222 protein-coding genes, 5 tRNA genes, 1 other RNA gene and 4 pseudogenes (1 of these 232 cut by a window edge) are annotated in these 230686 nt (G+C 64.7%); 80 read left to right on the top strand and 152 right to left on the bottom strand.

Annotation, left to right across the window (positions count from 1 at the left end; genetic code table 11):
• A protein-coding gene (gene rarD / locus H7347_RS01430) for an EamA family transporter RarD (protein WP_152820613.1) crosses the window boundary here: on the top strand, positions 1-584 show its 3' portion. Its footprint begins 292 nt before the window's first position; the window shows 584 of its 876 coding nt (coding positions 293-876); the start codon falls outside the window, past its left edge; the stop codon is at positions 582-584.
• Here rarD and H7347_RS01425 read toward each other — a convergent pair.
• The 3 genes from H7347_RS01425 to lspA are packed head-to-tail and all read right to left on the bottom strand — an operon-like array spanning position 581 to position 2594.
• Positions 581-1159 (bottom strand): hypothetical protein, encoded by a 579-nt coding sequence (locus H7347_RS01425; RefSeq protein WP_152820611.1) that lies wholly within the window; start codon positions 1157-1159, stop codon positions 581-583. The two genes, rarD and H7347_RS01425, sit on opposite strands and share 4 nt — an antisense overlap.
• A complete protein-coding gene (locus tag H7347_RS01420) occupies positions 1156-2082 on the bottom strand; it encodes an RluA family pseudouridine synthase (protein ID WP_186337092.1) in 927 nt (308 codons plus the stop codon). The genes H7347_RS01425 and H7347_RS01420 overlap by 4 nt, the downstream gene beginning before the upstream one ends.
• On the bottom strand, positions 2082-2594 hold the full coding sequence (gene lspA / locus H7347_RS01415; RefSeq protein WP_152820609.1) for a signal peptidase II: 513 nt from the start codon (positions 2592-2594) through the stop codon (positions 2082-2084). The genes H7347_RS01420 and lspA overlap by 1 nt, the downstream gene beginning before the upstream one ends.
• A 66-nt stretch (positions 2595-2660) precedes the next feature.
• On the opposite strand from lspA, the gene H7347_RS01410 reads away from it, so the two are divergent.
• Positions 2661-3701, top strand: coding sequence for a hypothetical protein (locus H7347_RS01410; RefSeq protein WP_152820607.1), 1041 nt, complete (start codon positions 2661-2663; stop codon positions 3699-3701).
• A gap of 151 nt (positions 3702-3852) precedes the next feature.
• Here H7347_RS01410 and H7347_RS01405 read toward each other — a convergent pair whose 3' ends face one another.
• The 5 genes from H7347_RS01405 to H7347_RS01385 form a co-directional block, all read right to left on the bottom strand.
• Complete coding sequence (locus H7347_RS01405) at positions 3853-4614, bottom strand: hypothetical protein (protein ID WP_152820605.1); 762 nt, start codon at positions 4612-4614, stop codon at positions 3853-3855.
• A 15-nt stretch (positions 4615-4629) separates the two neighbouring features.
• Positions 4630-4935 carry a TNT domain-containing protein gene (locus tag H7347_RS01400; protein ID WP_152820603.1) on the bottom strand — a complete coding sequence of 102 codons (306 nt, stop codon included), beginning with the start codon at positions 4933-4935 and terminating at the stop codon, positions 4630-4632.
• 107 nt (positions 4936-5042) lie between these two features.
• Positions 5043-5756, bottom strand: coding sequence for a hypothetical protein (locus H7347_RS01395; RefSeq protein ID WP_152820601.1), 714 nt, complete (start codon positions 5754-5756; stop codon positions 5043-5045).
• Positions 5757-5758: 2 nt separating this feature from the next.
• Positions 5759-6088, bottom strand: a complete 330-nt coding sequence (locus H7347_RS01390; protein ID WP_227658968.1) for a TNT domain-containing protein — start codon at positions 6086-6088, stop codon at positions 5759-5761.
• Positions 6089-6268: 180 nt separating this feature from the next.
• The gene (locus tag H7347_RS01385; RefSeq protein ID WP_152820597.1) at positions 6269-8056 is read right to left on the bottom strand and encodes a hypothetical protein; all 1788 of its coding nucleotides are present in this window, start codon (positions 8054-8056) and stop codon (positions 6269-6271) included.
• Between the two features lie 75 nt (positions 8057-8131).
• On the opposite strand from H7347_RS01385, the gene H7347_RS01380 reads away from it, so the two are divergent.
• Positions 8132-8659 carry a hypothetical protein gene (locus tag H7347_RS01380; protein WP_152820595.1) on the top strand — a complete coding sequence of 176 codons (528 nt, stop codon included), beginning with the start codon at positions 8132-8134 and terminating at the stop codon, positions 8657-8659.
• Between the two features lie 265 nt (positions 8660-8924).
• Here the strand turns inward: H7347_RS01380 and H7347_RS01375 are convergent, their stop codons facing one another.
• From H7347_RS01375 to H7347_RS01365, 3 genes are all read right to left on the bottom strand, one after another.
• Entirely contained in the window at positions 8925-9287 is a 363-nt protein-coding gene (locus H7347_RS01375; protein ID WP_152820593.1) for a hypothetical protein, read from the bottom strand.
• A gap of 32 nt (positions 9288-9319) precedes the next feature.
• On the bottom strand, positions 9320-10138 hold the full coding sequence (locus tag H7347_RS01370) for an MspA family porin (RefSeq protein WP_152821256.1): 819 nt from the start codon (positions 10136-10138) through the stop codon (positions 9320-9322).
• 407 nt (positions 10139-10545) lie between these two features.
• Positions 10546-11181, bottom strand: a complete 636-nt coding sequence (locus tag H7347_RS01365; RefSeq protein WP_186337091.1) for a hypothetical protein — start codon at positions 11179-11181, stop codon at positions 10546-10548.
• 143 nt (positions 11182-11324) lie between these two features.
• On the opposite strand from H7347_RS01365, the gene H7347_RS01360 reads away from it, so the two are divergent.
• A complete protein-coding gene (locus tag H7347_RS01360) occupies positions 11325-12257 on the top strand; it encodes an asparaginase (RefSeq protein WP_152820591.1) in 933 nt (310 codons plus the stop codon).
• Positions 12258-12274: 17 nt separating this feature from the next.
• Here the strand turns inward: H7347_RS01360 and H7347_RS01355 are convergent, their stop codons facing one another.
• From H7347_RS01355 to H7347_RS01245, 23 genes are all read right to left on the bottom strand, one after another.
• Complete coding sequence (locus H7347_RS01355; protein WP_152820589.1) at positions 12275-13672, bottom strand: DNA polymerase IV; 1398 nt, start codon at positions 13670-13672, stop codon at positions 12275-12277.
• 58 nt (positions 13673-13730) lie between these two features.
• On the bottom strand, positions 13731-16949 hold the full coding sequence (gene ileS / locus H7347_RS01350) for an isoleucine--tRNA ligase (protein ID WP_152820587.1): 3219 nt from the start codon (positions 16947-16949) through the stop codon (positions 13731-13733).
• 199 nt (positions 16950-17148) lie between these two features.
• On the bottom strand, positions 17149-17361 hold the full coding sequence (locus H7347_RS01345; RefSeq protein ID WP_152820584.1) for a hypothetical protein: 213 nt from the start codon (positions 17359-17361) through the stop codon (positions 17149-17151).
• Positions 17362-17457: 96 nt separating this feature from the next.
• A complete protein-coding gene (locus H7347_RS01340) occupies positions 17458-18360 on the bottom strand; it encodes a DivIVA domain-containing protein (protein WP_152820582.1) in 903 nt (300 codons plus the stop codon).
• A gap of 224 nt (positions 18361-18584) precedes the next feature.
• A complete protein-coding gene (locus H7347_RS01335) occupies positions 18585-18875 on the bottom strand; it encodes a YggT family protein (protein WP_186337090.1) in 291 nt (96 codons plus the stop codon).
• Positions 18876-18904: 29 nt separating this feature from the next.
• Complete coding sequence (locus tag H7347_RS01330) at positions 18905-19411, bottom strand: cell division protein SepF (protein ID WP_152820578.1); 507 nt, start codon at positions 19409-19411, stop codon at positions 18905-18907.
• Between the two features lie 62 nt (positions 19412-19473).
• On the bottom strand, positions 19474-20169 hold the full coding sequence (locus H7347_RS01325; protein ID WP_152820577.1) for a YggS family pyridoxal phosphate-dependent enzyme: 696 nt from the start codon (positions 20167-20169) through the stop codon (positions 19474-19476).
• Positions 20169-20903 carry a peptidoglycan editing factor PgeF gene (gene pgeF, locus H7347_RS01320; protein WP_152820575.1) on the bottom strand — a complete coding sequence of 245 codons (735 nt, stop codon included), beginning with the start codon at positions 20901-20903 and terminating at the stop codon, positions 20169-20171. Before pgeF ends, H7347_RS01325 begins: the two co-directional genes overlap by 1 nt.
• 11 nt (positions 20904-20914) lie before the next feature.
• Positions 20915-22132: a cell division protein FtsZ gene (gene ftsZ / locus H7347_RS01315; RefSeq protein ID WP_152820572.1), complete on the bottom strand. Its 1218-nt coding sequence runs from the start codon at positions 22130-22132 to the stop codon at positions 20915-20917.
• A gap of 145 nt (positions 22133-22277) precedes the next feature.
• On the bottom strand, positions 22278-22967 hold the full coding sequence (locus tag H7347_RS01310; protein WP_152820570.1) for a cell division protein FtsQ/DivIB: 690 nt from the start codon (positions 22965-22967) through the stop codon (positions 22278-22280).
• Between the two features lie 9 nt (positions 22968-22976).
• Entirely contained in the window at positions 22977-24419 is a 1443-nt protein-coding gene (gene murC / locus H7347_RS01305) for a UDP-N-acetylmuramate--L-alanine ligase (protein WP_152821252.1), read from the bottom strand.
• A 44-nt stretch (positions 24420-24463) separates the two neighbouring features.
• The gene (gene murG, locus H7347_RS01300; RefSeq protein WP_152820568.1) at positions 24464-25543 is read right to left on the bottom strand and encodes an undecaprenyldiphospho-muramoylpentapeptide beta-N-acetylglucosaminyltransferase; all 1080 of its coding nucleotides are present in this window, start codon (positions 25541-25543) and stop codon (positions 24464-24466) included.
• A gap of 3 nt (positions 25544-25546) precedes the next feature.
• Positions 25547-27091 carry an FtsW/RodA/SpoVE family cell cycle protein gene (locus H7347_RS01295; protein WP_152820566.1) on the bottom strand — a complete coding sequence of 515 codons (1545 nt, stop codon included), beginning with the start codon at positions 27089-27091 and terminating at the stop codon, positions 25547-25549.
• Between the two features lie 19 nt (positions 27092-27110).
• Complete coding sequence (gene murD, locus H7347_RS01290; RefSeq protein WP_186337089.1) at positions 27111-28583, bottom strand: UDP-N-acetylmuramoyl-L-alanine--D-glutamate ligase; 1473 nt, start codon at positions 28581-28583, stop codon at positions 27111-27113.
• Entirely contained in the window at positions 28580-29719 is a 1140-nt protein-coding gene (gene mraY, locus H7347_RS01285) for a phospho-N-acetylmuramoyl-pentapeptide-transferase (protein ID WP_186337088.1), read from the bottom strand. The genes murD and mraY overlap by 4 nt, the downstream gene beginning before the upstream one ends.
• Positions 29720-29740: 21 nt before the next feature.
• A complete protein-coding gene (murF, locus tag H7347_RS01280) occupies positions 29741-31234 on the bottom strand; it encodes a UDP-N-acetylmuramoyl-tripeptide--D-alanyl-D-alanine ligase (protein WP_152820564.1) in 1494 nt (497 codons plus the stop codon).
• Between the two features lie 13 nt (positions 31235-31247).
• Positions 31248-32765, bottom strand: a complete 1518-nt coding sequence (locus tag H7347_RS01275) for a UDP-N-acetylmuramoyl-L-alanyl-D-glutamate--2,6-diaminopimelate ligase (protein WP_152820561.1) — start codon at positions 32763-32765, stop codon at positions 31248-31250.
• A gap of 45 nt (positions 32766-32810) precedes the next feature.
• On the bottom strand, positions 32811-34673 hold the full coding sequence (locus tag H7347_RS01270; protein WP_152821248.1) for a penicillin-binding protein 2: 1863 nt from the start codon (positions 34671-34673) through the stop codon (positions 32811-32813).
• Positions 34674-34826: 153 nt separating this feature from the next.
• On the bottom strand, positions 34827-35555 hold the full coding sequence (locus tag H7347_RS01265; RefSeq protein WP_152820559.1) for a hypothetical protein: 729 nt from the start codon (positions 35553-35555) through the stop codon (positions 34827-34829).
• The gene (gene rsmH, locus H7347_RS01260; protein WP_152820557.1) at positions 35552-36607 is read right to left on the bottom strand and encodes a 16S rRNA (cytosine(1402)-N(4))-methyltransferase RsmH; all 1056 of its coding nucleotides are present in this window, start codon (positions 36605-36607) and stop codon (positions 35552-35554) included. Before rsmH ends, H7347_RS01265 begins: the two co-directional genes overlap by 4 nt.
• 199 nt (positions 36608-36806) lie before the next feature.
• Complete coding sequence (mraZ, locus tag H7347_RS01255) at positions 36807-37241, bottom strand: division/cell wall cluster transcriptional repressor MraZ (protein WP_152820555.1); 435 nt, start codon at positions 37239-37241, stop codon at positions 36807-36809.
• A gap of 489 nt (positions 37242-37730) precedes the next feature.
• Positions 37731-38126 (bottom strand): DUF3040 domain-containing protein, encoded by a 396-nt coding sequence (locus H7347_RS01250; protein ID WP_186337087.1) that lies wholly within the window; start codon positions 38124-38126, stop codon positions 37731-37733.
• Between the two features lie 93 nt (positions 38127-38219).
• Entirely contained in the window at positions 38220-38669 is a 450-nt protein-coding gene (locus H7347_RS01245) for an SAV_6107 family HEPN domain-containing protein (RefSeq protein WP_152820551.1), read from the bottom strand.
• Between the two features lie 211 nt (positions 38670-38880).
• Between H7347_RS01245 and H7347_RS01240 the strand changes: the two genes are divergently transcribed.
• The 3 genes from H7347_RS01240 to H7347_RS01230 are packed head-to-tail and all read left to right on the top strand — an operon-like array spanning position 38881 to position 42126.
• Complete coding sequence (locus H7347_RS01240; RefSeq protein ID WP_152820549.1) at positions 38881-39483, top strand: N-acetyltransferase; 603 nt, start codon at positions 38881-38883, stop codon at positions 39481-39483.
• 47 nt (positions 39484-39530) lie between these two features.
• On the top strand, positions 39531-40625 hold the full coding sequence (locus H7347_RS01235) for a polyprenyl synthetase family protein (protein ID WP_370513879.1): 1095 nt from the start codon (positions 39531-39533) through the stop codon (positions 40623-40625).
• Between the two features lie 10 nt (positions 40626-40635).
• Positions 40636-42126, top strand: a complete 1491-nt coding sequence (locus H7347_RS01230) for an alpha-(1->6)-mannopyranosyltransferase A (protein ID WP_152820547.1) — start codon at positions 40636-40638, stop codon at positions 42124-42126.
• On the opposite strand, the gene H7347_RS01225 is transcribed toward H7347_RS01230, so the two are convergent.
• A complete protein-coding gene (locus H7347_RS01225) occupies positions 42059-42427 on the bottom strand; it encodes an Rv2175c family DNA-binding protein (protein ID WP_186337086.1) in 369 nt (122 codons plus the stop codon). The genes H7347_RS01230 and H7347_RS01225 overlap by 68 nt on opposite strands.
• 61 nt (positions 42428-42488) lie before the next feature.
• Here H7347_RS01225 and pknB point away from each other — a divergent pair, with 61 nt between their 5' ends.
• On the top strand, positions 42489-44675 hold the full coding sequence (gene pknB / locus H7347_RS01220; RefSeq protein ID WP_152820545.1) for a Stk1 family PASTA domain-containing Ser/Thr kinase: 2187 nt from the start codon (positions 42489-42491) through the stop codon (positions 44673-44675).
• 14 nt (positions 44676-44689) lie between these two features.
• Here pknB and H7347_RS01215 read toward each other — a convergent pair whose 3' ends face one another.
• Positions 44690-46078 carry a class II 3-deoxy-7-phosphoheptulonate synthase gene (locus tag H7347_RS01215; protein WP_186337085.1) on the bottom strand — a complete coding sequence of 463 codons (1389 nt, stop codon included), beginning with the start codon at positions 46076-46078 and terminating at the stop codon, positions 44690-44692.
• A gap of 44 nt (positions 46079-46122) precedes the next feature.
• The gene (locus H7347_RS01210) at positions 46123-46647 is read right to left on the bottom strand and encodes a polyadenylate-specific 3'-exoribonuclease AS (RefSeq protein ID WP_186337084.1); all 525 of its coding nucleotides are present in this window, start codon (positions 46645-46647) and stop codon (positions 46123-46125) included.
• A gap of 189 nt (positions 46648-46836) precedes the next feature.
• On the opposite strand from H7347_RS01210, the gene H7347_RS01205 reads away from it, so the two are divergent.
• On the top strand, positions 46837-48069 hold the full coding sequence (locus H7347_RS01205) for a glycosyltransferase 87 family protein (RefSeq protein WP_152820543.1): 1233 nt from the start codon (positions 46837-46839) through the stop codon (positions 48067-48069).
• Here H7347_RS01205 and H7347_RS01200 read toward each other — a convergent pair.
• The 13 genes from H7347_RS01200 to H7347_RS01140 all read right to left on the bottom strand — a co-directional run bounded on the left by H7347_RS01200 (position 48066) and on the right by H7347_RS01140 (position 61784).
• Entirely contained in the window at positions 48066-48272 is a 207-nt protein-coding gene (locus H7347_RS01200) for a hypothetical protein (protein ID WP_152820541.1), read from the bottom strand. The genes H7347_RS01205 and H7347_RS01200 overlap by 4 nt on opposite strands.
• 43 nt (positions 48273-48315) lie before the next feature.
• Positions 48316-49476: an acyltransferase family protein gene (locus tag H7347_RS01195; protein WP_152820539.1), complete on the bottom strand. Its 1161-nt coding sequence runs from the start codon at positions 49474-49476 to the stop codon at positions 48316-48318.
• Positions 49477-49580: 104 nt separating this feature from the next.
• Entirely contained in the window at positions 49581-50321 is a 741-nt protein-coding gene (locus H7347_RS01190) for a 1-acyl-sn-glycerol-3-phosphate acyltransferase (protein ID WP_152820537.1), read from the bottom strand.
• 51 nt (positions 50322-50372) lie between these two features.
• Entirely contained in the window at positions 50373-51338 is a 966-nt protein-coding gene (locus H7347_RS01185) for an ROK family protein (RefSeq protein WP_152820535.1), read from the bottom strand.
• A 57-nt stretch (positions 51339-51395) separates the two neighbouring features.
• A complete protein-coding gene (locus tag H7347_RS01180) occupies positions 51396-52526 on the bottom strand; it encodes a glycosyltransferase family 4 protein (RefSeq protein WP_152820533.1) in 1131 nt (376 codons plus the stop codon).
• Between the two features lie 20 nt (positions 52527-52546).
• Positions 52547-53755: an NlpC/P60 family protein gene (locus H7347_RS01175; RefSeq protein WP_227658937.1), complete on the bottom strand. Its 1209-nt coding sequence runs from the start codon at positions 53753-53755 to the stop codon at positions 52547-52549.
• 278 nt (positions 53756-54033) lie between these two features.
• A complete protein-coding gene (locus tag H7347_RS01170; protein WP_186337083.1) occupies positions 54034-54684 on the bottom strand; it encodes a C40 family peptidase in 651 nt (216 codons plus the stop codon).
• 697 nt (positions 54685-55381) lie between these two features.
• Positions 55382-57001: a cytochrome bc complex cytochrome b subunit gene (locus H7347_RS01165; protein WP_152820529.1), complete on the bottom strand. Its 1620-nt coding sequence runs from the start codon at positions 56999-57001 to the stop codon at positions 55382-55384.
• Positions 57001-58221 carry a ubiquinol-cytochrome c reductase iron-sulfur subunit gene (locus H7347_RS01160; protein WP_152820528.1) on the bottom strand — a complete coding sequence of 407 codons (1221 nt, stop codon included), beginning with the start codon at positions 58219-58221 and terminating at the stop codon, positions 57001-57003. The genes H7347_RS01165 and H7347_RS01160 overlap by 1 nt, the downstream gene beginning before the upstream one ends.
• Positions 58218-59105, bottom strand: a complete 888-nt coding sequence (locus H7347_RS01155) for a cytochrome c (RefSeq protein ID WP_186337082.1) — start codon at positions 59103-59105, stop codon at positions 58218-58220. The genes H7347_RS01160 and H7347_RS01155 overlap by 4 nt, the downstream gene beginning before the upstream one ends.
• A gap of 70 nt (positions 59106-59175) precedes the next feature.
• A complete protein-coding gene (locus H7347_RS01150; protein WP_186337081.1) occupies positions 59176-59790 on the bottom strand; it encodes a heme-copper oxidase subunit III in 615 nt (204 codons plus the stop codon).
• Positions 59791-60258: 468 nt separating this feature from the next.
• On the bottom strand, positions 60259-60690 hold the full coding sequence (locus H7347_RS01145; RefSeq protein WP_152820526.1) for a cytochrome c oxidase subunit 4: 432 nt from the start codon (positions 60688-60690) through the stop codon (positions 60259-60261).
• A 17-nt stretch (positions 60691-60707) separates the two neighbouring features.
• Positions 60708-61784: a cytochrome c oxidase subunit II gene (locus tag H7347_RS01140; protein ID WP_186337080.1), complete on the bottom strand. Its 1077-nt coding sequence runs from the start codon at positions 61782-61784 to the stop codon at positions 60708-60710.
• A gap of 391 nt (positions 61785-62175) precedes the next feature.
• Between H7347_RS01140 and asnB the strand changes: the two genes are divergently transcribed.
• Positions 62176-64098 (top strand): asparagine synthase (glutamine-hydrolyzing), encoded by a 1923-nt coding sequence (gene asnB, locus H7347_RS01135; RefSeq protein ID WP_152820521.1) that lies wholly within the window; start codon positions 62176-62178, stop codon positions 64096-64098.
• 52 nt (positions 64099-64150) lie between these two features.
• Here asnB and H7347_RS01130 read toward each other — a convergent pair whose 3' ends face one another.
• Positions 64151-64492 carry an iron-sulfur cluster assembly accessory protein gene (locus H7347_RS01130; RefSeq protein ID WP_152820519.1) on the bottom strand — a complete coding sequence of 114 codons (342 nt, stop codon included), beginning with the start codon at positions 64490-64492 and terminating at the stop codon, positions 64151-64153.
• A 183-nt stretch (positions 64493-64675) separates the two neighbouring features.
• Between H7347_RS01130 and H7347_RS01125 the strand changes: the two genes are divergently transcribed.
• Both H7347_RS01125 and H7347_RS01120 read left to right on the top strand, forming a co-directional pair.
• Positions 64676-65392 (top strand): DUF3043 domain-containing protein, encoded by a 717-nt coding sequence (locus tag H7347_RS01125; RefSeq protein ID WP_370513878.1) that lies wholly within the window; start codon positions 64676-64678, stop codon positions 65390-65392.
• A 56-nt stretch (positions 65393-65448) separates the two neighbouring features.
• Positions 65449-66342, top strand: coding sequence for a nicotinate-nucleotide--dimethylbenzimidazole phosphoribosyltransferase (locus H7347_RS01120; protein ID WP_152820514.1), 894 nt, complete (start codon positions 65449-65451; stop codon positions 66340-66342).
• Between the two features lie 62 nt (positions 66343-66404).
• Here the strand turns inward: H7347_RS01120 and H7347_RS01115 are convergent, their stop codons facing one another.
• Positions 66405-67526 (bottom strand): branched-chain amino acid aminotransferase, encoded by a 1122-nt coding sequence (locus H7347_RS01115; protein WP_152820511.1) that lies wholly within the window; start codon positions 67524-67526, stop codon positions 66405-66407.
• A gap of 82 nt (positions 67527-67608) precedes the next feature.
• Between H7347_RS01115 and H7347_RS01110 the strand changes: the two genes are divergently transcribed.
• The gene (locus tag H7347_RS01110) at positions 67609-69108 is read left to right on the top strand and encodes a leucyl aminopeptidase (RefSeq protein WP_186337079.1); all 1500 of its coding nucleotides are present in this window, start codon (positions 67609-67611) and stop codon (positions 69106-69108) included.
• Here H7347_RS01110 and H7347_RS01105 read toward each other — a convergent pair.
• Positions 69105-69494 (bottom strand): oxidoreductase, encoded by a 390-nt coding sequence (locus H7347_RS01105; protein WP_186337078.1) that lies wholly within the window; start codon positions 69492-69494, stop codon positions 69105-69107. The two genes, H7347_RS01110 and H7347_RS01105, sit on opposite strands and share 4 nt — an antisense overlap.
• 149 nt (positions 69495-69643) lie before the next feature.
• On the opposite strand from H7347_RS01105, the gene sucB reads away from it, so the two are divergent.
• The 7 genes from sucB to H7347_RS01070 all read left to right on the top strand — a co-directional run bounded on the left by sucB (position 69644) and on the right by H7347_RS01070 (position 78652).
• Complete coding sequence (gene sucB / locus H7347_RS01100) at positions 69644-71323, top strand: 2-oxoglutarate dehydrogenase, E2 component, dihydrolipoamide succinyltransferase (protein WP_152820509.1); 1680 nt, start codon at positions 69644-69646, stop codon at positions 71321-71323.
• 141 nt (positions 71324-71464) lie between these two features.
• On the top strand, positions 71465-74386 hold the full coding sequence (gene gcvP, locus H7347_RS01095; RefSeq protein WP_227658935.1) for an aminomethyl-transferring glycine dehydrogenase: 2922 nt from the start codon (positions 71465-71467) through the stop codon (positions 74384-74386).
• The gene (gcvT, locus tag H7347_RS01090; protein WP_152820506.1) at positions 74379-75500 is read left to right on the top strand and encodes a glycine cleavage system aminomethyltransferase GcvT; all 1122 of its coding nucleotides are present in this window, start codon (positions 74379-74381) and stop codon (positions 75498-75500) included. The genes gcvP and gcvT overlap by 8 nt, the downstream gene beginning before the upstream one ends.
• Before the next feature lie 39 nt (positions 75501-75539).
• Entirely contained in the window at positions 75540-75932 is a 393-nt protein-coding gene (gcvH, locus tag H7347_RS01085) for a glycine cleavage system protein GcvH (RefSeq protein ID WP_152820504.1), read from the top strand.
• Positions 75933-75959: 27 nt separating this feature from the next.
• Positions 75960-76715, top strand: a complete 756-nt coding sequence (lipB, locus tag H7347_RS01080) for a lipoyl(octanoyl) transferase LipB (protein WP_152820503.1) — start codon at positions 75960-75962, stop codon at positions 76713-76715.
• A 52-nt stretch (positions 76716-76767) separates the two neighbouring features.
• The gene (gene lipA / locus H7347_RS01075; protein ID WP_186337077.1) at positions 76768-77820 is read left to right on the top strand and encodes a lipoyl synthase; all 1053 of its coding nucleotides are present in this window, start codon (positions 76768-76770) and stop codon (positions 77818-77820) included.
• Between the two features lie 46 nt (positions 77821-77866).
• Positions 77867-78652 (top strand): DUF4191 domain-containing protein, encoded by a 786-nt coding sequence (locus tag H7347_RS01070; protein ID WP_152820501.1) that lies wholly within the window; start codon positions 77867-77869, stop codon positions 78650-78652.
• A gap of 4 nt (positions 78653-78656) precedes the next feature.
• On the opposite strand, the gene H7347_RS01065 is transcribed toward H7347_RS01070, so the two are convergent.
• Positions 78657-79130, bottom strand: coding sequence for an RDD family protein (locus tag H7347_RS01065; protein ID WP_152820500.1), 474 nt, complete (start codon positions 79128-79130; stop codon positions 78657-78659).
• A 129-nt stretch (positions 79131-79259) separates the two neighbouring features.
• Between H7347_RS01065 and glnA (H7347_RS01060) the strand changes: the two genes are divergently transcribed.
• A complete protein-coding gene (gene glnA / locus H7347_RS01060; protein ID WP_152820498.1) occupies positions 79260-80696 on the top strand; it encodes a type I glutamate--ammonia ligase in 1437 nt (478 codons plus the stop codon).
• 3 nt (positions 80697-80699) lie between these two features.
• Here the strand turns inward: glnA (H7347_RS01060) and H7347_RS01055 are convergent, their stop codons facing one another.
• On the bottom strand, positions 80700-81992 hold the full coding sequence (locus tag H7347_RS01055; protein WP_152820497.1) for an MFS transporter: 1293 nt from the start codon (positions 81990-81992) through the stop codon (positions 80700-80702).
• A gap of 92 nt (positions 81993-82084) precedes the next feature.
• On the opposite strand from H7347_RS01055, the gene H7347_RS01050 reads away from it, so the two are divergent.
• The gene (locus H7347_RS01050; RefSeq protein WP_152820495.1) at positions 82085-82618 is read left to right on the top strand and encodes a GNAT family N-acetyltransferase; all 534 of its coding nucleotides are present in this window, start codon (positions 82085-82087) and stop codon (positions 82616-82618) included.
• A 42-nt stretch (positions 82619-82660) separates the two neighbouring features.
• Here H7347_RS01050 and H7347_RS01045 read toward each other — a convergent pair whose 3' ends face one another.
• Both H7347_RS01045 and H7347_RS01040 read right to left on the bottom strand, forming a co-directional pair.
• A complete protein-coding gene (locus tag H7347_RS01045; RefSeq protein ID WP_152820494.1) occupies positions 82661-83728 on the bottom strand; it encodes a trypsin-like peptidase domain-containing protein in 1068 nt (355 codons plus the stop codon).
• Positions 83729-83821: 93 nt separating this feature from the next.
• Complete coding sequence (locus H7347_RS01040; RefSeq protein ID WP_152820492.1) at positions 83822-84493, bottom strand: SDR family oxidoreductase; 672 nt, start codon at positions 84491-84493, stop codon at positions 83822-83824.
• 243 nt (positions 84494-84736) lie between these two features.
• Here H7347_RS01040 and H7347_RS01035 point away from each other — a divergent pair, with 243 nt between their 5' ends.
• Positions 84737-84982, top strand: coding sequence for a hypothetical protein (locus H7347_RS01035; protein WP_152820491.1), 246 nt, complete (start codon positions 84737-84739; stop codon positions 84980-84982).
• Between the two features lie 56 nt (positions 84983-85038).
• Here H7347_RS01035 and H7347_RS01030 read toward each other — a convergent pair whose 3' ends face one another.
• The 3 genes from H7347_RS01030 to H7347_RS01020 form a co-directional block, all read right to left on the bottom strand.
• Positions 85039-85593, bottom strand: a complete 555-nt coding sequence (locus H7347_RS01030; RefSeq protein WP_152820489.1) for an NUDIX domain-containing protein — start codon at positions 85591-85593, stop codon at positions 85039-85041.
• A gap of 114 nt (positions 85594-85707) precedes the next feature.
• A complete protein-coding gene (locus tag H7347_RS01025; protein ID WP_152820487.1) occupies positions 85708-85932 on the bottom strand; it encodes a hypothetical protein in 225 nt (74 codons plus the stop codon).
• Between the two features lie 291 nt (positions 85933-86223).
• Positions 86224-86595, bottom strand: a complete 372-nt coding sequence (locus tag H7347_RS01020) for a hypothetical protein (RefSeq protein ID WP_152820486.1) — start codon at positions 86593-86595, stop codon at positions 86224-86226.
• Positions 86596-86873: 278 nt separating this feature from the next.
• On the opposite strand from H7347_RS01020, the gene H7347_RS01015 reads away from it, so the two are divergent.
• Both H7347_RS01015 and H7347_RS01010 read left to right on the top strand, forming a co-directional pair.
• The gene (locus H7347_RS01015; protein ID WP_152820484.1) at positions 86874-87500 is read left to right on the top strand and encodes a hypothetical protein; all 627 of its coding nucleotides are present in this window, start codon (positions 86874-86876) and stop codon (positions 87498-87500) included.
• A complete protein-coding gene (locus H7347_RS01010) occupies positions 87497-87937 on the top strand; it encodes a hypothetical protein (protein ID WP_152820482.1) in 441 nt (146 codons plus the stop codon). The genes H7347_RS01015 and H7347_RS01010 overlap by 4 nt, the downstream gene beginning before the upstream one ends.
• Positions 87938-88009: 72 nt before the next feature.
• Here the strand turns inward: H7347_RS01010 and thrC are convergent, their stop codons facing one another.
• From thrC to glnA (H7347_RS00990), 4 genes are all read right to left on the bottom strand, one after another.
• Positions 88010-89458 (bottom strand): threonine synthase, encoded by a 1449-nt coding sequence (thrC, locus tag H7347_RS01005; protein ID WP_152820480.1) that lies wholly within the window; start codon positions 89456-89458, stop codon positions 88010-88012.
• An 85-nt stretch (positions 89459-89543) separates the two neighbouring features.
• Complete coding sequence (locus H7347_RS01000; protein ID WP_152820478.1) at positions 89544-89792, bottom strand: hypothetical protein; 249 nt, start codon at positions 89790-89792, stop codon at positions 89544-89546.
• Between the two features lie 330 nt (positions 89793-90122).
• On the bottom strand, positions 90123-93224 hold the full coding sequence (locus H7347_RS00995) for a bifunctional [glutamine synthetase] adenylyltransferase/[glutamine synthetase]-adenylyl-L-tyrosine phosphorylase (protein WP_152820476.1): 3102 nt from the start codon (positions 93222-93224) through the stop codon (positions 90123-90125).
• A 51-nt stretch (positions 93225-93275) separates the two neighbouring features.
• The gene (gene glnA, locus H7347_RS00990; RefSeq protein ID WP_152820474.1) at positions 93276-94619 is read right to left on the bottom strand and encodes a type I glutamate--ammonia ligase; all 1344 of its coding nucleotides are present in this window, start codon (positions 94617-94619) and stop codon (positions 93276-93278) included.
• 219 nt (positions 94620-94838) lie between these two features.
• Between glnA (H7347_RS00990) and H7347_RS00985 the strand changes: the two genes are divergently transcribed.
• Together H7347_RS00985 and H7347_RS00980 are read left to right on the top strand one after the other, a co-directional pair.
• Entirely contained in the window at positions 94839-95588 is a 750-nt protein-coding gene (locus H7347_RS00985) for a hypothetical protein (RefSeq protein WP_152820472.1), read from the top strand.
• Positions 95589-95628: 40 nt separating this feature from the next.
• Entirely contained in the window at positions 95629-97281 is a 1653-nt protein-coding gene (locus H7347_RS00980; RefSeq protein ID WP_152820470.1) for a CYTH and CHAD domain-containing protein, read from the top strand.
• 22 nt (positions 97282-97303) lie between these two features.
• Here H7347_RS00980 and H7347_RS00975 read toward each other — a convergent pair whose 3' ends face one another.
• Positions 97304-97486: a hypothetical protein gene (locus H7347_RS00975; protein ID WP_152820468.1), complete on the bottom strand. Its 183-nt coding sequence runs from the start codon at positions 97484-97486 to the stop codon at positions 97304-97306.
• Between the two features lie 171 nt (positions 97487-97657).
• On the opposite strand from H7347_RS00975, the gene H7347_RS00970 reads away from it, so the two are divergent.
• Complete coding sequence (locus H7347_RS00970; RefSeq protein WP_152820466.1) at positions 97658-98899, top strand: galactokinase family protein; 1242 nt, start codon at positions 97658-97660, stop codon at positions 98897-98899.
• A gap of 11 nt (positions 98900-98910) precedes the next feature.
• Here H7347_RS00970 and rnpB read toward each other — a convergent pair.
• The 4 genes from rnpB to H7347_RS00950 all read right to left on the bottom strand — a co-directional run bounded on the left by rnpB (position 98911) and on the right by H7347_RS00950 (position 102095).
• Positions 98911-99321, bottom strand: an RNA gene (gene rnpB / locus H7347_RS00965) — RNase P RNA component class A.
• Between the two features lie 46 nt (positions 99322-99367).
• Entirely contained in the window at positions 99368-100516 is a 1149-nt protein-coding gene (locus tag H7347_RS00960) for a bifunctional RNase H/acid phosphatase (RefSeq protein WP_152820464.1), read from the bottom strand.
• Positions 100513-101235 carry a zinc ribbon domain-containing protein gene (locus H7347_RS00955; RefSeq protein ID WP_152820462.1) on the bottom strand — a complete coding sequence of 241 codons (723 nt, stop codon included), beginning with the start codon at positions 101233-101235 and terminating at the stop codon, positions 100513-100515. Before H7347_RS00955 ends, H7347_RS00960 begins: the two co-directional genes overlap by 4 nt.
• A gap of 11 nt (positions 101236-101246) precedes the next feature.
• Positions 101247-102095, bottom strand: a complete 849-nt coding sequence (locus H7347_RS00950; protein WP_152820460.1) for a Nif3-like dinuclear metal center hexameric protein — start codon at positions 102093-102095, stop codon at positions 101247-101249.
• Between the two features lie 125 nt (positions 102096-102220).
• On the opposite strand from H7347_RS00950, the gene H7347_RS00945 reads away from it, so the two are divergent.
• Together H7347_RS00945 and H7347_RS00940 are read left to right on the top strand one after the other, a co-directional pair.
• Entirely contained in the window at positions 102221-102751 is a 531-nt protein-coding gene (locus tag H7347_RS00945; RefSeq protein WP_152820458.1) for a low molecular weight protein-tyrosine-phosphatase, read from the top strand.
• A gap of 10 nt (positions 102752-102761) precedes the next feature.
• Positions 102762-103730, top strand: coding sequence for an SURF1 family protein (locus H7347_RS00940; protein WP_186337076.1), 969 nt, complete (start codon positions 102762-102764; stop codon positions 103728-103730).
• Positions 103731-104001: 271 nt separating this feature from the next.
• Here H7347_RS00940 and H7347_RS00935 read toward each other — a convergent pair whose 3' ends face one another.
• From H7347_RS00935 to H7347_RS00925, 3 genes are all read right to left on the bottom strand, one after another.
• Entirely contained in the window at positions 104002-104265 is a 264-nt protein-coding gene (locus tag H7347_RS00935; protein WP_152820457.1) for a hypothetical protein, read from the bottom strand.
• A gap of 499 nt (positions 104266-104764) precedes the next feature.
• A tRNA-Val gene (locus H7347_RS00930) sits at positions 104765-104837 on the bottom strand.
• A gap of 48 nt (positions 104838-104885) precedes the next feature.
• Positions 104886-105296 (bottom strand): DUF3052 domain-containing protein, encoded by a 411-nt coding sequence (locus H7347_RS00925; protein WP_152821228.1) that lies wholly within the window; start codon positions 105294-105296, stop codon positions 104886-104888.
• Between the two features lie 284 nt (positions 105297-105580).
• On the opposite strand from H7347_RS00925, the gene aceE reads away from it, so the two are divergent.
• From aceE to H7347_RS00910, 3 genes are all read left to right on the top strand, one after another.
• Positions 105581-108319: a pyruvate dehydrogenase (acetyl-transferring), homodimeric type gene (aceE, locus tag H7347_RS00920; protein ID WP_152820456.1), complete on the top strand. Its 2739-nt coding sequence runs from the start codon at positions 105581-105583 to the stop codon at positions 108317-108319.
• Between the two features lie 89 nt (positions 108320-108408).
• Entirely contained in the window at positions 108409-108708 is a 300-nt protein-coding gene (locus H7347_RS00915; RefSeq protein WP_186337075.1) for an acyl carrier protein, read from the top strand.
• 20 nt (positions 108709-108728) lie between these two features.
• On the top strand, positions 108729-109574 hold the full coding sequence (locus H7347_RS00910) for an HAD-IIA family hydrolase (protein WP_152820454.1): 846 nt from the start codon (positions 108729-108731) through the stop codon (positions 109572-109574).
• Here H7347_RS00910 and H7347_RS00905 read toward each other — a convergent pair.
• The 4 genes from H7347_RS00905 to H7347_RS00890 form a co-directional block, all read right to left on the bottom strand.
• A complete protein-coding gene (locus tag H7347_RS00905) occupies positions 109523-109873 on the bottom strand; it encodes a hypothetical protein (protein ID WP_152820453.1) in 351 nt (116 codons plus the stop codon). The two genes, H7347_RS00910 and H7347_RS00905, sit on opposite strands and share 52 nt — an antisense overlap.
• Before the next feature lie 192 nt (positions 109874-110065).
• Positions 110066-110893 (bottom strand): serine hydrolase, encoded by an 828-nt coding sequence (locus H7347_RS00900; RefSeq protein ID WP_152820452.1) that lies wholly within the window; start codon positions 110891-110893, stop codon positions 110066-110068.
• A 26-nt stretch (positions 110894-110919) separates the two neighbouring features.
• Positions 110920-112188 (bottom strand): phosphatase PAP2 family protein, encoded by a 1269-nt coding sequence (locus H7347_RS00895; RefSeq protein WP_152820451.1) that lies wholly within the window; start codon positions 112186-112188, stop codon positions 110920-110922.
• Between the two features lie 192 nt (positions 112189-112380).
• Positions 112381-112453: transfer RNA gene (locus tag H7347_RS00890), tRNA-Asn, on the bottom strand.
• Positions 112454-112631: 178 nt separating this feature from the next.
• Between H7347_RS00890 and H7347_RS00885 the strand changes: the two genes are divergently transcribed.
• A tRNA-Ile gene (locus H7347_RS00885) sits at positions 112632-112705 on the top strand.
• A gap of 126 nt (positions 112706-112831) precedes the next feature.
• Here H7347_RS00885 and H7347_RS00880 read toward each other — a convergent pair.
• From H7347_RS00880 to H7347_RS00855, 8 genes and pseudogenes are all read right to left on the bottom strand, one after another.
• Positions 112832-113077: a tyrosine-type recombinase/integrase gene (locus H7347_RS00880; protein ID WP_227658961.1), complete on the bottom strand. Its 246-nt coding sequence runs from the start codon at positions 113075-113077 to the stop codon at positions 112832-112834.
• Between the two features lie 488 nt (positions 113078-113565).
• Positions 113566-113950, bottom strand: a pseudogene (locus H7347_RS10915) (SNF2-related protein); the annotation flags it as partial.
• 11 nt (positions 113951-113961) lie between these two features.
• A complete protein-coding gene (locus H7347_RS00870) occupies positions 113962-116934 on the bottom strand; it encodes a DEAD/DEAH box helicase family protein (RefSeq protein ID WP_152820450.1) in 2973 nt (990 codons plus the stop codon).
• 15 nt (positions 116935-116949) lie between these two features.
• Entirely contained in the window at positions 116950-118257 is a 1308-nt protein-coding gene (locus H7347_RS00865) for a DNA methyltransferase (protein ID WP_370513897.1), read from the bottom strand.
• Between the two features lie 21 nt (positions 118258-118278).
• Complete coding sequence (locus H7347_RS10910) at positions 118279-118839, bottom strand: hypothetical protein (protein ID WP_370513877.1); 561 nt, start codon at positions 118837-118839, stop codon at positions 118279-118281.
• A gap of 40 nt (positions 118840-118879) precedes the next feature.
• A pseudogene (locus H7347_RS10645) lies at positions 118880-119117 on the bottom strand (helix-turn-helix domain-containing protein).
• Positions 119114-120001, bottom strand: a complete 888-nt coding sequence (locus tag H7347_RS10640) for a hypothetical protein (RefSeq protein WP_227658931.1) — start codon at positions 119999-120001, stop codon at positions 119114-119116. The pseudogene H7347_RS10645 and the gene H7347_RS10640 overlap by 4 nt, the downstream one beginning before the upstream one ends.
• A gap of 621 nt (positions 120002-120622) precedes the next feature.
• Positions 120623-120985, bottom strand: coding sequence for a hypothetical protein (locus H7347_RS00855; RefSeq protein WP_152820448.1), 363 nt, complete (start codon positions 120983-120985; stop codon positions 120623-120625).
• Positions 120986-121002: 17 nt separating this feature from the next.
• Between H7347_RS00855 and H7347_RS00850 the strand changes: the two genes are divergently transcribed.
• From H7347_RS00850 to H7347_RS00835, 5 genes are all read left to right on the top strand, one after another.
• Positions 121003-121191: a sigma-70 family RNA polymerase sigma factor gene (locus H7347_RS00850; protein WP_152820446.1), complete on the top strand. Its 189-nt coding sequence runs from the start codon at positions 121003-121005 to the stop codon at positions 121189-121191.
• A 90-nt stretch (positions 121192-121281) separates the two neighbouring features.
• Positions 121282-121674, top strand: coding sequence for a recombinase family protein (locus H7347_RS10635; protein ID WP_227658929.1), 393 nt, complete (start codon positions 121282-121284; stop codon positions 121672-121674).
• Between the two features lie 353 nt (positions 121675-122027).
• Entirely contained in the window at positions 122028-122465 is a 438-nt protein-coding gene (locus H7347_RS10905) for a type IIL restriction-modification enzyme MmeI (RefSeq protein WP_370513876.1), read from the top strand.
• Positions 122384-122590 (top strand): type IIL restriction-modification enzyme MmeI, encoded by a 207-nt coding sequence (locus H7347_RS00840; protein WP_370513875.1) that lies wholly within the window; start codon positions 122384-122386, stop codon positions 122588-122590. The genes H7347_RS10905 and H7347_RS00840 overlap by 82 nt, the downstream gene beginning before the upstream one ends.
• Positions 122591-122945: 355 nt before the next feature.
• A complete protein-coding gene (locus tag H7347_RS00835; RefSeq protein ID WP_152820444.1) occupies positions 122946-123188 on the top strand; it encodes a hypothetical protein in 243 nt (80 codons plus the stop codon).
• Here H7347_RS00835 and dnaG read toward each other — a convergent pair.
• Positions 123185-125080, bottom strand: a complete 1896-nt coding sequence (gene dnaG / locus H7347_RS00830) for a DNA primase (protein WP_152820442.1) — start codon at positions 125078-125080, stop codon at positions 123185-123187. The two genes, H7347_RS00835 and dnaG, sit on opposite strands and share 4 nt — an antisense overlap.
• 75 nt (positions 125081-125155) lie before the next feature.
• Here dnaG and H7347_RS00825 point away from each other — a divergent pair, with 75 nt between their 5' ends.
• Both H7347_RS00825 and H7347_RS00820 read left to right on the top strand, forming a co-directional pair.
• Complete coding sequence (locus H7347_RS00825) at positions 125156-125611, top strand: ribonuclease domain-containing protein (protein WP_227658928.1); 456 nt, start codon at positions 125156-125158, stop codon at positions 125609-125611.
• The gene (locus H7347_RS00820; protein WP_227658927.1) at positions 125601-125867 is read left to right on the top strand and encodes a hypothetical protein; all 267 of its coding nucleotides are present in this window, start codon (positions 125601-125603) and stop codon (positions 125865-125867) included. Before H7347_RS00825 ends, H7347_RS00820 begins: the two co-directional genes overlap by 11 nt.
• A gap of 17 nt (positions 125868-125884) precedes the next feature.
• Here H7347_RS00820 and H7347_RS00815 read toward each other — a convergent pair whose 3' ends face one another.
• Positions 125885-127180, bottom strand: coding sequence for a deoxyguanosinetriphosphate triphosphohydrolase (locus tag H7347_RS00815; protein WP_152820438.1), 1296 nt, complete (start codon positions 127178-127180; stop codon positions 125885-125887).
• Between the two features lie 36 nt (positions 127181-127216).
• Here H7347_RS00815 and H7347_RS00810 point away from each other — a divergent pair, with 36 nt between their 5' ends.
• Positions 127217-129187: a TPM domain-containing protein gene (locus H7347_RS00810; RefSeq protein WP_152820437.1), complete on the top strand. Its 1971-nt coding sequence runs from the start codon at positions 127217-127219 to the stop codon at positions 129185-129187.
• On the opposite strand, the gene H7347_RS00805 is transcribed toward H7347_RS00810, so the two are convergent.
• The 3 genes from H7347_RS00805 to H7347_RS00795 are packed head-to-tail and all read right to left on the bottom strand — an operon-like array spanning position 129184 to position 131557.
• On the bottom strand, positions 129184-129645 hold the full coding sequence (locus H7347_RS00805; protein WP_370513874.1) for a hypothetical protein: 462 nt from the start codon (positions 129643-129645) through the stop codon (positions 129184-129186). The two genes, H7347_RS00810 and H7347_RS00805, sit on opposite strands and share 4 nt — an antisense overlap.
• 12 nt (positions 129646-129657) lie before the next feature.
• Positions 129658-130170, bottom strand: coding sequence for a hypothetical protein (locus H7347_RS00800; protein WP_152820433.1), 513 nt, complete (start codon positions 130168-130170; stop codon positions 129658-129660).
• 1 nt (position 130171) lies between these two features.
• Positions 130172-131557, bottom strand: coding sequence for a glycine--tRNA ligase (locus tag H7347_RS00795; protein WP_152820431.1), 1386 nt, complete (start codon positions 131555-131557; stop codon positions 130172-130174).
• A gap of 340 nt (positions 131558-131897) precedes the next feature.
• Between H7347_RS00795 and H7347_RS00790 the strand changes: the two genes are divergently transcribed.
• From H7347_RS00790 to phoA, 3 genes are all read left to right on the top strand, one after another.
• Complete coding sequence (locus H7347_RS00790) at positions 131898-132308, top strand: helix-turn-helix transcriptional regulator (RefSeq protein WP_152820429.1); 411 nt, start codon at positions 131898-131900, stop codon at positions 132306-132308.
• A 49-nt stretch (positions 132309-132357) separates the two neighbouring features.
• Positions 132358-132804 carry a Fur family transcriptional regulator gene (locus H7347_RS00785; protein WP_152820427.1) on the top strand — a complete coding sequence of 149 codons (447 nt, stop codon included), beginning with the start codon at positions 132358-132360 and terminating at the stop codon, positions 132802-132804.
• 124 nt (positions 132805-132928) lie between these two features.
• Positions 132929-134389 carry an alkaline phosphatase gene (gene phoA / locus H7347_RS00780; RefSeq protein WP_152820425.1) on the top strand — a complete coding sequence of 487 codons (1461 nt, stop codon included), beginning with the start codon at positions 132929-132931 and terminating at the stop codon, positions 134387-134389.
• Here phoA and H7347_RS00775 read toward each other — a convergent pair.
• The 16 genes from H7347_RS00775 to H7347_RS00700 form a co-directional block, all read right to left on the bottom strand.
• The gene (locus H7347_RS00775; RefSeq protein WP_152820423.1) at positions 134367-134942 is read right to left on the bottom strand and encodes a hypothetical protein; all 576 of its coding nucleotides are present in this window, start codon (positions 134940-134942) and stop codon (positions 134367-134369) included. The two genes, phoA and H7347_RS00775, sit on opposite strands and share 23 nt — an antisense overlap.
• A 35-nt stretch (positions 134943-134977) precedes the next feature.
• A complete protein-coding gene (locus H7347_RS00770; RefSeq protein ID WP_186337074.1) occupies positions 134978-136051 on the bottom strand; it encodes a VIT1/CCC1 transporter family protein in 1074 nt (357 codons plus the stop codon).
• Between the two features lie 81 nt (positions 136052-136132).
• A complete protein-coding gene (locus H7347_RS00765) occupies positions 136133-136876 on the bottom strand; it encodes an isoprenyl transferase (RefSeq protein WP_186337182.1) in 744 nt (247 codons plus the stop codon).
• A gap of 46 nt (positions 136877-136922) precedes the next feature.
• Positions 136923-137657: a DNA repair protein RecO gene (gene recO, locus H7347_RS00760; protein ID WP_186337073.1), complete on the bottom strand. Its 735-nt coding sequence runs from the start codon at positions 137655-137657 to the stop codon at positions 136923-136925.
• Positions 137658-138575 carry a GTPase Era gene (era, locus tag H7347_RS00755; RefSeq protein WP_186337072.1) on the bottom strand — a complete coding sequence of 306 codons (918 nt, stop codon included), beginning with the start codon at positions 138573-138575 and terminating at the stop codon, positions 137658-137660.
• A gap of 7 nt (positions 138576-138582) precedes the next feature.
• A complete protein-coding gene (gene pdxY / locus H7347_RS00750) occupies positions 138583-139464 on the bottom strand; it encodes a pyridoxal kinase PdxY (RefSeq protein ID WP_152820419.1) in 882 nt (293 codons plus the stop codon).
• A gap of 5 nt (positions 139465-139469) precedes the next feature.
• Positions 139470-140819 (bottom strand): hemolysin family protein, encoded by a 1350-nt coding sequence (locus tag H7347_RS00745; protein ID WP_152820417.1) that lies wholly within the window; start codon positions 140817-140819, stop codon positions 139470-139472.
• Positions 140816-141418, bottom strand: coding sequence for an rRNA maturation RNase YbeY (gene ybeY / locus H7347_RS00740; RefSeq protein ID WP_152820415.1), 603 nt, complete (start codon positions 141416-141418; stop codon positions 140816-140818). Before ybeY ends, H7347_RS00745 begins: the two co-directional genes overlap by 4 nt.
• Complete coding sequence (locus H7347_RS00735; protein WP_186337071.1) at positions 141415-142407, bottom strand: PhoH family protein; 993 nt, start codon at positions 142405-142407, stop codon at positions 141415-141417. The genes ybeY and H7347_RS00735 overlap by 4 nt, the downstream gene beginning before the upstream one ends.
• Before the next feature lie 11 nt (positions 142408-142418).
• Positions 142419-143165: a 16S rRNA (uracil(1498)-N(3))-methyltransferase gene (locus H7347_RS00730; protein ID WP_152820413.1), complete on the bottom strand. Its 747-nt coding sequence runs from the start codon at positions 143163-143165 to the stop codon at positions 142419-142421.
• Positions 143166-143184: 19 nt separating this feature from the next.
• A complete protein-coding gene (gene dnaJ / locus H7347_RS00725) occupies positions 143185-144321 on the bottom strand; it encodes a molecular chaperone DnaJ (RefSeq protein WP_186337070.1) in 1137 nt (378 codons plus the stop codon).
• A gap of 59 nt (positions 144322-144380) precedes the next feature.
• Positions 144381-145409: a heat-inducible transcriptional repressor HrcA gene (hrcA, locus tag H7347_RS00720; protein WP_152820408.1), complete on the bottom strand. Its 1029-nt coding sequence runs from the start codon at positions 145407-145409 to the stop codon at positions 144381-144383.
• Positions 145410-145516: 107 nt separating this feature from the next.
• Positions 145517-146743 (bottom strand): radical SAM family heme chaperone HemW, encoded by a 1227-nt coding sequence (hemW, locus tag H7347_RS00715; RefSeq protein WP_152820406.1) that lies wholly within the window; start codon positions 146741-146743, stop codon positions 145517-145519.
• Between the two features lie 23 nt (positions 146744-146766).
• Positions 146767-147450: a hypothetical protein gene (locus H7347_RS00710; RefSeq protein ID WP_152820405.1), complete on the bottom strand. Its 684-nt coding sequence runs from the start codon at positions 147448-147450 to the stop codon at positions 146767-146769.
• Between the two features lie 218 nt (positions 147451-147668).
• Positions 147669-149516 (bottom strand): long-chain fatty acid--CoA ligase, encoded by a 1848-nt coding sequence (locus H7347_RS00705; RefSeq protein ID WP_152820402.1) that lies wholly within the window; start codon positions 149514-149516, stop codon positions 147669-147671.
• Positions 149517-149905: 389 nt separating this feature from the next.
• Entirely contained in the window at positions 149906-150130 is a 225-nt protein-coding gene (locus H7347_RS00700) for a hypothetical protein (RefSeq protein ID WP_152820399.1), read from the bottom strand.
• Positions 150131-150170: 40 nt separating this feature from the next.
• On the opposite strand from H7347_RS00700, the gene H7347_RS00695 reads away from it, so the two are divergent.
• The gene (locus H7347_RS00695; protein ID WP_152820397.1) at positions 150171-151499 is read left to right on the top strand and encodes a carboxylesterase family protein; all 1329 of its coding nucleotides are present in this window, start codon (positions 150171-150173) and stop codon (positions 151497-151499) included.
• Positions 151500-151527: 28 nt separating this feature from the next.
• On the opposite strand, the gene idi is transcribed toward H7347_RS00695, so the two are convergent.
• The 4 genes from idi to H7347_RS00675 all read right to left on the bottom strand — a co-directional run bounded on the left by idi (position 151528) and on the right by H7347_RS00675 (position 155281).
• Positions 151528-152103, bottom strand: a complete 576-nt coding sequence (idi, locus tag H7347_RS00690; protein WP_152820395.1) for an isopentenyl-diphosphate Delta-isomerase — start codon at positions 152101-152103, stop codon at positions 151528-151530.
• A gap of 33 nt (positions 152104-152136) precedes the next feature.
• The gene (locus H7347_RS00685; protein ID WP_152820393.1) at positions 152137-153954 is read right to left on the bottom strand and encodes a hypothetical protein; all 1818 of its coding nucleotides are present in this window, start codon (positions 153952-153954) and stop codon (positions 152137-152139) included.
• Between the two features lie 2 nt (positions 153955-153956).
• Positions 153957-154595 (bottom strand): DUF3558 family protein, encoded by a 639-nt coding sequence (locus H7347_RS00680; RefSeq protein WP_227658956.1) that lies wholly within the window; start codon positions 154593-154595, stop codon positions 153957-153959.
• A 161-nt stretch (positions 154596-154756) separates the two neighbouring features.
• Complete coding sequence (locus H7347_RS00675) at positions 154757-155281, bottom strand: hypothetical protein (RefSeq protein WP_186337069.1); 525 nt, start codon at positions 155279-155281, stop codon at positions 154757-154759.
• A 150-nt stretch (positions 155282-155431) separates the two neighbouring features.
• Between H7347_RS00675 and H7347_RS00670 the strand changes: the two genes are divergently transcribed.
• The 4 genes from H7347_RS00670 to H7347_RS00655 all read left to right on the top strand — a co-directional run bounded on the left by H7347_RS00670 (position 155432) and on the right by H7347_RS00655 (position 160971).
• A complete protein-coding gene (locus tag H7347_RS00670; protein WP_186337068.1) occupies positions 155432-157309 on the top strand; it encodes an ABC transporter ATP-binding protein in 1878 nt (625 codons plus the stop codon).
• A gap of 52 nt (positions 157310-157361) precedes the next feature.
• A complete protein-coding gene (locus H7347_RS00665; RefSeq protein WP_152820390.1) occupies positions 157362-158498 on the top strand; it encodes a MalY/PatB family protein in 1137 nt (378 codons plus the stop codon).
• A 44-nt stretch (positions 158499-158542) separates the two neighbouring features.
• Positions 158543-159892, top strand: coding sequence for a branched-chain amino acid transport system II carrier protein (gene brnQ / locus H7347_RS00660; protein WP_227658926.1), 1350 nt, complete (start codon positions 158543-158545; stop codon positions 159890-159892).
• A 65-nt stretch (positions 159893-159957) separates the two neighbouring features.
• Positions 159958-160971, top strand: a complete 1014-nt coding sequence (locus tag H7347_RS00655; protein WP_186337067.1) for an LLM class flavin-dependent oxidoreductase — start codon at positions 159958-159960, stop codon at positions 160969-160971.
• On the opposite strand, the gene H7347_RS00650 is transcribed toward H7347_RS00655, so the two are convergent.
• The gene (locus H7347_RS00650) at positions 160968-162806 is read right to left on the bottom strand and encodes a BCCT family transporter (RefSeq protein WP_186337066.1); all 1839 of its coding nucleotides are present in this window, start codon (positions 162804-162806) and stop codon (positions 160968-160970) included. The two genes, H7347_RS00655 and H7347_RS00650, sit on opposite strands and share 4 nt — an antisense overlap.
• A gap of 157 nt (positions 162807-162963) precedes the next feature.
• Complete coding sequence (locus H7347_RS00645) at positions 162964-163272, bottom strand: hypothetical protein (protein ID WP_152820388.1); 309 nt, start codon at positions 163270-163272, stop codon at positions 162964-162966.
• A 127-nt stretch (positions 163273-163399) separates the two neighbouring features.
• On the opposite strand from H7347_RS00645, the gene H7347_RS00640 reads away from it, so the two are divergent.
• The 6 genes from H7347_RS00640 to H7347_RS00615 all read left to right on the top strand — a co-directional run bounded on the left by H7347_RS00640 (position 163400) and on the right by H7347_RS00615 (position 170740).
• Positions 163400-164956 carry an ABC transporter substrate-binding protein gene (locus H7347_RS00640; RefSeq protein ID WP_152820387.1) on the top strand — a complete coding sequence of 519 codons (1557 nt, stop codon included), beginning with the start codon at positions 163400-163402 and terminating at the stop codon, positions 164954-164956.
• A complete protein-coding gene (locus H7347_RS00635) occupies positions 164956-165915 on the top strand; it encodes an ABC transporter permease (RefSeq protein ID WP_152820385.1) in 960 nt (319 codons plus the stop codon). Before H7347_RS00640 ends, H7347_RS00635 begins: the two co-directional genes overlap by 1 nt.
• Positions 165912-166730: an ABC transporter permease gene (locus tag H7347_RS00630; RefSeq protein WP_152820384.1), complete on the top strand. Its 819-nt coding sequence runs from the start codon at positions 165912-165914 to the stop codon at positions 166728-166730. The genes H7347_RS00635 and H7347_RS00630 overlap by 4 nt, the downstream gene beginning before the upstream one ends.
• Positions 166727-168229 (top strand): ABC transporter ATP-binding protein, encoded by a 1503-nt coding sequence (locus tag H7347_RS00625; protein WP_152820383.1) that lies wholly within the window; start codon positions 166727-166729, stop codon positions 168227-168229. Before H7347_RS00630 ends, H7347_RS00625 begins: the two co-directional genes overlap by 4 nt.
• Before the next feature lie 91 nt (positions 168230-168320).
• Positions 168321-169598: an alpha-hydroxy acid oxidase gene (locus tag H7347_RS00620; RefSeq protein WP_152820382.1), complete on the top strand. Its 1278-nt coding sequence runs from the start codon at positions 168321-168323 to the stop codon at positions 169596-169598.
• 233 nt (positions 169599-169831) lie between these two features.
• A complete protein-coding gene (locus H7347_RS00615) occupies positions 169832-170740 on the top strand; it encodes a ribokinase (protein ID WP_186337065.1) in 909 nt (302 codons plus the stop codon).
• A 1-nt stretch (position 170741) separates the two neighbouring features.
• Here H7347_RS00615 and H7347_RS00610 read toward each other — a convergent pair whose 3' ends face one another.
• The 4 genes and pseudogenes from H7347_RS00610 to H7347_RS00595 form a co-directional block, all read right to left on the bottom strand.
• Positions 170742-172004, bottom strand: coding sequence for a DUF4143 domain-containing protein (locus H7347_RS00610; RefSeq protein WP_186337064.1), 1263 nt, complete (start codon positions 172002-172004; stop codon positions 170742-170744).
• 364 nt (positions 172005-172368) lie between these two features.
• Positions 172369-172572 (bottom strand): annotated as a pseudogene (locus H7347_RS00605) (nucleoside hydrolase); the annotation flags it as partial.
• Positions 172573-172713 (bottom strand): hypothetical protein, encoded by a 141-nt coding sequence (locus tag H7347_RS00600; protein ID WP_186337063.1) that lies wholly within the window; start codon positions 172711-172713, stop codon positions 172573-172575.
• Positions 172714-172788: 75 nt separating this feature from the next.
• The gene (locus H7347_RS00595) at positions 172789-174126 is read right to left on the bottom strand and encodes a YeeE/YedE thiosulfate transporter family protein (RefSeq protein ID WP_152820380.1); all 1338 of its coding nucleotides are present in this window, start codon (positions 174124-174126) and stop codon (positions 172789-172791) included.
• 160 nt (positions 174127-174286) lie between these two features.
• On the opposite strand from H7347_RS00595, the gene H7347_RS00590 reads away from it, so the two are divergent.
• The 10 genes from H7347_RS00590 to H7347_RS00545 all read left to right on the top strand — a co-directional run bounded on the left by H7347_RS00590 (position 174287) and on the right by H7347_RS00545 (position 180546).
• A complete protein-coding gene (locus H7347_RS00590) occupies positions 174287-175381 on the top strand; it encodes a DUF418 domain-containing protein (RefSeq protein ID WP_152820379.1) in 1095 nt (364 codons plus the stop codon).
• Between the two features lie 195 nt (positions 175382-175576).
• A complete protein-coding gene (locus tag H7347_RS00585) occupies positions 175577-176098 on the top strand; it encodes a hypothetical protein (RefSeq protein ID WP_152820378.1) in 522 nt (173 codons plus the stop codon).
• 3 nt (positions 176099-176101) lie between these two features.
• Complete coding sequence (locus tag H7347_RS00580) at positions 176102-176419, top strand: hypothetical protein (protein ID WP_152820377.1); 318 nt, start codon at positions 176102-176104, stop codon at positions 176417-176419.
• Positions 176420-176553: 134 nt separating this feature from the next.
• Positions 176554-176739, top strand: a complete 186-nt coding sequence (locus H7347_RS00575; RefSeq protein ID WP_152820375.1) for a hypothetical protein — start codon at positions 176554-176556, stop codon at positions 176737-176739.
• Positions 176740-176751: 12 nt separating this feature from the next.
• Positions 176752-176889 carry a hypothetical protein gene (locus H7347_RS00570; protein WP_186337062.1) on the top strand — a complete coding sequence of 46 codons (138 nt, stop codon included), beginning with the start codon at positions 176752-176754 and terminating at the stop codon, positions 176887-176889.
• Between the two features lie 137 nt (positions 176890-177026).
• Positions 177027-178106: a PTS sugar transporter subunit IIC gene (locus H7347_RS00565; protein ID WP_186337061.1), complete on the top strand. Its 1080-nt coding sequence runs from the start codon at positions 177027-177029 to the stop codon at positions 178104-178106.
• Positions 178107-178315: 209 nt separating this feature from the next.
• Entirely contained in the window at positions 178316-179248 is a 933-nt protein-coding gene (locus H7347_RS00560; protein ID WP_152820374.1) for an ATP-binding protein, read from the top strand.
• Positions 179245-179487, top strand: coding sequence for a hypothetical protein (locus H7347_RS00555; protein WP_152820372.1), 243 nt, complete (start codon positions 179245-179247; stop codon positions 179485-179487). Before H7347_RS00560 ends, H7347_RS00555 begins: the two co-directional genes overlap by 4 nt.
• Before the next feature lie 143 nt (positions 179488-179630).
• A complete protein-coding gene (locus tag H7347_RS00550; protein ID WP_222129901.1) occupies positions 179631-180029 on the top strand; it encodes a Panacea domain-containing protein in 399 nt (132 codons plus the stop codon).
• Positions 180030-180261: 232 nt separating this feature from the next.
• Positions 180262-180546 carry a hypothetical protein gene (locus tag H7347_RS00545; protein WP_152820369.1) on the top strand — a complete coding sequence of 95 codons (285 nt, stop codon included), beginning with the start codon at positions 180262-180264 and terminating at the stop codon, positions 180544-180546.
• 6 nt (positions 180547-180552) lie between these two features.
• Here the strand turns inward: H7347_RS00545 and H7347_RS00540 are convergent, their stop codons facing one another.
• Positions 180553-181878: an FAD-binding oxidoreductase gene (locus tag H7347_RS00540; RefSeq protein WP_152820367.1), complete on the bottom strand. Its 1326-nt coding sequence runs from the start codon at positions 181876-181878 to the stop codon at positions 180553-180555.
• 57 nt (positions 181879-181935) lie between these two features.
• The gene (gene lepA, locus H7347_RS00535; RefSeq protein ID WP_152820365.1) at positions 181936-183792 is read right to left on the bottom strand and encodes a translation elongation factor 4; all 1857 of its coding nucleotides are present in this window, start codon (positions 183790-183792) and stop codon (positions 181936-181938) included.
• A 156-nt stretch (positions 183793-183948) separates the two neighbouring features.
• On the opposite strand from lepA, the gene H7347_RS00530 reads away from it, so the two are divergent.
• Entirely contained in the window at positions 183949-184500 is a 552-nt protein-coding gene (locus H7347_RS00530; RefSeq protein ID WP_152820363.1) for a type II toxin-antitoxin system PemK/MazF family toxin, read from the top strand.
• Positions 184501-184529: 29 nt separating this feature from the next.
• Here the strand turns inward: H7347_RS00530 and H7347_RS10630 are convergent, their stop codons facing one another.
• The gene (locus tag H7347_RS10630) at positions 184530-184655 is read right to left on the bottom strand and encodes a hypothetical protein (RefSeq protein WP_255476807.1); all 126 of its coding nucleotides are present in this window, start codon (positions 184653-184655) and stop codon (positions 184530-184532) included.
• Positions 184656-184691: 36 nt separating this feature from the next.
• Between H7347_RS10630 and rpsT the strand changes: the two genes are divergently transcribed.
• On the top strand, positions 184692-184955 hold the full coding sequence (gene rpsT, locus H7347_RS00525; protein WP_152820360.1) for a 30S ribosomal protein S20: 264 nt from the start codon (positions 184692-184694) through the stop codon (positions 184953-184955).
• An 89-nt stretch (positions 184956-185044) separates the two neighbouring features.
• Here the strand turns inward: rpsT and H7347_RS00520 are convergent, their stop codons facing one another.
• The 11 genes from H7347_RS00520 to H7347_RS00470 form a co-directional block, all read right to left on the bottom strand.
• Entirely contained in the window at positions 185045-185686 is a 642-nt protein-coding gene (locus H7347_RS00520; protein WP_152820358.1) for a LysE family transporter, read from the bottom strand.
• Positions 185683-186069, bottom strand: a complete 387-nt coding sequence (locus H7347_RS00515; protein WP_152820357.1) for an ankyrin repeat domain-containing protein — start codon at positions 186067-186069, stop codon at positions 185683-185685. The genes H7347_RS00520 and H7347_RS00515 overlap by 4 nt, the downstream gene beginning before the upstream one ends.
• 10 nt (positions 186070-186079) lie before the next feature.
• A complete protein-coding gene (holA, locus tag H7347_RS00510) occupies positions 186080-187024 on the bottom strand; it encodes a DNA polymerase III subunit delta (RefSeq protein WP_152820355.1) in 945 nt (314 codons plus the stop codon).
• 19 nt (positions 187025-187043) lie between these two features.
• Positions 187044-188693, bottom strand: a complete 1650-nt coding sequence (locus tag H7347_RS00505; protein ID WP_186337059.1) for a ComEC/Rec2 family competence protein — start codon at positions 188691-188693, stop codon at positions 187044-187046.
• Positions 188690-189370, bottom strand: coding sequence for a ComEA family DNA-binding protein (locus H7347_RS00500; protein ID WP_152820353.1), 681 nt, complete (start codon positions 189368-189370; stop codon positions 188690-188692). Before H7347_RS00500 ends, H7347_RS00505 begins: the two co-directional genes overlap by 4 nt.
• A gap of 64 nt (positions 189371-189434) precedes the next feature.
• Positions 189435-190202, bottom strand: a complete 768-nt coding sequence (locus tag H7347_RS00495; protein WP_186337058.1) for a DegV family protein — start codon at positions 190200-190202, stop codon at positions 189435-189437.
• A 7-nt stretch (positions 190203-190209) separates the two neighbouring features.
• Entirely contained in the window at positions 190210-190893 is a 684-nt protein-coding gene (locus tag H7347_RS00490; protein WP_152820349.1) for a histidine phosphatase family protein, read from the bottom strand.
• A gap of 7 nt (positions 190894-190900) precedes the next feature.
• Positions 190901-191368 carry a ribosome silencing factor gene (gene rsfS / locus H7347_RS00485; RefSeq protein WP_186337057.1) on the bottom strand — a complete coding sequence of 156 codons (468 nt, stop codon included), beginning with the start codon at positions 191366-191368 and terminating at the stop codon, positions 190901-190903.
• Between the two features lie 120 nt (positions 191369-191488).
• Positions 191489-192100 carry a nicotinate-nucleotide adenylyltransferase gene (gene nadD, locus H7347_RS00480; protein WP_152820347.1) on the bottom strand — a complete coding sequence of 204 codons (612 nt, stop codon included), beginning with the start codon at positions 192098-192100 and terminating at the stop codon, positions 191489-191491.
• Between the two features lie 25 nt (positions 192101-192125).
• Positions 192126-193757, bottom strand: a complete 1632-nt coding sequence (locus H7347_RS00475; RefSeq protein WP_227658925.1) for a hypothetical protein — start codon at positions 193755-193757, stop codon at positions 192126-192128.
• A gap of 147 nt (positions 193758-193904) precedes the next feature.
• Positions 193905-194873, bottom strand: coding sequence for a cutinase family protein (locus tag H7347_RS00470; protein ID WP_152820345.1), 969 nt, complete (start codon positions 194871-194873; stop codon positions 193905-193907).
• A 49-nt stretch (positions 194874-194922) separates the two neighbouring features.
• On the opposite strand from H7347_RS00470, the gene H7347_RS00465 reads away from it, so the two are divergent.
• The gene (locus tag H7347_RS00465) at positions 194923-195972 is read left to right on the top strand and encodes an asparaginase (RefSeq protein ID WP_152820343.1); all 1050 of its coding nucleotides are present in this window, start codon (positions 194923-194925) and stop codon (positions 195970-195972) included.
• Here the strand turns inward: H7347_RS00465 and H7347_RS00460 are convergent.
• The 7 genes from H7347_RS00460 to H7347_RS00430 form a co-directional block, all read right to left on the bottom strand.
• Positions 195969-197234, bottom strand: a complete 1266-nt coding sequence (locus tag H7347_RS00460; RefSeq protein ID WP_152820341.1) for a glutamate-5-semialdehyde dehydrogenase — start codon at positions 197232-197234, stop codon at positions 195969-195971. The two genes, H7347_RS00465 and H7347_RS00460, sit on opposite strands and share 4 nt — an antisense overlap.
• Positions 197235-197283: 49 nt before the next feature.
• Positions 197284-198204: a D-isomer specific 2-hydroxyacid dehydrogenase family protein gene (locus H7347_RS00455; protein WP_370513873.1), complete on the bottom strand. Its 921-nt coding sequence runs from the start codon at positions 198202-198204 to the stop codon at positions 197284-197286.
• Between the two features lie 26 nt (positions 198205-198230).
• Positions 198231-199334, bottom strand: coding sequence for a glutamate 5-kinase (proB, locus tag H7347_RS00450; protein ID WP_152820339.1), 1104 nt, complete (start codon positions 199332-199334; stop codon positions 198231-198233).
• Between the two features lie 31 nt (positions 199335-199365).
• The gene (gene obgE, locus H7347_RS00445; RefSeq protein WP_152820337.1) at positions 199366-200889 is read right to left on the bottom strand and encodes a GTPase ObgE; all 1524 of its coding nucleotides are present in this window, start codon (positions 200887-200889) and stop codon (positions 199366-199368) included.
• Between the two features lie 169 nt (positions 200890-201058).
• Positions 201059-201331 (bottom strand): 50S ribosomal protein L27, encoded by a 273-nt coding sequence (rpmA, locus tag H7347_RS00440; protein ID WP_152820335.1) that lies wholly within the window; start codon positions 201329-201331, stop codon positions 201059-201061.
• Between the two features lie 29 nt (positions 201332-201360).
• Complete coding sequence (rplU, locus tag H7347_RS00435) at positions 201361-201666, bottom strand: 50S ribosomal protein L21 (RefSeq protein ID WP_152820333.1); 306 nt, start codon at positions 201664-201666, stop codon at positions 201361-201363.
• Between the two features lie 167 nt (positions 201667-201833).
• Complete coding sequence (locus H7347_RS00430) at positions 201834-204809, bottom strand: translation initiation factor IF-2 N-terminal domain-containing protein (protein ID WP_186337056.1); 2976 nt, start codon at positions 204807-204809, stop codon at positions 201834-201836.
• 142 nt (positions 204810-204951) lie between these two features.
• On the opposite strand from H7347_RS00430, the gene H7347_RS00425 reads away from it, so the two are divergent.
• Positions 204952-205662 carry a hypothetical protein gene (locus H7347_RS00425; RefSeq protein ID WP_152820331.1) on the top strand — a complete coding sequence of 237 codons (711 nt, stop codon included), beginning with the start codon at positions 204952-204954 and terminating at the stop codon, positions 205660-205662.
• Positions 205663-205745: 83 nt separating this feature from the next.
• Here the strand turns inward: H7347_RS00425 and ndk are convergent, their stop codons facing one another.
• Genes ndk through H7347_RS00400 form a run of 5 tightly spaced genes read right to left on the bottom strand, consistent with a single transcriptional unit; the run spans position 205746 to position 211730 of the window.
• A complete protein-coding gene (gene ndk, locus H7347_RS00420) occupies positions 205746-206156 on the bottom strand; it encodes a nucleoside-diphosphate kinase (RefSeq protein ID WP_152820329.1) in 411 nt (136 codons plus the stop codon).
• Positions 206157-206201: 45 nt separating this feature from the next.
• Positions 206202-206624 carry a DUF4233 domain-containing protein gene (locus tag H7347_RS00415; RefSeq protein ID WP_152820327.1) on the bottom strand — a complete coding sequence of 141 codons (423 nt, stop codon included), beginning with the start codon at positions 206622-206624 and terminating at the stop codon, positions 206202-206204.
• Positions 206621-208096, bottom strand: a complete 1476-nt coding sequence (locus H7347_RS00410) for a folylpolyglutamate synthase/dihydrofolate synthase family protein (RefSeq protein ID WP_186337055.1) — start codon at positions 208094-208096, stop codon at positions 206621-206623. Before H7347_RS00410 ends, H7347_RS00415 begins: the two co-directional genes overlap by 4 nt.
• Positions 208093-210711, bottom strand: coding sequence for a valine--tRNA ligase (locus tag H7347_RS00405; protein WP_186337181.1), 2619 nt, complete (start codon positions 210709-210711; stop codon positions 208093-208095). Before H7347_RS00405 ends, H7347_RS00410 begins: the two co-directional genes overlap by 4 nt.
• Before the next feature lie 8 nt (positions 210712-210719).
• Entirely contained in the window at positions 210720-211730 is a 1011-nt protein-coding gene (locus tag H7347_RS00400) for a malate dehydrogenase (protein ID WP_152820325.1), read from the bottom strand.
• Between the two features lie 255 nt (positions 211731-211985).
• Between H7347_RS00400 and H7347_RS00395 the strand changes: the two genes are divergently transcribed.
• A complete protein-coding gene (locus H7347_RS00395) occupies positions 211986-212717 on the top strand; it encodes a TetR/AcrR family transcriptional regulator (RefSeq protein WP_152820323.1) in 732 nt (243 codons plus the stop codon).
• A gap of 11 nt (positions 212718-212728) precedes the next feature.
• Here the strand turns inward: H7347_RS00395 and clpX are convergent, their stop codons facing one another.
• Genes clpX through H7347_RS00380 form a run of 3 tightly spaced genes read right to left on the bottom strand, consistent with a single transcriptional unit; the run spans position 212729 to position 215974 of the window.
• A complete protein-coding gene (gene clpX / locus H7347_RS00390) occupies positions 212729-214003 on the bottom strand; it encodes an ATP-dependent Clp protease ATP-binding subunit ClpX (RefSeq protein ID WP_152820321.1) in 1275 nt (424 codons plus the stop codon).
• 37 nt (positions 214004-214040) lie between these two features.
• Positions 214041-215405, bottom strand: a complete 1365-nt coding sequence (locus H7347_RS00385) for a PLP-dependent aminotransferase family protein (RefSeq protein WP_152820319.1) — start codon at positions 215403-215405, stop codon at positions 214041-214043.
• Positions 215402-215974, bottom strand: coding sequence for a TetR/AcrR family transcriptional regulator (locus H7347_RS00380; protein ID WP_152820318.1), 573 nt, complete (start codon positions 215972-215974; stop codon positions 215402-215404). The genes H7347_RS00385 and H7347_RS00380 overlap by 4 nt, the downstream gene beginning before the upstream one ends.
• Before the next feature lie 122 nt (positions 215975-216096).
• On the opposite strand from H7347_RS00380, the gene H7347_RS00375 reads away from it, so the two are divergent.
• Both H7347_RS00375 and hchA read left to right on the top strand, forming a co-directional pair.
• On the top strand, positions 216097-217272 hold the full coding sequence (locus H7347_RS00375) for an acyl-CoA dehydrogenase family protein (protein WP_152820316.1): 1176 nt from the start codon (positions 216097-216099) through the stop codon (positions 217270-217272).
• Between the two features lie 145 nt (positions 217273-217417).
• Positions 217418-218247: pseudogene (gene hchA, locus H7347_RS00370) on the top strand (glyoxalase III HchA); the annotation flags it as partial.
• Positions 218248-218431: 184 nt separating this feature from the next.
• Here the strand turns inward: hchA and H7347_RS00365 are convergent.
• Positions 218432-220621 (bottom strand): 3-hydroxyacyl-CoA dehydrogenase/enoyl-CoA hydratase family protein, encoded by a 2190-nt coding sequence (locus H7347_RS00365; RefSeq protein ID WP_152820314.1) that lies wholly within the window; start codon positions 220619-220621, stop codon positions 218432-218434.
• 4 nt (positions 220622-220625) lie between these two features.
• Positions 220626-221789 carry an acetyl-CoA C-acyltransferase gene (locus H7347_RS00360; protein WP_152820313.1) on the bottom strand — a complete coding sequence of 388 codons (1164 nt, stop codon included), beginning with the start codon at positions 221787-221789 and terminating at the stop codon, positions 220626-220628.
• Positions 221790-222013: 224 nt separating this feature from the next.
• Between H7347_RS00360 and pdxS the strand changes: the two genes are divergently transcribed.
• Genes pdxS through H7347_RS00345 form a run of 3 tightly spaced genes read left to right on the top strand, consistent with a single transcriptional unit; the run spans position 222014 to position 224819 of the window.
• Complete coding sequence (gene pdxS, locus H7347_RS00355; protein ID WP_152820311.1) at positions 222014-222904, top strand: pyridoxal 5'-phosphate synthase lyase subunit PdxS; 891 nt, start codon at positions 222014-222016, stop codon at positions 222902-222904.
• A 3-nt stretch (positions 222905-222907) separates the two neighbouring features.
• Positions 222908-223444 carry a pyridoxal 5'-phosphate synthase glutaminase subunit PdxT gene (gene pdxT, locus H7347_RS00350; protein ID WP_152820309.1) on the top strand — a complete coding sequence of 179 codons (537 nt, stop codon included), beginning with the start codon at positions 222908-222910 and terminating at the stop codon, positions 223442-223444.
• A gap of 4 nt (positions 223445-223448) precedes the next feature.
• Positions 223449-224819, top strand: coding sequence for an AMP-binding protein (locus tag H7347_RS00345; protein ID WP_152820307.1), 1371 nt, complete (start codon positions 223449-223451; stop codon positions 224817-224819).
• A 3-nt stretch (positions 224820-224822) separates the two neighbouring features.
• Here H7347_RS00345 and H7347_RS00340 read toward each other — a convergent pair whose 3' ends face one another.
• The 6 genes from H7347_RS00340 to H7347_RS00315 all read right to left on the bottom strand — a co-directional run bounded on the left by H7347_RS00340 (position 224823) and on the right by H7347_RS00315 (position 228430).
• Positions 224823-225449 carry an ATP-dependent Clp protease proteolytic subunit gene (locus H7347_RS00340; RefSeq protein WP_018117702.1) on the bottom strand — a complete coding sequence of 209 codons (627 nt, stop codon included), beginning with the start codon at positions 225447-225449 and terminating at the stop codon, positions 224823-224825.
• Positions 225450-225493: 44 nt separating this feature from the next.
• Positions 225494-226120 carry an ATP-dependent Clp protease proteolytic subunit gene (locus H7347_RS00335; protein WP_152820305.1) on the bottom strand — a complete coding sequence of 209 codons (627 nt, stop codon included), beginning with the start codon at positions 226118-226120 and terminating at the stop codon, positions 225494-225496.
• 149 nt (positions 226121-226269) lie between these two features.
• Positions 226270-227613 carry a trigger factor gene (gene tig, locus H7347_RS00330; RefSeq protein ID WP_186337054.1) on the bottom strand — a complete coding sequence of 448 codons (1344 nt, stop codon included), beginning with the start codon at positions 227611-227613 and terminating at the stop codon, positions 226270-226272.
• A 36-nt stretch (positions 227614-227649) separates the two neighbouring features.
• Positions 227650-227723: transfer RNA gene (locus tag H7347_RS00325), tRNA-Pro, on the bottom strand.
• A gap of 93 nt (positions 227724-227816) precedes the next feature.
• A tRNA-Gly gene (locus tag H7347_RS00320) sits at positions 227817-227888 on the bottom strand.
• A gap of 77 nt (positions 227889-227965) precedes the next feature.
• Entirely contained in the window at positions 227966-228430 is a 465-nt protein-coding gene (locus H7347_RS00315; protein WP_152820303.1) for a ribose-5-phosphate isomerase, read from the bottom strand.
• Between the two features lie 623 nt (positions 228431-229053).
• Between H7347_RS00315 and H7347_RS00310 the strand changes: the two genes are divergently transcribed.
• From H7347_RS00310 to H7347_RS00295, 4 genes are all read left to right on the top strand, one after another.
• Entirely contained in the window at positions 229054-229389 is a 336-nt protein-coding gene (locus H7347_RS00310; RefSeq protein ID WP_152820300.1) for a hypothetical protein, read from the top strand.
• Positions 229390-229755: 366 nt separating this feature from the next.
• The gene (locus H7347_RS00305) at positions 229756-230040 is read left to right on the top strand and encodes a hypothetical protein (protein WP_152820298.1); all 285 of its coding nucleotides are present in this window, start codon (positions 229756-229758) and stop codon (positions 230038-230040) included.
• A 17-nt stretch (positions 230041-230057) separates the two neighbouring features.
• Positions 230058-230324: a hypothetical protein gene (locus H7347_RS00300; RefSeq protein WP_152820296.1), complete on the top strand. Its 267-nt coding sequence runs from the start codon at positions 230058-230060 to the stop codon at positions 230322-230324.
• Between the two features lie 34 nt (positions 230325-230358).
• Positions 230359-230547: a hypothetical protein gene (locus tag H7347_RS00295; RefSeq protein ID WP_152820293.1), complete on the top strand. Its 189-nt coding sequence runs from the start codon at positions 230359-230361 to the stop codon at positions 230545-230547.
• Positions 230548-230686 lie beyond the last annotated feature (139 nt).

Genomic DNA, 230686 nt, shown 5'->3' with positions numbered 1-230686 from the left:
ACCCCCTGGTCAGCGTGCTATTAGGGGTGCTGGTTCTGGGCGAGCGGCTGCGCTCCCCGCAGCTGGTGGCGGTGCTCCTGGCCGCCGCGGCGGTGGCGTGGCTAGCCGTCGTCGGCGGGCAGCCCCCGGTGCTCGCCCTGGGCTTGGCCTTGAGCTTCGGCGTGTACGGGCTGCTCAAAAAGCAGATCACCGTCTCCGGCCCGGCGGGCCTGGCCGCCGAGACCCTGGTGCTCGCCCCGCTTGCGCTGGGTTACCTGATCCTCCTGGAGGCCACCGGCCGCGGCACGGCGCTCGACCATGGCCCCGCCCACGCTGGGCTGCTCGCGCTCTCCGGGGTCATCACGGTCATTCCCCTGCTGTTGTTCGCCCGGGCTACCAAGGTCATCACCCTCTCGACCATCGGCATGTTGCAATATCTCACCCCCACGATGCAGATGTTCTGGGCGCTCTTTGTGGTCCGGGAGGACGTCTCCGCGCAGCGCTGGGTGGGCTTCGTGCTGATCTGGGTAGCGGTGGCGATCTTTCTGTGGGACGCCATGCGTCACCGCGCCCGGCACCCACGCGGGACGGCCTCCGACGTTTAGGCCCCGCCGTGATCCATCGGCAGGGTAAAGCGGATGCCGAATAGCCCCCACACCGCGTCTGCGGGGAGCACCTCCACGGCCGTGAGCTCGTCTCGGTGCTCGTCCGCCCAGGCGCGCAGTCCGGCCCCGGTATCGCGCACCACGACCGCGCTCAGGCGCGGCTCGGCGGTGTCGTAGACCGCCCGGGTGCGCTCCATCCCGAGCGCGAGCGTCTCGGCGCGGGGGGCACCTGCCACCGGCTCCGGCAGCGCGGTGACGTGCACCGCGTCCACCACCTCCGCGCTGACCCTTGCCAACGGTTCCACCAGCGCACCGGCCCGCTCCGGGTCGAGCCAATCGCGAAACACCACCAGCGCGTAAGCCTGCTGATCCCCCGGGGCGTCGCGCAGACTCGCCGCCGCCCGCGCCTGGTATTCCGGATACGATTCCTCCTTCTCTATGCCCACGGAGTCGCCGTTGAACAACGGCGCATCCGCCCCGCGGGAGCGCACCCAGGATCCCACCACCAGCACGCCGCCCAAAAAGATCACCAAGATCACCGATGGAGCCAGCGCGCGGGTGATCCGAACGCTCATGCGCGCACCTTCTCCAGCGCGGCCTCCAGATCCGCCGGGTATGGGGCCTCCACCTCCATCCATCGCCCGTCGGCGGGGTGATAAAAACCCAGGCGCACCGCGTGCAGCCACTGGCGGGTCAGCCCCAGGCGGCGGGCCAGCTGCGGGTCGGAGCCATACATTAGGTCGCCGCAGCAGGGGTGATGCAGGGCGGACATGTGCACGCGGATTTGATGGGTGCGCCCCGTTTCCAGGCGCACTTCCAGCAGCGTGGCCTCGGGGAAGGCCTCGATGGTGTCGTAGTGCGTCACCGCGGGCTTGCCGTCGGTGGTCACCGCGAAGCGCCAGCCGGAGGAGGGGTGGCGGCCGATGGGGGCGTCGATGGTCCCGGTGAAGGGATCGGGGTGGCCCTGCACCAGCGCGTGATACGTCTTGGTCACCGTGCGCTCCTTGAAGGCGCGCTTGAGCACGGAATACCCCCGCTCGGAGGCGGCCACCACCATGACCCCGGAGGTGCCCACGTCCAGGCGCTGCACGATGCCCTGGCGCTCGGGCGGGCCGGAGGTAGAGATGCGGAAGCCCGCCCCGGCCAACCCCCCCACCACCGTGGGGCCCTCCCAGCCCACGGTGGGGTGCGCGGCCACCCCCACCGGCTTGTGCACGGCGATCACGTCGGAGTCGTAATAAAGAATGTCCATGCCCTCAACGCGCTCCGGGGTGGGCTCCACCGAGGTGACCGGCTCCGGCAGCGTCACCGTCAGCAGGCTCCCCGCGTGCAGGCGCGCGGACTTACCCGCCGCCACACCATCGACGAGCGCGTCACCCGCCTCCGCCAGGTCGGCCGCCGCGCTGCGGGAAAGCCCCAGGAGCTTGGACAGGGCGGCGTCGATGCGCATACCCACCAGACCCTCCGGCACGGGGAGGCTGCGGACTTCCCGCGCCATCAGCCCACCTCCTTGGTGCCGCGCTCCGCGAGGAGCATACCGATGAGAAAAATCACCACTCCGACGGTAATACACGCATCCGCGATATTAAATACCGCAAAGCCGCCCACGGAGATGAAATCCACCACGTGCCCCAGGAAGAACTGCGGGGCGCGCAGCAGCCGATCGAGGAGGTTGCCCAGCGCGCCGCCGCCCACCAACGCCAGACCCACGGCCGTCCAGGGATCGCGCACCCGGGGGGCCGCCACCGCCACGGCGACCACGAAGGCGATCTGGAAGCAGGTGAACAACCAGGTGGAGTTCTGGCCCATCGAAAAAGCCGCGCCGGGATTAAAGAGCAGCAGGAACCGGAACCAGTCCCCCACGACCGGCTGCGGCACCCCCGGCTCCAGCCAGGCCAACATGATCGCCTTGACCGCCTGATCCACCGCCGCCACGATCAGCACCGTGGCGGCCATCATCACCACATAGGGCCGCTTCTTCTCCATTGCGCGCTGCGTCACGGCTCCCATTGTTCCCCATCGCCACCGCCTGGCACCACCGCACCCCGCCGGTTCCCTGACGGTAAGTTGGACACCGTGCGTGTACCTGGTTTCCCCTCCGCTCCCTCCCGCCCGCGCTTCAGCGCCTCCCAGCGCGGGCGCACCCTGCTGTGTGCGCTCAGCGCCTGCGTCCTGATGCTGGGGGCCTGCTCCGCCGAGGAGAATACCCCCACCGTGGAGGCACCCGTGGCCCTCCAGGTCGATCCGGCCCGCGTGCTGCTGCACAATCCCGGTACCGCTCCCCACCGCACCCTGGAATACGCCGCCGAGTGGCCCGAACAGCAGGTCACCGTGGCCGTGACCACCGGCTTCCGGCAGCAGGTGATGCGTGCCGACGCCGTGGAGGTCCAGGCCCCCGAGGCCTCACAGGATGCCCCCGACCTCCCGGGGGCCGAGACCATCACCCTGCCGCTGCGGGCAACAGGCAGCGCCGAAGACGGCACACACCGCGTGGAAACAGCCCTAGGCCAACCCGCCTCCTCACTCTCGGAAAACAACGCCGAACTGGGAACCGCCCGGGGCTTCACCCTGGGCTGGCAGGGCGACGCCAGCGGGCGGATCAGCACCGTGGATCTGGCCGCCCCCGCAGAGGCGAGTGATACGGGGCGCGCACTCACGGAGAAGGCCTTGATGAAGCTGCTCTCCCTCCCCGTGATCTTCCCCGCAGAACCCGTAGGAGTGGGAGCCGTGTGGAGCGTGGACTCGCGGGTCACCGGGGAGGCCACGCTGCTGCAAACCACCACCTACACGCTCACCGCGCTGGATGGGGATTCCGTGGAACTAAGCGTAAGCGTGCAGCAGCGGCCCGCGCAGGGGGCGCTGGTGATGTCTGATGCGGGGGCTGTTGGGGGCTCGGATTCTTTGGAGACTCCGGCAACGGAGAGCGCGGCTGGAGGCGATGACACCCTGGACGTGATGAACGCCAATACCAGCAGCACCGGAACCCTGCGGCTTAGCCTCAACGGTGCCCTCCCCCGCGAGGGCACCGTTGCCCTGACCACCCGCGTGGTGTACGGACAACAGGAGTCCGACGTCCGGGTGGTGCAGGATACCGCCACGCGGCTGCGGTTTCATTAGGGAGATTTATTCGCAGGATCTCACCTACCAGCGATGCGGTATTCACATGGCGGCTTAACCGGACAAAATGAACATAGGGCAGCCTAGATCTTACTACAGCAACTCCATTAATAAACCTCACACCCTTCAAAATTACCACAAAAAGTACTTATTATATCAACCCATCAATTTTATCGAGAGATTTCACATTACCCACAGTAAAGAGCAGGGAAATGTAATCCTCTATATCTAAATCAAATCCCCAAGAAAGATCGGAACTATCCAACCAAACATTCTTATACCAATCGCGGGGATTATCCGTAGAGAAAAACACAAAACCCGGGCCTGGAGAAAGTTTTTCCAGGTCACCCTTCATCAATATTTCCCGATAAGCCTCCCACCATTCGTTACCTTGAGAAAAATTATCAACGTGAGGATTAAGACTGCCATCAGCACACACCTGCACATAGCTGGAATTCTGCACTATTTTATTCCCAAAGAAAGAACGCCTCCCCAGACCAACCCACAATTCAGAATCGATAAAATGATCCAGCACACAATTTCGCATGACGTACTTCCAGGCGAGATCGAATGAACTCGTCTGGTCTATCCCGCCCGACCCCTCTTCATTTCTATCGCACAAAGAAGTAACACACCATCCCGAGGGAAGTTGGTTTCGGCGACGCACACCCAAATAACGTCCCCCCAATTCCAACGGGGAATCTGTGCCGTACATGAGGTATTTATCCCCTAGCCACAAACCGCGGTCAACTTTTTCACCAAAGTATTCGCTGACCTTTTTCTCATAGCATTGCACCCCGCGCACCGCCAAGGACCAATCGCTATCGTCCAAAGGCGCTATGGGGAGATACCAGGGTCGATTATCGCTATTCACGTTAGCGATCTTATGCGAGGCATAGTCCATCACCTGCATGGTCAAGTCCTTCCCTTACTCAACTTCTCGCAAGATTCCATGAGCAACAAGTTCCTCTACAGAGAAGAACTCTACATCCACCGGCTCCCCATTGCGATAAAGCACCTTTTCAAACAGGTACTGAGTTCCACCACCGGGCTGCTCAAACGCAGGAGCAATTTTTCCATATCTCATTTGAACCCCCTCCGGCAGAGGGGTATCCGTTCGCTCAAATTTTGCATAGTACCTCATCTCAATCCACGGAGGAAGTGAACGCATGGGAAACGAATCTGTAGCATTCCATAGATAGTTTCCCTTTTTACTACCAAGCCTATCAATCATCAAAACTCCTAGAAATTATACACAAGGGACAACTCCAATAACCCTACCACATAGCCGCAATATACTATCGAAAAATAAAACCTCCTTATTGCATAAAGTAGAGGAACCTAAGACAGTGCAGTCTCAAACAAAAGTTCCACATAATCCTCAATGTCAAGCCCCAGGCCCCAGGAAAGATCTGTATCCAATTCATTTCCTGCATGATACCATTCCGAGGGGTCATCGCGATGATAAAAAATACACCCAGGGCCGGGAAAAAAGAAATCCTCTCCCCATAATTCTCTCGATTCGCAAAGGAGATCGTTCCAGAAAAAACCATCCTCTTCGGGGTTCCCCTCCTCAATGTCACCATGCATTGATATACGAAAAGTCCGTACATGATCGGGGATCAACCTTCTAAAGACCGTATGCCTTAACTCTGACCGCCAGATGTGCCAAAAATCATTATAAGCACAAGAATGCATAGCATCTTTCCACACCACATCAAAGGAACTCCGCTGCCATCCAATCGTCTCGTCACCACGATCCGAAAGCGTAGCTTTCATCCATCCAGAAGGTATCTGCCTCCTATGACGCACCCCCGAGTACCCATCACCATTCTCCAATAACCCTTCAGTACCGTAGACAAGATACTCATCCCCTAACCATAGCCCCTTATTTTCCTCCTTTCCAAGATAACGGCGAGCACACTCCTCGTATTTATTCACGCCACGAACGGCCGTATCCCAATCCTTATCCGACAGCGGAGCAATCGGCAAAGAATATCTACCACCGCTGTTTTTTTCTGCAAATTTTAGACTTCCATATTCCATAACGATCATAGCTAAACCACCTTTCTGAAAATTTTAAGTTTTATCAATTCTTGCAGGCTGACTAGTTCAACTTCTGGACCATTCTTCCCTATACCTGTGATTCTTTCAAATATATACTGCGTTCCACCACCAGGCTGTTCAAACGCGGGAGCGATCTCACCGAAACGCACCCTAATATCATCCGGCAACGGCTTATCCGTCCTGACAACCTTCGTGTACTTCTCAAAAGGCCTGTCCGGATGCATAGACCTCATCGGGAAGGAGTCTCCGGCGTCGCCCAAAAACTTTCCGTTTAAGTTACCTATTCTATCAAGCACCTTTCCTTCAGGTAGATCTTTCATCAAGGTCGTGATTGGATTTCCCTCCGAATCGAGAACAAAACCATTCTTTGGTGGCCACTTCGGATTATCTACCGGTCCCCATTTTTCAACAAACTCTGGATGCGTGAGATCCCCATAAGGACGATAGTCATCGGGGAAGAACTCTTCGTTCCGAATAGCAGGCGGAACAGTGTCGGCATTCTACCCCTCCGCACGATACCACGCAGGGGATGGATCAACTTTAGCCGTTCCGTTCGATGTCGGGGCCTGCTGCAAAGAAGAAACTCGAGAAGGTACAGTTTCCGGCTTGGCAGCCTGTGGTTTTTTCGGTGTGCCCTCTACGGGTTTCCTCGGATTTTTCCCTTGAACACGTGGGGAAATTTGCGCAGGCTTCGGCGTTACCTTAGGTGGCGGCACCGGCTGCGTCGGCTTCTTAGGCTTTATAGCCTTACCAACCTTATCTACACCCTTCAGGCCAATAAGGTTTGTTGCAGTAAGCGCCACCGCCTCTGGGTACTCTTTATTCCTCCATTCATCATAAGCGATCGCTTCTTTCCCAACAGCCTTCCATGCCTCTTTAGGAGATACATTATCACTAGCACCAACCAGTGATCCTGGCCCATCACGCCATGATTCTTTTACTCCAGGGCCGCCATCTTTTCCCAAGCCAACCAGAGGAGCGCTTGCAGCGATTCCATCACCCACTGACTCATAGACCGCCTTTGTGCCACGGTGAACTAACCGTTCCCCCTTAGCTAGACCTCTTTCTACCTTGCCATCAGAGTTCTCCCGTTTCTTAATACTCTTATCACTCTCTTCAAATTTATCATGTCCCCATTCATTGACCTTCTTGACCCCGCTTCGGATCTTATCTTTTACACCCTTGCGAAATCCCTTATTTTCCTCCTTACTTTTACCAACGGATGCCTTATCCAGATTCCGGTTCGGGGAAGAATTATTTCTGACCCCACTACGTTCCTGCACATACGGGTCCGGCTGCGGCCCACCCACAGCCTTGATCTTCCTCCTCGGCGCATTAGGTGGCAACGGCTTACCCACCTGGCTATAATCCGGCGGCAACGGATCTTTCCCGGGGCGTACATGTTTTTCGAAATCGCTATTTCCACCCCGGGAATTAACTTCCTTAGAAAAATCGCGTTGATAGTTAAGATTGAAAGTCCCGTCCTTATTGAGTAGTTGCCCCTCCGGGACTACACATTTTTTATTCGGATCCGCCGGTGGACTCTTCAACAAGTCTTTACCAAGCAAGTTCTCACTTTGCACGGGAGAGTTCCCGCTCGTTGGTTGCTGTGGCCCACCAATCGACTTAATCTTCCTCCTAGGCGTTCCAGGAGGCAGCATTTTCGTCTCCGGCTGCTTAGCAGGCGGCTTAGGCTGCGTACCTGTTTTAACCGCACTTGTCTTAGGCGCAGCGGGCATAGGATTTCCGCTCCCCTTTTGGGAAGAAGGCGGCTGTCCAAAGCCTTTGATCTTTTGCCGCTGGGGGGTTTGGCTTCCCTTTGTCCCCTTGGCCTTGTAAGGACTCGCGCCGGTACTCTTTTTCTTGTCCGGGTCCGCCACCACCGGCAAAGCAGTGGTGCGCTGGGGATCTATCACCTGAACCAGTCGGTTGTCCTCACCCACCTCATACCAGGTGGGCACCTTGCGGCCGGAAACATCGTAGGCCCAGGGGGCTTGGACATGTTCCACCACGTTTCCCTGGGCGTCCACGATGTCCACGGAGCCATCGGCGTTTTTGTTCATTCGCCCACTGGGCGGCACGTCCATCTCAAAGACGTGCTCGCGGGGCGAATCCGGGCCTTCCAGGAGCACCAGCGATTGCTTGCGTCCGCCGCCCCAGTCGATGTCGGCGCGATGGGAACCATCGCGGCGTCGTGCTCGTCTCGCCATGACCGCCGCCGCACCGGCCACGGCCCCGCCGGTGCCCAGCAGCCCTTCCCCGGGTGTGTCGGCAGCGGGCTTATTCATCTGCGCAGGTGCTTGTTGCCGATTATCCGTGTCCTCCTCTAGCGGTGGCGCCGGGGCTTCGCTCTCCTCAGGGGCTTGCCCACCCTCACTGCGCAGGGGCGCACCGGCCTGGTCAAGGGCTTCAAAGAGCCGTCCGACCACGGACTCATCGCTTACCACGGACGTCCCTTGCCCGGTAGCGGGATCGGTGACGATCACCTCGCCGGTCGCTCGTCCAGCATCGTCCACCACCAGCGCACGCCCCTGGCCGTCATCGACCACCCGCACTCGCCGCGAATCTGCCCCGTTCCCGTTATCAGCTCCCGCGGCCTCCGGCACGGTGATCTCCCAGGAGCGCACCCGGGGCACGTTCGAGCGGGCACCGCCGGGGCCGAGGTCACCGTTCTCTCCCCCGGCGGGTGGCTGCGCGGGGGTACCCCCCTCCTGGTGGCCTCGGCGTGTATCGCCCAAGCCGCCCAGGCGCATGTCTCGGGAGTATTCGGAATCATGCGCTCCGAATCCCTCGTAGTGATGCATCCGTCCGGGTGGGGTGTCTCCATCGCTCCAGCGGTGAGTTCGCTGATGCCCGCCGGTCGCATCATCCGGCACCGGGACCGGAGCTAAACCTATGTCGCTTGCGCCATCGGTCATCGGCTGCTCACCGGCAGGCACGCCGGGATTATTCGGCCCACCCACGCACACATACCCGGGCCATGCCCCAGGCCCGGGTTCTTGCCCGGGGTGGGTCGCTCGCCATAATGCCTCCTGCGTGGAGTTCCAGGCGGCGGTCTCACGCTGGCACCGTTCCTCCGGCGTTTCCGCCTGCACCATCGGGGCACACAACACATGCATCGCACCCGCCACGAATAACACCCGAAACAATGCCTTGTTATTCAAGATGCCGCCCCGCATACTTCTGACGCACCGATCCCCACAGGCCCATCGCGCCTGCGGTTAGCAGGGCACCGGCGCACATCATGGCCACAATGTATACCAGCATTACAGGCACGTAGCCCCATCGCTCAATCGCCGCGCCCATTGATTGCCCCAGGGCCAGCACGGCAATCATCGCGGCGAAGCCCACTGCGGCTTTGCCGATCCCCGCCCACGCCGCCGAGGCCGTTGGCTCTCGGGGATCACTCGGCGGAGGTCCCTCTATCGGATACACATCCTTATCGGCAACCTGTTCCCGGTATTCCGCTCCCGCCAGGGTATCGGTGCTGTCCTCGCCGTACCACTCGTGCTGTCCCATAACGTTCCCCTTTTTTTATCCCTGCGTGGCACCTACCGAATACGCTGCGCGTCCCCGTAGACACTCACCGCATCCACCGAGGTAGCGGACTTAGCCGAGATGGTCACGTAGGAGCGCACCGTCACCGGGCCAACGCACCCATTGACCTGGAGGTGCGCCCCGGTGAAGCCGCCACCCGCGCGCTGAAAACGCGGATCGACGGGCATAGACACCAGCGCCACATTGGTGACCTTGCCCGGGTGCAGGTGCCCGCGAATCGTAGGGGTGACCTCGGCCTTGGCGTCCGCCCCAAGCTCCCCCTTGGCGGTGGCGTCGCCGCCCGCCTCTAGCTTTCCGGTGGCGTCGCCGCCGATCTCCGGCTTGACCTTGGCGTCCGCGCCTGCGGTCAGCGAGCCGTCGGGAAGCGTCACCTTGACCTCGGGGCCAGCCTCCCCACCAAGGCTCACGCTCGGGCCACCCTCCACGCCACCATTTGCATGCGGACCGCCCTCAATACCCACGGTGCCGTGCGGGGCCACGCCCACCGTCCCGGTCACGTCATAGTCCACCCCTCCGGATACGTCCACCCCGCACCCGATCTGGTAACCGGATTCAAAAACCGCGCCCGAGATCTCCGGATTTCCCTGGCCGTCGATCCATACCCGGCCGGTCACGGTGCCAAAGCTCTCCCCCGTGGTCGCTGAGGAATCGAGCGGCGGGGCCACGTTAATCTTCTCCTCCTCTTTCAGAGCATGAAGCACCCAGCCATCGGCGGTGACCCGCTGCGCGTACCGATCGGGGAGGCTCCTTTCTCCGCCGAAGGGGGCCGCCGGATAGGGCAGAAAATCGATGATCGGTGCCGCCGAGGCCATCGCCCCGAACGGCAGAACACACCCGCACGCAACCATGAGGCTCGCGCTCGCACGTCGCAACATAAAACCATTCTTGAGATCAGAGAATGAAAACTTAAGAAGATCCTGCAATAAGGCTGAACTTACTCTCATCGCAAGCAAAGGGGTAGAGGTTCTTCTCCGCTCAATGTATGGCATCTTTCACATGCGAAACTCCACCACGACGGTCTAAAATGCCACCCCGTCACCGCTCCCATGAAGCAACAGCTCAAGCGCGTCCCGCCAAACCAAGGACCCCGCGATTCAGGCGGGGAGGGACCTTTTACCCTTCACGCTCCTGTACAAAAAGAAGGGCCGCACTCCCCGGTGCGACCCCGCCCCCTCACCCCGATCACACTGTGTTCCCCGCCCGAAACCCCGAGAGAACCTTACCGCGCCGGGTTAACCGGGGTCTCGGGGGCAGGAGCCCCCGGGGCTGCGGGAGGCACCGCCGCGGGAGCCCCCGGAGCCGGAGGAGCAGGGGCATCGGCAGGGGCGGGAGCGTGGGAGGGCATCTGATCCGCGCACATCGCCGGAACCTGGTCCGGCACCACGCGGGTAATCAGGGTACAAGCCCAGTCCCGGGAGAGCTTCCAGGCACCGTTCTCGTACACAAAGGTCACGTTATCGGCCATCTGCTCGGGCTGATCGGGGCGGAGGAACTGCACGCTGGTGAGCACCTCGTTGGCGGCGTATCCGGCCAAAACCGGGTCTACCACCTGGAAGTCCGCGCCAGATTCCTCCTTGGAGCGCGCCATGACCTCAAAGAGCTCCGGGGCGGTTTCCCCGCCCTGCACGGTAGCGATCTTGTCCGCGATCGGCAGGTTGGGATCGGTGGCGGCGGCGAGCACGCGGTTAAGATCGGCGGCGGTGGGCAGCGCGGGGGCAACCTCGGCGGCGGTGGTGGTCGCCGGCACGCTGGAGGCGGCTTCCACCTGACCGTCCTTGTCTTCCCCGGAACAGGCGGCCAGGGTCAGCCCCAAGCTGAGTGCGGCGGTGGCGGCGGCGATCTTTGGCAACTTCACGGTTTCTCCTCGAATAACATCGACGTCTCGCGCAGCACGGCGGAAGACGCGCGAGCGCTAAAAGTTACGACTGAGGAAGATGTTACACCTGTTATTTCTCAGGCCCTACGCGCCCAGCGCACGACGCCTACAATGACGGAATCATGAGCACCCCGCAGACCCTCTCCCTCCTCACCACCGGCGGCACTATCGCCTGCACCACCGACGCCACCGGCGCGCTCATCCCCACCCTCTCCGGTGAAGACGTGGCGGCCCCGCTGCGCACCCGCTTCGATCCCGAACACCTACGCCTGCGGGTGCGCGCACTCGGCCGCCTCGACTCCTCCTCCCTGCGCCTCGACGAGGTCGATTCCCTCGTTTCCGTCGTACACCAGGAACTCCGCGACCCCTCCGTCACCGGGGTGATCGTCACCCACGGCACCGACTCCCTGGAGGAAACCGCCCTGGCCCTCGACTGCTTTCACCGCGACGATCGCCCCGTGATCCTCACCGGGGCCATGCGCCCCAGCGACGCCCCCGCCCCGGACGATCCCGGCAATCTCTTCGCCGCCTGCACCATCGCCCTCGATCCCACCGCGCGCGGCATGGGTACCCTCATCGTCATGGGAAACAAGGTGCTGCCCGCGCGCGGCACGATCAAGGTGGATACCTCCGCCCCGGATGCCTTCGCCTACCTCGGCCCCGCCGAACCCCAGCGCCCCGCTCCCCTCCCGGTGGCACCGCTAACCGGGCATCGGGTGGACATCGTCGCCGCCTATCCCGGCGCGCCCCGCACGCTGATCGATGCCCCCGTGGCCGCCGGGGCGCACGGGCTGGTGATCGAGGCGATGGGGGCCGGGAACGTCGGCACCGATCTGGCGCGCGGGATAGAGGACGCCCTGGATAAAGGGGTGCCGGTGGTGGTGACCACCCGCGCCCATCGCGGGGAGGTGCGCTTTGATTACGGAGGGCCCGGCGGCGGCGCTTCCCTGGGCGCGCGGGGCGCGGTGGGGGCCGGATACCTGCGGGCGGGCCAGGCTCGCATGGCGCTGCTGGTGGCCCTGGCGGCGGGCGTCGATCCCCGGGACGTGCTCTAGCCCAAGGCAATACGGGCTTATTCTTCTTGCTCCGCCTGTTGCGCCAACCAATCCCCCCAGTCCAGGCTGTCCACCGGATCGGCGGGGCGCAGATCCGGGTCGTCCTGGGCGAAGGTGCGGGTACACCCCGCCTCGGTGGTGCGCGTTTCAAAGCGCACTGTGACGATCCCGTGCCCGCTGCCCTGTACCCAACCGTGCCCATACTGGGGGTGATAGACGTCCTCGGTGGCATACCATCCGGCGGGCGGGGCCTCGATGCTCACCGCCTCGGGGCTCGGCTCGGTGCCCGGGATCGCGGCCACCCCCACCTCGTAGTCACTATCGCCCCGTTCCGGGGTGGTCATGGTCTGCTCCAATTCGGGGAAGAGCACGTCCTGGCGCGCGGCCTCCAATCCGGAGTAGCCCACCCCCACCAGGCGGATCGACCCCACCTCCTCGGGGTATCGCGCGAGTCGGCCAGCCGTGGCGCGCAGGGTCTCGGGGTTATCGGTGGCGTAGGGCAGGGTGGTCGAACGCGATTCGATATGAAAGTCTGCCATGCGGAGCTTCACGGTAACGGTGCGCGCCCCACGACCGTCGCGCAGCAGCCGCCGGTGCGCGCCCCGGGCCGCGCGCTCAATAGCCGCATCGACCTCCGCGCGGGTGAGCAGGTCCCTCGGATAGGTGTGCTCGGCGGATATCTGCTTGGCCTCGGCGCGCGGCTGCACCGGGCGATCGTCGTGGCCGCGGGCGAGCTGCCACAGCTGGAGGCCGAGCGTGGAGCCCAGGGTGATCTCCACCTCGCGGCGCGTCATAGCGGCCAAGTCGCCGATGGTCTCCACGCCCACGGCGCGCAACTTGCCCTGCGTCACCGGGCCCGCTCCCCAGAGCTTGCCCACGTCTAGGGGGTGGAGCATGGCGATCTGGCGATCCGCCGGGATGACGCACACGCCATCCGGCTTGGCTTCACCCGAGCCGATCTTGGCGTACTGCTTGCCGGAGCCCGCCCCGATGGAGGAGGGCAGGCCGGTCTCCGCCCGGATGGCCTCACGCAGGCCTTGGCTCCACCGTTCCACCTCCGCCGGGCTCGCGCCCACCAATTCCTCGGGTTCCAGGAATGCCTCGTCCACGGAGAGCTGCTCAATCACCGCCGCGTGGCGGCGCACAATCTGAAACACCCGGCGCGAGGCGGTGGCATAGACCGCGCGACGCGGTTTCACCAGCACGGCGCGATAGCCCACCAGCGCCGCGGCGCGGTGGGTAGGCATGGCGGAGTGCGCCCCAAAGCGGCGGGCCTCGTAGGAGGCCCCGGCCACCACGCCGCGCCCGTCCACTCCCGCCACGAGCACGGGACGACCCCGCAGCGTGGGGCGGGTGAGCTGTTCGCAGGAAGCGTAGAAGGCATCCATATCAATATGAAGAACCCAACGCTGCATACCCGTGAGGATACGGCACCCGCCACCGTTTGTCGATCAGATGTACGAAGGTCGCATGCTAGGCCCCGGGAACCACCACCGTGGCCGTGACCCCCTTGACCACCTCGTGCACCCGACCGGACAGTTCCCCAGCCACAATCTCCAGGGAGGTGGCCAGCACCTCGCCGGCGATGTGGTCGCGATGCCGGGTGACCCACTCTCGCTTGTCCTCCGGCACGGAGAGCACCACCGCGATGCGATCGGAGACCGCCAGGTCCTCCGCCTTGCGGGCGTCCTGGAGGCCGCGGATCACATCCGCCGCCCAGCCCTCGGCCTCGAGCTCCTCGGTGACCTCCATGTCCAGGGATACCAATCCACCCAGGCCGTCGATCCGCGCCGTGGACTCCGGGTGGGCGGCCACCAGGCGCTCGGTGAACTCCTCGGGGGCCAGTTCCACCCCCTCGGCCACCACGCGATCCCCCACGCGCTCGTACTGCCCGGCCTTGACCGCCTTGATCACGCGCTGTACGTCGCGGCCCAGTCGCGGGCCCGCCACCTTGGCATTGACCACCACCTCGAAGCGGCCCACCGCGTCCACGTCGTCACTTAAGATGACCTCCTTGACATTCACCTCGTCGCGGATGATCCCGGCGAAGTCCGCCAGGGAGGCCGAGCCGGGCATGGCCACCGTCAGCGCCGGCAGCGGCAGCCGGTTGCGCAGCTTGTGGGCCTTGCGCACCGAGGAGGCCGCCGAGCACACCCCGCGCACCGCATCCATCGCGGATACCAGGTCCGGGTCCGAGGGGAAGTCCTCGGTGCGCGGATAGTCCGTGAGGTGCACCGAGCGCTGCCCGGTCAGTCCCCGCCAGATCACCTCGCTGGCGTAGGGCAGCAGGGGCGCGGTGACGCGGGTGATGGTCTCGAGCACCGTGAATAGGGTGTTGAAGGCCTCCGGGTGCTCCTCGTCGCCCGCCCAGAAACGCTCGCGGGAGCGACGCACGTACCAGTTGGTCAGCGCGTCGCAGAACCAGCGCACCTGATCGCAGGCGGCGGCGATGTCCGTGGCATCCAGGGCACGCTCCACCCTAGCCACCACGTCGTGCAACTTGGCCAGGATGTACCGATCGAGCACGTCGGGGGAATCCACCGACCACGTCGCGGGGCGGGAAGAATACAGCTGGAGGAAGGAATAGGCGTTCCACAGCGGCAGGAGGGCCTGACGCACCCCCTCCCGGATGCCGCGCTCGGTGACGATGAGGTTACCACCACGCAGGATGGGCGAGCTCATGAGGAACCAGCGCATGGCGTCCGAACCGTCGCGGTCAAAGACCTCGTTCACGTCCGGGTAATTGCCCTTGGACTTGGACATCTTCAGGCCGTCATCGCCCAGCACGATGCCGTGGGCCACCACCTTCTTAAAGGCAGGGCGGTCGAACAGCCCCGTGGAGAGCACGTGCAGGAGGTAGAACCAACCACGGGTCTGCCCGATGTACTCCACGATGAAGTCGGCCGGGGCGTGGGACTCGAACCACTCCTTGTTCTCGAAGGGATAGTGGAACTGGGCAAAGGGCATGGAGCCGGAATCGAACCACACGTCGAGCACGTCCGGTACGCGGCGCATGGTGGACCTACCCGTGGGATCGTCCGGGTTGGGGCGCGTCAGTTCGTCGATGTCGGGGCGGTGCAGCGAGGCCGGGCGCACCCCGAAGTCGCGTTCTAGCTCGTCGAGGGAGCCGTAGACGTCCACGCGCGGGTACTCGTCATCATCGGAGACCCACACCGGGATGGGCGAGCCCCAGTAGCGCGAGCGCGAGATGTTCCAGTCGCGCGCGCCCTCGAGCCACTTGCCGAACTGCCCGTCGCGCACGTGCTCGGGCATCCACTCGATGTCCTCGTGGTTGAGCTCCACCATGCGATCCCGGATCTTCGTCACGGAGACGAACCAGCTGGGCAAAGCCATGTAGATGAGCGGCTCCCCGGAGCGCCAGGAATGGGGGTAGGAGTGCACGATGGTCTGGTGGCGCAACACCCGGCCGGTGGCCTTCAGGTCTCTGATGATGTTCTTGTTGGCGTCAAAGACCAGCTGGCCCTCGTACTCCGGGACCAGGGAGGTGAATGTGCCGTCCATGTCCACCGGAAGCACCATCGGAATATTCTCCGCCTGGCAGGTGTTCATGTCGTCCTCACCGAAGGCCGGGGCCTGGTGAACAATGCCCGTGCCGTCCTCGGTGGTCACGTAGTCCGCGCCCAGGATGCGGAAGGCGCCCTCCTTAGCCTTGTCCGCGAAGTGCGGGAAGATGGGCCGATAGGTCAGCCCCACCAGATCCGCACCGCGGTGGGTACCCAGCACCTCGGCGTCCTCGCCGAGTTCCTTGGCGTAGGCTCCGCGCAGGCTGTCGGCCAGCAGCAGCGTGGCACCCGCGAAGCCCTCAGCGCCCTCCTGGCCCACCCGCACCAGCGCGTAGTCCACCTCCGGATTAACCGCCAGCGCCATGTTGGAGGGCAGCGTCCAGGGGGTGGTGGTCCAGGCGATCGCGGCTGCCTCGCCCAGCTCCGGGTGCTCCGCCAGGGTGGCCTCGCCCGGGCTGCCCGGCTGGGCCCCGGTGATCGGCATGATCACGGTGAGGGTGGGATCCTGGCGCTCCTTGTAGGAATCGTCCAGGCGTGTCTCCTGATTCGACAGCGGGGTGTGCTCCGCCCAGGAATAGGGCAGGACGCGGAAGCCCTGGTAGATCAGGCCCTTATCGTAGAGCTGCTTGAAGGCCCAGATCACGGACTCCATGTAGGAAAGATCCATCGTCTTGTAGCCGTGATCAAAGTCCACCCAGCGCGCCTGCCGGGTGACGTACTGCTTCCATTCCTCCGTGTAGCGCAGTACCGAGGAGGCGCAGTACTCGTTGAACTTGGCCAGGCCCATCGCCTCGATCTCGCCCTTGTCCTTGATGCCGAGCTGTTTTTCCGCCTCCAGCTCGGCGGGCAGGCCGTGGGTGTCCCAACCAAAGACCCGGGGCACGTGGTAACCGCGCATGGTCTTAAAGCGCGGGACGATGTCCTTGACGTACCCCGTGAGCAGGTGCCCATAGTGCGGCAGGCCGTTGGCAAAGGGCGGTCCGTCGTAAAAAACGTACTCCGGGCAACCCTCGCGGCGACGCAACGATTCTTGGAATGTGCCGTCCTGCTGCCAGTAGGCCAACACTTCGCGCTCCATATCGGGGAACCGGGTGGATCCCCCGGTAAGATCGACCCGGGGATACACCGATCCCACCGCGTTCTCCTCGTGTCCGGCGCTTTCTGCCATGCGACCTTGCTCCTTCACTCATCCGTTCCTAGGGTGCAGGGACGCAGACGAGCCGCGCGGTACCACCCTGCTTGCCGAGCGCGTGGGTCGCCACCGCGCGGCCGCTTCATTGATGTAGTGAAGGCGTAACGGGCCTTGGCCGTTCGGTTCTACTAAGCGACGCCGCCGTTCTTCCGAATACTCCCCGGTGATGGCCGGATCAACGCATATGATTCACAGTATAGCGCTCCTGCTTGTCCGTCGAATGCCGCCCCGCAGGATGGCGCTTTGAGCCGACGTCGATCACTAACAGGGCGGCGGCCGCCGCCACGAGGAGGAACATCGCCACCAATCCGAGGGTATAGCCCGTGACAATCACGAGGACGAAGCTCACCAGGGCGAGGGCGGTACAGATCAGGGCGGCGACGAGCATGGGGCCAGTCTATCCCCTTGCACGGGAGTAGCCCGCGCGCGGCGCTGCCCCACCGCGAGGGGTCTTCGCGATGGGGCAGCGCACGAGAAAGCCGATTTAGTTCTCCGCGGAGTTCGTCACCGTGGAACCGCGAGACTCCAGCTCCTCCAGCTGGCTCTGAAGCATGGTCTTGAGGCGAGTGCGGTACTCGCGCTCGAAGGTACGCAGCTCCGCGATGCGCGACTCCAGGGCAGTCTGCTGCTGCTTGACCGTGGACATGATCTCGGAGTGCTTGCGCTCGGCGTCCTGCTTGAGGGCGGCGGCCTTCTCCTCGGCCTGGCGCACCTGGGTCTCGGCGCGGGTGCGCGCAGCGGACAGGGTCTCCTCGGACTTCTTCTCCGCCTCGGCCACCAAGGTACGGGCCTTGCGGTCGGCCTCGCCAAGCTGCTTCTCGGCGGCCTGGCGGGCCTCGTCCAGCATGGACTTGGACTCCATCTGGGCCTCGGTGGTGAGCCGGTCGGCCATCTCCTGGGCCATGCCCAGCACCTTGGCGGCCTGCACGTTCGCGTCGGTGGAGGCCGCGGCCGCAGCGGCCGGAGCCTGCTGCGTGGGGGCGGAGGAGGCGCGGTTCTTGGCCTCGGCGGCCTCCTTCTTCGCGCGCTCGGTCTCCTCGCGGGCGGCCTTGATGTCCGCCTCCGCCTTCTGCGTGGCCTTCTTCGCCTGGGTGAGCTGAGCCTCGTACTCGGACCGCAGCTCGGACTCGATCTCGCGGCGCAGCGCGGACTCGTCCGTGGCCGAGGAAGAAGCGGAGCGGGAGGAGGACGTCCCCGAGGAGGCGGAAGAGGAGCCCTTGAGCTCGTCCACGCGCTGACGCAGATCCTCGTTTTCCTCCTGCAACTGAGCGAGGGTGTCCTCCACCAGGTCGAGGAACTGATCCACCTCGTCCTCGTTGTAACCCCGCTTGCCGATCGGCGGCTTGCTAAAAGCTACGTTGTGCACGTCTGCTGGTGTCAGCGGCATTGGAGATCCCTTCGAGTTCATCCGCCCCGATGGGGCTGGCGTAAGGCCGCTCAAGCCCTACGGTTACGTTCGTTCACTTGCATTGCGGTTCTTCGCAGCCAGTGTAGCTGGTTCCACACTGACACCGAGTATAGTACCTCACGTAATTCTTTAGTTGATCTTGAGCATTTCCGCCAATCAGAATCACATTCCCGCCCTCGGGCGCGAGCGCGAAAAACATGGGGCTACAGGAAGGCCACCTTCACTAGCTCGCCCAGCAGGGAACAGATCAAGAACAACACGATCACCGAGATATCCAGCGCCAGCCCGCCCATGTTCAGCGGCGGGATCACCCGACGCAGGGCCTTCAACGGTGGATCCGTGACCCGGAAGATCGGCTCCGCTACCAGATAGAAGGCGCGCGGCGGACGGAAACTCCGGGAAAAAGACTGGATCATTTCGATCACGATGCGCACCACGAGCAGCAGAATAAAGATCCGCAGCAGGATCAAGAGAACAAGGCCAAGGTCAGTCACGGTCATCTAGCCTAACCGAGGCAGCCCGCTTAGCGCAGGCGAGCGGCAGCTTCAAGCTCCCGAGTGGAAATAGAGGCGCCATCGGGGATAATGGCAAAGACGCGAGGAACCAGCTTCTTCATCTGACCGCGCAAGGCAAAACACAGACCCGAGGCGAAGTCGAGCACTCGCTTGGCCTCATCCAGATCCATGCCGCTGAGGTCAAAGACCACAGCATCGCCGTCACGGAACGGCTCACCGACCTCGGCCGACTGGGTAAAGGAGGTCAGCCGCACCGGAATCACCGACGGCGAGTACGGTGCCGAGGCCACCGCGCGATTCACGCTCCCCCGGCTGACCGGCTCGTGCCGACTGGGGGTGGCACCGCGCTCGCGACCATAATCCGCGCCGTACTCGTAGCCCGGCTCGCGGCGCGGCTGATATGCGGCGCTGCCCTGCGACTCGTAGCGGACATCCTCGCCGTAGTAGGCGTCATCGTGGTAGGCATCCGCCGGCGCCAGGCCAAAGAACTCCTTGGCGTTTTTAATAATCGACATCTCTCACGTCCCCTCTGCTCGCGGCACGCCCGTGGCACCGCGGTGGCTTTTTTGATCGTTCTTCAGGCTAACGGCCGCGCGCCCATGATTCCCGTTCCGACACGCACAATATCCGTCCCCGCCGCAATCGCCTCGCGCATATCCGCGGACATTCCGGCAGACAGCGCAAGGCGCCTTCCCATGCGCTCCTGCTGGCGGATACGCAGGTTCTGCGCGCGGGCAAAAACCTCGGCGGGGTCGGCACCCACGGGCGGCACGCACATGATCCCGGCGGCCCGCAGATGCGCCGCGGCGGCAAGGGCATCGAGGAGCGGGGCTACCTCGACGGCGCCCCCGCGCCGTTCGTCGCCATCGGCGCTCCACTGCACGAAGCAGTCCAGCGGCTGCTCGCGCTCGCCCCGGTCGAGGGCCCTGCCCACCGCGCGATCCAGGGCCGCGACGAGTTTGAGGGAATCCACCGAATGAACGCTGGCCGCCCAGCGCGCCACGGCGTTAGCCTTCTTGGTCTGCACCTGACCGATCATGTGGAATCGCACGCCCGGCACTTCCTCGGCCTTGGCCCGTGCCTCCTGTTCCCGGTTTTCCCCCACCTCGCGCACACCCAACTGCGCAAGCGCCGCGACATCGCTGGCCGGATGGAACTTGGTCACCGGCAGCAGGGCGATCTCCCGCGGATCGCGCCCCGCCGCCTGAGCGGCCCCCGCTATCTGTTCCCGCACCCGTCGAAGGTTGCGGCTCAGCTCCTCGGAGCGATACATCAATCCTCTTTTCTCTCGATCCACACCAACCCGGCCTGGCGACCCGTGCGTCCCTCGCGGCGATGGGAAAAGAACTGTTCATCGGCGATAGTATCGCGGGGATCCACGTCGATCGCCCGCACGCCCACCGCCCGCAGCTGCCCGGCGATCCCCGCACGCAGATCCAAACCCGGTGTTCCAGCCCGCGTGCGGACGTAGGAGCCCGGCACGCGGCCGTCTACGTCCCGCGCCATCGCCTCGGGCACCTCGTAGGATTCCCCCGCGGCCGCCGGCCCCAGCAGCGCATGGATATCGCGGGGATGGGCACCGCAGCCCACCATCGCCTCCACCGCGCGCGGCACGATGCCGTTGCGGGTGCCGAGCCGGCCCGCATGAACCGCAGCAACCACCCCGGCCCTCGCGTCAGAGAGCAGCACCGGAACGCAATCCGCCACCAGCACCGCCAGCACCAGGTTCGGCGCGGTGGTCACCAGCGCGTCCGTGGCCGCCACCGGCTCGTCGGAGGGCCCCTCCACCACCGTCACCGTGTTGGTGTGCAGCTGCTCCATCCACACGAAGCGCCCGGTGGGAACTCCCACCACCCGGGCCAATCGACGCCGGTTGGCCAGCACCACCTGCGGATCGTCCTCCACGTGTAGCGCGAGGTTCAACGAGTCGTAGGGGGCAGGCGAAACCCCGCCCGCGCGGCTGGTCACAACCTTGCGGACGGGGCGGGGTTCATCAATCAGCGGCATACCACCGGAATCTAGCGCAGGAAGTCCGGCACGTCGAGCTCGTCCCCATCGTCCTCGCGGCGACGCCAATCGCGTTCCTCCTCGCGGTGGGTGAATAAACCGCTGCCGCCCTCGCGGCGAGGCGAAGAATCCAGCCGATGCCGCGCGGGAGCTTCCTCATCCCTGTGGCGCTCGCGCTCGGTAAACAAGGAACCGCGCTCGCTCGGCGCAGGAGTGGGCTCCTCCGACGGGGCCTCTGGGGCAGCCGAGGCCTGTTCGCGGGGGGGCTCCGATACCGCATTGGTGGCGGCATCAAAGCCGGTGGCCACGATGGTCACGCGCACCTCATCGCCGAGATTATCGTCGATGATCGTACCCCAGATGAGATTGACGTCCTCGTCTGCCTTGTCCTCCACCATCGAGTTCGCCTCATAGACCTCGTGCAGTCCCAGATCGGAGCCACCGGCCACGGAGAGGAGCACGCCGGTGGCGCCCTCCATCGTGGACTCCAACAAAGGAGAGTTAATAGCCTGCTCGGCGGCGTTCATCACGCGATTATCGCCGCGCGCGGAGCCCACGCCCATGAGCGCGGAGCCGGCATCGGCCATCACGGAGCGCACGTCCGCGAAGTCCACGTTGATCACGCCGGGGGTGGTAATCAGGTTGGTAATACCCTGCACGCCGTTGTGGAGCACCTCATCGGCGGCGCGGAAAGCCTCCATCATGGACAAGGTCGCGTCCCCGAGCTCCATCAGGCGATCGTTGGGGATCACGATGACGGTATCGCAGACCTCCTTGAGCGCGTCAATACCCTCAAGCGCCTGGCGGGTGCGCCGCTTGCCCTCAAATTTGAAAGGACGGGTGACCACGCCGATGGTCAAGGCTCCCATCTTCTTGGCGATGCCCGCCACCACGGGGGCCGCGCCAGTACCGGTGCCACCGCCCTCGCCCGCGGTCACAAACACCATGTCCGCGCCCTTGAGGGATTCCTCGATCTCCGACTTATGATCCTCCGCCGAGGCGCGTCCCACCTCGGGATTAGCTCCGGCACCCAGGCCTCGGGTGGCCTCGCGGCCGATGTCCAGCTTCACATCCGCATCGGAGAACATCAGGGCCTGGGAATCGGTATTGACCGCAATGAACTCAACACCCTTGAGTCCCTCCTCGATCATGCGGTTCACGGCATTAACGCCACCGCCGCCGACGCCGACGACCTTGATGACGGCGAGGTAATTATTCGGAGAGGTCATGAGATGCGGCTCGCCTTTCAGAAGAGTTGAGGGTTCCATACAAATCTACGCTGTCCATCATGAGGGAAAAACCTGCCGGGGTGGCGGACATTTGCCGCGGCGTGTCGGAACCCTCAAGTATGGATTGAAGGTTATGGGGGTGACGTTATCGCACCGTCACCAGGCGCGGATTGGACACGTCCCACCGCTGCCCCTCCCGGGTCAGCACCGTGCGCATGGCCAGCGCCTTATCCCGATAGCCCTCCAAGGAACCCCAGTACACCACGCGGCCGTCGGCAAGGCGAAACTCTATCTCCCACTTACTCGGCACAAAGACCGAGGCCACCTGGGCACGCACCCCGGGGTCCATGGCGCTGACGGCCTCTACCAGGGACTTCATGGTGTCGCGGTCCCCCACGGCCTCGCCTGTGGCTTCCACCGTGCCCTCGGGGGGATCACCGTAGGCGAATGCCTGGCCGTGGCTGTCGATCAGCAACGGCTGATCGCCCTCGCGCCGAAAGAGCACGGGGGTGTGCTCCGTGACCGCGATGCTCACCGTGGCCGGCAGTGAGCGCGAGACCGTCACGCTCTCCACCCACTCCAGCTGCGCCACGGCGGTGGCAGCCGCCTCTTCATCGACGCGCACCAGGTTTTGCCCCTCCGTCACGCCGCTGCTCTCCCGCACCTGTTCCACCGAGAGATGACGATTCCCCGTGACTTCCACCTCGGAGACCATGAACACGGGCTGAGTCCACAGCACCACGGCCACTCCGACGAGCAAGGCGACCACGACCGCCACCGTGATCAGCAGCGCGCGCGGGCGCAGACGTCGCGGAAACCAGCTCACAGAAGCCATGCCGCGACCTCAGCGCCCCAGCTCGTCGAGGATTCGCGCCCCCAAGTGGGTGACGGTTCCCGCCCCCATCGTCAACACCACGTCGCCCGGACGGGCCCAGCCCGCTACCCGGGCGGGTGCGGCCTCAAAGTCAGGCTCCTGCACCGCCACGCCGGGGGCGATATCCCGGGCGATCAACCCGGAATCCACCCCCTCGCGAGGTTGCTCGCGCGCGCCAAAGACGTCGAGCAGCACCACGTGATCCGCGAGGCTCAGGGCCCGGGCAAAGTCACCGGCGAACTCCGCGGTACGCGAATACAGGTGCGGCTGGAATACCACCCCCACGCGTCCCCCCTCACCGGCGGCCTCCTGTGCCTCTCGCGCCGCGCGCAGCACGGCCTCGACCTCAGTGGGGTGATGCGCATAGTCGTCGTACACTTCTACTCCGGCGACCTGTCCTTTGCGTTCGAAGCGACGCCGTACGCCGTCGAAGCTCGATACCCCCTCGGCCAGCGCCTCCGGATCGCCCCCGGCTAGGTATCCGGCGCTGATCGCCGCCGTAGCGTTGAGCGCCATGTGCCGCCCGGGGATTCCCAGCTCTATGCCCACCGGCGTGCCATCCAGGTTCACCCGCACGTGGGTTCCGGAGGCGCTAGCCTCCATCGAGGTCACGGTGGCCAGCATAGTGATCCCGGGGTGTCTGCGCGCGGCCTCGGCGCTGCCGTAACCGCGCACGCTCACCCCGCGCTCCTGCGCCCGCAGGGCCACCTCCACCGCGCGATCGTCCTCCACGCACACCACCAGGTACCCATCCGGGGCGATCCTGGCGGCAAAATCCTCGAATACCCGGAAGTACGCCTCGGCGCTACCGAAGTAATCCAAGTGATCCGGCTCCACGTTGGTCACCACCGCCACTCGGGGGCGGTAGCGCAGGAGGGAGGCATCGGATTCGTCGGCCTCCGCGACGAAGGCCGCGCCGGACCCGTGATGCGCCCCCAAGCCGTCGCGATTGAGCTGCCCACCGATCGCGTAACTGGGATCGAGCCCGGCCTCGCGCATGGCCACCACCGTCATGGAGGTGGTGGAGGTCTTGCCGTGCGTTCCTGCGATGAGCACCTGGTCGCGCCCCTCCATCAGCAGGGCCAGCAGGTCGGAACGCCGGATGACATCGATGCCTCGCTCCCGCGCGGCCATCAGCTCCGGGTTATCCCTGGGAATCGCGGCAAAAGAGGTCACCACCACCGTGGGCGGCTGACCGCTGAGCTCAAGGTTGTCCGCCGCGTGCCCCACCGCGATGGTAGCCCCGGCCTCACGCAGGGACTCCACCACGGCGGAAGCGGAAACGTCCGACCCCGTGACCGTCTTCCCCCGGTCCAGCAGGATCCGGGCCAGCCCGGACATACCCGCGCCTCCGATTCCCACGAGGTGCACCCGATCCATGAGGGCAGTCGAGGCTGTTTCCAGGAAAGTCATAGAAAGAATGTCCTTTCTTCTGCTCATCTAGGGCACGATAACGGTCAATCGAGGGCCGCGGCCACGCGATCGGCAATGACCTCTGCGGCGTTATTCCTCGCCCGCCCGGCGGCGGCGCGACGCATCTTCTGGTGCTCGTGCGGGGTCGAGAGGATGGCGAGTACGTCGCGCGCTAGCTGCTTCCCCTCGAGATCGGCATCCGCGATGGTGCGCGCCGCGCCCGCCTCGATCACGTCCCTGGCGTTGAGCCCCTGCTCCCCATTGCCGTGCGGCAGCGGCACGTAGATGGCGGGAAGATGCGCAGCGGTGACCTCAGCCACCGTCATCGCCCCGGAACGGCACACGATAAGGTCAGCCACCGCGTAGGCGGCGGCCATGTCCGTGATAAACGGCAGCGGCACGTAATGCTTGGAGGCCTGCGGGGCCTCGTTTTTCTTTCCGTAGGCATGCAGCACTTGAATGCCCGCCCCGGTGATCTCGCCCAGGGCACCGGCCAGGGCTTTGTTGAGGCTGGCCGCCCCTTGAGAACCACCCGTCACCAACACGGTGGAGCGATCCGCATCCAGGCCCCACGCCGCGCGAGCCCGCTCGGCGGCCTCGCCCTCGCGATCGCCGGAGAGCGAAGAACGGATGGGAATGCCCACCACGTCTCCCTTCATGCCGGAACCGGCCACGGCATTAAACCCCGTGCCCCCCAGCCGCACCCCCAGCTTATTGGCCAGGCCGGCCTTGGCGTTGGCCTCGTGAACGTAAAAAGGAAGCCCCAGGCTGGCGGCGGCGAGATAGGCCGGGGCCGCCACGTACCCGCCGAACCCCACGAGCGCATCCGCGGAGACTTCGCGCAGGATCTTCTTGGTCTCCTGCACCGCACCGCGTACCCGGAGTGGGAGGCGCATCAGATCGGTATTGAGCTTGCGCGGCACGGGCACCGGCGGGATCATCCTCAGATCGAAACCGCGGGCAGGCACCAGCTCCTTTTCCAAGCCACGCTCGGTTCCCAGCGCCGTGACCCGGATGCCGTGGCGATCCCGCAACGCCTCGGCCACCGCCAAGGCCGGTTCAATGTGGCCCGCCGTGCCGCCACCGGCGACGACCACGGACGGGCTCTGAGATTGCTGCGCCATGTTTTACTTTTTTCTCCTTGTTCGTGGCTGCCGGGGCGAGAGGAATTGCTCCCCGGAAGCGGATCCCCGGGGTCGAGGATTGCGCGTCGAACCCCCATCGTAATCCCGCCGCGGCCGAGCGGAATCGGCAGGGGCACCCGGCCGCTCTGTCGCGCGCATCCCCGGCGCGGTGCGGCGGGGACGACTCGTCACCGGCTGACCGAAGCGCTCCTGGGGATCCTCCCCCGCTCGCCCGCGGCGCGCACCGTGGGGCCGCCGGGATTGCTCCGCGTGCTCCTCTGCCTCCGGCTCGGCGATGAACAACAGCCGATCAAACATCGGGCGACCATAAGATTTCACCGCCGAGACCGCCTCGGGTTCGTGGCGAGCCACGTTGGCCAGCAACCCCATGGAGGTCAGCGTGATGATCGCGGACGTGCCGCCGGCGGAGATCATGGGCAGCTGGATGCCGGTCACCGGCAGCAATCCCACCACATATCCGATGTTAATGAAGGCCTGGGAGACGATGCCCGCCGTGAGCGTGGCCGCCAGGAGGGACTGGTAGTTATCCCGCGCCCGCAGCGCCGTGCGGAAACCAAAAAACCCCAGAATGCCAAAGAGGATGATCACGAGGACGCCGCCCCACAAGCCCAATTCCTCACCGATGATCGCAAAGATGAAGTCGTTGCGCGCCTCCGGCAAGTAGAACCACTTGGCCCTCGATTGGCCCAGGCCCACTCCCCCCACGGCGCCGTCTGCCAGGGAAAGGAAGCCTTGATAGGACTGGAACGCGGTGCCGCGGGTGTCGTCGAAGTGGCCAAAGAACGCATCGAAGTACACGTGCAAGCGGTGCGAACGAAACCCGCCCAGGGTCAGCACGAAAATCATGCCCAGGGCGCCAACGACCAGCGCCGCCACGATCCAGCGATACTCCACCCCCGCAAAGAGGAGTACAAACAGCACCACAATGGCGAAGGAAACCGCCATGCCCAGGTCGCCCTCCGCCATGATGAGGATCGTCAGGATCGCGGCGATACCCGCAAAGAGCGTATAAGGGCTGCGCAGCCCGGAGCTTTCCACCCGGCGATTGGCAAGGAAGTGCGAGCCAAAGATGGCGATGGCGACCTTGGCGAACTCGGAGGGCTGGAGCCGCAGCGGACCCAGCACGATCCAGGACTGGGAGCCCACCTCCTCGCGCCCCGTGCCGATCCCGGGAACCAGCACCGCGATCAGCAGGACCACGGCAAAGAGCAAAATCCCGGTGGACCACCTGCGCACCGTCTGCGGGGGGATCTTGAGGCAGAGCCACAACATCACCAGGCCCGCCGCCACCATGCTGCCCTGGCGCAAGGCGGTACTCCACACCGTGGCACCCTCGATGATCGACCAGGTCATGGAGGAGGACATCACCATCACCAGACCGATGCCGGTGAGCAGGAAGACCGTGATGCGCAGCATCAGATAATCCAAGCCTGGCTGCGCATCCATCGAGCGCTGAAGGCGACGAAGCGCCTGGGCAACTCTGGAGGGCGGCTCGGTGGGGGCCGTCGGCGCGGTGATGGTACTCATGTGGGTTCTCTCCCTCGTCCTAGCTCGACGGTGGTTGATCGGCCCCGTCGAGCGGGGCAGTTCGGTGGGTTTCCTGCTCCCGGGCCGCGGCTCGCAGCGCCGCGGCGGCGAACATGTCTCCGCGCTGCCCCATCCCGGTGTACATGTCGAGCGAGGCCGCCGCCGGCGCGAGAAGCACCGTGTCCCCCGGGCGGGCCACACGCTGCGCGATCTCGCCCACCTGATTCATGGCCTCCCGCGCATCGCGCTCGGCCACGCCGTGTATCTCAACGCCGGGGGCATAGGCGCGTAACGCCTCCTCGATGAGGAGGCGGTCTTGGCCAAGGACGATCGCCGCGCGCATACGGGAACCATACCTACGCACCAGGTCGGTCACGTCCGCTCCCTTGAGCTGGCCACCGGCGACCCACACCACGGATTCCTCGGCGGCCAGGGCCGCCTCGGCAGCGTGGGGATTCGTGGCCTTGGAGTTGTCCACCCAGCGCACCCCGCCGTGCTCGCTCACCACGTGCCCGCGGTGTCCCGCCACGTGGAAATCGCGCAGGGCCTCCGCGATCGCCTCGGGGCCCACGCCCTGGCTGCGGGCGATGGCCGCGGCCGCCAGGGCATCGAGCACCCCAGCGGGTCCTGCGGGCTCGATGCCCTCGACGGGGGCCAGCGCGAGGCCCGCGGTAGCGTCCTGCCTGTCAGAACCGTAGGCGGCGTCGACGAGGTAGCCTTCCACCACCCCCAGCCCCCCGGGAGCAGGTTCGCCTAGCCCGAAGGCAACCACGGCATCGCTCAGCCCCGCGGCCTCCACCAGAGCACGAACCTCGGGGCTCTCCATGCCCGCCACGGCCACGGGGCCGCGCAGCGCCTTGGCCTTGGCCTTGGCGTAGGCCGCATAGGAGCCGTGCCAGTCCAGGTGATCCTCCGCGAGGTTGAGCAGCACCCCGGCATCGGGAATCAGCCGCTGCGACCAGTGCAGTTGGAAGCTCGACAGCTCGGCGACCAGGACGTCCACGCGCTCCGCGCCGTGCGCGACGCCGGGGAGGCACAGCACATCGGCCACGGCGGTGCCGATATTCCCCACGGCCTGCGCGCGGAATCCGCCGCTGCGCATCATGGCGGCCAGCATCGCGGTCGTGGTGGTCTTCCCGTTCGTTCCCGTGACCACCAGCCAGGTGCGCCGGGGGCCAAAGACCTCCGCCTCGTCCAGGCACCAGGCCAGCTCCACGTCACCCAGGACGGGGATCGCGCGGCGCTGCGCCTGCACAAAGAGTTCGGTGTCGGGCCTCCACCCCGGGGAGGTGACCACGAAGCCGTAGTGATCCAAACGAGCGAGGACCTCCTGGGTGCCCAGCGCCCCCTGCGCCTTATCGTCCACCAGGGTGTATTCCACGCCCGCGGCATCCAGCATGCGCGCGGTAGCCTGACCGGAAACCCCGGCGCCGGCGATCAGGGCGGGGCCGCGCAGATACACGGGAATCTTCTTTCGAGCTACCGCGCTCACGCTCCCGCCCCCTCGAGGAGGGCCACCACGGTGTATTCATCGGTGGCACCGATCCACTCACCGTAGAACAACGCCATGCCGACGGCCACGGCCAGGGCTGCGAGGATCCAGAAGCGAATCACCACCGTGGTCTCGGCCCAACCACCGTTTTCAAAGTGGTGATGGATGGGGGCCATGCGGAAGAAGCGCTTGCCCGTGGACTTAAACACGGCCACCTGGATGACCACGGAGGAGACCTCTATCACGAAGAGGATGCCCAAGAGGATCATCAGCAGCTCCGTGTGCGACACCACCGAGAGACCAGCCACCAACCCACCCAGGGCCAAGGAACCGGTATCGCCCATGAAGATCTTGGCCGGGGCGGCGTTCCACCACAAGAATCCCAGGCAGGCGCCCAAACCCGCCGCGGCAATCACCGCCAGATCCAGCGGATCGCGCACCGAATAGCAGCCGGGACCCACGTGCTCGGCGCAGGAATTACGGTATTGCCAGAAGGTAAGCAGCATATACCCTCCCATTACCAGGGAGGTGGTACCCGCCGCCAGGCCGTCCAGGCCATCGGTGAGGTTCACCGCATTGGACCAGGCACTAATCAGGATCACCATGAAAATCACGAAAAACAGCACACCGAGTCCGCCGCCAAGGGCCAGATCCACGGTGGGAATGTCACGGATAAAGGAGAGATTGGTCGAACCCGGGGTCACGCCCTTGTCATCCGGAAATTGCAGGATCAGGATGGCAAACGCGATGCCCAATACGAGCTGCCCCACGAGCTTACCGGTCTTGTTGAGACCGAGATTGCGGGACTTAAAGAGCTTAATGGCGTCGTCGGCAAAGCCAAGAAAACCCAGGCCCAGGGTCAGGGCCACAACCAAGAGTCCGGAGGCGGTAAATCCCCGCGAACCGGTGTCCGTCGCCAAGGCGTAGAACCCGGTCACGGCGTAGCCCGCCACGATGCCGGCGATAATGGCGATGCCGCCCATCGTGGGGGTACCGCGCTTGCGCAGGTGGGATTTGGGGCCGTCCTCCCGGATCTCCTGGCCCAACCCCTCGCTGCTGAAGCGCTTTATAAGGACGGGGGTGGTCACGATGGAGACGAGGAAGCTAACGATTCCTGCGATGATGATGTGGGTCACGGGGATTCCTTCGCCTGCTTGTTACCTAGAAACGTCTCGGGTGGTGTCGTCATGCGCGGTTACCAGGCGCTCGGCTATCCGCCACAGCCCCTGGGAATGGGAGGCCTTGACCAGCACCGCATCCCCGGGTTCGAGGGTGCCTTCCAGCGCCGTCACGGCCTCATCGAGGGTATCCACCTCGGTCGTGTGCACGCCGCCGTGCGCCGCCGCCCGGGCCACAGCCCGGCACGGCTCGCTCGCGCCCACCATGACCAGGGCGGTGATGCGTTGCAGCGCGACCTGCCTGCCGAGCTCTCGATGGGCGGCCAGGGCCTCCTCGCCAAGTTCGCTCATCTCGCCCAGCACCGCGACGGAACGCGCCTTCGGGCGCGCCGCCGCCGTGGAAGCCAGCGCCGCGAGCCCGGCGCGCATGGAGTCCGGGTTGGCATTATAGGTATCGTTGATCACCGTCACCCCATCGGCTCGGGTCTGCACATCCATGCGGTGAGCGGAGGCCGTGACGTGTGCAGAAAGCGCCTCGGCCACCTGCGCTAGCCCCAGTCCGTTTTCCAGCCCCACGGCTGCGGCCGCCAGGGCGTTGGGTACCTGGTGGGCGCCAAAGACCCGGAGGGCCACCCTCGCGTTCTCACCCCGATAATGCAGGTTAAACGAGGCTCGGGCGACATCGTCGAGCTCAACGTCCGTGGCATACAGATCCGATTGTGGGTTGCCCGCGGCGGAAAAAGTACATACCCGCGCGCGGGTTTGCTGGGTCATGGAGAGAACATAGTCGTCATCGGCGTTGAGGACGGCCACCCCCGCGGGTGGCAGCGCCGTCACCAGCTCGCTCTTAGCCTGGGCGATGGTGTCCCGGGAGCCAAACTCGCCCAGGTGCGCGCTGCCCACGTTGAGTTCCACCCCCATGAAGGGCGGGGCGATCCGCACTAGGTGGGCGATGTGCCCGAGTCCGCGCGCGCTCATCTCCGCCACCAGGAACCTCGTCTCCGGCTCGCAGCGCAGCGCCGTGTAGGGGTGTCCAATCTCGTTATTAAAGGAACCGGGGGGCGCCACCGTGGGGCCCAGCCTGCGCAGCACCGAGGCGATCAGATCCTTCGTGGAAGTTTTGCCCGCCGAGCCCGTCACGCCGATGACCCGCAGGCCATGCTCCCGGCCAAGACGATCGACCACGGCGCGGGCCAGCGCGGACATCGCCTCGACCACGGCGGCCGCGGAACCGTCGGTATCGTGGCGAAACAGCTCCGCGTTGCTGTCCGTCTTGCCCCGGGGTGTAACAACGATGGCGGGGACCCCCACCGGCCGCGCGGCCAGGATCGCCACCGCGCCGCGCGCCATTGCGGTACGGGCAAAGTCATGCCCGTCCACCCGGGCGCCGGGCAGCGCCGCAAAGAGCCCACCCGGTGCCACCGTGCGGGAATCAAACTCCACCGAACCCGTCACGAGGGCGTGAGGGTCGGGAGCATCGTGTAGTGTGCCACCGACGATCTCGGCTATCTGTGCTAGTGAAAGCGGTATCATGCCCCTGCCGCCTCTACCTTTCTTTCTCCGCGCCACCGCTTTCTATGGCGCGGCGCAGTTCTTCCCGGTCGTCGAAAGGGTGATTCACGCCGCGAATAAGTTGTCCGTTTTCGTGTCCCTTTCCGGCCACCACGATGGCGTCGCCGGGACGGGCCCATGCCACCAGCGCGGCGATCGCCTCGCGGCGCTGCCCCACCTCCACAATCTCGGGGCGGGGGTCGCGCTCATCGACCGCGCCGCGGGCGCCATCGAGCATGGCGGCGCGAATCGACGCCGGATCCTCGTCGCGGGGGTTGTCGTCCGTGACCACCACGAGGTCCGCGCGCAGCGCCGCCTGTGCCCCCATGATCGGCCGCTTGGAATGATCTCGGTTTCCGCCCGCGCCGATCACGATGCCGACACGCCCCGGCACCTGCGCCCGCAAGGTATCGAGCACCTCCGCCACGGCGGCCGGTTTGTGCGCGTAATCCACCACCGCGAGATAGTCCTGACTCGCGTTCACTCGCTCCATACGTCCCGGCACCGTGACCGTGGCCAAGGCCCGGGTAAACGCTTCGGCGTCCACCCCAGCGGAATGCGCGATCGCCACCGCCAGCGCGGCGTTAGCCACGTTGAAACGCCCCGGTAACGGAAGCCGAACCGTCAGGTCGGTTCCCGCCACGTCCAGCTGAAAGGTCTGGGTTCCTTGTTCCTCGGCACACACATCGTGCGCCCGGACAAGGGCACGCTCGCCGCGGGTGGACACCGTGATGGACCGCGGCCCCGCCACCTGGGCCATGCGCCGGCCCCAGGAATCGTCCACGCACACGACCGCCGCATCCACACGCAGCGGGGAGTCCTCGCGGAATAACAGCGCCTTGGTATCAAAGTAATCCTGCATGGTGGGATGAAAGTCCAGGTGATCCTGGGAAAGGTTGCTAAACGCTCCCACGGCGAAGTGAATGCCCTGTACCCGGCGCAACGCCAGGGCATGGCTGGAGACCTCCATCACCACGTGGGTCACCCCTTCAGCCACCATGCGGGCAAAGAGCGCCTGGAGAACGGGGGCCTCCGGGGTGGTCAGGGAGGTCGGCACCGCACGCCCGTTGATCCTGGTCCCGGTGGTACCAATCAGCCCCACGGAGTAACCCGCGGCCAAGAGCCCGGCCTCCACCAGGTAACTCGTGGTGGTTTTCCCCGAGGTGCCGGTGATCCCCAGGACCGTTAAGCTGCGGCTCGGGTGACCGTAGACCTCCGCGGCGGCATAGCCCAGCACGTCGCGCACGTCTGCCACCGCGATCACCGGCCGGGTTTCCCCGGCCTCCTTGAGAATCTCCACGCCATGCTCGTCGGTGAGGATGGCCCCGGCCTCGGTCTCCTGAGCGAAAGAAGCCCCATGCACCCGCGTTCCGGGCAGAGCGGCAAACAATCCACCCGGCTCCACCGCGGTGGAATCTAGGCTCATGGTGGTAAAGGCGCGCGCCTCATCCGCCGAGCCCATCGCGATCCGCCCCGCGGTCACGCGCACGATCTTCTCAAGCGTCGCTGTCATTGGCTTCCCTCTTTTCGTCTCTTGCTCTTCTTCATCGTCACAGTTCTATCCCGCTTGAAGGGTCAGTAGGCCCTCCATCGGCGCCGAGGTGGGCACGTTGTCTCGGTCCATGAGCCAGGAGGCCACGTCGCGGAACACGGGGGCGGCCGATTGCCCGCCTTGCCCGCCCGGCTCGACCCCGCGATCGGGATCATCCAGCATCACGGCGATGACGTAGCGTGGGTTATCCGCCGGGGCCACACCAGCGAAAGTAATCCAGAAATCGCTCATGGAATACGCCCCGGTATTGGGATCCACCTGCTGCGCGGTGCCGGTCTTGCCGGAGGTTTGGTACCCCTCGATCGCGGCACCCGGTCCGGTACCCGACTGCACCCCGGTGGGGTCAGACTGGGTCACGGCCCGGAACATATCCACCACCGTGCGCGCGGTCTCCGGTCGTACCACCCGGGTTCGCTTGGGTTCCGGCAGCTCCTCCTGACTTCCATCGGGGTTAGTCACGGACTTAATGATGCGCGGCTCCACTCGCTCACCACCGTTGGCCAGGGCCTGATACACGCTGGCCATTTGCAGCGTGGTCCAGGACATGCCCTGTCCGATGGGCAGGTTGGCAAAGGTGCCCCCCGACCACTGCTCGGGCGAGGGTAGCAGGCCGGCGGATTCGTTGGGCAGCTCCACCCCTGTGCTTTGCCCGATGCCGAACTTCTCCAGGTATTGCGCGAATTTTTCTTCGCCCAGGCGCTGGGCGAGCATAAGCGTGCCCACGTTGGAGGACTTACCAAAAATGCCCGTGGTGGTGTATGGCACCGTTCCGTGCGACCAAGCGTCGTTGACGGTCACCCCGGCCATGCTGATGGCTCCGGGCACCTGCAGCACCTCGTCCGGGGTGGTGAGCCCCTCCTCGATCACCCCGGCCGCGGTGATGATCTTGGCCACCGAGCCCGGCTCGTAGGGAGCACTAATAGAGGGGTTATCGAAGTCCTTGCCGCGCTCTAATTGCTTCTCGATGTCCCCGTTGGGGTCAATGGTGCCGGTATTGGCCATGGCCACGACCTCACCCGTGTGCGCGTCCAGAACCACCGCCTCGGCGTCCTTGGCCCCGGAATGGGCGCGGGCTTGGTCCACCTTTTGCTGGAGGTAATTCTGGACATCCACGTCCACGGTCAGGCGCACATCCTTACCGTCGATGGCCGGAACCTGGTCGCGCAGGGTTCCCGGTATCACCTGCCCGTCCGTAGAGACGTCTTCTGTCATGCGCCCGTTGATCCCGGACAGCAGGGCATCCCCGGAGGCCTCAAAGCCAAACTGCCCCTGGCCATCCATCGAGACCTTGCCGAGGATGTTCTCCCCCACCGCACCGTTGGGGTATTGGCGGATGTCTTGGTGATCGGCGGCGACTCCGTGGAACGTCTCGGCGATCTGCGCCGCCACGTCGGGGTCCACGTTGCGCACCAAAACTTCGTAATGGCTATCGGCCCGCAGCTTCTTCTCAATGTCGGTGGCGGACACATCGTCGGTGGAGGCACCGGAATCCTTCATCATCTGCGGAATGCGCTGCGCCATCTCCGTCAAGGTGGCATCTACCTGTTCGTTCAGGTAGGTCTCGCTTTCCTGCGGTGGCACGGTTGCCTCCGTGCGCAATTCCAGTTCCTTTTGCTCCCGTAATTCTTTGCGCAGCAGATCGGGGGACACCGTCAGCGAGCGCGCCTGCATGGTGTAGGACATTTCTCGGCCGTCGCGGTCCGTGATAGCGCCCCGGCGCGCGGGCTCCACATAGATGCGGGCTCGCTGTTCCTCGGCCTTGGCTGACAGCTCCGGGCCCCACACCACCTGTACCCAGGCCAAACGAACGGCCAGCACAAGCACCGAGACCAAGAGAAACACCAGCACCACGCCGAGGCGTTGGCGCATCACCTGCTGCTGAGTGCGCGGCACGGGGCGAGGGTGCGCATCGCCGGATCCCGGGCGATACGAGGCCCCGGCAGGATACCGGGACGCCGCCGGGGTACGGCGATCACGAGGGCGATTCACTTCCCGATGCCACCTTCCCTAAAACTCATACGGTTAATTCAGGTAGGGTGGCTGAGCCTGACCACCCGCGGGAGGCTGCGCCGCCGACGGAGGTTGCTGTCCCTGCGGCACCGCCTCAAGATTGTCCCCCAGACCCTGCGTCTTATCCGGGTTGCTCGAGGCCGCGTGCGCTCGGGCCGGCGTACCGTTGACATCGACGAAGGGCCGCGATTCGCCCTGCGCCGGGCGTCGCTCCCTGATCTCTCCGTTGCCTTCCACCGCCAGGATACCGGGCTGCTGGGGCACCACCATACGGTTGTCATTCGCGTGCCGGACGGATTCGGAGGAACTCCGCGCCGTCTCCACATCCCGGTTGAGCGTCTCAATCTGATTATCCAGCTGCTTTTCCTGGGCGGTGAGCTGCTGCAGGCGAAAGGTCTGCTGAGTGGAGACTCCCGACAGCGCCATGGCCAGCGCCACGCCGCCCACCAAGAGCACGATGGCCACCAGGCTGATGCGGGTCAGCCGGGAAGACTGCCGCGCCGTGGCCACCCTGCGCCCCCGCACCGATACCACCTGACGGGACCCTAGCCTCCCGACGGTGGGCCTGGGCACCACGCGGCGCACCGGATTGCGCACGGCGCGGCGCGGCGCGGCGGGGGCGGACGGCGCAAAACCCCGACGCTCGCCGGCATCCAGCAAGGCGGTGGCTGAACCACCCGTCGCGGCCTCCAGGCTCATGTCTCGGCTACGGCGAGCGCTGGTTTCACTGTGGGAGTTCATCGGTATCCTCCAGGGATCGTGCTCTCGGCGTCGGGACGTATTCTTTCGATGGCGCGCACGCGCACCGGCGCAGCGCGCGGATTATCGTCGATTTCCTGCCGCGTGGCCTTCTCCGCACCCCGGGTGAGCAGGCGGAAACTCGGTTGCGTGCCAGGCAAATCCATGGGCAATCCCCGTGGGGTGGTCGAGGCCGTTAAATCCGCGAAACACCTCTTGACTAGGCGATCCTCGTGCGATTGATAGCTCATAAACACCGCGCGACCACCGCCTCCGAGGGCAGCAGTGATCGCGGGTATCGCCGCTGCCAGGGAAGCCAGCTCCGCGTTGACCTCCACGCGCAGGGCCTGGAAGGTTCGCTTAGCCGGATGCCCACCGGTGCGACGGGCCGCGGCGGGAATCGTTGCGTAGAGGAGTTCCACGAGCCGACCCGACGTACGAAAGGGCTCTTTCTCCCGCTCGCGCAGAACAGCCGCGGCGATCTTGCCCGCAAAGCGCTCGTCGCCGTACGTCTTGAGCACCCTGGCCAATTCACCATGGCTATACGTGTTGAGCACGTCAGCCGCAGTACGCCCGGAGGTGGGATCCATCCTCATATCCAGTGGGGCATCCACGCGATAGGCAAAGCCCCGCTCCACCTGATCCAGTTGCATGGAAGAAACACCGAGGTCGTACAGGGCTCCGGCGATGCCGTAGGCTCGCGCCCGTTCAATGACGGGCCCTTCGCCCTGCTCAATCGCCGCGGCCACCTCATCGTACCGGGCGTGAACGGGGTAAAACCTGTCCCCCAGCCCCGCGTCCTGGATGCGTCGAGTGGCGTTTCCCAGGGAAACGGGGTCTCGATCAACGCCCATCAGCACGGCGTGAGGAAAGGAACGCAGAAAATGCTCGGCGTGACCGCCCGCGCCCAGGGTGCCATCAACGATCACGGCTCTGATCCCGGCCGCCTCGACTGCGGGGGCAAGGAGATCCGTCACGCGGTCGCGTAGCACGGGCACATGACCGTGGTTGCGCGCAAGGCGCTCGCCGTATCCCGTACCCGTCGTCGATTCCATGGTGGCCCTCCACCCCCTTTCTGCCGGTGCGCTCGTGCGTGCTGCATGCGCATCATCCATTCGTGTTACCGCGGAGCGCGTGCAGGGCCCCACCCGGATGAGAACAATGGCTCTGATGTCGGGGAAGTACACCAGAACGATCGTCCCGTCCGGGCGGAGTCCTCCGCGCACTCCGCCGCGATGCTTTCGCGCACAGCCCCTAGAGCAATCCGCCGAGGACATCGTCGGCGTCCGCCGAGGAAAATGCCTCTTCCGTCTGCTGCTGGTAGTGAGCCCAGGCCTCCGCATCCCAAATCTCCAGGAAGTCCACCGAACCGATCACCACGCACTCCTTGACGAGTCCCGCGTAGCTTCGATGCGCCGCCGAGAGCGTGATCCGGCCGTGACCGTCTGGACGCTGCTCATCGGCACTCGCCGCCAAGTTGCGGATAAACGCGCGAGCCTCCGGGTTCGTGCGAGACACCGCCGCAGCCTTGCGCGCCCGCAGCGCGAATTCTTCGCGCGGGTAGACCGCCAGGCTGTGATCCTGTCCCTTGGTGACCATCAATCCACCCGCTAGCTCATCGCGAAACTTCGCGGGGAGAGTGAGTCGCCCCTTGTCATCGAGCTTCGGGGTATAGGTGCCGAGAAACATCCCGGAACCACCTTCCTTTTGCTCGCTGCCACGGGATCGGCTTGCCTTCCTCTAGCCGGTGCTCGGGAGCTTCCGCTCCCCCACATCAACCAGTGCGCCCCACTCTACCCCACTTTCCCCCACCAGAACTAGCCATAAGGCCACTGCAGTCACACAAGACACAAAATACACAGGTCAAGGCTCTATTTTCCCGTGGGGCAGACCCCCGCACACAGCCCCGGCCCAAAATATCAACAAAAACATTAATCACATTAGCCCCATCACTAACGGACCCCTGTGTCAACCCCTCGGCATGACACCAATCGCGACCCCCAACATCGATACGACGATCCGCATCGAAGAAAACGGTGGGAGAAAGTGGGGGGAAACACCGAATACCTGAGCCGCCCGACGACACCCCACCCACCCCATACGCAAAGCAGGCCCCGCGGCTCCCCTCGCATCACTGCGATAAAGAAACCGCGGGGCCCACCCATGCCTCCCCAAGCATCACTCGAAGCGGCGGCGGAAGTCCTCCTCCATTCGCTTGGCTAGCACAGAATCGCCCATCGATTTCCCCCTCGGCGCGCCGCCACCACTCCCGCGCCCCGGCGCGACATCAGGCTGCCCGGACCCGCGCAAAACCCACACACCCGCGCCGAACATCAGAAGAAAACCCGCCACGCCCAGAATCACAAACCACAAGGAGGCCTGGGAAAGCGCCACCCCACCGATGAGCAGAACCAGCCCAAGAACCCCCAGGGCCACGCCACGGAACATGCGACCAGGCGCGGCCCCCCGCACACCTCGACCCCCAGCAACAGAGGCGCCAAAGCTCGGGTCCTCGGCCAAGAGAGACTGCTCAATCTCCCATAGCGCCCGCTGCTCCTGCTCCGATAGCGACACAATTCCTCCCATGTATCCCGGCTCTTGACCCATCACTATGTTTTTCAACGACGCGCACCGCGGATCTGTTCCCACCACCACACGGTGGCGCCGTCAGGCGGCGGCTGCGACCGAGAACTCCGCCTCTACCTCCGCAAAGAACGCGGATGCTAAGTCAATCAGCTGTTGCGCCACGCGCTCTTCTATCCGCGATTCTAGCCCGGAATTCCACCGCGAGCGCAGCCGAGAAAACGCCTCAAACTGCTCGGCCCAGTACCGGCCGCGATCGTTCACCGCACGGAGTCGGGCCCACGCCCCCACGGGGGCACGCCGCCGCCTCACCACCGGGGTGTCGGCCAACACCGCCCCGGCCACGCGCAACGCGCACCGATAGGCAGACTCGAAGGCCTCTCCATCACGCCCCGCTGCGCTCTCCGCCAGGGCCTGAGAGAGCAAAACGTCCGCCTTGTCCATGAAGTCCCCTCGACCCAGGCCGGAAGAACGTTCGGCGCGCCCCCTACCTCGATACGCCGCCACGGCCGTGGCGGAAATGATCTGCGCCATCTCCCCTCCTACCTCACTGCCTACCGCGTTGCCAGGAAGGCGCCTGTGAACCTCCCCGCCATCGCGAACACCTCCCGACTCTAAACACAGGTCGAGACGCTCCACCCACATAATAGAACATATTTTCTATCATCGCCGACTGTCGATCCCCAGGACCACCGCACCAAAGCCGTCTCAGCCGCTCCACAGGGCGCCGTGATTGCATGGGGTCATGGGCCTGTCTATCCGAAAACTTTCCTCCTCCGATTTTCTCGCCATCACCCCCGCACTCGTGGATGTCTATCTCGCTGCCATGCGCTATCCCTCTCGAATCCGGGACAACCGCATCGCGGCATGGCACAGGGACAGCGCCATGCCGGGTTTTCATGCCTTCTGCGCCCTACGCACCCCGGAGAACACTCCCCGCCACGCCCCGATCGACCCCGCAGACCTGGCAGCCATCGCCTATGGCTTTCACGGCTGCCCGGACACCTGGTGGCATCAACAGGTGCACCGAGGCCTACTGCGCAGCGACCGCCCCGTCTCTGTCCTCGATAATTACTTCGAGGTCACGGAAGTACACGTCTCCCCCCGCCATCAGGGGCACGGACTAGGCCGCACCCTCCTTTCTCGCCTGCTCGACCAAGCCACAGAACCTACCGCCCTGCTTTCCACCCCCGAGGTCCCCGCGGAGGCCAATCGGGCGTTTCGCCTCTACCGCTCCCTGGGCTTCCGCGACGTGCTGCGATCTTTTTCTTTCCCCGGGGATTCCCGTCCCTTTGCCATACTCGGCGCCACGCTCCCCCTCTCCGCGCAAAGAGATCGCACCGGCTAGGTATCGTGGATATATTCCTCCCGCTCCCCGAAAGGACCCTCCCTATCGTGTCCTACGACACCCGCTCGCTGACCCCCCGCGATATTCCCGCGGTGGCCCACGAGATCCTGACCGGGTATCTCGACTCCCGGCTTACCGAGGTCAAGGCCATCGGCGCACCGGTGGCCGAGGCCGCAGCAAGCCTGCGGGACTTCGTCCTCGGCGGCGGCAAGCGCATCCGTCCCCTCTACGGCTGGGCGGGTTTCCTCGGCGCGCACGGCCTCGACAGTGGGGAGGATCCCTCGGCGGTGCTCCGGGCGGTCAGTTCCTTGGAACTCATCCAGGCCTGCGCCCTCATCCATGACGACATCATCGATGCCTCCGATACCCGGCGCGGTGCCCCCACCGTGCACCGACACATCGAACACCGCCATCGCGAGTCCCGATGGCAAGGCCTCAGCGCACACTTCGGTCGATCCGCCGCCATCCTGATCGGCGATCTTGCCCTCACATGGGCCGATGATATGCTCCATGATTCCGGGCTTTCCGACGCCGCCCTGCGTCGCGTGCGCGAACCATGGCGCGCCATGCGCACGGAGGTCATCGGCGGCCAGCTACTCGATATCACGCTGGAAGCCACCGCCAGCGAGGATATCGCCCTGGCGGAATCGGTCAATCGCTTCAAGACGGCCGCCTACACCATCGAGCGCCCGCTGCACCTGGGCGCCGCCATCGGCGGGGCCTCCCCCGAACTCATCGAGGCCTTCCGCTGCTATGGGCGCGACGTGGGCATCGCCTTCCAGCTCCGCGACGATGTGCTGGGGGTGTTCGGCGATCCCGCCGTCACCGGCAAACCGGCCGGGGACGACCTGCGCGAGGGCAAGCGCACGGTCTTGTTGGGCCTGGCCCTCCGCACGATGGACAAGAGCGATCCCACCGCTGCCGAGGAACTGCGGCGCAGCGTGGGTTCGCCCCTCGACACCGCGCGGTTGAATCGGCTCACCGAAATCATCGTCGCTTCCGGGGCCCTGGCCGAGGTGGAACGGCGCATCGATGCCCTCGTGGACTCCGGCATGGCCCACCTGCGGACGGAGTCAATCTCCCCCGAGGTGCGCGAGATCCTCAGCGCACTCGCCATTCGTTCCACCGCCCGCCGAAAGTAAAGGCCCCACCATGTCCCTGCCGCCGCTGCGCCCGCTCCCGCTAGGAACGCTCGGCACCTCGTTGATCGCCGTGGGTTCTTTCGGCGCCGGGGCCACCCGCAACCGCGGCGGGGTGCTCCACACGCTGGGGCTGGATTTTCTCGGCTACGGCCACGGAGCCGGTCTGTCCAACGCGATTGTGTGGGCGGGCATCCTCCTGCTCATCGCGGCATGGGTGCTCCTGGGCAGGCAGGCACTCTGCTCCCCGCATCGCCTCCACGAGGTGCGTCTCAGCCTGTTCGCCTGGGTGTTCCCCCTATTCTTTGCCGCACCGATCCTGTCCCGGGACGTGTATTCCTACCTGATGCAGGGCGCGATGTTCCGGGACGGTTTTGACCCCTACTCCCAGGGCGCTGCCGTTAATCCGGGTCCCATGCTCCTGGAGGTTTCCCACGACTGGCGCAACACCACCACGCCGTATGGCCCCCTCCACCTGTGGATCGGCGAGGGCGTCACCCGCTTGGTAGGCGATAACATCACCGCGGGCATTCTTCTGTATAAATTGCTGTCGCTCCTCGGTTTTAGCGCTATCGCCTGGGCCGTTCCCCGCCTGGCCCAAGCATGCTGCGCACCGCCCGCCATAGCCCTATGGATGGGCGTGGCCAATCCGGTGATGGTCCTGCACCTGGTGGGCGGCATGCACAACGAATCCATCATGGTGGGTCTGGTCAGCCTGGGGCTCGTCTGCGCCGCGCGCCACCGCTACGTCAGTGCGATAGCACTGATCGCGGTGGCGGTCTCGCTCAAGGCCACGGCGGCGCTCGCTCTGCCCTTCGTGGTATGGATGGCGCTACGCCGCTACACCTCCGCGACCGCCAGCCTGTCCAGGCGCGTGGTCGCCTTCCTCGGCATTGGTGGCGCGGGCACGGCACTCACCCTCGGCGTGGTGGCCGCAATCACGTGGGCCTCGCATTCCTCCTGGGGCTGGCTGGCGGAGATCTCGGGTAATTCCAAGGTCATCAATCCCCTAGCCGCGCCTTCCTTGCTCGCCGGGGTGGCCACGGATTTTCTCCTGCTGTTCGATCCCTCCCTCACTTTTAACGTCCCCTTAGCCTTCCTCCGCAAGGCCTCCATGGTCATCTTGGGGCTGGGACTGGTGGCGGCCTGGTGGTTTTTCCGCTCCACCGCCGAACAGGCCGTGCGCGGCATCGCAGTGGCGTATTGCGTAGCGTTCGTCTTTAACTCCGTGACGCTGCCCTGGTACTACGCCAGCCTGATTTCTCTCATCGCAGTCACGCCAATTCCGCGCCGGATCTTGGCGTGGGCGACGGGGGCCTCCATCGTGGTAACCCTCGCGTTCACGGGATCGGGCAATCACCAGTTGTATAACCCGCTGTGGATGCTTGCCGCGGCATTGATCGCCTGGGGGCTGAGCGCCTGGCTCTTTCGGACGACTACAGCGCCATCGCCTGCGCCCGACGCATCACCTCGCGTGCCAGGTGGCCATGCAGCGCGTCGATAGGCCGCCCCGGCAGCAAGGGATCCTCGGTAAACAGGTACCGAATGATCTCTTCATCGCTATAGCCACCGTCGGAGAGCAACGCGATCACGCCGGGAACAAAGCGCTGCACCCCCGCCTTTTCTCCCAGGAAAATCTCGGGAATCATGCGTACTCCCTCACGGGAGATCGCGATGATCTTGTGGTCGCGGATCAGGTCGATCACCCGGGTCACCAGGATCCCTAGCCGCTCGGAGGTCTCCTCCAGCGTCAGCAGGGGCTCCTGCGCGGGCAAAACGGTGACGGGAACGGCTTGAACACTCACGAGAACCGAGTTTAGACCATGCGGCTACCGCCAGACCTGTGCCTTCGGCCATACTGGGGCCATGGCTCAACTTCAGGTGGGAGACGTCCTTGAGGGCAGGTACCAGATCGATCACCCGATCGCGCGCGGCGGCATGTCCACCGTCTACCGCTGCGTCGATCTCCGCCTGGGGCGCGCCGTAGCGGTCAAGGTCATGGACGACCGCTACGTGGACGACCCGGTTTTCCGCCAGCGTTTTCGGCGCGAGGCGCGCGCGATGGCCCGCATCAATCACCCGCACATCGTGGGGGTCTACGACTTCGGTTCCGACGGCCACCACGTATTCCTCGTCATGGAGCTCATCACCGGCGGCACGCTGCGAGAACTCCTCGCCGAGCGCGGGCCTATGCCGCCCCACGCCGCACTCTCCGTCATGCGCGCCGTGCTCACGGGCCTCGCCGAGGCTCACCGCGACGGGTTGATCCACCGCGACATCAAACCCGATAACGTGCTCATCAGCGCCGATCACGCCGTCAAGCTGGCGGACTTCGGCCTCGTGCGAGCCACGGACTCGCAGCAGCACACCACCACCCACATCGTGGGCACGGCCGCCTATCTTTCCCCGGAGCAGGTGCGCGGCGCGGAACTTACCCCCGCCAGCGACGTCTACTCCGCCGGCATCGTTTTGTTCGAGCTCCTCACCGGGGAAACGCCTTTCCGCGGAACCACCGACCTCGACCGCGCCTACCGGCGCCTCGATCAGGACGTTCCCCCTCCCTCCGAGGTGATCGAGGGGATCCCTCCCGAGATCGACGCCCTTGTGGCCCGAGCCACCCACCGCGATCCCGCCCACCGCTACCCGGACGCCGCCGCGTTCCTCGACGCCGCCGCACAGCTCATCGCGGGGCTCCGCCTGCCCGATTTCACGGTGCCCCTGCCTCAGAATTCCGCTGCTCACCGCGCCGCAGAGATTCCCACGGACACCGGCTCCCTGCCCACGGCGATGATGGCCACCGGCATCATCACCCCGCCCGCCACCGAAATTGAACACAGCGCTCCCGATCAGACCGCCCTGCTGCCCGCCGAGGCCCCAGCTTCTCTCCACACAAATCCGCCGCACCCAGCCCCTCCCGACTCCGAGGCGGCCGAACCACCGTCCTCCCCGCCCACGCCCACCGGGCCGCGGCCCTACAGCAATCGCTCCCCGCTAGGCCTGGCCGCCTGGCTGACCATCGTCGGCGTGTTTCTCACCGCAGTGGCTCTGGGCGGATGGTGGCTCGGCTCGGGACGCTACGGGGATATTCCCGAGATCATCGGAATGGACAAGAACCAGGGCCTCGCGGCCCTCGAGGACGCTGGCTTCGAGGCCACCGCCCGCGAGGTCTACGACGACGAGACCGCCCAAGGACACGCCGTCGGCACCGACCCTTCCGGAGATCGCGCCATACGCGGATCGCAGGTCGCGATCTTGGTGTCCCAGGGCAGGCCCACGGTGCCCACCATTGCTCCTCAAACAGGTGCCCAGCGCTACGAGCAGCTCCTCGCCGAGCGCACTCTCTCGGGGCGGGTAAGCCGACGAGAGCATTCCGAAGATGTCCCCGCCGGAGACGTGATCTCGGTCTCTCCTGCGCCCGGCACGGCCGTACCCACGCAGAGCATCGTCGAGCTCACCATCAGCAAGGGGCCGGCCCCCGTGCCCGTGCCCGACCTCGGCGGCATGAACGAGGACGAGGCGGCCACAGCATTGACCAAGGCTGGGCTCAAGGTCGGAATGGTGGACTGGGCCTACGACGCCCACCGCGACTACGGCGCGGTCAGCGCCACCGTGCCCGACCGGGGTACCGAGGCCACCCGCGGGGATAGCGTGCGCCTCATCCTCTCCTCTGCGCGCACGGTACCCGAGGTTTCCGGCCTGAGCGTCGAGGAGGCCACCGCCCGGCTAGCCAGGGAAGGGCTGCGACTCGGCGAGGTGACCGAGGACCCCACCCTGACCGGCACGCGGGGCGAGGCCCAAGCATCGAAGCCGCAGGCGGGAAGCCGCCTCGATCCCAAGGATTCCACCGTGGATCTCGTTCTTCCCGGGCGGGTTCGCTCCCCCTTCCTGCTCGGCAAGACGGTCGCGCAGGCCGAACAAACCGCCCGCGAGGAGGGGTTAGACCTCGACACGGGGCACGCTTCCTCCCCGCAGGCACGGATCCTCACCCAATCCCCGCTACCGGGGGCATCCCTCCCCCTCGGTTCCCCCGTGGTGGTTACCGCCCTCGGCTAGGCGGCAACCGTCCCCTATCTGCGCAGCATCTCCGCCACCAGGAAGGCCAGTTCCAGCGACTGCTGGGTGTTCAGCCGTGGATCCACGGCGGACTCGTAACGACCGGGAAGATCCACATCCGTGATGTCCTGGGCACCACCCAGGCATTCCGTGACGTCCTCGCCGGTGAGTTCGATGTGCAGGCCACCGGGGTGCGTGCCCAAGGCGCGGTGCACCTCGAAGAATCCCTGCACCTCGTCGATAATCTTATCGAAGTGGCGGGTCTTGTACCCGTTGGAGGCGGTAATGGTATTGCCGTGCATAGGATCGCACTGCCAGACCACCTTGTGTCCGGCATTCTCCACCGCGCGCACCACGCCGGGAAGCACCTCGCGCACTTTCCCGTAGCCCATGCGTGAGACGAAGGTCAGGCGACCCGGCTCGCGCTCCGGATCAAGCTTCTCCGCGTAGGCCACGGCCTCCTCCGGCGTCACTGAGGGACCGATCTTGAGGCCCACCGGGTTGGCGATCATCGCGGCAAAGTTGATGTGGAAATCATCGATGCCCCGGGTACGCTCCCCGATCCACAGCTGATGAGCGGAAAGGTCGTAGATCTTTGTGGTATCACTCTCGTCCTTGGCCAGGCGCAGCATGCCGCGCTCGTAATCCGCCAGGAGAGCCTCGTGGGAGCAATATACCGTGGCGCTGCTTAACGAGTCATCCCGCACCTGGCAGGCCTCCATGAATTTCAGACCGCGCTCTATCTCCTTGGCCAGGGCCTCGTAGCGCGCACCTGCCGCCGAGGTGGCCACGAAGTCGCGGTTCCACTGCGTCACGCGGTGCAGATCCGCCGTGCCCGAGGAGGTTAGAGCTCGCACCAGATTCATCGCCGCCGAAGAATTTGCGTAGGCACGAATCATGCGCGCCGGATCGTGCTGCCGGGCTTCCTCCGTAGGCTCAACACCATTGACGATGTCACCCCGGTAATTGAGCAACCCGTTACCGTCGCGATCCGCCGAACGCGGCTTGGCATATTGCCCGGCGATGCGGGCAAGCTTGACCACGGGGGTGGAAGCACCGTAGGTCAGTACCACCGCCATCTGGAGTAGGGTCTTAATGTTGGCGCGAATGTGCGGCTCGTTATTGGACTCGAAGGTCTCCGCGCAGTCGCCTCCCTGGAGCAAAAACGCCTTGCCCAGGGCGACGTCAGCAAGCTGCTTTCTAAGGTCGCGCACCTCGGGAGCCACCACGACGGGGGGCACGGACTCGAGTAGTTTGCGCACGTTATCGGCGCGGGCCCGATCCCAGGTGGGTTGCTGATAGGCCGAGCGCGCAATGACGTCCTCAAATACCTCTTGGATGCCATCGGGCAACGGGGGAAGATCGGGCAAGGCTTCTTTAGGAATATCTACGGTCCAACTCACACTTCTAGTGTAGTCGCACCCCCTGAGTCCGTGTGACTATTTGGTCAGCTCATCCGGCGAGGGCCGCATATCCGGTTCCCCTCATCGAGGTCAAGGCACTCCCGACAAACGCGGAACTTCGCCACGTTGTGCCGGGCGTCCGCCAGGGCATCGTGCGCGTTCGCCGGCGCGGCGGGCAACTCCGGTCGGCCCGCCATCTCCCAGAGCTGCTTGAGCTCCCTGGTGTAGCGGGGAATCTCCCGAGGCAGTCCCGCCATATCTCCCCACAGCTGGGCCAGCACCACGTGGTCATAGGCTCCCACCCAGGCCCACAACTCCGGCTGCCCGACACCGGCGGTGAGGAAATTGTAGACCTCCGCCCTGATCTGCTTCTGAGGTTTCCACTCCCTCGCATGGGGACTAGGCAACTTACTGAGTACATTCTCGCGCACCCAGGGGTTCGCCCGGCGCGCATCGAAGTCCGTAGACACCGCGTAATATTCCCGCCCATCTTCGGCCACGATGCCAATGGAGATCAGTTCTATCGTGCGGCCGTCCTCGACAAACTCGGTGTCATAGAAATACCGCACGGATGATCCTCATTCCCTTCACCTGTTTCCGGGGGCGTGGAGTCGGCCGACGGCCGCATTCCTCCCCACCGAGGGTAGCGCGTACCCGTTTCTCGGCTCAGCTCGCCCTCGACATCACGGGGCAAGCCGCGAGAAAGCAGGTGCTCTTCCCCACCCAATGATCCGCTCCCTCGTGCGTATAATACGCTGGTGACCGCCGTTAAAGTACCAGGATCGCTCGAACCGATCTCGCCACCACGGTGGGCCCGATACGCCGCCACCGCGCTTTTTCTTTTCCTTGCCGTTTTTGTCCTCGCCCAGGGTTTCTTCCGGCTGCACTACTTCCTCGACTTCGAGGTATACCGCGCCGGGGCGCAGGCCTTCTTGCGCGGCGAGTCCATCTACGAGCGGGACTACGACATGGGCATCGCCACCCTCCCGTTTACCTATCCTCCGTTTGCCGCCCTGATCTTCGCCCCCTTAGTCTGGTTCCCCTCGTCCCTGGGCTCGCTGCTCTTTTGCGCCATCAACGCAGCCTGCCTGTGGTGGGTCACCACTCTCGTCCTGCGCTGGTGCGCACCACAGCTGGCGGCTCCCGCCTGGGCCACCTGTATTCTGCCCCTGTTGCTTCTTACCGAGCCGGTGCGCGAGACCCTCCTGTTCGGTCAGATCAATCTCATCCTCATGGCACTCGTGTGCACCGACGTCATGGCAACACGGCTCCCCCTACCCCGCGGCGTCCTGACCGGCCTGACCGCCGCTATCAAGCTCACTCCCGCAGTCTTTGGCCTGTATTTCCTGATTAAGCGCGATTGGCGCGCCGCGGCCTGGTCCGTGGCCTCCGGCTTGGGGTGGACTGCCCTCGCGGCCCTCATCAGCCCGCATAATTCCGTGGTCTATTGGTTGCACACGCTCTCCAACACGAGCCGCATCGGCACTCCCTGGTACGCCTCCAACCAGTCCCTCCAGGGCGTCCTGTATCGCCTGGAGGTACCTCCCGCCGCCTTCTCCGCGATCTGGATCGTAGGCAGCGCCGCCTGCGTGGCGGCCGTGGCCTGGACCATGCACCGCCTGGTGCACGTCGATGCCCTCCCCGCGGCCCTCGTCCTTAATTCCCTCGTCGCCTTGATCTGTTCCCCGATCTCCTGGAGCCACCACTGGGTGTGGCTGATCCCCGCCCTCCTCGTCTGCGGATGCGCCGCCCGGGGCAATCGGGCGATGAGCGCGCTCAGCCTCGCCCTCGGTGCCGCGATCTTCCTCTCCCCGCATTGGCTCCTGCCCACCCATGATGGCCGCGAACTAAACTGGCCGCTATGGGCGCTGCCCCTCGGCAATGCCTATGTGGTGTTGGCGCTCGTCCTCCTGGGCTATGCTGCGCTATCCCCCCAGTCCTTCCGCGTCCCGGCGCGCAACGCCAGGCTTGGCGAAAAGAAACATCCTTAGCCCCGCGTCCCCTCCTCGGAACGCGGTAGGGTCGAGTCCCCCGCCCGGGCGGCCCCGGGTAGCGGGATAAACATCACCAGCCCGATGAGCACGAAGAAGATCGGCCCGGCCTCGAGGTGATGGAACTCGAAGGCGGCCATCACCACATACGCCACGATGAGCAGCAAGGCGACCACCATACGACCCACCAAAATCTTTTTCATCTTTAGGCTTCCTTTGTCCTTCACGCTCAATTACCACCGCATTTTACTCTCGTGTCTCTACTTGCCCGATCCCGGGCCGACGGCTGGCCACAGGCGGGGGCTTTAGTGTCCAGCCGATAACCGGGATGCGTTCAAGGATCCACATCATCACGCCCCCGGCAAGGCCTAGGAGCATGCACAGTGCCACCCACCACTGGGTAGTGTGCATCAGATCTGCGGAATCAGGCGAGATCTCCACCCCACCCAGGCGCGCCATCGGCACGTGGAAAAAAATGGTCAGTGCGAGGGGGTGACCCAGGTAGATGGGCAGCGTGTGTCGTCCCAGGAATTGCAACGCCGGGGAAAGATAGGGCACCTTCGCCAACCCCACCGCGGCAAGAACCGCAATAGGCAACATGAGGAACTGCCCCACCGTGCGCACGAGCGTCCACACGTCGTTGGCCTCGACCATCGTGCCCGGCCACAGCGGCCAATCCACCACCGCGGGGCCGTCCGCGGAGACCAGGTACCACAGGGCATACACCGCAAAGCCCGCAACGTACGCGGTGGTAGCGCTCACGATTTTCGTCGGGGTCATGGTGCCGCTGGCAAAGCCTCGCACCGTGGTAGAAAGATGCGCACCCACCATGAAGATCGGCAAATACATGATGAACTTTCCCACCGTGTCGCAATGGCTATTGAGCGGAAGCGCCAACACGGTGGTAAACGAGGCCGCCACGGCCGCCCACGGCGGTAGCTTTCGCGTGGCCCACAGCAGGAGGTTGAAGGCCACCAAAACATACAGAAACCAGTACATGTTTTGGGCCATGAGCAAGGCACTCAGGTAAAAGTCCGCACCAGCGAGGTCAGAGCCCTCATAGGAGGCGCGATGCCAGTCCATCAGCCCCACCTCGACCGGGGTCCATAGCACGTAGGGGACCAGGAAGAACCAGAGCCTGCGGCAGAAGAGCTCCCCCAGGGTCATCCTCAGCACCTTGGTGGAGAAAACACCACTCACCAGGAAAAAAAGCGGCATGCGCAGCGGGTCGAGGAGGTGGTTGACCTGCGCGGCGAGAGTATCCATGCCAAACGGCACCGCCAGGCACACGTGGAGCAAAACCACTCCGAGGATGGACACTCCCTTGGCCACATCCGGCCACGCCACGCGCGATCGCTTTCCGGGCTGCACCAAGGCAGGGGCGGCGGGGTTCGAGGCCACAGGCATAGAGAAAGGCGGGATCCTATCGCGGGGTGAAAGCTGAACGAAAACTAATAAATGTCACCCTACAATGACCGCCTGTCGGGAACGAAGTCGAAGGGATCGCTCAACTAGGAGAAGCTCGGTTCCGCCCCGCGCGGGTAGCCGTGCCCTGCCTCCAGGGACTTCTTCACCTCGGAGGCATACACATCCACGTAGTCATAGCCGGTGAGTTCCACGAGGGTGCGCATGACGTGATCCGTCAATTCACGCACCGCCGCCTGGGATTGCGGATCCAGCCCCTTGCTCTCGACGTAAGCAATGGGGTCAATCGGCGCGCCCACCTTCATGCGTACTTTTCGGGGACGAAGCAACCACGATCCAATGGGGTTGGCCTTCCGGGAGCCGATCATGCCCACCGGAATGATCTTTTGCCTGCTTGTCAGGGCGATGCGCGCCACCCCGGTACGGCCTCGGTAGATGCGACCGTCGGGCGAACGCGTCCCTTCCGGGTAGATGCCGAAGAGATCACCGCGGTCAAAGACGTCCTGGGCGGCCTTTTGCACGGCCTCGGCGGCCCCAGCCTCGTTGCGGTTCACCGGCACTTGCCCCACGGTGCTAAAGAACCAGCTCTGGATGCGACCCACCACGCCGGGGGTGGTGAAGTATTCGGACTTGGCCGGGAACGTGATCTGGCGGGGGCACATCAGCGGGAAAAAAAAGGAATCCATCACCGACTGGTGAGAAGAGGCCAGCAACGCCGACCCCTGGGCGGGGATGTGTTCTACCCCCTCGATCTCGGGGCGATTCCACACGCGCAAAAAAGGACCCATCAGAATATATTTGAAAGTCCAGTACCACTTGTTGTGCATTGCTCGTCCTCCGTGACGGATTGAGTCTCTTTTCGACGGGTTACCCGGCCGTCAGCGGGCGGCGAGCGCCCGCGCCAGATCGGCTACGCCAATCATACCCGCATCGGCCCCTAATTCTGCCGTCGCTACGCGGGCCAACGGGCGGTAGCCTGTGCCCACGATCTGCGAGGAAAACTGTTCCGTGGCCTGATCCAGGTAGAGGTCGGCGTCTCTGGATACGCCGCCGCCCAGCAGGATCAGCTCGGGATCTAGAATATCCGCCACAATGGACAGCCCCGTGCCCAGCCAGGAGGCAAACTCCTCCACCACCGCCATGCCCGCGTCGTCACCCTGCCGTGCGGCCCGCATGATACACGGCCCATCCACCGAGCTCGGATCGCGGCGCACCCGGGCGGCCAGGGCCGAACCCGAGAACCTGCGCCGATGCACCACCTCAATAGCGGAATCCATCAGGGCCGTGCCCGAGCAATAGCGTTCCAGGCAGCCCAGCTTGCCGCACGGACACGGCCGTCCCCCCGGCACCACCGTGAGGTGGCCAAACTCCGGCGCCGTACCGTGGGCGCCACGAAAGATCTCGCCGTGGGTCATCAGCGTCGCCCCGATGCCGGTGCCCACGGCGAACAAAACCCAGGTCTCTACGCCCCGGGCCGCACCAAAGCGATACTCCCCCCAGGCCGCGGAGTTGGCATCGTGTTCCAACCGCACGGGTAGGCCCAATCGTTCCTCCAACAGGGAGCGCACCGGGGCATCACGCCAGGGCAGATGCGGTGCGAAGCGCACCACCTCGCAGTCGGGGTCGAGGAAGCCCGCCACGGCCACGCCCACGGCAGCGATCTCGTGCTCCCGACGCAGCAGGTCCACCAGGTGTGCGATACCGCCGCTGAGTCCCTCGGCGTCGCGCGGCGAGGGGAGCGAACGAGCGTCGATAATGCGTCCATCGACATCCACCACCCCGGCGCGCATGTTGGTACCGCCGATGTCGAAGCCCACGGTGAGGTTGCTCGACGTATCGGTCATGGCTTCTCTCGCCTCCGTCAGACCGGGTTCTAGGTAACCCTCTCAGTATAGGGGACGCTAGGAATCACACAGAAGCCGCCGGAGGCGGGCGGACATGAGCTCCCAGGACCAGTTCTCCTCCACGTAGCGGCGCCCCGCAGCCCCCATCCGCGTGCGGTGAGAGGCACTACCCACCACGTCCACGAGGGCTTTCGCCAGATCCACGACGTCATTTCCGCGCACCACGCGCCCGGTATCCGGGCGCACCGTCTCCGGCGCACCACCGGAATCCCCAGCGATCACCGGCACGCCGCACGCCTGGGCCTCTAAAAAGACGATACCGAGCCCCTCCACGTCGAGGCCCTTACCGCGGGTGCGGGCCGGCACCGCCGCCACATCCGCCGCAGCCAACAGATCCCGCATCTCCGAAAAAGGCAGGCCGCCGGTAAAAATCGCGGTCGGATCGTAACGGTGCGCCAGGATTCGCAGCGTGCTTTCATATCTGCCCTGGCCCACGATCACCAGTTGCGCCTGACCCAACGCGGCGCGCACCCGCGGCATGGCACGCAGGAGCTGATCCTGCCCCTTGCGCGGCACCAATCGGGAGACACAGACAATCAAGGGGGTCTCATGCCCGATCCCCCATTGGTCCCGCACTCGGGTCCTCCGGGCGGCATCGATAGGGCAAAACACCCCCACGTCCACGCCCGAGGGCATGTGAACAAAGCTCGGCCCCGACCCGAAGGCCCCACGCAACCTCCGCAGGGTGTAATCCGAGATATAGGTCACCACATCGGCGTGATTGCCGATCGCGCGCAGCACCCGCCGTCCCCCGGGGATCATCGACCACCCCACCTCGTGCCCATGGGTAGTGGCGATCACCCGACGCGCACCCGCGCGCTTCGCCGCGCCGCCCATCACCGCCAAGGGTGCCGCCGCCCCGAACCACACGGTGGTGATCCCGTATTCCTCGATCAGCTCCCCCATCCGGCGCACGGTCGCCCGAGTGGGCAGCATAACCCGGTGCGGCCACCGGATCACCTCGTAGGGCACTGCGGCGTCGTGCTCCCGCGCCTCCCCTTCATTCTGCGTGGAGGCGAAAACTACGACCTCGCTCGGATCGAGGCGGGAGACAAAGTCCCGCAGATACGACTGAATCCCACCCACGCGGGGCGGGAAGTCATTGGTAACCAGGAGCGTAGTGGCCATGCTCCTACCTTAGCCCGGGCTTAAAAGCGCACCGCCCCCGCCCACGGCATGGAGTCCACGTCCACCACCTGCACAGGAATACCGTAGTCCGAGGCATGCACGAGCTTACCGTCACCGATGTACAGGCCCACGTGCGTCACGCCGGGATAGTATCCCACCACATCACCGGGCTGGAGCTGATCACGGCTCACCGGGGTTCCGCCGGCCAACTGGGACTGCGAGGTGCGCGGGATCGTCATGCCCTGCTGCTGATAAGCCCAGTAGATCAGGCCCGAGCAGTCGAAAGCATCCGGGCCCGTGGCGCCCCAGCTATAAGGAGCACCGATCTTCGACAGGGCAGCCTGCACCGCTCCCGCGGCCTTACTCGAGGAAGCACCGACCGACTGCGGGGCATCGGAGCTGTTCGGGGCTGGTATCGACGGCCCCTGCACCGACGTCGGCTCGGCCTCCGGCGCCGCCTCCGGGGTGCTCAACTCCTCCACGATTTCCGTGACCGTGGTCGCCAATGAAGAGGACAGATCGGCCGCCTCGGCGTTCTCCGGGGCCTCCTCGACGGTCTCGGCGATCGTTTGGCGCAGTCGCGCGGTAAACGCATCCAGATCCACGATCTGGGGATTATTCTTCGCCTCCCAACGCTCGCGCTCATCCTTCGTGAGGGCATCAATGCGCTCCTTGACCTTGGCGACCTTGGCCTCCAGTTCCTCCTTTTCCGCGCGCAGCCCCTCCAGGGCCTCCTCCAGCTTGGCCCGCTCGTATACGGCCCCCGCGGCCTCGTCTTCCGCATCCTTCTGCGCGGTCAGCGCCTCCCTACTCGCCGCCTGAAGGTTTTTCATTACCACATCGGCATTGCGCGACAGGGTGCCCAGGTAGGAAGCTCGATCGATGGCGTGCTGCGGGTCATCCGCACCAAGGGCGCTCACCTCTCGATTCAGGTTCGACAGGCGATACCGAGAACCCGCCAGCCTATCGAGCTCCTCCTTCGCCTGCTCCCACTTCGACTTCGCCTCCTGTGCGGCCTCCTGAGCCTTATCGGCGGCCTCTTGAAGGGCGTCGACCTGTTCGGTTTCCTTGTCCAACTCCTCCTCGTGCTGCTTCACTTCCTCGTTCTTGGCCGCGGCGTCGCGGGAAAGCTGCTCCATCGAGGCGATCAGATCATCGGTTTCATCGGCATACGCCACCGAAGCTCCCCCCACGGTGAGGGCGAGAACCGTGCCAGTACTAATAAGCAAGCGCTGAGTGTAGCTCGCAGTGTGGTGTGGTTTGAACACTCTATGTACTCCAGGCGAAGAGAGGAGGATGGATATAACGAAAAGAACTATAGTCGCACAGGGGGCTTCTTGCCTAGTGGGAAGATCGAAAAATTTTATTGGTCTTGCCGGTCCATACCTCTGATCCCATCCCGACCATCCGCACGAAACAGCCCATAGACAAAGGCCCCGACCACCCCCAAGCGGGATAGTCAGGGCCTGCATACGATGCGGAGGGCTGACCGCCTCCTCGCGATGCGCTAGAAACGCACCGCCGAGTGGAAGGGCATCATATCGAGCGGCCGCTCCCCCACCGGGATCCCGGAATTCAGGGCGTCGATGATCATGCCGTTACCGGCATAGATACCCACGTGCGAGGCACCACCGTAGAAGGCCACGATGTCACCGGGCTGCAGATCCTCGTAGGCCACCGGGGTGCCCGCGGAGGCCTGGGCCTGGGAGGTACGCGGGATAGCCTTGCCAACCTGGGAGTACACCCAGGAGGTGAAGCCGGAGCAGTCAAAGGCATTCGGACCGGACGCCCCGTAGACGTAGGGGGAACCGATCTTGCTGCGAGCTACGTCCACGATGCTCTGCCCCACGGAGGAAGCCGGAGCGGGAATAGCGGCACTGCGATCCTCCCCCAGCGCAGAGGTGGAAAGCTCCGAGACGGCAGCCGGAGTGAACTCAGCACTCTGAGCCCCCTGATCGAAAGAGGCAATGTTCTGCACGAAGTCATAGCCCGGGATGATCCCCAGGTCCGGCAGATCGACGGAAAAATCGGTGCTGGGAACCGTGAAGCTGGCGGCGTTGGCCGCTGCCGGGGCCACCACGGTGGCACCCACGGCGAGGGCGGAGGCGGCGGCAAAACGGCGAGCGGTGGCATTTTCCTGCCGACGGTGCTTAGTCACGAATGAATCTCCACATCTTTCTGTCAATGCCTACCGGTCACACTGAGGGTGAGAAGGATACTCCCCACCCGAGGGGCAAGCCCCACGAGCGAGCAGTCCCCCCCGGCCCCTGAAGGGAAGTCTGCTTCCCTTCAGGGTTCGGCTTTTAGTTTTCAGTTCATACGCTTGCCCCAGGGCCCTGCCCCGCTGCAATGTCTCGATTAGATTACGAAACGGCCACAAACCTTGTCCAACCGCATCGCCGCCACGACGCCGTTACCGAACCGTTACCAAAAAGATGCTGAAAGTTTGCCGAGCGTTCCCCGGCCAGGCCGTTCGGTGGGAAAAATACGAAAGTATCCATTCCTTAGCAGGTCAGAGCGGCCAAAGTGCATGGGGGAGCTGATCCGTCACGACGCTCCCCGCGGCAGAATCCAGCGAGGGAACGAAAGGGAAAATCTAAAATATGACCTTCATCACATGACGGGTAACGCCGTCTCACCTTCCCCTCGCATCACACCCCTTACATCCCCGTATGCGTCTCTCGCTCGGCGCATCACCGTACCGCCTCCCCCATACGCCATCTCCCTACCGGAGCACCCGCACTACACCACGAACCAGTTTCCCTCCGACCCCGTATATATCAGGGGAGGGTTCCCACCGCGGTGGGAACCCTCCCCTGATAAGGCACGGCCGTTATCCAACGGCTACCGGAGGCTTAATGATCAGAATCCCGATCGTGCTTCTCGTTGGCCTTGTTGAGGTTGTCCAGCATCTGAGCTTCCTCGTGATGGTTCTCTCGGGCAATCTGACGCTTGCGCTCCTGAATGCCCTCGGGATCAGCGGAGAAGACGCCGTACGATTCGGAATCCGCAAAGCCCAGTTGATTGAGCTGCTTGGGCACCTTTGCACCCGAGTACTCCAGCGGAACCGCATGTCCGTGCTCGTCCACGCCGCCCAAGGGCTGGTGCACCTCGATAAAGGCGCCGTTAGGAAGCTGCTTGATGACACCCGTCTCAATACCGTGCTCCAGCACCTCGCGGTCGGAGCGCTGCAACCCAATACAGATGCGATACGTAATGAAGTATGCGATCGGCGGCAGAACCAACAGGCCAATGCGGCCCACCCAGGTCATTGCATTCAGCGAAATTTGGAAGTGATAAGCGATCAGATCGTTACCACCAGAGAGGGTCAGCAGGATGAAGAAGGTCAATCCCATCGCCCCCAGACCGGAGCGCACCGGAACATCGCGCGGACGCTGGAGCAGGTTATGGTGCGCATCGTCACCGGTAATCGCCTTCTCGATGAAGGGGTAGGCAAAGAGCAACACGACCATGAGCCCCGCCAACAGAGCCACCCAGAACACGCCGGGAATCGTGTAGTGACCCAGGTACAGCTCCCACGCGGGCATAACACGAGCGGCACCGTCCGTCCACAGCATGTAAATATCCGGCTGCGAACCAGCGGAGACCTGCGAAGGATTGTAGGGGCCAAGCAGCCAAATCGCATTGATCGTGGTCAAACCGGCCATGAGCGCGAGGACACCGGCGGTCAGCAGACCAAAGGCCATGCCCTTGAGGGCAAAGACCGGCATGATGCGCACGCCCACCACGTTTTGCTCGGTGCGCCCGGCGCCCGGGAACTGGGTGTGCTTCTGGTACCACACCAGGGCCAGGTGCGCAGCGATCAGGCCGAGCAGGATTCCCGGGATGATGAGCACGTGTGCGATGTAGAAGCGATCGAGCATGATCTCGGAGGGGAAATCACCGCCGAAGATAAGCCAATGCAACCAGGTGCCGATGATGGGCAGGCCGACGATGATCGCGGACATGATGCGCAGGCCCACGCCGGAAAGCAGGTCGTCCGGCAGAGAATAGCCGAGGAAGCCCTCCGCCATACCCAGCACTAGCAGGGTGCAGCCAATGATCCAGTTCGCCTCGCGGGGGCGGCGGAAGGCACCCGTGAAGAAGATGCGCAGCATGTGCGCAACCATCGAGAACATGAACATCAGCGCGGCCCAGTGGTGCATCTGCCGCACGAACAGACCGCCGCGCACCTCAAAGGAAAGGTTAAGCGCGGTCTCGTAGGCGCGGGACATCTCCACACCCTTCAGGGGGAGATAGGCGCCGTCGTAGATCACCTTCGTGATGGAGGGATCGAAGAAGAGGGTGAGGTACACACCGGTCAGCAGCAGGATGATGAAGCTATAGAGCGCGATCTCACCGAGCATGAAGGACCAGTGCGTCGGAAACACCTTGTTGATCTGCGGGCGAAGCAGACCCGAGATGGTGTACCGCTCATCAACATTTTTGCCAATGTGGGCAAGTTTATTACTCATTATGACTTACGCTCCCAGAATGCCGGGCCAACGGGCTCAACAAAGTTGTCCTTGGCGATGAGGTAGCCTTCCTCGTCCACCGTGATCGGCAGCTGCGGCAGTGCACGGGCGGCAGGACCGAAGACGGGCTTGCCGTAGTGGAGAGCGTCAAACTGCGACTGGTGGCAGGGGCACAGAATGCGGTTGGTCTGCGCCTCGTACAGCGAGGTGGGGCAACCGATATGCGTGCAGATCTTCGAGTAGGCGTAGTAGTCGCCGTAGTGGAACTCCTCCTGCCCCTTGCGCTCGACCACCTTGGTAGCATCCGCAGAGCGCAGTCGGATCAACATCACAGCGTTACGCGGACCGTGAATAGAGTGCATGTGGTTGGTGTAGACGTCGCGCTTGGGGTCGTAACGATCCCCGTCGTTGACGTCGGACTCGGCCAGGGGGAAGACCGTCTCCATCGCCGCAGCGTCCAGGTCCTCGGGACGCATGCGCACCAGGCGAGACACTCCCTCGGTGGTCATGTGCGTGCCAGTCTCACCCTTGTGTTCCTGCGCCACCGCACCGGTGTCACGACCGAGGTACAACTTGACTCCGCTCTCCCTCAGGGTCCATCCGGAGGTCCACAGAGTTCCGTCACCGTTATAGTTCAGCTCGTGACGCTTCCACGGGTTCTTCACCATCCCGCCAAGCGGAGCCACCACTACCAGGCCCGCAAAAACCGCGCCAGCGCCCAGCAGTCCCTGGATCGCCTTACGACGCCCCAGGGTGGACGTCGTCCAGGCATCATTCAGCAGGGCCGTCACCGTGCGACGATCCAGTTCGTCGGACGGCCCATCGTGGCGCTTCTGCACGGAGATTTCTTCGGGAATAAAGGTCTTAACGTACTGAACCGCAAAGATACCCAGGCTCAGGATGGTCAGGCCAGCCGTCACGCCAAGCAACGGGGTGTAGAAAGTGTACGTCCACAATCCCTCATCCCCGAGGCCCTTGTATTGCCAGGGCCAAAACAGGTACGTGGCGAGGAAGCCGACACCCGAAACGACGGCAAGGATAAGCCAGAAGGCCAGGATGCGCTGAGCGCGCTTTTCCGCCGGATCGTTCGGCACCGGGAAACGTTCCTTGCGGTACGCAACGGTGACACCGTCCAGCTCCGTGCCGAGGCGAGCAAGCTCCTCATTGCTCATCGACTTGAGCTGCTGTTCCGTATATTCGTGATGCTTTGCGTTACTCATGAGCGCGTTCCAATCCAGATAGCGGCGGCGATGAGCGCCACGATGCCGACGAACCACACAAAGAAGCCCTCCGACACCGGGCCGAGGCCGCCGAGCGACCAACCACCGGGGCTGGGCGTTTCCTTAGCGGACTTGATGAAGGCGATGATGTCCTTCTTCTCATCCGCGGAAAGCTGACGATCGGAGAACTTGGGCATGTTCTGCGGGCCAGTCAGCATGGCCTGATAAATCTCCTGCTCATTGGCCGGATCCAGCACCGGGGCATACTTACCGGAGGAAAGCGCACCGCCGCGGCCAGTGAAGTTGTGGCAAGAGGCGCAATTCAGCCGGAAAAGCTCCGAACCCCGGGCCACGTCCGCCGGGTCGATCTTGCCGCTGTAATTGGCGCCACGCAGTTCCTCCATCGCAATGGAGCCGTCCGAGTTGTAGACGATCTCCGGGCCACCACCGTTGGCCGCCACGTACGCAGCCATAGCGAGCGCTTGCTGCTCCGTGTAGCGAGGACGCTTACGCTCGGCCTGAGCGTCATTCGACATCATCGGCATGCGGCCGGAGTGAACCTGGAAGTACACCGAGCCCTCACCCACGCCAATAAGGGAGGGGCCACGATCCTCGATGCCCTGCAGGTTCGCCCCGTGACAGGTGACGCAGGCAAAGTCATAAATGTCCTTGCCCTCTTGGATCAGGGCCTGATCGTCGCGGCTAGCGGAAGCCGTCTGGGCGTCGGGAGTGAGTGCGCTGGCCAACACACCAGCGCCCGTCAGTCCGAGGGTAAGCGCCAGCGCACCGCCAGCGGTCCGGCGCATCTTGCGGCGGCTTCGGACCTTCTTACCCGAAGCGGCGGATTCCTGCCGCTCGGTGTTCTTTGGGTTGGTATCCATCATTTCCCTTTTCCTTGTGCGGGTCGTGAACACACGGGATGATCCTGGCGCAGTGAAACCGGATCAGGCTCCCTTAGTGAATCACGTACACGACCACGAACAGACCGATCCAGACGACATCGACGAAGTGCCAGTAGTACGACACCACCATGGCTGCCGTCGCCTGTGCTGGCGTGAACTTGGACTTAGCCACGCGCAGGAGAATCACCACGAAAGCAAGCACGCCAGCCAGCACGTGGGCGGCATGGAAGCCCGTGGTGATGTAAAAGACGGAAGCGAACACGCTGTTCGGGATGGTGACCCCGTGCATGATGAGGTGGGTGTACTCATACCCCTGGAGGCAGAGGAAGATTACGCCCAGCAGGATCGTCAGCGAGTACCACTTGCGCAGCCCATAAACGTCACCCCTTTCCGCTGCAAACACGCCGAACTGCGAGGTCACGGAGGAGGTCACCAGAACCACCGTGATCATCAACGCGTACCACACGTTGAGATGCTCGGCCTGGTGGGCCCAGTCTCCGGACTGACCATTGGCCCGCGACGTAAAGTACATCGCGAAGAGTCCGGCGAAGAACATCAATTCCTGCGACAGAAACACGATGGTACCGACACTGACCATATTGGGGCGGTTCAGCGTCGGAACACGCTGCGGTGCTGCCGTACCTGAGTTTGAAATTGCGCTCGTCACGCCTATTAGTATGACTGGTCAAAGCCAGGAAGTCACCTCGACTCCCCCGCACCTTTTCAGCGCGGGTTGAGCCAAGACTCAGCCATCACACGCAGACGCCACCACCCCCGTCACGGCGAACATCACACCTTCCCCATTCATGCAGGTCACGAGAGCGCATCGACACCTTCACAAAATAGCAGGTCAATCCGGAAAGCACCGCCCCGATGGAGGCGGGTCGCGCGTAAGTTCCCCACAGTTCCCGAAGGTGATATAACTCACCTTTACCCGCCGCGACGCCACGCCGGTATCAAACTTTTGGATAACCCCCGAGCCTCATCCTTTTTATCCATCGTTCCGCGCCCGTCGATCACCCGTCCATCGAACGTGATCATGCGAATTTATGAGAAAACCATTTCTCACATAGAAATAAAATAGGGAAATGCCCCACCGCAATAAGCGGCAGGGCATATAAAACAAATTACCTTCTTAATGCTTTTCCCTCGGCTGACCGTACTGAAGGCTCAGCTTCGCCGTGGTGTAGATGAGCAGCACGGCGCCCAGCGCGATCATCCACCAGTGCAAGTAGATAATCCCCAGACCAAGGACAAGGATCGCGCCAGACATAGCCGCGGGCCAGATCGAACTGGGACTAAAGAAACCCAGGGTGCCCGCCTTGTCTGCAACCTCAGCCTCCTCCCAATCCTCCGGAAGGATGTCCATGCGACGCTCGGTGAAGTGAAGATATCCGCCGAGCATGAGCGTCAAGGCCGAGGCCAAAACCAGACCAACCACACCCGCCCATTCAGTACCGTGACGGTAACCGTCGTCCTGAATATAGGTGGTAGCCAGAATGTAGATGACCGCCATGATGACCATAAAGACGGTCATCGAGTACATGATCTTGGTACTTGATTTCATGATGCAGCTCCTACCCCTTAGGCGTTGTGATCCACGTAGTTATCGCCGTCGCTGGTGTTGCGATCGGAGTTGAACGGATGCGTACTGGTGGCATAGGGAGCCTCACCGATAGCCTTCAGCGCATCCGAGTTCGGAGCACCCGGATTAGCGGTACGGAAGGCCATGTAGTCACGGAACTGATCGGGGGTAACCACCCGCAGTTCAAAGTTCATCATGGCGTGATAAGTACCACACATCTCCGCGCAGCGGCCAACAAAGGCGCCTTCCTTCTCAATCTTTTCCACCTGGAAAGCACGCTGCTGCTGGTTGGACTCCGGGTGAGCGTAGACATCGCGCTTGAACAGGAACTCGGGAATCCAGAAGGCGTGGGAAACATCGCCGGAGGCCAAGCGGAACTCGATCGGGGTCTGGCTCGGCAGCACCAAAACGGGAATCTCTTCCGTAGTACCCAGCGTCTCCACCGTGTTGTAGTTGAGGTAGGACATATCGCGCTTGGACTTGCCGTGGATGGGGTTATTCCCATCGGAGCTCACGCGGGTCTCATCCGCCAGGCGCTGGCGCTCCTCGTTGGTGCCCACATAGTCCTGACCATTGGGCATCAGGGAACCGGCCACCTCGGCGTACCCAAACTTCCAGTTCCACTGGAAGGCGGTGACATCCACGGTCACCTCGGGATTCTTATCCAGCGCGGTGACCTTCTGTTGAGTTTGAACCGTGAAGAAAAAGATGACCATGACGATCACGATGGGCACGGTGGTCAGCACAAGTTCCAGAGGAATGTTGTACTGCGTCTGCCGGGGAAACTCACCCGCACCGTTCTTCTCGGCCCGCTTGGCACCCCATCGGAAGATAGCGGTGAGGAAGAGGCCCCACATGATAAGACCGATGATCCACGCCGCGACCCAGACCCAGACCCAGAAGTTACCCATGGCGGTAGCCTCGGGGGTGATTCCCTGGGGCCACCCCATGCGCAGCAACCGATCCACGGCCTCCGGCGGAGCGACGTCACAGCCAGACAAGGCAAGACCCGCAGCGGTAACGATGCCCCCCAGGGCTACCTTCCGGCCGCGGCCTGCTCGATTTCGCTGTTCCACGTGTGTCTGCCTTTCCTTCCACACAGCTTCCAAGAACCAAGATCGACCAAAGAGGACTGTGGTTCATTCCTAAACAGCAGGATAGCCGATCAGGCTCCTGAAACCACGCTGAACCCCTCCCCCCAGATTCCCAGGGATGGCACAGTTTATCCCCACTCAGGGCGAATATCACTGGCCTAGCCCCTTTTCCCCCTCCCCGCCCAAGGCCCCGATGTGGCGCACCCCTCATCAAAGATCCATCGAAAGTTGTCACCCATTCGGGGAGGGCATCGAGCGCCAAACGCGCCCCGGCCGCCACCTGCGGCATGTGCGGCAAGCAGCCGCTCGTGCCATCATTATTTATAATATATTTTTACTCTCACCCCATCTGTTAAGGAGTAGGCAAAGAATTATGTGCGGGCTTCTTGGTTTCCTGTCCTCCGACGGGAAGGCCGCCGACTTCCTCGATGCCGTGACCGACGCTCTCGTCTGCCAGCGTCATCGCGGTCCCGACGATTCCGAGTCGTGGTCGGATGACGATATCGTCTTGGGATTCAATCGGCTCTCCATCGTCGATCTCGAGCACTCCCATCAGCCTCTACGCTGGGGACCCGAGGACAATCCCGGGCGCTACATGCTCACCTTCAACGGCGAGATCTATAATTACGTAGAGCTACGGGAGGAGCTTCAAGAGGCCGGCTACACCTTCCACACCACAGGCGATTCCGAAACCATCGTGGTGGGCTATCACCACTGGGGAGCGGCCGTCGTGGAACACCTACGCGGCATGTTTGGTTTTGCAGTGTGGGATTCTCAGGAGCGTCGTCTCTTCCTCGCCCGCGATCAATTCGGAATCAAACCTCTCTTCCTCGCCACGACAGATCGAGGCACCGTCTTTTCTTCGGAGAAGAAGTCCATCATGGACATGGCCACGGCCTTGAATCTAGACCTCAGTCTTGACCGCCGCGCCATCGAGCACTACGTGGATCTCCAGTACGTGCCGGAACCAGAAACCCTCAACGTCGGCATCCAGCGCCTGGAGTCTGGGTGCTACGCCACCGTCACCCCGGGAGATGTGCCGCGGATCGAGCGCTACTTCCGCCCTGCCTTCCGTACCTCACCGGTGCCCAGCGGTCAGGAGCAGCAACTCTTCGACCGCATCGCGCGCGTGCTGGAAGACAGCGTGGAAAAGCATATGCGCGCCGACGTCACCGTCGGCTCCTTCCTCTCCGGGGGCATTGACTCTACCGCCATCGCGGCCCTGGCAAAGCGTCATAATCCCAACCTGCTCACCTTCACCACCGGATTCGAGCGCGAGGGGTATTCCGAAGTCGATGTCGCCGCGGAATCTGCGGCCGCCATCGGTGCCGAGCACATCGTCAAGATCGTCTCCCCCGAGGAGTACGTCGATGCGCTGCCAAAGATCATGTGGTACCTCGACGATCCGGTGGCCGACCCCTCCCTGGTCCCGCTGTACTTTGTCGCCGCGGAAGCCCGCAAGCACGTCAAGGTGGTGCTCTCCGGCGAGGGCGCCGACGAACTCTTCGGTGGGTACACCATCTACAAAGAACCGCTCTCCCTGGCCGCCTTCGAAAAAATCCCCTCCCCCTTGCGCAAGGGGCTGCGACACCTCAGCTCGGTACTCCCCGAGGGGATGAAGGGCAAGTCCCTCCTGGAGCGTGGCTCCATGACCATGGAAGAGCGCTATTACGGCAATGCGCGCTCGTTCAATTTCGCACAGATGCAGCGTGTTATTCCCTGGGCTCTCCCCGAGTGGGATCACCGCGAGGTCACGGCCCCCATCTACGCCCAGTCTGGCCGCATGGATCCGGTGGCCAGGATGCAACACCTCGACCTCTTTACCTGGATGCGCGGCGATATCCTGGTCAAGGCAGACAAGATCAACATGGCCAATTCCCTGGAACTGCGCGTTCCCTTCCTGGATAAAGAGGTGTTCCGAGTTGCCGAATCCATCCCCCACGAGCTAAAGATCTCCCACAGCACCACCAAGTATGCCCTGCGCAAGGCCATGGAGCAGATCGTTCCACCGCACGTCTTGCACCGCAAGAAGCTGGGCTTCCCCGTTCCCATGCGACATTGGCTGGCCGGTGAGGAACTCCACGGCTGGGCGCAGGACACGATCCGCGAGTCCCATACCGAAGACATCTTCGATAAGAAAGCCGTGCTCGAGATGCTCAAGGAGCACCGCGATGGCGTCTCCGATCACTCGCGTCGGCTGTGGACGGTTCTCGCCTTCATGATCTGGTACGGGATCTTCGTGGAACGCCGCATCGATCCCCACATCGAGCACAAGGACTATCCCGTGGACATCTAGAAAAGCCCGTGTGTCAAGGCTGCCCCTGACCCACGGGCCACGCGATGGCGGATTAGTGGAAGGAATCCCCGCACGCGCACGACCCCCCAGCATTGGGGTTGTCGATGGTAAAGCCCTGCTGCTCGATGGTGTCGGCGAAATCAATCGTCGCCCCCATCAGATAGGGCACGGACATCTTATCGATCACCAGGCGTACTCCACCAAACTCATCGCTTTTATCCCCGTCCAGGGCGCGATCGTCGAAGTAAAGCTGGTAGCGCAGGCCCGCACAGCCGCCGGGCTGCACGGCAATGCGCAGGGAAAGATCGTCGCGGCCTTCCTGGTCTAAGAGTGCCTTTGCCTTGGCCGCCGCGGCCTCGGACAACGTCACTCCCGTGCTCGTCGGTGCAGTCATCTCGATAAACTCCTTGCTGCGTGAACTATCATGCTGCGTGTTTCCATCACCCTACCCTCGGTGCCGCCGCAGCGTCACACGATTCGGCCGCCCACCAACGGCTCGGATGGCATCGCCAAGTGTAACGCGGATACACGCGGCGCTATTCCCGCCGGATGCTCCTGGGCTTGTACAGTTGGAGCCGTGAAATTACCGTGGCGAAACACCAGCGCTCCCGCCCACCGGGACGATTCCCGGGAAAATGCACCCCTGCCGCAGGAACCGGCGGAAGTTCCGCTGCCCAAGGGGTACACCCCGCCGAAGGGGCGACCCACCCCTCGGCGCAAGGAGGTGGAATTGGAGCGCGGGGTGATCCGCGGTGCCTCGATGGCCCCCACCACTGCGCAACAGCAGCGCCACAAGCGCAAGGAACTCAAGACCTCCATGACTAAGCAGGAGTGGAAAGACTACCGGCGCAAGGAGCGCGAGGAATCTCGGCGCCGCCAGCGCGAGACCCAGGCCGCGATGGATCGCGGCGAAGAGCGATATCTTTTGCCCAGGGACAAGGGTCCGGAGCGCGCCTTTGCCCGCGATTGGGTGGACGCACACCGCTTCCTCAATAACTGGGTCATGCCCTTCGCCTTGGTTCTCTTAGTCTCCATGGTCGTGACCAACGGGCTCCCCCAGGTCGCCGGGGTGGTTTCTCTTGTCTCCATGGCCATCATCCTTCTCTTCGCGGTGGAGGGCGTCATCATCGGTCGGCGCGCTCATCGAGCCCTGCGCGCCGAGTTTCCCAACACCGCCCAGTCCGGTATGGGCTTTGGTTTTTATGCTTACTCCCGCGCCACCCAGCCACGCCGCTGGCGTAGCCCGAAACCACGCGTGGAGGTAGGCACTCCGGTGGGACGACAAGGCCGCTAGGGCCTCCCTCACCTCGATGATTCACCACCAGAAAAACCAATCAGCGGAGGCCTACCGTGGAGTTTTTTAGCACCGTTGCTCCTCCCGCCGGCGAGGCGGAGCTCCTCCCCTGCCCCGTCCCAGTCGAGGCGGCGGGCAGGCTACACGACATCGCCGCTTTCTTCGCCTCCGCCCAGGGGGTCAACGCCGCAGCCCCCTTGCGCCCCCTGAACGCACCTCGGCTCGTCGCCGTAGGCGGCCCCCGTCTTTCCTCAGCTGCCGAGGCCACCGACACCGCCACCCTGCTTCGGCAGTTCCGCGAGGCCACTGCCCCTACCCAGGTCTTCGCAGAGGCCACTGACATTCCCACGGAACTCATAGAATGCCCCCCGCAGGAATCTTTCGACGAGGCCCTATCCCGGGGCGCTCGGGGTGCCGACGCCCAGGCCGATCGCGGCACCGACCTCGTCCTGCCGGCCTCCATCGGTGCGGGGGACGAGGAGGAGGCCCTGGCACTGCTGGGGCTCCTCTGCCAGGAGGATCCCGTGACGATCGTAGGGTTTCACGGCACCGCAGATAGGCAGTGGAGTCAACGCGTCAGCCTAGTGCGCGACCTCATGTTCCAGGGTCGGATCCACCGGGGATCCGCGCACGATCTTCTGTACCACCTCGCCAGCCCTGCAATGATCGCGCTAGTGGGGTTCCTCGCGCAGTGCGCGGTGCGCCGCACCCCAATCCTGCTCGACACCACCGTGACCTGTGTGGCCGCATGCTACGCCGAGGCCCTAGCCCCCGGTGCGAAGCAATGGATGCTCGCGGGTCAGCTCACTCCCCAGGCGGGCCACCTCCTCGCCCTGCGGCGCATCGGTGTGACTCCCCTCTTTGCCCTGAATATGCCTCTAGGCATGGGCACCGGGGCCGCCACGGCCCTCCCCCTCATCCGGGCCGCCACCGCGCTGTACGCGGGTTAAAACGCCTCCCACCAGATCTCAAAGGCGGTGTATCGACGGCGCGCTGTCGCGCCCGGATGCCGTTACTCCCCGGCGGACACCAAGCCGTAGCGCCACCCGTGGGTATCCTGCGCTACCCCGCGCTGAATATCTGTGAGCCGCTGGCGCAGCCTCATCGTTACCGGGCCCGGCTGGTTATCGCCCACAGTGAACTCTCCCTGTGCGGACTTCACCACGCCCACCGGTGTCACCACGGCGGCCGTGCCGCAGGCGAGGGTTTCCGTCATCACCCCCGATTCCGCATCCCGGCGCCATTCTTCCTTGGAGATGCGCCGCTGCTCGGTGGCATAGCCCAGGTCTCGGGCCACATGAAGCAGGCTATCGCGGGTCACGCCCGGCAGCAGGGAGCCGCTGAGCTCCGGGGTCACCAGCGTCACCCCCTCGGGGGATTCCTCGGAGCCGTAGACGAACATCAGATTCATACCCCCCATCTCTTCAATGTACTTCCGCTCCACGGCGTCGAGCCACACCACCTGATCGCAGCCCTTCTCGCTCGCCTGGGCCTGGGCCAGCAGAGAGGCGGCGTAATTACCGGCGAACTTCGCAGCACCCGTCCCGCCCGGGGCGGCGCGCACGTAATCCTCGGAGAGCCACACGCTCACCGGGTTCACGCCGCCTTGGAAGTATGCCCCCGAGGGCGAGGCCATGAGCAGGAAAGTATAGGAAGCGGAAGGATGCACACCCAACGTGGCCTCCGTGGCGAACATCAGGGGGCGCAGGTACAGGGCGGCCTCCCCGCCGGCCGCGGGCACCCAGTCCCGATCGACCTCCACAAGCACCCGCAGCGCCTCTAAGAAGTCCGACACCGGCAGCTCCGGCATGGCCATGCGGCGTGCGGAATCCTGCATGCGCTGGGCATTGCGCTCGGGGCGGAAGGTGGCAATGGAACCATCCGGCATCCGGTAGGCCTTGATCCCCTCGAAGATGGCCTGACCGTAGTGCAGCACCGAGGACGCCGGCGAGAGCTCAATGCTGCCGAAGGGCAGCACCCTGGCATCGTACCACCCCCGTTCCCGATCCCAATCGATGCGCACCATGTGGTCGGTAAATTGCTGGCCAAAAGCGGGATTAGCCAGGATATTCGAGCGATCAGCCGCAGGCAGTGGACGAGGGTTGCGGTGAACCTCAAAGGCAAGAGAAGTCATGCTCCTCACCATACATGCCCCACCCCGAGCGATAGGCTTAATCGGGTTCGCACGATCGCACTACCCCGACACAGGAGGTTCTATGCTCAACGGACTGCCTATTCGCGGCTCCTTCGCGTCCCCCACCCTGAGTAAAACCACCCCCAAGCACGCCCACGTGGCTCTCATTCCGGCCTTCACCACAGAGGAAGGCCCAGAGTTTGCGCTCACCGATCTACTCGGCACCAAGGCCGCCCGCGGCATGCTCACCGCAGCGACGGCCGTGGGATTTCATGGCAAGCCCGGCGAGATCGCCGTGGTCCCCGCCCCGGCCACGATCGCGGCTCCGGCCGTCGCCCTGCTGGGTCTCGGCGCGGCCGACGAATGCGATACCGAAGTGGTTCGCCGGGCCATGGGCAACGCCGCACGCCACCTGCGGGAGCACGGCAAGGTAGTGACCTGTCTGGGATCGCTTGGCGAGGATCTCCTCGGCGCGGCGGTCGAGGGCTACGTACTGGGTTCCTATTCCTATCCCGGCAGGCGCACCGACCCGAGAGCCAAACCCGGCACGATCACCTTCATGGGCGGCGGAAAGCAGGCCAAAGCAGCATTCCACCGTGCTACCATCGCCGCCGAGGCCGTGATCTTAGCGCGCGACCTCACCAATACCTCGGCCCGGGATCTCTACCCCGCCTCCTATGCCGACACCCTCGTCGATCTCGCCGCCAAGTATGGGATCACGGCCGAGGTTTATGCCGAGGATCGCCTCCGTTCAGAGGGATTCGGTGGAATCCTGGCGGTAGGTGCCGGCTCCCAGCGTTCTCCCCGCCTGGTGCGGCTGCATTGGGCTCCGGCCCAGGCCCGGGTGCACGCGGCCCTGGTAGGCAAGGGCATCACCTTCGATACCGGCGGTATCTCTCTCAAGCCACCCGCCACCATGGAGACCATGATCTCCGATATGGGAGGCTCCGCCGCCGTCGCCGCTAGCGTATTCGCCGCGGCGCGCCTCGAGCTGCCCGTGGAAATCACCGCGTGGCTACCACTCGCAGAGAACATGCCCTCGGGCTCGGCCACCCGTCCCGGTGACGTCATCACCCACTACGGTGGCCTGAGCTCGGAGATCATCAACACCGATGCGGAGGGGCGCCTCGTGCTTGCCGACGCTCTCGCTCGCGCCAGCGAGGATAAGCCCGACGTCCTCATGGAGGCCGCTACCCTCACCGGAGGACAGCTCGTGGCCCTAGGGACTCGCACCGCTGGCGTGATGGGTTCGGCAAAGCTCCGGGATCTGGTAGCGCGGACGGGCCGCGAGGTAGGCGAACCCTCCTGGGCCATGCCTCTGCTCGAAGAACACGACGAGGAGTTGTCCTCACCCGTCGCGGACGTGCGTAACAGCCACAATTCCCGCCACGGCCAGATGCTCTTCGCTGGAACATATCTTTCCCGATTCATCAGCGAGGGCATCGAATGGGCGCACCTCGACGTCGCCGGTCCCGCGTGGAACGAGGGCGCGGCCTACGGCTATACCCCGCCGCGCGCCACCGGGGCGCCGGTGCGCACCCTCCTGCGCACCCTGGAGCACCTCGCCCAGCACCAGCGCTAGTCGTATCCGCCGCGCTCCCAGTGGGCGCGGCGTCGCTGCTGCTCCGCGCGCTTGCGCAGGATCCTGTCTCGTTCTATCCGGTCCCGCATGCGCTGCGGATAGCCGGTTTCTTCCACGTCATAGACGGGGCAATCGAGGAGCTTGGCCAGGGCATCGATCCCCTTGGGGCCGCCGATGCGCCGGCGGATAAAATCTCCCGTCTCATCCACGATCACGGCGGACATCTCGTTGACAAAGGTTTCCGGCTCCACGAAGGCCTCAATGAACGCTCGCCCCTGCGCCCACTCGCACAGCTCGGCAGCGTCATCGGGGCGGATCGTCGCGCCCGGGGCCCGGGGCGGGCGCGGGCCCCGTCGATCCTTGCGGCGACCAAAAAGTTTAAACACGGCCTATCATTGTAGGGATACGCACCGCTATCCCGCGATACCGTGCCCACCGCACCAGTAGGGGCACCTCCGGTGCACGCCTCCGGCTGCGGACAGGTACGGTTAATGTATTAGATCCACCTACACGACTATCGAGGAGTCTGACACACATGGCGTTCTCAGTAGAGATGCCCGAACTGGGCGAGTCCGTCACCGAGGGAACCATCACCCAGTGGCTCAAGTCCGTCGGCGACACCGTCGAAGCCGACGAGCCTTTGCTGGAGGTCTCCACCGACAAGGTGGACACCGAGGTCCCCTCCCCGGCCTCCGGCGTTCTCCTCGAGATCAAGGCCGAGGAGGATGACACCGTCGATGTCGGTTCCGTCATCGCCGTGATTGGTGATGCCGACGAGGCCTCAGCCGACGCCCCGGCCGAGTCAGCCCCGCCCCAGGATGCTCCCCAGGAATCCCGCGAGGAACCCACCGCAACGCAGCAGACCGCCAGCGAAGCTACCGACGTGGCGATGCCCGAACTGGGAGAGTCCGTCACCGAGGGAACCATCACCCAGTGGCTCAAGTCCGTCGGCGACACCGTCGAAGCCGACGAGCCTTTGCTGGAGGTCTCCACCGACAAGGTGGACACCGAGGTTCCCTCCCCCGTGGCCGGAACGCTGTTGGAGATCCTCGCCGAGGAGGATGACACCGTGGACGTGGGTGCCACCATCGCTCGCATCGGCGATAAGGACGCCGCCCCGGCCGAACCCAAGAAGGACGATCCTCAACCCACCGAGCAGGTCTCCTCCGCGAAGCCCACGCCGGAGGAGACCTCGGCTCCCGAGGCGCAGCCGGAAGAAAAGAAGGAAAAGGACGAGGACACCACGTCCTCCACTACCTCCGGCGCATTCCCCTACGTCACCCCGCTGGTGCGCAAGCTGGCGGAGAAGCACTCCGTGGATCTCAGTACCGTTACCGGCACCGGCGTGGGCGGGCGCGTCCGTAAGCAGGATGTGCTCGCGGCCGCCGAGGGCGGATCTACCCCCGAATCTGACGCCCAAAGCCCAGAGAAGTCTCCCGCCCCCAAGGCTCCGGGGACCGCTTCCATGAAGTCCGTGGACCCGCAAAAGGCCAAGTTGCGCGGCACCGTGCAGAAGGCCAACCGCATCCGCCAGATCACCGCCACTAAGACGGTGGAGGCACTGCAGACCTCCGCGCAGCTCACCCAGGTGCAGGAGGTGGACATGACCAAGGTCGCGCAGCTACGCAAGACCCATAAGCCCGCCTTCGCGGAAAAGCACGGCGCCAACCTCACCTATCTGCCGTTCTTCGCCAAGGCCGTGGTGGAAGCCTTGGTCTCCCACCCGAACGTCAACGCCTCCTATAACGCCGAGACCAAGGAGATCACGTATCACGAGAGCGTGAACCTTTCCATCGCTGTGGATACCCCAGCTGGCCTGCTCACGCCGGTAATCCATAACGCGCAGGATAAGACGCTGCCGGAGCTGGCCCAGGCCATCGCCGAACTGGCGGATCGCGCCCGCAACAACAAGCTCAAGCCGAACGACCTGGTGGGTGGTACGTTCACCATCACCAACATCGGTTCCGAGGGTGCACTGACCGATACCCCGATCCTCGTGCCGCCGCAGGCCGGTATCCTGGGCACCGGCGTGATCACTAAGCGCCCCGTGGTAGTCACCCGCGATGGTCTGGACGCGATCGCCATCCGTCAGATGGTATTCCTGCCACTGACCTACGATCACCAGTTGGTCGACGGTGCCGACGCCGGGCGTTTCCTGACCACCATCAAGGATCGACTGGAGACCGCCGACTTCGAGAGCGACCTGCTGCTCTAGCCCCTCTCCTGCGTTCTTTCTCGCGCATCGATTCGAGGCCCTAGCCCCATTCGGGGCTAGGGCCTCGTTGTTATGCACCTCGCAGCGTTTATAATGCGGCTAGATATCTCACTCAAACCGCGGTTAAAGGAGACACCTCACTTGACTCATCTCGCCCCCGTGACCGATCCCTCGTCCTACCCAGCGCGACACCTCGGACCGGATCACGCCGAGTCCAGCGCGATGCTCGCCACCCTTGGTTTTTCCTCCATGGAGGAGCTGCTCGATTCCGCCCTGCCACACACCATCTGCGTCTCCTCGACGCCCCGCCTTCCCCAGCCCTTGACCGAGCATCAAGCTCAGGCCAGGCTTCGGGAACTCGCCGCCAAGAACGTGGTGCTTACCTCCCTGTACGGCCAGGGGTACTACGACACCCTCACCCCGCCCGTCATCCGCCGCGGGGTACTTGAGGATCCGGGCTGGTACACCGCCTACACCCCCTACCAGCCGGAAATCTCCCAAGGTCGCCTTGAAGCCCTCCTGAATTTCCAAACGCTCATCTCCGAACTCACCGGCCTCCCCATCGCCGGCGCGTCCTTACTTGACGAAGCCAGCGCCGTGGCAGAAGCCGTGGGACTGATGTCGCGCGCCAAGAAAAAGGGGCGGCGGGTGCTTTTAGATTCCCGCCTGCATCCCCAGGTCCTCGCCGTGGCCGCCGAGCGCGCCCGTACCATCGAGTTAGAGGTAGAGGTAGAAAATCTACGTGGGCCGATCGTGGGCGAAGATTACGTGGGAGCGGTCATCGCCTACCCAGGAACCGAAGGGGACATCGTCGATCCACGCCCCCTCATCGAGGACATGCACACCCGCGGAGGCCTCGTGGCCGTTGCCTGCGATCTCATGGCCCTCCAGGTGCTGGAGTCCCCGGGAGTCCTCGGGGCAGACATCGCGGTGGGATCCTCTCAGCGCTTCGGCGTGCCGCTCTTCTTCGGCGGGCCCCACGCCGCCTTCATCTCAGTCACGGACAAGCTCAAGCGCCAGCTTCCCGGCCGCGTGGTGGGGGTCTCCAAGGATGCCTCGGGAGCGCCAGCCTATCGCCTGGCCCTGCAGACCCGCGAGCAGCACATCCGCAGAGAAAAGGCCACCTCGAATATCTGCACAGCCCAGGCCCTGCTGGCAGTCGTGGCCTCCATGTACGCCATCTATCACGGCCCAGCGGGCCTACGGCGCATCGCTGAGGGAATTCATCGTCGCGCCGCCCTCCTAGCACGGGCGGTGGCACACGCACCGGAACTCGATCTGGTCCACGACACATTCTTTGATACCCTCACCATCCGAACTTCTCGGCCCGCCACGAGCATCACCGACGAGCTCGCCGAGGCTGGTTACCTGGTACGCCCCCTGGGGCAAGACGCGATCTCGATCGCCTTCGGCGAATCCACCACGGACGAGGACGTCCTGGTCATCGCCCGGGTACTGGGAACGAGCGTAGATCTCTCCCCCAAGGCTGACGATACCCACCTCAACGGGCTTCCGGAATCCCTGATACGCCGCTCCGAGACGCTGACCCACCCGATCTTTTCTCGCGTGCACTCCGAGACGCACATGATGCGCTACCTGCGCGAACTCTCAGATAAAGATCTGGCCCTCGATCGCACCATGATCCCCCTGGGCTCGTGCACCATGAAGCTCAACCCCACCGCGGGCATGGAACCAATCAGCTGGCCCGAGTTTGCCAATATTCACCCCTATGCCCCGGAGGAACACACGCGGGGCTGGCGCGAGCTCATCGAGGAAATCGAGAACTGGCTCGCCGCGATCACGGGCTACGCACAGGTCTCCGTGCAGCCCAACGCGGGCTCCCAGGGAGAGCTCGCCGGGCTACTGGCCATTCGCCGCTACCACGTGTCCCGCGGCGATCACGGCCGGGACATCTGCCTCATTCCGCAATCCGCACACGGTACCAATGCCGCCTCCGCGGCTCTTGCTCACCTGCGCGTGGTCGTGGTGGCCACCGCCGAGGACGGATCCATCGACGTAGCCGACCTAGACGCAAAGCTGACGCAACACGCGGAGCACGTGGCCGCCATAATGATTACCTACCCCTCCACCCACGGAGTTTTCGAGCCACAGGTACGCGAGGTGTGCGAGAAGGTACACGCGGTGGGCGGCCAGGTCTACATCGACGGCGCGAATATGAACGCCCTGGCGGGGCTAGCCCAACCCGGGGAATTCGGCGGGGACGTCAGCCACCTTAACCTGCACAAGACCTTCACCATTCCCCACGGCGGCGGCGGACCCGGCGTGGGCCCGGTGGCGGTGCGCGAACACCTGATTCCGTTCCTTCCCACCGATCCCACCACCGCAGATCCACGACACCCCGCACCCGAGAACGGCGGCGTGCCCGTCGCGGCCACACGATATGGTTCGGCCGGCGTTCTACCGATCTCCTGGGCCTACCTCGCCATGATGGGCAGCGTGGGTCTACAGCAGACCACGGCACACGCCATCCTGGGGGCAAACTACGTGGCCGCCCGCCTGCGCGAGGACTTCCCCATCCTCTACACCGGGGCCACCGGACTCGTCGCCCACGAGTGCATCGTGGATTTGCGTGCGCTCACCGATGCCTCGGGGGTCACCGCGGCGGACGTCTGCAAGCGCCTCGTCGATTACGGATTCCACGCACCCACCCTGGCCTTCCCTGTAGCAGGAACGCTAATGGTGGAACCCACGGAATCGGAAAGCAAGGAGGAGCTGGATCGCTTCGTCGACGCCCTGCGCTCCATCCGCCGCGAGATCCAGGCGATCATCGATGGCTCAGTGACCTACCGAGATTCGGTGCTTTATCACGCCCCCTTCACGGCCGCCAGCGTCGCCAGCTCCGAGTGGCCGTATGCCTTTAGCCGAGAAGAGGCCGCTTGGCCGGTGGACTCTCTCTACCGGAACAAGTATTTCCCGCCGGTGCGCCGCATCGACGAGGCCTACGGGGATCGCAACCTCGTGTGTTCTTGCCCCGCCCCGGAAGCCTTCGATATCTCCCCCGATAATCCCACCACAGCCGACAACGGAGGAACCGATGTCTAATTCCGAATCCCTGCGCCGCTCCCCACTGCACGCCGAGCACGAGGTCCTAGGAGCTTCTTTTACCCCCTTTGGGCAGTGGTCGATGCCCCTGAAGTACGGCAAGGAGCTCGATGAACACCGCGCCGTGCGCACGAGTGCCGGCCTTTTCGATCTCTCCCACATGGGCGAGGTACGTGTTACCGGCCCGCAGGCCGCGGAGTTCCTTGACTACGCCCTAGTCTCCCAGCTCTCCGCGCTCGCCGTGGGACGTGCCAAGTATTCCATGATCGTACGCCCCGACGGGGGCATCCTCGATGACCTCATCACCTATCGGCTAGGCGACGACGAGTTCCTGGTGGTGCCCAACGCCTCTAATACTGACACGGTGGTGGCCGCGCTGCACGAGCGCGCCGAGGACTTTGACGTCACACTGGCCGACGAATCCACGCAGACCGCGCTGATCGCCGTCCAGGGCCCCCAGGCCGAGGAGATCGTCCGCACTCTCCTTGCGCAGCAGGATCACGAGACCCTGCACGCGCTGAAGTACTACGCGGCCTTCTCCACCGAGGTCGCCGGGATCCCCAACGTACTTGTGGCCCGCACCGGTTACACCGGCGAGGACGGTTTCGAGCTCTTTACCCCCAACGCCACCGCCTCCACGCTTTGGGCCGCCGCGGTGGAGGCCGGACGACCCCATGATCTTCGCCCCGCAGGCCTGGCCGCGCGCGATTCCCTCCGACTCGAGGCCGCCATGCCGCTCTACGGCAACGAACTCTCCGTGAACATCACCCCGATCGACGCCGGGCTGGGGGTGCTCATCTCTAAGAAAAAATCGGGAGATTTCGTAGGCCGGGAGGCGTTGAGCACCGTGGAACAACCAGTCCGAATCCTCGTGGGCCTGGCTTCCGAGGGTAAGCGGGCCGCCAGGGCGGGGGCCGCCGTACTCTCCCCGGAGGGCTCCGAGATCGGCGTGGTGACCTCCGGGCAGCCCTCCCCGACTCTCGGGCATCCCATCGCGCTGGCCTACGTGGATCGCACACTGGCCACCCCCGGCGCGGAGCTCACCGTGGATATTCGAGGCAAGCACTACCCCTTCCACGTCGTGGAGACGCCGTTTTACCGGCGTTCCCGATAAACTCACTCCCAATCTCTCACTGCACGAAAGGAGCCCCTCATGACTACCCTTCCCGATTCCTTCTCCTACTCCGACGAGCACGAGTGGATCAACTCCACCGCCGATAAGGCGGTGGGCGCGACCGTACGGGTAGGGATCACCTCCGTGGCCACAGAACGCCTCGGCGAGGTGGTCTTTGCCGAGCTACCCGAGGTCGGCGACACCGTGACCGCTGGCGAGCCCTGCGGCGAGGTGGAATCCACCAAGTCCGTCTCCGATCTCTACGCCCCTGTCAGCGGCACCGTCACCGCCATCAACGAGGAGATCGAAGATAACTACGAGATCCTCAACGAGGATCCCTTCGGCGCCGGCTGGCTCTATGAGGTAGAGGTCACCGAGGTGGGAGAGCTTCTCACCGCGGCGGACTACGCTGCCGCCAACGGCGTGGAGTAGCCAACAGGGGGCTATGATGGAGCCACTATGACTGCCCCCCGAGTCCCCTTTTTCCCCGCCCACCGTTCCATTCGCGCTGCCGATACTCCCCTAGACATCCGCTGCCTCGGCGTGGTGGATTACCAAGAAGCCTGGGATCTCCAAGCCGACCTCGCCGCGCGGCGCTATCGAGGGGAGGTGGGCGATACCGTCCTCGTGCTGGAACACCCCAACGTATACACGGCCGGCAAGCGCACCCAGCCGGAGGATCGGCCCACCAACGGCCTGCCCGTGATCGACGTAGACCGGGGCGGCCGCATCACCTGGCACGGCCGTGGCCAGCTGGTGATCTATCCCATCATTGCCCTGGCGGATCCGGTGGACGTGGTGGACTACGTGCGCCGGCTGGAGGAGGCCATCATCCAGGCGGTGCGCCGCGCGGGCCTCACCGATGCGGGGCGCATCGACGGCCGCTCCGGCGTGTGGGTTCCCGCCTCCGGGGTGCAGCCGGATCGCAAGGTCGCTGCCATCGGCATCCGCATTACCCACGGGGTGACCATGCACGGCATTTCCCTCAATTGCTCCAATACCCTGGATTATTATCAACACATCGTTGCCTGCGGCATCACCGACGCCGGGGTGACCACGATGTCCCGGGAGTTACACCGCGAGGTCAGCACCGAAGAGATGGCCGATTCCCTGGTGGATTCCCTCTCCGAGGCGCTGGCGGGCCGGCTCACCGTCGCCGATCATTCCTTTGGTTCCGCACCCGATCCCACCAAGGGATTACCCAACAGGCGCTGACGTCGATCTTTATTTTTACCCCACAGCGAGCAACACCGGTAAGGTGACGCTTGTGACTATCGCACCTGAAGGCCGTAAGTTACTGCGCATTGAAAAGCGCAATGCACAGACTCCCATCGAGCACAAACCGCGCTGGATCCGGAACCAGGTGAAAAATGGCCCGGAATACCAGGACATGAAAAAACGTGTCTCCGGTGCCTCCCTCCACACCGTGTGTCAGGAGGCCGGATGCCCCAATATCCACGAGTGTTGGGAATCCCGCGAGGCCACCTTCCTCATCGGCGGCGCCAATTGTTCGCGCCGATGCGACTTCTGCCAGATCAATTCCGCGCGCCCCGAGCCCCTGGACGTGGACGAGCCACGCCGAGTGGCGGAATCCGTCAGCGAGATGGGCCTGCACTATTCCACCATCACCGGCGTAACCCGCGACGACCTCGACGACGAGGGGGCCTGGCTCTACGCCGAGGTGGTGCGTCAGATCCACCGGCTCAACCCGCACACCGGCGTGGAAAATCTGGTACCGGACTTCTCCGGGAAGCCCGATCTGCTTCAGGAAGTCTTTGAGTCCCGCCCCGAAGTCTTTGCACACAACGTGGAGACAGTGCCGCGTATTTTCCGGCGCATCCGCCCCGCCTTCCGCTACGACCGTTCCCTAGACGTGATCCGCCAGGCACGCGATTTTGGCCTGATCACCAAATCCAACCTCATCCTGGGTATGGGCGAAACCCAGGACGAGGTCATGGAGGCCCTGGCGGATCTGCACGAGGCGGGCTGCGACATCATCACCATCACCCAGTACCTGCGTCCTGGCCCCATGTACCACCCCATCGACCGCTGGGTGAAGCCCGAGGAATTCGTGGAATACGCCACCGCGGCCGAGGAAATGGGCTTTGGCGCCGTCATGTCCGGGCCTTTGGTGCGCTCCTCCTACCGCGCCGGGCGCCTGTACGCCCAGGCGATGGCGGCGCGTGGCATGGAGCTACCGGAGAATCTCGCCCACCTGGCGCAGACTTCCCAGGGTTCCACCGCCCAGGAGGCCTCAACCTTGCTGGCCAAGTACGGCCCGTCCCAGGAAACCCCGGTGGTATCGGCCCTGGCACGCTAAGCGAGCGCTTATCCCTTCGAATCGGCTATCCCCTATCATGAGGGGCATGGCTGATCCGAAGAAGCAGGCTGCGAAAGCGGCCAAGAAGGAAGAACGCGCGGCCAAGCGCGCCAAGCGGAAGCAGAATTACTCGCAGATCTGGCAGGCGTTTAACCTCCAGCGCAAGCAGGACAAGGCCCTCATTCCCCTCATGCTCGCCGCCGTGGTGGGCCTGTCCCTGGTGTTCTTCCTCATCGGCATGCTCTTTGGCGGCCAATGGTTCATGCTGCCCTTCGGCCTGCTGCTGGGCGTCGTGGCGGCCATGTGGATCTTTTCTCGACGCATCGAATCATCGATGTACGAGCAGGCCGGGGATACCCCCGGGGCTGCGGGATGGGCCTTGGAGAACATGCGCAACACCGTGGGCGTGGTGTGGTTCACCAAAACCGCCGTGGGCGCCACGACGCAGATGGATGCCGTGCACCGCGTGGTGGGGGTGCCCGGCATCGTGCTTGTGGGAGAAGGGGCCCGGCATCGCGTGCGGCCCATCATGGAGCAGCAGAAGAAGCGCCTCAGTCGATTGGTCGCCGGGGTGCCGATCTACGAGATCTATGCCGGTGACGGCGAGGGTGAGGTTCCCCTCAGGCGCCTGCAGAGGGAGCTGTTGAAACTGCCACGCAACTACAAGAAGAATGACGTCTACCCCATCAACGCCAAGATCGAAGCCATGGACAACTCCGTGGCAAATACCCCGGCGGGGATGCCCAAGGGGCCACTGCCCAAGGGGGCGAAGGTCTCTGGGCTCAATCGTCGAGCCCGGCGCTCCGCGGAGCGCTCCCACAAGGGTCAGTAGGGTTCTAGGCCCTGATGACAGCCGTTCCGGTGGCCCGGTCGTGCATGCCGCGGCCATCGGAATCCACCAGGGCCGCGGGAAAGATCAGGCAGGTCAGCAGGGTGCGCACCACGGCGCGCCACAGACCCACGCGCGCGGTAGCATCGATACGCGCAATTCCCATCCCAAGGATCGCCTGGCCCGGGGTGCGGGCAAAGAGCCAACCGGTCAGGATGCCTATCAGAGCAAAGAACAGGTACGTCATGGTCCCCACCCCTCCCAGGGCATGGGTGAACAAGTGAACAAACCCGGCGATGGTCCAGGCGATAACCCAATCAATGAACACCCCTCCGGCGCGGCGAGCCACCGTGCCTAGCGACCCGGGGCCGCTGCGGGGAAGCCCCAGGTTAGCTCCGGGATAGGCGCCTGGTCCCCCGGGGCCGTCGAACTGCGAAGGGATCTGGGGACCATCAAGCCAGCTTCTCTTGGGATTGTCCATACGCTCAATCTATCGCACGAAACGCGGTACACTACAAGGTGTTTGGTGGCATGAGTTTTTGGTAGCACTATAGTTATAGCGCTACACTGGCATGCCATACCCTAGCCGCGAGGATCCCAGGAGCAAACCATGGCTTTCACCTCCCACGAGGAACTACTCACCTACATCAAGGACGAGGGGGTGGAGTTCATCGACGTGCGCTTTACTGACGTCCCCGGAACCGAACAACACTTCTCCATTCCCGCCAGCGCCCTCGACGAGGATGCCCTCGACGAGGGCCTGGCCTTCGACGGCTCCTCAATCCGCGGCTTCACCACCATCGACGAATCGGACATGAATCTCCTGCCCGATCTCGCCACCGCCCAGATCGATCCCTTCCGCAGCACCAAGACGCTCAACATGAAGTTTTTCGTGCACGACCCCTTCACCCGCGAACCATTCTCCCGCGATCCCCGCAACGTGGCCCGCAAGGCGGAAGAATACCTTGCCTCCACCGGCATCGCGGATACCTGTAGCTTTGGCCTGGAGGCCGAATTTTACGTCTTCGACTCCGTTCGCTACAGCGCCGAAACCAATCAGGCTTTCTACGAGCTGGACTCGAACGAAGGATGGTGGAATCGCGGCGAACCGGACAACTTCGATGGCTCCCCCAACACCGGCTACAAGAACCGGCTCAAGGGCGGCTACTTCCCGGTGGCGCCCTACGACCAGACAGTGGAACTGCGCGACCGCATGGTGCGCACCCTGACGGAATCCGGCTTCGAGATCGAACGCTTCCACCACGAGGTCGGCACCGGCGGCCAGCAAGAAATCAACTACAAGTTCAACACGCTGCTTCACGCCGCCGACGATCTGCAGACCTTTAAGTACATCATTAAAAACACCGCCGCCTTGGAGGGCAAGAGCGTCACGTTCATGCCCAAGCCTCTGGCCGGGGACAACGGCTCCGGCATGCATGCCCACCAGTCGTTGTGGAAGGAGGGCAAGCCCCTCTTCCACGACGAATCCGGCTATGCCGGGCTCTCCGACATTGCCCGCTACTACATCGGTGGCATCCTACACCACGCGGGCGCCGTGCTGGCCTTCACCAACCCCACCCTGAACTCCTACCACCGTCTGGTGCCCGGCTTCGAAGCCCCGATCAATCTCGTCTACTCCCAGCGCAACCGCTCGGCGGCCGTGCGCATCCCCATCACCGGGTCGAACCCCAAGGCCAAGCGCATCGAGTTCCGCGCCCCGGATCCCAGCGGCAACCCCTATCTCGGCCTGGCCGCCATGATGCTCGCCGGCCTCGACGGCATCAAGAATCGCATCGAGCCGCACGCGCCGGTGGACAAGGATCTCTACGAGCTGCCCCCGGAGGAAGCCGCCTCCATCCCGCAGGCCCCCACCTCGTTGGAGGCCTCCCTGCGAGCCCTGGAGGCAGACAACGAATTCCTTACCGAGGGCGACGTGTTCACCGAAGATCTCATCGAGACCTACATCCAGTACAAGCACGACAACGAGATCACCCCGGCTCGGCTGCGCCCCACCCCGCTGGAATTTGAAATGTACTATGACTGCTAAATTTTAGCGCCTATGCCCCACCTGAGGGTGGGGTTTTGCGCTGTGCAGGGTGCCATGCGCACATCCGTGCCCGGCGCTCACCGAGCTCACCTCTCTTACTCGGCGAGGGCGAGCAAAGGCGCACGACGCTGACCGCGCCACGCCCACAGGCCCAGCGCGGTGCCGCAACACACCACAACCAGGATCGTGCCCGCCACTGCATTCCATCCGTGATCGAGATAGACGCCCACTGGAGCCACCGCACCCACCGCACCGCCCGCATAGTATCCGGAGAGGTAGAAGCCCACCGCTGCCGAACGCGACTGCGGAGCCAGCCTTCCTGCCCATCGCCGTCGCCGCGGACTGCCCCGCGAACATACCTGCGCAGGAGACGGTCAAGCCCATCAGCATCGTGGGTACCGTGGGAATCATACTCACCACCATTCCCAGCGCACTCAAGCTTTGCGATAACACAAAGATCCTCGTCTGTCCCCAGCGGTGCATGAGCCGTGCGCTCAGCGGCGTGCTGAGCATGGGCACAAGAAAGACCACGAAGATCATGCCCACGGCCCCCGTGGAAAGAAAAAAGGGTGGACCCGCCAGCGTCAGGACAGCGAAGGTAAAGGAAGCTACCTGCTGGAACAGCAGCGTTGCCCCGAGCACGACCGTGGCGATAAGCCGAAGGTGAGTATGAAGGCGTCCTCCTCGGGTTTCCGCCTTGACTCGTGATCGCGACACGAACGATCTCTCCGCCGGCAGACAGGACCTCACCACTGCCCACGTGGCGAGGAGAATCGCGGCGTTGCCGAGAAAGGACAGCCTCCACTGTCCGCTGTATTCCACGATCACCGCGGCAGACATGCGGCCGAAGAAACCTCCCAGTGCCGTGCCGGCCACGTAGAGCGCGTTGAGGCGGGAGGCCACGGCAGGCTCGTATTCCTCTCCCACGTAGGCCACCACCACCGCAAAGATAAACGGACAGCACATGCCCTGAGCCACCCGCAAAACCAGGAGCGCAGGCAGGTTCCAAGCAAACAGCCCACCGAGGCTGAGCAGGGTCATAGCCATCAGGGCCGCCAGGATAATCCTGAGTCTCCCATGACGGTCCGAGATCATCCCCGCCCACGGTGCCACGAGCGCCACGCCCACCGTGGTAGCACTCACCGTCCATGCGGCGCCACGGACATCCGTGCCCGCCCACCGGGCCACATCGGCCAAAATAGGCTGGGTGGAATACATATTGAGTAGGGCGCTCATACCCAGCATCACGAGCGCTACGCGGACAGGCGCCCCCGCGGTGTTCCTTGTCTCACTCATCAGCCCTTCCTCATGAGAGGCCACAGTACTCCCCCATGGAGTAAAGTGACAGAAAATATTATCCGCCACAGCTCGCCAAGCAAGGAGACACCATGCCCGCCTCCGACCATCGCGTTGTCCAGGTCGAGGAAGCCCAATGGGCACAGCTTCAAGAGATCAGCATAGACACCTTTGTGGAGACCTTCGCACCGTATAACGATGCAGAGAACATGCAATCCTATTTAGAGAGCGCCTATCATCCCGATAAGCTGCGCTCCGAGATCCGGCACCCGGAATCGCGCTTCTTTTTCCTCTACGCCGATGACGACTCCCGGCCCGCCGGATACCTCAAGATCAATACCGGCGAGGCTCAATCCGAACCAAAGGGCGAGCAGCGTCTGGAAATAGAGCGCATCTATATCCGTTCCGCCCATAAGCGCAAAGGCCTGGGCACAGTGCTCTACACCGTTGCCGAGCACTGGGCGCGCATAAGCCACAAGCGCTACATCTGGCTCGGGGTGTGGGAACGCAACGCTGCGGCCGCAGCATTCTACCGCGCCCTGGGCTTCCACGAGGTGGGAGAGCACACCTTCCTCGTGGGCGACGACCCCCAACGCGATGTCCTCATGGAAAAAGAAATACAATAGCCCCGGCTCGTCATCGCAAACCGGGGCCGATCTTTCTTGTCCCTAGCTAGCCACGCTATTCAGCGTCGCGGGGTCGATGCCCTTCACCGGAACCTGCGGCTGGTTCTCGAACTGAGCCGGGTCGATGCCCTTAATCGGGGCCTGCGGCGCGGCGTCATCGGTGGAAGGCTGCTCGACCGTCGGCTCAGCGGGGACAGAGGGCTCGGCCGGCCGTTGCGGGTTCGCCTCGGCGGGAGTCGTCTCCGGCGGGAGATCGCCCTGGGCGGCACGCAGCAATTCCGGCATCACCGGGGCGATGTTTCCGCCACCGTTGGAGTTCAGCACGGTGATAATCTCACCGGCCAGCGCAGGGTTGCTGCTGGTGGTGGCGTAGGGACCGCCGCTGGAGCCTCCACCCACCCAGCACTCGCGCTCGCCATCAATGCGACGGATCTGGCTGTTCCCGCCGCCTGCGTGCAGGGTGTAATTGCCCACGCACACGGACTGGGAGTTGCCGTGGAACGGCGCCGGCCCGGGATAACCGATGAGGGAGGCCTGCACCACCTCACCCTGCTGGAGTTCCTTGATGCCAAAGGCACCCGTGACGTCTTGAATCCTGCGCCCCTCGGCATCGGGAGCAATCTCAAGTACCGCGACATCCACTCCGGAGGTCTCCGAGACGTGGGCGTCGGTCACCTTCCAGGTTCCCAGCGGGGCGCGCTGCTCGGCACTGCCCGCCGTGCCGTCGAAGGCCGGGGTGAAAGTGGTCTTGCCCGCGGCGATGGAATCGCGAGTACCCTGGGAGATCTGCCAGGTGCCGCCCTTGGCATCGCCCAGGCAGTGTGCAGCGGTGAGTACGAGGGTGCGCGAAGCAGTATCGATCACGGAACCCGAACACGTGAAACCGGCGTTGATGATCTTGCCCACCGCACGCGAAGCGGCCTGCTCGGTGTAGGGCTTATCCGCAAAATAAGCACCCTTATCGTTGATCTCGGAGAGATGTCCGTCCAGCACCGAACCCGCCGGGTTCGGCTGCGGCAGCCGGGAGGCATCGTCGGCCACGGCCAGCGGTGCCAGCTGCGCGGTGGCGATAAAAGCGGCGCTCACAGCCGCGACGAGGGATTTCTTCACTATCCCAGGTCCTTCCTGTTCTTATAAATTGTATAGCAAGCATTAAGCATACAGGTTTTCCGGCGACGCCGTCTCTCCCCGCCAGACCCGCTATTATTCGGACCTTAGGGCCTGCGATACCGGCACCGCGCCATCGTTAAAGCGCAGGAACATCCCTACCCCGGCGCCTCCGACGGCCGCCACGATGGCCTTCGCCACGTTCTCCCGGGAGGCCGTCGTCCCCTTCTCGCGCCAGTCATCCTCTGGCGCCAACGGCTGAATCGCCCCGGCCCCCGGTTCACTGGTCAGCGCGCTGGGGCCAAGAATCGTCCAGTCAAGATCGGTACGCCGCAAATACTCATCGGCCTGCAATTTGGCATCCGCATAGGCGAAGAAAGCCTCCTCCTCCGGCACCCCATGGTCCGGCACCGAACCCACCCAACTGACCATCACGTAGCGCTTCACCCCTGCCATGGCCGCAGCCTGCATGCTGCGAATCGCCGCGTCGCGGTCCACCGCGTAGGTGCGCTCGGGGGCACCCCCACCGGCACCCGCCGACCACACAACCGCGTCGTAGCCGGCAAACAGGGCCCCCATCTCCTCAGCACTCATCGCCGCGACGTCCGTCACCACAGGATTCGCTCGCGCCGCCCGCACCTCCTCAGCCTGCTCCGGTGCACGGATCACCGACGAAACCTCATAACCCTCCTGTGCCAACAAAGGGGTAGCCAGCAGGGCTACCTTTCCGTGTCCGCCTACCACGATCACTTTCTTCTTGTCGGTCATGCCGATCTCCTCTCCAGTTGCGTGTTGTCGGTCCACTCGCCCACAACGCCCGGACCCAAAATAGTATTCCGGCCGAGATGAAATCCCAGCTCATAGACCACAAACCGGATAGGTACCGATCTATCCGAAAAAAATGCCTCAGGGTCTTCCCCCACGCCAATCGTGCTGCTATCTTTAGTTTTTGTAGTCAGCGCATACCTCGTCGTGGCTACTGACATGTCAATACTAGTGAGAGGACAGAGCATGAAGCTCTCCCGCAAGCTGGCCGTTTCCGTTGCCGCTGTTTCCATCGCTACCACCACCGCCGTTGCCCCGGCGATGGCCGCCCCGAAGGCCCCCAAGACCTACGAGGAGCAGGTTCAGCAGGCCGAGCTGACCGGCAAGCGTCTTGACAACGCCAAGAAGGGCGTGGACACCGCCAAGACCATCGTGGACACCCTGGGCGGCCTCGGCGGTCTGTTCGGCGTGAATGGCGGCGGCCAGAAGTAATTCTGCCCCATGTCCTGCCCCCGGCTTTGCCGGGGGCAGGATTTTTCATGTCCGGGTCAGATTCCTCGCCGCGAGGAGCCCCGCTTGGAGTAACCCAGGCGCGGACGGAATCCCGCCGGATGCTTCAACTGTGCCACCGCGTCGGCGCACAAAAGACGGAAGCGCGGCTGCAGCGGAGGCAGCTGCGCAATCTCAAACCATCCCACGGCGATCGACTCGTCATCGCCCACCACTGGGTGCATATCCTCGGGATTCCCCGCGACGGAAAGCCGCACGGCGGTATCCACATAGCTCACCACATCCCCGTTGGGATAGGTCACCGGGCCGACTGCCCCCACCCCCAGAAGAACCTCGGCAGAGGCCTTCACACCGGTTTCCTCGCGCACTTCCCGCTCCGCGGCGTCGTGGGGTTGCTCACCGGGATCGACAATCCCAGTAACCGGAGTCCATTGCCCGTCATCCGACCGTTGGACAAGCAATACCGAAGGGGTGGCCCAGGCCGGAGCTCCGGCGGGAACATCCCGCACAACGATGGCCGTCACGCCCGGCAGCCACAGTGGATCATGGCCGATCTTCTTGCGCAATTCCACGATAAAATCCGGGGTTGGCATGGGTGCGTTCCTTTCTCCTTCACCATCATTCTTCTTCCGCACAGCCACGGCCTACGCGAAGAGGCACTCCCCGTCCGCCAATCGGATGGGGAGTGCCTCACGATCCCGCAGTGGCTAATTGTGCTCCTGGCTTTCCCGCCAGGAACGAAGCCAATCGCTGAACTTAAAGCCCTCCGGGTCTTCCGCCGGGCGAGCCAGGGGATCGGGATTGATCACCTTGGCACCGCCCGAGGTCTTCTCCTGCGGTCGCGCTGCGACCGACTTCCCCGAGGGGGAAGCTTGCCGCTGCTGGATCGACGAGCCGGACGCAGAAAAACGCTGATTCGAACTCTTTGCCATGGGGGCGTACCCAGCGGGTGCAGATTTCACTGCCTCGGAAGGCTTAGCATAAAACCGCTTATCCGGCTTCACCCCGCCGCCCGGCTGCGCCGCCTGCTGTGGCTGCGCTTCCTGACGACGAATCGCCGGCCCTGGATACGAATCCTGTTGGCTTTGTACCACGTTCTTCTGGGCCCGTCCCGCCTGTGACTTCGCAGATCCCGGTGCGGGAGTGCTGGTTTGTGACGAACCCGAGGGTGCGCTTATCTGTGCTTTGCTGAGACGATTAGCGCCCTCGTCCCGCCGCGCCCTTCAATTCTGGAGAGCGTTTACGTAACGGTTCACCACGGAACGCAGCATGGCCAGGTTGGTACCCTGCCGCGACACGGCCACGTAGATGAACTCGGTGTTGCTCAGCATGCGGATGAGGTGAAGCTGATCGGAAAGGGTCAGCAGCATATCCTCCAGGCCGGTATCCAGGTTCAGGGCAGCAATGGTCTTGAACTTGGCCTTCACCATCTCGCTGTTGTAAGCGGAAGCGACATCGAGGTCGAAGTTATTGATACGGGAAGTGCTGGCCAACGACATACCGGTATCGAGGTCCACCACGGAAGCGCCGTAGAAGCCCTCAAGCTCGTTGGCGATGTCGTTGATCATGTCGTTCAGGTCGGTTTGGCGAGACATATAAAGAGAACCTTTCTCACGCTTCATAGGAATATGCCACCCTCACCCGCGGGGACGCGGAGGAGGTGTCCCGGTGCCATGACGCACGCCGTTCGCGCAGAAATGGCAACATCACTATATGTACCAGAATTAGACGGAAGAGTCATGCAGACCTTCCCCCACCACCCCCTCAAGGCGCACCCCCGGGGATCTGCCTATACAATGCGCAAGGACAGCCCATACCTAATGGGCGCAGCCCTCGCGCCGGTGTCCCAACGAACAGGAAGGATTGCAAGCCCATGACCCCTCGCCATCGGCTCACGAAGAATCGCTCTGCCGTGGCCGACACCGCGCAGCACGACGATACCTTTTTTGTCGGCTCCCCCACCTCCACGGAGGTGGTTTTTATCGGCCCCGTGGGGGTAGGTAAAACCACCGCCGTCAGGACCCTCTCATCCATCCCCACGATCAACACGGAGGCCCAGCTCTCCTCCCAAGAGGACCTCTCCCCCGCGCACACCCCCACCAAGCAATCAACCACGGTGGGACTCGACATCGGCATGTGGAAGCGCCCGGACGGCACCCTCGTGGGGCTCTACGGCACGCCCGGCCAGGATCGTTTTGTCGCCTGCCGCACTCCCATGCTCAACCCCCAGGCCGGGATCGTGATCTGGCTCTACGGCAATTCACCGGTACTCATCAAAGATCTGTACCATTGGATTGACGTTGCCGGGGGCAAGGACAGCGCCCATCGGCTGACAGTGGCGCTCAACTACGCTCACGCCGGGAACCTCTCCGAGGTAGAGGCCAGTCTGCGTAAGAATGACCACCGGGATATTCCCGTCCAGGTAGTTGATCCTCGCCGCGAAGAAGAAGTACGTCAGCTCGTGAACACCGCCATAACCCGCCAAGGATTCCCCGCATGATGACCCCCCATTCCCGCATCCGTACCACGGATCTCGATTCCAATCCGCTTGCTCAGGCCGCCATGCCGATCCTCGGCAATATTTTTGAGGCGCTCGACGGCGCCAACTCCGTTGTTCTCGGCACCGGAGATGGCCTCCACATCTGTTCCATGGGGCTATCCGACGCAGTTCAGGGGGCACAGCTAGCTGCGCTCAACGCCTCCATGGCTGGCGTTTCCACGGCCCAATCCGCACTCCTAGGCCACAAGGACGATGATGGCACCGGAACCATCGTCGCCATGACGCTGCCCGATGAAAACCTCGTCATCGCCAGCGTCCCCTTCCCCGAGGTACACGATCTCCTTCTGGGGGTCTCCGCCAAGGACGCACAGATCGGCGTGGTGATACAACAGGCCAGGAAGGCCGCCAAGCGCCTGTCGGAGTGGCTCAACAAGTAACCTCGGCGTAACAAGACCGCGGTATCACGTTCACGACATCGCGGTAAAAATTCAGAGAACGCTCTCTTTCTCTTAGTCTTTCCCGGCGCGCCTATCCACGTGCTCCGCGATAATCATCTTGACTTCCGGAGCACTATTAGACACCGAACGCACCCGGCGTGGTGCCGCCATAATCGCGGAGAAACGCTCCGGCATCGGTGGTTCTTTCCCTGTAGCCTCCCGGATGGTATCGGAAAACTTCACGGGCAGCGCCGTTTCCAGGGCCACGATGGGCCCAGTGATCTCTGCTCGGTGGCGGCGCGCCACTACTAGCCCATCGGCAGTATGCGGATCCACCAGCACCCCCAGCCGGGAATACAGATCTCCAATCTCTCGAACGCGATCCTCATGCCGGGAAGAACCGGAGACAAAACCAAAATCCCGCGACAGGCGGGGGAATACCTCGTCTCCCGCAAGGGAGAAGCCACCGCGCTGTACCTGGACCCCGAAGAGCTCCTTGGTGCGCTCGGCATCCCGGCCCAGGGCATCGAAGATGAACCGCTCGAAGTTGGAGGCCCGGGAGATATCCATCGAGGGGCTCGAGGTCTCCCGCGTCTCAGAGGAAGATCGCACGCGATACTCCCCCGTACGGAAGAACTCATCGAGCACGTCGTTCTCATTGGTAGCCACGATGAGACGGTCAATCGGCAATCCCATCTGGCGTGCGATGTGACCCGCACAGACGTCGCCAAAATTCCCCGTGGGAACACTAAAGCTGACTTTCTCCAAGTTATTTTCGGTCACCCGGATCCAACAGGAGACATAATAAACCACCTGGGCCATGAGCCTCGCCCAGTTGATAGAGTTGACAGCACCCACGCGATACCGAGCCTTAAAATCCGCGTCGCCGGAAACCGCCTTGACTACGTCCTGGCAATCATCGAATACCCCATTGAGAGCCATATTAACGATGTTCTCATCGTCCAGACCGAACATCTGGGCCTGTTGGAAAGGCGTCATACGACCGGCCGGAGTCAGCATGAACACGCTTATGCGTTCACGCCCGCGCATGGCGTATTCCGCGGCAGAACCCGTGTCCCCCGAGGTAGCCCCCAGAATATTCAGAGTCTGACCCCGCCGAGCCAACTCGTATTCAAAAAGCTCACCCAGCAGCTGCATAGCCATGTCTTTGAACGCCGCCGTGGGCCCCTGGGAAAGGTGACCGATATACAGACCGTCCTCCACGTGGGAGACCGGGACGATCTGCTCATCGTCAAAAACGGGGTAACGATAGGCTCGAGCAGCAATGCCCTCAATATCAGCCTCAGGAATGTCGTCGATAAAAAGCTTCAAAACCTCGGCAGCCAGGGCCGCATATCCCTGTTCCCGGAGAACCGTTCGCCATCGGTTCAACTCGGCTTCGCCCAGGCGAGGATACTCCTCCGGCAGATAAAGCCCGCCATCGGGGGCCAACCCCCCCAACAGGATGTCGGTGAAGTGAGCGGGTGTTGACGCGGAATCGCGAGTGGAGATATAGCGCATAGCAAACAAGTCTAGCCTGCCGCGCAGCACACCGGGCAGTATTGCGTCGACAAGCCGGAACGCACGAGATAACGCTAAGCAGTGACTAGTCCGCTGCGGCATCAGCGATCGTGTCGTGTACATCTGTCACCGGCGTCATACCCAGCTCCTGCGTTAATTGCCGCCAGGCGGCCATCTGCCGCAGAAAAGGTCCGGAGCTTTCCTGATGCCACTGTTCCACGGTGAGAGACGGCTCCTTCGGCTCATCATGCCCTTCGACAAGAAGCAGGATTCCCACCGCTAGTACCCCCGCTACACCACCGGCGATCATCCCTCGCCCACGCGTACTTTGCATCTCTCCACCACCTTCCCGCTCGCTCTTGTCTGGCCCAGGCTAGAAAGCGAACCTCGCCATAAGGTGTTCTTTTCCTGAGACAACAATGGGAATCGCCGCCACCATCGCGGAGGCTCCTGGTGGTTCCTCAAAATATCCGATCGCGCTGCGCACCACTGTTTCCCGCATGCCGCTCGCGTCTTCCCACGCAGGACGATCCTCACCGTTCTCGGCTCCACCAAAAGAGTACAATTCAGGAGAACCACACCGGTCATGTCGGGAGCTCACCGAGCACATCACAGGGATATATTAGGCCCCCACATCCACGATCGTCCTTGCCAACCTGCGCCGCTATCGTATGGTCGATTCACCCCAAAACACCTGATCCACCACCCGTCGCGCACGTCGCGTTTTCCTCAAGTAGTCCTCCAAAAACGCCTGATATTGTGCGGGATCCCACCCAGCAGCCCCCGCCACCTGAGCCAGCTGAGGGCCCGGTTCTGGGATTTGATCCGTCCTCTTTCCTCGCACGAGCACCAAAGCATTGCGTACATTCGTGGCCTCCAGCCAAGCCTCACGCAGCACCCTCACCTGCTCCGCGGGCACAATAGATTCTGCCTCTAGTACGTCTAATACCTCCAATGTCGAGGTATTATGCAAGGCGGGATATTCATGTGCGTGCATCATAATAAGCAACTGCACCGTCCATTCAATATCGGTGAGCGCACCACGCCCAAGCTTGGTGTGCGTATTGCGATCCGCGCCGCGCGGCAAGCGTTCCTCATCCACCCGGGCCTTCATCCTCCGCACCTCCCTAATAGCCGTTGCGGACATCCCATCCCGGGGATAGCGAAACTCGTCAATCATGCGCAGAAACTCGATTCCCACCTCCCGATCGCCGGCTACCACCGTCGCCCGCAGAAGCGCCTGCGTTTCCCAAACCTCACCCCAGGACGAGTAATAACGTCGATACGAAGCAATGGAACGCACCACCGCCCCGCTGCGCCCCTCCGGACGCAGACCCAGATCCACTTCCAGCGGGGGATCTCCCGAGGGTTTCGCTAACCGAGAACGCAGGGACTCGCATACTGTGGCAGCCCAACGCAGCGCCTCATGCTCATCGTGACCTGCCTGCGGCTCCGCCACGAACATCACGTCCGCATCGGAACCGAAGCCCAGTTCCGCGCCCCCAAGCCTCCCCATCCCAATCACCGCGATGCGTGCGGGGGCCCCCTCAACGCCCCGGCTCTCTCCCCCCTCGTCCAACGGCAGTCTGCTGCGGATTTCCGCCTGAAGAGCCGCCTCAAGGACTGCGTTCCACACCATCGATAGACCCCGACATACCGCTCGCACATCCATCATGCCCAACAAATCTGCCGACGCCAAGCGCGCCAACTCTGTTCTGCGTAAGCCACGAGCAATGGCAATAGCCTTATCCGGATCACGGTGTCTACCCGCAGCAGCAACCAACGAAGAAGAAACCGTGCCGGGGGCCTTATCCAGGATCTTGGGTCCACTGGCCCCATCACCCAGAACCTTGACGAAATCCGGCGAGGAGATAATAAGATCCGCGGTATAGGGAGAGGAACCTAAGATCGCCATCAAGCGCTGCCCTACTACACCTTCATCGCGCAAGAGCCGAAGAAACCAGCTGCGCTCATAAGCCGCATCCGAAAGCTTACGATAATTAAGCAAACCGGCATCGGGGTCAGCCGTCTGCGAGAGCCAATCCATCAATGTAGGTAGGAGCATCGCCTGAATCTTGCTTTTCCTACTGCTCCCCGAGGCCAAAGCCATGAGGTGCTCAAATGCTCGATCCGGGAATCGATACCCCAAGGCTGCCAATTGGAGCTTTGCCGCACCAGGAGAAAGTTTAAGAGTATCCACCGACATATTAACCACAGAGTTAAGCAGTGGTCGATAAAATAACTTTGAATGCAACTCGGAAATAAGAAAACGAACACGGCGCAGCGTGATACGCAAATTATCCAGCGATGATTTCCCATCACTCGCCCCATATCCGGACGTAAGGGCTAGACGAGTCAGCGCCGGATAATCGTTTTCCTCAGGTAAGCTATGGGTACGCCGTAAGCGATACAATTGCAATCGGTGTTCCAGAAGGCGCAAAAACTCGTACGCCTGAATAAGTCCTTGACCATCCTCACGGCCGATGGTTCCCGCTTCCATCAATGCGCGTAGGGCGGATACAGTCGCGGAGACTCGCAGCGATTCATCGGATCGCCCGTGCACCAACTGCAGAAGCTGCACGGCAAACTCCACGTCACGCAGGCCACCACGACCGAGCTTCAATTCCCGTTCTCTCATGGCGGCAGGAACATTATCAAGCACCCTGCGCCTCATAGCCTGAATATCCTCCACAAAGGATTCCCTCTGGCTCGCCCCCCATACCAATGGGAGTAACGTCTCGCAGTATTCCTCCCCTAGCGGAAGATAACCAGTCTGGGGACGGGATTTGAGCAAAGCCTGGAACTCCCACGTCTCCGCCCACCGCAAATAATAAGTACGATACGAATCCACCGTACGAACCAAGGCACCCGAACGGCCCTCCGGACGCAGATTGGCATCCACCTCAAAAAAATTCTGGGAGCCAATCCGAGCACACTCTCCCGCCAGGCGAGTAATACGAGGCGTCACCTCGCTAACCACAAACATAACATCAACATCGGAGATGTAATTTAGTTCCCGGGCCCCACACTTCCCCAGGGCCACAACGGCAATTCGACCATCGATAGGAGAGTTTCCATAGACGTTTTCTACCGCAATGGCAAGGCTTGCGGTAAGAGCGGCATCGGCCAGATCGGAGAGTAGACGCGTCACCCTATCAAATGGAACTGGGGCCAATCCTCGATGCCTCTTTGTCGAAGGATACGTTCCCGCTAGATCGTGAGCAGCGATCCGCATCAAAAAAAGACGATACCGCTCCTTTAATCGACGCTGCGCTTGTACATCAGACAACCGCGCCCGATAGGTACCCGCCTCACTTAAATCCATACGAGCCGGATCCTGCCGCCCCTCATATTCCTCACTCAACGCCGGAACAGCATCGAGCACCCCAAGCAGCCCTCTCATCATATCCATCCGGCTCGGCAAATCTTCGACGAGCTCTCTCCACGAATCCGGATGCGCCACCAAATCATCACCCAGTGCCACGGACCCCCCTGCCAAAGCCATGAGGCGAACGCGAAAAGCATGGTTTTCTCGAAGCATCTTTTGGAATTGCGTGGCCTCACCACGTTCCTCCAGCACGGGAATTAATCGAACAAGAATATTCAGAGCTTGATCGGGGTCTCCGGAACCGGCCAGCGCCCATAAAACATCGAAGGATTCCTCATTATCCCAGCCCAGCCGTTTTATATCCTCCGCCGCACGATCTCCTTTCAAGCCTAAAAAGGCAGGAGCAGGAATAGAAACGCGAGATTCCGACAACACCATTACTCCCGACTCTCACTAGAAAAAATCTCAATAACTCCACCAAGATCCATCTCAATAATTAAAATTGTTCCGCAATTCCCAAGAAGTGATCTGCTCTTGATAATCACTCCACTCCCGCCACTTAGAACGCAGGAAAAATTCATACACTCGCTCGCCTAAAACCTCCGCCATCAACTCAGAATCCTCCAACCGATGCAGCGCCTGATCCAGACTAGAAGGTAAATCTACGTAGCCCATTGCCCGGCGTTCCCTCCGCGTCAATTGGGAAATATTATCCTCCGCCGGATCCCCCAGGTCATACCCCTCCCGTATCCCCTTCAAACCAGCCGCCAAAAGCGCAGCATAAGCCAAGTATGGATTGCATCCACTATCAATACTACGCACTTCTACCCGGCGCGAATCCGCCTTGGTCAAACGGTAGGTCGGCACCCGCACCAAAGCAGAACGATTGGACACCCCCCAGGTAGCCGCTGTGGGAGCCTCATCACCGAAGATGATCCTCTTATAAGAATTGACCCACTGGTTGGTAACGGCAGAAATTTCCGGAGCATGCCGCAGGATACCTGCGATAAATTGTTTAGCAGTATCCGAAAGCGAATATTCGGCGTCGGGATCATGGAACGCATTACTATCCCCTTCAAAGAGAGAGATGTGACTATGCATAGCGGAACCAGCCCATTGCTGAAATGGCTTTGGCATAAAGGTAGCCTGGGCGCCATTACGTAGAGCTACCTGCTTCATCAGATAGCGGAAAGTCATCACATTGTCGGCCATCGTCAACGCTTCTGCATGACGCAGATCGATTTCCTGTTGACCGGGTGCGGTTTCGTGATGAGAAAACTCCGTAGCGATTCCCACCGCCTCCAAGGCCAACATTGCTTGCCTGCGAAACTTGGGCGTGGCATTACGCGTGGACTGATCGAAGTATCCACCATTATCGGTAGGTTTTGGCTGCGGATCTGCATCCTCCGGAGCGGTATTCGTGCACAGATAAAACTCGATCTCCGGGGAAATGATGCAGGTAAACCCTTCATCCGCAGCCTGTCGCACCTGTCTACGCAGTACCTGCCTAGGATCATTCCACGAGGGTTGACCATCTGGCATAGAAATATCACAAAACATCCGCGCCGTTTGCACCTCGGCCCCCTCATCGAAGGGGAGAATCTGGAAGGTTGACGGATCCGGCAGCGCGATGGTATCCGCCTCGGAAATGCGCGAGAAGCCTTCGATGGCGGATCCATCGAAGCCCACACCCTCCTCGAAGGCGCTCTCCAGCTCCGAAGGCGACATCATCACGGATTTGAGGTATCCCAGGATATCCGTGAACCACAGGCGGATGAACTTGATATCGCGTTCCTCCACGGTGCGTAGCACAAACTCTTGCTGACTGTTCATGCCACCACTGTAAGCCGTCAAGGGCCAACCCACACTTTCCTCTCACCGGTGGGGGTAACGATATCAACCCATCGGGGCTGCACAGCGAGGGTATGGGAATATATTTTCGAACACATGGGGGTAGCCACGGCCCACACACCATATCATGCGAGTCATGCCAATGGTGAGTGAGCCCAAGCCTCCTCACGGAGACGCAACCACTATGATTGGATAGAACTGATGATCGATTCAATGCCCGTCCTGTACCACGCCGCGCGCACCGGCTGGACCGCCGACGACATCCTGCACATTACTGGGCGTACCATCCACCATCTCTTGCCCACGGCCCTGCGTCACGTGCAGCGCGATGCCTCGGTGCCGCAAACGGTGAAACTGTGGTGGCGTTATCAGAACGCGCTCAGCATCCCGGGGAACTCACAACAACACCCGCCCACGGTTACCACCATGCCAGCACAAAGGTACCCTCCCCTCTCGGATGCTTCTTTTCTCGCTCCGCCTCCGGGCTTATCTTTCGCTCCTCTACCCCGTCAGCACCACCAACTCTCGATGCGGATTCACCTCCACGGTCCGTGGATTCGGCAGCAATTCTTCCTCCTGCGCGTGGTGGCTCAGGTGTATCAGGCCCATGCTCTTCTACTGGATTCTCGGGGGATCGCCGCGCTCATTGCCCCGGTGGGTCATCACCAACGCGCCACCGTGTTATTCGAAAACCTCAACAACCATCAGCAGATTCTTCTTCATCAGAGACTCCATGACCGCGCCCATGAAGGCACCGCACGCCCCTATCGTCCAAGCTTCATGCTCGGCTATGCCCAACGTATGTCCACGCTCCTGCCCCTCGCGTACCCTTGTCTCCTCCCACCACATCCCTCGGACGTAGTGGGTTACCGCGATGGCATCACGGCCGCGGAGGCGGTTCTCCTCAGCAACCCGGCTACCCTGGAATCGGTAATCAGCCACGCAGCCTAGCGTCTCGCCCGTCTTGTATCAGCATTCCGAGAGGATCCTCATGAGCACCACCCATCTCCTTGAAGTAGAAACCAAGTATTCCGTCCACTCCACCGATTCCGTGCCGGATCTCACCAAGATTCTCAACGTTCACTCCATCGATGCCGCACAGCGATACGAGCTCACGGCTATCTATTACGACACCCGCGATCTCCGGCTCACGCGCTCTAAAATTACCTTGCGACGGCGCCTTGGTGGGAAGGACGATGGCTGGCATCTCAAACTTCCCGATACTGGCAGCGGCCGCACGGAGATCGGCGCAACGCTCAACACGGATACAAACCCGGAAGGCGAGTGTCCATCCGTCGTCTACGGCGCAACCGATCCCATTCCTGCTGAGCTTCTCCACCACGTTCGAGCCATAGTCCGTAGGCATAAGCTCATCCCTATCGCGCAAGTTGATAACCTCCGAGTGGAATCCAGTCTCAGGGCCGAAGACGGCAGCACGGTGGCCGATTTTTGCGATGACCGGGTAACGGCATGGTCGCTGCTACCCGATGCCTCGCCGGAACCACGCCGCTGGCGCGAGTGGGAATTCGAATTGGCAGAATCCCTGGCAACCACAAAGTTAGGCCGTCAGATTCTCGAATCCGCCGACGAACAACTCACCACCGTAGGTGCCATGGATTCTCATTCTCCCTCCAAGCTGCTGACCGCCCTAGGCACAAGCTTCGAGTCAGCCCCCACTCCGCCGATCCCCCTGGTTTTCCGCAAATACGACGACCGAGACGAGGCCTTTGCTGGCGTTCTGCACGCGCTGATTGCCACCCGTGATTCGTTGGTGGAACAGGATCCCGGTGCGCGCCGCAGTGATCGCCGGTCGGTACGCACAATGCTCAACGCCACGCGGGATTTACGCAGTGTGCTCACCATGTTCATTGAGCTCTTTGCTCACGAACGCTGGGATAACCGCATCGCTACCGCCTCCGGCATCGAAACGGAATTGGAACAGCTCACCGCCGTTCTTCATCGCGCCTGCGATGCGGATGCCGTAGCCGCACAGGTGCACGATCTGCTTGATGCCGATGGCACCAAACTCATCGATCACCAGGCGCGCCAGCGCCTAGAGCACGATGTGGATTCCCGAAAAAACCGTGCTTATCACAGGGTGACAGTAGCCCTTAACTCTGAGCGGTATCTGACCATGCTCGATACCCTCGACGAATTTTTGGCCGATCCCCCGTTGCCGGGAAGAATGGAACGCCGCAAGGCCACTGCCATCATCGTGCGCGCAGTGAAGCGAAGTTACGTGGATTTCAAGAAGCTCCGTAGCTCCGCGCTCGAGGTATTTGATGATCCCGAGGTGACCGAGTTGGAGTACGAGGAACATCTTTCTCAGATGCACAAGGTCGCAGAGCGTCTGCGCACGGTATCACGGGTGGCCCGAGAGTTTACGCCCTACGATTCCGCCCGCTTGTCCAAGGCCTCAAAGCAGCTGGTGGATACTCTGCTAGAAGCGCAATATTCCGTGTCCGTGTGCGAGCTTATTCTCAAAAGGGCACGTCAGGCCGCAGGCCGCACGGAGGACACTTTCGCGTATGGCCTGCTCTACCAGGCGGAACGAGAACGGTCGAGAAAGATCCTCCGGGAGATCGATCACCGTCACCGCTCAGTAAAATCCAGTTATAAGCGATTCAAACACTCCATCGCTTAAGAAGCGAACTCCGCAGAAGACGTCAGTCCCAGCCGTCATCTTGGGCATCGTAAGCATCATTGCGCCGCGCGGCAGTATCGAGGGCACGTTCGGCTTCCTCGCGCGTGGCGTAAGGTCCCATGCGATCGTTCCACGAACCCCGCAAACCCTGCGTTACTTCTCCGGTGCCCGGGTGATAAAACCACTGTTCTTCTTTTTCCCGCATTCTTTATTATCTCTTTCCTTCGGTGGAAATCGGCGTCTACCGGCGGTCAAGCGCGCAGGGGATTCCGTCGCGTCGGCCCCCACCGCCAGCAAAGCACATCGAGGTCGCTACTAGAATATCGATGTTCCCCGTCTCAGAGCCATCCCCGTATCACCAGGAGCCATCGCCATTATGCTGCCATCCCCCTCGGTTATGGATCGCGCCCGGGCACTGCACCGCAGCCACACCTCGGTGCCCGCCTTCCTCGGTGCCCAGGCACCGGGCACCTGGTGCATCGTCGGCGAACACACAGAGGCCTTCGGCGGCACGGTGGTCATGCTCCCCTTGAACCTAGCCACCGCGGTAGTACTCAGTCCCCGGGAGGACGGATGCGTCTGCCTGCGCGGCGAATTCGCCGGCGTGCGGATCTCCCTCGCCACCGCTCGCTTGCGTCATACCGGTACCGGTTCCGATATGGCGCAGCGGGCCGCGCGCCTGATCACTACACTTATTCAACGGCAAATGCTCAGTAGAGACACCACCGGGTTCGATATCACCGTATGCTCCGATGTTCCTTTAGGCTCTGGTCTCGGGGCGCGTCATTCCTTCGACACGGCACTCGGGCTTGCCTTGTACCCCGAGGCCCACGACGCCTCGGATGCGCCAGCGCGGGCTCGACTGGCCTCCGCATGTTCTCAAGCAGCGCGTTACCTTGACGACTCCGTGGTGCGTACCCGTCACATCGCTTCCCTGCGGGGTCGACCGGGAAGGCCCTGCGTGGTGGATTACTCCGATGGCTCGGTGACCGACGTTCCGGCACTACACTCTTCCGAGGCCGTGGCACTGGCGATCGGCGTCAGTGGTGAGGACCCCCACGCAATAGATTCCACATCTCCAAGCCTCAACTCCAAGGATCAGCAGGCACGACACCGCCTCATCAAGGACGCTACCCACGCCTTTGGCACTGAGTACCTGCGGTTGCTTCCCGATGCCACTCCCCGGGTTCTGGATTGGTTGAAAGCGGTGTTTGCCGTACATGGCCCGCAGGGTTACCCCTCGCTCGAGGAGGCCGCCACACTCCTGGCCTTCTGGGAGGCCGAAACTCGGCGAAGCCACCGCCTGGTGTCCCTGCTGCGAGGCCGACGCACCGACGAGGTACCGATGCTGCTCAACGAATCCCGGGCAGCCATCACCGAGGCGTATCAAGAGGAACACACCCCGCTGACACAGATCTGTTTGCGGCACGGGGCAATGAGCGTGCGTCCCGCCCATGCCGGCCTTTCGCGCTGGGTCACCGTTCTTGTCGATGCGGAGCACGCTGCTTCCCTGCACACGCGCATCGTGCAGGAGGAAATCGCCACCTCGGGTGGACAGGGACTCGAGGTGGTTCGTCTGCACGCCGGAGATATCGCCCACGTTCCCCACGGGGCATAAGAAAATAGGGGCGAATGAGTCGATCTATGAGCCGGATTCTGTCCCCGCCCCAGGTGGGCGGCGGCGAACATCCATCTGGGTCGATCATCACTGATCGCCTCAAGCAGCTACCTGCGGACTCGGGCGGGCAGCCCTCGGTCGTCCGCTCCCGGCGCACCACGTGATGCGCCTCGTTGCCTTGCTCCCGGTGGGGTTTACCTAGCCGGAGCAGTCACCTGCCCCGCCGGTGCGCTCTTACCGCACCCTTTCACCCTCACCCACGCCTATGGCGCGGGCAGTCTACTTTCTGTTGCACTTTCCCGCGGGTCGCCCCGGGTTGCCGTTAGCAACCACCGCGCCCTGTGGAGTCCGGACTTTCCTCGGCAGGATGCCTTCCCGCACGGGCAGGCGGTTCACCCTGACGCGTTCGCCCGATCGGCTCATTCGCGGTTTTTAAGGATACCCCCCCACCGCGTGAAGAGAAAAGCGCTAGCCGGCATTACCCATGTTCATGCCCCGGAGCAGTCCCCGTTCACCGATGAACTCCACGAGGGAAACCGAGGCGATCTCCACGAAAGCGCGGTGGAAAAACTCCGGGCCGTGATCGAGTGCCTGGCGCAGGAGGGACTTGATGGGGTTAACGTGGCTGACCAGCACCACCGTGGAACCCTCGTACTGGCGCAGCAGCCGCTGCCGCAACCGCACCACACGCCGATGCAGATCATCGAGGGATTCCCCGCCGGGAGGCGCCACCGAGGTATCGGCCAACCAAGCGGCATGCAGCCGTGGGTACTCCACCTGTGCCTGGGAAAACTCCTTGCCGTCCCAATCGCCAAAGTCCAGCTCGATGAGGTCTTCCTCCACGGAGACCGACCCACCCAGCGCCCGAGCCACCTCCTGCGCGGTGCTGCGCGCCCGAGCCAGGGGGGAAGACACGACGATCGGGGTGGTATTGCCGACGAGCGCACGCACGACCTCGGCCGCCCGATGGGCTTGCGCGATCCCCTTGTCCGTGAGCGCGGGGTCGCTGCGGCCCGAGTAGCAGCCGCGTACGGTATGCTCCGTTTCCCCGTGGCGCACCAGAACCAGCCTGGTGGTGGGCGCGCCTTTGGGATTGAGCCACCGCGACGCGGAAGCGTCTACCGCACCCGCGGAGGGTTCGCTGCCCTTGGCGATGGCCTCGTCCGTAGTCGGGGCCCCGGTGTCCTTCACCATGCCTGACTTGGCCCCACGCGCCGCAGCATCCATCGCCACGTTGGAGAGCGCATCGGCCTTCTTATTCTTCTCCCGCGGAACCCACTGAAAGGTCACCGAGTCGAAAGCTGTCATGACCTGTTTGACCCGGCAGGCGAGCTTCTGCATATCGGGGTGCTTGATCTTCCACCGCCCAGACATCTGCTCCACCACGAGCTTGGAGTCCATGTATACTGCCACCTCAGTGGCCCCGTAATCCCGCGCGGCCTCCAACCCGATGAGCAGGCCGTAATATTCGGCAACGTTATTCGTCGCGGAGGTACCCACCACATAGGCCTGCTCTCGCAGGATCGTGGTGCGGTGGGCGTCGTATAGCACGCTGCCAGAACCGGCGATGCCCGGGTTACCGCGGGAACCGCCATCGGCCTCGATGCATACTTTCATAGGCTTTCATCCCCCTGCCGGATCAGATACGAGCCGCAATTCGGGCACTGCGGCACCTCGTCGGCGGGGGCGCGTACGATCTCGGAGCGATCCGCCGCGGGCAGCACGATGAAGCAACCACCGCAGGAGCGCCCGTTGAAGGCCGCCGCTCCCACACCGTTTTCCTCGCGCTGGCGCTCGAACTCCACCACGGTCTCCACGCCCAGCGCGGCCTCGATGTCACTGATCCGGTTCCGTGAATCATCCTCCGGCTTCCGGCGCGCCGACGCGGCCTGCTCGGCCGCCTCAATCCGCCCGTCTACGTCCTGAAGCCTTTGCTCATGCAGGTCTCGGTTACCGCGCAGCGCGTGAATCTCGTTATGCGCCTCCTGGAGCTCGCTCATCAAATCCGCGATGCGGGACTTCGCGGAATAAAGATCATGCTGGAGGTCGCGGCGCCGCTCCTCGTCCTCGGTAGCCCCAAGTTCTCGTTTGTCCTCGCGCTCCCGCTTACGCAGCTTGCGCTCGTCCTCCTGGATACGCAGGATCTCGGCCTCCATATCTGCCACCGCCATGCGCGCGCTGGCGGTGGCCATCGAGAGGCGCTGACGCTCAGCTCGCAGCCGCTCTAATTCCTCGTCGTCAGCGCTACGTCGTGGCCGGGTGCCCACCACGGCAGCGGATCGAAGCAGGGTGGAAAGTTCCAAGAGGGCGCGTTGATCAGAGTTGCTGAGCTTCATACCTGTCCTTTTTACTCCTGTGCATGCGCGGCGAGGGTCCACGGGTCGGTGCGGATCTCGATCACCTCGGTGCGCAGTCCCGTGCGCTGTGCAACGATCCGCGCAGCCTGATGCGTCCACGGAAACTCGCTGGCCCAATGCGCGGTGTCGATCACCGCAGGCCCCCCGGCGCGCAGGTACTCATCCACGGGATGATGGCGCAGGTCGGAGGTCACGTAGGCGTCCACGCCCAGCTCGCGCACGGCGTCGAGAAAGCTATCTCCCGCACCCGAGGAGACCGCCACGGTGTGCACCAAGCGATCGGGGTCGCCCGCCGCACGAATTCCCCAGGTCGTCACCGGCAGCGCGTTGGCCACCTGCTGCACGAAGTCCCGCAGCGGCATGGGAGCGGGCAGGGTGCCGATCCGACCCAGCCCCGTGGCGGTGTCGAGGTCCTCGACGGTGGGGTCGGTGGGCTTGATGGGACGGCCGGGGGTGATGCCCACCAGTTCCGCCAGGCAATCATTAACGCCGGGGCGCGCGGAATCGGCGTTCGTGTGCGCGGCCAGCAGCGCCACACCCCCCGTCATCAGGGTGTGCAGCACCCTTCCCTTGGGGGTATCGGCAGCCACGCTGTGCACGCCGCGCAGCAGGAGGGGGTGATGCACCACGAGCATCTGCGCCCCCATCTCCACCGCGCGTTCGGCTACCTCCTGGGTGCAATCCAGGGCGAAGGCCACGGTGCTCACCGTGGCTTGCGGGTCGCCACAGATCAGGCCCACACGATCCCAACTCTCCGCCAATTCCGGTGGATAAGCGGCCTCCACCGCCGAGCGCACCGCGCCCACCGTCGTCTCCGTCTCCCGCTGCCCAGCATTCATCGTTGCCTCGTCCTTTCCCTCTCCGGCATGGCGTTCCCCGCCGCTGCCCACAGTTTAGGCACCTTCTGCCACACTGGTAGGCAGGCGATGACCGCGCACGATGACCTCAATAGACGGGAGAAACAATGACCGACGTACAGCTCGCAGAAACCACACGGCACACCGCCCCGCACCTGCGCATCTGTTTCGTATGCACCGGGAATATCTGCCGCTCGCCCATGGCGGAGGTTATGCTGCGCGACGCCGCAGAACAAGCAGATCTGAGCAATCGCCTCACCATCACCTCGTGCGGCCTGGGCGGCTGGCACGAAGGGCAACCCGCGGATTCGCGCACCCTCGCCGAACTCGCCGCGCACGGCCACGACGGCTCCGCCCTGCGCGCCAGCGTTTTTAGTCCCGACGATGCCCACGCCGACCTCCTCGTGGCCCTCGATACCGGGCATCGCTCCCGCCTGATCGTGGAGCATGGGGTCACGGCCAAGCGCGTACGCTTGCTGCGCAGCTTCGATCCCCAGTCCCCCGAGGAGTCCTCCGTCGCCGACCCCTATTACGACGGCCCAGAGGGTTTCCGCACCTGTTACGCGCAGATCAATGCCGCCCTCGATGGCCTCCTCACCTGGGCCCGCACGCGCCTAACCGCACCCAGCCTGGGCTAGGCTATAGCACGTGAACACAACCGTGGAAGATCGTTACGCAGCGCGACGCAGGCTCCCCGCCTGGCGGGTGTTGCTCAAACCCGGGTGGGTGATCGCCGCCCTGATCATCGCGGTATTTTCCTATTTCGCCTTCACCTTCCTCGCCCCCTGGCAGCTGGGCAAGGACTCCGACATCGTGGAGCGCAACGAGCGCATCACCGAGGCTTTTTCCCACGACCCGCTGCCCGTTTCCGAGGTGTTTTCCCGGGGAGCCCTCTCCCCCTCCGATGAATGGCGCCGCGTGACACTCACCGGCCGGTACCTCCCCCACGCCGAGGCCGTACTGCGCATGAGGGCCAGCGATTCCGGCCCCGCCGTGCAGGTTCTTACCCCCTTTCGCACCGACGACGGCGCCACCTACCTCATCAATCGCGGCTTCGAGCCCACCACCGGGGCGGGGGTACCCGAATACGATGCCGCCCCCACCGACGAGGTGAGCATCGTGGGGGTGGCGCGCCGCAACGAGGGCACACCGGATCGCCAGCCTTTTACCGACGAGGGTCATCTTCAGGTCTACGGTATCAATACCGAACAAATAAGCCAGGCCACCGGCGAGCAACTGGCCCGCGATTATGTTCAGCTCACCGAGGGCGAGCCGGGCGAAGTCAGCGCCATGCCCATACCTAAGCTCGATCGTGGTTCCCACCTCTCTTACGGCCTTCAATGGATCGCCTTCGGCATCATGGCCCCCCTAGGCCTTGGGTATTTCCTCTACGCAGAAATGCGAGAGCGCCGCCGGGCCAGGGACGAGGAGGCGGAGATGGGTACCGCCGTCGAGGAGGCCGCGAACACCGCACCGGAGGCTGACGACACCACCGCGCACGAACGACACCACCGGATCTCTCGGCGTGAACAACGCAAGCGCTTCCGGGAGCAACTATGGGATGAGGATGAAGTCGATACGCGGTCTCCCTCTATGCCGGATCGCTACGGGCGATGAGTCATCGCTGGACAGCCAGGTACTCCAATACCGCTTTAACCCGACGGTTTTTCAGTGGGATCGCGGCGTAACGTGCTAAAAAATATTTGGCGCATGCTTGGCCACGGATCGCACCAGGAAACACGGACATCACCGCGCTCATGTCCGTGACGGTAAAACCGTTGTGCACGAAGACATTAGGAATCCAGATGCGCAAGAATGATGAAAAAGTCCTCCCCACGGCGTCATCGCCGAGCGGGGAGGACTTTATGTAGATCGCCGGTCAGGCTTCTTAGCCAACGAAGCGAGCAACGGTGTCCGCGATGGTCTTGACAACCTTGGCAAAGAGATCCACGCCCTTCTCGGCGCTTTCCAGACGCTGCTTCTGGGAATCGGCATCGGAGGCCGGCTTCACATCGGTGGTCACGATATTCTGCTGGTCGAAGGCCGGGCGATCCTGACCCACCACGGTCTCGGCGGTAGCGGGAGCGATAGCGGCGGTGGCGGCAACGGCCACGGTGGCGGCGGAGAGGGCAAACTTGCGCTTCAGGTTCATCTTCAGAGTCCTTCCTAAAAGAATGTCAGATCCCGGGGTCACGCCACAGGACATGACCACCGTGCCCCGATAAGAATAACCTAACCTGCTCCATACCAAAAGACCCACCAGCACGACATCGGGTCAAATCAAAAAGCCAGGCCTTCTCCCAGGGGAACCAATGGCCCCTCGTCACGGCGAAGATTGCCGCCGGAGAAGCCCTCACCACCGGTTACCCCCTCCCGCACCAGCGGATAGTTCCGCCGCCCACCGACACGATCGGAGGCAACGGGCCACACCATAAAGGGTGACACACAACCCTCATGTTCAAAAATGAGTAAGAAACCATATTTTTGCGGCGCGAAAGCGGCGCAGTCAACGCTCGGCGCGGAATCGATGCCCTCCGCGGAACAATGCCGGGGAGATCCAGAAGCCGCCCACCACCACAAAGAACCCCGATGATCCCTGTATATCGCACGCCCCGGCAGTGCCCACAGGAACTACCCTGGGATTTGATCGGTGCGTCCTGACGGGCTCGAACCGCCGACCTGCTGGGTGTAAACCAGCTGCTCTCCCAACTGAGCTAAAGACGCGTATCCCGAACTACGTGTCCGGGTAACTCGAAGAACCATACCACAGGATTACTTGCGCGTAGAACCGCGCTGCACCAGGCAGGAACCCTGCCACTGCCCCAGGCGCTCCGCCTTTGTTTGCACCAAGCCGGAAAGCTGCGCGGATTCCGCAATCACGCCCGGTTCGACGGTGCCGGGACGTCCCGCACCGGGGGTCAGGAGCCACACCCGCCCGTGATCGGACAAGGGACGCACCGCGTCCACCAGACCATCGACCAGATCCCCGTCCTCATCGCGCCACCACAGCAGAACCACGTCACAAATCTCGTCGGTATCCTCGTCCAGCAGCGTTTCCCCCAGAAAATCCTCGATGGACTCGGAGATAGCGCTATCGCAGTCCTCGTCCCAACCAACCTCCTGGACGACGGCGTCCTGCCGTATGCCAAGGCGCTGTGCATAGTCCTGGACGTCTTTGTTCATAACGTCCGGAGCGTCCACCACTGTGATATTCCTCCCGTTCCTGTCCCCCGGTGGCGCCGCTTCCCACCTGGTGAGCGGCACGTCTCCGGGCACAATCTACATCGCTGCAAGCAGGATACAGCCTGCATCGGATTTTATCCCCATTTTCGCCCCGTCCCCGTGCGGCACGCATCACCGCTTATCACTACACTTAAGCAGGGTATGCGTGGGCCATGGGCGTACCGGAAATCCCGCACGCGCGCCCCGCTTGTATGAAAGACCTGATCAACCCAGGAGGTTTACCTATGGCTGAGGGCAATCTCAGCGGAAATCCGACGGAGGACACGAACTTCGCCCTCATCCGCGATGGCGTGGCGTCCTACCTGAACGACTCCGATCCTGAGGAGACCCGCGAGTGGATGGATTCCCTCGACGGACTGCTGGATAGCTCCAGCCCCGATCGCGCGCGCTATCTCATGCTGCGTCTCTTGGAGAGGGCGTCGGCAAAGCGCGTGCCGCTGCCCCCGCTGTTGTCCACGGACTTCGTCAACACCATCCCCACCTCCTCGGAGCCCGAGTTCCCCGGCGACGAGGAGGTGGAGAAGCGCTACCGGCGATGGATCCGCTGGAACGCCGCCATCATGGTGCACCGCGCTCAGCGCCCCGAGATCGGCGTGGGTGGTCACATCTCCACCTATGCGGGCGCCGCCCCTCTCTACGAGGTGGGATTCAATCACTTCTTCCGCGGCAAGGACCACCCCGGCGGAGGAGATCAGGTGTTCTTCCAGGGACACGCCTCCCCCGGCATGTACGCCCGGGCCTTCCTCGAGGGGCGCCTAAGCGAGGACGACCTCGACGGCTTCCGTCAGGAGGTCTCCCGGGAGCAGGGCGGCCTACCCAGTTACCCGCACCCGCACGGAATGAAGGATTTCTGGGAGTTCCCCACGGTGTCGATGGGCCTGGGCCCGATGGACGCCATCTATCAGGCGCGCTTCAACCGCTACCTGCATGACCGCGGCATCAAGGACACCTCCCAACAGCACGTGTGGGCCTTCCTTGGCGACGGCGAGATGGACGAGCCTGAATCCCGGGGCCTCCTGCAGCAGGCCGCCCTCAATAACCTGGATAACCTCACCTTCGTGGTGAACTGCAACCTGCAACGCCTCGACGGCCCGGTGCGCGGCAACACCCAGATCATTCAGGAGCTGGAATCCTTCTTCCGCGGCGCGGGCTGGTCCGTCATTAAGGTCGTGTGGGGCCGCGAGTGGGACGAGCTGCTGGAAAAGGACAAGGACGGCGCGCTCGTGGAGATCATGAACAACACGCCGGACGGGGATTACCAGACCTTCAAGGCCAACGACGGCGCGTATGTCCGCGAGCACTTCTTTGGCCGCGATCCGCGCACCCTCAAGCTCGTGGAGGACATGACCGATGACGAGATCTGGGCGCTGCGCCGCGGTGGCCACGATTATCGCAAGATCTATGCCGCCTACAAGCGCGCCCTGGAGACCAAGGATCGCCCCACCGTGATCCTGGCGCACACGATCAAGGGCTACGGTCTGGGGCACAACTTCGAGGGCCGCAACGCCACCCACCAGATGAAGAAGCTCACGCTGGAGGATCTCAAGCTCTTCCGCGACAAACAGGGCATCCCGATCTCCGACGAGGAACTGGAGAAAAACCCCAAGCTGCCCCCCTATTTCCACCCCGGCGAGGATTCCCCGGAGATCAAGTACATGAAGGAACGCCGCCGCGAACTCGGCGGTTACCTCCCGGAGCGCCGAACCTCCTATGAGCCGCTCACGGTGCCCGCCGTCGATAAGCTGCGCTCGGTGCGCAAGGGCTCCGGCAAGCAGTCCGTGGCTACCACGATGGCCCTGGTGCGCACCTTCAAGGAACTCATGCGCGATAAGGACCTCAAGGATCGCCTGGTACCGATCATCCCCGACGAGGCCCGTACCTTCGGCATGGACTCCTGGTTCCCCACCATGAAGATCTACAACCCGCACGGCCAGAACTACGTGCCGGTGGATCACGATCTCATGCTCTCCTACCGCGAGGCCACCGACGGCCACATCCTGCACGAGGGCATCAACGAGGCCGGTTCCATGGCCTCCTTTATCGCGGCGGGCACCAGCTACGCCACCCAGGGCGTGGCCATGATCCCGCTGTACATCTTCTACTCGATGTTCGGCTTCCAGCGCACCGGCGATTCCGTGTGGGCCGCCGCCGATCAGATGGCGCGCGGGTTCCTGCTGGGCGCCACAGCCGGGCGCACCACGCTCACCGGCGAGGGGCTCCAGCACATGGACGGCCACTCCCAGATCCTGGCCTCCACCAACCCCGGCGTGATCTCCTACGATCCCGCTTTTGCCTACGAGGTGGCGCACCTGGTACGCGAGGGCATCGACCGCATGTACGGCCCCGGTCGCGGCGAGGACGTGATCTACTACTTGACCATCTACAACGAGCCGATCCCCCAGCCGGCCGAGCCGGAAGACCTCGACGTCAAGGGCCTGCACAAGGGCATCTACCTCTACGATCGAGGCACCAAGGGCTCCCTTTCCGCCTCCATCTTGGCCTCCGGCATCGGCATGCAGGCCGCGCTGCGCGCCCAGGAAATCCTGGCGGAGGACTTTGACGTCAAGGCCTCCATCTTCTCCGTGACCTCCTGGGTGGAACTGGCCCGCGATGGCGCGCGGATCAACAAGGAGATTCTGCGCCGCCCCGGCAAGGATCATGCCGAGCCTTTTGCCACCACGCAGCTCAAGCAGGCCTCCGGGCCGTACGTGGCGGTCTCGGACTTCGCCACGGATCTCCAGGAGCAGATTCGGGCCTACGTGCCCGGCGAGTACCTCGTCTTGGGCGCCGATGGCTTCGGCTTCTCCGATACCCGCCCCGCCGCGCGCCGTTACTTCAACATCGACGCGGAATCCGTGGTGGTGGCTGTGCTCATCGGCCTGGCCCGGGAGGGCAAGATCGACATGCAGGTGGCCGCCGACGCCGCCCAGCGTTTCCACCTCGACGATCCCACACGGGCATAGCCGCCACTCGATCACGAGGCAAGGGCGGGAGGTTCCCCGCCGGGAGTTCCTCCCCTTGCGCCATGCCGGACCGCTACAATGTGGAAGGCATGGGAAACCTCGCCGAGCAATTGGCCGCCAAGTTCGGGGAAAGCGCCCCGGAAAACGACAAGCCGGAGGGCACCCCGGCCCGGCTGGCCCGCATCATCGCGCAGATCACCGGGGACGATCCCCAGGAGATCCGACCCACCACTCGGCTGCGCGATGACCTAGGCGGATCCTCCCTCGACCTGGTGGAGATCACCGTCAAGACCGAAGAGGCTTTTGGCGTGGAGCTGGACGGACAGACCATGATGCGCTGTGACACCGTGGGAGACCTAGCGGCATTCCTGGATACCACTTCCCGCTAAAAAAGAGCACAATGGAACACATGACTGCCCATATTTCCTACCTTTCTGACATGGACGGCGTGCTCATCAAGGAAGGCGAGATGATTCCCGGCGCGGATCGCTTCCTACGCTCCCTCTATGACAACGACATCAACTTCATGGTGCTCACCAATAATTCCATCCACACCCCGCGCGATCTCTCCGCGCGACTGCGCAACACCGGCCTCGATATTCCCCCCGAGCGGATCTGGACCTCCGCCACGGCCACCGCGCATTTCCTCAAAAGCCAGGAGGAGGAAAGCACGGCCTACGTGATTGGGGAATCCGGATTGACCACCGGCCTGCACGAGGCCGGGTGGATCCTCACGGACAACCACCCCGAGTTCGTGGTCTTGGGCGAAACCCGCACCTATTCTTTCGAGGCCATCACCACCGCCATCAACCTCATCCTGGGCGGGGCCCGTTTCATCTGCACCAACCCGGATGTCACCGGCCCCGCCCCGCAGGGTCTACTCCCGGCGACGGGTTCGGTGGCCGCGCTCATCACCGCGGCCACCGGCCAGGAACCCTATTACGTGGGCAAGCCTAACCCCGTGATGATGCGCTCGGCCCTCAATACCATCGGCGCCCACTCCGAGAGCACCGTGATGATCGGGGATCGCATGGACACCGACATGCGATCCGGCCTGGAGGCCGGGATGCGCACCATCCTGGTACGCTCGGGGATTTCCGATAACGCGGAGATCAACCGCTATCCGTATCGTCCCACCCGCGTGATCGACTCCGTGGCAGACCTCGCCGAGTGCTGGGACGATCCGTTCAAGGACGGCAGCTTCTACCCGGCGGCGGAAGATTCCGCCACGCACGCCGCGAAGCCCTCCGCCTGAGCAAGGCCCGCCAACGCGCCGGCGAAGCTGCCCAACTCCGTGCCCGGGGCGGCCAACAGTTGCCGACACCGCACCGTCCTCGGGCCATCGCGGTGCCACCGGGTGCACCAGGACGCGTCGAGCGGGTCGGTTCCCGGCTGCGCAGCCGGGGCCGGGCTGCGCAGGTGCTCCACCATGAGGGCTTCGACCGCAGGCCGCGCGGCCCTCGGCATGCCCTCGACGGTAAGAACGGCATAGCAAATTTCCGTGGAGCCCTCAGCCAGGGACTTCACCGGGGGATCAAGCAATAGTGTGGTCATTGTGTAGGTTCCTTCGGCACAATCCATACCGCCCGCCTTCGGGTGGCATCAGACGAGTTTCGTCTTCCCCAACGATCTCGCGTGGCTTTCTACCATTCACAGTGACTGGCACCGAGTTTCCATCGAATAGCGCGGAGATGGCAACTCTCAAGTGCCGCTTTATCCCCCGATAATTCAAGTTCTAGTTCAGAGTTATCCCATCGCGGCAGCCCACACCCGATCATTCGTCTCCGCCCACCGTGGCTGCGCCCACGGCCCAAAGTCCCGGTCAGTGAGCACCACCATCGCACACCGCTGCTCCGGGGCGACCCACAGGTACGTGCCGGTCATACCGAAGTGCCCCACCGCCTCGCGAGGCATAGACTCCCCCATCCAATGAGGCCGCTTCTCCCCATGAATCTCAAAGCCCAATCCCCACGGGCACGGTTTATGCATACCGTATCCCGGCACGACACCGCGCAGGCCCGGGAACTGCGCAGAGAAGGCCTCACGCACCGTACGCGGGTGCAAAAGCCGCGGCTCCATGAGTTCGCGGGCAAAAAGCATCAGATCCGAGAGTGTGGACACCGCCCCGTGCCCAGCCGAACCGTTAAGAACGGTATCGCGCATTCCTAGCGGCGCACATACCGCCTCGCGGAGATAGTCTGGGAAAGCGATGTCGGTACGCCGCCCCAGGGCGTCGGCAAGAATCTCGTAGCCAGCGGAGGAGTAGATCCTGCGCTGCCCCACCGGCTTAAGCGATTCGGGAGTATCGAAGGCCACCCCGGAGGCATGGGCCAGGAGATGACGCAGCGTGGAACCCCGTGGGCCCATGGGATCGTCCAATTCCACGGCCCCCTCCTCCACCGCCACCAACGCGGCATACGCCGAGAGCATCTTGGTCACGCTCGCCAGGGCGAAGGGCCTGCGGGCATCGCCCACCGCGTATTCCTCGCCTCCGGCCAGTATCGCGGCAGCCACGTGATCGGCGGGCCACTGCTGGATATCCCGGAGGGCGTCGAGAAGCGCGCAAGCAGTCATGCGCTTCATGCTACCCAGGCGGGGTCTTAGCCCAGGGTCACGGTGCCATCCGCGTTCACCACGGGGTGCGCATTCCACGCCGCCACCAGGTTCAACCGCTGCCACGACCCCGCGGGGCCGCCCTTATCCAGGGGATAACCGGAATCCTGGGCCGTCAGCTGTAGCACCTGGGCGCGCTGCCACGCCGCCAGCTCCGGGAACCGGGCCTCCAGCAGCGCCTCCGCCCCCTGCGGCACGATCATCGGCGCGCCCGGCTCTCCAACCCGCTCGAAGCCATAATTCAGGCGCTGGGTAAACACCTCCTGCGCCTGATCCGGGCTCAGGTACCGCCGCCCGCGCGAGGCACACTCGGACACCGAGGTCCCGCACCGCCATTCCAGCTCCGCGCGCAGTTCGATGCCCGCCTCCCGGATCAGGGTATGAAACTCGGGATCGTTAAGCCGATCGGCGGCCGCCGCCAGGCCCACCATGCGTCCCCCCATCACATCGAGCGGGTAGTGCACACCCATCACCAGGCGGTGATAGCCCACCTCGGAACCGCGCGCGAGTACCTGGGCACCCAGCTCCGGCAACAGGGCTGCCATCACCGCGGACTTCCACGTGGCTCTATTCGTGTGGCCCGAAGGGAACGACGGCGTGGTGGAATACTCATCGTCTCCGCCCTCGCGGTGATAGCGGGTGATGCGATCCGGGGCCACCACAAAGGGCCGATCATAGCCGAACCAATATTTCTCCACGGCTGTCGAGGAAGCCAAACCCCCGCCGCGCGCCAACCGCCCGGACAGCAACTGCGAGGTCTTGGGCAGCCGGTGCTCCGCCATGGCCTGCCGGAACGCCTGCCCCAGCTCCGTTCCCCAGGCCTCGGACATGGTCATCAGAAGGTCATCGTGATCGTCGGCCAGAGCACGTTCCAGCAGCGCGGGATCCCCCGCTGCCGCGTTATTGATGCGCACCACCTCATCGAGATTGCGGCGCATCACCTCCGGGTGATCGCGCTCCAGGGCGCTAAAGGCCTCCACCACCGGGGCGTAGGACCACCCCTGGGAGGCGACATCGGAGCGATACCAACGCGCCACGCGGTCCAGGGCGAAAGGTTGCGGCACCGGCGCGCCCTCGTGCAGCACCGGTTCCGGCACCATCACGGGGTTTTCCACCAGGAGCTCAACCGCGGCCGACACCGCCGAGGATAACTCCTGGGACGTCGACTGCGCCCCGGCGGGAGCCACTGGGACCACCACCCCCGCCGCCACTGCACTCGCCATCACCAGCGCCCGCCTACCTGCCCTATACTTCATGCCGCACCCTCTTTTCTCTGTTACTCGCCGCAATCGCGAACCGAGCCCTACCGCAACGCCTCAAGCCTGGCACACGAAGGTAAACGCCCCATGACTGTTCCATGAACGGCGCGGTAACTTTTCTAAGAAATAATACCCCGATGACACGCAGCCCCATTCTCTCCGACATGGAGGAAAGGGGTTGCTTCCCTGCTCCTCCAACTGGGCTCGAACCAGTGACCCTTCGATTAACAGTCGAATGCTCTGCCAACTGAGCTATGGAGGAATATCCTTGCGCCAACTACCGCGGCGGCAACGGAGAGTAACTATAGTCCGCCGCGATAGAAAGGGGCAAATCCGCTGTTCACGGGCGCGGATCGGCCGACGCAACGCCGAACGGCGAACCCACCTTGGGACCGCCAAGAGCACTGTATATACTGAGTAGCGCCGCACGCAGCGGCGGAGGGGCTATAGCTCAGTCGGTTAGAGCTACGGACTCATAATCCGTTGGTCCTGGGTTCGAGCCCCAGTAGCCCCACCGCCGGGAAGATTGTGGTAACCTTCCTGGTGTTTTCATCCCGGAACTTTTGGTTGGGTTCGGGTTGTGGTGAAAATTAGTCGTTGACCTGGGAATACTCGGTAAAAAGTTCTCCCAAGTCGGCGGCTAATTTTTTTGGTCACCATCAAGCACACCAGCATAGTGCCTCAAGGTCACCGAGGCGTCGGTGTGCCCTCGTTGTGTCGCGACCACCTGCGGCGGGGTGCCCTGCCGCAGCGCCAAAGTCGCACAGGTATCACGCAGCGCATGCGGAGTAATGGTCTTGATGCCAGCTCGATAGCACGCCGGGGTAAGCACCCGTTTCGCCCAGTTACCTCGATGAATAAGTGTACCCGTGCGCGTAGGGAACAGCAGTAATGTTGGCTCCTTGACCCCTCCGCATAGGTGTTAACCCGGCTCGCCCGACAAAACCGAGTCCACCGAGAAAATCGAGGGGTCGTGGCCACCATCATGGCCTTGGATCGTGCCATCCAAAACGATAACGCCCCGGCCACCTGCTCGGTCTACGACGAACGCGGCCTACTAATTCTGTGAGGGGTTTCATGCGGTTGTTCGGTGAGCACCATGGGGATACGCGAGTTAGTCGCAATCCACGCAGCTGCTTTCGGATCGATGCTAGAGGCAACCATGCCGATGGCAGCCAAGTAGTCCCGCAGCCGCTGCATGTCACCCATACCACCCTCAGCACCGATAAGGGGCTCTTGGTGGGAAGCACGATTACGCACATACCGCACGAGCTCGACATTGGCTTCGAAGTTGGCGCGCGATCGGCCCGGATAGTTGGGCATTCCGCCATTGTCCAAGCGAGTGAGTGCTTTCCATATGGTTGCTTCACCAGAACCAGGGCCAATGAGTGTGTCGATGTTCTTAGAATCCATCAACGTGGCAGGCAGGGCGAACTTCTCACTCAGCTCTTGTTGCCACTGTTGGCGCAACGAGGACGGACTGATGATGAGGATGCGGCGTTGTCGCTTAGCCCAGTACTGACTGAGGACGATACCGGCCTCTATCGTTTTACCAAGACCAACCTCATCAGCCAGGATCACACCCTTCGTGAACGGGGTCTGCAACGCGAACAGGGCCGCATCCACCTGGTGGGGTTTGGGCTCGACTTGGGCATCGAACAGCAGGCCTGCGAACCGCCCAACATGGTCAGAAGCGTAGGAGCGATCCAACTCGTGGGGCATAGAACTTGGCCTCGTAGTGACTGAGGTGTTGCAACACGCGTTCGTCTCCTAGATTTCCCAACGATCAGGAGCACTCACCATGTAGTCCACGCCGATAGCCTCGAAGTGTTTCATCGCTGCCTTGATCTTCGCGTTTTCGATCGGACGACGCTTTGACGGATCTTGACTCGACTTCGTCTCGCGCACCAAGTACAAGTGTTCGCTGCCATCTTCGACCTTGATGATCGCCCAGTCCGGGTTATAGTCCCCAACCGGGGTGGGGATGCGGAATTTGTCGGGTAGTTTCATGAAGAGTTGGATGTCCTCACGCCCGTCCAAGTACTGGGCGAACTGTTTCTCCACTGCAGAGTCGAAAACCACGTAGTCGAAGTCCGTCTTCTCCTTATTGGTCACCTTGTATAGCTGATCAATGAAACGGTCCCTCTCTTCGAGCCCGTCCGCTTGCAGTTCTCGAAGCTCGTAGATACTGCCGCCGATGGGCTCATACTGGATCCCATCGATGAGAGTGTGCGCGAGCTCGGTCTCAACACAGCTGTTGACCATCTTGATGTAGTCATTCGGATTGGTGAGGAACTCACCCACGCGCCCAGAGCCCAGCAGGATGTCAATGATTGTCTTGCGGGTCAGCGAGGTGGATTCCTGAAGCTGCAAGACGATGTCTGGCAGTGGGTAGGAATCCTTGAGTACCTCGTCACGCGAGCCAAGAATCGAGCCCTTCGGGCCGCCACGGGTAAGCTCCAACCCGGTACGGGTAACCTGAATACGGATCGGATCAATCTGCGGGGCTTCCTTGATCCGTGTCACGCAACGCCGCACCAAATCCGTGCGGTCAAGGCTGACGCGGTAGGTCGTGCGGGAGGTGATCTTCTCCCAGAACTCCTCAAACTCCGGTGTGGCGTAGACCTGTTTGTTCAGCGACCGAACCACGCGTTTACGCTTCGGCTTGATGAGCGTTTCGATCTTGCACCGCTCGACCAGATCGATGACCTCTGCTTCATACGCTGCGTATTGTTCAGGCAAGCCAACAGTGAAGCCGAGCTGGTCAGGCACCCAGGTACCCAGAACCTCACCAGCATCGTTGATATAGCCGCGCTCGTGTAGGCAGTCCCAGATCTGGGCCGAGCGGCGAGTACCAAGACGAGATTCCTTGCCGCCCTCGACCACAGGTAGTTCAGCGAACTCAGTCCTGCGCACGTAACCAACCGCCACACCAGCGCGCTTGTACTCGTCTTGCAACGCGGAAGCGAACGCCGCATACGATTCGTTCGCCACCACCGTCAACTGTGCAATACCAGCATCCTTGACTCCTTCACCGGCTTGATTCACAGGCAGACGAAGTCCGCGCCCAATCGTCTGGCGGCGCTCGGTCTCCGTGGACATGTCACGCAGCGTGCAAATCTGGAACACGTTCGGGTTATCCCAGCCCTCACGAAGCGCCGAGTGCGAGAAAATGAACCGCACCGGCTCACCCATATCCAGCAGGCGAGCCTTGTCCTTCATGATCAGCTTATAAGCATCATCGTCGGCCTTAGTCTTACCCGAGGAATCTTTGAACGTCATCTGCGCGCTCTTACCGGTACCGCGCTTCATCTGCGCGAAATACCCAGAACGCGCCTCAACCGGATTAGCAGGCAAAAATGCATGCGTGGACGGATTCTTTGCTCGTTCCTCCTGATAGACGGCGTCAAACCAGGCAGCGAAATCACCATCCGCGTCGAGATTGTTGACACCCTCACCCAGGTATGAGGCGACCTTGTCGATGAAGAACAACGACAGCACCTTGATACCTTTAGGGTGCACTTGTTCTTCCTTGCGGATATGCTCACGCACAGTCTCTCGGATCATCGCCTGAAAAACAGCGTCTTGGTTGCTACCGATCTCTTCACCCACGCGTAGTACACCATAGTTGGTCAACTCGATCTGCTCGGGCATCACGCTGATCTCATTGATCCGCCAGTTGCCTGTATACGCGGGGTTGCCACCGGAGAGCCGCTCCAAATCAGCACCCTGAGTGGCGCTGACCTTGCGCTTGGCATACGAGCCATCCTTCTTACGATAGATCAGCTCCAAGCTGGCTCTAAAAGTCGGATCACGCTTAACCTCAAGCAGCTTCACATACGGCTTCGCCACGCTACCAAGCTCCTGGGCATCGGAGACCACAATCTTCTTCACCAGCTCCAGCCGGTGAGCATCGAGCGGATCAAGCCTGTAGACCACGTTGCGAGTCGTGCGGTGAGTGGCTGAATAACGCAGCGTACACATCGGATTCAGATCGGCCACCGCAGACTGAGCCAGCAAAGACTCCATATTCTGCGGCTCATCCATAATCACGACCGGGCGTGTGGCCTGCAGGAAATCCAGCGGGCGTAAGCCAGAGAGCTTATCGCGTTGCTGATGGATAATGCGGGTGTTCTTATCACCCCGGATCGAATCGATAGTCATCACCATAAACTGCAACGAAGTGGCCGTGGCAAAGTCACGAACTTCCTCAGCACGATCACCTGAATACACCGTGTAGTCCATATTGATCTGGGGATACAGGTGACGGAAATGCTCTCTCATCAACTGAATGCTGGTCTTCACACCTTCACGAATCGCTACCGACGGCACCAAAATGATGAACTTGTTGAACTTGTACTTCGTGGCCAGTTCGAACGCGGTACGCAAATAGACGTACGTCTTGCCCGTGCCGGTTTCCATCTCAATATCGAACTGCAAGCCATCAACCAGGCCATCGTTGATTTCTAGACCATTCCTATCCTGGACGCGCTGCAGGTTCTCCAAGACAGTGTCTTCGTCCAAAACGAGGTTGTTGCCATATGCGCCAATTTCCTCAAAGACGTCAAAACCTATCTGGCCACCTAAGTCAGGCAGGTCAAGAGCGGGCCGTGGTGACGACGGAGCATACTGAAATCTAGTCAGCAGTTGATCAACGTCGGCTGGTTGCCCGTCAAACAGGTCAGTGACAGCCTCGATCGCGCTGGTCTGGTAGGGCTGGCGCGAGTCAAACTGGAATCTCATTTTTCCGTCCTCGCCTTACGCTGTCCACAGATCAACGTTGTGTGTGCGGCATTCCTGCACCAGGTTCGTCTTCAGCTCGTCATTTCCATGGAACGCATCCTCAAGGATCACGAGCCGCTCAGGTTCTTGTGCCACGAGCTCACGCAACTGGTCCAGAGTCGGCTGGATATGCTCGTCAAGGTAAGCCACCACTAGGCCATCTGCGACGCTGAACACGCTCAAACCAGCAACGTCAATTGTGTCGATCTTCTCCGTCAGCGAGAACCCAAGTTTGAGTATCACCTCAGTGAGCAGCGCCTCGGGGCGGGCATGGTCATTAGCCGAATCAGCTAACCCAGCGAACAAGCCGACTAGGTCTTCTTCAGAGAGCCCAGAGTTAGCCTTCCACTTCGTGAAGTTCGTATCCACGAGCTTGTATGCACGAAATCCTACATCAAGTGAATCAGCCCGACCATCGAGCTTGCCGAACTCCTCGTCAAGGATCTTCGCGCCCGCCCGACGAATACGCTCGCGCGTAATCTGCGAGATCGTTTCGTATCCAGCCTTACGCGCCTCGGACTTCTCACCCGTTGGCTCTGGGAGTTGAACCGAAATGCACCTGCGGTTCCCACCATCCTCCGCATTCAGCTGCATTACCGCGTGAGCAGTCGTGCCCGATCCGGCGAAGAAATCGAGAATGAGGTCGTTCTCATGAAGATCAGCAAGCTTTAGGAGTTCTTGAACAAGCACTCGGTTTTTTGGATTATCGAATGGTAAGTCGATTTCCTTCCGGATCTGAGAGGCTTCCAGATCCGCCCAAAGCGATGTTCGAAGCATGGTGTCCGATGGCGCAACCCAATGCTGGACTCCACCGTTCTTTCCTGTCCCGTTCGCTATCCGCCTGATGAACTTTCGAATTCCAGTGCGCGAGGAATACTGCTCAATAGTTTCTTTATGACTATAACCTTTTAAGAACGTCTCGTAGTTTTGTACGGCTTCCAGAGCCTTTTCTCGAGAGTTTCTCCATTGCCCTTCGGTCGGAGTAAATCCGAGCAATTCATATCTCATGGTTGGCCTGTCGGCTCCACTCCAAAAGACATCCCATCGCCCCTTCTCTTGAGTGCCCCTCTTTTTGACGTGAAGAGGAAACAGAATTGCTTGGCTGGATTTTGCATAAATGAGAACATTTTCCGTGCCAACGTTTAGTGATGTTAAACCACGAACAGAGAACTGGGAATTCAGGCTTTTTGTTCGCCTGCGGACAATTAGGGTGTTACGGTAATTATGTTCTCCAAATATTTCATCACAAAGCTTCTTGAGATTCGCGTGTTCACTTTCATCGATACTGATAAAAATGGAGCCGTTTTAGGCAAGCAGATTCCGCGCGAGCTTGAGGCGCGGATACATCATGTTGAGCCAGTTGGAATGGAAGCGGCCAGCTGACTCTGAGTTGGTCGATAGCTTTCCGCCTTCATCGGTCTGTCCGGTGAGCTCTAAGTAGGAACCGATTGAATCCACATAGTCATCCTTATAAACGAAGTCTTTACCAGTGTTGTATGGCGGGTCGATGTAGATCATTTTGATCTGCCCGTAGTAGTGCTTTTGCAGGATCTTCAATACTTCGAGGTTGTCGCCCTCGATGAAGATGTTCTGGGTGGTGTCCCAATCGATGGAGTTTTCTTTGTCGGGCAGGAGTGTGGCCGTGGTGGGTGTTTGTGCAGCACGAATCGCTTGTGCCTTGCCTGGCCAGGTCAGGCCGAATCGTTCACGAGCATCATCAACATCAAGCCCGAGAATGGTTTTGAGCTTCTCGAGGTCGACTTTCCCGTCCGCCACAACTTCTGGGAACAGCTCGGCAAGTTGCTTCCCTGCTTCTGTAGTGAAGTCTGGTGTGGTTTCGGGGACTTGGTTAATCGTGTCTGACATTGATTGCTCCATTGCTCTAAGTGTTGAAATCTCGGAGGTGCTATGCACGTTCGGGGTTATCTTCGTTCTGTCCGCGTTGCGGTGTTGTCAGAGCGATTTGCTCCAACCTGCAATCGAGTGCGTCGCAGATCCTGGCGAGGAACGTCGGTGGTGACGTTGCCGTCTTTGCCCCTCTTGGCGATGGTTACTACTGACAGGCCGGTGGCGGTGCGTAGGTCTTCTTTGGTCATGTCTTTGTCGATGAGAAGTCTCCACAAGGGTTTGAACGTGATACTCACTGGGGGTCTTCTCCTTCGGTGTGGAGGTTATCTGGTTCGGTATTCCATGTGAAGCCGTAGAGGGCTTCAGCGTCGTCGTTGAGGTGAATGACTTGTGTGCGGGCGACGACTTCTTCGGCCTTCGAGCCGTATGCTTTGGTGGCATCGAAGGAGAAGAACACTTGTTTGGGTTCGCCAGCACTGCTTGTCAGTGACGCGGTGGGGGCGTAAACGTCGAGTAGTTCTGCCACGGGCGCGTAGGTTGCCATCGCATCACGGCAGCTACGCAGCAATGCGCGGTCATCGAGCTTCTCGGTCAGGGGCAACACGTCATAAATTGTATCAGGCGTGATGGACTCCAGTGGCAGCTGGTTGATCACGATCAATAGCGCGATGATCTTCTCATCGAGACCGAGCGGAGCCAACCCGGCATCAATGGTTTCTGCCGCTTTCAACGTGCGGTTGTGTGTGCGCAGTTGAGCCACATCAGCATCGATGTGGGCAAGGTTGTATTTCTCAGCACAGGGTTTACAGGTGACGGCGAAGTCGTCAGGAGTGATCTCGCCAGGCTGGTCGAGGAAGACGATGCCGAAAGAGTCCCGTGAGACATTGCCCGATGTCACCGATAAGGGCGTGCCGCACAAGCCGCAGCCGCGTGAGCGGACGAGCAGGTATTTCTCGTTGGCTGCCCGAACCGACTGCATCTTCACTGTGCGAAGTAGCTGAGTTGTGCAGTCGGAGAGTTTCGCTTTGTCGTGAAGGATTGTCACCAGCAAGGCTGTGACGTCGTAGGCGAAATGCTCTAAGTCAACGTGCTCGTCGTAGGCGGCGATGCTGTTGGCGATTATTTCTTTGACGGGCAAGTCGATTTCTTCCATGCTGCTCACGAACTGATTCGTGTTCATCCTGGCACACAAGGCTTTCGCCAGCTTGATGGGAAAGCGCCGTCGCGTGAGTACATCGATTCCAAAGTCGAATCGTTTGGCAGATTGGAGGGGTCTTTTCGGTATCCCATTCGTCTTCAGTGACTGTGGTGAACATCGAGATCAATTCACGCAGATACGGGGCGCGCGCAAGCCCTCCGTGCACGGCAGGTTCAAGGCATGCCGCCAGTTCAAAGAACTTCACTCGCCCTCCTCACCGAAAGTCTCACGCTTCCTCACACAATAGCCTCACGTTTTCTCACAGCCGCGAGAACCCCGATTTCTACTGTGCAAAGCAGATACCGAGCCAGCCCAGGCATGTGCGAGCGTAAAGAACTTCTTCACATCGTACCGCAATCGGGCGGTGTGACGGGCTTCAACGCGGCAAGCCCATGCCGGTTGGTGAGGTATCCGAGCTGGGAAGCGTATGGCCCAGCTGTTCGCAGAAGTTCATACGGAGACTCGCTAAGCGCTTGGTGGACACCATAGCATGCCCTTCAGGGTGTGTCGTGGGGTCCACCTTCTGTGCTTAGCGGCCATCTCCACATAGATCTTCAAGCGCCATAGCGGTTTCCCTTCATCACGAAGGGAAACCCAATGTCATCAGGTACTTTTCAACCGCATACCCCGTCTGTGTCCTTGTCGGTTCGCGTCGAGAAGAAAAAGCTCACCGGCCACGATCCGTGCATGTACCTCTCGCTGGATATACCAGCAGAGGAGGCCGCCCGGTTCGAGGACACCGACTATCACAGTCACCTCCGCCAGGCTAGTGACCCGTAGTCGGTTACCAAGCGTAGTGCACTCATCGAAGATTTCAACAAGCCTGAATACAACCAGGCACGCCGCTACCACACCCATATCGTCGACCGGCAGGCCGGTGGACGAGGCGCAGATGACGACACCGCTCAGGTGCTCATCGAGCAGGCCAGCACCATCCGCGATGGCTTCCTTATTGATGGCGATCATGAAGATCCGGCAGATGAGTGGCGGTTCGACTCGACGTGGCTGGTGCGTTATCCCAGCTCGATCCGCGCAGTCGCGTGTTGCTGATCGATACCTATCTTGTCGGTTTGACGCAACGCCAGATCGCCACCAAGCACGGCATCTCCCAGCCTCGGGTCAAGAGGCTGCTGGATCAGGCGAAAGCACAGATGCGCGATCTTTTGGAGTAGGGGGTTATTAAACGGGCGTTCTCGAAGCCCTCTTACTAGGAAGCCATAGTTTCTTATGTTGTCTTGACGGCTCCCTAGGAAAGAGCCGTTATGGCTGGCACTACGCTCCAAGCATTTACCAATAATTCTTTTGGAACGATCCGCACCATCGAGGCTGAGGGCACGGTGTATTTCTGTGGCCGCGACGTCGCCACCACCCTCACCAAAGAGGGCATCCCGTCACCGGGCTACACCAAGGGCAAGTGGTACGCGAACATCATAGACTCTATCTTGCGCAACGAGAAATACAAAGATGATACGCTGCTGCAAAAGACCTACATCACTGACTTCCTGGCTAAGAAGCAGATCAAGAACCACGGCGAAATCGCCCAGTCTTACGTCACCGGATCGCGCGAGGCGATCATTGACCCCGACACGTGGGACCTGGTTCAAGCCGAGCTCGCATCCTACAAGGAACATCGAGGGATCTACCCCTTCGCCTAGAAGTTCAAGTGCTCGGTGTGAGGCCGTTCTACGGCTCGAAAGTCTGGCACTCCAACGACCCGTACCGGTTGATGATCTGGCAGTGCAACAACAAATACAAGGTCGAGCATCCAAGGCCGATGCCGCACCCACGCGATGAGGAAATTCAAGCCGCGTTCAATCGGGCACTGGCCGAAAAGCAGCAGTGCTCGTGACGATTGAGGTATCGACAGTCATGATAGCAAGGAAGTCCAAGCCAATACGCGCACCGCTTAGGACCAGCAGGCCTACCGGCAGCGCTTCGCCAAACTCAAAGAGGAGTTCACGGCAGTCACCACCCGGTACGACGAGCTGACCGAGCAGATCGCTGACAAGTGAGCCCGCGCCGTGATTATGCGCAACTACCTCGATCAGACATCAACCGCAGCCCGATTCTCAAGACTAGGCTCGATGTCGTCGCCGCTTTCCGCCGCGGCAGCACGTCCAGGACACGAAAGATTCAGAGGTATCCCGCGACCGTCGTCGTCTCCGATGTGGTGTTTCACATCGAGGATAGAGATGGGTTACAGTTCGCGCTCGCGTCGTCGTCAATGTTCATCGCCTGGCAAAAGACGGTCGGCGGGAGGCTTAAGTCGGACATTCGCTTCGCGAATCCTCTCACCTGGAACACTTTCCCCGTCCCCGAGTTGAACAAAAGACTCGCACAGCAATCATCAAAGCCGGGCAGGGCGTGCTCGATGCCCGTGCTCTGCATCCCGAGTGCAATCTCGCCAACGCCTACAATCCCCTGGCCGTGGACCCCGCCCTGGTAAAGGCTCACGACAAGCTGGATCGGATCGTCGACAAGGCATTAGGTGCCGAGCGGAAGCTCACTACCGAGCGGCAGCGCCTGGAACTGCTGTTCACCAGGTACGCCGAAATAACGACTACAAACTAGTAGCATGAGACCGACCAGCACGCTAGCACTTATGTCGTCATGGGTGGTTCGGTAAGCAATAGAATGCCATTAGTAGGAAGGTAAGCAGAAGTAGCGCAGGTCACTTCCCGGGGAGGTATCTGTACATACATCGGACACCGGCCCCGACCTGTACGAACTCCATGGTGGGTTGCCCCGGTGGCCCCACTCGCCTGAAACAGCTTGTCATCGGACGGCCCGGGACACGATAGCCCGAGCCGTCTTTTGCGCATACCCCCAGCCCCTACCCGCGATCCCTGTAGGATGTACCCCAAGCGTGGCTTTGCCACGGAGCCCCTGCCCTGTCCCCGCGACCAGTTAGGACGTTGAGCACTCCATGATCCAGCTCGTCATCGGCGCCGCCGCCGGTTATGTCTTTGGCACCAAGGCCGGGCGCAAGCGCTACGAACAGATCAAAAAGGGCTATCAGGCCGCGATCAACTCCCCGGTTACCCACAACGCCGTCAAGGCCGGTCGCAAGGCCCTGGCCGATCGCCTCGATCCCCATCCGCGCATGAAAGAGGTCAAGAACCTGCGCCGGGACGACGCCAGCGTCATCCTGGAACCGGACGAGGATTAGCCCCGCAGCGCCCGATCCTGCAGGTCGCGGCGCGCCTTTTCCAGGGCCACCAGATCCTCAAACAGGGAATTATAGGTCACCTCGTCGTCGGAGGGGCGCATGCGCTGCAGCTGCCCCTTCAGCTCCGCGATGTGGTTTCCCACCTGCACCTCCTGCAACCGGGAGAGTACCGAATCCGCATAGCTGCTCATCTGGGATTCCTCCATCCTCAGATCCTCCACCGCCAGCTCGGAGACCAAAGAACGCCCCACAAGGTCGGCCATGCGCTCGGCCACCTGGGCTATCCATTGCGCACCGGATTGCGCCGAGGCGCAACCCCCGGCCTCCGCGATGGCGGTGCGCACGGCCCGATAGGCCGGATGGGTATAGGCTTCCTTGCCCATGCCGTCGAAGTAACCGCCGGTTAGCTCCGGGTATTGCAGGGCCAGCTTCAACGATTCGCGCTCCGGCCATAACGCCGGGTGACGCGGATTCGGCATGACCAGCGACGCCGCCTGCGGCACCGGCTCGCTCGCGGCCTCGTCGAACCGCCGGGCGCGGCGCGGCTGCGCGCGCTTGGGTCGGCCGGCCTCCTGGCGCACCTGTCTGAGCACCTCGTTGGGGTCGGACCACCCCACCCAGCCGGACAGCAGGCGGGCGTATTCGCCCTGGAGAACCTGATCCCGGATGTCCGCGACCACGGGCACGGTCCGGCGCAGCGCCTGAAGACGCCCCTCCACGGTGTCGAGGGAATACTGCGAGAGCATGGAGCGCACCACGAACTCAAGCATCGGTACCCGATCGGCCACCAGGTCACGCACGGCGGCATCGCCCTTGGCCAGGCGCAGATCGCAGGGATCCATCCCCTCGGGAGCCACGGAGACAAAGGATTGCCCGGTAAACTTCTGATCCCCTTCGAAGGCCCGCATGGCGGCCTTCTGCCCCGCCTCGTCGCCGTCGAAGGTGTAGATGAGCTCGCCGCGGAAGTAGTGATCGTCGAGCATGAGGCGGCGCAGCATCTGCAGGTGTTCGTCCCCGAAGGCGGTGCCGCAGGCGGCCACCGCGGTGGTCACCCCCGCGGCGTGCATGGCCATGACGTCGGTATAGCCCTCCACCACCACCGCCTGATGCCCAGCAGCAATGCTCTTTTTCGCCTGATCCAGCCCAAAGAGCACCTTGGACTTGTGATACAGCAGGGTATCCGGGGTATTCATGTATTTACCCAGCTTATCGTCCTCAAAAAGCTTACGGGCGCCGAAGCCGATCACGTCCCCCGACATGTTTTTAATCGGCCACAGCAACCGACGATGAAATTGGTCGATGGGACCACGCTTTCCCATCTTGGATACCCCGGCGGCCTCTAATTCCTTAAAGCTAAATCCCTTGGTGAGCAGCACCTTGGTGGCGGTGTCCCACCCCTGGGGCGCATAACCACACTCGAAAGCGTAGATGTGCTCCTGGGAAAATCCCCTGTCCAGCAGGAATTGTCGCGCCGGGGCGGCCTGCTCGGTTTCGAGCTGTTCTCGATAAAACTGGTGCGCGGCCTTATTCACCGCGATGAGCCGCTGCCGGGTACCCGGTTCCTCCCGCCGACCCGGCCCGCCGCCCTGATAGTTGATGCGGTAGCCGATCTTTTCTGCACAGTATTCCACGGCCTCGGGAAAGGTGATGTGTTCCATCTCCATGAGGAAGGAAAACACATCGCCGCCCTTGCCGGTGGAAAAGCAGTGGTAATAACCCCGATTGGGGCGCACGTGGAAGGAGGGCGTCTTTTCGTCTTTAAAGGGAGACAGCCCCTTGAGCGAATCGGATCCTCCCGGTTTGAGCTGCACGTATTCCCCCACGATCTCCTCGATGGGCGTGCGCTCCCGGATCGCCTGAATATCGCTCTCCGGTATGCGTCCCTGTGCCATGCCTCCAACTTACCGGCGCGGTCAAACCACGGTACCGTCCCTCCCCAGCAGAGGGGGCGTGCCATGATACTAAGCATGACTGCTCCACCCCGCACCCGGCTGCGCACCCTCCTCGCCTCCCTCGGGGGCATCGCCGTGGCGGGAGCGGCCGCCTGGTTCGGCCTGGATCCCGGCGATTCCCCGGCAACCCCGGTGGGCACCACCACCGCCGCCGACGCCCCGGATTCCACCGGCAATACGTGCCCCGTGGCCAGCCTGCCGCGGGAAGCCGGAAAGGTCATCGCGGCCATCGAGGACGGCGGGCCCTTCGCCCACCCGGATAACGACGGGGTGCGATTCGGCAATTACGAGGGTCACCTGCCCCCGCAGGATCGCGACTATTACCGCGAATACACCGTGGACACCCCCGGGCTTTCCCACCGCGGACCCCGGCGCATCGTCACCGGCGGTCCCCAGGCCACCGACCCCGAGGTATGGTATTACACCTCGGACCATTACGAATCCTTCTGCGAAATCCCCGATGCCGAATAAGCCGCGCCGCCTCATGCCCCACGCCCCCCTGCTCATCACCCGCCCGCTGGCCTCCCGCCACGATCTCTACCAAGCCCTGGCCCGCTGCCTGTTCCGCGGGGAGCGCTCCGCCCCCACCAACCTGGATGCCATGGCCGACCTGTTGCGCGAGACCCAGGTGCGCACCATCGTCTGCGCCCAGTGGGATCTCCCCACCGCAGACGACCGCGCCGTCCGCGAGGTACTGGGCGACCTCGGCATCGCGCTCCAGCTCTAGCCACCCGCGCCGGCGGGCTACCCCCAAAAATCCGATAGGCTCGCCGCCCGGCGCGCCAGGCGCTCCAGGCGAGATTCCGTCATCGAGGCAATCTGATCGATCACCACGCGCTGACGCGCGGCCTCCCCTTCGGCCTCATGCCACCACTGCCGCATCATGGGGTCAAGGGCGCCGGGGCCGCCCGCGCAGAGGTAGTCGAAGACGCGGTAGATGCGATCGCGCTGCTGATCTTGCCGCACCAGGTGACGGTGCTCGTCCATGACGTAGAGCACGGCGATCGTCTTGAGCAGCATGACCTCGGCACGCGCCTGGGGCGGCACCACGAGCCTGCCGTGGAGACGGCCGAGCCAGCCCGCGCCCCCTGGGTGGGCCGCCAGGGTGGCGTTGATGGTAGAGGAGACATAGCGCCCCACGAGCTCGCTGGTGAGCCTCTTCAAGGTGGAGTGGGCGCGCAGGCTGGCGTCAAACTCCGCGCACTGGGCCACCAGGGGCAGCCGGCGCAGGCCGTCGGCTGCCTCGACGAGTTCCTCTCGGGTACCGCCGAAGGCCCGCGCGCCCTTTTCCGCGAGCGCGGCGAGTTCCACAAAGTCCCACAGCACGGCCAGCGAGACGCGCCCGGAGACGATGCCGTCTTCCACGTCGTGGACGGAATAGGCGACGTCGTCGGCCCAGTCCATGACCTGGGCCTCCATCGACGGGGTGGCATCGCTGTGGCCGCTGCGCACCCATTCCAACACCGCGGCGTCCTCGTCGTAGCAGCCGTACTTGCGGTTCGCCGTGCCATCCGGGTTGGTGCGCAGTCGGGGGTACTTGCAGGTGGCATCCAGGGCGGCGCGGGTGAGATTGAGGCCAAAGCTGCGCCCCTCTTCGTCGAGCACTTTGGGTTCCAGGCGGGTGAGTATCCGCAGCGTCTGGGCGTTGCCCTCAAAGCCTCCGCAGTCCTGGGCGACGTCATCGAGGGCGCGCTCCCCGTTGTGTCCATAGGGTGGGTGTCCGATGTCGTGGGTCAGACCGGCAAGCTCCGCTAGGTGCGGATCCAGCCCCAGGCCCGTGCCGATGCCGCGGGCAATCTGGGCCACCTCCAGGGAGTGGGTCAGGCGGGTGCGGGGGGTATCACCATCGCGGGGACGCACCACCTGGGTCTTATCGGCAAGGCGCCGCAGCGCCGCCGAGTGCAGCACGCGGTCACGATCGCGAGAGAACTCGCTGCGCTGTTCCTGAGGCGGGCCGCCCAGGCCGCCGCCCTTGGGGGCCTCGACATACCGCCGCTGGTTATCCTCGTCGGTGTATTGGTGGGTGTGCCTCGTGCTCATCGACCTCATCTTATCCAGTTGAGTATCCTGGCCCCCATGATGATCGATGCCCCCGTACGACACACCCTTGCCGCGGCGGCAGCCTGCGCCCTGGTTCTCCTGCCGGCCCCTGCGATCGCAGCTCCCGGCGCCGCCCCGGCGATTGCCGCCGCCCCCGCGGCCCTGAGCGAGGCGATCAGCGACGAGGCCGGGGTGCTCGACGATGCACAGGTGACCGAGCTGGAGCAGCGGATCTCTCAGTTTCAAAAGGCCCACCACCGCAACCTCAAGATTGCCTTTGTGACCGGCTTTGAGGGAACAGACTCCGCGACCTGGGCCAAGCGGACCCTGCGCGCCAGCGGCGGGGGGAATCTCGCGCTATTGGTGGTTCATCCCGGGGCGCGGAAGGTCGCCGTGGCCGCAGGAGAAGAATGGAGTACCGCAGAACAACGCGCCCTGTACGAGGCCGCCCGGTCCCACCTGAACAACGATGATTGGTACGGTGCCGCCTCCGCTTTTATCGATTCCGCGGATTCCAGCGGGCAGATCTCCGGGAACTCCGTGATCTGGCTGGGGGCCGGAGCCCTGGCCGTGGTGGGCACCGGGGGTGGCATCTGGTATTCCAGCCGCAGACGACGGCGGGAGGAAAACAAGCAGGTGGTAGAAAGCGCCCGCCGCATCGATCCCACCGACACCGCCGCCCTCGCCCAACTGCCCATCCCTGCCCTGGGGCAGGTGGCCGACGATTACTTTGTGGCCACCGACGAATCCGTCCGTCGCGGCGAGGAGGAACTGACCGTGGCCGCCGCCGAGTTCGGTCCCGCACGAACCCGGCCGTTTCGCCGCGCCCTGGATAAGGCGCAAGCGGCCCTGCGCCGGGCCTATGACATTCACGATCAGCTCCACGACGCGATCCCCGAAACCGACGAGGAAAAGCGCACCCTGCTCACCGAGGTGATCTCCTCCTGTGCCACCGCCCAGGCGGAGCTGAATAAGCAGGCCAAGGACTTTGCCGACATGCGCAGCCTGCTCCTCGATGCGGATAACAAGATCGCCGAGATCACCCAGCGCACCGTGGACATCCGTGCCCGTCTCCCCAAGGTAACCGACACCCTGAATAACCTCGCACAGCGATACCCCGAGTCCACCCTTGCCTCCGTGCGGGAGAATCCGGAGCTGGCCGCCGCGAGCCTGGATTCCGCCGAGCATTCCCTGAGCGCGGCGCGCTCGTTGGCAAACAAGCCCGCCGGTCAGCAGGGTGGACTGGTCATGGTGCTCCGGGAGGCCGAACACGCCGTGGAAATGGCCGACCGAATGCTCTCCGCCGTGGAACACGCCGACGACAACATCGCCACCGCGCGGGCCTCCCTGTCCTCCCTCGTCGAGGAGATAGAGGAGGAGATCATCGAGGCCCAGGAACTGCGCTCCCGCGGCACCGCCAACGGCACCCAGGCAGACTGGTCGGCGCTCGATGCACTGGTGGCACGGGCCCGGGAGGGCATCGATATGGCCACGAGCACCGGACACGAGGATCCCCTGGGGGCCTATACCACGCTTAACGACCTCGATGCCCGCCTCGATGAGCAGCTCGAGGCCCTACGAGAGACCACCTCCACGCAGGATCGCCTAGTGCGGGTGTATCGCCAGCATCGCGACGCCGCGCGCGCGGCCATTCAGGGCGCGGAGGATCTCATCGCCTCGCGCGGCAGGCTCGTGGGCGCGCAGGCCCGCACCGACCTCTCCGAGGCCAAGCAACTCGCCGGTCGCGCCCGAGACCTGGAAGAAACGGATCTGCGCCAGGCGGTGACGATCGCGCGTCAGGCGACCCAGCAAGCCCACACCGCAGTGGCGGCCGCGCAGCACGACATCGACGAGCACTACCGACGCCAACGCCTCCAGGAATTCGGCTCCGGAGCGGGCACGTTACTCACCGGCATGATGATCGGCACCATCCTCGGCGGAAACCACCAGGGCGGGGGCTTTGGCGGCGGTTTCGATGACGGCGACGTCGTGGGTGGGAGCTTCTAGGCCCCGCTCCATCGCGGTCGGCGGACCGGGGAATCCACGAGCACGCAGGCCCAGGATAAGAACATCGCGTCGAGAGAAGCGATGGCGCGCGGGGCATCGGGAGCCTCCTCGACCTCCACGCAGCCGCTCATCAGGGGGCGCACCACCACGAGGGCAGCGCCCTCGCTGAGGATCAGCCGTTGCTTGCGCCAGGGGCTGCTGCGGGCCAACTCGTATTCGCGCTCCGCGCAGCGGGCGCGCAGCCGGTGCACCGTGAATCCCGCCTGGGCGATGGTCAACACCTCCCCGCTCGTGGAGGTTGCTCGGGCGCGAAATCGCGGCCCCGCCGAGCTCTCGATAAGCAGGCGCTCCTCGCCGCAATGCAGGACGTCGGAGCGCACCGAGGCGATCATGTGGCCGTTGGCATCGATCAGCTCGTTGCCCCGCCACACCCAACGACCCGCCGCTACCGCTCGCACCAGGACCGCGCCCTAGAGTAGCAGGGCCAAGACCGCAATGAGCGTGGCCGCCAGCAAAGTAACGATGAGCACCGTGGAGGAAACGCTGAGGCGAGCCTCCAGGATGAGGCGCACGAACCAGCTCAAAGCCACGACCTCCTCGGTGCTCAACCGCGCTGTCTCCTCGAGCTCCAGCACGCAGCGTCGCACGCCGTTATTGCCGCCGGAAAACTGCGCGATCTTCGCGCCCTCGGCGTCCTCGATCACCCAATCCTGGCGCGCCTCGTTGAGGAGGGTCACCTCTCGGCCGCCTAGATTCACAGCGAGGCTCTTAGCCCTGGCGAGGTTGCCGGTGATCGTAAAGGTAAGGCCATCCTGGGTGGTGGCGCTGGCGCGATCCTTGGTGGCGCTCAGCATCCAGGTTTGCTCTCCCACGGTGGCGCGCTCCACCCCAAAGGTGCCCAGCTTCTCGGGCCCCTCCCCCACCAGCAGGGGCGTGGCGGCACCGCGCGGACCCCAGGAGGTGTAGCGAGCCGAAAAAATCATCTCAGCACCCCAGCAGGCGCTGCGCCAGGTACGCCTCGAGATCGGCAATCTTCACCCGCTCCTGCTCCATGGTGTCGCGCTCGCGTACCGTCACGGCCTCGTCCTCCAGGGTGTCAAAGTCCACGGTCACGCAGAAGGGGGTGCCGATCTCATCCTGGCGGCGATACCGGCGACCGATGGCCCCGGAGGTGTCGTAATCGACGTTCCAGTAAGAACGCAGGGTATCGGCCAGTTCCTTGGCCTTGCCCGCCAGCGGTTCCTTCTTCGACAACGGCAGCACAGCCACCTTGACCGGGGAGAGCCGGTAGTCCAGCTTCAGCACCACGCGCTTGTCTACCCCCCCCTTGGCGTTGGGGGCCTCATCCTCGGTATAGGCGTCGACCAGAAACGCCATCATGGAGCGCCCGAGACCCGCAGCCGGTTCGATGCAGTAGGGGATCCAGCGCTCGTCAGCCTCCTGGTCGTAGAAGCTTAAGTCCTCGCCGGAGCTTTCCGCGTGCACGCACAGGTCGTAATCGGTGCGGTTGGCTACCCCCTCCAGCTCGCCCCAGCGCGAGCCAGCAAAGCCAAAGGCGTACTCCACGTCCACCGTGCGCTTGGAGTAATGGGAGAGCTTCTCCTTGGGGTGTTCGTAGAGGCGCAGGTTCTCCGGGTTGATGCCCAGATCCACGTACCACTGGTAGCGGTTATCAATCCAATACTGGTGCCACTGCTCGTCCTCACCGGGTTTGACGAAGAACTCCATCTCCATCTGCTCGAACTCGCGGGTGCGGAAGATGAAGTTACCCGGGGTGATCTCGTTGCGGAAAGACTTGCCGATGTTGGCGATACCGAACGGGGGCTTCATGCGCGCGGAGTTCATCACGTTCTTGAAGTTGATAAAGATGCCCTGGGCGGTCTCCGGGCGCAGGTAGTGCAGGCCCTCCTCGTCATCCACCGGACCCAGGAAGGTCTTGAGCAGGCCGGAAAAGGCCCGCGGCTCCGTCCAGTTGCCGGGCTGGCCGGTCTCCGGATCATTGATGTCCGCCAGGCCGTTCTCCGGGGGATGCCCGTGCTTTTCCTCGTAGGCCTCGATCAGGTGATCCGCGCGGTAGCGCTTGTGCGTGTAGAGCGACTCCACCAGGGGATCGGTAAAGACCTCCACGTGGCCGGAGGCCACCCACACCTGGCGCGGCTGGATCACGGAGGTATCCACGCCCACCACGTCGGCCCGGGAGGTCACCATGTGCCGCCACCACTGACGCTTGATGTTTTCCTTCAGCTCCACGCCCAGCGGGCCGTAGTCCCAGGCGGAGCGGGTGCCACCGTAGATCTCTCCCGCCGGATAGACCAGACCGCGCCGCTTGCACAGATTGACCACGGTTTCGATGACAGACTGCTGCGCCATAAGGGGGGATTCCTCCTAGTAGTAATCGCCGATGTGACCCTCCCCGACGTCACGCGCGATGCACCGGGAAAAGGATTCCTCGACATTCTAGCCGCACTCCCGCCTCCGGCGCTCCGCCAACCACCCCTGGGGCGCCCGCGACGATATCGCTGGCGACGACGACCGGGCATCGCCGGGAGATTATCCCCGGAGACTAAGACATAGGCGGAGGGGTATAATATAAATGTCAGCCTCGTTACCGGAATCATTCAGATAACTTCCACTCCCGTCGCAGATCGCCCGTTTTTGGTCTATCATATTTGGTTAATAGTTACTGGACGATTTATAAACGAGAACAGCCATGCCAGGACACCCCGAAGAACCCTACGCCCTCCTTGCTCGCAGCGCCGCCGCCAGCGCAGTGATCAGCGCGATCGACTCGGAAATCCGCCTCAGCATCCTCGCCCTCCTCGTGGAACGCGAGTGCATGGTCAGCGAGATCGTCACGCAACTCCATCGCCCGCAGCCCCTGATCAGCCAACACCTCCGCGTCCTCAAAAACGCCGGCATCGTGATATCGCACCCTCGGGGCCGCAGCCGCTGCTACACGCTGAGTTCCCCCGAGCTTCACGACATCTTCCGGAGCATTATCACCCTGGCCTCCCAGGCACACGCACATCTGAGCGCACCCATCACCGAGATCGACATCGCGCGGGAAGCCACCGGCCCCTCCGCCGGAGACTCCGCGCCACTACCCACGGCACCCATGTAGTACCCTGCGATCAGAAGCCGAGGGACAAGCACGGAGAAGGACACGGAGCATGAACAACAGATCCGCGATGCGTGCGCCCAAGCTCGGCGCGCGCAACACCAAGCAGCGAGCAGCCGTCATCGACACGCTCATCGCGTTGAACAACTTCGCCTCGGCAAAGACCATCCACTCCGAACTCATCCAGCGCGGTACCCCCGTGGGCTTATCCACCGTCTATCGCACCCTGCAATCACTCGCCGACCTCCACGCGGTGGACGTGCTCAGCGTCGCCGGCGGCGAGAGCCTGTACCGCCATTGTCTCAGCGAGGATCACCACCATCACCTGGTGTGCACGGAATGCGGCTTCACCAAGGAAATCGATGGCGGACCCGTGGAGCAGTGGGCCCGGGACGTCTCCTCACGCCACGGCTTTAGCCTCACCGGCCACGACGCCGAGATCTACGGCTTGTGCCCGGACTGCTGGGCACGCCGGGAGCGGGAACCACGCGGGAATTAGACCCGGTTACCGTCTGTTCACCGATTTTTTACCCGCGGTCATCGCCGCCGCCACGCGCTGTTTACGGCGGCCGCCTACGTTGGCTCCGGTAACGATCCATTCGTCACCACACCGGAGGAAAACCATGTCGTACACGCCCCGCCTTCTTCCTACCGCGGTTCTTATCGCCGGCCTCGGGCTCGTCGCGGGGTACACCGGCCCCGAACACCAGGCGATCGGCGCGCCCAACCACACCGCCCAGCCCCTCGACCGCAGGGCCGTGGGAGACCTCGCCGAGCACGGCGGGGCACGGCGCCTGCGCGGCGATCAAGCCCCGAGCCTGCGCGAGGCGATCGACGTCACCGGCGCGAAAAACGTGATCCTTCTCATCGGGGACGGCATGGGCGATTCCGAGATCACCGCTGCCCGCAACTACGCCGAGGGCGCGGGTGGATCGTTCGCCGGCCTTGACGCCTTGCCCGTCACCGGCCAATACACCCACTACTCCCTCCACCGGGACGGCACGCCCAATTACGTCACCGACTCCGCCGCCTCCGGCTCCGCCTGGGCCACCGGAACCAAGACCTACAACGGCGCCATCTCCGTGGACATTCATGGCACGCCCCAGGAAAGCATCCTCGAGCGAGCCCAACGGGCCGGGCTGGCCACCGGTAACGTCTCCACCGCGGCCATGCAGGACGCCACCCCCGCCGTCCAGGCCGCCCACGTGACCGACCGGGCCTGCTATGGCCCCAAAGATACCGCCGAGGCCTGCCCGCGCGACGCCCTGGAGAACGGCGGGCGGGGCTCCATTTCCGAGCAGATCCTGGATACCCGGGCGGATATCAGCCTCGGCGGCGGGGCTGAAAGCTTTGCCGAACGGGCCACGGCGGGCCCCTACCGGGGAGCGACGCTGCTGGAGCAGGCCCGCGAGCGCGGCTATCAGATTCCCACCACCGCCGAGGAGCTCCGCGCGATCACCGAGGCCAACCAGGATCACCCCGTGCTGGGGCTTTTTGCGGAAGGAACCATGCCAGTGCGGTGGCAAGGACCCAAGGCCACCAAGAACGGCTACCAGGAGGGGGCCGTGTCGTGCTCGGAAAACCCCGAGCGCACCGCCGAGGTGCCGTCGCTGGCGGACATGACGAGCACCGCCATCGACTTGCTCAAGGACAACGAAGAGGGCTTCTTTCTGCAGGTTGAGGGGGCGTCCATCGACAAGCAAGATCACGCCGCCAACCCCTGCGGGCAGATCGGCGAGACAGTAGATCTTGACGAGGCCGTGCGCAAGGCCCTGGACTTTGCCGAGGCCGATGGCGAAACCCTCGTGGTAGTCACCGCCGATCACGCACACAGCAGCCAGATCGTGCCCACCCCGAAGGCGGGCGACATCGATGCCTACCCGGGGCTCACCCGTACACTGCGCACCCGCGAGGGCGGGGAAATGACTATGAGCTACGCCACGGCGGACGCCAGCGCCACATCCCAGCGGCACACCGGAACCCAGCTGCGCATCGCGGCCTATGGTCCGAACGCCGCGCAGGTTTCCGGCCTCAGCGATCAGACCGACCTTTTCTTTACCCTCACCGAGGCACTTGGGATCTGATCAGCACGGCGCTGCGCCGCTGCACCACACCCCACGTGCCCACGACGACACCCGGATCGACAGCGCCGCGGTCCTCCTCGGGCACCACCAATACCTCTACCGGCTGGCCGCCCTCGACAACACCCCGAAACTCCACCTGCGGGGGCAGGAGCGTACCCGCGTCCAGGTCTTGCTTGGCCACAGGCTGCCCACCAGAGGCGACCAGCGCCGCCAGCGCGGCGCGGAAGGCGGGATCGCGGCGGGCGTCGTAAATATAGCGGGTGCCCAGCACCGAATGGCTCATCTCGCCCAACAGGCCTGCGGAATCCGGCAAAGGCTCAGGGCGATAGGTCAGGGGCACCTGCACCAGGCTCCCTGCGACCTCCAGCACGGCCACCTCCATGCCCACCCGTCCCTCGGGATCGAGCAGACGCCACGAGGCAAGCACAACCGGATTATCGTCCGGGTTTATCTTTCCCTCGCGCTCGAGGAAGCGGCGATGAAAGAACTCCTTGCCGGGATCTAACCGCGCCTGCGTATATACCTCGGCTACGTGGGCATTCTTCGCACTCATGCCCACCAGGATGCCACAACCAAAGCCACAGAGCCTCAGCCAAGAACCTGCCCAAAGACCACGCCGAGCACATACGTCACCGCCGCGGCCCCCATACCCACCAGCCACTGGCGCAGCGCGCGCGGCACCGGAGGCCGCCCGGAGAGGATGCCGGTGAATGCCCCCGTGCACAACAAAGCCACCGAGACCAGCGCGATGGCGACCACCCCGCCTACCAGCGAGGAGGTCCCGAACAGGAAGGGAAGCACGGGGATCAAAGCGCCGGCGGCAAAGCACAGGAAGCTCGACAACGCCGCCGACCACGCCCCATCCGAGCCCTTCTGCGATTCGGTTTTTTCTCCCCGATCCACCACCTGGGCGTGCGCCTGCGCAAAGGCCTCGCGGGCGCGCTCCTCGGCCTCCGCTTCCTCGTAGCCACGGGCACGAAACACTAAGGCGAGCTCGTTGGCATTGACGTCCAGCTCCGGCAACAGCGTGGCGGTGTCCTCCTGCGGGGCGGAGGCCGCCAGAAGCTCGGCCTGGGATCTCACCGAGATGTACTCCCCCGCCGCCATCGACAACGCCCCGGCTAACAGCCCGGAGATGCCCGTGAGCAGGATCATCGAGGAGGTCATCCCCGATCCCATCACGCCGATCACCAGCGCGAGGTTGGACACCAAGCCGTCGTTGGCACCAAAGACCGCTGCCCGGAAGTCCCCGGACATGCTCTCCCGGCCGCGCGCAGCCAGCCCCTTGACTACCTCGGAATGCACGTGCTCGTCCGCCGCGATCTGGCTCGGGGCGTCCTCGTCGCTGGCGTAGGGGTTGCGCGCTTCCGCGCTTTGCATCATCGCCAGCACGAACACGGAGCCAAAGCGGCGGGCGAGCCAGCCGGTGAAGCGGGTCTTGCGCCCCGGTCGCTGCGGCATGCCCACCTCGTCCCCGAGCTTCGCGCGCCAGTACTCCTCGTGCCGCGATTCCGCCTCGGCCAGCTTGAGCAGGATCTCGCGCTCCTCGCCCGTTTTTTTTCGGGCAAGTTCGCGGTACACAGCCGCTTCGGCGCGCTCGTCCGCGAGGTACTGCCGCCAGCGCTGAATCTGCTTGCGAGTGGGCGGGGATGACGTGTTCACGCGTGGTTCTCCAGGTGGGGGGCACAATCCTCGCTCATGCTACGCGCTCCCGGCGCGCAGCGAAAGAGCGCCGACGCTACCTCACGACGTGGCGCCGAATCGACGATCCCGGTGCGCGTACTCCTCCACCGCCGCAAAGAGATCCTGCGCCCCGAAGTCCGGAAAAAGCTTCTCCTGGTACACCATCTCCGCGTAGGCCGATTCCCACAGCAGGAAGTTCGAGGTGCGTTTCTCCCCCGAGGGGCGCAAAAAGAGATCCACGTCCGGCATCTGAGGATCATAAAGCCAGCGATGAAAGCTCTCTTCCGTAATCTGCTCCGGGCGCAGCCTCCCGGCCGCCACCTCCGCGGCGATGCGGCGGGTGGCGTCGATGATCTCCGCGCGTCCCCCATAATTGACGCACATCGCCAGGGTCATGCGGGTGTTATCACGGGTTAGCTCCTCGGCGGCCTCCAACTCCCGGATCACCGAACGCCACAGACGCGGGCGACGCCCCGCCCACACCACCCGCACGCCCTTGTCGTGGAGGATGTCCCGCTCGCGGCGCAACACGTCGCGGGAAAAGCCCATGAGAAAGCGCACCTCTTCCGCGCTGCGCCGCCAGTTTTCTGTGGAAAAGGCGTAGGCGGAAAGGTAAGGAACGCCCATCGCCAGGCAGGCGTCCACGGCCTCCATCAAGACGGCCTCGCCACGGCGGTGTCCCTCCGTGCGCTTCATGCCGCGCTGCTGCGCCCACCGGCCATTGCCGTCCATCACCAACGCGATGTGCCGGGGAACGAGCTCGGCGGGTATCTGCGGGGGCTGGGGATTCTGGTTCTCCGAGATCACTCGGCCATTCTACGGCAGCGCCCACCCCGCGCGGGGCGGACCGCTAGGGCGAGGGCTGGAGGGTGACGATGCGCTGTTCCAGGTGGTATTGCAGGTGCATGCTGGTCAGGCTATGCACCCGCCGCTCGAGGTCGTGGCGCTCCATGATCTCCTCCGCCGCCGGACGGTGTCCCTGTTGCAAGAGCCACATGGCGTGCAGCGTCTCCGGGGGAACATCCGCGGAGCCCGGGGGTCGGCAGCGCACGCACACCGCCCCGCCCGCGCGCGGATGAAAGGCGTGATGCGGGCCGGGTTCCCCGCACTGGGCGCAGGCAAACAGACTCGGCGCCCAGCCTGCGTGCCCCATCGCACACAGCAGGAACGCATCGAGGCAGACCTCGGGCCGCGGATCGCGCTGCATGGCGGCAAGGGTTTCCACCACGATGTCGAAGAGGAAGGGATCTTCTCCCGTTTCCGCCACGCACAGCCGCTCAGCGCAGTGCACCACGGCGCAGGCCGCCGTGTACCGGGCATAGTCCTCGATGATCCCCGAGGCATAGTAGGCCACGGTATCGGCCCCGGTGAGCGTGGCCAGGCTGCGGCCGGGATAGAGGTGGACGTCAAGGTCCACGAAAAGCTGGACGCGCGAGCCGAAGCGGGACTTCGAGCGGCGCACTCCCTTGGCCACGGCGCGCACCAGGCCATGACCCCGGGTCAGCAGCACCACCACGCGGTCGGCCTCGCCAAAATCGTGGGTACGCACCACCACGGCGCGATCACGGTAGCTGGGGCGGCGCACCTAGAAGCCCAGCCTGCCCAGGGCCTTGGGATCCGACTGCCAGTTCTTGAGCACCTTGATCCGCAAATCCAGGTAGGTGTTCTGACCCAGCAGGGCCATGATGGACGCGCGGGACTGGTGAATGATCCGCCCCATGCGGCGACCCTTGTAGCCCATGATGATGTCCTTTTGCCCGGGGCGCTCCACGTAGACGATGGCGTGCACGTCCAATACTCCCTCGCGCTCCTGGCTGGGCAGAATCTCATCGACCTCCACTGCCACGGAGTGCGGCAGCTCGTCCTTGAGGCCGGACAAGGCGGCCTCGCGAATGAGCTCCGCGATGCGGGTATCGCGGTCGTCGTCGGTGACGTGATCGTCCGGGTAGAGCTTCGGCCCCTGCGGCAGGTAGCCGGTGACGACCTCACTGAGGACGTCGAGTTGCAGGCCATCAGTGGCCGAGACGGGCACCACCTCGCAATCCCCGCCCAACAGCTCGTGCAGGGCCAGCAGCTGCGCTCCCACCTGGTCCTTGGACACCGCGTCGATCTTGGTGACCACGCCCACGATCGGGGTGCGCGGGGCGACGGAGCGCACGTTATCGAGGATCCAGCGATCGCCCGGGCCGATCTTCTCGTTTGCGGGGATGGTCAGGCCGATCACGTCCACATCCGCGTAGGTGTCCTTCACCGCCGCGTTGAGGCGTTCGCCCAGCAGCGTGCGCGGTCGGTGCAGGCCGGGGGTGTCTACCACCACAATCTGCGCGTCCTCTCGGTGCACGATTCCGCGGATGGGGTGCCGCGTGGTCTCCGGCTGATCGGCGGTGATCGCGATTTTCTCCCCCACCAGCGCGTTGGTCAGGGTGGACTTGCCCGTGTTGGGCCGTCCCACGAAACTCAAGAACCCGGAGCGAAAGCCCTCGGGGGTATCTGCACAGCTCACCTATCTCCTATCCCTCATCGCCAGCTACCAATATAGGCCGCGCGAGGGCGCGCGCCTCGAACTGACACCGGGGCTGAGCATAATAATCCTGCGCGGCCACCAACTCCAGCTCCGGGCTGCCCGCCTCCACCGTCAATCGCAGCAGATCGAACACGCTCGATGCCGTGGCCTCCAGCGCCCGACGCGCGTCCCCCGTGGCCACGTAATGCCCCGTGAACAGGGCCGCCGCCACGTCTCCCGAGCCGTTGCGTTTGACCGGCAGCCGCGGAGTGCGCACCAACCACGCGCCGCGGGGGTCCACCGCCAGCATCTCGATGGCGTCCTCGGGGACATCGGGGTGCTCCACGGAGGTCACCAGGACGGTGCTCGGGCCCATCTCGCGGGCGGCGGCCACCGCCGCGAGCGTGGAAGCAAGATCGCCCACCGGCCTTCCGGTGAGATATCCCAACTCGAACTGATTGGGGGTGATGATATCCGCCGCCGGAACCACCAGGTCGCGCAGCAGCGGCGGAATAGCCTCGTCCACGTGGCAGCCGGACGCAGCATTGCCCATCACAGGGTCGCAAGCATACACCGCCTCCGGGTTGGCCTCCTTGACCCTGGCTACGGTCTCCACGATCACCTTCGCGATGTCCGCCCCGCCCTGATAACCGGAGAGCACCGCGTCCACCTGGTTTAAGGCGCCGCGCTCGGCCACGCCCTCGATGACCTCGGCCACCTGCGTGGCCGGGATCGCCGGGCCGCGCCACGAGCCGTAGCCGGTGTGATTGGAAAAGTTCACCGTGTACACCGGCCATACCTCGTGGCCCAGGCGCTGGAGCGGGAAAACCGCCGCGGAATTGCCCACGTGCCCGTAGGCCACGGCGGATTGAATAGAGAGAACCTTCATGGCCTCTATCGTGCGGTATGCGGCCCCTCGGCGCCAACCCCACGCTCCTCGGACTCTTCCGGTTCGGGCAACTCGACCACCACGTGGCGCACCCGCACCCGCCCGCGGCGATCATGGCCGCCCTCCGTGCGCAGCCGCAGCCCGGCGACCTCCACGGTGGAACCCGGCAGCGGCACCCGACCCATCCCGTAAGCCACCAGGCCAGCAATGGTATCCACCTGATCGCGGATGTCCTCGTCGAAGTCCAGCTTTTCTCCCAGCGTCTCGTGCACTTCCTCCGCCAGGTCGTCGAGGGAGACGCGGGCCACCAAGCGGAAGGCGCGTGGACCGAGGCGCTCGATGGGGGTCTCCTCGCCGCCGTCGTACTCATCGGCGATCTCCCCCACGATCTCTTCGAGCACGTCTTCCATGGAGATCATGCCGGCGATGCCCCCGTACTCGTCCACCAGCATGGCCAGGTGATTGTGATCGCGCTGCATGTCGTGCAGGGTGGCGTCCAGAGCCTTGGAGTCCGGGATAAACACCGCATCGCGCATCACCTCGGCCACCGTGACGGAGCGCCCGCCGTCGGTCATGTGGTAGGTGCGCGCCACCAGATCCTTGAGGTAGACCACGCCCACGATGTCATCGATGTTCTCCCCCACCACCGGAATCCGGGAGTGGCCCGAGCGTACGCATAGGGTGGTGGCCTGGCCGGCGGTCTTGGTGGCCTCGATCCAGATCATTTCCGGGCGCGGCACCATTACCTGACGCGCGGTGGTGCTGGCCAGATCAAAAATGTTCTGGATCATGCGGCGCTCCTCGACCTCCACCACGCCGTGTTCCTGCGCGATATCCACCATCTCGCGCAATTCCACCTCGGTGGCATAGGGGCCATCGCGGAACCCCCGCCCGGGAGCGAGCAAGTTGCCCGCGGCGATAAGCAGCCGCGCCACCGGCCCGAGTACCGTCCCCACCACGCCGAGGAGCACCGCGGCGCGCAGCGAAATGGAATAGGGATTCCGGCGCCCGGCCGTGCGCGAAAAAACGCCCACCACCATGAAACTCACCAGGGTCACCCCGCCGATGGCGGCGGCAAAGGCCCAGGTTCGGGATTCAATGAGCCGAAAAGCAAGGGAGGCCGCCAGGACCGCCGCCGTGGCGTCAAGCAGCGTGTGCAGCAGCACCAAGAGATTAATGTGATCCGCCCGGCGATCCAGCACGGAAAGCAGCCGCCGCGCCCCCGGTCGATCGTCGCCGGCGAGCTGCTCCACCCGCGCCCGCGAGAGGGATGACAGCGCGGATTCCAGGGTTCCCAACAGACCCGCAAGGATCAGGGCCGCCAGCATGGAGGCGGTCAGGATCAGCGGGGTCATGCGTCGCCGGGCTCGCCGATCGCGGGAATATCGCCGCCGGGCACCTGCCGATCCAGCGCCGCCCTATCGGCCGCGGTGGGAAAGGCGCCCGCGCCGCTAGGTTTGGGGGGGTACTCCACCCCGCGGCGGGCGGCGTCGTCGTACCAGTCCGCGAGCAGCTCATTTTGCAGGGCAAACATCTCGCGCTCCTCGGCCGCCGTGGCGTGATCATAACCCAGCAGGTGCAGGCAGCCATGGGTGGTCAGCAGCGCCAGCTCGTGATCCAGGCCATGCCCGGCCACTTCCGCCTGACGCAGAGCGAACTCCGGGCACAGCACCACGTCCCCCAGCATCTGTGGGCCGGGATCGGCGGCATCCGGGCGACGGCCGCGCTGACCGGGGGTGAGCTCGTCCATGGGGAAGCTCATCACGTCGGTGGGTCCCTCCAGATCCATCCACCGCACGTGCAGATCGGCGATGGTCTCCAGCTCCACGATGCTGATGGTCAGCTCCGCATCCGGGTGGATGTCCATGCGCCCCAGGGCGAAGGAGGCGACGTCGATGAGCATCTCCTCATTGACCCCCGGGTAGCCGGACTCGTTGAAAACCTCGATGCTCATTGCTGCCTTTCCTCGTATTCCTGGTATGCCTCCACGATCTTGCCCACCAGGGCGTGCCGCACGACGTCCGCGCTGCCCAGCTCCGCGAAAAACACGTCTGGTACCCCGCGCAGGATCTCGCGCACCGCGCGCAACCCGGAACGCTGCCCCCCGGGCAGATCCACCTGGGTAATGTCGCCGGTAACCACCATCGTGGAGCCGAATCCCAGGCGGGTGAGAAACATCTTCATCTGCTCGCGCGTGGTGTTCTGGGCCTCGTCGAGGATGACGAAGGAGTTGCTCAGGGTGCGCCCACGCATGTAAGCCAAGGGCGCCACCTCGATCACCCCGGTCTCCATGAGCTTAGGAATGGCCTCCGGTTCCACCATGTCGCGCAGCGCATCGTGCAGGGGACGCAGGTAGGGGTCGATCTTCTCGCCCAGGGTACCGGGCAGAAAGCCCAGTTTCTCCCCCGCCTCCACGGCCGGGCGGGTCAAGATGATGCGATTGACCTCTTTGGCCTGGAGGGCCTGCACCGCCTTGGCCATCGCCAGGTAGGTCTTGCCCGAGCCCGCGGGGCCGATGCCAAAGGTGATGGTGTGCGCATCGATGGCGTCCACGTAGGCCTTCTGCCCCATCGTCTTAGGCCGAATGACCTTGCCCCGACGCGCCACGATCTCCGCCTGGGCCAGATCCGTCGCGGATGCCGGGGCCTCGGCGGAGACCATCGCCACGGTGTGGCGCACGGTATCGGGGGTGATGACCGCGCCGCGGCGGGCGGTCGCCTCTAACTCCCCCAGCGCCCGCTTGGCGCGCTGCACCTCGGTGCCGGGGCCGGCGAGGCTAACCTCGCTTCCCCGGGCAAAGAAATCGCAATCAATCAGGTCTCCCAACACCCGCACGTGTTGATCATGAGCGCCCAGCACGTACGGGGCGGCCGCATCGTCCAGACGCACGCGTGCGGTGACCACGGCCACGTCCTGTCTTCGCTTCGGGGTAGTTCCTGCCACGGCCCCTCAGCCTACCAGCGGTCGGTGAGCACCCCGAGCGCGGCGAGACCCACCATCGCCGCGCTGGCTGTGCGCAACACCTCCGGGCCCAGCCGCACCGGGATAGCCCCGGCGCCGCGCAACCGCTCGGCCTCCTTTTCCCCCACGCCGCCCTCCGGGCCCACGATGAGGTAGAGGTGCTCCGAATCAAGATCGCAGGCGCTCAGCGATACCGCGGCCTCCTCGTGCAGGAGCAGCGCCCGGGCCTGTGGGGCCGCGCGCAGCATCTCAACCAGGCCCGCGGTGTCCACCGGCGCGGCTACCTCCGGCACCCGGGCTCGGCGCGCCTGCTTGGCGGCCTCGCGGGCCGCCGCCTGCCATTTCTCCCTCCCCTTTTTCTCCTTCGCCCCGATCCAACGGGCCACGCATCGATCCGCCTGCCAGGGCACGAAGGCATCGGCCCCGGCCTGGGTGGCCAGGTCGATGGCCAACTCGGAGCGCTCGGACTTGGGCAGCGCCTGCACCACCGTGACCCGGGGACGGGGCGGGGCCTCCACGACGAGGTCTCGTACTTCTGCACTCAGGGCGGTCTTGCCATGCACCTCGCGCACCACGGCGCGCGCCCGCACCCCGCGCGCATTGACCAACTCCACCGACTCACCCACGCGCAGGCGCTTGACGGTGACCGCGTGGCGACCCTCGGGGCCGTCGAGCATCAACACCCAACCGAGGGGCGTCTGCTCGGTGAGGGTCTCGCAGAGGAAAACGGGAAGCGACATCGCGCGGTTCCTCTCGCCGCTACTTGCGGAACTTGTTGCGCAGGCGGCTAAACAGCCCCTCCTCCGCGTCGTCGCTGCGCTGTACCGTGGCCGAATCGCGGCAGTGCTCGCGCACCTGGGTCAGCAAGGAACGGGTGCGCTCGTCGAGCTCGGTGGGCACTACGACGTCGATGTGGGCCAGCATGTCGCCGTGTCCCTCGCGGCGTAGGTGGGGCATGCCGGCGTCGTCGATGCGCAGGCGCTCGGCGGGTTGGGTACCGGGGGCGATGGTCAGTTCGCGCTCCGTGCCGTCGAGGCCGTGGATGATGACAACGGTGCCCAGGGCGGCATCGACCATTGGCAGCCGCAGCGTCACGTGCAGGTCATCGCCCTCGCGCTCGAACACGGGGTGCTCGCGGGTGCTCACCTCCACGTAGAGATCGCCGGCGGGGCCGCCGCCGTGCCCAACCTCGCCCGCCCCGGACATGCGGATGCGCATGCCGCTGGCGATACCCGCGGGCACCGCCACCGTGATGTCGCGGCGCGAGCGCACCCGCCCCTCGCCATCGCACTTGCTGCACGGATCCTCGATGATCTCCCCATAGCCGTGGCAGGAAGGACACTCGCGGGTGGTCATCACGTTGCCCAGGAAGGAGCGCTGAACCTCCTGCACCTCGCCCATGCCCTGGCAGTGGCCGCAGGTCACGGCCTGCGCCTTCGACTCCGAGCCGGAACCCTGGCAGCGATCACACACGATGGCGGTATCCACCGTGACCTCGCGGTGGACTCCCGCGTAGGCGTCCTCGAGGCTGATCTCCATGCGCAGCAGGGCGTCGTTGCCCGGCTGTACCCGCGAGCGCGGCCCCCGGGAGGCCGCGCCGCCACCAAAAAAGGCCTCGAAAATATCGCCCAGTCCCCCGCCGCTAAAGCCCCCGGCCCCGGAACCGGGGGCCCCGCCTTGCGCCAGGGGGTCCCCACCCATATCCACGATCCGGCGCTTCTCCGGATCCGTGAGCACCTCGTAAGCGGTAGAAACCTCCTTAAACTTCTCCGCCGCCTCCTCCGAGGGGTTAATATCCGGGTGATACTTCCGGGCGAGGGAACGATAGGCCTTCTTAATCTCCTGCTCGGTCGCGGAGGAGCTCACGCCCAAAATGCCGTAGTAATCACGAGCCACAGTTACACGGTGCTTCCTAGTCGGTGCCAGTACATACCCGAGACAGTGTAATAGCGCCCCTACTTCACCGCGAGCACCCTGCTGACATACCTCGCCACCGCGGAAACCTTCGACATGGTGCCCGTGTAATCCATGTAGGTGGGCCCCACCACGCCCAGCCCACCCAGGGAAGCGCCATCCGCCCCGTAGGCGGTGGTCACCACGGAGGCCCCGTGAAACTCCTCGTTTTCATTTTCCTCCCCGATGCGCACGTGGACATAGCCCGGTTCCGGGGTGTCCGCGAGCAGCCGCAGCACCACCACTTGTTCCTCCAGGGCGTCGAGCACCATCGGCAGGTTCTCCGGGAGATCGTAGGCCATACGGGTCAGATGCGAGGTACCCGCGAGGATAAGCCGATCCGTGGGCTGCTCCACCAGCGTCTCGATGAGCACGGTGCAGGTACGGGTCAGCGCCCCACGCAGGTCGTCCGGCCCCTGGGCCATCAGGTCACTCAACCGCACCGAGGCCTCGGCAAACTTTTGTCCCTCTAGCACCGCGTTGAGCGTCTGGCGCAGGCGCGTCACCTGGGCCTCGTTCACCGGCTCGTCGAGGGCCACATTGCGCTGCTCCACCCTTCCGGTATCGCTGATGAGCACCAGTAACAACCGCACCGGGGACAACGCCACCACCTCGCAGTGCTTGATCTTGGACACCGTGAGTGTGGGCAGCTGCACCATCGCCACCTGGCGGGTGAGCTGGCTGAGCAACTGCACGGAACGCCGCAGCACGTCCTCCAGGTCGATCCCCGCCTCCAGGAAGGTCAAGATGGCTCGGCGCTCCGGGGCGGACAGCGGGGCCAGTTCGTGGATGGAATCCACAAACTGCCGATAGCCCTTTTCCGTGGGAATGCGCCCCGAGCTGGCGTGCTGTTGCTGAATGTATCCCTCGGATTCCAGCATGGCCATATCGTTGCGGATGGTAGCGGACGAGACATTGAGCTTATGCCGCTCCAATAGCGCCTTGGAGCCCACCGGCTCTTGCAAGGCGATATAATCCGCCACGATGGCGCGCAACACCTCGCGGCGGCGGTGATCGGTGGCACCAGCCATGTTGATACACCTCCGTCCTCATCGCTGCGTCCCCGCTGCTTGCCCTGGGCTCGCTCCCAGGCATTATTCTACGTAATTTTTTCCAAGGCCCTGCAGCCTTTCTGCCCCTAAAGTCCTAAGGTCTCCCCGATCTCCTCCGCCACCAGGAGATCCGCCACGATGCCATCGGCAAACAGCCTCCCGGCCTCCGTCACCGCCACCCGCAGCCCCTCCTCAGTATCGGGGACATCGGTAGGCTCAGGGTCAGCCATCCCGGCGCTCACGCATCGCAGCAGGCCGCGCTCGCGGTAATCCTCCACCACGGGCCACGCCCGGGGAGCGATCCATGCGGCAGGCACGCCGCGCCGCATGCGCAGCCCCAACATGAGACGCTCGGTGTGCTTATCCTGCTGCGTCAGGCGCTCCCTTTCCGCTATCGGCAGGTGCCCCTGGTTCACAGCACGCGCATAGCTGGCCGGGTGTTTCAGATGGGAGAAGCGCTCGCCGGCAATGTGGGAATGAGCCCCCGGCCCCGCGCCCCACCACTGACCGTCGCGCCAGTAGATCTCGTTGTGGCGGCACCGCCCACCAGGCCGCGCCCAATTGGATACCTCGTACCACTCCATGCCTGCGGCGCGCAGGGCGGAATCGATCATCTCGTAGCGGGCCGCCACCACATCGTCCTGCGGGGCTGGCAGCTCCCCGCGGCGCACCTTGCGCGCCATGCGGGTACCCTCCTCCACAATGAGGGAGTAGGCGGACACGTGATCCACCCCAGCGCCCACGATGGCCTCCACTGTGTCTCGCACGTCGGCATCCGTCTCCGTGGGGGTGCCGTAAATCATGTCCAGGTTCACATGCTGAAAGCCGGCCGTCAGGGCCTCCCCGGCGGCGCGCACCGCACGCCCCGGGGTATGGCGGCGCTCCAGGACCGCCAGAACATGCGGGGCCGCGGACTGCATCCCCAACGACACCCTCGTAAATCCCGCCTCGAGCAAGCCGGAGAAGAACTCCGGGGAGGTAGACTCCGGATTCGATTCCGTGGTGATTTCCGCGCCCGGCGCTATTCCAAAGGAACGGCGCACCGCAGCCAACAGGCGACCCAGGCCCCGCGCCCCCAGCAAGGAGGGAGTACCCCCACCCACGAATACCGTCTGCGCAGGGCGATCAAGACCACGGCGCGCCGCGTAACGCGCGGCCAGGTCAAGCTCCTTTTCCAGCGCATCCAGATACGTCTCCGGCGAGGCGGAGGTTCCCAGCTCGCCGGGGGTGTACGTGTTGAAATCGCAGTAGCCGCAGCGCGCAGCGCAAAAAGGCACATGGACGTACACACCAAAAGGATCATCCTGGTTCATGGGCACTACCCTAGCCAGGCGGGTCAGCTTGCCGCACCGGACCCGGTGGCCTGACGCCTGCGCTGGGCCACGCGCGCCACCACGGCGTCGATCCGCGCGCGCTCCGCGAGGAATGCGGGGGGATGGTGCCCGCGCTTGGCCCGGGCATAGGCGGGATGCTCGCGGGCGACGCTGTCAAGCCAGCCCTCGGTGGTAGCGAGTACCGCCCGACGCACGCGGAAATACACGTGCGGGAGGCTGAACGCCTCCAGATCGTTCGCCGCCACGTCGGTAGTCTCCAGTACCCAATCCACCACCGCCGCCAGGGCGGCTTGGGCGGAGTCCGTGCGAGCATCGAGTGCGCCGACCAGCTCGGCCACGATCACCGGGGAGGAATCCAGCGGATGGCGGGCGCGCAGGGCCGAGGCGTCGATCAGCGCGGGTTCGGTGCCGGGTTGCGGCCGCGGCCGCGCACTTAACCTCCCGGAGCGCAGGCCCGAGGTGAGCGCCTGACGCAGGCCCGTGAGCTCCCCTATCGCCACGCGCGCATCCACGCGGGCGTCCGCCACGATCTCCTCGAACTCCGCCAGGCAATCCCTCACCAGCTCGACGTCCCAGTCCGCGATGGCCTGCGCGATGTGCTCGATGTACTCCGCCACCTCATCGCCGATGTCGTAGAGTTCCTGGGTGAGTTCGCGGTGGCGCAGCTCGGCGGCAATGCGGTGCATGGTGACGGGCTCTTCCTTTCCGCGATCTCGGGCGGCCGCTGCCCACGGCCGGGGCTCAAGGGCTACTTGAGGGTTGGCAACGGAGATGACTCTAGGCCACCCATCCCCGCTCGGGCGCGCGGCGCGCCGGGGGCGAGCATGGAGGAATCCCCCATGCCCCGCGCGGCGATGCCCCCTCTTCTGCATCGATCCCGTCTTTCCCCGACCCCCGCAGCAACCTAGCGCCGGTAGATGTGCTCGATCTCCTCCGCATAGCGCTCCGCAACCACGTTGCGCTTCACCTTCATGGTGGGGGTCAGCTCGTTTTCCTCCTCGGTGAGATCACGATCCAGGATGTGGAACTTCTTGATCCCCTCCGCGTGCGAGACGGTCGCATTGGCGGCGTTGATGGCGTCTTGAATCTCCGCCCGCAGCACGGGGTCGGCGGCCACCTCCCGCACCGGCCGGGACTCGGGGATGTTGCGGCCGTGCTTCCAGCGGGACAGCTCCTCTTCATCCAGGGTGATGAGCACTCCGATAAACGGCTTGCCATCGCCCACCACCATCGCCTGGCTAATCAGCGGGTGGGAGCGCAGCAGATCCTCCAGCGGGGCCGGGGAAACGTTCTTGCCGCCCGCAGTCACAATGAGATCCTTCTTGCGCCCGGTGATGCGAATGTGCCCGGTGGGATCCAGCTCGCCCAGGTCGCCGGTGTTGTACCACCCCTCGGCATCGAAGGCTTCGCGCGTGGCCTTCTCGTTATTCCAGTACCCAGAGAACAAAACGTTGCCGCGGAACATGATCTCGCCATCGTCATTGATCTTGACGGACACGCCGCCCACGGGCTTACCCACCGTGCCGATCTTCTGATCCTCGAAGTCCACGGCCGCCGCCGCGCAGGTCTCGGTCAGGCCGTAGCCCTCGTAGACCGGTACGCCCACGCCGCGGAAGAAGTGCAGCAGATCGTGCCCCATCGGGGAACCACCAGTGATGCAGTAGCCGACCTCCCCGCCGATGGCCTCCCGGATCTTGGAGTACACCAGGCGGTCGTAGAGGCGACGCTGAGTATCGAGGAAGCGGGTGGGCCCCTCCGGGGCATCCAGTGCCTTGGAGTACTCGATGGCGATCTTCTCCGCGCGGCGGAAGATCGCCGCGCCCACACCGCCCTTGGCGGCCGCCTGGGCCGCGGCGGCGTTGCGCACCTTCTCGAACACGCGGGGCACACCCAGCAGGAGGTTGGGCCTAGAACGCGGGAGTTCCACGGTGAGCGTGGAGGGATCCGACCAGTGCGACTGGGTCGCACCGGCAATCGAGACCGCGTGGCACACCGCGCGCGCCAGCACGTGCGCCAATGGCAGATACGTCAGCACGCGGCGACCAGGGGCAGCAAACGCCCCGATGGGATTAGTGAGCAGAGCGCGCACCTCGCTCAACCAGGCGTAGTGGGTGAGAATGCATCCCTTGGGTCGGCCGGTGGTACCCGAGGTGTACACCAAGGAAGCAAGGTCGCTGCTCTTCGTGCCCTTAATACGCTCCCATACCTGCTCGTCGGTGATGTCACGCCCCTCGAAGCGCAGCGTTTCCACGGCGGAGGCATTGATCTCCAACACGCGGGTGAGCTTGGAAGCAGAACCGGAGAGCAGGGGGTAGCCGTCCTCGTCGAGCACCAGGTGGCTGAGCATATCCGTATGCGCCTGGGTCTCGGTAATAGCAAAGACCGCACCCGAGTCCTCCACGATCCACTCCACCTGGCTCATGGAGGAGGAGGGGTAGATGGGCACAGAGGCCGCCCCCGCCGCCCAGATGGCGTAGTCGAAGAGCGTCCACTCGTAGCGGGTGTTCGACAACAACACCACGCGGTCGCCCTTTTCTATTCCCGCGGCGATGAGCCCCTTGGCTACCTCAAAGACCTGCTCGATGAACTCCGTGGCGGTGACATTGACCCACTCGTAGTTCGCGGGGCGGGAAAACAACACGCTGTAGGGGCGCGATCGCGCCTGATCGATGAGCGCGGTCAGGCAGGTCTCCCCCTCCTTGACCTCATACTTTGCCGGTGCGGTGTATTCCTTGAGCTCCTGCGTTTCCATCTCACTCTCCTCGCTCCATGGCGCCTTGCATAGTGCCGACTGCGCTATTATCCGGCGGCCTTGACCTCGGCCCACCCACGGTTCGGCCCCAAACCTACTCGGCCGGGGAGCGGGCCGTGCGTGAAGCATCATCGTATCTTTCCACCAGGAAATAGCGATAATCACAGATCACGCATAACTGGTGATGTTACACACAGAATACCCTAAAATGGGGCCGTCACCACCCGCAAGGGAAAAGAGGCCCGCTCCGACCTTCTCACACCAAGGAAACCAGCCACGCTACCAGCACCAATGCGAGAAGAATCCACAACGACTGGGTAACCCACGAGGTGGGGTATCGCCGCTTGGACCTGGGCAATTTTCGATCCTGCTTGCGCAGTTCCTCTGAGTTAGGCATCGAGGGGAGGCTCCTTCTCACTGTTTTTCCGTACCTTCGCCACGCCTCCGCGAGGCAACAGGCGGCATATGCCGCCGCTCACCACATCCACGGCACGCTGCAAGAATAATGCCGCCACCGCGCACGCGGGCAGCACCACCCCCAACACCACAGCAATGTGCAGCGCCAACGGCGAAGCCACGAGGCTTTGCACGCACCAGTCATACAGCGCAGTCATGCCCACCATCGTAGAGTGCCAAAGTTGCTAAGGTTCAACCATGTCTACCGCGCCCTCCACTGTGACCGTTCGCACCCCCGAAGGCCGCTTCCGCGGTGCGGCCCACCCCACCCACAACGAATTTAGCTCCATCAATTTTTGCGTTATTCCAGGTCCCTTCCATGATTCCCGGCCTCGCCGCGGCAGCGCCGGAGAGCTTATCGACGCCACCGTCGCCCACCCCGAGCACGTCGCCCTGAGCATCACCACCCCGCCCGGGGCCTCCGTGGGGGACGATCTACCCGTGATCGTCTACATCCACGGCGGCTCCTACGACTCCGGCACCCACGAGGAAGAGGATTCCAAGGGCACCGCCATGGCCCAGGCCGGGGTCATCATGGTACGCCTGGGCTATCGCACCGGCCTGCCCGGCTTCGCCCACTTGAGCGACGACGAGGACCACCACTACCGGGGCGTAGCCGACTGCCAGTGGGGCCTGGAATGGGTGCAGCGGTGCATCGAATACTTCGGCGGCGACCCCACCAACGTCACCCTGATGGGGCAATCCGCGGGCGCGGGAATCGCCCTCTGGCTCACCCGACGGGACCACTACCGCGGCGCATTCCGACGCCTCATCGCCATGTCACCCGCCTACCCACGCGGCACCTTCGCCCAACGCAAGGGGACCTTGCGCCGCCTGCTTTCCACCCCCATTACCCGCCGACACCTCACCGAGCTCGCGGAGAAAAACCCCGAAAAGCTACGCCGCGGCTACCGCCGCCTGCGCTCCCGCTTCTTCCACGATCTCGCCTTAGGTCCTGGTCCCTTTGCCGCGAGCGAACTGGTCAATATCCCCATTCTTATCACCTGCACGCGGGAGGAGTGCTTTCATTTTGTCCCCTTCGTCTCCCGTCTTGACCGGCGCGGACGCGGCGGCATCGCCGTCCGAGTGATGGCAAAGACGATGGGGCTAGAGATACCGGCCTCCTCCTATCTCCAATCCGCCCGCGAGATCTATCCCCATCGGGAGATGTCCCAACTCATCGGTGATTCCGGCATCCGCCGCTGGGTTTCCGACACCGCCGAAAACGCTCCCGCCCAATGCTGGGTACTCCAATACGAAGGCACCGAGGACCACCCCATGTTGCACTGCGACGACCTGCCTTTAGTATTCCGGCCCCAGCCCTCTCGCCGCACGATTCACCGAATCATGGTGGACTTCGCCCGCGACACCACGCCACCGTGGCCACGCTACCGACGTTCCGAGGGGCGTACGGTAGCGATCTACGACGCCCTCTCCGGCTCCCTATACACGCAAAACGATCCCCTCAAGCCCGTGCGGTTGGCTTTTACCCACCACATCCCGTGGAAGTCCGCCGGGGCGCGATAACGCCTTGCCCCTCGAGCACCAAAGCCATCTAGGGTACGTCGAGCAGCGCCGCACGCAGTTCCTCATGGGCAAGCTGCTTGATCATCCAGGGGGAAAAGACCGCTGGGGCGCATTCCACCGCCTTCAGCAAGGCCGCGGGACACAACCACTCCCACGCCGCTACCTCCGCGGGAGCGGGAGCGACCCGCGCTTCCGGGGCGAGGCATACCACAAAGACTGGACATATCTCGTTTTCCACCACCCCCGAGGAATCGCGCGCCCAGTATCGAAAGTCCGGCAGCACCTCTACCAACCGGTCAATCTCGGCAGGGACGATCCCCAGCTCTTGCCCCAAGCGGCGGCGCACGGCCGCCTCGGTGCTTTCCCCGGGCGCGGGATGCCCGCAGCAGCTATTCGTCCATACCCCCGGCCATGTCTTTTTCCCCAACGCCCGCCGCGTGAGCAAAAAACGGCCGGAGGCATCTACAAGGTAGGAAGAAAAAGCCAGGTGAAGAGGGGTATCGCCTGTATGCACGCTTTCTTTAGGAGCTGTTGCAACGGGATTGCCCTCCTCATCGCTCAGCACCACCAACTCCGACCCCGCCGGGCTGCCCGTGGACATCATGGGCCTACCCTACCGCCCACCAGGAATCCCAGCCTAACCTCGTGCCCAGTGTCCAATGACCCCCGGCACCACCGGGGGCCGATCACCCAACAAGGCCCGCACATTCTCGTTTTCCTCCACCGCAGACGTGACCGTCTTAATTTTCTTTCCTCGGCCTGCCTGCCCTCCGCCTGCCGCACCGGGCATCGGACCCATGAACGTTTGCGAGCGCGCGGCAGCACCACCCACTGCAGACGCGCCCCCCGTTCCGAGACGGGTACCCGGCGCGGCAGACGAACCCTGGGCGACTCCCACGGGTGTCATACCGGCCGGGGCGATGCCGCCGGCGTGATGGGTGCCCAAGGTCGATGCGCCGAAACCAGAACCCGCGCCGGACAGCATCGCCGCGGGATGTGCCCCGAGGAACGGCGGGGTACCCCCTCGAGCCACGCCTGGGCTACCCAGCCCACCCAATGCTGCGGGCCCCGCCCACGACGCCGCCGAAGTGGAAACATCATGAGGTTTCAGCTGGGTGACCGGAGCCATCCCAGCCCGGTCGCGAGCTACTGCCCCGCCTTGTGATTGGGCGACGTCGCCGGATCGACTTGCAGGACCGGCCTCCATCGCACCTATCGCTCCCATACCCGGGCGCCCCATCGCCACCGGCGAGACTACCTCGGAAACTCCACTTGGATTGGCCGCCGCAGTTCCAGCACCCGCATGCCCCACGGAGGCACCACCCGGCACTGAAGAAACTGGCGACATTGCGGCCTCAGCCGTATTCGCCGCCGCGCTCACCGTGCCAACTGCCTCGGAAGACGTCTCCCCCACGGTAGGGGTACGCGCCAGAACCTCCGCAAAGGTTTCCTTTCCGCCCTCCCCCACGCGCCGCGCCGCCTGGATGATTCTGTGTAGTTCCCGTTCGCCTGCGGGGCGAAGCCCAGCGGCATCATGCTTGTGCCCTTTCCCTGCTGTGGGCCCCATTCCCGTGGGAATGAGACTGCCCAGAGAGAGGCTAAAGGACGGGTCAGTTAAAGACCTCACCACGGGAACACCCGGCAACAACATCGGAGTATAAGCCGCCGGAAATGCCTGCAAAAAAGCAGCTTCCGCCGCCTGTTTTTCCTCCGGCTCGGGCATGGCGTTAATCGCGCTTTGCATAGCCGATACCAACTGGGAACCCTGCTGCTGCACCGGAGCGAGATTCATGGTGCTGCTCACCATCAAGGCGGCATTGCGGGCAAACGCCTTACCGGTATCCGCCACTTCCACCACGTGCTTAATGGCGGAATCCACCACATCGCCGTAATTATGCACCCTTAGATCTGCGGCCACCGCCACCAGACCCGCCGCCACGGAACCGATTCCGGCCGCCATTTTCCCCCACAGTGCCGCGGCCTGTTGGGCTTGACCAATCTGCGTGGCACCAAAGGCAGCAGCCAACTGGTGAATCGACCCCGCAGGCCCCACCACCGGAGCGGGAAAGACAAAGGGCTCATACCTGGGAACCGGACGCGGTGGAAAAGCGGCACCACCAACATTCCCCAGGTTGCCCTCCTCTGCACGATCAAGACTGCGAGCAAAAGCCTCATTCTGTTCATGGAGCGCATGCGCGCTGGCTTGAAGCGCATTTTTTAGCCACTCCACCTGCTCCGCATACGACTCCAACACACTACGCGCCGAACCGGGGCCTCCCATAAGAACAACCCCATGATAGTTACCCAGTTGATCCAAGCCAGAGACTGCAGAAAAACTGCCGTTGATGGTTGATCGGAGAGGGATAGAAGCAATGGAACTTGCAGTACGAGAAATGCCAGATAGTTCCACAATAGATTTGGAAATATTTCCCAAATTAATAATCATACCAGACATAGTTAAATCCTCTCAATGATTTTATTATGGATTTCCTTCGCATGGTCACACACTGCCCCATCTTGGATGCCATACACGGAAGCAACATCAACACCCCACCTACCACGATTGGTTACCATGGAAGTAGCACACGAACCTTCAGGGGAATTCAAATCCCTCACCAGAGACATACCTCGAGCATCAGCATCCTCCAATACCGCAATCCTCGAATCCTTATACTTATCTTTCCTTACAAGGTCAGAGAATATAGAAACAGACAATTCCCCACCCACATCCCCCGATAAACTAACACGAAAAAAGCAAGTAGAATAATTACCTTCGGGAAAATTTACCTCCCCGATCTTCTCCCCCAACCCCGCCTCCATAAATACCTCTGCCGGTATCTCCGTACATGGGTCAAAGAATCGGAAGTTGGGGTCATTGAGATCCCATTCCCCCACTTCGAACGGCAGACCGCCGTGCTTTTCATCGCCACGCTGAGCCGCTGCGCGCGTTGCAGTGGTCGCGGAGGCCGTAGCAGCGCTATCAGCGGCGTGCTCCGGTGCAGCCGAACACGACGCCGCAACCCCAATCCCCAGAATGAGCAGTAGCGCCATCAGTGCACGGCACAGCGCAGATAGTGCCATAGCGAGAACCTCCATCACGGTTGGTGGTCTGTCCGTGAGCGCCACAGCTATGCCCGCGCCCACGTTCTACTTAGACTCCACCGTGTACCGTCCGGTTCCCGGAGATTTTTTCCATAAAAAACGGGTATCGCCAGACTCCGGCGATACCCGCTACGTTCCCGTTCGTCGACTGGTACCTAGAGCCTTCCCTCGAATTTGACGTTGCCGATCTCAAAAGCGGCGTTGTAGAGGTTGCCCGGAGCGACGTCGAAGGCATAGCGCAGGTTGGTGGTGGCGTGGGCCCCAAGCGGGCGGTCGAGGCCGTCTTGGCCTCCCACTCCGGAGGCAGCCGCGTCGAGCCGATCCACGGTGGTGCCGCCGTTGATGGTTAAGATCGGGTCACCGATGGCGTCCGGGGGGATGGGTACGTCGTTGAGATTGGTGATCTCCACGGTGATGATGGATCCCCCAGCGTCGCCTCCCACGGTGCCTTGCATGTGCCAGCGCACGTTGAGGCCGGTGTCCACCACGGGTTCCGCCTTGTTATTCGTGACGATGGTATCCACGTCGCGGGGCTGGTAGGCGGGGGTTTCGGAGGTGGTCACCTCGATGGATCCCTCGGGGTCGCCCACCTTTCCCTCGCTGCCTGCGGAGCAGGCCGTCAGTGCCAGCGTGCAGCACAGCGCCAGTCCCCCGAGGGCGATGGTTGTTTTCTTCTTCACGTCGGCCCTTGCGCCTTCCTGCCGTTGCGGTATTGGCTTATCAGCGTTCGATTGTAACCAAGTATCGGGTACCCGCGGCAAGCGATGGCATAATGGTCGCCCTGGTGCGCCCCGCACCGATTCCCTGAGTTTTCTTCCGGAGGCTTTTGCGTGCAGTCCTTATCCCGTATCCTGCGCAGCACCTCGGCACTGTGGCCGTATTACCTGGGGATTATCGTCACCGCCGTTATCCGCGCGGTGTTGTCCCTGGCGTTTCCGTTCATCCTCAAGCACACCACGGATACGATCGTGGCGGCCGTGGGTGGGTCGGGAGCGACTCCGGCCGTGGTCGAGCGGATCCTGTGGTTAGCGCTGGCCCTGTTTGCCGCCGAGCTGGGCTATACGCTGATGAATAATATTGGCGGTTACGTCGGTGACATGATGGCGGCACGGATGCGTCAGATCCTTTCCACGCGTTATTTTTCCCAGCTGCTGGCCTTGCCGCAGAGCTATTTTGACGCGCAGGCCACGGGCGCAATCATCGCGCGGCTGGATCGCTCCATCTCCTCGATCACCCAATTCCTGCAGTCTTTTTCCAATAATTTTTTTCCTATGCTGGTCACGGTGGGCGCGGTGTTAAGCATCTGCGGCTGGTGCTACTGGCCGCTGGCACTGCTGTTGGCCGCACTTTTCCCGCTGTATATGTGGCTCACGGCCCTGACCAGCAAGCGCTGGCAGCGCATCGAGAAGGCCAAGAATGAGCACATGGATAGGGCTGGCGGGCGGTTCGCAGAGGTCATTGGCCAGGTGAAGGTAGCCAAGTCCTTTGTCTCCGAGCCACGGGAACTTGATTCCTTTGCCCGGCATTACGGCAGCACCGTCGCGCTCACGCGCGAACAGTCGCGGTTTTGGCATTCGATGGACACGCTGCGCGGCGCCGCGATGAACACCATCTTCCTGGGTATGTACACGCTGATTTTTTATCGTACGCTGCACGGGTTGTTTTCCCTGGGCGATATGGTCATGCTGATCCAGTTGGTGAACATGGCCCGCCAGCCGGTGTTCATGATGAGCTGGATCGTGGATTCCGCCCAACGGGCCATCGCGGGGTCGCGGGATTACTTTGAGGTCATGTCCCAGGAGCCGGAATCCACGGCCACAAAGGAGATCGTAGCGGCCGCCGCCAGCAATGACGTTCCGCGCCTGGATCTCACCCCGACGCATGCGCTTGTTCCCATCGAGGGCCGGCCGATGATCGAGTTCCGCGACGTGTCCTTTTCCTACGAGGCGAACAAACCGGTGTTGGATTCCCTGTCCTTTTGCCTTTCTCCGGGTCAGCGGGTGGCCCTGGTCGGGGAATCGGGGGGAGGAAAATCCACCATCGTTCACCTTCTCTTGGGCCTGTATCGGCCCACCCGCGGCGCATTATTCGTAGGCGGCCACAACGTGGCGGATGTCAGCGGGCAGGCCCTGCGGGCGTCGGTAGGCGTAGTGTTCCAGGAACCAAATCTGTTTTCCGGCACGATTCGAGAGAACATCGCGTATGCCCGCCCGGACGCCAGCGACGAGGAGATCGAGGCCGTGGCCCGGCGCGCCCATGCCCACGACTTCATCATGGCATTCCCGGACGGCTACGAGACCGTGATCGGCGAGCGGGGCCTGCGACTTTCCGGAGGACAAAAACAGCGCATCGCGGTGGCGCGAACCATGCTCAAGGACGCCCCGATCCTGGTTCTGGACGAGGCCACCTCCGCCCTGGATACCCGAGCGGAACGCGCGGTGCAGGCGGGCTTGAACGAACTCATGGCGGGGCGCACCACCTTGATGATCGCGCACCGGCTGTCCACCATCGCGGACGTGGATACCATCATCACCCTCGATCGCGGCCGCATCGACGAGGTAGGCACGCCCGCGCAGCTGGCGGTCTCGGGCGGTATTTACAGCCAGCTTTTGGCTTTGACGTCCTCAGACTCGGAGGCCGATCGCCGCCGCCTCGCCCGCTTTGGATTCCGGGAGTTCGCGGAGGAACAGGAGGAGGGCGATGAATAAATAGACCGCTTGGTCTAGTAAAAGTCGGAGCGAGGGGCTACCCTAGATCACCATGCACACACCCGATCTTGATACCCTGCGCACCCGCCGCACCCGCAAGTGGACGGCCTACCCCGACGACGTCCTGCCCGCATGGATCGCGGAGTCGGACTTTAGCACCTGCCCCGCCGTCAAGGAGGCCATCGCCCAACGCGTGGCGGCGGAGTCCTTCGGTTATACCCCCGCAACCTCGGAGGTCCCCGAGGCGCTAGCGGATTTCTCCGAGCACCGCTACGGCTGGCGGCCCGACCCCGAATCCATCGTGGAGGTGCCCGATGTAGTGCGCGGCCTGACCCTAGCCGTACAGTTTTTCACCCGCCCCGATTCCCCCGTGGTGGTACCCACCCCCGCCTACCCTCCCTTTTTAAGTATCCCGGATGCCGCCGGACGCGAACGGGTCGACGTGGACGCCCGCGGCGGGCTGGATCTCGACGAGATCGAGCGTGCCTTCGCCCAGGGCGCGGGCTCGATACTGTTGTGTTCGCCCCATAACCCGCTGGGGTACACCTTCGACGAGGAGTTCCTGCACGACCTGGTGGCCCTGGCGCAACGCCACGGCGCCAGGGTGCTCGTGGACGAGATTCACGCCCCGCTGGTACTCGACGGCGATCACGTCGCCGCCGCCGGTCTCTCGGACGAGGCCGCGCAGACCTGCGTGACCGTCACCGCCACCTCCAAGGCGTGGAACATCGCGGGCCTCAAGTGCGCCCAGATGATCCTGAGCAACCCCGACGACCTGCGCGTTTGGCGCGGATTAAACCCGGTGGTTAAGGATGGCGTGGGAACCCTAGGCGTGTTTGCCGCCGCAGCGTGCTACCGCCACGGCGAGGAGTTTCTCGATCGGCAGGTGGCCTGCCTGCGTGACCACCGCGATTGGCTCGTCGAGGAGCTGCCGCGACGCATCCCCGGCCTGCGGATCGCCCGGCCTAAGGCCACCTACCTCATGTGGCTGGATTTCCGCGAGACCGCGCTGGGTGCCACGGACGATCCGGCGGGGCACCTGCTGCGCCACGGCCGAGTGGCCCTCAACGACGGGCGACACTTCGGCCCCGGCGGAGAAGGCCACGCCCGGCTGAACTTTGCCACCTCGCGAGAAAACCTGGAGGACATTGTGCACCGTCTTGCCCTGGGGTCACAGCACCACGGGTAATGTATTTCCTATTCTTGCTCCCTGCTTAAAGAACAGGTGACCTCATGACCAGAGATCAATCTTCCCCCATGACCCTCATCGTGACGGCATTCATGCTGTTTTCGATGTTCTTTGGGGCGGGCAACCTCATCTTCCCCGCCATGCTGGGGGTGGAGGCCGGCACCAGTTTCACCCCCGCCATTCTCGGCTTCCTGGCCACCAGCGTGGTGCTGCCGGTGCTGGCCACCATTGCCATCGCCATCTCCGGGCGCAACGTGCGCGACCTCGCCAATCGCGGCGGGGTGGTTTTTGGTTTGGTTTTCTCTATTCTGGCTTACCTTTCCATCGGCGCTTTCTACGCCCTGCCGCGCACCGGCGCGGTGAGCTATTCCACCGCCATTCAGCCACTAACGGGATGGAACTCCCTTGCCACCTCCGCGCTCTTTAATGCTGTGTTCTTCGGCGTGGCCCTGGCGCTGGCCTACAAGCCCGGCAAGATCGTGGACAACCTGGGCAAATATCTCACCCCCGTGCTGCTGATCCTGCTGGTGGTGCTGGTGGCGCTCTCGTTAAGCACCTTCCATGGGGAGGAGATGGCCCCGGCGGATAAGTACGCCGCCTCCCCCGCCACCACTGGTCTGCTGGAGGGGTACCTCACGATGGATTCGATCGCCGCCCTGGCCTTCGGCATCGTGGTCATCTCCTCCCTGCGCTACAAGGGGGTGCGCGAGGGTACCCCCTTGGTGCGCGGCACCATTATCGCCGGGCTCGGCGCGGGCGCGCTGCTCGGGGCGATCTACATCGGGTTGGGCCTGATCGGCCACCACATCCCCGACCCGACCTCCTACGCCGATGGCGCCGGGCTGCTGTCAAGCGCCGCGCAGCTGACGATGGGCACCCCCGGCCAGGTGCTCTTCGGCGCCATCGTGTTGCTGGCCTGCATGACCACGGCGGTGGGCCTCATCGCCGCCACCAGCGAATTCTTCGAATATCTCCTGCCCAGCATCAGCTACCGGATGTGGGCGGTCATCTTCGCCCTGATGTCCTTTGCCATGGCCACCATGGGCCTGGAAACGGTGCTCAGCGTGGCCGCCCCCATCATCACCTTCATCTACCCGCCCGCCATCACCCTCATCCTGCTCACCCTCGTCGAACCGCTCGCGCGTCGCCGAGTGCACCTGGTGCGCACCTTCCTCATCGCCATCTGGGTCGCCGTGGTGTGCTCCGCCCTGACCACCCTGGCCGATCTCGGGCTCACCGCGGTGTCTCCCCTGGTGGACTGGGCTCCCTTGGCCGAGCAGGGTCTGGCCTGGGTGCTGCCCACCGTAGCGGGAGCGGTCATCGGTGCGATCCTCGACGTCGCAAAGCCGCGTCGCGCCTCCTGGGTGGAGGAGTCCCCCGTGGCCGCGGAATGATCCGACCCACCCGGGCGTTGTGGGAGGCGGCATAGAAAGCAACCGACCGCACGAAGGATCGTTACGTGGCGCCCTCCCTGTCCCTGATTGACTTTTGCACCGTACACGAGAACGAGCGCCCCCGGGACTCCCTGGCTCGCTCGGTGGAGCTGGCCCAGCGCGCGGAATCGCTGGGTTTTCACCGGATGTGGTACGCCGAGCACCACAACATGCCGAGCATTACCTCCTCGGCCCCGGCGGTATTGATCTCTCACGTGGGCGCACACACCTCCTCCATCCGGTTGGGTGCCGGTGGAGTGATGCTCCCCAACCACTCCCCCTACGTGATAGCGGAGCAGTTTGGGATGCTAGAAGAGCTTTATCCCGGGCGCATCGACCTCGGCCTGGGGCGCGCCCCCGGCACCGACATGCACACGCTAGGCCGGGCGCTGCGCCGCGACGCCCACGCCGCCGAGAATTTCCCCCACGACGTCGCGGAACTTTCTGGATACCTCTCCGAGGAATCTCCCCTCCCCGGCGTGCAGGCGGTTCCCGGACACGGGACCCACGTCCCGCTCTATATCCTGGGTTCCTCCATGTTCGGGGCCTCCCTGGCCGCCAAGCTCGGCCTTCCCTACGCCTTTGCCTCGCACTTCGCGCCCACGCACCTTAGGGCGGCCACCGCGTATTATCGGGAGAACTTCCGTCCCTCCGCGCGGCTGAGCGAGCCCTACGTGATCGCCGCGGTCAACGTGACCGCCTCCGACACCCACGAGGACGCCCAGCGCCAGCACCGGGAAATGCTGCGCGAGCGAGTGCGCACCCTGGCCGCCCGCGGTAACCGAGACATCAGCGACGCCAACCTGGATCAGCTCGTGGCCTCCCCCTCCGGGCAGCAGATCGCCGAGATGCTGCACTACAGCGCCGTGGGCACCGGCGCCGAGGTGCGCGACTACCTGGCGGACTTCTCCCAGCTGGCCCAGGCTGACGAGCTCATGATCTCCGTGCTGGCGCCCACCGGGGCGGAGAACCTCCGCGCGATGGACATCCTGGCCCAAGCGTGGGGCCTTGCCCGGCGCGAAGCCGGGGATCTCACTTAGCGCTCCTCCCACTCCCGTGCGCCATGCGGCCGGGACTGCTCGATGACCTTGACGCGCGGGGAATCCTCGACCATATCGTCGGTCATCTCCCCCTTGACCCCCAGGTCGCCGCCGATGACCACGTTGCCCGGCAGGACGATATTGCCCTGGTCATCATGCTCCAGCACCGGGGTGGGCAGGGCATTGCCCTCATCATCGTAACCGGGGGCGGGGCGATTTTCGTGCTCCTCTAGCTTCTCGGCGCTATCGGTACGCTCCCAGCGGCGAGTGCGCACCAGGCGGGTGGCGGCGGCATCGTCGCTCATGCCCTTGAGCAGCGAGTACATCATCACGAACTGCATGAGGAAGAAGGGGAAAGCCACGATAATGACCACCTCCTGGAGCGAGGCGATGCCCGTTTCCGGGGAGATCAGCAGCAGCGCCGTGCACACCGCCCCGATCATCACCGCCCAGAAGACGCGATACCAGGTGGGGGTCTTTTCCTCCTCCCCCGTGGCGAACATGTCATTGACCAGGGCGGCGGAATCGATCGAGGTGATAAAGAAGATCACGATGATCATCAACGCAAAGCCGGACACGACCCCGGCGAGGGGATACCGCGCCAGGAAGTTAAAGAGCGCCGCGGGCACGTCCCCCTCTTCCACCGCAGGAATGGTCAGGTAACCGGGGTCGGCCAGCTCCAGCTCCATGCCCGCGCGCCCAAAGACGCTAAACCAGATCACCACGAAGATCGTGGGCAAGGCCAGCACGCCCGCGATGTACTCGCGCACCGTGCGCCCCCGGGAGATGCGCGCCACGAACATGCCCACGTAGGGCGACCAGCAGATCGTCCAGGCCCAATAAAACACCGTCCACTTGCCCTGCCAGCCGGGATTATTTTGATATGAGTCCGCCCAGAACATCACCTCCGGCAGCCAGGAGGCATAGATGCCAAAGGCCTCCACCGTGTGCTGCAGCAGGGTCAGGGTGGGGCCGGTGACGAGGATGAACCCCATGAGGAGCACGGCCACCCCGATGTTGAGGTTGGAGAGCAGCTTGATCCCCTTGTCCAGGCCGGAAGCCACCGAGAGACAGGCCACGGAGGTGATGAGCACGATGATGAGCAGCTGCACCCAGCTGACGATCGGCGTGCCCCACAGGGCGTGCATACCCGCGTTGATCTGTAATACGCCCAGGCCCACGGACACCGCGATGCCGAAGGTGGTGCCCACGATCGCCAGGACGTCGATGAGCTTGCCCGGCGTGGAGTAGATGCGCCCGCCCAGCACGGGGGCAAAGATCGAGGACAGGCGTGGCGGGAGCTTGCGCTTATAGATGAAATATCCCAGCGCCAGGCCGGGCAGGGCCATGATCACCCACATGTGGATGCCAAAGTGGTAGAAGGTAAACGCAAAGGCCTCCGTGATCGCCCCCGGAGACATCCGCTCGTGATCGGCCATCGGCACGTTATAGGCGTGGTTGATGGGCTCGGCCACGCCCCAAAACATCAGCACCGCCCCCACCCCGCCGGCGAACAGCATGCAGAACCAGGCCACCAGGCTGTGTTCCGGTTCCTCGTCGTCATCGCCTAGCCGCACCCGGCCATAGCGAGAGGCGAAAATGCCCAACAGGAAGATGAGCATGAGGGAGACTCCGCCGATGTACATCCAGCCGAGATTATCCAGCAGCCAGCCCGCGGCATGAGAAAAGGCGTCGCGGGCGGTATCGCCCAGGGCGATGGTGAGCAGGACGAAGGAAACGATGATGCCCGCGGATGTCAGAAAGATCACGGGGTCTGACTGCAGACGAAGACCGCGCCGGACGGGCGCTGCCTTAGAGTTTTGGGGTGGGGCCACGGGAATACAACCTCTGTCTTTTCATCATGGACGGGAAAAGTTCCCTACAGAGTACCCGCCCATGACGCACCTCACGGGCATAAGCCCCGTGCCCCGGCCCGGTGGAGCCACACAACCCGGCCGCCGCCACCGCGACAACCGGACCCGGCGCCGCCCGCTACTGGAGGGAGAACTCCCCGTTGGCGTCCTTGACGATCACGGCGCCGCCCCAGGCCACCTGGCCATTGGGCAGCTCCAGGGGGCGGTAATCCTTGGTCTCGGCCTCGGGGGCCACGAACTCCTCGCCCGCAAACCACTTCTGGAAGGCCTCGGCGGCGGGACCCGAACCGGAGTATCGGTGCGCCTCGCCCTGGACGGCCGGGGCCTGCGCCTCCTGCTGCACCGCGACGGACTCGGGGAGGATGGGCTCCTGGTAGATGGGGGCGTCCAGGGGGAGGGCGGACAGCAGCAGGGTGGTCGCCAGCATGAGATCTCCTTCAAAGATCAATTTTTATCGAAACCATAGGGAAGTCTAGCAAGGTCAGCGGCACGCCGTCACCCGCCGCGCAATGTTTTTGTCCCCGCCATCGGCCCCTTCTGTTACGCTGCTCCCCATGTTCTCGCGGCGCCCCACCCGGGTCCTGGCGGCCCTGTTGATCGCCTGCCTGCCCCTGGCGGCCTCGGGGTGCAGCGCCGGTTCCACCGCCCTCAGCGGTACCCCCCACGACGGGCCGCCCGATGCTGCCGTGGTGCTGGCCACCAACGCCGCCCCGGCCTCGCTGGACTTCACCACCACCTCGGGTGCCGCCATCCCCCAGGCCCTGATGGGCAACGTCTACGAAACGCTGGTGACCATCGACTCCACCGGGCAGATCCACCCCGGCCTGGCCCACCGCTGGGAGGTCAATCCCGAGGGCACCAGCTATACGTTTTATCTGCGCCCGGGGGTGGGCTTTAGCAATGGCGAGGCCTTCAACGCCCACACCGCCAAGTTCTCTCTCGACCGGGTGCTCAGCCCCGCCTGGACCAACGGGCTCAAAGCGCAGATGGAGCCGGTGGCGGCCACTGTCGCGCTCGACGAACTCACCCTCCGGGTGGATCTCCACCACCCTTCGACCACCTGGCTGTGGCACCTGGGCACCCTGGTCGGGGCGATGATGAGCCCGCGGGGGGTCGATCGCCTGGCCACCGCGCCGGTGGGCACCGGCCCCTATGAGGTGGAGCGCTGGGCGGTGGGCAGCGCCCTGCGGCTGCGCGCCCGCCCGGATTACTGGGGGTCGGCCCCCGCCAATGCCGCCGCAGAGATCCGATACTTTCCTGACGCCGTCTCCGCCACCAACGCCCTGGAGGCCGGGGACGTGGACGTGCTGTGGGGGCTGCAAAGTCCCGAGCTGCTCGGTCCGCTTCGGGCACGCGGGCAGTGGAACATCGACGTGGGCACCACCAACGGCGAGGTGCTGCTGTCCATGAATAACCGGCGCGCCCCCTTCAACCGGGTGGAGGTGCGCCGGGCCGTCCTGTACGCCATCGACCGGCAAGCGGTGATCGACACTGTGTGGGAGGGCTACGGCGTGGACACCGGCGGAGCCCCCGTGCCGCCCACCGACCCGTGGTACGAGCCCTCGGAACGCTACCCCTTCGCTCCCGGGCGCGCCCGGGAGCTCCTGCGCGCCGCCGGGTACGCCACCGACGGCAGCGATCCGCGCCTGGCGGTCACCATCACCGTGCCCTCCCTTCCCTATGCCCAGACCGCCTCCGAGCTGATTTATTCCCAGCTGCGCGACGTGGGCTTCCGGGTGACCCTGGAATCCGCGGAGTTCCCGGCGGTGTGGCTGGCCCAGGTGCTCCAGGGCCACCACTACGACATGTCCTTGATCGCACACGTGGAGGCCCGCGACGTGCCCACCCTTTTCGGCAACCCGGACTACTACCTCGGCTTCGATTCCCCGCGGACCAGGCATCTCCTCGACGCCGCCGAGACCAGCAACGACCCCGCCCGCAGCACCGCGCTCATGCGCCAGGCCGTCGACCGCATCATGGAGGAGGCCGCCGCCGACACCCTGGTGAACCTGCCCAGCATCGTGGTCTCCCACCCCGGCATCACCGGGATTGATCCCACCGCCGTGGTAGATTCCCTGCCGCTGTCGCGCATCGCAAAGGAGCCCCGCTGATGTGGCGCACCCTGAGCAGATGTGTTCTGCGCTTTATGCTGCTTCTTGTCCTGGGCAGCCTGAGCATTTTCGCGCTGCTGCGCGTGCTGCCCGGCAACCCCGCCGAGGTGGCCCTGGGGGTGACCGCCACACCCGAGGCCGTCGCGGAGCTCTCCGCGCGCTGGGGCACCGATCGGCCCTTGGCCCAGCAGTACCTGGGCTGGGCGGCGGGCATGCTGCGGGGGGATTGTGGGACGTCGCTCGCCAGCGGCCAGGAGATCGCCCCCCTGCTGCTCGACCGCGCGGCGGTCTCCCTCCTCCTGTGCGGCAGCGCCCTGGTGCTCTCCCTGCTCATCGCCATCCCCCTGGGGGCGGCGGCCACGCACACCACAGCAGGAAGGATCATCTCCGGGCTCAGCCAGGTGGGTATCGCCGTGCCGAGCTTCCTGGCCGGAATCCTGCTCGTCTCCGTGTTCTCCCTGCGCCTGGGGTGGCTGCCCGCCAACGGTTGGATCCCCCCGGGGCAGGACCCGTGGGGCTTCCTCTCCCGGCTCGCGCTGCCGGTGCTCGCGCTCACGGCCGTGCAGGCGGCGATCCTCACCCGGTACGTGCGCTCCGCCCTCGCGGAGGTGCTCGACCAGGACTTCATGCGCACCGCCTACGCCACGGGGCAGTCCCGCCTGGCGGCGCTGTTCGGCCACGGCCTGCGCAACGCCGCCATTCCGGTGCTGACCGTGGCAGGAGTGCAGCTAACCTCCCTGATCGTGGGGGCCGTGGTGATCGAGCAGGTCTTTGTCATCCCGGGCCTGGGCTCACTCCTGCTCAACGCGGTGAGCACCAGGGATCTGCTCATGGTGCAGGCCATCGTCATGGTGCTGGTGCTAGTGATCCTACTGGTCAACCTCGCAGTAGACGTGGCCACCGTGCTGTGCGATCCGCGCCTGCGCACACCCGACGCACCCCGGGGGGCCGCGGCATGACCCGGCGACTCTCGACCGCCGGATGGATGGGCCTGCTGCTGATCGGCGCCGTGGTCCTGCTGGCCTGCGTCTCCGCGCTGTGGACGCCCCACGATCCGCTCGCGGTCTCCCCGGCTCATCGCCTGGAGGGGTCCTCCGCTCAGCACCTGCTGGGCACCGACCGCCTCGGCCGCGACGTACTCTCCCGCCTCATGGCCGGCTCCCGGATCACGCTGCTGGTGGGGGCGGTCTCCGTGAGCATCTCCGCGCTGCTCGGGGTGCCCTTGGGGCTGTGGGCGGCCCTGCGCGGCGGGGCGGTCGAGTCCGCCGTCATGCGCGGGGCCGACCTCCTCATGGCCTTCCCCGCCCTGCTCCTGGCCATCCTCACCGGAGCGGCCCTGGGGGCATCGACGTGGTCGGCCATGATCGCCATCGGCGTGTCCGGGATTCCCGGCTTCCTGCGGGTGACCCGCGCCGGAGCGCTCCAGGTGCTCAGCCAGGACTACGTGGCCGCGGCGCGCCTGGCGGGGCGCACTCGCCCGGCCATCGCCGCGGTGCACGTCATACCCAATATCGCCGCCACCCTCATCGTGCAGGCCTCGGTGGCCTTCGCCCTGGCGGTACTCGCGGAGGCCGCCTTGAGCTTCCTGGGGCTGGGTACCCCTCCCCCGGAGCCCTCCTGGGGCCGGATGCTGGGCGACGCCCAGGCCTCGCTGGCCACCGCGCCGCACCTGGCGCTGTGGCCGGGGCTGGCCATCGCCACCACCGTCTTGGGCCTCAATCTGCTGGGCGACGGCCTGCGCGACGCCTTTGCCCCCCGGAGGGAGCTGCCATGACCCTGCGCGTGACCGACCTGGGTGTGACCACCCACGACGGCACCGACGTGGTGGCCGGCCTTTCCTTCGAGCTATCCCCCGGGCAGAGCGTGGGACTGATCGGGGAATCCGGCTCCGGCAAAACCCTCACCGCCCTGGCACTGATGGGTTTGTGTCCCCTGCCGGTGCGCGGCGGCATCGCCCTGGGCGAAAAGCAACTGGTGGGGCTGCCGGAACGGGGCCTGCGCCGGGTGCGCGGGCGACGCATCGCCATGATCTTCCAGGAACCCATGACCGCCCTCGACCCACTGATGGCGGTGGGCAGGCAACTAACCAGGGCCATGCCCGGCCTCTCGCGGCACCAGACCGCCCGGCGCGCCGAGGCGTTGTGGGCGGACGTGGGCCTAGAACCCGAGCACTTTAGGGCCTACCCCCACCAGCTCTCCGGCGGCCAGCGCCAGCGCGTGCTCATCGCCATGGCGCTGGCCCAGGACCCGGAGGTGCTGATCTGCGACGAGCCCACCACCGCCCTGGATGCCACCGTGCAGCGCCGGATCATGGCGCTGATCCGCCGCCTGACCGAGCGCCGCGGCATCGCCGTGCTCTTTATCAGTCACGATCTCTCCCTGGTGGCCGGCCTGTGCGACTGGCTCCTGGTGATGGAGGCGGGACGGATCATCGAGCGCGGCACAACCAGCCACGTATTGGCCCACCCGGATCATCCGCGCACCCGCGCACTCGTGGCGGCCACCTCGCTGACCCCCCGCGCCCAGGATGCTGGCGGCACGGTGTGCGCCACCGAGGAGACCGGCGTGCCCGCCATCGAGGTCGCCGGGCTGTGCCGTACCTTCCGCTCCTCCGGGCGCACCACCCCCGCCCTGCGCGGGATCGATCTGGAGGTACCCCGCGGCACACGACTGGGGATCGTGGGCGGCTCCGGTTCCGGGAAGACCACCCTGCTGAAGATGATCGCGGGGCTGGAGACGCCAGATGCCGGCACGGTGCAGGTACACGGGCGCCCGCAGATGGTGTTCCAGGACCCGTTTTCCTCCTTCAACCCCCGAATGAGGATAGGCGCGGCGATCACGGAACCTCTTGGGCGGCTACCCCGCGCTCGGCGGCGTGAGCGGGTCCGCGAACTCATGGAACAGGTGGGGATCGACCCGGCGGCGGCGCGGCGTTTTCCGCACGAATTCTCCGGTGGGCAGCGCCAGCGGCTCTCCGTAGCACGCGCGCTATCCACCGACCCGGAGATCGTGCTGGCCGACGAGGCCGTCTCCGCCCTGGACGTGACCGTGCGCGCGGCGATACTCGATCTCCTCGACCGCGCGATGACTCCTCGGCGCACCCTGGTTTTCGTCTCTCACGACCTCGGCGTGATCCGTCACCTGTGCACCCACGTCGTGGTGATGCGGCGCGGGGAGATCGTCGAGCGCGGCCCCGTGGAGCGCGTGTGGAACCACCCCGCGCACCCCTACACCAGGGAACTTTTGGCCGCCGCGACACCCCCGGTGGTGTGATAATTCACAGGTGGTCATATCTTTTAGCGCGCGGGCACCGGGATAAAATGCGGAAAAAGATTATTCCCCATAAGGAGCACCACGCAGAATCATGGCAAAAATCCCACGCCAAGTTCCCAACCCTGCCGAGATCTTCGACCTGCTGAAGTTCAAGACCCCGGATCTCAACCTCAAGCGCGCCCGCCTGAGCAAGGCGCAGACCATCGATGACCTCCGCGCCATCGCCAAGCGCCGCACCCCCGCCGCCGCCTTCGACTACACCGACGGTGCCGCCGACGACGAAATCTCCATGCACCGCGCCCGCCAGGCCTTCAAGGACGTGGAGTTCCACCCCTCCATCCTCAAGGACGTCTCCCAGCTGGACACCTCCTGCGAGATCTTCGGCGGCCCCTCCGCCCTGCCCTTCGGCATCGCCCCCACCGGTTTTACCCGACTCATGCAGACCGAGGGCGAGGTGGCCGGCGCCAGCGCCGCGGGCCGCGCGGGCATCCCCTTCGCGCTGTCCACCCTGGGCACCACCTCCATCGAGGACGTGAAGAAGGCCAATCCGCACGGGCGCAACATGTTCCAGCTCTACGTCATGCGCGATCGCTCCATCTCCTACGGCCTGGTGGAACGCGCCGCCCAGGCGGGGTTTGACACCCTGTTTTTCACCGTGGATACCCCCGTGGCCGGTGCCCGCCTGCGCGACGCCCGCAACGGTTTTTCCATCCCCCCGCAGATCTCCCTGGGGACCGTGCTCAACGCCATCCCGCGTCCCTGGTGGTGGTGGGACTTCCTGACCACCCCGCCGCTGGAGTTCGCCTCCCTCACCACCACCGGCGGCACCGTGGGCGAACTGCTCAACAACGCGATGGATCCCACCATCAAGTTCGACGACCTTGACGAGATCCGCTCCCTGTGGCCCGGCAAGCTCGTGGTCAAGGGCGTGCAGAACCTGGAGGACTCCAAGAAGCTCGCAGACCTGGGCGTGGACGGCATCATCTTGTCCAACCACGGTGGCCGCCAGCTCGACCGCGCACCCGTGCCCTTCCATCTCCTGCCCGAGGTGGTGCGCGAGGTGGGCAAGGACCTCGACGTGGCCATGGACACCGGCATCATGCACGGCGCGGACATCGTGGCAGCCCTGGCGATGGGCGCCAAGTTCACGTTCATCGGCCGCGCCTACCTCTACGGCCTCATGGCCGGCGGCGAGGCCGGGGTGGACCGCACCATCGAGATCCTGGCCAGCCAGATCCGTCGCACCATGCAGCTGCTCCAGGTCTCCTCCGTGGAAGAGCTCGGCCCGCAGCACGTGACCCAGCTCAACCGGCTCAACCCACGCCAGATCGACTTCGACGTGCGCGAGGATCGCGGGGGCTTCGTCTAAGACCTGCTTTCCGCTACTACACCGGCGGTGCCCTTATCTTCTTGGTGAGGTGCCGCCGGTTTTCTCTGGGCTGTGGGACTGGTGGGGTGCACGTGCGTCACACAAAGATGAGAAAAGTTTCTCCCCCGGAGTTGTGGTGCCACGGGAATGCACAGCCATCACACAGGAGTGAGGAAAACACGCTCCACCGGCTAGGCTGTGCCCCGGCACCACCCCGAGGCAAGGAGAACACCGTGACGAAGAAGGTCGTGGTGGTCGGCTCCATCAACGCCGACCTCACCGTGCGCGCCCCGCGCCACCCCCACCCCGGCGAGACCCTGGCCGGTGCCGGGGGCACCGTGTCTGCCGGAGGCAAGGGGGCCAACCAGGCCGTGGCCGCCGCGCTCCAGGGCGCAGACGTAGCGCTGATCGGCGCGGTGGGGTGCGATCCCTACGCCGCCCCGGCCACCGAGCACCTGCGCACCAGCGGGGTGGACTGCACCGGGGTGGCCGAGGTGGACGGCCCCACGGGCCTGGCCGTGATCACCGTCTCCTGCGACGGGGAGAACTCCATCATCGTGGTGCCCGGGGCCAACGCCGCGGTGACCGGGGAGTACATGGAACGCCACGCCGCCACCCTGCGCGAGGCCGCCGTGATCCTGCTGCAGGGCGAGATTCCCGCCGAGGGCTTTGCCCGCGCCGTGGCGGAGGCCGGGCCGCGCACCCGGGTGGTCGTCAACCTCGCCCCCGTCGTGCCCGTGCCCAGGGAGGCGCTACTGCGCGCCGATCCCCTCATCGCCAACGAGCACGAGGCCGGGCTGATCCTCGACCAGCTCGGGCGCCCCCTCGACTCCGACACCCCCGAGGACCTCGCCCGCGCCCTAATCGCGGTGGGCTTTGCCTCCGTGGTGCTCACGCTGGGCGAGTGCGGTGCCCTGGTGGCCCGGGGCGAGGAGGTGACCCCGATCCCTACCCCCGCAATCACGCCCGTGGATACCACCGGGGCGGGCGATGCCTTCGCTGGTGCCTTCGTCGCCCAGCTGGCCGAAGGGGCGTCGCTCATCGACGCCGCCCGTCACGCCGCGCGCGTGGGCGCCTACGCCGCCACGGGACACGGCGCGCAGGCCTCCTACCCCGGGTTGGAGGACGAGTTGCCGGAGTAGCCTACGGCCGCAGGCACGCCAGGGGGATCACGTACACCCCGTCGGGGCGTCGATAAGCGGCCCGACCGCCGGTGACCACGGCGAGGAAGGAGGGCGCACCCATGCGCGCGCTATCTACCCTGTTGGCCAGTTTGTTCAGGTTCGCCGCGGCCTCGTCCACCTGACGTTCCCCAAGCTTGATCTCTATCGGCGCCCAGCGGCCGTCCGCGAGCACGAGCACCGCGTCCGCCTCCAGGCCGGTCTTGTCCCGATAGTGCAGGAGCGTTCCGTCGATCGCCTCGGCGTACACGCGCAGGTCGCGCACACACAGGGACTCGAAGAGGAGCCCGTAGACCTCCATGTCTCGCAACAGGTCCGCAGGGTTGGCGCGCATCAGGGCGGTTCCCACCGAGGGGTCCACAAAGTGCCTGGTGGGGCTGGTGCGCACCACCGTCTTGGAGCGCAGCGCGGGGTTCCACGCCTCTACCTCGTCCGTGATGTACGCGCGAGCCAGGGCATCGAGGTAATCGCTGACGGTGTTGGGCGACATCGCCTCATCGTTGGCGGCGAGGTCCGCCGCTATAGTCGCCTGCGACGCCTGCGTGGATACGTGGCGCGCGTACGACCGCATGAGGGCGCGCATCCGCGTGGCGTTGCGATTGACCCCATCGACGCGGGAAATATCCGACTCGATGAGCCCGTCCACGTACGCATGGGCGAGCCGCGCCCCTCGATCCTGCGCCGAGGCAACCCCCGCGGGCCACCCGCCCCGGCACAGGACATGCGCCAGGTCCTCCACGTCCAGGGTGGAAATGGACCCGATGTTCTCGCCGGGGTTCGAGAAGAGATCCCCGAGCGAGACATCCCCGCTGGATTCCCGCGACTCGTACAGAGTCATGGGGCGCATCACCAGGCTCGTGATCCGCCCGACCCCAGAGTGCGCCGGGGTGACGGTCGGCGTGCTCGATCCGGTGAGAATGAACTGCCCGGGCTCGCCCCTGCGGTCCACGGCAAAGCGAACGGCGTCCCATAGCCGAGGCGCCATCTGCCACTCGTCAATGAGCCTGGGCACCTCCCCCTCCAAAAGCTTGGAGGGCTTCGCCTCCGCCAGGGCTAGATACGAGGCCGAATAGTCAGGGTCTTGCAGATACATCACGCTGCCCGCCTGCTGCAGGGCCGTGGCCGTCTTGCCACACCACTTGGGCCCCTTGATCTGTACCGCCCCGCTCTCCACTAGGGCGCGCGCCAGCCTCGCATCGGCGATTCTCGGCAGATAGTTGGCCACCCTCGTACTACCCCTTCCCTACCTCGTTTTCCCAGCTGAGGATAGCACACTGAGTGATATGGCCGGTTTTTATTGCATCATATGGCTCGGTTTTATTAAGTGATATGGCCGGTTTCCGTTGAGTCATATGGCCGTCCGCGTTTACCCGACGTTCCGCCAACGCTCATCCCAGCTCTTTCCTCCGTTCACCGGGGCTTCTCCCCCGGCTGCGATAATGCGGGCCGTCCCCGAGCCCACGAGCCCGCCCCTGGCGATCGTGGACGTGCTTTCCGACGTCCAGGGCGACATCGAAGACTACGAGGACGCCGTGGACAACGGCAGCGCGCCTGTGGGAGGAGTTCTCCGCCACCACCGCGCGCCCGGGTGCCGCCTCCACCGGGCGCACCAGGGGGCGGGCGCAACCGGCGGGGAGAGGGACATCGGTCAGCCCGGCGATGGTCATGACCTGCCGGGCGTTGTGGGTGACCTCATCGAGGGTTTAATTGCTACCCGCGGCGAACAGGAGGGCCACGGCGTCATCGTGGCCGGGGTTGCAGTCCAGGATGATCTTTCGCGCCGTCGGCTCCACCTAGCTGGAATACATGCGTGGCAGCAGGGAAAGATCCAGCAGGTGCTCCTCGGGCACCTCAAAGATCCCCATCATCTGGTCAAATTCGTGGGCTTCCGCGCCGGAGAGCAGCACCTGCTCCCGATCCATCCAGGGCTCCATAGTCCAGAGTGTAGCCCACATGCCCGGCACGCCACCGCTCCATGCCGGGGCGTGCCCTCGAGCCATGGTCGCCCGCTACGCGCCCTTGCGGATGGTGATGCTCCACCCGGCCGCGCCGCGCTCGGAGAAGTCCACTACCTCGTGTCCCTCCTCGGCCGCCCAGCGCGGCAGGGAGTCTGTGGCCTGAGTGCAGTCGAAGTCGATCACCAGCTCCTCGCCCGCGTTGAGTCGATTCATGGCCTCCTTGGCCTCGATCAGGGGGAAGGGGCACACCGCACCGAAGGTGTCCAGGCGGTAGCGCCCCGGCGCGAGCGTGGCCACCGCACCGCGTTCGCTGGCGCTCGATGACGCCCCCACGCTCACCAGCCCGTGCACGCTCGGCAGGGCGCTCATCGAGCCGACTTTTCCCGGTTCCACAGAGGTCACCGCACCCCGGGGACGCAGCCACAGGCGCGCGCCCAGCCCCACCCCCAAGGCGATAAAGAGCAATGCCAACCAGCCCTGGTAGGTAAACAGCGAGGTTTGTACCATGCCGTTGCCCACGGTGCAGCCGCCGGCGAGCGAGGCCCCCACCCCCATGGCCAGCCCGCCGATCACGGCGCAGCGCGCGGCGGTGGCGTCGGGCACGCGGAACTCCCCGGTGGCCTTGGCCGCCGCGAAGGCGCCGAGGAACAGCCCGAGCACGAGCATCACGCCCCAGTCCACGCGCTCGGCGTCGCCGGTGACGAGGTAGCGCAGCACGTTGGAGGAGGGGGTGGTGATCCCCAGGCCGTCGTTGCGGCCGGTGGCGGCGGAGAGCGGCCAGGCCAGCACACCGAGCAGGCCGACGATCACGGCGGCGGCGTACAGGTGCAGCGGGCGCCGCCAGGCCCGGCGGTGCAGCGTGGCCACCGACTTCTCGGCGGCAAGGTAGCGGCACGCCAGCACGGTGGTGAGCCCGCCGAGCGCCAGGGCGAACCACCAGGGTGAGACCCCGAGGCTCTGCGGGAGGCTGCGCAGGGGCACGGTGTGGGTGTGCAGGGCCTCGTTGAGGCCGCGCAGCACCCCGCTTTTCATCGCGGCGGAGGAAAGAGCATAAGTGGCCAGGGCGATCCACGATCCGACCAGGCCCTCCGCCGAGCGGTACCAGGTGCCGGAGGCGCAGCCACCCGCCAACACGATGCCCAGGCCAAAGATCAACCCGCCCACGATCACGGCCACCGGCGCGAGATCGTCATACTCCGGGGCGATGATCCCCGCGCTGGTCAGTGCCGCCAGGCCCACCGCGTGCACGGAGATCACGATGAGCAGGCCGGTAAAGCCGCGCCACGAGCGTTGCAGGAAAATATCGCGCAGCATTCCGGTCACGCAGAAGCGTCCGCGCTGCATGACCGCGCCCAGGGCGGCGCCGAGGGCTAGTCCGGTGATCATCATGGGCTTGTGCCTTTCCTCGAGCGGCGCGCAGGGTGGGCGCGGCGTCGATAATAGACTTATCTGTCTGGAAAGAACATACAGAATAGCCCCGGATAATCAAGGCCCCCGCTTACCCCCGCGCGGTAGCACCGCTCACCCATTCGTGCCACGCTAAGGCACCATGCACCACACCCGCATCCACGGCCTCGACCTCGCCCGGGCGCTGGCCATCCTCGGCATGATGACCGCCCACCTCGGCCCCCACCACCCCTGGCTCGCCGCGCTCAGTAATGGGTTCCCCTCCGCGCTCTTCGCGGTTCTGGCCGGTATATCGCTGGGCCTCATGCACGAGCGGGCCGATGCCACCGGCGGCCCCGCCCTGACGGCCGCCCGGCATCGCACCCTGCTGCGCGGGGTGATCCTCGTGGCCCTGGGCATGGTGCTGGCCACCGTGCAGTCGGCCATCGCCGTGGTGCTCGGCTCCATCGGCGCGATCTACCTGGCCCTGGGCACGTGCACCCGGTGGCACACCGGCTACCTCGTTACCGGGGCGGTGGTCCTTCCGCTGCTGGGTTGGGGCCTGGGTCTCTATCAGCCCCAACCGGAGCTACTGGCCCAAAGCCCGCTCCTCTCCGGGGTCTACCCCGTGCTCGACTGGCTGGCCTACGGGCTATTCGGCATGGCGCTCTACCGAGCCTTGGCCACCGGGCTTGGAGCCCGCCTTGCCCTCACCGCCCTGGGGCTGCTCGCCGGAGGATACGCGGTGTGGCAGCGCCACCTCACCGGGGAATTGGGCCACGGTGGCAACCCCCTGGACGTGCCGTATTCCTACGCGGTAGCCACCGGAGTCATCGGCCTGTGTCTGCTACTCACCGGCCCCCGCGCGGCAACGGCGGTGCTCTACCCGCTGCGCAGCATGGGCACGATGGCCCTGACGGTGTACGTGGCCCACGTGCTCACCGCCGCGATTCCCCTGGGCGGCTACCCGGATTACCACGCCGCGCCGCAGGAGGCCGTCTATGCCACCAGCCCAGCAAAAGGCCCCGCCCCGGCAGGCCCGGAACCGGGGAAGCCGAGCGATCTGGCCATGCCCGGGGCGCCCGACGCTATCTCTCCCTCCGCGCAGGGGCACCCGGCCTGGTGGTTAGGCTCCATCGTCGCCGCCCTGGCGCTGTGTTGCCTGTGGCGCGCCCGATACCGGCGCGGCCCCTTGGAGGAGGCTCTACGCCGGGCCACCTACCTGGGTAGTTCCCCCACGGTTGGTGCCATCGCGTAGCCGGAACCAAACGAGGCGATCTACCCTGGCGGCTATGCCAGGCACACACAGACTCGGAACAGAAATCCTCCTGAGCGCCCCGGCCACCGTGCTCGTCGGTACGGGTGCCGGAGCGGCCACATGGGCCCTCCAGGAAGCACCGGTTCCCGGAGAACACATCACCGCCCCGCGCGAGACCCTTGCCCCCGCGACAACGTGCCCGTAACGATCGACGATCCCCAGGACGTGCTCAGTGCGGAGGACGAGACCCGCCTGCGCCTCGACGCCGAGCGCCTGCACCCGCCCAGCGTGGTCACCGGCCTGTACTACGTGGTCTTTGCCCGGAATAAGGACAACGTGCTGGATTCCCTGGAAGAACACGTGCGCAATCAGCACCCCGACCTCATCGCCCCCGACGACGATCATTATTCTCACGGCACCCTCATCGTGGGCGTCGGCCTCGATCCACGGAACGCCTTTGTGGCCTGCGGCAACGACGTCTGTGACGCCCTGCACCTGTGGGAAGGTCCCGGGCTGGATGACGCCCTGGACGCCATGAAGCCCGGCGTGCGAGACGGCAACATACCAGCCGGGCTTTTCCACTCGGCGCGCACCGCCACGGACGTCCCGGCACTGGAGCAGCGCCTATACGACGACGCCGTAAGCGAGCGCGCCGCCACCGGGATCGGGGCGGGGTGGGAGCCGGAGCAGTGGCCGGGGGCGTCGGCGGCGCCCTGACCTTTGTGCGGAATAAGCGCAGGAAGAAGGCCGCACAGGGCCCGCGAGGACCTGGACCTGGTTCTGGGCTCGTATGGCGAGATTGCCCAGCGCCTCGAAGAGATCGACATCCGGGCGAACTCGCTGAGCAGCCCCTTGGCTGATGCACACCTGCGCGATCAATGGGCCAGCGTGCGCGATCGCTTCCTTGCTCTCAACGAGGAGACGTCCGGTGCCCACGGGCTAAGTTCTCTCGACACCGATGACGATAAGGTCATGGCGGGCCAGCACGGCGTCATCGCCAAGGCCGCCACCACGATCAGGCACATCGAGACGGCCTAGGGCCATATTAACCGCCTCTTTGAGATAGAGCGCGGCGACGAGGCCGCCCGCCAGGCCGACTTTGAGGATCTGCGCGGCGACGTGCACAAAGCCGCGCTAGGCTAGGTACCAACAGCAAGGAACTCAAGGCCGAATTGCATGACATCCAGCGACGCATCGAGGATCTTTCCGACCAGGTCCGCAGCGAGAACTTCCTGCCCAGCCTGGTGCGGGTGCTCAACGACTATCAGGCCGCGCTGGAAGAGATCAAGCGCCGCGAGCTCTCCGACGTCAAGGAATATACGAAGCTGCATCACCCCACCCTCTCCGAGCCGGAGTAGCGCTATCACAACATGATGACCTACGCGATCCTCACCCACTGGCACAGCAGCAACATCGAGGCGCATCAATCGGCGCAGTCCTCGTCCTCCGCCACGAACACCACGTATTCCTCCGGCTTTAGCGGCGGGGGCGGCTCGTCGAGCTTTTAGGCATGCGGCGCGCCGCATGCCGGCGCGGTGTAGCCCAGCTCACCCGCCAACGAGGCGGCATGTACCTTCGTCTATGCCCCGACGGCCGCAAAAGGTATCTTCATACACAGTAATCATCATCTTCCGTGAGGATCATCGTGACTCAACCATCCCCAGCGCCCGCGCCCTACGCCACCTCGGCCGGCGACTTCACGCTCAAGGTACTCAACGGCATCTCGATTGCCGTGGTGGTCTCGCTGGTACCCCAGGCCCTCCTGGGCGAGCTGTTCAAGGCCCTACTTCCGGTCTTTCCCCAGGGAATCAACATCATCCACATGGTGAGCCTCACCGCCTCCATGATGCCGCTGATCATCGGCGTGATGGTGGCCATGCAATTCAAGCTCACCCCCATCCAGACCGCCGCCGTGGGCATCGCCGCCATCCTGGGCTCGGGCGTGGCCACCCCGGAGGCCGAGGGGGGCTTCCACGTGCAGGGCACCGGCCTGGTGATTAACTCCGGCCTCACCGCCGCCCTCGCGGTGGGCGTGGTAGTCCTCATCGGCCAGCGGTTGAAGAACTACACCATCCTGCTGCTCTCCATGATCGTGGTGCTGGTGGCCGGTGGCATCGGCTCCCTGGTCACCTACCCCGCGGTCAAGGTGCTCACCCAGTGGCTGGGGTCCGTGGTCAATGGGGCCACCGGCTTCCAGCCGACCCTCATGGGGCTAGTGTTGGCGGTCCTGTTCTCCGTCATGATCGTCTCGCCCGTGTCCACCGTGGGCATCGCCACCGCCATCTTCATGGAGGGCGTCTCCTCCGGCACCGCCAACCTCGGCGTAACCGCCGCGGGCTTTGGCCTCATGGTGGCCGGCTGGAAGGTCAATGGCTTTGGCACCTCTATCCTGCACGTACTGGGCTCCCCCAAGGTGCAGATGGCCAACTTGTGGTCGCGGCCGGTGACCATGCTGCCCATGATGTGCAGCGCGGCCGTGGTGGGCGCCCTCGGCGGCATGGTCGGTATCTCCGGCACGCCGATCTCCGCGGGCTTCGGCGTCTCCGGCCTCATGGGGCCCCTGGCCGCCCTGAACTACGAGGGCTGGGGGTGGAGCGTTTCCAACCTACTCGTGGTGGGCACGCTCTTCTTCGTGCTGCCGCTGGTGCTCTCCATCGCATTTACCAAGCTCTTCGAGAAGATCGGCTGGGTGCGCCCGGAGTATTACAAGCTGGACTTCGAGTAGGCCTCTTGTGGCGGCGGGCGGGGTGCGGCGGCGCCCCGCCTTTTTGTGCGCCTCTCGACGGCCCCGGGAGGCGAGCCCTGCGACAAAGCGGCGGCCGCGGCAACCGGGGCGGACGTCAATCACGACAAATTCGTACAGATCGTACAAGCGAGGCGAGTTCGTACAAGGAGATATATTTCGTACAGATCGTACAGACAGGAGCGGAAAGCATGGCACCGCGCAACCCCTTCCGCCCCACCTTCGGCATCGTGCCCGAGGTAGTGGCGGGGCGCACCGGCACCGTGGCGCAGGTATCGCTGGCACTCGACGAGAGCCCCGGCTCCCCGTACCGCTTCACCCTCATCAGCGGGGCGCGCGGCTCCGGCAAGACCGTGCTACTCAACCTCCTGGAAAAGGAAGCCCGCGAGCGCGGCTGGACTCCCCTGCGCATCACCGCCTCCAACGCCATGCTGGATAAACTCACCCAGACTGACCTTCCCAAGCTGCTCTCCGAGGAAAGCCCCAACACGCACCGCACCCAGATCACCGGAGGCTCGCTCGCCGGGATCGGTTCCGTCACCGTGGAGCGCACCCGGCGCTACCCGTATCAAGAGTCCCTCCACAGCCTGCTGCGCGAGGCCGTGACCAGTCTGGATAAGCGCGGCGGTGGGCTTTTCCTCTCCCTCGACGAGCTACAATCCACCTCACCCGAACACCTTCACTCCCTCACCGATGCCATCCAGGACGTGGTGCGCGATGAGCTTCCCCTCGCCCTGACCGTGGCGGGCCTGCCCTTCGAGATAGCCGAACTCCTCGATCACCCCGGCACCACCTTCCTGCGCCGCGCCGTGCCGATACCGCTGACCGCACTGCCCCCGTCGGAAGTGGAACAAACTCTGCGCGAGACCGCCCAGCGGGGCAACAAGAGCTTCACCGACGCCGCCGCGCGCACCGCCACCGAGGCCACCCAGGGCTACCCCTACCTGATGCAATTGATTGGCTCCGTGGCCTGGGCACTGGCGGATAAGGAGATCACGCCCGCCACTATCGACGCCGCTCTGCCCCTCGTCATCGAACGCATGGGATTGCAGGTTCACGCCCCAGCGCTGCGCGGGCTGCCCGAGCGCGAACGGGAATATCTGCTGCATATCTGCTGCACATGACGAATACAGCACGCCCCACGCCCACCGGCGAGATCGCGGCGGCCATGCAGATTCCAGCTAACCAGCAGTCCACCTATCGACGTCGCCTCATCGAGCGCGGGCTCATCGCCCCGCCGGGTACAGGCACGTGGATTTCGCGCTGCCGTACCTGGGCGAATATCTACGCGAGCGCAAGGTGTAAAGATAAGGCATACCTGAGACGCGGCGAGGTCTGGACGCTAGGTCAAAGACTGGTGTAGCCTGAGCCATAGCAGAAACAGGAAAAGTAATATTGCGTAGTCGGGGGACATACATGAAGCATCCATCATCCCCATTTCAAGGAGTAGCCGTGGCGCGTGTGAACGATGTGGCTCGATACATACTCGAGCGGAGCGAGGGGCGCATGAGCACGATGAAGCTGCAAAAGCTCGCCTACTATGCGCAAGCATGGAGCTTGGTCTGGGACGAGAAACCGCTCTTCCCCTCCAGAATCGAGGCATGGGCCAACGGCCCCGTCACGCGCGATCTCTACATGGCACATCGGGGCCATTTCGAGGCCAACGCGAGCATGTTCCCCGGTGACTCCGGGAACCTGAGCAGCGATGAGAAAGAGACCATCGACACCGTCCTCGGCGCGTACGGGCACCTCTCCGGTCAGCAGCTCAGCGACCTCTCCCACAGCGAGCGCCCATGGCGGGAGGCCCGCGCAAACGTCCCCGATGGTGCCCCCTCCACCAACGAGGTAAGCCCCGAGGTCATGCAGGATTTCTATAGCGCCATGCACTCGTCCGACGCAGGATAGATGTCATGGCCGGTAAGCGCGCTCAGAAAAGCTAACTCGGCAACAGAATAATTCTAAGGCGAAAAGCCTGGACATCGCGCACCCGGAGGAGAGTAACAAAACCAGTCTAGGCCCCTCCACGCTGCGTGGAACAGAAAGTTACAAAGACAAGAACGTTCGCTGGACGGCACGAGAGATCGACCCCGCCCCCACGGAACTCGGATGCCGATGGAGCCTCGACGACAAAGAAGCGATGGGACTGCTCAAGTTCCTCGATGACGTCTCGGGAAAGACCTGGCAAGAATGCGAGAACGAGACCTCCGGCAGGCATAAGCGGAATCACTACCACGACGTCACCGATCTCGCTGACGATGCCCGGCGTCGGCTGCAATATCTGGATGACTCGGAAGAACAGGTATTCCGGTTCCGTCTAGACGGAACCGGGCGCCTGTGGGGCGTCCGCTCGGGCGACCTGTTCCGGATCCTCTGGTACGACCCGGAACACGCCGTGTACCCTGTGGGCAAGCGCCACACGTAAATATTTTTATATCCCCCGCCCCGGGGTAAGAATACCGCGCGGATCCAGGGCCGCCTTGATCGCGTGCTGGGCGCGCAGCGTCGCCTCGTCGTACTGGCGGTACAGCTCGTGCTGTTTGAGCAGCCCGATGCCGTGTTCCCCGGAGATCACACCGCCCAGCTCCACGGCGGCGGCCACGATGCGATCCATCACCGTCTGAGCCCGCGCCCGCTCCCCCGGCTCCACCCGGATCATCGGATGCAGGTTGCCGTCCCCGGCGTGCGCCACGATCCGCACCGCCTGGCCCTCTTCCTTCTCGATGCGTGCGATCGCCTCGAACATCGCGGGCAACGCGGGCACCGGCACGCCCACGTCCCCCATCACCCACTCCCCGTCCTCCTGCATGGCGGGCAGGGCCAGGCGGCGCGCCTCCAGCAGGGCATTGCCCTCGCCCGTCTCCGCCCGCGCGGCCCCATTCTTCCGGCACAGATCGGCGGCCGCCGCCACAGACCGCGCCGCCTGCGGGCCGAGGGCCTGGCCGATGAGCAGGGCCGCACCGGGCTGCGGCAGGCCGCTGGGCCGGTATCGCTCGACCATGGCGGCGATGGGGGCGTCGATGAATTCGAGTGTTTCGAGCTCCACGGAGCGCACGATGTCCACCACGGCGCGCCCGGCCTCCTCAAAGGAATCGAAGCTAGCGAGGAAGGAATGCTCGGGTCCCTGCGGCACCGGGGTCAGCCACACGGTGGCCTCGGTGATGACACCCAGGGTGCCCTCGGAACCGACGAAGAGCTGGGTGAGGTTGAGCCCGGTGGAGTTCTTCACGGTGCGCGCGCCGGTGGTAATCACCTCGCCGCTGGCGAGCACCACCTTCAACGCCGCCACGGCCCTGGCGGTGTCGCCGTGAGCCAAACAGCGCAGGCCCCCGGCGTTGGTGGCAATGTTGCCGCCCACCGTGGAGATCGCCGCGCTGGCGGGATCGGGGGCAAAGAAGAGGCCGTGGCGGCGGGCGACGGCGTCGAGATCGGCGGTGAACACCCCGGCCTGCACAGTGGCCAGACGGGCGGGCGCGTCGATCTCCACGATGCGATTCATCTCGTGCAGGGCGATGACCAGGCCGTCCTCGTAGGCCAGTGCCCCGCCGGACACACCACTGCCCCCGGCGCGCACGGAGACCGGCACGCGGTGCTCGTGGGCCCAGGCCAGGGCGGCGGAGACGTCCTCGGTGGAGCGCGCCACGGCCACGGCCCGGGGCAGGCCCTCCGGGGTGGCCTGGGAGGCGTCGGTGGTCAGGGGCCGCATGTCCTCTTCTGCGGTAAGCACGCGGCCGTGGGGCAGGATCAGGGAGGTCATAGGCCCTTACTGTACCGGTGCGGTGGGTCGCGGGGCGGAGTTTTTACCCCCGGCTGTCTATGCCTCGTCCGTGGACAGCGCCGCCACGAAGGCCTCCTGCGGCACGTTCACCGAGCCGATGGACTTCATGCGCTTCTTGCCTTCCTTCTGCTTCTCCAGCAGCTTACGCTTGCGGGAGATGTCTCCGCCATAGCACTTGGAGAGCACGTCCTTGCGCAGGGCCTTGATATTCTCGCGCGAGATGATCTTGGCCCCGATGGCCGCCTGCACGGGCACCTCGAACTGCTGGCGAGGGATGATCTCCTTGAGCTTCTTGGTCATCTTGTTGCCGTACCACTGGGCGTTGTCGCGGTGCACGATGGCGCTAAAGGCGTCCACGGGGTCGCCCTGGAGCAGGATGTCCACCTTGACCAGGTCGGCCTCCTGCTCCCCGGCGTCCTCGTAGTTGAGGGAGGCGTAGCCCTTGGTGCGGGACTTAAGCATGTCGAAGAAGTCGAAGATGATCTCGCCCAGGGGCATGACGTAGCGCAGCTCCACGCGATCCTCGGAGAGGTAGTCCATGTTCTTCATCTGCCCGCGCCTGCTCTGACACAGCTCCATCGTGGGGCCCACGTAGTCGGAGGGCACGATGATCGTCATGTCCACGATGGGCTCGTAGACCTCGCGCAGCTTGCCGCCGGGCCAGTCGGCGGGGTTGTGCACCACGTGCTCCGCGCCGTCCTCGGCCACCACCCGGTAGGTCACCGAGGGAGCGGTGGAGATGAGGTTGAGATCGAACTCGCGCTCCAGGCGGGCGCGGGTGATCTCCATGTGCAGCAAGCCAAGGAAGCCGCAGCGGAAACCGAAGCCCAGGGCCACCGAGGTCTCCGGCTCGAAGGTCAGCGAGGCGTCGTTGAGTTGCAGTTTGTCCAGGGCGTCGCGCAGCGCCGGGAAGTCCTCCTGGGAGATGGGGAACAGTCCGGAGTACACCATCGGGGCGGGATCCTCGTAGCCCTGGAGCGGTTCCTCCGCGCCCTTGGTGGCCCAGGTGACGGTGTCGCCCACCTTGGTCTCGCGCACGTCCTTCACGCCGGTAATCAGGTAGCCCACCTCGCCGGGGCCCAGCCCCTCGCACTTTTTGGGCGTGGGTGAGACGATGCCGATCTCCAGCAGCTCGTGCAGCGCGCCGGTGGACATCATGCGCACCTTCTGGCGCGGGGTGAGCGTGCCGTCCACCATGCGGATGTAGGTGACCACGCCCCGGTAGGTGTCGTAGACGGAGTCGAAGATCATGGCGCGGGCGGGGGCGTCGGCGGGGTGCTCGGTGGTCGGCGGGGGCACCATCTCGCACACGCGATCCAGCAGGGCCTCCACGCCCTCGCCAGTTTTACCGGACACGCGCAGCACGTCATCCGGCTCGCAGCCGATGATGTTGGCGATCTCCAGGGCGTACTTCTCCGGATCGGCGGCGGGCAGGTCGATCTTGTTGAGAACCGGGATGATCTCCAGGTCCTTCTCCATCGCCAGGTAGAGGTTGGCCAGGGTCTGCGCCTCGATGCCCTGGGCGGCGTCCACGAGCAGGATCGCGCCCTCGCAGGCGGCGAGCGCGCGGGAGACCTCGTAGGTGAAGTCCACGTGGCCGGGGGTGTCGATCATCTGCAAGACGATCTCCTGACCCTGGGCCGTCCCGGAGCGCGGCACCCACGGCAGGCGCACGTTCTGGGCCTTGATGGTGATGCCGCGCTCGCGCTCGATGTCCATGTTGTCCAGGTATTGATCGCGCATGTCGCGCTCCTCCACCACCTTGGACAGCTGCAGGATGCGGTCCGCCAGCGTGGACTTGCCGTGGTCGATGTGGGCGATGATGCAGAAGTTCCTGATCCGGGCCGGATCGGTAAACGTGGTTTCCGCGAAGTTACCTGGCGTACTGGCCATGAATGTGGGGACCCCTTCCATCGAGCTAACCCCTGACACTCTACCGAAGCAGGCGGTATATTCTAAGCCATGTAACAGCGGTGACGGGTGAGGCGATACTCCCGGCGAGTGTTCCCTCCCCCACCTCCGACGCTGACCAGTACCGGGATGATGTGCATGACGAAGTCCAGCACGGCGCACGACCTCGCCACCCTGTGTAAGAGGCTCCTGCCCGGAAGCAAGGTGCCCCCCTTGCAGGCCGGGCTCGACCGCATCAGCTCACGGCTGGGGCTGTGCGACGAGCCCACTCCCGCCGGCCAACACCAGCTGAGCACCATTAGCGTGGCCGCCACCTCCTCCAAGGCGCGCAGCATCTACTACGCCCCGGACATGGACGGCCAGCCCGAACCCGGCGAGGTGGTGTGGGTGTGGGCCCCGTCCGACGGCCCCGACCGTCCCCTGCGCGACCGCGCCGTGCTCGTGATCGGCCACGGCCGGGACTCCGTGCTCGGCCTGCTCATCTCCCCCAATCCCCGCCACGCCAACGAACACGAGTGGCTCGACATCGGCTCCGGGGAATGGGACGAGCAGGGACGCCAGTGCTGGGTCCGGCTGGATCGCGTGCTGGAGGTATCTCACCTGGGCATCCGACGCCAGGGCGTGCTCTTTCCTCGCCGCCGCTTCGAGCGCATCGCCTCGAAGCTGCGCAGCCGCTACGGGTGGACGTAAGCCAATCCCGGCTGCTATCCTTTCTCAGGTTATTCCTTCCTGGCTGCGCCGGACACGGCGGGCAGGACCTTGGGTTCGCCAGGCACGGCGCCGCAGGCGGTGCGCGGGAGATCGCGCCCCGGCCGGGACACCGGCCAGGTGGGAATGAGCAGCAATTTATCCGTCCTTTGAGACCAAGAGGTACTACGTTCATGGCTAACATCAAGTCCAAGAAGAAGCGCATTCTCACCAACGAGAAGAGCCGCCAGCGCAACCAGGCCGTGCGCTCCCGCGTGCGCACCGAGATCCGCAAGTTCCGCGAGCTGGCCGCCGAAAGCGATAAGGCCGCCGCCGAGAAGCAGCTGCGCGCCGCCTCCCGCATCCTGGACAAGGCCGTGTCCAAGGGCGTGCTGCACCGCAACAACGCCGCCAACAAGAAGTCCAGCATGGCGCTCACGTTCAACAAGATGGACTAGGCCTCGCCCCACCCATCCCGCTCCCCCGCGGCCGCCACGCCGCCGGGGAGTTTTTTGTGCGCGCGGGCTTCAACCCTGGGGCGGGCAGCCTATCCCACTACTTCTGCCGCACCGCGCAGCACCAATGCCACGCCAAAGAGCACGAAGACCGCCCCGGCGACGACATCGATGGCGGGGCTGGCCCGCAGCGCCCGGCGCTGCACCGCCGCCGTGGACAGCACGGTGGCGATGAGCAAGAAGTATGCCGCCGAACTCAGCCACAGGCAGGCGACGATCACCGCGGCCGCACCCCAGGAGGTTTCCGCGGGCATGACCGGGGCGATGATCGCGGTGAGAAAGAGCACGATCTTGGGATTGGACAGATTCGTCCCGAACCCCTGGCGGGCGCACTGCCACGCGCTCGCCGTGGTGGTACCCGGGGCCTGCGCCGCGCTATAGCCGCGCAGCCGCCACCCGGCGCGCGCCATCCGGGCACCCATCCACCCCAGGTAGGCACCCCCGGCAAGCTGAATGACCCCGATGAGAATGGGATAGCGGCCCAGCACGGCGGCCGCCCCGCACACCGTGAGCGTCATCCACAGCAGCACGCCCACGTGTACCCCGGCCACCGTGGCGTAGGCGTGGCGGCGCGAGCGGGTGGCCGCCCGCATAACTAAGAGGGTGTCCGGGCCGGGCGCGGCCACGCCCATCAGGTTGAGCGCGACGAGGGAGGCAAGACCGCCCGGGGTCATCGCAGGCGTTCCAGCAGATCCTCCCGGCCAAACATTCGGGCGGTCTCCACCGCCGTGGGTTGGCCCCGGTGCGGGTCGGCGTGGGCCGCAATGAGCACCTCCGCCACCGCGTCCTCCTTCTTAAAAATCGCCCCGGCCAGGGGGGATTGGCCGCGATCGTTGAGCTTATTGACGTCCGCCCCGCGCTCGACGAGCGCCGCGACCAGGTCGGCGTGCCCGGCGTAGGCGGCGAGCATGAGGAAGCTATTGCCCTCGTGATTGACCATGTCCACCGCTACGCCATGATCAACGTAGTCCACCAACTGCTGGTCGCCCCGGCGGGCCATCTCAAAAAGCCGGGTGGCCAATTCCTGTACGTCTTGAGGTAGATCCGGAGAAGTCATGGTGTGTAGTTTAACCAGCTAGGCGCGCCACTCGGTGCACCGCCGATTCGACGGCGAAGAGCGGATCCCCGCCCTGGCCCTTGACCGCCGCATCCAGATCCGCCATGAGGATCACGGCTCTGCTGACCGCATCGCCTGACCAGCGCCGCGCCACCTTGGCGGTCTTTTCGATCACAAAGGGGTGCGCGCCCAGCTTACCGGCCAGGCTGCGGGAGTCCACCCGTCCGGTGGTGGAATACAGCCGGGCGATCATGCCCACCTTGGAGCTTAAGGCCGCGGCGATCACCACGGGGCTCATGCCCAGTTGCAGGGCCCTGCGGGTGGCGGCCACCGCGCGGGCGCTCTGCCCGGTCACCACCCAGTCCGCGATGTCGAAGGCCGAGACCTCCGCCACCCCGGAGTAATAGGCGCGCACAGTGGCCACCGTGATGTCCCCCTGCGCGTCCGCCACCAATTGACCGACCGCCGAGGCTAATTCCCGCAGGTCGGATCCCACCCCTTCCAGCAGGGCGTGCACCACATCGGGGGTAACGCGCACCCCGTGCGAGCGGAACTCCTGGGTGAGCCATCCGGGGAGCTCGCGCTGCTTGACCTCCTCGGCGCGGTGCACGGTGGCGATTTTTTGCAGCTTAGGCACCAGGGCCTTGGTTCGCCCGCCGCCGGAGTGCTCCACGATGAGGTAGATGCCCGGCCCCGGATCCACGGCGGCCTGGAGGAGGAGTTCGGCGGGTTCCTTGCCCGCGGTGTCGGTATTTTTGATCACCGCCACCCGATCCTCCCCGAACAACGAGGGCGAGAGCACCTCTAATACCTCCGAGGCCGTCAGCTCCCCCGCGTTCATCGAGGTCACGGTGACCTCCGGACGGTCGCCCCGGATCTGACCGATGATGGCCTCGCGGTGGCGCTCCGCGAGGAACGATTCCGTGCCGACGATGAGGTGCACCTGGGATTCCATGAAGACCATCATGGCACAGTCAAAAACGGCCGTCTGCGGCGTGCTGGGTGCCGTCCCGGTGCAGTGTCACCGGCCCGTCGCGCTGCGGGAAAAGCACCGGGATCCCCTCCACCGTCCGGCTGGGGTAGGCGGCCGGACTACCCCGGGACTCGCGCACCACGATCACCTGGGGTCGCGGCCCGTCTTGGGCGCTCAAGGCGGCGGCCTCCTGCGCCGTCTCCACCACCGCCACCCGCAACCCATCAAGGTCTTCTTCCGGGGCGGTCCGCCCTGACCACGCCGCGAGGGCGAGCAGCACGCACAGCGCCGCGGCCACCTTCCGCCCGTGTCCCAGCGCCACCAGGTAGGCGATCCAGGCATAGGCCACCACCACCCGGGCAGGGGTGGCCTCGACCGTGGCAAGGGGCAGGGTGGCGCAGCGCTGCGCCACGTGGTGTATCCACCACGAGCAGGGCTCGATGAGCCACAAGGCCACCTCCTCTCCGGGGCCGGGGAGGAGCACGAATACCACCGCCAGCAGACCTACCACGGTGATCGGGGCCACCGCCGGGCCGACCATCACATTTGCCAGCACCGAAACCACCGAGATTCGACCGCTCATGGCCGCCACCAGCGGGGCGGTGGCAAGATCCGCCGCCACGGCCACCGCCAGGGCACGCACCACGACGTCAGGCAGGCGTGCCCGGGCCAGCCAGCGATACAGCAGCGGATAAGCCACGACGATCCCGGCCGTGGCCGCCACGGAGAGCGCGAATCCCCACTGGGTGGCCAGGGAGGAATCATAGAGCAGCAACGCAAGCACGGCCACGCTCAGGCCGTGCAGGGGTGGGAAGGTGGCGGAGTGCGCCACCGCAAGCAGCCCCACCAGGCCGGTGAGGGTGGCCCGCAGCACGGAGGGTTCCGGGCCGACGAGGAGGAAGAACGTCACCACCGCCGAGGCCGCGGCGCACACCTGCACCCGGGGCCCGAGGGCGCATAGGCGGCATAGGAGAAAGGCGCAGGTGGCCACGATGGTAACGTTCGCCCCGCTGACCGCGGAAAGGTGGGACAGCCCGGTGGCGATGTAGAGTTCCCGCTCGGCCTCTCCCTGGGTGGTGGTGTTGCCCAACACCATGCCGGGGATGAGCCCCTGGCTGGCCTCCCCCACCTGCTCCTGTACCACCGCCACGAAGCGCTCGTGCACGTGCGCAACCCACCCGTCGAGGCCCTGCGGGCGGCCCGCCTGCCATTCCCGCACCGTACCCGTCCACTGTCCCAGGCCCGCCTGCTCGCTGGGGTTCCACTGCACGCGGGCCGCTATAGGGGTACCCCGGGGCAAGGTCATCGGTGACTCCGAGTCTACGAAGAGCGGTACCGGGGCCGGGTAGTCTTCCACCCGCACCGGCAGTAGCCACCGCCGCCCGCCCACGGGCCGTGGCTCACCCGCCACCGTGGCCCAGATCGATTCCGGTAGCTCCGCCAGGGCGCGATGGTATCGCCGCCTCGCAAGCAGGCACGCCGCCGAGCCCAGGGCGCCCAGCACGAGGACCTGGCCCGTCGCGCGTCGGGCCCACGCCACCGCCACGGCGACCCCCACGAGTCCCCAGGCCACCGGCTCGCAGGAGAACACCACCGCCAGGGTCACCGCCCACACCACCGCCGCGGCCGGGACGAGGCGCAATTCCCTCACGGGACTACCTCTTCCCGGATCGCCTCGTACTTGGCCGGGCCGATCCCGCGCACCTCCTGCAACTGGGCTACGTCGCTAAATCCCCCGTGTTGCTCCCGGTAGTCCACGATCGCCTGCGCGGTGACCCTCCCCACGCCACCGAGCGTCATCAGTTCCTCCAGGCTAGCCCTGCTGAGCGAGATTTTCCCCGGTTCACCCGCCTCCGCGGGGGCCGGCGGCGCCTCCCCCACCACCGGCACATAGATCTGCTCGCCGTCAGTCAGCGGGCGGGCGATGTTGAGGGCGAGGGTATCCGCCTCGCCCCGGGGAATCGCCTGGGCAAGGGCGTCGGAGACGCGCGCGGAGGTGGGCAGGCGCACCAGGCCGGGATATTCTACCGCGCCCACCACCGCCACCACGACCTGTGCCTCGGTCTCCGGGGCGGCCTCGGCGCTGGGCTCCGCCAGCGAGGACGTCGAGGCCGCAACCAGCAGCTCCGGTTCCACCCCGGTGAGGTGATCCCGGGGCCACAGCCACCACGCCGCCAGGAGAAGCGCCGCCGCACAGGCCACCGCGACCCCCTGACGCGGGGTGATCTGCCACCGGCGCGCATCGGGGTAATCCACCCGCATGAGCTCCTCCTCCCCGGTGGGACGAAGGAGATCCTTGAGCCTGTGAAGTGCCGTATCCGCCTGCATAGGGCACAGGCTAAGCGGGCCACAGCCGCAAAAGAGCCCGGGCGCAACCCAATTGTGGATAACCCTAGTTATGCACAACCGAGACCGCGATGGCCCCCGGCCCCGCGTGCGCCGCCAGTACCTCCGCCAGGGGATGGGTGTACACCGTCGAGCCTTCCGGCAGCGCCTCGCGCAGCAGGTCCGCCAGCTTCCGGGCGGCCTCCCCGGCCTCGTGTTCCTGAAGGTAGACGGTGACCGGGCGACCTCGGGCGGCCTCCGTGACCAGGGCGCAGAGCCGCTCGAAGGCGCGCGATTGGGTGCGCGACTTCACCGCCAGCCCCACGCTTCCCTCCTCGATGCGCAGGATGGGCTTGGTGGCCAGGGCCGTGGAGAGCATCATCGTGCCCACCGAAACCCGGCCCGAACGGCGCAGCTCGTCGAGCCGATGCACGTACAAAAAGGTGGACTGTCCCTCCAAGACCTCCACCGCCGCCGTGGAACACTCCGCCAGCCCCGCGCCTCGACCGGCGGCGCGGGCGGCCGCCACGGCGGCGGCGCCCAGCCCCATGCCCACCGTGCCGGTATCGACCACGCGCACCAGCTCGGGGAACAGCGCCGCGGCCGCCACCGCCGAGGACCACGTGGAGGATAGCTCCTTGGGCGCGTGGAGGGCCACCACCCCGGCATCGCCGCCGCGTTCCAGCTGGCGGGCGTAGCAGGCGCACAGCTCCAGCGCGCTCAAGCCCGCGGTACCAGCCCCCATAAGGTGCATGGGCGCTACCTCGATACCGTGTTCCCTCGCTAGGTGTTCGGGCAGGCCTGCGGTGGAGTCCACCACGATGCGTACCGCCACGGCCTTCTTACGCCCCCATGTTCCAGGCGTCGAGGTACCACTGCGCCTGGGCGACCGTGGCGTCCTCACGACGCGGCAGCACACCGGGATCGAGGGCATCGGTGCCGCCGGGGATAAAGCGCGGGCGGGCCGTCAATTGCGCCCAGTGGGCGTTATTCAGGCCCGAGAGCAGCGGGTATTGCTCCGCGTTCAGGTCCAGCAGCGAACCAGTCAGCGCGGCGATGGTGCCGCCGTGGGCGACGACGAGCACGGCGGCATCGTCCCACTGCGCATACCGCGCCATGAGTTCCTCGATCACGGGACGCGCCCGACGCGCCACCTCCAGGCGGGACTCGCCGCCGGGCGGCGCCCAGGAGGCGTCGTGGCGCCAGGCCGCGCGGGCACCGGGGTGGGCGGCATCGACCTCCCGGTGCGTTTTGCCCTGCCACCGGCCCAGGTGCGTCTCGCGCAGGCGCGGGTCCGTGGTCACGGGCAGACCCAGTTCCTCGGCGATGATCCGCGCGGTGCGGGCGGCGCGTTCCAGATCGGAGGCCACGATGCGGGCGATGCCGCGCCCCACCAGCAGGCGCGCGGCCTCACTCGCCTGAGCCTCGCCCTCCGGGGAGAGCGCGGTATCGAGTTGGCCCTGCATGCGCTGGGTGGCGTTGTAGAGCGTCTGCCCGTGCCGGGCGAGGATAAGGCGGCGCGTCATGGGCGGCTCAGTAATCGTCCTCGCCGGGGGCCTGGGCGGCCAGCGGGATGTCCTCGAGGGATTCCACCTGGCGCAGATCCACTTCCTCGGCCCACTGCCCGGGACGCTGCGGGGTCTCGATGCCCTCGATCTCGATCAGCGGGCAATCGCGGTAGAGGCGATCCAGGCCGTAGAACTCGCGCTCCGGGGCGCGCTGCACGTGGATCACCAGGGAGCCGTAATCCAGCAGAACCCAGCGATTTTCCCGGTGGCCCTCGCGGCGCAGCGGTTCGCGGTCCTCCTTAGTCAGCGCGTCCTCGATCTCCTCGACGATGGAACGCACCTGGCGCTCGTTATCGGCCGAGGCGATGACAAAGACGTCGCTGATCGCCATCACGTCGGAGACGTCGATAACCGCAATATCGCTGGCCTGCTTCTCGTCCGCGGCCCGGGCCGCGATGCCGGCCAGGTGGCGGGATTGTTCAGATACAGTCACGCAAGTCCTTCGCTGCTCGTAGCAAGGGGATACATACTGGCCCTATCATTCCACGCCATGCAGGTCACAGGCCAATGCGGCCAACACCGCGGGACCGCCCACCGCCAGCAAGCCGATGCCTCAGCCCACATACAACCCGTTGTGCTCGATGTACCGGGCCACCGCCTCGGGCACCAGGTACCGAATGGGCCGTCCCTGCCGACAACGACGGCGGCACTGCGTGGAGGAAATATCTAGCCCCGGGCCCCGCACGAGGGTGATACGCTCGCGATATTCGTGGGGAAGAACGCTGGCATCGGCGTCATAACCCGGCCGCGTCACCCCGATAAACCGCGCGAGGGACACCGCCTTTTCCCATTCCCGCCACGAGGTAAGACCGGAGAGGGCGTCCGCCCCGGTGATAAAGAACAATTCCGACCTCGGGAATTGGGCACGTACATCCCGCAGGGTGTCAATGGTGTAGGTGGCCCCGGCGCGCTCGATATCGATTCTGCTCACGGAAAAGCGCTCGTCCGCGGCGGTGGCCAGGGCCGTCATCAGGTACCGATCCTCCGCCGCAGAGACCTCCCGATCCGCCTTTTGCCAGGGCCTGCCGGTGGGCACGAAGATCACCGCATCCAGCCCGCATTGATCGGCGGCCTCACTCGCCGCCGCCAGGTGACCGTGGTGGATAGGATCGAAGGTCCCGCCCATCACGCCCACGCGCGCCGGATTCTCCTTAGGGTTGGTCATGACCCCGGAATTCTACCGCCTGGGCTCACGGGGCCACGGATTCCAGGCGCGCCACCTGGCTGATTGCGGGCAGCGCCACGTTATCCACCGGGGAGTTCCACACCTCCATGGTCTGCGGGGTGACCTTCAGATACACCTGGTGGTACCGCTCACCAGCCAGATAATCGGCAAGGAACTCCGCCAGGGCGGGGTGATCGCTTGCCACCGCCCGGGTCTCCTCCGGCACCTCCAGGGCCGCCATGTAGTTGCGCGGCACCGCCTGCGCCAGGCCTGCCGGGCGGGGGCCATATTCCCCCTCCACCGGGAGGGTGCGCAGGGAAAGCGGGGTGCCCAGGCGGCCGTCGATGGTGTGCAGAATAAAGCGATAATCCCGCTCGCCCACGGCGAGCGTCACGTCCCGCTTGGGCGAGGCGTAGGCGAACTCGGATACGCTCATCTCCACGCCGGGAGTAAGTTGTCCGCGATAGAAAAAGGGCGAGGGGTCCGCTAGGGTCTCGGCGCTGCGATCCTGGAGAGAGTTCTCCAGTTCCGTTCCCGCCAAAGGCACGGACGTGGGCACAAACTCCCAGTGTTGCCCTGTCAGTTCCTTGCGCCAGAATCCCGTGGTGCCCTCGGCGTTGATCCCCTCCACCCGCAATTCCCGGTTCTGCGACCCCGGTGCGGTGGAGTGAATGGACAGGCGATTGGTGATGCGGCCGGGAATCTTCGGCTGATGGCGCCAATCGTCGGCGGGCAGGCCGATGGGGGCCGTGGTCTCGTCGAGGCGATGGCGGGCAGCGTCGGCGGCTGGTGGGCGCTCGTCCTGACCCCAGACGTAGCGGAATTGCGCGGGATCGGAGCCGTTGATATCGAAGTCCGAGAGCCGGGTGTACATATCGCCATACTTATTGGTGATAAACATCATCGACCCGGAGGCGGACATGGCCTCCGCCTGGAACCGAGAGTTCCATGGCGTGCCCACCTCGTAGGAGTAATCGCGGGCGAGCCAGGGATCAAGGGAATACATGCGCGATCCATCCTCGCTCAGCGCCACCACCTGTGTGACCTTGGCCAGCGACACCGGCTGCTGTTTGCCGTCCGGGGTGTCATACACCCGATCCGTGTGCGTGCCGATCAGGCTCAGCGACCAGCGACCAGGCCGCGTGGTGGGTGCCTGCAAGCCCTTGCCCAACCACACCGGCCCGCCCCAGGCCCTAATCCAGCCCCAGCGCTGAGGGCTGGATTGCAGGTTGGACAGGGTGTAGATCCAGCCCTCGCGGTCAAGGGCCACCAGGGCGTCATCGTTGAGCGAGATCCCCTCGATCTCTCCGCGCAGGCAGTCCGGGGTGGGCAAATCGCGCCACTGCCACTCACCCACGCGGCGCACGAAGAGCAAGCCCTGGCGCAACGCGACCTCCACCTGCCCGTTGAACCCCTGGGTGTTGTCCCGCAGATCCACCCGCTGGGGCAGTTCCTGCTGCCGCTCGCTCACCGGCAGATCCTCATACCCCCTGGCCCCGTAGTCCGGCGGGACGAGGCCCAGGGGAAACTGCCCGTTGCCCTTGAGGAGGTTGCCCAGGTAGGGCACGCATTCCTTGGGGCCGGCCGAGGCCCGAATCTGCGGCTGCGGGGAGTCCGGCGGGGCGGCCTGCGCCGCCCCCACACCGGCGTGAAGCAAAGCGAGGGAGGAAACAACCGCGGCGGGAATCCGAAGGAGTCGGAAAGAGGTCGTAGTATTTTGCGCGTAAAGCACCGGTCATTCCCTTCTATATTGTGCACCTGAAATCAGCATAAGCCCGCGCTTTCTCACAGGCAGCGGTCACCTTTACCCCGCTCGCCCCACCCGCGATTCCTCCACCCACCGGGCAAAGGAATCCGCCATCGCGGCCTCCGCGGGGGTGGCCTGCTCCGGGTGATCCGCCGCGCGCAGGAAATACAGCGCGTGGACGCCACCGCCCCCGGAGAAGGCCTTGGCGGCGGATTCAACCCCGGCATCGCAGACGAAGTCATCGCGCAGGCAATAATTCAAGCGATGCCGCTCATCCACGGCCGCCAGGGTGCGCGAGTTCAGCGGCGAAAGCCCCACCAGGCCTACGCCGATCTTCGGATCGCCCACCAGCGAGGGATCACCCCCGGCCAACAGGGGATTGCCGATGTAGAGAGTACCGGCCACCCGACCCCGCGTGGCGTTATTAATATCCCGCTCCCGCGCGGAGAGCACCACCGCACCCTGGGAATACCCAAAGAAGACGTAGCGCGGCTGGCAGCCCGATTCCGCCTCGTAGCCAAAAATCACGTCGTCCACGCCCAGGGTGCCTCTGACCAGGGAATCACTAAAACCCCGCACCGCATTCCAAGCGATCTCATGCGCCGGGGTCTCCTGCAGCAATCGCCCCAGGCGACGCAGGGTTTCCAGTGCCGTCATGTTCTCCCCCACCTCGGCTAAGCGCGGCAGATGCAGGGCGGCCGGGTACACGGAGGCATCCAGGGCAAGCACCTGCACGTCCCGCATGAGGGATTGGCCGGTACGCTGCCGATAGCGCTGCTCGGAGAATTGCAGGAACGCCCGGATGTTTTCTTCCTCGTAGCCATTGGAGACCCAGGCAGCCTCCGGGCTATAGCGCGTGGGTTCCAGATTCTCGTTTTGCTCCGAGCCGCGCGCCGCGATCACGGTCACCGCGGGGCACTGGGTTTGTTCCTCCGATACCGCCCGGGCCGTGGCAGCGCCGGTGATCGACGCCGCCGTGGCAAGAAAGGCGGCAAACGCGGAGGACAACTTCGCAGAGATGAACATAACTGCACTGTAGCCTTTTATTCCCTTTTTACCGCCCTATACTCGAATTATGAGACTGCTTATCCGCACGATGGTGGCTCTCGTGGCCGCTCTTGGCCTGCTGAGCGCCTGTTCGGCCCCCGACCGCGACACCGACGCCCCCGCCACACAGAACTCGACCCGCGACCTTCACGGGCGCGTGGTTGTGCTCACCACCGGCGGCACCATCGCCAGCACGGCCGATGCCTCCGGTGCGCTCGTACCCACCCGCACCGGGGAGCAACTGCTGGATTCCGTACGCGGGCGCTTCGGCCCCGACCTGGATCTGCGGGTGCGCCCGGTGGCGCAACTGGACTCCTCGGCCATGACCTTCCGCGACACGGACACCATCATCTCCGCCATCCGGGAGGCGATGAGCGATCCCAAGGTCACCGGCGTGGTGGTCACCCACGGCACGGATTCCATGGAGGAAACCGCCCTCGCCGCCGACATTTTCCGCCCCGACGACCGCCCCATCGTGGTGACCGGGGCCATGCGGCCCGCCGACGACCCCGCCCCCGACGGCCCCGAGAACCTCGCCCAGGCCATCGCCCTGGCCGCGGACGAGTCCACCCCGGCGGGTGCCTTCATCGCCTTCGGCGGGGCCTCCTTCCCGGCGCGCGGCACCTACAAGGCCCACACCACCGAGGCGGATGGCTTTGCCAACAACGCCCCCTCCCCGCGCGGCGCCCGCCCGGCCCCGCTGCCGTGGAGCCCGCTGGAGAACACCCCCGTGGAGATCGTCGCAGCCTACCCCGGCGCACCGCGAGCCCTGATCGACGACGCCCTCGCGCGCGGGGCGCGCGGCCTGGTGATCGAGGGCATGGGCGCGGGCAACGTGGGCGGGGATCTGGCCACCGCGATCGACGACGCCCTCGACCGGGGCGTACCCGTGGTGATGAGTACCCGCGTGCCCACCGGCAACGTGGAGGCCGCCTACGGCGGCGCCGGGGGCGGGGCTACCCTGCGCGAGCGGGGCGTGATTAGTTCCGGCTCTTTGCGCGCCGCGCAGTCGCGGGTGCTGCTGGCCGCGGCGCTGGCCACGGGCACCGACCCGGCCGCGCTCTTCGCTCAGGGCTAGGTGCGCACCTGCCCGCTGCCCTCCAGGATCCACTTGGTGCTGGTGAGCTCCGGTAAGGCCATCGGCCCTCGGGCGTGGAGCTTCTGGGTAGAGATGCCGATCTCCGCGCCCATGCCGTAGACCTCGCCGTCGGTAAAGGCGGTGGAGGCGTTGATCACCACCGCCGCCGAGTCCACCTCGCGGGCAAAGCGCTGGGCGGTGGCGTGATCGCGGGTGGCAATCGCCTCGGTGTGCCCGGAAGACCACCGGGCGATGTGCGCGATGGCCCCGTCCACGCCGTCCACCACCGCCGCAGCGATGTCCATGCTCAGGTATTCCTCGCCCCAGTCGGTATCGGTGGCGGGCACCACCCCGTCGAGCTGGGCGAGGTCGCCGTGGACGGTCACCCCGGCGCCCCGGAAGGCCTCCACGATACGGCATTGGGCCTCGGGAGGCAGGGCGGCGTCAATGAGCACCGTTTCGGTGGCGTTACACACCGAAGGGCGCCGCGTCTTGCCGTTGAGAGCCATCGCGATGGCGGAATCGAGATCGGCCTCGGCGTCGATATAGAAGTGGCAGTTGCCGGTGCCGGTCTCGATGGTGGGCACGGTGGCCCCGGTGACCACAGCCTGAATGAGGCGGGCCGACCCGCGCGGGATCACCACGTCTACCAAACCCCGGGCGGTGATGAGATCCTGCACGGAATCATGGGTTTCGCAGGGCAACAACTGTACGGTCTCGCGGGGCAGGCCGTGGGCCACCGCCACCTCCTGCAGGATCCCCACCAAGGCCTCGTTAGAGTGGCGGGCGGACTTGGAGCCGCGCAGCAGCGCCACATTGCCGGATTTCAGCGCCAGGCCAAAGGCATCCACCGTGACGTTGGGGCGGGCCTCGTAGACCATACCCATCACCCCCAGGGGCACGCGCACCTGGCGCATCTGGATGCCGTTGGGCATCACGCTGCCGCGCAGCACCTCCCCCACCGGGTCGGGCAGGCCCGCCACCTGACGCAGCCCACCGGCGATACCCTCGATCCGGGCGGCATCCAGGCGCAGCCGATCCACCAGGGAATCGTCCATGCCCGCCTCGCGCCCGGCGCGCACGTCGCGCTCGTTGGCGCGGAGAATCTCCTCGGCGTTGTCCACGAGCGCCTCGGCGGCAGCCAGCAGCACCTCGTTCTTCTGCGCGGAGGTCAGCCTGGCGATCCGCGGGGCCGCTTCCTTGGCCGCCCTCGCCTTGGCGAGAACCTCTGCGCGTTCCGACTCACGAGTATTGGATTCCATGCCCCGCCAGTGTACGCGAGGTCACGTTATTCCTCTTCCCGATCGCCGGTTAATACCCCGCCTCCGGCTCAAACTCCGTCTCCATGCGCTCCCCCGCCTCGTACAACTCGGCGTTGCGCACCGCCAGGGCACCCAGGCGCTTCTTCATGATCGGGATGGTGTTGGTGGTGTGCGGGGTCATCAGGCAATTGTCCAGCTCCCACAGCGGGTGTCCGTCCGGTAGCGGTTCCGGCTCCATCACGTCCAGGCCCGCGCCCGCGATGGTTTCCGCGCGCAGGGCCGCCACCAGGTCCTCGGTGTTCACCAGGCCGCCGCGCCCGGCGTTGATGAGGAAGGCCGTCTCCCTCATGCGGCCCAGTACCTCCGCGTCCACCAGGTGCCGCGTCTCCTCCGTAAGGGGCGCCAGCAGCACCACAAAGTCCGCCCTCCCCCACAATTCCGGTTCGCGGCGCACCCGCTCCATCGGGTAGGTTGCCGCCGCCCCCGCCACGGGACGCCCCGACCTGTTCACCGCGATCACCTCGCAGCCAAAGGGCACCAGCAGCTCCATGAGCCGCCGCCCGATGCCCCCTGCCCCCACGATCATCACGGTCTTACCCTCGTAGAGGAACTGAGACTCGCGCTGCATCTTCCTCGCGGCGCTCCACGAGGCACGCGCGGTGACCAGCTTGTACATGTGCGTGGCCCCGAGCATGAGGCCCAGGGTGCCCTCCGCCACGGAGTCGGCGTAGAGCCCGGCCGCGTTCGCCCACCGCACTCTGGTGCTCAGCAGCCCGGCCTCGCGCAGGCCGTCCACCCCGGCGGTGGCGGTCTGCACGTATCGCACCGTGGGCGGCAGCTCCGGGAAGTCCCGCGCCTCGCCGTTGAACACCACCAACTCCGCCCGTTCCAGGGGCACCTGCTCGTGACCGGCCTCCGTGAGCGCCGTCACCACCAGTTCCCAGGGCCTGGGCAGCATGGTAAAACGCACGATAATTCTCCCTTCGGATCGCGTGCCTAACGCCGCGCGGCAAAATACGAGAGGTAGTCCGTGTGCACCACCGCCCGGCGCTGTTCCTCGGCCAACTCCGAGGTCTTCTTGCCCTTCATCCGCTGCAAAGTGGACGCGGAATAGGCCACCTCGCCGCGGCCCACCACCTCGTCCTCCTCGTCTACGATGTCCACAATCTGTCCCGCGTCGAAGTCGCCCAGCACCTCGGTGATGCCCACCGCCAACAGGGAGGTTCCCCCGGAGCGCACGGCCTGGGCCGCCCCGGCGTCGATGCGCAGCTTGCCCGCGATATCCGCCGCGTACAGGGCCCAAAACTTCCATGCGGAGAGGCGGCTGTCCTTGGGGTAAAACACCGTGCCCACGTCCGCCGTATCCAGCGCGCGGCCTATCGACGCCGCCGAGGTCATGAGCACCGGCACCCCGCCCTGGGCGGCCAGGCGCGCCGCCGAGATCTTCGAGGCCATGCCCCCGGTGCCCACGGCGCCACCGTCGCCCGCGGCCACGCCGCGCAGGTCCTCGTCGCCGCGCACTTCGGCGACGAAGCGGGCGCCGGGTTCGGCGGGGTTGCGGTCGTAGAGGCCATCGACGTCGGAAAGGAGGACCAGCGCGTCCGCCCAGACCAGGTGCGCCACCAGCGCGGAGAGGCGATCGTTATCGCCAAAGTGAAACTCCGAGGTGGCCACCGTATCGTTCTCGTTGATGATGGGCACGGTCCCCATCTGGCGCAGGCGGTCGATGGTGCGCTGCGCGTTGCGAGCGCGATCACGCACCCCGGTGTCCCCGGCGGTGAGCAGCACCTGCGCCACCGTCCTGCCGTAACGGGCGAAGGACTTGCCCCACTCGTGGGCCAGCTCCACCTGGCCCACCGCCGCCGCGGCCTGCTTGGTGGCCAGATCCGTGGGCCGCTGTTTGAGCCCCAGCGGGCCCATGCCCGCGGCGACCGCGCCGGAGGAGACCACGATCACGTCCGTGCCGCGCTCCATGCGCGCCGTGAGCGCGTCCACGATCTCGTCGAGCCGGGACGTGTCCACCATGTGGGCCTCGTTGGTGAGGGAGGAGGAGCCGATCTTGACGACGATGCGCTTTGCTTGAGCGAGATAGTCTCTCATGCTCACCACATGGTACACGCCGGGGGTGCCCCTAGCCCTGCCAGCGCTCCCGGTCCGCGGGTCCTTCGTCCTCGTAGTGGTATTCGTCGATCAGCCCTCGGCGCGCCTGGGACGCCCGCTTGCGCTCCGCCGCGGAGGCGCGGTGCGAGCGCGCCAGACGCGGATCCGTGCCTCGCGCCGTCATCACCGTCTCCGCGCCCGCGATGGTCAGCGGCTCCCACTCGAAGCTCACCTCCCCGATGGTCACGGTGGCCCCCTCCTGGGCACCGGCCTGAAAGAGGGCCTCCTCGACCCCGGCGCGCGCCAGGCGATCCGCCAGATACCCCACGGCCTCATCGTTGTCGAAGTCCGTCTGGGCGATCCAGCGCTCCGGCTTGCGGCCGCGCACCAGGTAGGCCCCCGGCTCCTCCGGGTCCGCCACGACCTCGAAGTCCCGCCCGGCCCTGGCCCCCCGTCCCCCGGCGTCCACCGCGCGGGGCCGGATGATGGTACTCTCCTGCTTCTTTTCCTGGGGACGGCGCTTGCGATCGGCCTCCACGATCTCCAATAGTGCGTATGCCAGCGGCTCCAGCCCCCGGCGCGCCACGGCGGAGATGATAAAGACCGGCCAGCCGAAGCGCTCCTCCAGCTCCGGCTTGACGAACTCCGCGAGTTCCTCGGCCTCCGGCACATCCGCCTTGTTGAGCACCACGATCCGGGGACGCTCGCGCAGGTCGCCCAGGCCGGTATCCTGATCCAGCGCGGACTGATAGGCCGCCAGCTCCTCCTCCAGGGCCTCAATGTCGGAGACCGGATCGCGCCCGGATTCCAGCGTGGCGGCATCCACCACGTGCACCAGCACCGCCGTGCGCTCGATGTGGCGCAGAAAGTCCAGGCCCAGGCCCTTGCCCTGGCTCGCCCCGGGGATCAAGCCGGGAACGTCCGCCATCGTGAAGGTCTGGTTGCTCACGGTGACCACGCCGAGGTTGGGTTGCAGGGTGGTAAAGGGGTAATCCCCAATCTTGGGACGCGCGGCGGAGAGCACGGAGATCAGCGAGGACTTCCCCGCCGAGGGGAAGCCCACCAGGCCCACGTCCGCCACGGACTTGAGCTCCAGGATCAGGTCGCGTTCCTCCCCCGGTTCCCCCTTGAGGGCAAAGCCGGGAGCCTTGCGGTTGCGGCTGGCCAGGGCCGCGTTGCCCAGGCCGCCGTAGCCGCCGGTGGCGGCGATGAAGCGCGCGCCCGGCACCGTGAGGTCGGCCAGGGGTTCTCCCTGGTCGTCGCAGACCACGGTTCCCACGGGAACCTGGAGCACCAGATCCTCGCCGCGCGCGCCGTTGCGGTGATCGCCCGCGCCGTTACCGCCGCGCTTGGCCTTGAGATGCGGGTGGAAGTGAAAGTCGAGGAGGGTGTGTACCTGGGAGGATACCTCCAACACGATGTCCCCGCCGTGGCCGCCGTTGCCACCGTCGGGGCCGCCCAGGGGCTTAAACTTTTCCCGGTGTACCGAGGCGGCACCGTGGCCGCCATCGCCGGCGGAACAGTGCAGGACCACACGGTCGATGAAGCGAGCCATAACAGCGATACCCCTTATATATGTCCACGATCTGAGCATTCCGATGCTACCACCCCGGGGTATCGCGCCCCGCACGCCTGCCGCCGATCGCACACAGGGCCTCAAAGACGCGAAGCAACCCCCGCGATTGCTCTCCGGGAGCGGCGGGGGCTGGTAAATGCGCGAAAGCTTAGGCGGACGCGGCGACTGGCTCGGCCTCCACGATATTCACCATGCGGCGCTTGCGCTTGATGGAGAACTGCACGGAGCCCTCCTTGAGGGCGAAGAGCGTGTCATCGCCGCCGCGGCCGACGTTCTCGCCGGGGTGGAACTTGGTGCCGCGCTGACGCACCAGGATCTCACCGGCGTTGACCTTCTGGCCGCCAAAGCGCTTCACGCCGAGGCGCTTGGCATTAGAATCGCGACCGTTACTAGAGCTAGATGCACCCTTCTTGTGTGCCATGTGGGTTTGCCTCCCTCGCTAAAAGCTAATTACTTGATGCCAGTGACCTTGACCACGGTCAGCTTCTGGCGGTGCCCCTGACGAACCTTGTAGCCGGTCTTGTTCTTGTACTTCAGGATCTTGATCTTCGGGCCCTTGGTGTGCTCGACGATCTCGGCGGAGACCTGCACACCCTCCAGCTCGGAAGCGGTGGACTTAATGTCGGCGCCATCGACGAGCAGAATCGGGGTGAGAGCCACGGACGAACCCGGCTCACCCTCGATCTTCTCGACCTTGACGAGGTCACCTTCGGCAACCTTGTACTGCTTCCCGCCGGTCTTGACGATCGCGTACATCGGAGGGCTACCCCTTATCTGATATCTCGACTCAAACCCTGACGGGCCTGACATGGACAGGTACTCACGTGCTTCGGAGCGCTGACATCACACAGATAGGTACAACTAGCCCCAAAACATCGACTGTCAAAGGCTACCCTGTCACAGCCACCGAACACAAACCGCCCTCACGCCCGGCGGTACGTGGCCCGCCGCCGTCCGCGGCGACGCAGCCCGGCCGAGGCCTCGGTCTGCTCCACCCGATGCGATTGCGGTTCCGCCTGCTTCCGGGCGGACGTCCGCTGCATGACCGAAGAGGCCTGGGCGGCGGCCCTGGCCGCACCGCGGCGCACCACGCGCCGCCGGTGACGGCGCCGGATAGCGCTCTCGGCCTCGTCGGGTCGATCATCGTGCGGGATCGAGGCCTCGAAGTCCTCCGGCCGGGGGCGGTGGTCGGAGCGGGAGTTGCCGCGGGTGCGGCGTCCTCGGCGCGGCGAGGCCTCAAACTGCGCCACCGCTTGTTCGTAGTGGGACCCATTGGGTTCGTGCGGATCGAGCTCATCGGCGGTGGCCACCGCCGCCGCAGCGATCTTCTCCACCTCGGAGACCTCCTCCGAGTCCTCGATCACCACCGCGGAGGCCAGCTCCTCGATAGAGCGCTGCGGCTCCCGCTCGGGTGCGGCCTCCTTGGTCGGCTTCGCGCCCCCCTTGCGCTTGCGATCCGCCTCGGCGTACTTCTCCGCCTTTTCCCCCGCGCCGTGTTCCACCGGGTCGTCGTGCACCAAAAGACCACGCCCCTCGCAGGTGGGGCACTCGGTGGAGAACGTCTCCAGCAGCCCCGTGCCCAGGCGCTTGCGGGTCAGCTGCACCAGCCCCAGGGAGGTGACCTCGGAGACCTGGTGGCGGGTGCGATCCCGCTCCAGGGCCTCCTTGAGGCGGCGCAGCACCAGGTCGCGGTTCTCCGGAAGCACCATGTCGATGAAGTCGATCACGATCATGCCACCCAGGTCGCGCAGCCGCAGCTGGCGCACGACCTCCTCGGCGGCCTCAAGGTTGTTGCGGGTCACCGTCTCCTCCAGGTTGCCGCCGGAGCCGGTGAAGCGCCCCGTATTCACGTCGATCACCGTCATGGCCTCGGTGCGGTCGATCACCAGGGAACCGCCCGAGGGCAACCACACCATGCGCGCCAGCGCCTTGTGCAGCTGCTCGTCCACCCGGTAGGCCTCGAAGGCGTCGAGGCCATCGTGCTCCGCGCGGTCGTAATAGGTGAGGCGGTCCTCCAGATCCGGAGCCACCGAGTGCACGTAGGCGTGAACGATGTTCCACGCACGCCGCCCCTCCACCACCAGGGCCCCGAAGTCCTCGTTAAAAAGGTCGCGCACCACCTTGACCAGCATGTTCGGCTCTTCGTACAGGGTCACCGGGGTAGCCCCGCGGGAGTCCTTCTCCTCCTGCGCCCTGGCCTGAATGTCCTCCCACAGGTCGTGCAGGCGGCGCACGTCGGCGGCGATCGCCTCCTCCGAGACCCCCTCCGCGGCGGTACGGATGATGGCGCCGCCCTGGTTGGGCACCACCTCCTTGAGGATCTCCTTGAGGCGCTTGCGCTCCGGGGCGGGAAGCTTGCGCGAGATCCCCGCGCTGCGCCCGCCGGGTACGTACACCAGGAAGCGCCCGGCCAGGGAGATCTGCGTGGTCAGCCGCGCGCCCTTGTGCCCCACGGGGTCCTTCGTCACCTGCACCAGCACCTGATCGCCCGAGCGCAGAGCCTGCTCGATCTTGCGCGACCGCCCGCCGAGGCCCGCGGCCTTCCAATCCACCTCGCCTGCGTAGAGCACGCCGTTGCGGCCCTTGCCGATGTCGATGAACGCCGCCTCCATCGAGGGCAGCACGTTTTGCACCCGTCCCAGGTAAATATTGCCGATCATGGAGGTCTGCTGCTCCGAGGTGACAAAGTGCTCCACCAGCAGGTCGTCTTCAAGCACCCCTACCTGGGTCACCACGCCGTGGTGATCCTGGCGGTCCCGCTCGCGCACCACCATCGTGCGTTGCACGGATTCCCGGCGAGCCAGGAACTCCGCCTGGGAGATCACGTGCCGTTTCTTGCGCGCCTCGTCGCTGCGCTCGCTGCGCCGCCGCCGCTGCGCCTCCAGCCGGGTGGAGCCCTTGAGCGCCACCGGCTCCTGAATCTCCTCGGTCTCCGGCTCCTCCGGGGCAGCGACCTCGGGATCCCGGGATACCTCCGTGCCCTGAGCGGATTCCTGCTCGCCACGCCCGCGGCGGGTGCCCCGGCGACCGCGACGGCGCCTACCGCTTTCCTCCGTCGATTCTTCTTCCGGTCGAGCTTCCGGATCGGCCGACCGAGTGGCTTCTTCTGCGACCTCCGACCGCGCGGCGGTGGCGTTTGCGCGCCGGGTCACGCGGCGGTGGCGGCGCCGCGGCCTGCCGGCGTCATGGTCTTCTTCCGGCTCCTCCCCCGCGGCACGATCTCGCTGGTCCTGCCGCTCGGGGTACTCTTCCGATTGCACTTCCGGCGCGGCGTCTTCTTCCGGCGTTGTCCGTGCGGTCTCGGCGGCCTGGGACTCGTGATCCGCCTTGACGGTCTTTTTGGTGACCCGGCGGGTGCGTCCGCGCTTGGCGCCCCTGGGCTTGTCTTGTTCCTCCGAGGTTTCCTCCTGCCCGGCGGGCGCCGGGGCGTCGTCCTCCCGGGGGGTGCGGTCCGTGACCTCGGGAAGCTCCGCCTCGCGTTCCTCTGACTGAGCCACCTGCTCGGAAAGGTCCTTCTCTACCTTTTCCTCGATCTGGTGGATCTCATTGGCCACGTTCTTTTCCACGCGGTGCCGGATGCGTTCCTCTGACTCCGCTTTCTCTGCCCCGGCCGGTTTCTGCGTCCATGCCCTGGACTTGTCCTCCCCGTTGTCCTCCGAAGCCGCGGTGCCCCCCAGGTGATCCAGCAGCGCGGTGACCTCCTCCGGGCTCAGCGTGGACTGCGCCACCTTGCGCCATCCCAGCTCTTTGAGCGCCGCCACGAGTTCCTTGGAGGTTCCCCCCAACATCTTCGCCAGGGCGTGCACCCTGGTCTTGGCCCCGAGCTGGCTGCGATCAAAATCCCTGACCGATTCCGCCAGCGTGGATTCGGCGGCCTTCTTTTTCCGGCTTTCTGCCACGTTTATTCACTCCTTGAAATTATAAGTCTCCCCGGGCGCTGAAACCCCTCCGCGTTCGTGAGCGAACGAGGAATGAAGGGGCGTATCGCCGCCGCACAGGGTTGGTAGATGTTCTTCCTCATCTTTGCATACCCTGAACACTATGACACGCCCCCACGCTTTCGACCGTCTTGCCCTCTCCTGGCCGCCGTCTCTGCTATTCGGGGTAGGCGCGGGCATCGGCGCCCTCATGACCGTCCTGGGTCACTCGCTCTGGGCCATAGTTTTGTCCATCGCCGTCGGCATCGCCTTCGCCATGGCCACCAGCCGATCCCCCCTCTACTCCCCGCATAACTGGGATCAACGGGACCTGTATTCCGGCGCGGCCTCGTGGTTTCTGGTGGGCGGCATGCTATTCTGGATGTTAATCTCGTCACCCCTGCTCGATGGCAGCGTCGTGATGGGCACGCTCGTCGGCCTCCTCGTCGCCGTCTTTTTCACCCTCGTCGCCCGCTATTCCCACCTCCTGACCGCCTTCGGCGGCCGCAGGCACGCCCGCGGCATCCTGGCCACGGACGTCACGGTCACCCAGGAACAGATCGCCATCGCCCACCGACACACCGAGATGCTCTCCGTCCTGCTGAGTCTCGGCGCGGTCGAGGGCGTCCGGGTGCGTACCCGCCTGCTAGCCCACGCCCTCAATACGAGCGCGCCCGCGGCGCTGCGCGAGGCCCGCGAGCCCCAGGCAGCGGGCTTGCTGTACACCAGCGCCGTGGACGCCGGCGGCGATGAGGGCAAGATCTTCATGGCGCTCACCGCCGAGGGGGTTCACGCCCTCGACCGCACCGCGCAGGCCGCGCCCCCGCACGCCTAGCCCGGCGGCGGGCATCACGCACACGTCATCACGCAAGCCGGAGCGCAGCCATGCCGACCGCGCTCCGGCTTGTGCCCGCGTTCCTACAGGTTGGGGAACCAGATGCCGATCTCGCGCTCGGCGGACTCGGGGGAATCGGAACCATGCACCACGTTCTCGGCCACGGAGAGGCCAAAGTCTCCGCGGATGGTGCCGGGGGTCGCCTTGGAGACGGGGTCGGTCCCGCCGGCGAGCTGCCGCCACGCCTCGATGGCGCGCTCGCCCTCGATCACGCCCGCGATCAGCGGGGCGGAGGTGATGAAGTCCACCAACTCACCGAAGAAGGGCTTGTCCTGGTGCTCGGCGTAGTGCTTCTCCGCGGTCTCGCGGTCGGCCACCCGCAGATCCAGGGCGGCAAACGTGAGGCCCTTGGCCTCGATGCGGGAGAGGACGGTGCCCACCACGCCGCGCGCCACGCCGTCCGGCTTGATCAGAATCAGAGTGCGTTCAGTCATGCCCGTTACTGTACCGGACGCAGGTCTCCCCCGCGCCCCGGCACGCTACATGTGTTGGGTGGTGAGCAGGCCGCGCTTCATCCTGGCGATGAGGCTCGATCTCAGGTGCAACACGTACCACCAGACCACGATGAACACGCAGGCCACGATGCCCAGGGAGTAGTGGAAAAAGAACCCACCCAGGGCCGCGATCTGGAGGGCGATGTTCACGGGGATCGACCACCGGTAACGCTGAAGGAAGGACACCAGGAGCATGATCGTGGCCATCGCGGTGACGTAGATGGCGGACAGGGGCGTCCAATACGCCCCACCGTCCACCCGGGCGATCACGGTGAGAGCTAAGAAGAAGGTGATCGCCTCCATGCACATGGTGGCCGACATCACCCCCACGATCCCCTTCATGGGATCCTTCTCCGGGGCATGGCCGGGACCCAGCGGGCCGTACTGCGGGTCGTGCGATTGCGTCATGCGGGATCCTTTCCAAAGAGCGTGCGGGCCTCCCCCGCGGTGACCACCGAGCCGGTGATGACGAGGCCCGCCCCCGACTGCACCTCGGCCTCCTCCGCCAGCTCCACGGCCAGTTCCACCGCGCCCGGCAGGGCGTCCATCACGTGCACGCGCTCCTCGCCAAAGATCTCGCGCGCGTACTCCGCCAGGGCCTCGGCCTCGAGGCAGCGGAGGGAGGAATTGCGGGTGCACACCACCTCCGCCACGTGCGGTTCCAGTTCGCGCAGCAGCCCCGGGGCGTCCTTATCGCCCAGCACGGCCACCACGCCGATGAGCCGCTCGAAGGTGAAGTCTCGCTCCAGGGCCTGCCCCAGGGCGCGCATGCCGTGCGGGTTGTGGGCGGAGTCGATAAACGTGGTGGGTGCCGAGCGCACCCGTTCCAGGCGCCCCGGCGAGGTGACCTCGGCGAATCCCCGCCGCACCGTCTCCTCGTCGAGCTGGCGTCCCGCCCCCGCGCCGAAAAACGCCTCCACGGCGGCCAGGGCCACCGCGGCGTTGCGCGCCTGATGCTCCCCGGAAAGCGGCAGGAAGATGTCGGTGTATTCCCCGCCGAGGCCTCGGATGCTCAGGCGCTGCCCGCCCACGGCCACGGTGGATTCGACTACCCCAAACTCCACCCCGGCGCGCGCCACGGCGGCGTCGACCTCCACGGCGCGACGCAGGATCGCCTCCGCGGCCTCGGGATCCTGTTCCGCCACGATTGCCACGTTATCCGGCGGGGTTAAAAGATCGTCCTTGTCCCAGCGCGAGGTGATGATGCCGGCCTTTTCCCCGGCGATCTCCGCGAGCGTCGAGCCCAGGTAGTCGGTGTGATCGAGCCCCACGGGAGTCACCACGGCCACCTGGGCGTCAATCACGTTGGTGGCGTCCCAGCGCCCGCCCATGCCCACTTCCACCACGGCCACATCCACCGGGGCGTCGGCAAAGGCCACGAAGGCCATGGCGGTGAGCACCTCGAACTTGGACATGGGGGCGTCGTAGCGCTCATCGATCATCGCCACGTAGGGCTCGATCTCCCGCCAGGTGCGCACGTAGTCGGCGGGGTGCAGCGGCAGGCCGTCGATGGCGATGCGCTCGGTGACCAGTTGCAGGTGCGGCGAGGTGGTGCGCCCGGTGCGCCGGTGGAAGGCCCGCAGCAGCGACTCGATCATGCGCACGGTGGAGGTCTTGCCGTTGGTGCCCGCCACGTGAATGGCCGGATAGGCCCGCTGGGGGGTTCCCAGCAGATCCATCAGGGCCTCCATGCGCTCGGTGCTGGGATCGATCTTGGTCTCCGGCCAACGCCGGTCGAGCTCCGCCTCCACCTCGGCCAGGGTGCGCAGATCCTCCGGCGTGATGGGCCTGGCTTGGGGTTCCTCGGCCTTATCGCCCGCCAGGTCGATGGGCAGGGTCAGCCCAGTCTCGTCGAGGTGAACGCCGCTGTGCTCGCTCACCGCAGGGCCTCCAGGCGCGCCCCGATGCGCTCGACCTCTTCCCGGGCGATGCGCTGGCGCTCCTTGATCTTTTCCACCACCTCGGCCGGGGCCTTGTCCACGAAGTTCGGATTGGCCAGTTTCTTGCCCGTGGTGTCTAGCTCCTTGTGCGCCGCCGCGAGCTCCTTGTCCAAGCGCTTGCGTTCGGCCTCCTTGTCCACGGTGCCGGAGGTATCCAGGGTAATTTCCACCGTGGCCTGGGACAGCCGCACCTCGATGCTTGCCGACGCCGCGAAGTCCTCCCCCGGGCGGGTGGCCCGTGCCATGGAGCGCACCAGGTCCTCCTGCTCGGTCAGGTCCGCGGCGGCGCAATCGATGCGCGCCGGCACCGGCTGGGAGGGCTTGACCCCCTGATCCGAGCGGAAGCGCCGCAGCTCCGTGATGAGCTTGATGGAGTCGCGGATGCGGCGGGCGGCCACCTCGTCCGGCTGCGCGCCGCCGTTGGTATCCGCCGCCGTGGGCCAGGGGGCGATCACGATGGATTCCTCTCCCGTGAGCGCCGTCCACAGCACCTCCGTGACGAAGGGCATGGCCGGGTGCAGCAGGCGCAGCACCACGTCGAGCACCCGGCCCAGCACGAAGCGGGTGGGCTCGGGGGCCTGCGTCTTGGCGATCTCCAGGTACCAGTCGCAGAACTCGTCCCAGGCGAAGTGATAGAGCTCCTCGTTGGCCTTGGCGAACTGGTAGTCGTCCAGGTAGGCGTCCACGCTGGCGCGCACCTGCTCCAGGCGGTCGAGGATCCACCGATCCGCGTCCGTGAGTCCCTCGCGCGCCACCGGCCCCACCTCGGCCCCCTTCATCAGGGCAAAGCGGGTGGCGTTGAAGAGCTTGGTGGCAAAGTTGCGCGAGCTCTGGGCGTGATCCTCGCCCACCGGCAGATCCACGCCGGGGTTGGCCCCGCGGGCCAGGGTGAAGCGCAGGGCGTCCGCGCCAAAGCGCTCCACCCAGTCCATCGGGTCGATGCCGTTGCCCAGGGACTTGGACATTTTCCGGCCCTTCTCGTCGCGCACCAGGCCGTGCAGGAAGAGATCCGTAAAAGGCACGGTGCCCTCCAGCTCCGGGGTGATGGTGGCGGCGAAGGTGCCGAACATCATCATGCGGGCCACCCAGAAAAAGAGGATGTCGTAGGCGGTGACCAGCACGGAGGTGGGGTAGAACTTAGCCAGCTCGGGGGTGGACTGCGGCCAGCCCATCGTGGAGAAGGGCCACAGGGCGGAGCTAAACCAGGTATCGAGCACGTCCGGGTCCTGCTCGTAGCCGGCCGGCGGTTCCTCGTCCGGGCCCACGCAGACCACCTCGCCCTCGGGCCCGTACCAGATGGGGATGCGGTGACCCCACCACAGCTGGCGGGAGATGCACCAATCGTGCATGTCGTCCACCCAGTCGAAGTAGCGCGGCTCCAGGGCGGCCGGGTGCAGCGTGGTGGCGCCGGTGCGCACGGCGTCGCCCGCCATCGCGGCCAGCTCCTCCACCTTCACCCACCACTGCAGGGACAGGCGGGGCTCGATGGCCTCCCCGGAGCGCTCCGAGTGACCCACGGAGTGAACGTAGGGGCGCACCTCCTTAACGATGCGCCCCTGCTCGCGCAGGGCCTCGCGCAGGGCTTCGCGGGCCTCCTCGCGGCTCAACCCATCGAAGCGGGTGCCGGTGCCCGCAATGTGGCCGGTCTCGTCCATGATGGTGGGCATGTCCAGGCCGTGGCGCTGCCCCATCGCGTAGTCGTTGGGGTCGTGCGCCGGGGTGATCTTGACGGCGCCGGTGCCAAACTCCGGATCCACATAGCTATCGGCGATGACCCGAATGCTCACGTCCTCGCGGAAGGGGTGCGGGAGCACCTTGCCCACCATGTGTGCATAGCGCTCGTCGTCCGGGTGGACGGCGATCGCCACGTCGCCCAGCATGGTCTCCACGCGGGTGGTGACCACCACCAGGGAATCTTCGCCGTCGCCGTAGCGGAAACTCACAAGTTCCCCCTCGACGTCCTTGTACACCACCTCGATGTCCGAGACCGCCGTGCGCAACGCGGGGGACCAATTGACCAGTCGGTTAGCCCGGTAGATCAGGCCGCGGTCAAAGAGCTCCTTGAAGATCGTCTGCACGGCGCGGGACAGCCCCTCGTCCAGGGTGAAGCGTTCGCGCGACCAATCCACGGAATCCCCGATCGCCTGCATCTGCGTCAGGATCGTGCCACCGTACTGTTGCTTCCACTGCCACACCCGCTCCACGAATTCCTCGCGGCCCAGGTCGTAACGGGACGCCCCCTCCTGCTCCTTGAGCTGCGCCTCCACCTTGGTCTGGGTGGCAATGCCCGCGTGATCCATGCCGGGCAGCCACAGCACCTCGTAGCCCTGCATCCGCTTGCGGCGCACGATGGCGTCGATGAGCGTGTGATCCAGGGCGTGGCCCATGTGCAGCTGCCCGGTGACGTTGGGCGGCGGCAGCACCACGGAAAAGGCCGGCTTGGCGCTGGCGGGATCGGCCTGGAAATATCCCCGATCTATCCAGCGCTGGTACAGCTCGGCCTCGACGGCGTGGGGGTCCCAGCTCTTGGGCAGGTTCTCAGCGCGGTTCTCAATCACGCCGCCTATCTTAGCGCCCGGGATGAGCCCGCCAGCAGGTGCGCCACCGCGCGACGTTCCTCCTGCAACTCCGCCACATTGGCGTCGATGCGCTCGCGCTGAAACTCGCTGAGCTCCAGGCCCGGCACGATCTCCCAGCGCCCCTCGCGGGCGACCGTGGGGAAGCCGAAAATCAACCCCTCCGGCACCCCGTAAGAACCATCCGAGGGGATGGCGGCCGTGGCCCAGCCCCGGGAACCCTGAATCCAATCGCGCATGTGATCCACGGCCGCCGAGGCCGCCGAGGCCGCCGAGGACTTCCCGCGCACCTTGATGATCTCCGCGCCGCGCTGCGCCACCGTGGGCATGAACTCCTCGCGGTACCACTGCTGATCGAGTCGAGGGGCCACCGGCTCCCCGGCCGCGGTGGCGTAGGAGAGATCGGGGAACTGGCTGGCGGAATGGTTGCCCCACACGGCCACCTTGCCCAGATCCGCGCTGGGCACCCCGAGCTTCCCGGCGAGCTGAGCCAGGGCGCGGTTGTGATCCAGGCGCATGAGCGCGCTGAACCGCTCGGCGGGCACGTCCGGGGCCGCCTGCTGCGCGATAAGCGCGTTGGTGTTCGCGGGATTTCCTACCACCACCACGCGCACGTCACTGGCGGCGTGGGCGTTGATCGCCGCCCCCTGGGGGCCAAAGATCGTGCCGTTGGCGGCCAGCAGGTCTGCGCGTTCCTGGCCTTTGCCGCGCGGTTTGGCACCCACCAGGAAGGCGGCGGAGACGCCCTCGAAGGCCACCGCGGGATCCTCGGTGACGGTCAGCCCTCGCAGCAGCGGGAAGGCCGAATCCATCAGCTCCATCGCCACCCCTTCGGCGGCCTGGCGGGCCTCCGGGATGTCCAGCAGGTGCAGGGCCACCGGGGTGTGGGGTCCGTAGACCTCGCCGCTGGCGATCCGCCACAGCAGCGAATAGGCGATATTGCCGGCCGCGCCGGTCACGGCGATCTTTTTAACCGACTGGGTAGCGACTTGTGCCATGATGAGCAATCCTTTCGGCACCGAAAAACAAACGGAAATCTAAGCAACGCCCTCTAGGATACCCCGCGAAGTGTTCAGATAACACCCCCAAAAAATCTCCCAAATAACCCCATTTACCTGGCATTTTATCTGTCTTTCCGGTTCGATGATCACCCCCTTTGGGGGCAGCGTCGTAATCTAGTACTGATAGTGCCACGAGCGCACGTCCCTGCGACCGCAGGAGCACAGCCTTAAAGACACCACGGAGGGAACCGAATGGCGAGCGACGACCTCGACCTGGCACTCGACCCCCAATCCCCGGAGGAGCAGTCCATGGGGAAGGTCATCGACGTGGCCATAGAGCGCTTTTCCGTCAAGCCCTTCCCCGAAGCCAAGCTCGACGCCATCGCCAAGGAGGCGGGGGTGTCCAAGCGGATGATTCATTATCACTTTGGCAATAAGAAGGGCCTCTACCAAGCGGTACTCTCGCACGCGATCGAGCTACTCCAGCCGCCCACTCACCTCCTGGTGATCGACTCCGCGATTCCCGTGGACGGCATCCGCGCCGTGGTGGACGCGCTCTATGGCCAAATCGCCCGCCACCCCGTGGCCGCGCAGATGCTGCACATGGAATCGCTCCAGCACGTGCTCCCCCTCACCGAGATCGCCCCCTTGTCCAGCAATACGGAGGTGATCCTGCATCTCGACAGGCTGCTCATGCTGGGTCAAGACGCCGGCGTGTTCCGTCCCGGTATCTCCGCCTACGACGTCTTCTATATGGTGGCGTCGCTCTCCTTCTACCGCCGCCAGCAGCGCGAACTAGCCATCAACATCTTTGGGATCGACCCCACCGACGAGGACAACACCGAGGGGGTGCGCCGCATGACCATCGACACCGTCCTGGCCTTCCTCACCTCCAACGTCCCCCACTCCGGCCACAACTCCTACCTCAGCACCGCGCAATCGGTGCACGAGGAGCCGGAGTCCGCCCAGGCCATCTACGAATAGCGCTCCGCGCCCTAAGCGGAACGCTCCGCCGCGCAATCGACCACCACCAGGTCTTCCTCCCCGTGTACCATCTCCGCGCTAATAGTCAGCGCGCCCTCCCCCTCGCGGTCGGGAATCTCGTACATCACAGGCACCAGGAGATCCTCCATGATGGCCCGTAGGCCGCGCGCGCCCGTGCCGCGGTCGATGGCCTTGTCCGCTATGGCCTCAAGAGCCCCAGGCTCGAAGCGCAGCTCCACCCCGTCAATGTCGAAGAGCCGCTGGTACTGGCGCACCAGGGCATTCTTCGGCTCCGTGAGTACCCGCACGAGCGCATCCCGATCGAGGTGCCCCACCGTGGCCACCACGGGCAAACGCCCGATAAACTCCGGGATCAGGCCAAAACGCACCAGATCCTCCGGCTGCACCTGAGCAAAGAGATCCTGCTGCTCCCGATCCCGCAGGCTCTCCACCGGGGATCCAAAGCCCAGGCCGCGCCTGCCCACGCGCTCCTGGATCACCCGGTCGAGGCCCGCGAAGGCCCCCGCCACGATGAAGAGGATATTGGAGGTATCGAGCTGGATGAGGTCCTGATTGGGATGCTTGCGCCCGCCCTGGGGGGGGATCGAGGCGGTGGTGCCCTCCAGGATCTTCAGCAGCGCCTGCTGCACGCCCTCCCCGGAGACGTCGCGGGTGATCGAGGGATTCTCCGACTTCCGGGAGATCTTATCCACCTCATCGACGTAGATGATGCCGCGCTGGGCGCGCTGCACGTCAAAGTCGGCCGCGTGGAGGAGCTTGAGCAGGATGTTTTCCACATCCTCGCCCACGTAACCGGCCTCGGTGAGGCTGGTAGCGTCCGCGATGGCGAAGGGGACGTCGAGAAGCCTGGCGAGGGTCTGGGCCAGGTAGGTCTTGCCGGAGCCGGTGGGGCCGAGCAGGAGGATATTAGATTTGGCGATCTCCACGTCGTCCTCGTGCTTTCGGAAGGACGTGGACTCCGCCTCCCGGATGCGCTTGTAGTGGTTGTACACCGCCACCGCCAGCACGCGCTTGGCGTCCTCCTGGCCGATCACGTACTCGTCCAGGAAGGATCGAATCTCCGAGGGCTTGGGGAGCCTCCCCTCCTGCTCCTGGGCGGCGGCCTTGGCCGCGCCCATCTCCTCCTCGATGATCTCGTTGCACAGCTCGATGCACTCGTCGCAGATATACACCCCACCGCCGGCGATGAGCTTTTTCACCTGCTTTTGCGACTTCCCGCAGAAGGAGCACTTGAGCAGATCCGCACTTTCTTGCATACGTGCCATGAGCTGGTTCGATCTCATTTCTGGTTGGGGCCAGGGTTCACCTTCCGTCCACTTTAGCGCGTGGGTCAATCCGGTCCACCTGGTGGATCACCTCGCGCACCTCACCGAGCAGTTCCCGCGTGCGCGCGGAGCCGTAGGCCCCGATCCCCAGCACGATGCCGCTGCGCTGGGGACTGCTCCAATACTCGGACAGGGCCTGCACCGCCAGCCCCCGGCGCGCGCACCGCACCACCACCTCCGCCTCCGCGCGCGCATCATCGAGGTACACCACGGCGTGCAAGCCGCCATCCATCGGCTCGGCGGCCTCGCGGGCAAAGACGTCCGCGAAGAGGTCGCGGCGCTTCTTGTACTCACGACGCATCCGGGCCAGGTGGTGGCGCAGGCCCTCGTCCTCCATGAAATACGTCATGGCGTCTTGCACCATGCCGGAGGCCGGGGTGGCCCGGGCACACAGGGCCTCGCGCAGCGCCGCCGGCATGAAGACGAAACCCAGGCCCAGGCCCGGGGTGATCGTTTTAGAAAAGGAACCGAGGGTGGCCACGCACCCGGCGGTGTCCACGGCGGCGAGGGCGGGGTGGGGTTGGCCCACGTAGCGCAGCTCGGAGTCGTAATCATCCTCCACGACGAGCAGCCCGTGCGCGGCGGCGTAGTCGAGGAGCTGGCGCCGCCGCGGCGCGCTCATCGCCGCCCCCAGCGGGTACTGGTGCGAGGGCGTGACCAGGACCACCTGCGGGCACACCCGCTCTAGCGCCGCAATCTCGATGCCTTCCCCGTCCACGGGGATGGGCACCACGCGGTGCCCGTGCTCGCGCAGCACGGCGCGCAGCGAGGGATAGCCAGGGTCCTCCACCGCCACCACGCTGGCGTTGCCCACGGCGTCGAGCAGGGTGCGCAGGCCGTCGCGGGCGCCGGAGGTGACCAGGACGTCCTCGGGGGTGGCCGGCACCGAGCGGGTGATGCGCAGGTGCTCCGCGATGAGTTCGCGCAGCCGGGGGGCGCCGGGCACCGGATAGCCCCGGCTGGGGTGGGCGGCGGCGCGGCGCCAGGCGGCGCGCCACGCCGTGCCGGTGAGCGCCTCGGTGTTGGGGATACCGGGGCGCAGGTCGGCGCGCCGGCGCGCCTCGCGGGGCTTCGACGACGCCGGCAGTCGTGGCGGCGCGTGGGTGGCGGGCAGGTCGGGATTGACGAGGGTACCCCCGTGACCGGCAACCAGATACCCCTCCCCGGAGAGCTGTTCGTAGGCGGTCACCACGGTGCCCCGAGAGACCCCGAGGTCGGCGGCCAACGCCCTAGTCGAAGGCACGCAGTCGCCGGGGGCAAGGCGCCCGGTGTCGATGAGCCGACGCAGGTGGCGGGTGATCTGGTGTGGCAGGTTCCCCGCGGAGCGATCCAGGGCGATCATCGCGTCACGCTGTTCAAAGCCATGTCGGCGTACATAACTCCCAGTTCCTCGGCGCTGTATCCGGCCTGCGGATCGAACCACAGGCACACGCCGAGCCCCATATCGATGAGGGCGTAGGCGCTGACCTTCACGTCCGCCGCGGTGAACTCGCCCGCGGCCGCCCCGGCCGCGATGATGCTTTGCCAGCATCGCACGTACTCGCGACGCAGCGCGGTGGCCTGGGCGCGGGTGGGGGCATCGAGGTGCGCGATCTCGTTATTGACCACCCTGGTGGCCCGGGCGTGCCGCGCGTGATAGCTCACGTGCGTGCGCATAGCAGCATGAAGTTGCGCGCGCGGCTCGCTTATCCCCGCCACCCCCTGGTGGTGCTCGCGGAGCAGTCCACGCAGGGTATCCAGGATGACCTCGGTGAGTAGCTCCTTCTTCGATCCCACGTGGTTATACAGGCTGGAGGTGGCCATACCCACGTGACCGGCGATGTCCTCCATGCTCGTGGCGTTATAACCGCGCCGACTAAAGAGCTCCAGCGCGGCGGCGGCGATCTGCGATCTCCGTTGCTGATTGGCCATGCGAACAACATTACTTGCCCCCGCACCCACCCTCGCTTGACGAAAAGTGCGTTACACATCACACTATAGGGACGAACCGCAATTCGTTCGCGGATAGCCCTAACTGAAAGGTAGGTCACTCTATGTCCACTCCGCTGAGCAACAGCACCGCAGACTTCTACCAGATCTTCGCTGACGTAGACGGCGCAGACCTGGACTACTGGAACGCCACCCGCGCCTACGCGGACGAGGTACGCGACCAGGTCAACGACGCTTGGGAAAAGGCCGAGTACCGCATTCCGCTGGTCAAGCGCGCCTCCGAGTACGGCCTGGTCCGCGATGGCATCGACATTCCCGGCTTCGAGCCCATGAGTATTCGCGCCAACCGCCTCATCACCATGGAGCTGGGTCGGCTCGACGGCTCCATCGGCACCGCCGTGGTGGTGCAGTCCGGTCTGGCCATGCGCTCCATCGCGGCCTGCGGCTCCGAGGAGCAGAAGGAAAAGTACCTCGCCCCGATGGCCCGCTGCGAGGTACTGGGGGCCTTCGCGCTGACCGAACCCGATCACGGCTCCGACTCCATTGGGCTGGAGACCACCGCCGTGCGCGACGGGGACGAGTGGGTCATCAACGGCGCGAAAAAATGGATCGGCCAGGGCAGCGTGGGACACATCACCATCGTGTGGGCGCGCATGGAGGACGGCCAGGTGGGCGGCTTCATCGTCCCGCAGGACGCCCCCGGTTACAACGCCACCACCATCACCGGCAAGGCCTCGCTGCGGGCCATCTTCCAGGCCGAGATCGAGCTGGACAACGTACGCATTCCCCTGGAAAACCGCCTACCGCACGCCCACTCCTTCCGCGATACCGCCGAGATCCTGGCGGGCACCCGCATCGCCGTGGCCTGGGCCGCCCTGGGCCTGGGCATCGCCTGCTACGAAAAGGCGCTATCCTACGCCCAGGAGCGCATCCAGTTCGGCAAGCCCCTGGCGAGCTTCCAGATCATCCAGCAGCGCCTCTCCGATATGCTCCAGGACGTGGTCTCTATGGGCCTGTACTGCCGTCGCCTGCTGGAGATGGAGGAAGCCGGGACGCTCTCGGACAAGCAGGCCGCCCTGGCCAAGGTGCACAACACTCGCAAGGCCCGCGCGATCGCCGCCAACGCCCGCGACATGCTCGGCGGGGTGGGCATCCTGCTGGAAAACGACGTGATCCGGCACATGGTGGACATCGAGGCCCTGCACACCTACGAGGGCACGGACACCATGCAGTCGCTCATCGTGGGCAAGACCATCACCGGAGTCAGCGCCTACCGCTAGGAACGCGACGCCCGTCATCCCCTCGGCCCCGGAGGCGCACCGCATCAGGTCGCCTCCGGGGCCATCCTGCCCCGCCGCGCCGAGGCCTCGATCGTGGAGTCTCTACCGTCCGCCGAGGTACGAAAGAAGGGATGCCCCTCACTATGACCGCCCAGGTCGCACCCCCACCCCGGATCGCAGCGAGGACAACGCCTTTTATCCCTCACCGTATTCCCTCAGCCAGTACACCGCGCCCATCACCAACTTCGACGGGCTAGTCACCTCGGAAAAATACACCGGCGGCACATGGAAAGTATTGGTCATCGCCGCAGACGAGCGCTACATGCTCATGCGCAGCGGCGCGTTCTTCTCCACCGGAAACCACCCCGTAGAAACCCTGCTGCCCCTCCATCACATGCTTGAGGCCGGCTATCGGGTGGACGTAGCACCCTGAGCGGCGGCCCTGGCAAGTTCGAGTGGTGGGCCTATCCCCACGAGGATCGGGCCGTGGCCGCCGCCTGGGAGGCCATCGGGGAGGCATTCAAGGCCCCGCACAGACTCTCCGACCTCGTGGCTGCCGGACTGGACGATTACGCCGCCATCTTCATTCCCGGCGGTCACGTGACGATGAACGGCCTGCCCCAGAGCACCGATCTGCGCGAGGCGCTGGACTTCTTCCTGCGCTCCGAGCGCCTCGTCATCACCCTCTGTCACGGGCCCGCGGCCCTGCTCACCGCGGGTATAGGACGCGAACGCAATCCGCTGGCGGGATACCGAATCACGGCATTTCCCGACAGCCTGGAATTCGGGGCAAACCGGAAGATCGGATACCTGCCCGGGGAGATGCCCTGGAGGCTGGGAGAGAAACTACGCGAGGCGGGCATCGAGATCGTCAACGACGACATGACCGGCGCCACCCTGCGCGATCGCCAGCTACTGACCGGCGATAGCCCCCTCGCCGCGCATCGGCTGGGCAAGGAATCCATCCTGGCCTAATCACCACCCCGCGTTCCCTCTGCGATCATACCCTGGGCTTTCCCCACACGCCATCGCGGAGGCGGATTCGAGCGGCTGCGCGAGAGCATCGACGACGCAGCGGTGACGCGACTCCCGGGAGAGGGCCTGGAATGGATAAGGGGGCGGCACCCGCGGGTGCCGCCCCCTTGCCTTCACGAGCGCGCTAGTTCTTCAACGGCCTGCGCGTGGTAGCCATGTGGGCGGCCCGCTCGGCGTTCTTCGGCCGCACCAGCACCGCGGAGGCCTCGCGGCTCTCCCGCAGGCCCAGCTCGTGGGCGTCGATCTCGCCCTCACCGGCGTACTCGCGAGCCAGGGCCTCGCCGATGGCCCTGTCCGTCTCGCTGCCCTCGTCCAGGGACAGTTCGCCGGAGTAAAGCGGCAGCCTCCCGGAAACCGGCGACTGATAGCCCTCGGCCAGTTCCTCGGCCAACGCAAGGGCGTCCGCGATCACGTGATCCGGGGAAAGCACCACCCGATCCCCCTCGCGCAGCAGCGGAAGGTTCACCGCCGGGATGGGCTTGGTGTTCAGCAGCATGGTAAAGGCCGCGTGGTGAGGGTTGGGAGCCCCCATCTCCACCAGGCGCTCCAGCACGCGCACGGTGCCGCCCCAGCCGGGGAAGAGCCCCACCGAACGCTCTGGGAATCCCACCCGGGTTTCGGCATGAATCACCGAGGCGTCCGTGTGCAGCAGCAGCTCCAGGCCACCGCCAAGGGCCACGCCGCGCACCGCGCCCACCACGGGGAAGGGGGCATCGCGCAGCACCTGGAGGGAAACCGCCCCGGCGCGCACCACCTCGTAGGCGGCCTCGGCCCGGCCCGTAGCCGCCAGCCGGGCGATGGTGGGCAGATCGGCACCCGCGCAGAAGGTCGTGGGGTTGTCCGAGGCGATCACCAGGGCGCGCAGGTCGGTGCGCTGCGCCACCTCGCGCATGATGTCCAAGGCCGGAACGCTGCAGGCATTCATCGGGGTCGTGAAGGTATACAGGGCGATGCCGTCGGCGCGCTTATACACCGTGGCGGCCTCGTTGCAGGCGATGACCTCGGCGCCTTCCACCAGATCGGCCACCGTCACCACCCCCTCGCGCTCGCGGGGAGCCCTCGGGGTACCGTCGCTGCCCAGGACCTTCCCGTCCGCGTAGAAGCCGCCGGCCGTGACCGCGGCGTCGAGCAGCGACGGCGCCTCACCATCATACAGGGAGGCCAACCACTCCACCCCGAGGGCATCCGCCAGGGCGAAGGGCCCCTTCTTCCAGCCGTAGCCCAGGGCCATCGCGGCGTCGATCGCGTCCACCGCGTCGCAGATCTCGGGGGCGGTATCGCAGCAGTAGGCCAGGGTGGTTAGCAGCACGTCCTTGGCGTAGCGCCCCTCGGGGGTATCGGTGGTCAGTAGTTCGCGGGCGTCCCGGGACACGGTGTAGGTCTCGCGCGGTCGGTAGTCGCCCGCGGCGAAGTCAAAGACCTCGTCGCGGCCGCGGTAGAAGCCGGATTGCGCGGTGCGACCGGTGTAGCCCTTGTCCAGCAGGGTGGTGAACTCCGGGCGCTGGGTGATGTCGAAGCGATGGTAGGCGTCGGAGTTCGGCAGCGCGGAGAGCAGCGATCCCCAGATGGCAGGGACGAGCTGCAGGCCCACGTAGTCGAAGAGCCCGAAGATGCCGGTGCGGGGGATACCGAAGGCCCGGCCGAAGGCGGTATCCGCCTGCTCGGGGGCAATGCCCTGCTCGAAGGCGAGGTACGCGCCGGCGGCCATCCAGAAGTTACCGATCCTGTTGGCGATGAAACCGGGAGTGTCGCGGCAATCCACGATCACCTTGCCCAGCTGGCACTCCAGCACCTGCGTGAGGGAGTCGATCACCTCCGGTCGGGTATCCGGCCCGGCCACCACCTCCACCAGGCGCATCACGCGCGGCGGGTTGAAGAAGTGCGTGATGGCAAAGTCCCGGCGGAAGGACTCATCCAGGCCGCCGAGGAGATCCGCCAGCGGAATCGTGGAGGTATTGGAGCTGACCGGGGTGCCGGGGGCGCGGTGGGCGTCGATCCGGCGGAAGGTATCCTGCTTGACCTTGAGGTCCTCGAAGACCGCCTCGACGATCCACTCCGCCTCCCCCAAGCGATCGAGGTGGTCTTCCACGTTACCGGGGATGACGTTGTCCGCGTACTCCGGGCGCATGAAGCCGTGACGCTTCAGCTGCAGCTCGATGCCCTTCTTGGCGCGGGCATCGCGGTCCTCCCCCTCGGCGGGGATGTCCAGCAGGTGAACCTTGACCCCGGCGTTGGCGAGGTGGGCGGCGATGCCCGCGCCCATCGAACCCGCGCCGAAGACGGCGGCCGTGCGAATGGTGTTCGTAGCAGACATGTGGTTAAACCTCCAGGATGAGAGCGATACCCTGGCCGCCGCCGATGCACAGCGTCACTAGGCCGTAGCGGCCGCCGGTGGCGCGCAGCCGGGAGATGAGCTTGGTGGTCAGGATGACGCCGGTGGCCCCGATGGGGTGGCCCAGGGCGATGGCGCCGCCATCCACGTTGGTCTTGGCGGGGTCAAAGCCCAGCTGGTCGGACACTGCCAGACACTGGGCGGCGAAGGCCTCGTTCGATTCGATGAGGTCGATGTCCCCCAGGTTCAGGCCGGCCTTGGCCAACGCCTTGGGCACCGCACCCACCGGACCCAGGCCCATGTACTTGGGATCGCAGCCGGCGATCCCCCAGCTCACCACGCGGGCCTGGGGGTTCAGGCCGTGCTCGTCCACGGCGGCCTGGCTGGCCATGACGGTGACGGCGGCGGCGTCGTTAATGCCGGAGGAGTTGCCGGCGGTGACCGCGCCGTCCTTGCGGAAGGTGGGTCGCAGCCCGGCCAGTTTCTCCAGGGAGGTCTCACGGGGGTGCTCGTCAGTGGTGAACTCACCGCCGCGCACCGGCACGGGCACGATCTGATCGACAAAGCGGCCCTCCTCGATGGCGGCACGGGCGCGGCGCTGGGATTCCAGCGCGTATTCGTCCTGGCGCTCGCGGCTGATGCCGAACCTCTCCGCGATGTTCTCCGCCGTGATGCCCATGATCCCGTTCCCCATCGGGTCGGTAAGCGCACCGGTGAGCCAGTCATCCAGGGTGCCGTCGCCCATCTTGATCCCCTTGCGCATGCCGGGGATGGAGTAGGGCGCGGCGCTCATGACCTCGGTGCCGCCGACGAGCGCGAGGTTGCTATCTCCGGTAATGATCTGTTGGGCCGCGCTGACGATGGCCTGGACGCCGGACCCGCAGAGGCGATTGACGGCGTAGGCGTGGCTGGACTGCGGCAGGCCCGCCTGGAGGGCCACCGCGCGGGGGGTGTAGACGTCGCGCGGGCGGGAGGTGACCACGTTGGCAAAGACGGAGGCGTCGAAGGCCTCTGCGGGCGCACCGGAACGCTCGATCACCGCCTTGGCGACGTGAGTGCCCAGGTCGATGGGGGTGTAGGAGGATAGGGATCCCAGGAAGGTTCCGATGGGGGATCGCGCGGACTCGACGATATAAACGGATTCCGTCATGTTCTTGCTCCTTAAACGTTTTCGGGCGCCATCCTGGGCCATCACGGGTGGCGGAGGCCCGCGATACGAATGGCGATTCGCGGCAACCTCCCTCACTGTAATCATCATCACCACATACCGCAATACCCGGGAGATGCCACAGGAGGGTTGCGGCGAGTGGTATAAAAAAATATCCCAGAATTGGCACTAGCATTGGACCATAGCGGCGGACGATAATGGCCCGCATGACTGAATCCACCACTGGTTCCCCCCTGGTCAAGCGCGGCCTGGCCGACATGCTCAAAGGCGGCGTCATCATGGACGTGGTCACCCCCGAGCAGGCAAAGATCGCCGAGGAGGCCGGCGCCGTAGCCGTCATGGCCCTGGAGCGCGTGCCCGCCGACATCCGTGCCGAAGGCGGCGTGGCCCGCATGTCCGACCCCGACCTCATCGAAGGCATCATCGACGCCGTAAGCATCCCCGTGATGGCCAAGGCCCGCATCGGGCACTTCGTGGAGGCCCAGGTGCTCGAGTCCCTCAAGGTTGACTTCATCGACGAGTCCGAGGTTCTCTCCCCCGCCGATTACACCCACCACATCAACAAGCAGCCCTTCACCGTTCCCTTCGTCTGCGGCGCCACCAACCTGGGCGAGGCGCTGCGCCGCATCGCCGAGGGCGCGGCCATGATCCGTTCCAAGGGCGAGGCCGGAACCGGCGACGTCTCCGAGGCCACCCGCCACATCCGCACCATCACCGAGGAGCTCGCCGCCCTGCGCCACCTGCGCGAGGAGGAGCTCTACGCGGCCGCCAAGGAGCTCGCCGCCCCCTACGACCTGGTGGCCGAGGTGGCCCGCACCGGCAAGCTCCCCGTGGTGATGTTCACCGCGGGCGGGGTGGCCACCCCCGCCGACGCCGCCATGATGATGCAGCTCGGCGCGGACGGCGTGTTCGTGGGCTCGGGCATCTTCAAGTCCGGCGACCCCGCTGCCCGCGCCGCCGCCATCGTCAAGGCCACCGCCGCCTACGACGACCCCGCCGTGATCGCGGAGGTCTCCCGCGGCCTGGGCGAGGCCATGGTGGGCATCAACGTCAACGATCTCCCCGCGCCGCACCGCCTGGCGGAGCGAGGCTGGTAACTCATGGTTGCCGTGGGTGTTCTCGCCCTTCAGGGCGGGGTGTCCGAGCACGCCGAGATGCTCACCGATCTGGGCGCGCGGGTACGGCTGGTGCGCCGCCCGGAGGACGTCCCCGGGCTGGACGCCTTCGTGCTGCCCGGCGGGGAATCCGGCCCGATCGACCGGCTGGCGGGCATCTTCCGGGTGCGCGAGCCCCTCGTGAGCGCCATCGAAGCTGGCGCCCCGGTGCTGGGCACCTGCGCCGGACTGATCCTGCTCAGCCGCTGGGGGCTACTGGACGCCTCCGTGGAGCGCAACGCCTTCGGCCCGCAGGTGTGCTCCGTGCAGACCCGCGTGAACTGGGAGGGCACCCCCATCGAGGCCGCCTTCATCCGCGGCCCCAAGATCACCTCGGCGGGGGCCACCGCCGTGGCCTGCGCGTGGCACGAGGGGGCCATCGTGGGGGTGCGCCAGGGTAACCGACTGGGCTGTTCCTTCCACCCGGAGCTCACCGGGGATACCACCCTGCATCGTCTTCTCCTGGAGTCTGCCGCACAATAGAGGAGTGCCTTCCCCGATTACCCAGGCGATCCTGTCCGCCGGCGCCCCGGATCGCCCGGCGCTGAGCGATCCCCGCGGCGGCGTCACCTTCCGCGAGCTGCGCGCCCTCATCGAGGCCAGCGCCCTGGCCTTGCGCGAGCGCGGTGTGCGCCCCGGCGAGGCAGTGGCGCTGCAGACCCCCAACTGCGTCGAGTTCGCCACCGCCTTGCACGGCATCCTCGGTGCGGGGGCCACCGTGGTTCCGCTCAATCCGCTGCTCACCGAGGAGGAGACGCGCCGCGCCATGCGGCGCACCGGGGCGCGTCTGCTCCTCGACGTCCCCACGGCCCGCAGTCTCCACGCGGGTGCCAGCCGCCCCCTCACCCCCTCCCCCACCGCGGACCCGGAGGCTGCCGCGGTGCTCGCGCTCTCCTCCGGCACCACGGCGGAGCCCAAGCCTGTGATGCTCAGCCATCGCGCGCTGAGCGCGAACATCCGCCAGACGGTGACAGCCCTGCGCAGCAACGACCTCGACCCGCGCTGGAGCGTGCTCGCGCCCCTGCCGCTGAGCCACATCTACGGCCTAAACGTGCTGCTGCACAGCTCCCTGGCCAACGGCAACCACGTGGTGCTCATGCCGCGCTTTGAGCCCCGCGCCTTCGCCCGCCTGCACGCGGAGCACCGAATCGGGTGGAGCTACGTGGCCCCGCCCATCGTGGCCGCCCTGGACTCCGAGGACTACTCGGCCGAGGACTTCCGGCACACCCGCGTCATGCTCTCCGGGGCGGCGGACCTGCGCCCCGACCTCGCCCGCCGCGTGGGCCGACGCCTGGGCGTGGAGATCATCCAGGGCTACGGTATGACGGAGGCCTCCCCCGTGACCCACATGATGCGCCGGGGCGACCCCCTGGGGATCGGCCGCCCGGTGGACGGCACGGAGACCAAGATCGTGGACGGCGAACTCTGGGTGCGCGGCCCGCAGCTCTGCTCCGGCTATCTCGACGCGCCCGGCCCCCTGGTGGAGGGCTGGCTGCCCACGGGCGACCTGGTCGCCGCCGGCCCCGACGGCGCCCTGCGCGTGACCGGGCGCTCCAAGGAACTCATCAAGTACCGGGGCTATCAGGTCAGCCCCGCGGAGCTAGAGGAGGTGATCGCCGCCTGCCCCGGGGTGCGCGACGTGGCGGTGACGCGCGGCACCCTCCGCGGCGAGGAGGTGCCCCACGCCTTCGTGGTGGGCACCGCCGAGCCCGACGACGTCCGGGAGTGGGTGGCGCGGCGGGTGGCCCCCTATAAAAAAGTGCGCCGGGTCACCGTGGTGGAGTCCATCCCCCGGGCCGCCACCGGCAAGATCCTGCGGCGGTTGCTCCGGGACTGTGCAGACGACTCGGACGAGTAGCGCCTAGTCGTTGAGCTTGCGGTACTGGAACACCTGATCCGCGATGCCATACTCCACCGCCTCCTCCGCGGTGAGGATCTTGTCTCGATCCGTGTCGATGCGGATCTGCTCGGCGGTGCGCCCGGTGTGGGCAGCCAGCGTCTTTTCCATCAGGGTGCGCATGCGCTCGATCTCGGCGGCCTGAATCTCCAGGTCGGAGACCTGCCCCTGGGTGCCCTGGGTGGCCGGCTGGTGAATAAGCACCCGGGAGTTGGGTAGCACCGCGCGCTTGCCTTTGGCGCCCGCGGCCAGGAGCACCGCCGCCGCCGAGGCCGCCTGGCCCAGGCACACGGTCTGCACGTCCGGGCGCACGTACTGCATCGTGTCGTAGATGGCCATGAGCGCGGTAAACGAGCCACCCGGGGAGTTGATGTACATGGTGATGTCCCGGTCTGGGTCAAGACCCTCCAGCACCAGGAGCTGCGCCATGATGTCGTTGGCCGAGGTATCGTCCACCTGGGTGCCCAGGAAGATGATGCGCTCCTCGAAGAGCTTGGCGTAGGGGTTGGTCTCCTTGGTGCCGTAGGCGGACTGTTCGATGAAGGAGGGCAGCACGTAGCGGGCCGAGGGCATCTGGAAAGCGTTATTCATGGGATCGTCTCCTCTTGTGTCAGTATTCTTCGGGTGCTCGCCTGCTAGTTGCTGACCGACCCCTGGGCCGTGGTGATCACGTGATCCACCAGCCCGTACTCCTTAGCCTGCGCGGCGGTAAACCAGCGGTCGCGGTCGGAGTCCTTGGTGATCTGCTCGAAGGTCTGCCCGGAGTGCTCCGCGATGAGCTGGGCCATCTCCTTCTTGGTGGCCGCAAACTGCTCGGCCTGGATCGCGATGTCCGCCGCCGTGCCACCCACGCCCGCCGAGGGCTGGTGCATCATAATCCGGGCGTGCGGCAGGGCGAAGCGCTTGCCGGGGGTGCCCGCGGTGAGCAGGAACTGCCCCATCGATGCCGCCAGGCCCATGCCGTAGGTGGCCACGTCGCAGGGGGAATATTTCATCGTGTCGTAAATGGCCATGCCCGCCGTCACGGAGCCGCCCGGGGAGTTGATGTAAAGGGAGATGTCCCGGGTGGGATCCTCCGCGGAGAGCAACAGGATCTGGGCGCACAGCTTATTGGCGATCTCATCGTCCACCTGACTGCCCAGGAAGATGATGCGCTCGCGCAGTAGGCGCTCGTACACGGAATCGCTCAGGTTGAGGCCCGGGGCCTCCGCTGCCAGCGTGCTAGGTACGTTCATGGTTTCGTCTCCTTGATTCTTTGTCATCGTTCGATACCTTCCACAGGCTACCCGCGCCTCCGAGCAAAAAGCGCGCTGTTCGCTCACAGCGTTGAAGCCTCGCGAGGGCATCGAAAAAACATAGGAAGAGGCCCGGCTCCGCGGAGCCGGGCCTCGACGAGGGACGAAGATAAGGATTACTCCTTATCCTCGGCCTCGTCCTCCTCGCCGAAGTAATCCGTGGGATCCACGGCGTTACCCTCGTCGTCCTTGACCGTGGTGCGACAGATGGCGGCGGCCAGGGCCTTACCGCGACGCACATCGGAGAACAGGTTCGCGATCTGCCCTGACTGGGAAAGCTGCTGCACGAACTGGTTGGGATCCATGCCGTAGGCCTGCGCCGTGAACATGATGTGATCCGTGAGTTCCTGCTGGGAGACCTCCGGGGCCTCCTGCTCGGCCAGGGCATCGAGGAAGAGCTGCGTGCGCACGGCCTCCTCGGCGCTGGCGCGCTGCTCCTTATCAAACTCCTCGCGGTTAGTACCCTGCTGCTCCAGGGCGGAGTTCAGCGCCGCCTCGTCGTGGGCGAGCTGCCCCAGCAGCTGGTGGAGCTGGTTGTGTACCTGCTCGCTGACCACGCCCTCGGGCAGCGGGAAGTCGGCGTCCGCCAGGGCCTTCTCCAGCACGGCGTCGCGGATGGCGGTGGCCTGCTCGGCCTTCTTCGACTCCTCCACCTGGCTCTTGGTGGACTCGCGCAGCTCCTCCACGGTGTCGAACTCGGAGGCCATCTGCACGAACTCCTCGTCGAGCTCGGGCAGCTTACGCTCCTTGGTCTGCTGGACGTGGACGGCGATGGTGGCCTCCTCGTCCTTGCGCTCCCCGCTGCGGATCGTGGCCGTGAACTCGTTATCCTCCCCGGTCTTCATGCCACGCAGCGCGGTGTCCAGGCCGTCGATGAGGTCGCCCTGGCCGATCTCGTAGGACAGTCCCTCGGTGGTCGCCTCGTCCACAACCTCGCCGTCGATGGTGGCCTTGAGGTCGATGATCGCGTAATCGCCGGTCTTGAGCTTGCGCTTGGTGTCCTTCAGCTCCGCGAAACGACCGCGCAGCTGGTCGATGGCCTCGTCCACGGCCTCGTCATCCACCTTGAGGGCGGGGACGGTGACCTCGATGGCGGAAAAGTCCGGCACCTCGAACTCGGGGCGCACGTCCACCTCGGCGGTGAACTCCACGTACTCCTTGTCCTTGATCTCGGTGACGTCCACGTCCGGCTGACCCAGCGGGTTGAGCTCGTTCTCGCTCAAGGCCGCCTCGTAACGGGAGGGCAGCATGTCATTGACCACCTGCTCCAAGATCGGGCCGCGACCAAAGCGGGCGTCGATAAGCTGCCGAGGAGCCTTACCCTTGCGGAAACCGGGAATGGCAACCTGCTGCGCAATGGCGGCATACGCCTGGTCGAGCTCGCCCTTCAGCTCATCGAAAGGAACGTTCACAGTGAGCTTGACACGGGTGTCGCTCAGCTTCTCGACGGAACTCTTCACGAGTCACTCTCCTGGATTCGGTGATAGATGTGTACGTCGGGGCGACAGGATTTGAACCTGCGACCCCCTGCTCCCAAAGCAGGTGCGCTACCAAGCTGCGCCACGCCCCGTACAGACCGCCACTTTACCGGCATCGCCGCCATCCCCTACACACCGGGGTAGGTTAAAGGCCCCGTCGCACGAGCGACGAGGCCTTATCCCGGAGGGAACGACGGGAATCGAACCCGCGTCTTCAGCTTGGAAGGCTGAGGTATTAGCCACTATACGACGTTCCCCTGGCGCGATTGGCAGTGTATCGCACCAGGTGTGCGATACCAAACGCCGTGCATCGCCCCCACCCCGGGCGCGGCGACTAGGCAGTGGGGGCGATCCCGGTGCGCTCGTAATCGGCCAGGATGTCGATGCGGCGCTGGTGGCGCTGCGCCTGCGACCACTCCTGGTCCAGAAAGGCATCCACGATCGCGAGCGCTTCCTGCGTGGAGTGCATACGTCCACCGATGCCGATGAGCTGCGCGTTGTTGTGCTCGCGGGCCAGGCGGGCCGTCTCCTGCGACCACGCCAGGGCGCAGCGCGCACCCGCGACCTTGTTCGCCGCGATCTGTTCGCCGTTGCCGGAACCGCCCAGCACGATGCCCAGAGAACCCGGGTCGTTGACCGTCCGCTGCGCGGCCTCGATACAAAAGGCCGGGTAGTCATCCTCGGGATCGTAATCGTGGGCGCCGCAGTCGATCACCTCGTGCCCGGCGCCCCGCAGGTGCTCCGCGATAGCATTCTTGAGTTCAAATCCGGCATGGTCCGCCCCTAGATATACGCGCATAACAGCGATTCTATCGAAGATAGACGCTCCCGCGGGGTCGCCATACTTAGAATCTGATACATACCCATGTTCCCTTCAGGGGCAAAAGGAAAACCCATCGATGACCACCACTAATCACGAGCAGCACAGCGCTGCGGCACAGGTAGCCGGACCACCGCCCAGGAGATCTACGAGCTGAGCAACCAGGCGCGCGAGGAGCATGGCCTACCGCCCCGAAACGGGACGCGCCCCTCGACGAAGAGGCCACCCACCTGGGCGTGGGCGTTTCCCACGGCGAGGGCGGCACCTATTCCGTTCAGCGCTTCCCCTAGCAGGCGGGTTCCCACTCCGAGCGACGGAAAAATATGGAACATAAAACAGGAAAGTAGTCAGACCTTAAATTTTTCCCGAGAGTCGACCGGCCCCTTTCTTTACGCACCAAACGAGACAACCTTGCTGGTCACAGCACCATGCGGGGCGCGTTGCCAAAGTGAAACAAAAAATTTACCTTACCGTAACCATTTTCATTACCCATCGCGCCACATTCCCGTTATGCTGGCTTCCCGTGGTGCGGAAATAACGATGCACAACATCAAACCTCGCCACGCGACATGTCAGAAAACAGACGAAAGGAGACATCAACCATGAAGCTGTCTCGTAAGTTCGCCGTGAGCGCCGCCGCCCTGGCCGTGGCCACCTCCGCCACCCTCGTCCCCGCGATGGCCGACGAGCGCCCCACCTTCATCCCCGGCCGGACCCTCTCCCCCGAGGCCGCCGCCGCGCAGAAGGAGGCAAACGCCAAGAAGGAGGCCACCAAGCCCACCGATCTAGAGAAGGCCGACCTGACCGGCAAGCGCCTGGATAACGCCCAGAAGGGCGTGGACACCGCCAAGGGCATCGTGGACACCCTCGGCGGCCTAAGCGGCCTGTTCGGCGGCGGGCAGGCCACCGGCGATGCCCCCGCCGAGGACAACTGCTAATCAACTCCACGGATTAGCACGGCGCTGCGGCGCACGCGCGAGGCCCCACATAAATGCGGGGCCTCGCGCTTTTACCTTCTTACCCCGCGTGCCTCCCACCTCGACGAGGCCACAGCCGCACAATTCCATCACCGAGCCATGCGCCTCCGAGGAAACCCCGATACCTCCTTGCCCACAGCGACGCCGCAGGAATATCACCCCGAAGGGCAGATAGATCAAAATGCCGCAAAACCGCCGATACTGCGGCGATGACCTGCGCTTTTCTCCCCATTTCCTCCCTCCAAGCACCCCCGGACTGTAATTTCCACCCACACATACGAGATACAGTTCACAGAAAAATCACAACGTAGATAAAGGGAGATCATTATGGTTATCCGCCAGAAAGCCCTGGGGGTCGTGGTCCTCGCCGCCAGCGGGCTGCTGCTTGCCTCCTGCGGCACGAAAAGCACCACAACCACTGCCGCCCGAACCCCATCGAAGAATAATCACGGCGCAAACGGCGCGCAGGAGAAGGATGAGGACGCCGCCGAAAGCCCTGCGGCCGCGGAACACCGCGAGCCTCACGAGAATGCCCCCGAAGGGGAAGCCGCGCAAAGACCGGTAGTGCAGTCCCCGGCGCCGACGAAACCCCACAGCCAAACATCGCGCTAGACGACACCATTCCCGCGATGAACCAGGACCCCGACATCGAGGACGCACCCACCCCGGAGACCGCGCCCAGCGCCGAACCACCCGTCTACGACCCCAACCCCATCGCTACCCAAACCATCCCCGTCGGCGAGGCCTACTCCGAGACAGACTACACCGCAGAAGAAGCCTACGGCCACGACCCCAGGATCATCGCCGCCGAACTGGGCGTCACCCAACACCTCGTGAGCGTGTGGGGCAGAGACCTGGGAGGCCAAGCACCTCACCGTATGAATTTCTATATCTAGATTCCTTCATCATCGGAAGGTAAGGTTATGAACCATGAACACAATCCAGGTAGCATTCCGGCGGGCCGGAACGATGAACCTGGCTACTTCCTCCAGAATCAACGAGATCACCCAGGAGGCCCACCAGCGCAACCGGACACGGACGGCGCGAGCCTACACTTCGGTGGGCAACTCGATCAGGCAGGCGTTCCACCAGTACGGCCCCAGTCAGGATCGGAAGTAGTACAGGTCGGCTACACAGCCCCTATTCCACCCCCGGGGATGCTCGCTGAGTACGAGCACAATTTCCCCGGTTCCGGGCAAACCATTCTTGACGATGCCCATGAGAATCAAGTTCTTGATCGTGAGGTAACACGAGCATC

Source organism: Corynebacterium sp. zg-331 (assembly GCF_014267345.1).
Taxonomy (GTDB): Bacteria; Actinomycetota; Actinomycetes; order Mycobacteriales; family Mycobacteriaceae; genus Corynebacterium.
The sequence above is the reverse complement of the archived record's forward strand: the minus strand, read 5'-3'. Positions and strand labels throughout refer to the sequence as shown.

Coding starts and splice junctions, on each gene's coding strand:
- H7347_RS00560 (WP_152820374.1), top strand. CDS start 178,316: ATGGCACCGCGCAACCCCTTCCGCCCCACCTTCGGCATCGTGCCCGAG.
- H7347_RS01165 (WP_152820529.1), bottom strand. CDS start 57,001: ATGAGTAATAAACTTGCCCACATTGGCAAAAATGTTGATGAGCGGTAC.
- H7347_RS00395 (WP_152820323.1), top strand. CDS start 211,986: ATGGCGAGCGACGACCTCGACCTGGCACTCGACCCCCAATCCCCGGAG.
- H7347_RS00310 (WP_152820300.1), top strand. CDS start 229,054: ATGAAGCTGTCTCGTAAGTTCGCCGTGAGCGCCGCCGCCCTGGCCGTG.
- ybeY (WP_152820415.1), bottom strand. CDS start 141,418: ATGAGCATCGAGGTTTTCAACGAGTCCGGCTACCCGGGGGTCAATGAG.
- H7347_RS01195 (WP_152820539.1), bottom strand. CDS start 49,476: ATGCCTGTGGCCTCGAACCCCGCCGCCCCTGCCTTGGTGCAGCCCGGA.
- H7347_RS00895 (WP_152820451.1), bottom strand. CDS start 112,188: ATGAAGTATAGGGCAGGTAGGCGGGCGCTGGTGATGGCGAGTGCAGTG.
- H7347_RS00625 (WP_152820383.1), top strand. CDS start 166,727: ATGACCCTGCGCGTGACCGACCTGGGTGTGACCACCCACGACGGCACC.
- H7347_RS01230 (WP_152820547.1), top strand. CDS start 40,636: ATGTCCCTGCCGCCGCTGCGCCCGCTCCCGCTAGGAACGCTCGGCACC.
- H7347_RS01030 (WP_152820489.1), bottom strand. CDS start 85,593: ATGCCAACCCCGGATTTTATCGTGGAATTGCGCAAGAAGATCGGCCAT.
- H7347_RS00425 (WP_152820331.1), top strand. CDS start 204,952: ATGACACGCCCCCACGCTTTCGACCGTCTTGCCCTCTCCTGGCCGCCG.
- H7347_RS00340 (WP_018117702.1), bottom strand. CDS start 225,449: ATGAATAACGCTTTCCAGATGCCCTCGGCCCGCTACGTGCTGCCCTCC.
- H7347_RS00945 (WP_152820458.1), top strand. CDS start 102,221: ATGACCGACGTACAGCTCGCAGAAACCACACGGCACACCGCCCCGCAC.
- H7347_RS01340 (WP_152820582.1), bottom strand. CDS start 18,360: ATGCCGCTGACACCAGCAGACGTGCACAACGTAGCTTTTAGCAAGCCG.
- H7347_RS00700 (WP_152820399.1), bottom strand. CDS start 150,130: ATGACTGCGCTGTATGACTGGTGCGTGCAAAGCCTCGTGGCTTCGCCG.
- gcvT (WP_152820506.1), top strand. CDS start 74,379: ATGTCTAATTCCGAATCCCTGCGCCGCTCCCCACTGCACGCCGAGCAC.
- H7347_RS01400 (WP_152820603.1), bottom strand. CDS start 4,935: ATGATTGATAGGCTTGGTAGTAAAAAGGGAAACTATCTATGGAATGCT.
- H7347_RS00360 (WP_152820313.1), bottom strand. CDS start 221,789: ATGACGGAATCCGTTTATATCGTCGAGTCCGCGCGATCCCCCATCGGA.
- H7347_RS00335 (WP_152820305.1), bottom strand. CDS start 226,120: ATGACAAAGAATCAAGGAGACGAAACCATGAACGTACCTAGCACGCTG.
- H7347_RS00745 (WP_152820417.1), bottom strand. CDS start 140,819: ATGACCCCGCTGATCCTGACCGCCTCCATGCTGGCGGCCCTGATCCTT.
- H7347_RS00960 (WP_152820464.1), bottom strand. CDS start 100,516: ATGAAAGTATGCATCGAGGCCGATGGCGGTTCCCGCGGTAACCCGGGC.
- H7347_RS00975 (WP_152820468.1), bottom strand. CDS start 97,486: ATGCGGGAAAAAGAAGAACAGTGGTTTTATCACCCGGGCACCGGAGAA.
- nadD (WP_152820347.1), bottom strand. CDS start 192,100: ATGACCAACCCTAAGGAGAATCCGGCGCGCGTGGGCGTGATGGGCGGG.
- H7347_RS00915 (WP_186337075.1), top strand. CDS start 108,409: ATGGGAAACCTCGCCGAGCAATTGGCCGCCAAGTTCGGGGAAAGCGCC.
- H7347_RS00800 (WP_152820433.1), bottom strand. CDS start 130,170: ATGATTTTTTCGGCTCGCTACACCTCCTGGGGTCCGCGCGGTGCCGCC.
- H7347_RS00590 (WP_152820379.1), top strand. CDS start 174,287: ATGCACCACACCCGCATCCACGGCCTCGACCTCGCCCGGGCGCTGGCC.
- H7347_RS01390 (WP_227658968.1), bottom strand. CDS start 6,088: ATGAAAGATCTACCTGAAGGAAAGGTGCTTGATAGAATAGGTAACTTA.
- rpmA (WP_152820335.1), bottom strand. CDS start 201,331: ATGGCACACAAGAAGGGTGCATCTAGCTCTAGTAACGGTCGCGATTCT.
- H7347_RS00295 (WP_152820293.1), top strand. CDS start 230,359: ATGAACACAATCCAGGTAGCATTCCGGCGGGCCGGAACGATGAACCTG.
- H7347_RS01345 (WP_152820584.1), bottom strand. CDS start 17,361: ATGCTCGTCGCCGCCCTGATCTGTACCGCCCTCGCCCTGGTGAGCTTC.
- H7347_RS01360 (WP_152820591.1), top strand. CDS start 11,325: ATGAGCACCCCGCAGACCCTCTCCCTCCTCACCACCGGCGGCACTATC.
- H7347_RS01110 (WP_186337079.1), top strand. CDS start 67,609: ATGCTCAACGGACTGCCTATTCGCGGCTCCTTCGCGTCCCCCACCCTG.
- phoA (WP_152820425.1), top strand. CDS start 132,929: ATGTCGTACACGCCCCGCCTTCTTCCTACCGCGGTTCTTATCGCCGGC.
- H7347_RS00645 (WP_152820388.1), bottom strand. CDS start 163,272: ATGCTGGCGACCACCCTGCTGCTGTCCGCCCTCCCCCTGGACGCCCCC.
- H7347_RS00730 (WP_152820413.1), bottom strand. CDS start 143,165: ATGTCGCTTCCCGTTTTCCTCTGCGAGACCCTCACCGAGCAGACGCCC.
- H7347_RS00955 (WP_152820462.1), bottom strand. CDS start 101,235: ATGAAGCTCAGCAACTCTGATCAACGCGCCCTCTTGGAACTTTCCACC.
- H7347_RS00640 (WP_152820387.1), top strand. CDS start 163,400: ATGTTCTCGCGGCGCCCCACCCGGGTCCTGGCGGCCCTGTTGATCGCC.
- H7347_RS01015 (WP_152820484.1), top strand. CDS start 86,874: ATGACCCCTCGCCATCGGCTCACGAAGAATCGCTCTGCCGTGGCCGAC.
- H7347_RS00460 (WP_152820341.1), bottom strand. CDS start 197,234: ATGGAATCCAATACTCGTGAGTCGGAACGCGCAGAGGTTCTCGCCAAG.
- H7347_RS01155 (WP_186337082.1), bottom strand. CDS start 59,105: ATGATGGATACCAACCCAAAGAACACCGAGCGGCAGGAATCCGCCGCT.
- hrcA (WP_152820408.1), bottom strand. CDS start 145,409: ATGGCTGGTGCCACCGATCACCGCCGCCGCGAGGTGTTGCGCGCCATC.
- H7347_RS01405 (WP_152820605.1), bottom strand. CDS start 4,614: ATGCAGGTGATGGACTATGCCTCGCATAAGATCGCTAACGTGAATAGC.
- H7347_RS00995 (WP_152820476.1), bottom strand. CDS start 93,224: ATGGTGTTGTCGGAATCTCGCGTTTCTATTCCTGCTCCTGCCTTTTTA.
- H7347_RS00515 (WP_152820357.1), bottom strand. CDS start 186,069: ATGACTTCTCCGGATCTACCTCAAGACGTACAGGAATTGGCCACCCGG.
- obgE (WP_152820337.1), bottom strand. CDS start 200,889: ATGGCTCGCTTCATCGACCGTGTGGTCCTGCACTGTTCCGCCGGCGAT.
- H7347_RS01040 (WP_152820492.1), bottom strand. CDS start 84,493: ATGACCGACAAGAAGAAAGTGATCGTGGTAGGCGGACACGGAAAGGTA.
- H7347_RS00790 (WP_152820429.1), top strand. CDS start 131,898: ATGCCAGGACACCCCGAAGAACCCTACGCCCTCCTTGCTCGCAGCGCC.
- proB (WP_152820339.1), bottom strand. CDS start 199,334: ATGAGAGACTATCTCGCTCAAGCAAAGCGCATCGTCGTCAAGATCGGC.
- rplU (WP_152820333.1), bottom strand. CDS start 201,666: ATGTACGCGATCGTCAAGACCGGCGGGAAGCAGTACAAGGTTGCCGAA.
- H7347_RS00855 (WP_152820448.1), bottom strand. CDS start 120,985: ATGATCGCCATCAATAAGGAAGCCATCGCGGATGGTGCTGGCCTGCTC.
- H7347_RS10640 (WP_227658931.1), bottom strand. CDS start 120,001: ATGAACACGAATCAGTTCGTGAGCAGCATGGAAGAAATCGACTTGCCC.
- glnA (WP_152820474.1), bottom strand. CDS start 94,619: ATGAACAGTCAGCAAGAGTTTGTGCTACGCACCGTGGAGGAACGCGAT.
- H7347_RS01145 (WP_152820526.1), bottom strand. CDS start 60,690: ATGAAATCAAGTACCAAGATCATGTACTCGATGACCGTCTTTATGGTC.
- H7347_RS01270 (WP_152821248.1), bottom strand. CDS start 34,673: ATGCGCCAACGCCTCGGCGTGGTGCTGGTGTTTCTCTTGGTCTCGGTG.
- murC (WP_152821252.1), bottom strand. CDS start 24,419: ATGACTTTCCTGGAAACAGCCTCGACTGCCCTCATGGATCGGGTGCAC.
- dnaG (WP_152820442.1), bottom strand. CDS start 125,080: ATGGCACAGGGACGCATACCGGAGAGCGATATTCAGGCGATCCGGGAG.
- H7347_RS01065 (WP_152820500.1), bottom strand. CDS start 79,130: ATGGACAATCCCAAGAGAAGCTGGCTTGATGGTCCCCAGATCCCTTCG.
- H7347_RS01000 (WP_152820478.1), bottom strand. CDS start 89,792: ATGCAAAGTACGCGTGGGCGAGGGATGATCGCCGGTGGTGTAGCGGGG.
- H7347_RS01295 (WP_152820566.1), bottom strand. CDS start 27,091: ATGAGTACCATCACCGCGCCGACGGCCCCCACCGAGCCGCCCTCCAGA.
- H7347_RS01025 (WP_152820487.1), bottom strand. CDS start 85,932: ATGGCAAAGAGTTCGAATCAGCGTTTTTCTGCGTCCGGCTCGTCGATC.
- H7347_RS01130 (WP_152820519.1), bottom strand. CDS start 64,492: ATGACTGCACCGACGAGCACGGGAGTGACGTTGTCCGAGGCCGCGGCG.
- H7347_RS00470 (WP_152820345.1), bottom strand. CDS start 194,873: ATGTTCATCTCTGCGAAGTTGTCCTCCGCGTTTGCCGCCTTTCTTGCC.
- H7347_RS01425 (WP_152820611.1), bottom strand. CDS start 1,159: ATGAGCGTTCGGATCACCCGCGCGCTGGCTCCATCGGTGATCTTGGTG.
- H7347_RS00980 (WP_152820470.1), top strand. CDS start 95,629: ATGAGCACCACCCATCTCCTTGAAGTAGAAACCAAGTATTCCGTCCAC.
- H7347_RS00620 (WP_152820382.1), top strand. CDS start 168,321: ATGGCAAAAATCCCACGCCAAGTTCCCAACCCTGCCGAGATCTTCGAC.
- H7347_RS00815 (WP_152820438.1), bottom strand. CDS start 127,180: ATGAGCACGAGGCACACCCACCAATACACCGACGAGGATAACCAGCGG.
- rpsT (WP_152820360.1), top strand. CDS start 184,692: ATGGCTAACATCAAGTCCAAGAAGAAGCGCATTCTCACCAACGAGAAG.
- idi (WP_152820395.1), bottom strand. CDS start 152,103: ATGATGTCCACGGGCAGCCCGGCGGGGTCGGAGTTGGTGGTGCTGAGC.
- aceE (WP_152820456.1), top strand. CDS start 105,581: ATGGCTGAGGGCAATCTCAGCGGAAATCCGACGGAGGACACGAACTTC.
- H7347_RS00385 (WP_152820319.1), bottom strand. CDS start 215,405: ATGATCGCCCTGGATCGCTCCGCGGGGAACCTGCCACACCAGATCACC.
- H7347_RS00820 (WP_227658927.1), top strand. CDS start 125,601: ATGCCGAATAAGCCGCGCCGCCTCATGCCCCACGCCCCCCTGCTCATC.
- H7347_RS01265 (WP_152820559.1), bottom strand. CDS start 35,555: ATGAACTCCCACAGTGAAACCAGCGCTCGCCGTAGCCGAGACATGAGC.
- H7347_RS01115 (WP_152820511.1), bottom strand. CDS start 67,526: ATGACTTCTCTTGCCTTTGAGGTTCACCGCAACCCTCGTCCACTGCCT.
- H7347_RS01190 (WP_152820537.1), bottom strand. CDS start 50,321: ATGCACAACAAGTGGTACTGGACTTTCAAATATATTCTGATGGGTCCT.
- H7347_RS01070 (WP_152820501.1), top strand. CDS start 77,867: ATGGCTGATCCGAAGAAGCAGGCTGCGAAAGCGGCCAAGAAGGAAGAA.
- mraZ (WP_152820555.1), bottom strand. CDS start 37,241: ATGTTTCTCGGCACCTATACCCCGAAGCTCGATGACAAGGGGCGACTC.
- H7347_RS01055 (WP_152820497.1), bottom strand. CDS start 81,992: ATGAGTGAGACAAGGAACACCGCGGGGGCGCCTGTCCGCGTAGCGCTC.
- H7347_RS00680 (WP_227658956.1), bottom strand. CDS start 154,595: ATGGAGGTTCTCGCTATGGCACTATCTGCGCTGTGCCGTGCACTGATG.
- H7347_RS00300 (WP_152820296.1), top strand. CDS start 230,058: ATGAACCAGGACCCCGACATCGAGGACGCACCCACCCCGGAGACCGCG.
- H7347_RS00630 (WP_152820384.1), top strand. CDS start 165,912: ATGACCCGGCGACTCTCGACCGCCGGATGGATGGGCCTGCTGCTGATC.
- H7347_RS01330 (WP_152820578.1), bottom strand. CDS start 19,411: ATGTCGATTATTAAAAACGCCAAGGAGTTCTTTGGCCTGGCGCCGGCG.
- H7347_RS00810 (WP_152820437.1), top strand. CDS start 127,217: ATGATGATCGATGCCCCCGTACGACACACCCTTGCCGCGGCGGCAGCC.
- H7347_RS00400 (WP_152820325.1), bottom strand. CDS start 211,730: ATGGCACAAGTCGCTACCCAGTCGGTTAAAAAGATCGCCGTGACCGGC.
- H7347_RS00465 (WP_152820343.1), top strand. CDS start 194,923: ATGAGACTGCTTATCCGCACGATGGTGGCTCTCGTGGCCGCTCTTGGC.
- gcvH (WP_152820504.1), top strand. CDS start 75,540: ATGACTACCCTTCCCGATTCCTTCTCCTACTCCGACGAGCACGAGTGG.
- H7347_RS00870 (WP_152820450.1), bottom strand. CDS start 116,934: ATGAGATTCCAGTTTGACTCGCGCCAGCCCTACCAGACCAGCGCGATC.
- murF (WP_152820564.1), bottom strand. CDS start 31,234: ATGATACCGCTTTCACTAGCACAGATAGCCGAGATCGTCGGTGGCACA.
- H7347_RS00825 (WP_227658928.1), top strand. CDS start 125,156: ATGACTGCTCCACCCCGCACCCGGCTGCGCACCCTCCTCGCCTCCCTC.
- H7347_RS00635 (WP_152820385.1), top strand. CDS start 164,956: ATGTGGCGCACCCTGAGCAGATGTGTTCTGCGCTTTATGCTGCTTCTT.
- H7347_RS01370 (WP_152821256.1), bottom strand. CDS start 10,138: ATGGCCTCGGCGGCACCGATCATCGATTTTCTGCCCTATCCGGCGGCC.
- H7347_RS01310 (WP_152820570.1), bottom strand. CDS start 22,967: ATGGCTTCTGTGAGCTGGTTTCCGCGACGTCTGCGCCCGCGCGCGCTG.
- H7347_RS00540 (WP_152820367.1), bottom strand. CDS start 181,878: ATGACCTCCCTGATCCTGCCCCACGGCCGCGTGCTTACCGCAGAAGAG.
- H7347_RS00935 (WP_152820457.1), bottom strand. CDS start 104,265: ATGAACCTGAAGCGCAAGTTTGCCCTCTCCGCCGCCACCGTGGCCGTT.
- brnQ (WP_227658926.1), top strand. CDS start 158,543: ATGACCAGAGATCAATCTTCCCCCATGACCCTCATCGTGACGGCATTC.
- H7347_RS00600 (WP_186337063.1), bottom strand. CDS start 172,713: ATGGAGCCCTGGATGGATCGGGAGCAGGTGCTGCTCTCCGGCGCGGAA.
- H7347_RS00520 (WP_152820358.1), bottom strand. CDS start 185,686: ATGACCCCGGGCGGTCTTGCCTCCCTCGTCGCGCTCAACCTGATGGGC.
- H7347_RS00665 (WP_152820390.1), top strand. CDS start 157,362: ATGCACACACCCGATCTTGATACCCTGCGCACCCGCCGCACCCGCAAG.
- H7347_RS00795 (WP_152820431.1), bottom strand. CDS start 131,557: ATGGCGCAGCAGTCTGTCATCGAAACCGTGGTCAATCTGTGCAAGCGG.
- H7347_RS00500 (WP_152820353.1), bottom strand. CDS start 189,370: ATGCAGGCGGATACGGCACTTCACAGGCTCAAGGATCTCCTTCGTCCC.
- H7347_RS00365 (WP_152820314.1), bottom strand. CDS start 220,621: ATGTCTGCTACGAACACCATTCGCACGGCCGCCGTCTTCGGCGCGGGT.
- pdxS (WP_152820311.1), top strand. CDS start 222,014: ATGACTGAATCCACCACTGGTTCCCCCCTGGTCAAGCGCGGCCTGGCC.
- ftsZ (WP_152820572.1), bottom strand. CDS start 22,132: ATGACCTCTCCGAATAATTACCTCGCCGTCATCAAGGTCGTCGGCGTC.
- H7347_RS01200 (WP_152820541.1), bottom strand. CDS start 48,272: ATGAAAAAGATTTTGGTGGGTCGTATGGTGGTCGCCTTGCTGCTCATC.
- H7347_RS01385 (WP_152820597.1), bottom strand. CDS start 8,056: ATGAATAAGCCCGCTGCCGACACACCCGGGGAAGGGCTGCTGGGCACC.
- H7347_RS00555 (WP_152820372.1), top strand. CDS start 179,245: ATGACGAATACAGCACGCCCCACGCCCACCGGCGAGATCGCGGCGGCC.
- H7347_RS01020 (WP_152820486.1), bottom strand. CDS start 86,595: ATGTCTCGCCAAACCGACCTGAACGACATGATCAACGACATCGCCAAC.
- H7347_RS00785 (WP_152820427.1), top strand. CDS start 132,358: ATGAACAACAGATCCGCGATGCGTGCGCCCAAGCTCGGCGCGCGCAAC.
- H7347_RS00595 (WP_152820380.1), bottom strand. CDS start 174,126: ATGATGATCACCGGACTAGCCCTCGGCGCCGCCCTGGGCGCGGTCATG.
- H7347_RS00705 (WP_152820402.1), bottom strand. CDS start 149,516: ATGGAAACGCAGGAGCTCAAGGAATACACCGCACCGGCAAAGTATGAG.
- H7347_RS00950 (WP_152820460.1), bottom strand. CDS start 102,095: ATGAATGCTGGGCAGCGGGAGACGGAGACGACGGTGGGCGCGGTGCGC.
- H7347_RS01395 (WP_152820601.1), bottom strand. CDS start 5,756: ATGATCGTTATGGAATATGGAAGTCTAAAATTTGCAGAAAAAAACAGC.
- H7347_RS01010 (WP_152820482.1), top strand. CDS start 87,497: ATGATGACCCCCCATTCCCGCATCCGTACCACGGATCTCGATTCCAAT.
- H7347_RS00305 (WP_152820298.1), top strand. CDS start 229,756: ATGGTTATCCGCCAGAAAGCCCTGGGGGTCGTGGTCCTCGCCGCCAGC.
- ndk (WP_152820329.1), bottom strand. CDS start 206,156: ATGACTGAACGCACTCTGATTCTGATCAAGCCGGACGGCGTGGCGCGC.
- murG (WP_152820568.1), bottom strand. CDS start 25,543: ATGGCGCAGCAATCTCAGAGCCCGTCCGTGGTCGTCGCCGGTGGCGGC.
- H7347_RS00375 (WP_152820316.1), top strand. CDS start 216,097: ATGTCCACTCCGCTGAGCAACAGCACCGCAGACTTCTACCAGATCTTC.
- H7347_RS00925 (WP_152821228.1), bottom strand. CDS start 105,296: ATGAACAAAGACGTCCAGGACTATGCACAGCGCCTTGGCATACGGCAG.
- H7347_RS10635 (WP_227658929.1), top strand. CDS start 121,282: ATGGCTGGCACTACGCTCCAAGCATTTACCAATAATTCTTTTGGAACG.
- lipB (WP_152820503.1), top strand. CDS start 75,960: ATGACTGCCCCCCGAGTCCCCTTTTTCCCCGCCCACCGTTCCATTCGC.
- pdxY (WP_152820419.1), bottom strand. CDS start 139,464: ATGAAGGTTCTCTCTATTCAATCCGCCGTGGCCTACGGGCACGTGGGC.
- H7347_RS00900 (WP_152820452.1), bottom strand. CDS start 110,893: ATGACTGCTTGCGCGCTTCTCGACGCCCTCCGGGATATCCAGCAGTGG.
- pgeF (WP_152820575.1), bottom strand. CDS start 20,903: ATGCCGCTGATTGATGAACCCCGCCCCGTCCGCAAGGTTGTGACCAGC.
- H7347_RS00985 (WP_152820472.1), top strand. CDS start 94,839: ATGATCGATTCAATGCCCGTCCTGTACCACGCCGCGCGCACCGGCTGG.
- clpX (WP_152820321.1), bottom strand. CDS start 214,003: ATGGCACGTATGCAAGAAAGTGCGGATCTGCTCAAGTGCTCCTTCTGC.
- pdxT (WP_152820309.1), top strand. CDS start 222,908: ATGGTTGCCGTGGGTGTTCTCGCCCTTCAGGGCGGGGTGTCCGAGCAC.
- H7347_RS01240 (WP_152820549.1), top strand. CDS start 38,881: ATGGGCCTGTCTATCCGAAAACTTTCCTCCTCCGATTTTCTCGCCATC.
- H7347_RS01275 (WP_152820561.1), bottom strand. CDS start 32,765: ATGACAGCGACGCTTGAGAAGATCGTGCGCGTGACCGCGGGGCGGATC.
- H7347_RS00545 (WP_152820369.1), top strand. CDS start 180,262: ATGGGACTGCTCAAGTTCCTCGATGACGTCTCGGGAAAGACCTGGCAA.
- H7347_RS01180 (WP_152820533.1), bottom strand. CDS start 52,526: ATGGCCACTACGCTCCTGGTTACCAATGACTTCCCGCCCCGCGTGGGT.
- glnA (WP_152820498.1), top strand. CDS start 79,260: ATGGCTTTCACCTCCCACGAGGAACTACTCACCTACATCAAGGACGAG.
- H7347_RS00315 (WP_152820303.1), bottom strand. CDS start 228,430: ATGCGCGTATATCTAGGGGCGGACCATGCCGGATTTGAACTCAAGAAT.
- lepA (WP_152820365.1), bottom strand. CDS start 183,792: ATGGCCAGTACGCCAGGTAACTTCGCGGAAACCACGTTTACCGATCCG.
- H7347_RS00775 (WP_152820423.1), bottom strand. CDS start 134,942: ATGAGTGCGAAGAATGCCCACGTAGCCGAGGTATATACGCAGGCGCGG.
- H7347_RS01325 (WP_152820577.1), bottom strand. CDS start 20,169: ATGTATCGCTCCGAGGAGCTGAGCCGCAACCTTCGACGGGTGCGGGAA.
- H7347_RS00835 (WP_152820444.1), top strand. CDS start 122,946: ATGATCCAGCTCGTCATCGGCGCCGCCGCCGGTTATGTCTTTGGCACC.
- hemW (WP_152820406.1), bottom strand. CDS start 146,743: ATGAACCAGGATGATCCTTTTGGTGTGTACGTCCATGTGCCTTTTTGC.
- holA (WP_152820355.1), bottom strand. CDS start 187,024: ATGGAATCCCAGGTGCACCTCATCGTCGGCACGGAATCGTTCCTCGCG.
- thrC (WP_152820480.1), bottom strand. CDS start 89,458: ATGCGCTATATCTCCACTCGCGATTCCGCGTCAACACCCGCTCACTTC.
- H7347_RS00570 (WP_186337062.1), top strand. CDS start 176,752: ATGATGACCTACGCGATCCTCACCCACTGGCACAGCAGCAACATCGAG.
- H7347_RS00710 (WP_152820405.1), bottom strand. CDS start 147,450: ATGCACCGCATTGCCGCCGAGCTGCGCCACCGCGAACTCACCCAGGAA.
- sucB (WP_152820509.1), top strand. CDS start 69,644: ATGGCGTTCTCAGTAGAGATGCCCGAACTGGGCGAGTCCGTCACCGAG.
- ileS (WP_152820587.1), bottom strand. CDS start 16,949: ATGGCAGAAAGCGCCGGACACGAGGAGAACGCGGTGGGATCGGTGTAT.
- H7347_RS00530 (WP_152820363.1), top strand. CDS start 183,949: ATGACGAAGTCCAGCACGGCGCACGACCTCGCCACCCTGTGTAAGAGG.
- H7347_RS00905 (WP_152820453.1), bottom strand. CDS start 109,873: ATGACCACACTATTGCTTGATCCCCCGGTGAAGTCCCTGGCTGAGGGC.
- H7347_RS10910 (WP_370513877.1), bottom strand. CDS start 118,839: ATGTCAGACACGATTAACCAAGTCCCCGAAACCACACCAGACTTCACT.
- H7347_RS01050 (WP_152820495.1), top strand. CDS start 82,085: ATGCCCGCCTCCGACCATCGCGTTGTCCAGGTCGAGGAAGCCCAATGG.
- H7347_RS00550 (WP_222129901.1), top strand. CDS start 179,631: ATGAGCACGATGAAGCTGCAAAAGCTCGCCTACTATGCGCAAGCATGG.
- H7347_RS01375 (WP_152820593.1), bottom strand. CDS start 9,287: ATGGGACAGCACGAGTGGTACGGCGAGGACAGCACCGATACCCTGGCG.
- H7347_RS00970 (WP_152820466.1), top strand. CDS start 97,658: ATGCTGCCATCCCCCTCGGTTATGGATCGCGCCCGGGCACTGCACCGC.
- H7347_RS00910 (WP_152820454.1), top strand. CDS start 108,729: ATGACTGCCCATATTTCCTACCTTTCTGACATGGACGGCGTGCTCATC.
- H7347_RS01245 (WP_152820551.1), bottom strand. CDS start 38,669: ATGGCGCAGATCATTTCCGCCACGGCCGTGGCGGCGTATCGAGGTAGG.
- asnB (WP_152820521.1), top strand. CDS start 62,176: ATGTGCGGGCTTCTTGGTTTCCTGTCCTCCGACGGGAAGGCCGCCGAC.
- pknB (WP_152820545.1), top strand. CDS start 42,489: ATGGCTCAACTTCAGGTGGGAGACGTCCTTGAGGGCAGGTACCAGATC.
- lspA (WP_152820609.1), bottom strand. CDS start 2,594: ATGGGAGCCGTGACGCAGCGCGCAATGGAGAAGAAGCGGCCCTATGTG.
- H7347_RS01355 (WP_152820589.1), bottom strand. CDS start 13,672: ATGCAGCGTTGGGTTCTTCATATTGATATGGATGCCTTCTACGCTTCC.
- H7347_RS00380 (WP_152820318.1), bottom strand. CDS start 215,974: ATGGCCAATCAGCAACGGAGATCGCAGATCGCCGCCGCCGCGCTGGAG.
- H7347_RS01160 (WP_152820528.1), bottom strand. CDS start 58,221: ATGAGTAACGCAAAGCATCACGAATATACGGAACAGCAGCTCAAGTCG.
- H7347_RS01035 (WP_152820491.1), top strand. CDS start 84,737: ATGAAGCTCTCCCGCAAGCTGGCCGTTTCCGTTGCCGCTGTTTCCATC.
- H7347_RS00685 (WP_152820393.1), bottom strand. CDS start 153,954: ATGTCTGGTATGATTATTAATTTGGGAAATATTTCCAAATCTATTGTG.
- H7347_RS00490 (WP_152820349.1), bottom strand. CDS start 190,893: ATGACGCGCCGCCTTATCCTCGCCCGGCACGGGCAGACGCTCTACAAC.
- rsmH (WP_152820557.1), bottom strand. CDS start 36,607: ATGGAATCGACGACGGGTACGGGATACGGCGAGCGCCTTGCGCGCAAC.
- H7347_RS00695 (WP_152820397.1), top strand. CDS start 150,171: ATGTCTACCGCGCCCTCCACTGTGACCGTTCGCACCCCCGAAGGCCGC.
- H7347_RS01420 (WP_186337092.1), bottom strand. CDS start 2,082: ATGGCGCGGGAAGTCCGCAGCCTCCCCGTGCCGGAGGGTCTGGTGGGT.
- H7347_RS01185 (WP_152820535.1), bottom strand. CDS start 51,338: ATGACCGATACGTCGAGCAACCTCACCGTGGGCTTCGACATCGGCGGT.
- H7347_RS00415 (WP_152820327.1), bottom strand. CDS start 206,624: ATGACGCAATCGCACGACCCGCAGTACGGCCCGCTGGGTCCCGGCCAT.